A 230,686-nucleotide genomic window follows, 5' to 3' on the forward strand; every position below is an offset into this window, starting at 1 on the left:
CGGCGCCGAGATTGGCGAGCGGCACCAGCCAGCCCTTCTTGGCCCAGATCGGCACCTCGTAAGTGCCGATGGTCAGCACGTCGAACTGGCCGCCTTTGGTGGCGATGTCGGTGGTGACGCGCTGGCGCAGCACGTTTTCCTCGAGCGTCACCCACTTCACCGAAATGTCGGGGTTCGCCTTGGTGAATTCGCTGGTCAGGCCCTGCATGCGGATCATGTCGCCATTGTTGACGGTGGCGATCGTCAGGGTCGTTTCGGCCATCGCGGGGACGGCAAGCAGTACGGACGCGCCGCAGACGGCGCCCAAAAATTGTTTCACGGTGACCTCCCTAGCCCGCGCTTTTGAGCATATGCCCACGCGTTGGGCGTATGTTCGGACGGGGTACGGCGCTTGTCAAGCAGGCGCGCAACCGTTCCCGCAACTTATGAGTGCTGCGGTGCGGCAACCTTTCCGTCATGCCCCGCGAACGCAGGGCATCAAGTAATCCGTGCAGTCAGTTGGTTTGCCCCAAGCTGGGCCACGGCGTACTGGATCATCCGCTTTCGCGGATGATGACAACGGCTGAAGCGGCGAGACAGCCCGCCCTATCGCTCGAGGATCGCCCTTGCGGTGGCCTCGTCGGTGATCAGGCCGTTGATCAGACCCCCGTTCAGCGCAGCCGCGATCGCCGGCACCTTGGCCGCGCCAACTGCGGCGCCGATGGTCGTGGTCTTCGCCGGGACCTCCGGCGGAATGCTGGTGAGGCGCTTGTTGGTGCCGGCTTTGAGCAGGCGCCCCTTGGAATCATAGGCCCAGCCCGTGATCTCGCCGATGGCGCCCTGCCGCATCATCTCGAACAATTCATCTCGCGTGACGAAGCCGTCGACATGGACCTGCGCCTTCTGGTCCATCTGACCAATTCCGACGAGGCGTAAATCCGCCTTGGCGGCGACCGCCTTGACCTTCGCGATCGGCTCGATGCGGACCATCTTGTTGCGTTCGTCCTCCGACGACATCAAGAACGGCAGCGGCATCGGGTAGTGCCGCGCGCCGGTGCGGTCGGCGAGCCGGCCGACGGTGTCGTAGAAGCTCGCTGAGCCGTCGGCGGAGATGTTGCCGACCAGCGAGACGATCTGGTGGTTGGGCCGGCCGATCGGCGTGACGCGCTCGACGGCGGCGCGCACCGCCCGGCCCGTGCCGAGCGCGACGATGACAGGTGTCTCCGAACGCAGCGTCGCGTCGAGCAGATTGGCGCAGCGCTCGGCGATGCCGGCGGTGGCCTGCGGCGCCGCAGGATCGGCCGGCACTACGTCGCAATGGCCGAGGTCAAACCGCTGCTTCAGCTGCGCGGCCAATTCCATGCAGGCAGCGATCGGATGTTCGAGCCGGAACGTGATCAGCCGCTCGGCGAGGCACAGCGAGACCAGCCGCTGCGCCGAGGCGCGCGACACCTGGAGCATCTTTGCGATCTCGTCCTGGGTGTGGCCGGCAATGAAATAGAGCCAGCCGGCACGCGCGGCGTCGTCGAGCCTGGATTTTTCGTTCTCGACGGCCATGCGGCCTCACGCCTCCCAGAATTCGCTCATGCGCGCGAAGACCCGATCGGGTCCGGCGGCGGACAATATAGCGCGGCCGTCGCGGGCGCGATAATGGCCACCGCCGACAAATCCCCAGACCATCATGCCTGCCGCCTTGGCAGCCTGCACGCCGCTGACGCTGTCCTCGATCACCAACGTGCGCGCGGGATCGGCTTGCATCTTCCCGGCAGCGTGAAGAAACAGATCCGGCGCCGGCTTGCCGTGCCTGACCATCTGCGCGGTGTAGAGCCGGTCGCCGAAATGCGGCGCGAGGCCGGTGACATCAAGCGACAACGAGACGCGGTCGAGGTCGCTCGACGACGCCACACAGCGCGGCGTCTCCAATTCGGACAGAACCGCGCCGATGCCGGGGATCGGCTGGAGCGCCCCCGCAAAGGTCTCAAGCACGCGCGCCTTCAGGCCCGGAAAAAAATCGTCAGGCAAGGTGTGTCCGAGGTCGCGATAGTGCTGCTCGATGGCCTTGGTGCTGCGCCCGAGGAAGAGTTCGAGCGCCTGCTCCACACTGAGCTTAAGGCCGAACTCCGCCAGAACCTCGGAGAGGCAGCGGCAGCTCAACAACTCGCTGTCGACGAGCACGCCGTCGCAATCAAAGATGATCAGATCGGGTTTCGGTCGGCTCCGGTCCATCCGGGCATTCGATCATATACCCAATTGATGAGCAATAGCTCAGGCGTCGTCGCGTCGCCCCGGAGCAATCCTGGGCAGAACAAGCCGAAGGACGGTGCCCGCGCCCGGCTTGCTTTCGAGCTGGAGCTGTCCGCCCAATCGATCCACGACGATGCTGTGGACGATGTGCAGACCGAGACCGCTCGCACCATCGTGCCGGCGCGTCGTAAAGAAAGGATCAAAGGCCCGCCGCTCCACATCTGGCGGCATGCCGCAGCCGTCGTCGGCAAACGAAAGCGAGACATGCCCTTTGCCAGCCGCGGCGAGCGAAACATTGATAGTCCCGCGAATCGTCCCTCGTCCGTCGCCTGGGAACGCGTGTGTCATCGCGTTGACCGCGAGATTGGTCAGGACCTGCCCAAATGGCCCGGGGTAGCTGTCCATCGCGAGACCCGGCTCGCAGCGGAAGCTGAGCGCGATATCACGCTGCCGCAATTGCCGCTCGAATTGGGAGAGAACCTGGCCCGTCAGTTCGCCCGCATCAAAACTTCGCCGATCGGACTCGGTCTGATCGGCCGCCACCTGCTTGAACGATTGAACACGCTCGGCCGCTCGGTCGAGATTTGTGACCAATTGTGCCGAGGCTTCGCTGACCAGCTTCAGGAACCTGATCAAGGTCGAACGCTTGAGATCACCCCGCGCGACTTCCGCCGCGAACAACTCGGCCCTCCGCTGAAGTGTCGAGGCAACCGTCAGGCTGCTACCAAGCGGCGTGTTGATCTCATGGGCAACGCCGGCGACCATTCGGCCGAGTGCGGCGAGCTTCTCCGCCTCGATCAGCGAGGCCTGGATGTCGCGCAAATGGCGAAGCGCCGTCTCCGCGGCATCCCTGGCGGTGCGGATTTCCCGCTCGGCGCGCTTGCGTTCAGTGATCTCCTCCGCAGCGACATTGACCGCAATGATCTCACCTCCCTGCGTTCGCAGCGGATGCCAATAAGTGACCCAGGAGCGCTCCTCGACCTGATCCGCGCGCTGTCCCGCGACCTCAACACCGATGACGGGTTCCCCGGTTTTGACGATCGACCGCACGATCTGCTCAACGGAATCGGCGAGAGCAGGCACACAGTCCCTGACGGAATGCCCGAGATGGCCTTCAACCGATATGCCGCAGATCTCGGTAAGGCGCTGGTTGATCAGGAGATAGCGGCAGTCGCGCGACAGGCAGGCAAGCCCGATCTGGGCAGTGTCGTAGATCAGTTGCAACGCGGGCGTCGTCGAGACCAGCATCAGCTCCGATGCCGGCAGCGATAGCGGTGTACTCGTCACGCAAGTTCTCCGTGTACGCTACGTCAGGCGCATGAAACTAGCACGGAGTTGGCTATCGGTTGAGCTAAATCAACGATGCACGCGGGCTCGGCCCGGGAGATTCCGAGGACTCAATGAGCCGGTGGGTGGGCAAAGCGAAGCGTGCCCACCCTTCTGCCAGATGTCATGGAAACACCGTGGCAGGCGCGCTGCGCCTTTTTGCCACCCTACGGCCCTGCCGATGTGGCTATCGCCGCTGATTATATACGTCGATGCAGACCGCACCGAGCAGCACCAGACCCTTGATCACCTGCTGGTAATCGATGCCGATGCCGAGGATGGACATGCCGTTGTTCATCACACCCATGATCATGGCGCCGACCACGGCGCCGCCGACGCGCCCGACCCCGCCATAGGCCGAGGCGCCGCCGATGAAGCAGGCGGCGATGACGTCGAGCTCGAACCCGAGGCCCGCTTTCGGGGTCGCGGTGTTGAGGCGCGCGGCAAAAACCAGGCCCGCAAGCGCGGCCAGCGCACCCATGTTGACGAAGGTGAAGAAGGTCAGCCGCTCGGTCTTGATGCCCGACAGGCCCGCCGCCTTGGCGTTGCCGCCGACGGCATAGATCTGCCGGCCGATCACGGTGCGGCGGGTGACGAAGCCATAGAGCGCGATCAGGGCGCTCATGATCACCAGCACGTTGGGCAGGCCGCGATAGGTCGCGATCAAATAGGTGAAGTACAGTACCGCACAGGCGAGCACGACGCTCTTGCCGAGGAAGAATGCGTAGGGCTCGACCTCGATGCCGTGCGACACTTCACGCGTGCGGCTCTTGGCGCTGGCATAGACCAGCCCCAGCGCCAGCACCGCGCCGATCAGCATGGAGGTCGGATGCAGCGTGCCGGTCTCGGGCAGCAGCTCCGGAATGAAACCCGATGACAATTTCTGGAAGGTCGACGGGAACGGCCCCAGCGACTGGCCCTGCAAAACGGCAAGCGCCAAGCCCTTGAACACCAGCATGCCGGCCAGGGTCACGATGAAGGACGGGATCTTGAAATAGGCGACCCAGTAGCCCTGCGCGGCGCCGATGGCTGCGCCGACTGCGAGGCAAATGATAAAGGCGAGCGTGTAGTCGACCTTGTAGGTCACCATGAGGAGAGCGGCGACCGCACCGACGAAACCCGCCACCGAACCGACCGACAGATCGATATGGCCGGTGACGATCACCAGCAGCATACCTAGTGCCATGATGACGATGTAGCTGTTCTGCAGCACCAGATTGGTCAGGTTGAGCGGCTGCAGCAGCGTGCCACCGGTCATGACCTGGAAGAACAGCATGATCGCGAGCAGCGACATCAGCATGCCGTAGTTGCGCAGATTGTTCTTGATGAAGCTGCCGTGCCGGCGCTCCTCAGGCAGCGAAACCGTCTTGTCGGTCATGGCTGCGATCCTCCCATCTCCGCGGCCTCGACCGCGCCGTTTCCATTGCTTCGGTCGTTGCGCATGATGGCGCGCATGATCTTTTCCTGTGTCGCCTCAGCGCCCGGGAACTCGCCGACGAAGGCGCCGTCGTTCATGACGCAGATGCGGTCGCAGATGCCGAGCAGCTCGGGCATCTCCGAGGAGATCACCACGACGCCGCGGCCGGCTTCCGCAAGCTCGTTGATGATACAGTAAATCTCGTATTTGGCACCGACGTCGATGCCCCTGGTCGGCTCGTCCAGGATCAGGACCTTGGGGTCGGTCATCAGCCATTTCGACAGCACGACCTTCTGCTGGTTCCCGCCGGAGAGCTGGCCGGTTTCCTGGTAGACGTCGGAACAGCGGATCCGCATGCGATTGCGGTAGTCGCTGGCCACCTTCAGCTCGGCGATGTCATCGATCACCCGCCCCGGCGCGACCTGCTTGAGGCTTGCCAGCGTGATGTTCTTGCGGACGTCGTCGGCCAGGATCAGGCCAAGCTGCTTGCGGTCCTCGGTGACATAGGCAAGGCCGGCGTCGATCGCGGCGGCAACGCTCGTCAGCGCGATCTCATGGCCTTCGAGGGCGATGCGGCCGCTGATATTGGTACCCCAGGACCGGCCGAACAGGCTCATGGCGAATTCGGTGCGGCCGGCGCCCATCAGCCCGGCGATGCCAACGACCTCGCCGCGCCTGACGCCGAAATTGACGTTCTTGATGACCTGCCGATCGGAATGAATGGGGTGATAGACCGACCAGTTCGAAACCTCGAGCACGGGCTCGCCGATCTTCGCGCTGCGCTCGGGGAAGCGATGGGCGAGATCGCGGTTGACCATGCTGCGGATGATCCGGTCTTCCTGGATCGGTTCGGCGCGACAGTCGATGCCGTCGACGGTGCGGCCATCGCGCAGCACGGTAATGTGGTCGGCGACGCGGGCGACCTCGTTAAGCTTGTGCGAGATCAGGATCGAGCCGATGCCCTGCTCGCGGAATTTCATCAGGCGTTCCAGCAAGGCCGCGCTATCGGCCTCGTTCAGGCTTGCGGTCGGCTCGTCGAGGATCAGCATCCTGACACGCTTGGACAGCGCCTTGGCGATCTCGACGAGCTGCTGCTTGCCGACGCCGAGATCGGTGATCAGCGTATCCGGCGATTCCTTCAGCCCGACCTGCGCAAGCAGCTCGCGCGTGCGCCGGTACACCTCGTCGCGATCGATCACGCCGAGCCTTGAGGGCGGATGCGACAGGAAGATGTTTTCCGCGATCGACATCAGCGGGATCAGCGCCAGTTCCTGGTGGATGATGATGATACCGAGCGCTTCGGAATCGTTGATGTCGCGGAAGCGGCGCTCTTCGCCTTCGAAGACGATCGTGCCTTCGTAGCTGCCAGCCGGGTAGACGCCGCTCAATACCTTCATCAGCGTCGATTTGCCGGCGCCGTTCTCGCCGACCAGGGCGTGGATCTGGCCGGCCTCGACCGAGAAGTTGACGTCGCGCAGCGCCTGCACACCGGCAAAGCTCTTGCTGACGTTGCGCATCTCCAGCATGGCGGTCATGATTTTCGTCCTCGATCGCTGCTAGTTCCCTCTCCCCGCAAGCGGGGAGAGGGAATGGGCCTCTTACTGGAACTGCGACTTCTTGTAGTAGCCGCTGTCGACCAGGGTCTTCTCCCAATTGTCCTTGTACACCACGACCGGCTTCAGGAGATAGGACGGTATGGTCTTGACGCCGTTCTCATAGGTTTTGGTGTCGTTGACCGTCACCTGCTTGCCGGCCAGCGCGGCATCGACCATGTCGGCGGTCACCTTGGCGAGATCGCGGGTGTCCTTGAAGATGGTCGAGTACTGGTCGCCGCGCAGCATGGCCTTGATCGAAGGCACCTCGGCGTCCTGGCCCGAGATGATCGGCATCGGCTGATCGGCGCTGCCGTAGCCGACGCCCTTCAGCGACGAGATGATGCCGATCGAGAGGCCGTCATAAGGTGACAGCACCGCGTTGACCTTCTTGTTGCCGTAGTAGGCACTCAGCAGATTGTCCATGCGGGCTTGGGCGGTAGCGCCGTCCCAGCGCAAGGTCGCGACCTTGTCCATGCCCATCTGACCGGAGGCGACCACGAGCTTGCCGCTATCGATATAGGGCTTCAGCACACTCATCGCGCCGTTATAGAAGAAGTAGGCGTTGTTGTCGTCGGGCGAGCCGCCGAACAGCTCGATGTTGAACGGGCCCTTGCCTTCCTTGAGGCCAAGCCCCTTCTCGATCGATTGCGCCTGGAGCACGCCAACCTGGAAATTGTCGAAGGTCGCATAATAGTCGACATTCGGCGTGCCGCGGATCAGGCGGTCATAGGCAATCACGGTGATGCCCTTGGCCTTGGCCTGCTTGAGCACGTCAGACAGCGTGGTGCCGTCGATCGCGGCGATCACCAGCGCTTTCGCGCCCTTGGTCACCATGTTCTCGATCTGCGAGAGCTGGTTCGGGATGTCGTCCTCGGCATATTGCAGGTCGGTGTTGTAGCCGCGCTCCTTCAGCACCTTGACCATGTTGTTGCCGTCATCGATCCAGCGTGCCGAGGATTTCGTCGGCATCGCGATGCCCACGGTCGCCTTCTCCTGTGCGGAGGCGGTTACGCCTGCGGCCAACGTTGCGGCGCCGGCCAGCGCTAACGCGAGAAATGTCGTCTTCAATTTCAACATGCTTCACTCCCTTTGGGTATCAGACTGATTTTTAGTGTCGTCGAGAACAGAGGTAAGGGTCGGCTTCGGATCTCCTATGCGAGCTTGACATCGGGCTCCGCGCGACCGCGCGCGGAGGCTTGTAGCAGAAAAGTGCAGCCGGCCTGCGGATCGGCGGCGCGCGCCTCGGCATCCATATCCTGCCAGGCCGAGGTGACGAGCAGGCGCGACAGATCGGCGCCGACGAAGGCGGGACAGCTCGCCTGCCTGGCCGGCACGCGCAGCGAGCGCTGGCGCTCGCCTTGCGGCGAGTAGACGTCGACGCGGCTCGCCGCCCCAGCAGGCGTTCCAGATTTGCCCGTCGGCGTCGCACACCGAGCCATCGAGGCCGCCGATGCCGGCGTGGCGCAGCAGCACCTCCGGTTCGCCGCGCGGCAGGCCAGTGGCGGGATTGAGCGGCACCGCGTAGAGCACGGCGCGCGCGGTGTCGCTGAAATAGCCGGTGGTGCCGTCCGGCGAAAAACAGATCGAGTTCGGAATGCTAATGCCGGGAAACAGCGTCGAGATCTTGCCGCGGTGGAGCGCGTAGATCGCGCCCAGCTCCCGCTCGGCCTTGCGCCCCATGGTGCCGATCCAGAATGTGCCTGATTGATGCACGCGGCAATCATTGGAGCGCGTCGCGGGATTGTCCGCTTCGAGGGAGCAGAACAGCGTCATCGCGCCGTCGGCCACGCTGCGGATGTAACAACCATCTTCCGCGACGACCAGCTGGTGTCCGGCATCGATCCGCCCAAGCGCGCTTGCCATCCGGCCAAGCGCATGGATGCGGACCCTGCCGCTGCCAAGATGCGCCTCGAACAGGCGCCCCTCGCGAATATCAAACCACCACGCTGTATCGGTGGTGACATCATAGCTCGGGCCTTCGCCGAGGTGACAGTGTTCGGCAGAGAGAACGGAGGTCGGCACTTCTTCCATCATGGCGCCCTCGCGGCAAAGCGATAGACGGTGTGATGCCGATAGACGCCACCGGGATCGAGGCGCGGGCTCGGGAAATCAGGCCGGTTGGGTGAATTGGGCCACATATGGGGCTCCAGGCACAACGCGTCCGATTGCCGGATCAGCTTGCCGCCCTTGCCCGAGATCGTGCCGTCGAGATAATTGCCGGAATAGACCTGCAGGCCGGGCTGATCGGTCAACAGCTCCATGATGCGACCCGAGCGTGGCGCCTCCAACCGGGCCGCGAGCGCGAGCTTGCCGTCGCGCGCTAGGCAGTAGGTATGGTCGTAGCCCTTGCCGTTGCGCAATTGCTGATCGCCCTCGCGAATGCGCGCACCGACGGCGCGGGCTTCACGGAAATCGAACGGCGTGCCGGCCACGGGGCGCGGCGGCTCCGGCAGCGGAATCGCGGTGGGATCGATCGCCAGGAAGTGCTCGGCATTCACCGTCAGCCTGTGATCGAGGGTCGGCGTGCCTGAGGTCGCGCCTTCCAGATTGAAGAAGCTGTGATTGGTCAGGTTGACGATGGTCGGACGATCGGTCCGTGCCTCCATCACCAACGACAGCTCGGCCGGCCCGGTGACGCGATAGGTCAGGCGCACATCGAGCTTGCCGGGATAATTCTCCTCGCCATGCGGGCTGGTGTAGGTCAGCGTGACCGCAGGACTGGCGCCATCGTCGAGCTCGGCAATCTCCCAGAGCTTGCGGTCGAAGCCGTCGAGGCCGCCATGCAGGGCATTCGGGCCGTTGTTGATTGGAAGCTGGAAGGTCTCGCCATCGAGCGAGAACTGCCCGTTGGCGATGCGATTGGCGTAGCGGCCGACGGTCGCGCCGAAAAACTTCCGTTCGGCGAGATAACCGGCAAAGGCATCGTGGCCGAGCACGACATCGTCGTAACCGCCCTTCGCGTCCGGCGCGATCAGCGCCTGGATCACAGCGCCGTGAGTAATGATGCGAGCCTCAAACCCGCGCTCCCCGCGCAGCACGATCCGCTCGACCTTGCGTCCGTCAGGCAGCGTTCCAAAAACGTCTTTTGTTGTTTTTGAGCCAACCATGTCTAGTCCACGAACGGTTCGACGATGTTGCGCTTGCCGAGCAGGAAAGCGTCGGCAACGAGACGAAGCGGTGCCAGATCGACGTCGCTCGCGCCGGTCGCGGCGAGCTTGACGAAGCGCCGATACAACTCGCGATATTCCTCATCGGGAGCGTCGGCAACAACCTTGTCGTCGATCGCCATGATCCTGCCGCCGCGGGACAAGGTCATCCGGCCCTCGTCGGTGTCGACCAGGATATCCCAGCTCTGCGGCCCGCTCTGGCGGAAGTCGAACTCGGCCGTGATCGGCATGCCGCCGATATCGGTCAGCGTCAAATTGGCGGCAATCGGCGACTGGCAATTGGCCGGAAAGGCGAGCTCGGCCGCGGTAACGAACACCGGCCTCGGCAGGATGCGGGTCAGGATCGACAGCGCGTTGATGCCGGGATCGAACACGCCGAGCCCGCCCGGCTCCCAAATCCAGGCCTGGCCGGGATGCCAGACGCGGACGTCTTCCTTCCAATTGATGTGCACCGATTTGATCCGGCGCGCAGCCAGCCATTCGCGGGCCGGCTCGACCGCGGGTGCATGGCGCGAATGCCAGGTCGCAAACAGGGTGCGCTTTGCGTCCCTCGCCATCGCGATCAACGGATCGAGCTCGGCAACACCGATGCCAGGCGGCTTCTCCAGCATGACATGCTTGCCGGCGGCGAGCGCCGCGACGGCCTGGCCATGACGCACCTGCGGCGGCGTGCAGAGCGACACCGCGTCGATCTGCGGCCCCTTTTCCAGCAGCTCCTCGACGGTCCCGAAATGTGGCAGGCCCGGCAGTGACGCGTTGCGGCTGGCAATTGCGGCGAGCATCGCGCCCGGCACTGCGGCAATCGCGCCGACATGCTGGTCGCGCGCAATCTTGCCGAAGCCGACGATGGCGATGCGAAGTTCAGTCACGCTTATTCTCCACTTTCCGCAGACGGCAGCGGCTGGGCGGGGGCCGCTTCGATCACAGTGCCCTCGTGGCGGCGCATGCCGTTGTGAATGACATAGACCATCGCTTCCGATGCCATTCTGGCGTCGCCGGACACGATCGCGTCGACGATCTTCTGATGCCAGAGCAGCACGGTGTCGCGGTCCTCCGGCTCGACCGGGGCACTGAGCAGGAACGAGGCGCGCAAAGCGGCCTCAATCACATGCCCGATCGAGCGCATGAACAGATTACCCGATGCCCGCGCCACCGCAACGTGCAAGGCGAGATCGGCGTCCGCAAAGCCAACCGAATCGGAAGCCTCGAGCCGCATCCGTTCCATGCTGCGGCGAAGCTCTGCGATATCCGCCTCGGACCGCTGCGCCGCCGCCAGCGCCGCGGCGCGCGGCTCGACCGCGAGGCGTATCTCGGCGAGGTCGTCGAGAAAGCGCTTGTCGATGCCGGCGTCGAGATGCCAGGCCAGCACGTCGGCATCGAACATGTTCCAGGCGGCGCGCTCTCGCACGACCGTGCCGACCCGCGCCTTGGTTGTCAAAAGCCCCTTGGCGACCAGCGTCTTCACGCTCTCGCGCAGCACCGGCCGCGACACGCCGAACATCGCAATCAGCTCGGCATCGCCCGGAAGCCGCGCCCCTTCCGCATAGCGGCCAGCAATGATGTCGACGCCGATCGAGCGAGCTACCTCCGCGTGGTTGGAATGAGCCCGCCGTGTCGGGATGACGACGATGCGCGAGGTCATGAGAGGGCTCCCGCGCGTTTCACCACCGGCCGTCGCGCCAGTGCGACCAGCCCCTGTTGCAGGGCGATGAAGGCGAACAGCAAGACGCCGGTCGCGATCTTGGTCCACCAGCTCGACAACGTCCCGTCGAAATTGATGTAGGTCTGGATCATGCCCTGGATCAGCACGCCGAGAAAAGTGCCGATCACCGAGCCCTGCCCGCCCGTGAGCAGCGTGCCACCGATGACCACGGCCGCGATGCTATCGAGCTCGACGCCGACGGCGGAGAGGGAATAGCCGGCGCTGGTGTAGAAGGAGAACACTATGCCGGCGATGCCCGCGAGCAGGCTCGACAGCATGTAGATCTTCACCGTCATCTTACCGACCGCGACGCCCATCAGGCTTGCGGTGGCCCGGCCCCCGCCGAGTGCATAGACATTGGCACCGAACCGGGTGAGACGCAGCAGCAGAACGCCGCCGATCACGATGGCGAGCATGATGATAGCGATCGCGGTCAATCGCCCGCCCCCGGGCATGCGCAGCGCGAAGTCCGACACGGTCGAATAGACCGGCGCGGTAATCGGCACCGATTCCGTCGAGAGCAGGAAGCTCGCGCCGCGCGCCAGGAACATCCCCGCGAGCGTGACGATGAAGGGCGGCAGGTCGAAGACGTGGATGACCGCGCCCATCGCGGCGCCAAAAGCCGCAGAGAGCGCGAGAATAGCGAGGAAAGCGATCAGCGGCGGCACGCCCCAGCGCTCGATCGCGAGCGCCACGAAAACGGTGGTGAAGCCGATCACCGAGCCGACCGACAGATCGATGCCGCCGGAGATGATGACGAAGGTCATGCCAGTTGCGACGATGCCAAGAAAGGCATTGTCGGTGAGGAGATTGCCGACCACGCGGCTTGAGGCGATGTTGGGAAACTGCAGCGCGCAGAGTGCGAAGCCTGCGACGAGGACGATGGCCGTGATCAGGACGGGCGGCAGGCCTTTCATGGTTTCGTCCTCCGCAGCCGCGCGGTGATGCCGGCAAAGCCGGACAGTTTTGGCGATTGCAGCAGCAGCACCGCGAGCACCACCATGGCCTTGACCAGCAGGTTGAACTCCGGCGGATAGCCTGACAACAAAATGCCGGTGTTCATGGTCTGGATGATCAGCGCGCCCAATACCGCGAGCACGAGGCTGAAGCGGCCGCCGAACAGCGAGGTGCCGCCGATCACCACCGCGAGGATGGCGTCGAGCTCGAGCCAGAGGCCGGCATTGTTGGCATCTGCGCCCATGATGTCGGCTGCGGCGATCACACCGGCGAGCGCGGCGCAGACGCCGCACCAGACATAGACCGCCAAAATCATTGCGCGGGTGCCGACGCCGGCAAGCTCACTCGCCCGCGCATTGCCGCCCGTCGCTTCGATCAGGAGTCCGAGCGCCGAACCCCGCACCACCGCGCCGGTCAGGATCAGCATCCCGAGCGCAATCGCGATCGGCACCGGCACGCCGAGAATGGCGCCGTTGCCGAGCCAGACCAGATCCGGCGAGCTGAAGGTCACGATGCGACCTTCGGTGATGAGCTGGGCGATGCCGCGGCCTGCGACCATCAGGATCAGCGTCGCCACGATCGGCTGCATGCCGAGCACGGCGACGAGAAAGCCGTTCCACAATCCGCAGACGAGCCCCGCGCCGAGCGCCGCCGCCAGCACCACCGGCAGGCCGTGACTGTCGGCGAGGCTCGCTGCGATCGCGCCGCAGATCGCCATGACTGCGCCGACGGAGAGATCGATGCCGCGCGTCGCGATCACCAGCACCATGCCGAGCGAGAGCAGCGCCACCGGCGTGCCGCGGTTGAGCACGTCGATGATGCTGCCGAACAGACGGCCGTCCTGGAGACGCAAGTCGAAGAATTGCGGCGACACCACGCGGTCGACCGCGAGGATAACGATCAGCGCAAGGATCTGGGCAAGGCCGCGGCGCGGCAATAGCGCTGTCATGCCCGGGCCTCTTGCATCGCTGCGCCATCGGCGGCAATGGCCGCGAGAATGTTGGTGACGTCGATGGCCTCGCCCGAGAGCTCCTCGACATGGGCACGATCGCGCAGCACGACCACACGGTCGGAATAGGTCACGATCTCGTCGAGCTCCGAGGAGATCACGAGCAGCGCCAGCCCGTCGTCGCAGAGCTCGCGGATCAGGCGGATGATCTCGGCATGCGCGCCGACATCGATTCCGCGCGTGGGTTCATCCAGCACGAGCAGCCGCGGCGAAGTCGCGAGCCAGCGCGCCAGCAGAACCTTTTGCTGATTGCCGCCGGAGAGCAGCCCGACGGGCCGTTCGGCATCGGGCGGGCGGATGTCGAGCATCTTGACGTAACGGCGCGCGATCTCGTCCTGCTCGCGACGCGACAGCGGCCGATGCAGCCCACGTTTGGCCTGAAGCGCCAGCACGATGTTCTCGCGCACGGTGAGTTCGGCGACGATGCCGTCGGTCTTGCGCTCCTCCGGGCAATAGCCAAAGCCGTGGCGCACGCCATCGCGCGGGGACTGCAGCCGCACGGACGTGCCCTCCACCCTCGCCTGCCCGCCATCCGCGCGCTCGGCGCCAAACACCAGCCGTGCCGTCTCGGTGCGGCCCGAGCCGAGGAGCCCAGCAAGGCCAACGACCTCGCCATGACGCAGCTCCAGATTGAACGGGACGACATAACCGGCCTTGCCGTAATTCTCGAAACTCGCGCAGACCTCACGCGGCGGACGGTCGTTCGCCGCCGCCCGCGCGCTGGTGGTCTCGGCCAATTCGCGGCCGAGCATCATCCGGATCAGTTCGAGCCGCGGCAGCGAAGCAGTCTCGCGCTCGCCGACCAGGCGACCGTTGCGCAAGACGGTGATGCGGTCGGAGATCTCGTAGACCTGATCGAGGAAATGGCTGACGAAGACGATACCGATGCCGCGCTTGGCCAACTGGCGCATGATGCCGAACAGGATCTCGACCTCATGGCGGTCGAGGCTCGCGGTCGGCTCATCCAGGATCAGCACGCGGGCGGAAAGGTCGACGGCGCGCGCGATCGCGGTGACGTGCTGTATGGCCACCGAATAATGCCCGAGTGGCGCTGCGACATCGATGTCGAGGCCGAACTCCGTGAGCAGTGCTTTGGCGCGGCGACGCATCTCGCCTTCGCGCACGATGCCGAAGCGCATCGGCTGGCGGTCGAGAAACAGATTTTGCGCCACCGAAAGGTTCGGCAGCAGGTTGACCTCCTGATAGACCGTGGCAATGCCGGCTTGCACTGCGGCCTTGGCCGAGCGCGGCGCGACCTCTTCGCCGCCCAGACGGACGACACCGGCGTCGCGCGGGAACACGCCGGTGATGACCTTGATCAGCGTGGATTTGCCGGCACCGTTTTCGCCGAGCAGCGCATGGATCTCGCCGGGGCGAAGCGTGAAGTCGACCTCCTGCAACGCGTGCACCGCGCCGAAGCTCTTGCTGATCCCGCGCGCCTCCAACAAGGAAGGAGCCGGATCAAGGCTGTTCTCCATAACGACGTCACTCCCACCGGCGCCCGCTTATGCTGCGGACGCCTAGCCTATTCGTTCGTGCGGCGGATGCGAAGGGGGGTTGCCGGACCGCAAAGCGCGATCCGGCAAGGCGTCCGCCTCAGTAACCGAGGCCCTTCTTGCTGTCGTATTCCTTCTGCGGATCGTCGGCGGCGGTGAGGAGCCTGGATTCGGTCTGGATCCACTTCGGCGGAACGGTGCCCTTCTCCTTGAACGCCGCGACGGCATCGAAGGCCGGGCCCGCCATGTTCGGTGTCAGCTCAACCGTGGCGTTGGCTTCGCCGGCCACCATCGCCTTGAAGATATCGGGCACCGCGTCGATCGAAACGGTGAGGATGTCCTTGCCCGGCTTGAGGCCGGCTTCTTTCATCGCCTGGATCGCGCCGACCATCATGTCGTCGTTGTGGGCATAGACCGCGCAGATCGTCTTGCCGCCGCCTTCGGCTTTGATGAAGCTCTCCATGACTTCCTTGCCCTTGGCGCGGGTGAAGTCACCGGTCTGGCTGCGCACCACCTTCAAATTGGCATGCTTGGCGATGGCGGTGTCAAAGCCCTTCTTGCGGTTGGCGGCCACGCTGGCGCCGACGGTGCCCTGCAATTCGACGACGTTGCAGGCCTTCTCACCGACGGTCTTGGCCAGCCATTCGCCGGCCACCGCGCCTTCATGCACGCTGTCCGAGGTGACGGCGGTAAGATAAAGATCCTTGCCGGACGGATCGATGTCGCGGTCGAGCAGCACAACCGGGATCTTGGCTTCCTTGGCTTCCTTCAGCACCGAATCCCAGCCGGTCGAGACCACGGGAGCAAGGAAGATCGCATCGACATTCTGCGCGATGAAGGAGCGGATCGCCTTGATCTGGTTCTCCTGCTTCTGCTGCGCATCGGCGATCTTGAGATTGACCTTGCGCTTGGTGGCCTCCTGCTTGGAGACCGACGTCTCGGCCGCGCGCCAGCCGGATTCGGATCCGATCTGCGAGAAGCCGATGGTGAGCTCGGCCGCATTGGCCGGCAGCGCGAGCAACAACGCGGCCGTGGCGCTGGCCGCAAAAAGGGCTTTGAAGTTCATCAGGCGTGTCTCCCAAATGTTGTCCGAGGCGCCGATTGGTAGCATGGCACCCTCAAGCCGGCCTTTGAGGGCGGCGGGAGGCACTATTTCATGGAAGTTTACGTCCGTATAGTCATATTATTTTACTATTGGGGCCTTGAGGCGCGAATGCCGATGGGCTGTGCAGACGACACGTTCTGCGGGATATTAGTCAACTAATGCAACGTCGAGGTGACGGAGTTGGGCTGGAGGTAACGGCGCGCCCTCCGGATAGCGACCGAATCGACGCGCGGAGAAGCGAAGAGCTAGATCAGCTTCCGCTGCGCCAAGTTCTTCATCAGTGCGCCGATGCCAAACGTCCAGGGCTCGCATTCGTCGCTGGTGCGCATGCGGTTGACGAGCTTGCCAAGCTGAGGTGCTGATATCGTGACGATGTCGTCGCGCTTGTGGGTGAAGCCCTCCCCCGGCGCATCGCGATCCTTGACCGGCGCGAACATCGTGCCGAGGAACAGCACAAAGCCATCGGGATATTGATGCACCTTGCCGATGGTCTGCGCGACGAGATCGGTCGGATCGCGGCTGATCATGCTGATCGAGGAATGGCCATCGAGAACGAAACCGTCTGCGCCCTTCACGTTCAGGCTGATGTTGAGCTTGCGAGCGTCGTCGAGCGTGAAGGAGGTCGTCGAACAGGCGTAGCAGCGGTCCGATCGAGCACGAGGCGTTGTTGTCCTTGGCCTTCGACAGCAGCAGCGCCGAGCGGCCCTCGAAGTCACGCAAATTCACGTCATTGCCGAGCGCGCCACCGACGATCTTGCCGCGGCTGGAGACGAACAGCACCAGCTCCGGTTCGGGGTTGTTCCAGGTCGACTTCGGATGCAGGCCGGCGTCCATGCCGGTGCCGACCGAGGACAGGGTCGGCGCCTTGGTGAAGACTTCGGCATCGGGCCCGATGCCGACCTCAAGATACTGGCTCCAGGCGTTCTGATCGATCAGCACCTGCTTCAGATGCATCGCCTGGTCCGAGCCGGGCTTGAGTCTTGAGAGATCGTCGCCGATCAGCCGTGTCACTTCTTTCCGGATCGCTTCGGCCGAGGCTGGATTGCCCTTGGCTCGCTCCTCGATCACGCGTTCCAGCATCGAGATGGCGAAGGTGACGCCGGCAGCCTTCAAGGTCTGGAGATCGACTGGCGCGAGCAGCCAGGGCTGTTTCGGATCGCGCCCATCAGGCGCCGTGTTGGCGACAATGGCCGCGAGATCTCCGATACGCTCGCCCTTGGTCGCGGCAAGCGCCTTGGCCGGATTGTCCTCCTCGCAGAGGGCGCTGACGGTAGGGAACTTCGCGCTGACGTCGAAGACGCCGTCGCTGCGCACGGCAACCACCGCCGGACCGTTCGCCTGCGGCAGCCAGACGCGACCGACCAGCGTCCCCTTTGTTCCATCCTCGGGGAGAAGGTCTTCAACGGACAGTATCGTCATGGCCGGCGTCCTCGCTGTTTTTCGGATCGGCCGCGTTCGAACGGCAGCCGATCACATTGGCGAAGACCAATAAACGTCTGGCTCCGGAAGTCCAGACCGGTAGCGATGAGCCGCTATGCCCCTGCCTCCGCCTTTTATGTGCCTGCTCGCGCTTTGCGGGCGGCGATCTGCTGCAGCGCCCAGCGTGCGTTCTTGCGGACATCGGGATCGGCATCGTCGGCGATGACCGCCAGGAACGCTTCACCGTCGGGATGGGCGATCTCACCGAGCGCGGCGGCCGCTTCCTTGCGCAAATTCGCCTGATCATGGTTGATGCAATTGCCGATCGGCCGCACCGCGCGCTCGATCTTCATCTTGCCGAGGCTGCGGATCGCCTTCAGCCTGACCTGCCAGAACCCATCAGTGAGCGCGCCGACGAGCTGGTCGGCGGCGATCAAACCGTTGACATTGAGCCCGAGCGTTTCCGCCGCCATCTCGCGGACCATCCAGTCGGCGTCCTTCAAGGCTCGCGTAATCGTCTCGGCTGCGGGCTTCATCTGCGAAAAGGCCAACGCACTCACGGCGGCGCGGCGGACATGCGCATCGGGATCGTTGATCAATGCGGTCAGCGCGGGGATTGATTCCTCCAGCTTCAGGAAGCCGATCACGCCGATCGCCTGCACGCGCACCGCGGCATCGGAATCCTGCAGCGCTTCCAGCGCCGGCTTCAGCGTGTCCTTGCAGCGCAATTCCTTCAGAGCACGGAGTGCGCCCATGCGAACGAAAGCGTGGGCATGCTTGACCAGCGGCAGAATGATTTCAGCACAAGCCGGATCCTTGAACTCCGCCATGCTGTCGGCCGCGGCCGCTGCGACGATCCGTTCCGGGTCGACCAGCAGCTTCACCAGCGCGCTCGCGGCCTCCGGCCCGTCGAATTCACCGAGTGCCATCGCGATCTGCTGGCGCACGCCGGCATCGGGATCGGTTACGATAGTGGCGAGATGACCGACCGCGGCGGGGTCGCCGGAATGACCGAGCGCAATAATGGCGACGCGGCGCTCGGCGGGATCGGCGGCCTGAAGCCGCTCGTCGGCGTCCTCGAGATCGTCATAGGATTCGAACGGGCTCGACATGACTACCTCAGGAGATAGGGAATGTTGACGGTGACGGCGCCGGTCGGGCAATCCGCCTCGCAAGGCATGCAGTACCAGCACTCGTCATAGGCCATGTAGGCCTTGCCGGTCATGTCGCTGATGCGCAGCACGTCAAGCGGGCAGACGTCGACGCATACGGTGCAGCCCTTGTCGGCAATGCATTTGGCGTCGTCGACGACCACCGGAACCGATGTCTGATAGGAAGCGAGAGGCATTTTATGTCTCCTGTTGCTATGGTGCGGTGGATCAGGCGGTGGCGCGAATGCGCTGCTTGTCGTAGAGATCTTTCTCGTCGTCGGCGATCGGGACGACGTACGGTTCGACCGCGCGCTTCTCGCTGGTCATCTTGCCGTTCTGCTTGGACAGTAACGTGTGGCAGAACCAGTTCTCGTTGTCCTTCTCCGCGAAATCCGTGCGCCAGTGATAGAGGCCCCAGCGGCTCTCTTCGCGATACAGCGAGGCATGCACCGCCATGTCGGCGCAATCCATGATCGACTGCACTTCGAGGGCGCGCAGAAGCTCGTGCGCGTTGCGTGCGATCATATGCTCCTGCATGTCCTGCCGTGTCTCGGCGAGACGGCGCATGCCGAGCTCGTATTTGCGCGTGACCTTCGGCGGCTGGAGATAGTCGTTGACGAGGCGGCGGGTCTTGTACTCGACCTGGTTGGGCGGAATGCCGTCCTCGCGCTTGGTTGGCGCCAGCACACGGTCACGCTCCTTCGCAACGTCCTGCGCATCGAACTCCGCAAAGTCGTGATTGTCTGCGAACTCCATCGCATCGATGCCGGCGACCGAACCGTTGGTGAAGGCGCCGAGCATGTAATTGTGCGGCACGCTCGCCATGTCGCCGGCAGCGTAGAGGCCGGGCACGGTGGTGCGGGCGTTGTCGTCGACGAACACGCCGGAGGCACTATGGCCGGAACAGAAGCCGATCTCCGAAATGTGCATCTCGATCGAGTCGTTGCGGTAGTCGACCCCGCGCCCCTGCTGGAACAGGCCGCGCGTCGGCCGCTCCACCTTGTGCAGCGTGGACTCGATTTCCGAGATGGTGTCGGGGTGTAGATGCTTGAGCTGGAGGAACACCGGGCCCTTGCCTGATAGCAGCTCGTTGTAGAACTCCAGCATCATCTGGCCGGACCAGTAGTCGCATTCAATGAAGCGCGAGCCCTCGTTGTTGGCCGTGAAGGCGCCGAAGGGACCGGCGACATAGGCGCAGGCCGGGCCGTTGTAGTCCTTGATCAGCGGATTGATCTGGTAGCATTCGAGGTTCGCGAGCGCGGCGCCGGCGTGATAGGCCATCGCATAGCCGTCGCCGGAATTGGCGGCGTTCTCATAGGTGCCGAACATGTAGCCCGAGGTCGGCAGACCGAGCCGGCCGGCGGCGCCCATGCAGAGGATCACAGCCTTGGCCTTGATCACCAGTATCTCGGCTGTGCGGGTGTTGACGGAGATCGCACCGGCAATGCGGCCGTCGGACGATTTGAGCAGCCGCGTCGCCATGTAACGGTTGGAGATCAGGATGCGGGCGCGGCGAAGCTGGCGATAGAGCGCCTTCTTCACGGTCTCGCCGTTCGGCATCGGCAGAACATAGGTACCGATGTGGTGCACCTTCTTGACGGCGTAGTCGCCGTTCTCATTCTTCAGGAAGCGGATGCCGAAGCTGTCGAGCTCCTCGATGATCTCAAAGCAGTTCTGGGCATATTTATAGACCGCCTTCTGATCGACGATGCCATCATTCGCGATGGTGATTTCCTTGGTGTACTGCTCTGGCGTCGCGTAGCCGGGGATGACGGCGTTGTTCAGCCCGTCCATCCCCATCGAGATCGCGCCGGAGCGCTTGACGTTGGCTTTTTCGAGCAGGACGACATTGGCCTTCGGGTTCTTCAGCTTCGCCTTCAGCGCCGCCATCGGGCCGGCCGTGCCGCCGCCGATCACGAGCACGTCGCAGGAAACCTCCGAAAGTCCGTCGACGATCTGATCTAGTGCCATCGCTTGCTCCTGGTTCGCCGATCCGGCGCCTTTGCATCAGATTTGTTCAGGCGGCTCTCCGGCGATAGCAATTAGTTGTCGCCGGACAGCGATTTGCGCCTCAGCGCTCGACAAAAGCCTTCTCGATCACGAAATGGCCGGCCCGGTTGTGATTGCCCTCGACAAAGCCGCGCGCGGCAAACATCGCGGGGAGTTCCTCCAGCATCGCCGGGCTCCCGCACAGCATGATGCGGTCGGTCTCGATATCGAGGCCTGATTGCGCGATGTCGTCGAACAGCTGATTCGAGGCGATCAAGTCGGTGATACGGCCGCGGTTTTTGAACGGCTCGCGGGTCACGGTCGGGTAGTAGACCAGCTTGTCGCGGATCAAAGGACCGAAGAATTCGTGATCGCGCAGACCGTCGACGAGGTGCTCGCCATAGGCGAGCTCCGAGATCTGGCGGCAGCCATGGGCGAGCACGATCGTCTCGTAATTCTCGTAGACGTCGGGATCCTTGATCAGGCTTGCGAACGGCGCGAGGCCGGTACCGGTCGAGAGCAGCAACAGGCGCTTGCCCGGAATGAGGTTGCCGGTGATCAGCGTGCCAGTCGCCTTGCGGCCGACCAGGATGACGTCGCCTTCCCTGATCTTCTGCAGGCGCGAGGTCAGCGGGCCGTCCTGCACCTTGATCGAGAAGAATTCGAGCGCTTCCTCGTGATTGGCGCTGGCCATGCTGTAGGCCCGCATCAACGGCTTGCCCTCGACCTCGAGACCGATCATCGCGAACTGGCCGTTCTGGAAACGGAAGCCGGGATCGCGGGTCGCAGTGAAGCTGAACAGAGAGTCGGTCCAGTGCCTGACCGACAGAACCGTTTCCTTCTGAAATGCGCTCATGCTCTCTCCTTGCCAATCGATGGCGCACAAACTTTCGGAGAGACGGGTTTCCGGCAACGCGGAATTCAAGATCCCGGTCGATTAGTTTCACAATTCGCGAGCGGTGATTGAAGAGAGGGCCCGTGGCCACGTCCGCGCCGGCAATTAGTTGCTATTCGCGCTCGCCGGCATCGACGTAAAAATGAACCGGAGATACGTCATGACCATAACCCTGGTGGCACCGACCATGACCAACTATGAAGCGAGCGCCGATCTCGCTGCGCTCCTTGTCCGCACCACGCAGGACGATGCGCTGAGCGTCCCTGCCGAAAAACTCCGCCTCTCCTGCAAATGCGCCCACTGCACCCGCGCCCGCTTCGACGGCCGCTTCCCTGAAGCGTTTCCGGGGATTGCAATCACTGAGATCGGCGATCTCGGCTATGGGCTGAACATCTCTTTTTCGGATGGGCATAACAGGGGGATTTATCCGAAGCGGTATTTATTGAATTTGGCGAGGCGTTAAGGGCTCGATCTCCCCCACACCGGTGTCATTCCCCGCGAAGGCGAGGAATCCAGTACGCCGCGGCCTCTCCGTATCCCTTTGACGTCTCTGGAATGCTGGATCGTCCGCCTTCGCGAGCGATGACGGAGAGAATGGCCCATCTGGCACGGACATTGCTCCTCTTTAGAACGATTTGAACGTTCCGGAGGCAGACGATGTTGCAGGCGGCGAATACGGTTCGCGGGGCTGTTCCCCCGACAGTCCGGCCTACGGGCAGTTCCTCGCTGCTGCTCACCGAGAACCAGCAATGGATCGGCGGGCCGCCGCCGCTGAAGGACAAGCTCAGCCAGCGCGAGCGGGAACTGGTGCTGAAACAGGGTCGCCGCAAGGTGCTCAACCGCGGCCAGACGCTGTTTAGCCAGGGCGGCAAGCATGATGGCATCTGGCTGATCGAGAGCGGTCGCATCCGCGTGTTCTATACCTCTCCGCTCGGGCGCGAGATTACGCTTGCCTACTGGCATGTCGGCAATTTCGTCGGCGGGCCCGAAGTGTTCGAGGGCACCGTGCATCAATGGTCCGGTGTCGCATCCAGCAATTGCAGTGTGGTGCACCTGCCGGGAAGGGAGCTGCGGTCGCTTGCCTTGGAGATCCCGAACCTCGCGATTGGTCTCATCGAAGGCCTCACCTTCAAGGGCAAATGCTATTCGGCGCTGGCCCAGATGCTGGGAACGCGCTCGATCACGCAGCGCCTTGCGCATCTCTTGCTGCATCTGGTCGATCTCTACGGCATCGAGGATGCCGACGGCCGGGTGATCGCCGCGGCCTTCACCCATGCCGACATCGCCCACATGGTGGGCGCCACCAGGCAATGGGTCACGATCAGCCTGAAACGCATGCAGGAAAAGGGAATCGTGGTGACGAAGCGCTCGCAGATCGTGGTGTGCCGGCCCGACGTGCTGGAGGAGATGCGCGGTCAAGGCGCCGACTAACGCCGGTGCACAGGCAAGCGGCTTTATAGTGCAGGACTGCCCAAGGAGTATGCAATCAGCTTTTCCCGGCAACTAATCGACTGCGGCGTTCATTCCGGATTTGCCCTGTCCACGCCCTCACCCAATCATGGCAACCACAGCACATCCAGCCGCATGAGGATGAGAATGGTCCGCCATCTTCCCACGCTCTCGATCGCGATGTCGGTGACGTCACTGGCGTTACTCCTCGCGCAGCCGGCTTCGGCGGAAACCGTCACCCTCGGCATCGGAACGCAGGACACCACGACCAACACGGTGACCGCGGGCGTCGTCATCCGCCAACTGCATCTCCTCGAAAAATACCTGCCGACGTCAGGCAAATACGCCAACATCAAATTCGAGCTGGAATGGCAGAATTTTACGTCCGGCCCACCCGTCACCAATGCGATGATGGCGAACAAGCTCCAGATCGGCATGATGGGCGACTATCCGCTGATAGTGAACGGCTTCACCTTCGACAGCAACCCTGAGAGCAAGAGCCGCCTGATCGGCATCGCCGCTTACAGCCTGTCCGGCTCCGGCAACGGCATCGTCGTTCACAAGGATTCGCCCTACTACGATCTCGCCGATCTCAAGGGCAAGATCGTCAGCGTGCCCTTCGGCTCCGCCGCGCATGGCATGGTCCTGAAGGCAATGCAGGACCGTGGCTACGCAGCCGATTTCTTCCAGCTCGTCAGTCAAAGCCCGGAGGTCGGCTCGACCAACCTGCAAGAAAAGAAGATCGACGCGCATGCCGACTTCGTCCCCTTTGCGGAGCTGCTGCCGTTCCGCGGCTTCGCGCGAAAGATCTTTGACGGCGTCGAGACCAATCTGCCGACGTTTCACGGCATCGTCGTCCGCACCGACTTCGCGGAGAAATACCCCGAGGTCGTCGTCGCCTACTTCAAGGCGCTGATCGCCGCCAACCAGTGGCTGCGCGACGATCCCAAGCTCGCGGCCGAAAAGATCCAGGAATGGACCGGCATCAACAAGGAAGTCGTCTACATCTTCCTCGGTCCCAGCGGCAACATGACCACCGACCCGACGGTCAAGCCGGCGCTGATCGATGCGGCCGGCGCCGACGTCAAGGTGCTGCAGAATCTCGGCCGCATGAAGGAGTTCGACCCGAAGAAGTGGGTCGACGACAGCTACATCCGCAAGGCCTATGCCGAGATGAAGCTCGACTATGACGCCCAGCTTGCGAGCACCAAGAACTACGAAATCACAGGCGAGGACAGCTTCTGCAAGAAGCCGATCTCCGATCCGCGCAAGGCCGGCGAGGTCTGGGTCGACGACGCCGGCATCCTGCCGTTCTCGTCGGCGAGCTGCACACTGGGCGCCTACGCCGACTTCAAGGTCAAAGGCAGGAAGATCAACGTCGCCTACGTCTTCGATACCACCCGCGGCATCAAGCTGTTCGCCGACCAGGCCTTCTTCGCGGTCGGCAACGGCGAAGTCGCGCCGTTCCTGCTCAAGAAGGACGCGGAAGCCTATGCCGCCAGGATCAGCGGCAAGGTGCTCGGCTTCGATGACGCAGTGAAGGCGGCAGTCAACGGAGGCAAGACGTGAGCAGTCCCGCCATCCTCAGACATCCAGAGGACAGCAGCATGTCAGCAGCCATTGCCGAGGCGGGCCCCGCGCCCGCCGTCACGCCCCCCGCAACACCGCCCTTCTTAGGTACACTGGCGCTGCGCTGGTACCGGCTGAACCAGGGCCGTCTGCGTGCCCTTGCGGTCGGCATCATCTCGCTGCTTGCATTCCTGCTGGTCTGGCATCTGCTAACGACCTATCGCGTCGTGTTCTTCGTGCGCTTCACCAACGTGCCCTCGCCGCTCGCGGTCTATGCGAGCTTCACCAAGGCGATCCACGATCCCAAATTCCTGCTGCACATAGCGCTGAGCTGCCGGCGCATCTTCATCGGCTTTTCGCTGGCGGCCATCGTCGGCGTGCCGCTCGGCCTGGTCATGGGCCGCTTCAAGCTGGTGCATGAGATCATCTTTCCGGTTTCGGAGGTGCTGCGGCCAATCCCGGCGATCGCCTGGGTGCCGATGGCGATCATGCTGTGGCCGACCAACGAGCAGAGCATCATCTTCATCACCTTCCTCGGCTCGTTCTTCCCGATCCTGGTCAACATGCTGCACGGGATGTCCTTGGTCGATCCCGTGCTGGTGCGCGCGGCGCAATGTCTCGGCGCGCGCGAGCGCTCGATCTTCCGCGAGGTGTATTTTCCCGCATCACTGCCGCACATCTTCACCGGCCTCACCGTCGGCATGGGCGTCGCCTGGGTATCGCTGATCGCGGCCGAAATGATCTCGGGCCAGTACGGCATCGGCTATTTCACATGGGAGGCCTATTCGCTGGTCCAGTATCCCGATATCGCGCTCGGCATGATCGCGATCGGCGTGCTCGGGCTGGGATCGAGCCTGCTCATCAGAGGCGCGGGACACCTGGTCATGCCGTGGAGGTCAACGAGATGAGCGAGATTCTCGTGAGCGAACCAAAAGGCCATATCGAGGTCAGAAACTTCTCCCTCAGCTATGACAGCATCGAGGCGCCGGTTCAGGCCGTCACGGACACGCAGATCCATGTGAATCCGGGCGAGTTCGTCTCGATCGTCGGCCCCTCCGGCTGCGGAAAGTCGACGCTGCTCAATGCGGTCGCTGGCTTCCTTAAGCCCACCACCGGCATCGTCACCGTCGATGGCGAGCGCGTGAATGGCCCCAGTGCCGAGCGCGGCATGGTGTTTCAACAATATTCGCTGTTTCCCTGGAAGACGGTGCGGGAGAATGTCGAGTTCGGCCTGAAGATGCGCGGCATGCCGCGTTCGCAGCGCGAACGCGCCGCGCGCACCCTGCTCGGGCTGGCGGGCCTCGAAGCCTTCGAGAAGCATTATCCGGAAAAGCTCTCGGGCGGCATGAAGCAGCGCGTCGGCATCGTGCGCGCACTCGCGACCGGCCCAAAGGTGTTGCTGCTGGACGAACCCTTCGGCGCCCTCGACGCGCAGACCCGGGTCATCATGCAGCAGATCCTCACCAACATGTGGCAACGGCTGAAAATCTCGGTGCTGTTCGTCACCCACGATATCGACGAGGCCATCTTTCTCTCCGACCGCGTCTACTGCATGACCGCACGTCCGGGCTCAATCAAAGCCGAGATCCCAATTCCCCTGGAGCGGCCGCGGCAGCAATCGATGATGATGTCGTCGGAGTTTTTGGCGCTGCGCCGCGGGCTGATGTCGCTGATCCGCGAGGAAAGCCTGAAAGCCATGGGCGGCGAGATCAACGACATGGGCATGCAGGGGCTCAGCATCGAGCTGAACGGCCATTCGCTGGCGGATGTGATCTAGCAATCCAAGGCGCGTGATCTCGTAGGGTGGGCAAAGCGAAGCGTGCCCACCATCTGGCACATGCCGACCGGGTGGTGGGCACGGCACTATCGCGCCTTTGCCCACCCGACGGCAGCCTCCGTCCCTCACTTGAACCAATGCACCAGCGCGATGCTGATCGCCAGCAGTAGCATCAGCGACAGTGTCACCGCAGCCGTCACCCTGCCGCCGACGTTGGCGAGCACCTTCACGTCAACGCCGAGACCAAGAGCGGCCATCGACACGACCGTGAGGAAGCCGGTGATGCGCGTGATCGGAGCCACCACCGTACCCGGCACGATCTCCAGGGAACGCAGGGTCGCCAGCACGAGAAAGCCGAGGATGAACCACGGGACCAGACGGAAGAAGCCGACATTGGTCTTCTTGGCACCGGTCTGCCAGCGCGAGGCGACCAGTGAGAGGCCGACAACCACCGGCCCCAGCATCAACACGCGCATCAGCTTGACCAGCGTGCCGATCTGCGTCGAGACGAGGCCGGCCGGCACCGTCGCCGCGAGCACCTGCGGCACCGCATAGACGGTCAGGCCCGCAAGGATGCCGTATTGCGTGGCGGTGAGTTGCAACAGCGGGATCAGCAGCGGCAGGCCCAGCACCATCATCACGCCGAGGATGGCGGTGAAGGAGATCGAGGATGCGATCTCGTCGCTGTTGGCGCCGATGATCGGCGCCACTGCCGCGATCGCAGAATTGCCGCAGATGGAATTGCCGCAGGCAATCAGGATCGAGAGCCGCGTCGAGAGGCCAAGCAAACGGCTGAGACCGAAAGAGACGGAGAGCGCGATCACGACGACAGCGGCGATCGACGCCAGCAACGCGATGCCGGAGGCCGCGATGGCGGCAAAGCTGATGGAAGCACCGAGCAGCATGACGGCGACTTCGAGCAGCTGCTTGGCGCTGAAGGCGATGCCGGCCTGCCAGCGCGGGGCCGGCTTCCAGAAGCTGCGTAGCGCCATGCCGAGCAGGATCGCCATCACAAGCGCCTCGACATAGGGGTGCTCGAAGACGCCGAGTTCGGCCCGCTCAAGAGAGGCCGAAACACCGGCCACAACGATGCACAGGAGAATGCCGGGAATCAGCGCGAGGATGCGGCTTGCGGCAGTGGTCGGCTTGGAATCTGCCGGGCAGGATGCTTGATTCTGCGACACAAATCTCTCCCAGAGGAGAAGGACTTATACGCAGCGCGCCTTGATTGGGAAATAAGTTTTCGACATATCAGGCCCGAGGGAAGTTCTATCCTCAACCCGGAATAACCGGTCTTAGAAGATCAGGCTTTTGGCGATCGAAGCCACGTGCCTGAAGCTGTCATAGACGCCGGGCTCGAAGAAGGCCGCGCGCGCGAGCACGATTGCCGCGACCAGCGACCAGAACAGGCCCGTGCCCGCCCGCAGCAGGAGCTTTGAGGCGCGCGACTTCGGCTGGGTGTCCGTCGCGGACACCAGCTGCTCGCCGAAGGGCTCAAATCCGATCCGTTCCATAATGGGCCAATCCATCAATCTCTGATCGAAATGTCGTCGTTTCGGCCCCAAACAGCAATGGAAGCGATTGGCGTTTTTACCCCCGGCGGGGAAACTCCTTCCGCGGGGCGAGCCTAAGGCAATGGTTTTCATCTTTTGGCGGGTTGGAGCGCCCATGGCGTCCGCCCGGACGTGCTCGACGCCTGCCACGAGCACTTACCACCGCAACTCGAGCGGCCGCGTGTTTTCGGCGATGGCACAGCGTTTTGGTGGACTGCTCGCGCATGACGCACGATCCGGATCTCGGGCCGCACAGGTCGAAAGCATGGGTCTGGCAACTCTACGCCGCCAGCCCGCTTCCCACCGGCGCAAAATCCATCCCGAGACTTTCCGCCACCGCCTTGTTGGTGATCCGGCCGCGATGGACATTGAGCCCGTTGCGCAGATGCTGGTTCTCCAGCACGGCAGCAAAGCCCTTGTTGGCGAGCACCAGACCGAACGGCAGCGTCGCATTGTTCAGCGCCTGGCTCGACGTCACCGGCACCGCGCCCGGCATGTTCGCAACGCAATAATGCACGACGCCGTCGACCTCGTAGGTCGGCTCGGCATGCGTCGTCGCGTGCGAGGTCTCGAAGCAGCCGCCCTGGTCGATCGCGACGTCGACCAGCACGGCACCCGGCCGCATCGATTTGAGCATCGCACGCGTCACGAGCTTTGGCGCGCTCGCGCCCGGCACCAGCACCGCACCGATCACGACGTCGGCGGCAAACACCTCCTCCTCGACGGCCTCGAGGGTCGAAAAGCGGGTGCGTACGCGTCCGGCGAAGATGGCGTCGAGCTCGCGCAAGCGCGGGATCGAGCGGTCAATCACGGTGACTTCAGCACCGAGGCCTGCGGCCATGCGCGCGGCCTGCGTTCCCACCACGCCGCCGCCGAGCACGACGACCCGCGCCGGCTGCACGCCAGGCACGCCGCCGAGCAGCAGCCCGCGACCGCCGGCCGATCGCCTGAGCGCGGCGCCGGCGGCCTCGATGGCGAGGCGGCCGGCGACTTCGCTCATCGGCGCGAGCAGGGGGAGGTGACCGGCCGCGTCGGTGACGGTTTCGTAGGCGATTGCGGTGCAGCCGGAGGCGAGCAATCCCTTGGCCTGTTCGGGATCAGGCGCGAGATGGAGATAAGTAAACAGGATCTGGCCTTCGCGGAGTTGGGCCCATTCGCTTTTCTGCGGCTCCTTCACCTTCACGATCATGTCTGATTTGGCGAAGATGTCGCGCGCACCGGCAGCAATGGAGGCCCCCGCCCGCTGATAGACCTCGTCGGACGCGCCGATGCCGCTGCCGGCTCCGGTCTCGACCGTGACCTGATGCCCAGCCGCGACGTATTCACGGACAGCGCCCGGTGTGAGCCCGACGCGAAATTCCTGCACCTTGATCTCCTTGGGCACACCAACACGCATCCTGGGCTCCTTTTGATTCACCCGATGATCGTAGCGACGCAGGCAGTTTGGTTTCATGCAAATATCCGCTAGCTTTGGCGATCCCGCGCCGGTTTCGATCGCGGAAATGCCCTTTCACGCTGGAAACAAAACCTTGGCCCTCGACCGGAAAGATCTCGCCATTCTCGCGGAACTCACGACCAATGCGCGCGCCAGCCACACCGAGCTCGCCAATAAGGTCGGCCTCTCCAGCACCGCGCTGGCGCGGCGGCAGAAGACGCTCGAGGATGACGGTTACATCCAGGCCTACCAGGCCGCGCTCGATCTTGCGCAGTTCGGCCTCACCACGACGGTGCTGGTGCGCATTGCGCTGGAGAGCCAGAGCGACGAGGCGCTGAAGGCGTTCGAAGCGGAGGTGGTGAAGTGCCCCTCCGTCGTGCGCTGCTTCCTGATGTCGGGGACCGACGACTACATCCTGATCGTGCTCGCCCGCGACATCCAGGATTTCGAGCGCATTCACCGCACCGAGCTGTCGCGCCTGCCGCGCGTGGCGCGGGTACAATCGAGCTTCGCGCTGCGCGAGGTCGTCAATCGTGCGGTGCCGAATGTGGTGTTCAGCGAGGCGAAGCGCTGATTAGCGTCGGCCGCGCATCGGATCTCGCTGCGGCGGTGCCTGTCGGCACAGCCACCGGTCGGATACGCCATGGTGGAGCGTTTGATCGCTGCGGGCGTCACCGCGCCCATCGCGCCGCTAAGCCTTACGAGGGAAAGTCAGCCGGCCTGACCTGGATGCGATCGGCATGCAGCGACCAGTGATGTAACGCCTGGTCCTGGCAAAACCTCGCCTTCGCCCGCTCCCTGGCTTCGTCCTCGTCGGCGGCGTCGATCTCGAGTGCGCCCTGACAGACCTCGATCTGCCGCCCGTACTGGCCGAGCACGTCCTTCATGAACCTGACGACATAAGTTGACATGGGACCTCCCTGCTGCCCCGGCGGCACTCTAAACCCATTTACCGGGTTTCGGGGAGACAGATTTTGACGGAGATCAAGCCGACGTCGGTTCGATCCGTCAGTTATCACGTCTTGATATCAAGCAGCGACTCCGTTTCGGCGTAGGCCTGAATCACCTTCGCATTGGCGATGAAGCTGTATTTTGCCGCCGCTATTTGAACCAACTCGCTGGAGAGATCGACAACGATTGCCGCGCATCAGCCCTTCACCCCGGCATGACGCCAAAAGCCTGCTTGAAGCGCGCGGCATAAACAGGCCAGACCTCGGGATTGATGATGCGCGGCGGCCTTTTGCCGTCGAGCGTCTCCAGCACCTGCTCGGCCGCGATGCGGCCCATGTTCTGGCGCGCCTCGATCGTGACGCCAGCCGTGTGCGGGCTCGCCAGCACATTGTCGAACTGGAGCAGCGGATGCTCCGGCGGCGGCGGCTCCTTGGACCAGACGTCGAGGCCGGCACCAGCGATACGCTTGTCGCGCAACGCCCCAAGCAGCGCGCCCTCATCATGGATAAATCCGCGCGCGGTGGTGATGAAATAAGCATGCGGCTGCATCAGGCCGAACTCGCGCACGCTGATCATGTTGCGGCTGCCTTTGTTGAGCGGACAGGAGATCGAGACGAAATCGGCGCGGCGCAGCAACTCGTCGAGCTCGACCTTTTCGCCGCCCCGCTCGGCCATCACTTCGGCCGAAAGGTACGGGTCGTAGGCCAGCACCTTCATGCCGAGCAGGCCCTTGCACAGCTCGGCGATGCGGCGGCCGACGTTGCCGAGGCCAATGATCCCGACGGTCTTGTGCTCGACCTCGTTGCCGACGAGCTCGTTGCGGTTGACATTGGGCTCACGGCGCAACCGGCGGTCGGACTGGATGATGCGCTTGGACAAGGTCAGCATCATCGCCAGCGCGTGCTCTGCCACCGAATGCGCGTTGCCGCCCGACTGGTTCACGACCAACACGCCTGCATCCGTGCAGGCCTCGACGTCGACGGGATCAAAGCCCGCGCCATTGCTGGAGACCAGCAGCAGGTTCGGCGTGCGCTTCAGGAAGGCGGTGTCGACATGGAAATGCGGCGCCAGCTCGTCGCGGGCCGCGCCGATCTGGTAGACATGCGCCGCGCTCAGGATCGGCGCGTAAAAGTCCTCAGGGCTCTCGTTCTCGATGCGGTCGAGCCGGACGTCGGGCCGCGCCTTCAGGATGTCGATGTAGATCGGGTTGGCCAGATATTTGACGTAGAAGACGCGCTTGCTATTGACCGACATCAGGACCCTTCCGGCTCTCTCGTGGAGACCCGCAAGGCCAGCGCAATATGCACCCCGTCCATGCGTCCTCCCGTTTTCTCATTGTCCCGCTTATGACATGGCGGTGCCGGCCTTGGCAGGCCGTCCGGCGCAGATCACGGTGCCGGCCCGGCATGTTGACAATCCTGCCCGCTCCGTCAAGTTTCGGCACACTGCCGCGATATAGGCCAAGACCAAGAAACATGCGCGGCTCAAGGGAGAACGCAATGGCGATTGCGGAGCAGCATACCTCGACGCAGGCGCCCAGCGACAACAGCTGGCACGGGATAGTTCTGCAAACCCTGAAGCGGAACGTGATCAGCCTCATCCCTTACGTGCCCGACCGGGTGCTGACGCCGCTGATCAAGAACCTCCACGCCGATTCATTCTTCACCACCTTCGCCACCGCCCGCGAGGAAGAGGCCGTCGGCATCGTCTCAGGCGCCTGGATGGGCGGGCGGCGCGGCGCGGTGCTGATGCAGACCTCGGGCTTTGCCACACTGGCCAACACGCTCGCCTCGCTCGCGGTGCCCTACCAGATCCCGCTGATCATGTTCGTCTCCGAGCGCGGCACGCTCGGCGAGTTCAATTACGGCCAATCGCTGGTCTGCCGCACCATGCGCCCGGTGCTGGATTCGCTGGCGCTCGAGCATCACACCATCAGCCGGCTCGACGAGCTCGAATTCATCACCGACCGCTCGATCAAGCAAGCCGTCACCACGCAGGCGCCGGTGGCGCTGATCCTCAACCCGCTGCTCACCGGCGGCAAGACCTTCAAGTGAGATCAGCGATGAACACCCGCAACACCAAAGTGATGAACCGGTTCGATGTGACCTCGCGCCTGATCGCAAAGCTCAAGCAAGAGGAAGCGGTGATCGGCGGCATCGGCAATACCAATTTCGACCTCTGGGCCGCCGGTCACCGCCCACAGAATTTTTACATGCTCGGCAGCATGGGCCTCGCCTTCCCGATTGCGCTTGGCGTGGCGCTGGCGCAGCCAGACCGCCGCGTCTTCGCGCTCGAAGGCGACGGATCGCTGCTGATGCAGCTCGGCGCGCTCTCGACCATCGCGGCGCTGAAACCGAAGAACCTGGTCATGATTGTGATGGACAACGGCATCTACCAGATCACCGGCGCGCAGCCGACGCCGGCAGCCGGTGTCGCCGATCTCGTCGCGATCGCCCTGGGCTCGGGGCTCACCAACAGCACCTGGGCCGCGGACGAGGATGATTTCGAACGCCTTGTCGATGAGGCCATGTCGGCTGATGAGCCGAGCCTGATCGCGCTGCGCATCGACGACAAGCCCGGCGTCGGCACCACCCGCAGGGATCCCGTGCAGATCCGTGAGCGCTTCATGCACGGCCTCGGCGTGCGCGAGCCGCTTTAGGCTTTTCGCCCTGACGATAGAGCCCCGCGCAGCGTCGCTCCGCGGGGCTCAGTATTCCAACTCTTATGCGTCGATCAATCGATGATCTTGACGACGCGGCGCGTGCGCGGCTCGACGATCACGCGGCGATCGTTCACGACCGCATAGCGGTACTCCGTGTAGTTCGGCACGGGGCGCAGCACCACCGTTGGAGGCAGCGGCTCGCCGACGACGACGCGCTCGTGAACCACGACGGAATCATCGCGCGGGATTCCGCCGAGGATCGCATTCGGAATTTCCAGTCCGGCGCCAACGGCCGCACCGACGGTGCCGCCGACCATCGCCCCGACCGGGCCGCCGACCTCGCCGCCCGCACGTGCGCCGTTCCTGGCGCCCTCTTCGGTCGTTGACTGGGCAAAGGCTGCACTCGACGCCAGCAGGGACGCGGCAGCCAACGTAATCGCAAGACGGGTTTTCATATCCACACTCTCCAGTGTTATTGTGCGCCTTCAACCGTGGGGCCGGAGCATTGTTCCGGTTCCCACGTGAGGAAAGACACCTCAAATCCGGAGACCGTTACCGCGTAACAGTTCAGGCCGCGGCGATCTCGTGGCCTGCCATTAGTTCCAGCGCCCGCACCATCGCTGAGTGATCCCAGCCCTTGCCGCCATGTGCAGTGCAGGACGAGAACAATTGCTGTGCCACCGCCGTGCTCGGCAGCGAAAGGCCGAGAGCACGCGCGCCTTCCAGCGCGAGGTTGAGATCCTTCTGGTGCAGCTCGATGCGAAAACCGGGATCGAAATTGCGCTTCACCATGCGTTCGCCATGCACCTCGAGGATCTCGCGAGGACGCAAAGCCGCCCATCAGAGCCTGGCGCACCAGCCCGGGATCGGCGCCGGCCTTGGACGCGAACAGCAGCGCTTCGCTGACCGCCTCGATTGTCAGCGCCACGATGATCTGGTTCGCGACCTTCGTCGTCTGGCCGTCGCCATTGGCGCCGACACGGGTGACGTTCTTGCCCATTTTCTCGAAGATCGGCTTCATGGTGTTGAAGGCGCGCTCGGGACCGCCGACCATGATCGTGAGGCTCGCCGCCTTGGCGCCGACCTCGCCACCCGACACCGGTGCGTCGAGATAGTCCGCGCCGAGCGCCTCGATCTTCTTCGCGAACTCCTTGGTTGCCAGCGGCGAGATCGAGCTCATATCGACTACGATCTTGCCCTTGGAGATGCCGCCCGCCACGCCGTCTTTCCCGAACAGCACGGCTTCCACATGCGGCGTATCCGGCACCATGATGATGACCGCATCCGCCTCTTCCGCCAATTCCTTCGCAGACTTGCAGGCGACGCCGCCCGCCGCGATCAGCTCCGGCGCGACCGGCGCGACGTCATGCAGGAGAACGCGATGGCCCGCAGCCAGAAGGTGGCCGGCCATCGGCCGTCCCATGGTGCCAAGTCCGATGAAGCCGATGTCAATCATGTCTGCGTTTCCTCAGGTCTCGAATGTTTGCGCCGCGTGCCACGACAGGCCTTCCAGCGTCGTGGTGCGCGGCTTGTACTCGCAGCCGATCCAGCCGCGATAGCCGATTGCGTCGAGATGGCGGAACAGGAAGGGATAGTTGATCTCGCCGGTGCCGGGCTCGTGACGGCCCGGATTGTCGGCGAGCTGGACGTGCGCGATCTGCGGGAGATATTCCTGCATGGTGCGGGCGAGATCGCCCTCCATGATCTGCATGTGATAGATGTCGTACTGGATGAACAGATTGTTCGACCTCACCTCGGCGATCAGCTGCACCGCCTGCTCGGTGCCGTTGAGGAAGAAACCGGGGATGTCGAGCGTGTTGATCGGCTCGACCAGCAGCTTGATGTTCTCGCGCGCCAGCGTCGACGCCGCGAAGCGCAAGTTTCCGACCAGCGTCTCCTGCAGCTCGCGCGGATCGGCATCGACGGGCGCGATGCCGACGAGACAGTTGAGCTGCTCACAATCGAGCGCCTTGGCGTAGTCGATGGCGCGGAACAGGCCATCGCGGAATTCGGCGACACGATCGGGCATGATCGCGATGCCGCGCTCGCCGGCCGCCCAGTCGCCGGCGGGCAGATTGTGCAGCACTTGCGTCAGCCCGTGAGCCTCGAGCTGCTCGCGCAGGAGCGCCTTGTCGAGATCATAGGGGAAGAGATACTCGACCCCGGCAAAGCCTGCCGCCTTCGCCGCGGCGAAGCGGTCGATGAACGGCATCTCGTTGAAAAGCATGGTGAGGTTGGCGGCGAATTTCGGCATGGCGCTCTCCCCTATTCCGCCGGCTGAAGCACGCCGGGGCGCGCGGTCCCGACCTCGTCGAGGGCTAAGTCCAGCACCTCCTCGAACTCGACGATATTGTCGATCTCGGTCCCCATCGCGATATTGGTGACGCGCTCGAGAATGAATTCGACCACCACGGGCACGCGGTGCTTCTTCATCAATTCGCGCGCCGTGGCGAACGCCGCTTGCGTGGCCCTGGGATCGGTGACGCGGATCGCCTTGCAGCCAAGACCTTCGGCGACCGCGACATGGTCGACACCGTAGCCGCCCAGCTCAGGCGCGTTGATATTCTCGAAGGAGAGCTGGACGTGATAGTCCATGTCAAATCCGCGCTGGGCCTGGCGGATCAGGCCGAGATAGGAATTGTTCACGACGACGTGGATGTAGGGCAGATTGAACTGCGCGCCGACCGCCAGCTCCTCGATCAGGAACTGGAAGTCGTAATCGCCGGACAACGCCACGATGTCGCGATCCGGACATGCCGCGCGCACGCCGAGCGCGGCCGGCAGTGTCCAGCCCAGTGGGCCCGCCTGCCCCGCATTGATCCAGTTGCGCGGCTTGTAGACGTCCAGGAACTGCGCGCCGGCGATCTGCGACAGGCCGATCACGGTGACATAGGTAGTGTCGCGCCCGAACGCCTTGTTCATTTCCTCGTAGACGCGCTGCGGCTTGATCGGAACGTTGTCGAAATGGCTCTTGCGCAGCATCGAGCGCTTGCGATCACGGCATGCCGCGGGCCACGCCTGGCGCTCGCGAAGCCTGCCTGACCGGCGCCACTCCTGGCGACGGTGACGAAGAGCTCGAGCGCGGCCTTCGCGTCCGAGACGATACCGAGATCGGGATTGAACACGCGCCCGATCTGGGTCGGCTCGATATCGACGTGCACGAAGGTGCGGCCCTTGGTGTAGGTCTCGATCGAACCGGTATGCCGGTTGGCCCAGCGATTGCCGATGCCGAGCACGAAGTCGGATTCGAGCATCGTCGCGTTGCCATAGCGGTGGCTGGTCTGAAGGCCGACCATGCCGGCCATCAGGACGTGATCGTCGGGGATCGCGCCCCACCCCATCAGGGTCGGCACCACAGGCACGTTGGCGATCTCGGCGAATTCGACCAGCAGATCCGACGCATCGGCATTGATGATGCCGCCGCCAGCGACGATCAGCGGCCGCTCGGCGGCATTGAGCATCTCCAGCGCCTTCTCGACCTGCTTTCGCGTGGCGGTGGGCTTGTAGACCGGCAGTGGCTCATAGGTCTCGTCGTCGAACTCGATCTCGGCGAGTTGCACATCGAGCGGCATGTCGATCAACACCGGCCCGGGCCGGCCCGAGCGCATCACATGAAACGCCTGGCTGAACACGCGCGGCACCAGCGCCGGCTCGCGCACGGTCACCGCCCATTTGGTCACCGGCTTTGCGATCGACTCGATGTCGACCGCCTGGAAATCCTCCTTGTAGAGTCTCGCCCGCGGCGCCTGTCCGGTGATGCAGAGGATCGGAATGGAATCGGCAATCGCCGAATAGAGCCCGGTGATCATGTCGGTGCCGGCCGGCCCCGAAGTGCCGATGCAGACGCCGATGTTGCCAGCCTTGGCCCGCGTGTAGCCTTCGGCCATGTGCGAAGCGCCCTCGACATGGCGCGCGAGGATATGGCGGATCGAGCCGCGCTTCTTCAACGCCGAATAAAGCGGATTGATCGCGGCTCCGGGAACGCCGAACGCGGTGGAGATGCCCTCCTTCTCCAGGATTCGCACGGCTGCATCGATAGCTCGCATCTTCGCCATATCAGACCTCGCTTGGTTACGTCAGCGAGCGGGATCATCAGGCACGCAAGATGCGATCTCAACGAGATCGACTTTATTTTCCACGATGTGGCAGCCGTGGAAAAAACGCTTCAGTCTCAATCGGTTACATTGAGAAGCGGATGAAAGCAGCTCACTCGAACAGCGGCGCCAGCTCCATCTGCGGCACCAGCACGAGGCCTTTGTCGGTGATGCGAATTTCCGGAATGACCGACAGCGGAATCAAGTTGAAGCCCATGTAGGGGATGGTGCAGCCGGCTTCCGCCCATTCCTGCTTCAGGACCTTGACCTCTTCGGCGACCTCGGTGACGCGCTTGTCGGACAAAAGCCCGGCGATCGGCAGCGGCACCAGCGCCCTCACCTTGCCGTCGGCGACGACGCAGACGCCGCCCTGCTGCGCTTTGATGGCTGCGATCGCGACCTGCATATCGGCCTCGTTGGTGCCGGCGATGATGATGTTGTGACTGTCGTGGCCGACGCTGGAGGCGACTGCGCCGCGCTTCAGGCCGAAATCCTTCAAGAGCCCAAAAGCAACGTTGCCGGCCGACTTGCCGTGGCGCTCGACGACCGTCACGAAGCACAGACCGTAGCGCGCGAACAGAGACGGCCAGTCCTTGGCCGGATCGATCGCGACCTTTTCGTGGATCAGCGTGATGCCGGGCAGCGCGGTCCTGATCGCGTTGACGGTGCAGGCCTTGGTCGGCAGCTCCGGCGTGAGCTTCAACTCCTCGGGCAGTTTTACGGTGACATAGGCGGCCTTCGGATATCGATAGCGCTGCGACAACGCCTGATCGAGCCGCGGCGTGATCTTGCGGTTCTCGACGACCAGCTCGCCGCCATACCAGGTTGATTGCGGCTTGAGCTGATCGTCCATCAGCACGAGATCGGCACGGCGGCCGCCGCCGAGCCCGCCGATGTCGCCGTCCATGCCGAAGCGGGTGGCGCCATGCAGCGAGCCCATCGACCAGGCCCGCTCCGGCGACATCCCCGCTTTCACGGCCTCGCGCACCACCCAGTCGAGACCGAACAGCAGGAGGTCGTCGGCGTCTCGGTCGTCGGTGCACACGGCGGTGCGCTTGTGCGACGCGCCGAGCTCGGTGATGGTGCGAATCGCCTGCGGCAGCGAGTGCCACGGCGTGGTCGGGGGCCCGCCGCGCAAGAACACCCAGACGCCGGCGTCGAGCAGATCGTCGGCGATGTCGCGGTCGATCGCCTCATGCGTGTCGGTGACACCGCTCGCCGCATAGGCCGCGACGAATTCGCGGCCATAGACGTGGCCGGAGACCGGCCGGCCGCGCTTCAAGGCCGCCGCAAGAATCGCGTGGCTGCGCTCATCGCCCATGGTGACAGGCACGAAATCCATCTTTTCACCGAGCGCCACCGCTTCGGGCCAGCGGTCGAACAGACCGGCGATCTTGTCCGGCGTGAGATCACCGCCGGCCGTCTCCAACTCGGCCGAGGTCGCCGGCACGGTCGAGGGCACCGTCAAGAAGATCGAGAGCGGCGCTTCGCGGGCGTCCTCGAGCATTGCCTCGATGCCGGCGACATCCATGACATTGCCGATCTCATGGCTGTCGCAGAAGATCGAGGTGGTGCCGTTCAGCAGCGCGGCCTCGGCATAGGCGCAGGCCGTCACCATCGAGGATTCGATGTGGATGTGCGGATCGACTAGCCCTGGCGCGATGATACCGCCCGCCGCGTCGTATACCGCGATATCGCTCCAAGCTTTTTCGCCGTGCCGGCGGCCTTCAACGCGGCGATGCGGCCGCCGGTGATCCAGACCTCCCGTCCCGGATGGATCCGCTCGGAATAGGTCGAGCACACGCGCGCCCGTGATGACGAGATCTGGCGCCAGGCGCGCCGAAGCAACGTCGGCAAGGCGCCGGGTCATCGCATGCAGCGGAGCGACGGCGAAGCGGTTAAGTTTGGTCATCTGGACCCTCGCGTGGCGTTACGGCCGCACGATCGTTACGCCCTGCGCCAAACCGGGCAAGCTCAAATATAGCGGCACACCCTGCTTACGCCTTAGGCGCCGACCCACCTGCGGTCCCCGAGCTTGGAGGTCTTCGCGGGTTCCGCCTTTTCGGCGGCGGTGCGGCAGCAGGCTTGATCCGAATCCGCATCGACCGGCCCTTTGGCTCATCAATTTCGAACGAATTCGTCTTTCGCACGAGATCGCTCAGCTTGCGGAAACCGAACGTCCTCGGATCGAAATCGGAGGCCAGGTTTGCGAGCTGCCGTCCGACTTCTCCGAGCGTCACCCAGCCGTCTTCGCTCTCCATCTGAGTGATGATCTTCTTGATGATGGGCGCGGCGGCATCGGGCGGCTGAAGCGACGTGGACCGCGATCCGGCCTCTTGGGTGTTCACCGTTCCGGCAAGCAGGTTCTCCGTGTAGACAAATCTTCGGCAGGCTTGCCTGAAACTTTCCGGAGTCTTGTGTTCACCGAACCCAAAGACATCGACGCCCTGCTCCCGAATGCGGGCGGCGAGCGGGTAAAATCGCTGTCTGACGATACCAGGCAAAAGCCATCGAACCGGCCGCTGTGAAGCAGGTCCATTGCATCGATGACCAGCGTTATGTCGGATGCGTTCTTTCCCGCCGTATAGGCGAACTGCTGCTGCGGGATGATGGCGTGCTTCGACAGAATATCGGCCCAGCCCCTGGATCGTGCATTGGAGAAGTCGCCATAAATGCGGCGGACGCTGGCCTCCCCGATCTTGGCAATCTCCTCGAACAGTCCATCCGCGATCTTTGCGGATGCGTTGTCGGCGTCGATCAGGACGGCGAGACGGGGCGAACGAAGCTCGGAAGGCATGGTATTCCCCAAGAGGACGCGACAACGGTGGGTGGATATACCGAGGTCGAGGCCCTTGCCGCCAGAGTTGATTTCGGCTCAAGCCAGTTTCGCGGCCGGCATCACGCCGCCCAGGGCTGCCGTGAGTTCCGCTGCGACGTCACGCACCATCCGGCCGACCTCCGGCAGCCGCCCGTCGGTGATACGGCTGGTCAGGCCCGAGACGGAGATCGCTGCAAGCGGCTCGGCGAGCGCGTTGTAGACCACGGCGGCGACGCAGCGCAGGCCGATCTCGGCCTCTTCGTCGTCGACCGCAAAACCCTGCTTGCGGATCGTCGCGAGCTCCTTGAACAGATCGCTCGGCCGCACGATGGATTTTTCGGTGAGGCGCGGCATGCCATGGTGGCGGATGACGGCTCCGACGTCCTCGTCGGAATAGGTCGCAAGCACGGCCTTGCCGACGCCTGAGGTGACCATCGGGACGCGGCCGCCGACCTTGGTCAGCGAGCGCATGATCTCGCGGCTCTCCATGCGGGTCAGCACGATGATGAATTCGTCGTCAACCACGGCAAGATTTGCGGTCTCGCGGGTGAGATCGCGCAGCTTGCGCAAATAGGGAATCGCCTGCGCAGTGAAGTTGCGCCGCCGCGCGAAGCTCGCGCCCACCGTAAAGCTGCGCACGCCGACATGCCATTTGGATTCGGCGCGGTCGAACTGCACGAACCGGCGGCTTTCCAGCGTCGCCAGCAGGCGGTGCACGGTCGAGGCCGACAGGCCGGTGCGGACGGAGAGATCGCTGAGGCGATAGCCTTCGTCGTCCTCGGCCAAAGTTTCGAGGATCGACAGCGCGCGGTCGACCGACTGCACGCCGCCGTCACGATCGGCCTCCGATGCCGATCGTGTTTCGAGCGATTTGCGCCTGATCACGTTCTTGCCCATCGCGACCTGCCGCTGTGGCTGGCGTCATTCCGGAGCGCGCTTCAGCGAGCCCGGAATCTCGAGATCCCGGGTTCGATGCTACGCATCGCCCCGGGATGACTGGAGAGGCTACGCTCAGAGCAGGCCCGCGCCGCGCGCCCACTTGTACTTGGCGCCCAAGACTTCGACCGGCAGCTCGGTCGAATAGGCGTAGGCCGGAATGCCGTTCTGGTAGAGATATTCGGCGGCTTCCTCCACTTCGACGTCGCCGGCGAGCGAGGCAACGATCGGCTTCACGAAGCCCTTGGCCTCCATTTCCTTCTTCACCTCGACCATGTTGCGGGCGAACACCATCGGCGGCGTGACGATGGTGTGCCAGTAGCCGAGGATAAGCGAATGGATGCGCTCGTCCGACAGGCCGAGCTTCACCGTGTTGACGTAGGTGATCGGCGGCTCGCCGCCGGTGATATCCACAGGATTTCCGGCCGCACCAAACGGCGGGATGAATTTGCGGAAGGCCGCGTCGAGATCCGGCGGCATCGACATCAGCGACAGGCCGTTGTCGACGCAGGAGTCGGACAGCAGCACGCCCGAGCCGCCGGCGCCCGTAATGATCAGCACGTTTTCGCCCTTCGGTGTCGGTAGCACCGGCACGCCGCGGGCGAATTCGAGCAGCTGCCGGAGCGAGCGCGCCCGGATCACGCCGGACTGTGCCAGGACATCCTCGTAGATCTTGTCGTTGCCGGCGAGCGCGCCCGTGTGCGACGAGGCCGCCTTGGCGCCCGCCGAGGTGCGGCCCGCCTTGAGCACGACGACCGGCTTCTTCTTGGAGACCCGCTTGGCGGCCTCCGCAAAGGCGCGTCCGTCCTTGAGGTCTTCGCAGTGCTGCGCGATCAGATTCGTGTTCGGGTCCTGCTCGAAGAAGGCGAGCAGATCGTCCTCGTCGATGTCGGACTTGTTGCCGAGACCCACGATCGCCGACACGCCCATTTTCGCCGAGCGCGAGAAGCCGATGATAGCCATGCCGATGCCGCCCGACTGCGACGACAGCGCCGCGTGGCCCTTGACGTCATAGGCGGTGCAGAAGGTCGCGCAGAGATTGGCTGGCGTATAATAGAAGCCGTAGATGTTCGGCCCCATCAGGCGGATGTCGTACTTCTTGCCGACCTCAACGATCTCGGCCTGGAGTTCGGGCGCGCCGGCTTCGGCAAAGCCCGACGGGATCAACACCGCACCCGGGATCTTCTTCTCACCGCATTCGGTGAGTGCGGCGGCGACGAACTTCGCGGGGATCGCGAACACCGCAGTGTCGATCACGCCCGGCACATCCTTGACGCTCTTATAGGCCTTGTAGCCGAGGATCTCGGCAGCCTTCGGGTGGATCGGATAGATCTCACCCTTGTAGCCGCCGTTGATGAGGTTCTTCATCACGGAGTTGCCGATCTTGCCGTCTTCAGCGGAAGCGCCGACCACGGCGACCGCCTTCGGCTGCATGATGCGGCTCATGGCCGCGACGATCTCTTCGGTCGGGCGCGGCTTCGGCTTGGGCTTGTAGGCGAAGTCGACGACGATGCGTACGTCGGCCGCAATCGCGTCCTTTGCGGAGGCAAACACCGGGTTAAGATCGAGCTCGACGATCTCAGGGAAGTCAGTGACGAGCTGCGAGACCTTGACGATGACGTCGGCGAGCGCCGTTCGGTTGACCGGCTCGCCGCCACGAACGCCCTTCAAAATCTCATGCGCCTGGATGCCATCGAGCATCGAGAGCGCATCTTCCTTGGTCGCGGGCGCGAGGCGGAAGGTGATATCCTTCAACACTTCCACAAGCACGCCGCCGAGGCCGAAGGCGACCAGTTTGCCGAACGAGCCGTCGGTGATCGAGCCGACGATGACTTCGGTGCCGCCGGCCAGCATCTGCTGCACCTGGATGCCCTCGATCTTGGCATCGGCCTTGAACTTCCTGGCGTTGCCGAGAATGGTCTCGTAGGCCTTCTCGGCATCCTGTGCCGTCTTGACGCCGACGATGACGCCGCCAGCCTCGGTCTTGTGGAGAATGTCCGGCGAGACGATCTTCATCACCACCGGGAAGCCCATCGAAGACGCCATCTTGCCCGCCTCGCCGGCCGACTTCGCCACGCCCTCCTTCGGCACCGGGATGCCGTAGGCGTCGCAGACCACCTTGCCTTCCGGGGCGGTCAGGCTGGTGCGGTTGTCGGCCTTGACCTGGTCAAGGACCTTGCGGACGACATCTTTCGAATTGGACATATGGCTTCTCCCTTGACCTTCAGTTCTTGCTTTGCAAAGCGCGCGTGATGCGGCTGCCCGTGATACTCGCCATCGCCGCGCTCTGTTCCGTGCGGCGGAATGCAGCGGCAGCAATGCCTGGACTACACCGCCCGTTTGGATCAAAAATGGCTAGCGATGGCATTTGGTATGCCAGAAGCCAATTTGTCAAGCTGATGCACCGCCTAGAACCCCGCAAAAAATAGGCAGCTTGACATTCTGGCATGTGGTATGCCAAAAACTTTCCAGTAAATATTCCTGTAAAAGACGACTCCCACTGGAGGAGAATCGTCGTGTCACTGCGGAAACCAACCAAGGCGTTGCCGAACATGGCCGAGGCAGACATCGCAATCGTTCGTATTGCCCCGGAGAGCAGCTTCAAGAACAAGGCATATGACGCCTTGAAGGAAGCCATCCTCAAGATGGACATCTACTCGACACCCGAGCCGGTGATGCTGGACGAGCGCGCATTGTCCGAACGCCTGGGTGTCAGCCGCACGCCGATCCGCGAGGCCATCGCGATGCTCGAGCAGGACGGTTTCGTGAAGACGGTGCCGCGCCGCGGCATCATGGTGGTGCGCCGGACCAAGAGCGAGATCGTCGACATGATCCGCGCCTGGGCGGCGCTGGAGAGCATGGCCGCGCGCCTCATCACCACGACCGCGCGCAAGAAGGACATCACGGCGCTGCGCGACTATTTCAAGGACTTTGGCAAGGACCGCCTGCCACAGGATCATGTCGAGGAATATTCGCGCGCCAACATCGCGTTCCATCAGGCGCTTATCTCGTTGTCGGAATCTCCGGTGCTGGTCGACCTCACCAACGATCTGCTGTTGCACGTGCGCGGCTATCGCCAGCTGACGATCGGGCGCAAGGACCGCACCGCGACGTCGCTACCCGAGCATCTCGGCATGATCGAAGCGCTCGAGGCACGCGACACCGAGCTCGCCGAGAAGCGCGCCCGCGATCACACCCTTGGCCTTGCCGCTTACGTCGAGGCGCACGGCCAGGAGCTATTCACTTAGCTCTTCACCTAACAACATTCACCAGAAGGGCGAAAAATTCGCCCCGTTATCTTGAGACCAGGGAGACAAGGCCCATGCTGAACACCGCGACCAAGTCCGAAGCACCGGGCACCGAGCAGGAACTGACGGATGGCTTCCATCTGGTCATCGACGCGCTCAAGCTGAACGGCATCAACACCATCTATAATGTGCCGGGCATCCCGATCACGGATTTGGGCCGCATGGCGCAGGCCGAAGGCATTCGCGTGATCTCCTTCCGCCACGAGCAGAACGCCGGCTACGCCGCAGGCATCGCGGGCTATCTCACGAGGAAGCCCGGCGTCTGCCTGACAGTGTCCGCGCCCGGCTTCCTCAACGGTCTCACCGCGCTCGCGCACGCCACCACCAATTGCTACCCGATGATCCTGGTCTCGGGCTCCTCCGAGCGCGAGATCGTCGACCTCCAGCAGGGCGACTACGAAGAGATGGACCAGCTCGCGATCGCCAAGCCGCTGTGCAAGGCGGCCTATCGCGTGCTGCATGCCCAGGATATCGGCATCGGTTTCGCCCGCGCCATCCGCGCAGCGGTCTCGGGTCGTCCGGGCGGCGTCTATCTCGATCTGCCGGCAAAGCTGTTCGGCCAGGTGATGAATGCCGAGGCCGGCCAGAAGTCGCTAGTCAAGGTGATCGATGCTGCGCCCGCGCAAATCCCCTCGCCCGCGTCGGTCAAGCGCGCGCTCGACGTGCTGAAGGCGGCAAAGCGTCCGCTCATCATCCTCGGCAAGGGCGCGGCCTACGCGCAGGCCGATGAGGAGATCAAGACCTTCGTCGAGAAAAGCGGCGTGCCGTTCCTGCCGATGAGCATGGCCAAGGGCCTGCTCCCGGACACCCATCCGCAATGCGCCGGTGCTGCGCGCTCCACGGTGCTGAAGGATTCCGACGTCGTCATGCTGATCGGCGCACGGCTGAACTGGCTGCTGTCGCACGGCAAGGGCAAGAGCTGGGGCGAATCCCCGAAGAAGTTCATCCAGGTCGACATCGAACCGAAGGAGATGGACTCCAACGTCGAGATCGTCGCGCCCGTCGTCGGCGACATCGGCTCGGTCGTGTCCGCCTTCAACCAGGCGCTTGCGTCGGGCTGGACCGCGCCGCCGGCCGAATGGACCAAGGCCATCGCGTCCAAGCGCGACGAGAACGTCGCCAAGATGGCGCCGAAGCTGATGAACAACAAATCGCCGATGGACTATCACGGCGCGCTCGGCGTGCTGAAGAACGTCATCAAGGATCACCCCGAGGCGATCCTCGTCAACGAAGGCGCCAACACGCTCGACCTCGCCCGCGGCGTCATCGACATGTACAAGCCGCGCAAGCGTCTCGACGTCGGCACCTGGGGTGTGATGGGCATCGGCATGGGCCAGGCGATCGCGGCCGCGCTGGAGACCGGCCATCCCGTGCTGGCGGTGGAAGGCGACAGCGCGTTCGGCTTCTCCGGCATGGAGGTCGAGACCATCTGCCGCTACAATTTGCCGATCTGCGTCGTCATCTTCAACAATGATGGCATCTATCGCGGCACCGACGTCAACAGCGTCAACGCGGATCCCGCGACGACCGTGTTCGTCAAGGGCGCCCGCTACGACAAGATGATGGAAGCCTTCGGCGGCGTCGGCGTGAATGCGACCTCGCCCGACGAGCTCAAGCGCGCCGTCAACGAGGCGATGGCTTCACGCAAGCCGACGCTCATCAACGCGGTGATCGACCCGGCCGCGGGCTCGGAGAGCGGCCGCATCGGCAATCTCAATCCGCAGAGCGTTCTGCAGAAGAAGAAGTAAGTCCACCCCTCAACCCTTTATTCCCTGTGGTTCGCAGGGGCAGACAGAGTACGGAGCAACATCATGACCAAAGCGCTCGAGGGCGTTCGCATTCTCGACTTCACCCACGTCCAGTCCGGACCGACCTGCACGCAGCTGCTCGCATGGTTCGGCGCCGACGTGATCAAGGTGGAACGTCCGGGCGTGGGTGACATCACCCGCGGCCAGCTGCAGGACATCCCGAACGTGGACAGCCTGTATTTCACCATGCTCAACCACAACAAGCGCTCGATCACGCTCGACACCAAGAACCCCAAGGGCAAGGAAGTCCTGACGGAGCTGATCAAGAAGTGCGACGTGCTGGTCGAGAACTTCGGCCCCGGCGTGCTCGACCGCATGGGCTTCCCCTGGGAGAAGATCCAGGCGATCAACCCGAAGATGATCGTCGCCTCGATCAAGGGCTTTGGTCCCGGACCATACGAAGACTGCAAGGTCTATGAGAACGTCGCGCAGTGCACCGGCGGCGCCGCCTCCACCACCGGCTTCCGCGACGGCCTGCCGCTCGTCACCGGCGCGCAGATCGGCGACAGCGGCACCGGCCTGCATCTCGCGCTCGGCATCGTCACCGCGCTCTATCAGCGCACCCATTCGGGCAAGGGCCAGAAGGTCACCGCCGCGATGCAGGACGGCGTGCTCAACCTCGCGCGCGTCAAGCTGCGCGACCAGCAGCGCCTCGCCCACGGTCCGCTCAAGGAGTACAGCCAGTTCGGCGAAGGCATTCCGTTCGGCGATGCCGTGCCGCGCGCCGGCAATGATTCCGGCGGCGGCCAGCCCGGCCGCATCCTGAAGTGCAAAGGCTGGGAGACCGATCCCAACGCCTACATCTACTTCATCACCCAGGCCCCGGTCTGGGAGAAGATCTGCGACGTGATCGGCGAGCCGACCTGGAAGACCGATCCGAACTACGCCAAGCCGGCTGCCCGCCTGCCGCGCCTGAACGAGATCTTCGCCCGCATCGAGCAGTGGACGATGACCAAGACCAAGTTCGAGGCGATGGAGATCCTCAACAAGGATGACATCCCCTGCGGTCCGATCCTGTCGATGAAGGAGATTGCAGAAGACCAGTCGCTGCGCGCGACCGGCACCGTGGTCGAGGTCGATCATCCGACCCGCGGCAAGTACATCTCGGTCGGCAACCCGATCAAGTTGTCGGACAGCCCAAGCGACGTGCAGCGCTCGCCGCTGCTCGGCGAGCACACCGACGAGATCCTGCGCAGCGTGCTCGGCTTCAGCGACCACCAGGTCGCCGATATCCACAAGTCCGGCGCACTCGACCCGCCGCAGAAGCAGGCCGCCGAGTAAGCGGCACCACATCGAGCGAGACGAAAGGGCCGCCCTTCGAGGCGGCCTTTTTTTGCGTCAGAAGGGCTGCATGGCCCCGCACGCAAACCAAAAGCCAAAAACAACCTCATGCACAGTAGCGAACCCCTCGGCCCGCAAAAGAAATTTCGTATTTTGCGAATTTTCTTTGACGCGTCGGGCAAAACAGGGTAGTATGTCATTATGCGAAAACTGAAGGTCGGCCTAGCGAAGGGCGCCTCGCCGCAGAGGCTCGCCACTGCGGCGCGCCAAGTTTTTCGAGGAACCAACGCGGCCCCCGTCAGTTGCTTATCTAGACCCGACTTCCCCGCTCCAAGGATGACGCGCTACTTCACCAGCCCGCGAACGCGGACCGGATGTCAGCGCATCGCGGAGCAGACACATTCAGACGATCGAGATCGACATGCTGAGAGATCAAACCTCTGATCGCGCCAAGCGTGAAGCCAACAAGGCGTTCAAGCCCGCCACAACGCCGAAGCCGATGAATGACTATGCGAAGGACCAGCGCTCCTTCAACGAGAACCGCGAGCGGCTGAAAGCGGAACGATTGGCGCGCGAGGCGCAGCCGAAAGGGCGTAAAGAATAGGATCGATGCGCGCTAGAGCATCGACAGCACGACGACGCCGTCCTCGAGCTCTCCAGATCCAGCCGCGTCCGCGCGATGCGTTCGAACTCGGTCCGGTATTTCTGAAGATAGCTGAAGGCCTGTTTCTGCGTCGCAAAGGTGGTCGCAAGCCGGCACAGCTGCCGCCCGGCGCCGTGCGCGAGAAAGAAGGTGATGGTGCCACCGCCGTCGGATTTGATTCTAGGCACGATCCGCACTCCCTGGCATGTGACCGGCCCTGTCCCGTCGTTCGGCAGCGATTTTGCCGTCGGCTATTGCGGCGGCTTTCTCTTGCGCTTGGTCGGGGTTGGGGCCGGCAACGACGCCTGCAGGGTAGCATCGGCGGCTTCCTTGGCTTCGCGGAGTTCGCGAAGCCGCGCCATGTTCTTGCGGAGGTCGACAGCCTGCTTTTCGGCGTCCAGCATTGCTTGGGCGCCTTCTTGGGCAGCCAAGCGTTGGCGATTGAGCGCGCGATGCTTTCGGGTGACGGTTCGGCCGATTTCCTGGCGCTCATCTTTCACCCTTTTGGCAACAGACAAAACCCGCTCAATCCAGGGATCGAGCGGGTCGCATGGCCGTTTCAGTACATCCGTGAAACGGCACTGGAGGACTTACGCCAGCGAGAGATTCTCAGCGCTGACTTTGCCCCGCATCTTGTCGGTCTTGGCCTCGAAGTTGACCTTTTGGCCCTCGGCGAGACCACCAAGACCAGCCCGTTCGACCGCGCTGATGTGAACGAACACATCGTTGCCGCCGTCGTCGGGCTGAATGAATCCAAAACCCTTCTGGCCGTTAAACCACTTCACAGTACCTGTTGCCATTTTTCTTCTCCAAAGAGCACACATGTGCATTCCGCGTGACGCTCACGCAGAACCGTTTCAATTCGTCGATGTCGATGGAAAAGGAGCCCGCGGGCGCATTCAACAAGGCACAGCGGCTGAACGAACAACCCTAAGGTATACCTCACCGTCGATATTAGCAAGACTACAGCTGGATTTAATCGCGGCCGCGGCTTTTTGGGGAACCTTTGCAGGTCTGGGGACCTGAACTCAAGTCGTCCAGCGCAAGGCGGACGAGCCTTCGCGAGCCCGGTTTGACATCCCCTGTCAGGTCGCGTCACATCGACCAAGGCACCCCGCGCAACCATGTCGGATCGACGTCATCGCGGAGCCGCCATATCCGCTTCCAATCATCCCTGCGCACGCGGCTGTCGCGCAGTCCTGGTCGACCAAGGCAGCCTCAACCAAGGGAGCCGCCGGTGCAGGTTTTTGTCCGCGACAACAATATCGATCAGGCTCTACGCGTATTGAAGAAAAAGGATGCAGCGCGAAGGCGTCTTCAGGGAGATGCGACGTGCGCGGTTCTACGAGAAGCCGTCGGAACAGGCCGCGCGGCGGAAATCCGAAGCGGTGCGGCGCATGAGGAAGCTGGCGCGGAAGCAGGCCATTCGCGACGGATTGATCGTGGTCAAGCCGAAGAAACGCATCGCAGACGGCGCAAGGCGCCCTGCGCAAGGAGCTGAAGCACCGGCCTCCCGCGGGATTCGCAGCTAAGCGCTCACCGATCTCCGCCAGCGCGCTGCTCGCGAAAGAACTTCACCACTGCTGCGTCGAACTCGCGGTGAAAAGCCGTTCGATCAAAGCCGTCAGGGTCGGAGCAAACCTGCGGCCTCAATGCCGCGAGCTCCGCCGTGCAGGGCGGCAGAAATGCGTAATGACCGGCCGGCACGACGTGAATGTCGAGATTGCCCGGCAGACTGCGGGTCACGCGCGCGACGCCCGCTGCGTCGACGCCCCCGCCGCCCAGTTCGGATCGCCAGACCAGCAGCGGGATTTTGATCCCGGCCAAACTCTCCTGGGTGAATAAAAAGCCCACGGCCGGATCCACGATCACAGCGGCCTTGATCCGTGGATCATGCGGCGGATCGGACGGAAACTCGCCAGCGCGCAGCTCCCCGCGGACCGCCGACTTGCTGTCCGGCTTACAAGCAAGCCGGCGAAAATCGGGCTCACCGCCGACGAGAACCAGTCCTGTAAAGCCGCCCAAGGAGAAACCGAAAAGACCGACCCTGGTGGGGTCGATCACGGCCCGATCCTTCCATTCGTTCAGCATGAAGTCGAGCAATCGGACCACCTGCGCCGGGCGCGACGCCCAGACAGACATCCCTCGCCCGGACATGTCATTTGTGTTGTTGCCGGGATGGTTGATCGCGGCGACGACAAAGCCTGCATTCACCAGCGCTTCGATGATGTCGAGGTGGAGTGCGAAGTAGCCGCTATTGCCATGAGAGAGAATGACCAGCGGCAGCTTGGTCCCCGTGACCGGACAGTCTTGAGCTCCGGCCAGCCAATCCACTGTGGGTACCGCAAGGCTGCCAAGCGCCACATGCGCCGGCTCCGCCGCGCAAGGGTACCAGATTGCGCCCGACAGCGCCGGATCGGATTGGAGAAGCTGAATGCCCGCGGCCTTCGCGAATGAGCCAAGGCAGCAGAGTGCGATGGCGAAAGCCCAAACAGTCCTGCGCAACGGACGCCCTCCTGATCTCGCGCGGAAGTTGAGCGGCCAACGATAGCGGAATTGTGGCTTCGATCCATCCAGAACTGCGATGAGATCAGGCTCGATGCGGCAACGAGTGCGATGCACTTCCTGCCGCTTGCGGGCAGGGCAATCGTATATGGCATTTTGCACGACCTGAGTGCGCGCTCGTCCTTCGAGACGACCGCTCCGCGGTCTCCTCAGGATGAGGCTAAGTGGCATCGTTGCTCGTCAAAACGACGGCCGCACACTCGGTCCTCATCCTGAGGGCCCGCCAACGGCGGGCGTCTCGAAGGATGGCCACAGGGGAATAGCTCCCATATGCGATAACCCTGCGCTTGCGGGGAGGGTTAGCGAGAGTGCCACAGCATGCAATCGCGCGCCCGCGCGGTCTGACCGGCCGCAAGTTCGACCAGCTGGGACCGTGAGAACACGTGCCGCTCGCAGAAACATGGGCAAAGCGGCGCGCGAAAAAATCTGCCGTCATCATGTCGGATCGGCGCCCCCTCGTTCGTCCTCAGGCCATGATTGGGCGATAGACCTCACCGTCGAGCCCGGCAATTCAAAGGGAAAAGCGACCATGTCCAGCACCGTACGCCTGCACCGCGTTCTCACGACCAGCCCGGACAAACTCTATCGCGCCTTCCTCGAGGCGGATGCGCTGGCGAAATGGCTTCCGCCCAACGGCTTCACCTGCACCGTGCATCATCTGGAGCCGAAGGTCGGAGGCACCTTTAGAATGTCGTTCCGGAATTTCACGACGGGCAACGGCCATGCCTTCGGCGGCGAATTTTTAGAGCTCGTCCCCGGCGAACGTCTCCGCTACACCGACAAGTTCGAGGATCCGAACCTGCCCGGCGAGATCCAGGTGACGGTGATGCTGAAGAAAGTCCTTGTCGGCACCGAGCTCGACATCACGCAGGCCGGCATTCCCGACGCGATCCCGCCGGAAGCCTGCTATCTCGGCTGGCAGGAATCGCTGCGCAATCTCGCGCATCTCGTCGAGCCCGAGATCAAGCAATAAGGGGCAGAGAGGATAGCTTTCCGCGGAATTCGCTCGTCATTGCGAGCGCGCCCCTCTCGTCATTGCTGCGCGACCGCGATACTTATGCGCCCTTCGACTTGAGCCCACCACCCGCCGTCCAGCGGTCCGGCTCGGGACTGTGTCCGATCAGCGCGAGCCCGTAGGCGATCGACTCGAACTGATCGCCCGACATCAGCCGCTCGTTGCCGAACCGGTCCGCGAACAATTTTCGAACCGCCGGCACGAACGAGGTGCCGCCGGTCAGGAACACCTTCTCCACCTCGCGCGCGGTGATGGCGGCTTCGCCCAGCACCTTGTCGACCGTGGCGCCCAGCCGGGCGATGTCGTCGGCAATCCAGGCGTCGAAATTCTTCCGCGTGATGGTCGAGCCGATCTCGACACCACCGCCCCTGAAGCGGAAGTCGACCTCGTCCTTGGCAGACAGCGCGATCTTGGCGTCCGACACCGCGCGGTACAGCGAGAATCCGAGATCGAGATCGACGATGGTGATGAAATCCTCGAGCAGCGCCGGCTGCAGTGCGGTGCGCGCAAGCTCCCGCAGTTCGCGCAGATCGCCGTTGCTCTTCATCAGCGCGAGCTGATGCCAGCGCGCGAGGTTGGTGTAGTGGCTGTTCGGGACCGGCAGCACCTTGTCGAACGAGCGGAAGCTCGAGCCTTTGCCGAGCCGCGGCGAGACGACGTGATCGACGATGCGATAATCGAACGTGTCGCCCGCAATGCCGATGCCGGCATGGCCAAGCGGCTCGGCGCGCAAGACGCCGCCGGCGCGCGAGAAACGCATCACCGAGAAGTCGCTGGTGCCGCCGCCGAAATCCGCAACCAGCACGGTGGCATCGCGCTCCAGCCGGCGGGCGAAGGAGAACGCCGCGCCCACGGGCTCATAGACGTAGCGCGCGTGACGGGCGCCGAGGCGCTCGAACGCGGCGCGATAGCGCTGCATGGCCAGATCATCGTCGGGATTGCCGCCGGCAAAGCGCACGGGCCGGCCGACCGTGATGTTGGCCGCCTCGAATCCGAACCTGTCGCCGCCATGGCGCGCCAGCGTGCGCAGGAACGCCGCCAGAATGTCCTCGAACTTGAAGCGCTGCCGGAACACCTGCGTGGTGTTGAAACTGGAGCTCGCCGCAAAGGTCTTGAACGACTGCAGGAAGCGGTAGACGTGGCGGCCTTCGAGAAACTGCTCGATGGCCCACGGACCGCCTTCGGCCTGGGCGCCCGCGCCCGGCCGATCCTCCCAGAAGCACAGCGCCGAGACGTAGGTGCTGTGGCGTTGCCCGCCATGGTCGAAGCGGATGGCCTCGACCCGGCGATCGTCCACCGCAAGCGCTACGACCGTATTGCTGGTTCCGAAATCGATGCCGATCGAGACGGCGGGCGAGGCGCTCGACATGAACCACTCTGCGGGATGATCGGGAAAGGGGGCGAACCACTAACCGTTTTGCACTGCGGTGCCAAGAGTCGACCAAGGGCGGGGTCAAGGCCGATCCGCAGTGACCCGAAGCCGCTTTCCTACCCATTTGAGCCCAAAACCGCGCATTTTGAGCCAGACCGGCACGCTTGACGAAGCATTATGTTGCAATGCGGCAGTTCGAATGCTGCTATGCAACGGCGTGTATAGACAGTGGCATCTGGTATACATAGATTGCCTTTCGAAATGAGACAGTACGACTGACTGTCTCGAGAAAGGAAATTCCGATGTCCAAGACCGCTTCCGTCGCGCTCGCGCCCTCCGCCTCGCTATTCGCCCGCTTCATGGCCGCCGTCGACCGCTTCCTGATGGCGAGCGCCGAGATCTCCAACCACAATGGCGATCTGCCCCGCTTTGGCCTGTAACGGTCGGGGCGAGACACGGCGCGTCGAATTGTCGCGGCGGTTGTAAAACCAGCGAACTCCTACTTTTGAAGAATGGCCCTGCTCTGCGGGGCCATTTCTATTTGGGAATCGGCACATTCGCGCAGCCTCGCAAACGAGGTTGCGTCATAAGCGCACAATGGGCCGGCGCGCGCTTGAAGATTGGCATAATGAATACAAGAATGCCGCCAACGCTCGCTCAAAAAAACAGAAGCGCTATTGGAGGATTCATGACGGACATGGTGCAGACAACAACGGCTCCCACCGCTGCACGCGTCAGCGATAGTTATCGCTGGGCGCAACTGGGAATCGGCGTAGCGGCCATGGTGATGATCGCCAATTACCAATATGGCTGGACGTTCTTCGTGCCCGACATCCAGAAGAAATTCGGTTGGGATCGTGCCTCGATCCAGTGGGCCTTTACTCTGTTTGTTTTGTTCGAGACCTGGCTGGTGCCGGTCGAAGGATGGTTTGTCGATAAATACGGTCCGCGCCTCGTCGTGCTCGTCGGCGGCGTGCTTTGCGCGATCGGCTGGGCGATCAACGCGCAAGCCACCACACTCAACGGCTACTATCTCGGCATGATCATCGCCGGCATCGGCGCCGGCGCCGTCTACGGCACCTGCGTCGGCAATGCACTGAAATGGTTTCCCGACAAGCGCGGTCTCGCCGCGGGCATCACCGCCGCCGGCTTCGGCGCGGGCTCCGCACTCACCGTCGCGCCGATCCAGGCCATGATCAAGGACTCCGGCTTCCAGAACACGTTCCTCTATTTCGGCCTCGGGCAAGGCATCATCATCTGCATTCTCGCCTTTTTCCTGCTGGCGCCGAAGCCGGGCCAGGTGCCTAGCGTGGTGGCGAATGCCGCGCTGGTGCAGTCGCGTCGCAACTACCAGCCGACCGAAGTTTTGCGCCAGCCGATCTTCTGGTTGATGTATTTCATGTTCGTGATCGTCGGCGCCGGCGGCTTGATGGTGACGGCGAATTTGAAGCCGATCGCGGTCGACTGGAAGGTCGACGCCGTGCCGGTCACGCTGATCGGCATGACCATGACCGCCGTGACGTTCGCAGCGACCATCGACCGCGTGCTCAACGGCCTGACGCGTCCGTTCTTCGGCTGGATCTCCGACATGATCGGCCGCGAGAACACGATGTTCATCGCCTTCGGCATGGAAGGCGTCGGCATCTGGATGCTCTATCTCTGGGGCCAGGATCCGGTCTGGTTCGTGATCCTGTCGGGCTTCGTGTTCTTCGCCTGGGGCGAGATCTACTCGCTGTTCCCCTCGACCTGCACCGACACGTTCGGCGCAAAGTTCGCCACCACCAATGCCGGCCTGCTCTACACCGCCAAGGGCACCGCCGCGTTGCTGGTGCCGCTCGCGAACTACGTGCAGCAGACCTCCGGCCACTGGGACAACGTGTTCATCCTCGCGGCCGGCGCCAACATCCTGGCCTCGCTGCTGGCGATCCTGGTGCTGAAACCCTGGCGCAAGGTCGTGGTCGCGCAATCGACCGTCTGAGCTCGTTCGCACACCACCATCTCGCGAACGACGCTCGGCCTCGCGGCCGGGCGTTTTCGTTTTGTGCGAAGCAGCAATTGTTGTCGGAGTTCGAACGGAACTGCGCACTTTCTTGGCGGCGCTTCGAAGATAGGGCTTGCATTCTGGAATATGGTATACCAAGCTTCGTGCCGCGCTTGCGACGATAAGACACAATGTTTGCGACATCAGGTCATCTTGGCAGTTGATGTCGACCAGACAGGCGCTTGGGAGGTTGTTGATGATGTCCAGCATGGACGGCGCCGTGACCGCTGCGCCCCTACGAACCGGTTTCCGTTGGCTCCAGCTCGCCATGGGCATCGTCTGCATGGCGATGATCGCGAACCTGCAATATGGCTGGACGCTGTTCGTCGATCCGATCGACGCCAAGTATCATTGGGGCCGCGCAGCGATCCAGCTCGCCTTCACCATCTTCGTCGTCACCGAGACATGGCTGGTGCCGATCGAGGCGTGGTTCGTCGACAAATACGGCCCGCGCATCGTCATCATGTTCGGCGGCGTGATGATCGCGCTGTCCTGGGTACTCAACTCCTACGCCGATAGCCTTCCCCTGCTCTATACCGCAGCCGTCGTCGGCGGCATGGGCGCGGGCGCGGTGTACGGCACCTGCGTCGGCAACGCGCTGAAATGGTTTCCCGATCGCCGCGGCCTCGCCGCCGGCGCGACGGCGGCCGGCTTCGGCGCGGGCGCGGCGCTCACCGTGGTGCCGATCGCGAGCATGATCGTGATGAGCGGCTATCAGCATGCGTTCCTGACCTTCGGCATCGGCCAGGGCGTGATCGTGTTCGTGCTCGCCTTCTTCATCCAGCCGCCGCGGATCTCGATCCCGCCGAAGAAGAAGCAGCTCAATCTGCCGCAGACCAAGATCGACTTCACCCCGCCGCAGGTGCTGCGCGCCCCTATTTTCTGGGTGATGTATCTCGTCTTCGTCATGGTCGCTTCCGGCGGCCTGATGACCGCGGCGCAGATCGCGCCGATCGCGCACGACTTCAAGATCGCCGACACGCCGGTCTCGCTCGCCGGCTTCCAGATGGCGGCGCTGACGTTCGCGATCTCGCTCGACCGCATCTTCGACGGCTTCGGCCGCCCGTTCTTCGGCTTTGTGTCCGACACGATCGGCCGCGAGCATACCATGTTCATCGCCTTCGGCACGGCGGCGCTGATGTTGTTGACGCTGTCGACCTATGGTCACGTTCCGATCGTGTTCGTGCTCGCCACCGCGGTTTACTTCGGCGTGTTCGGCGAGATCTACTCGCTGTTCCCCGCGACCTCCGGCGACACCTTCGGCTCGAAATATGCGACCACCAATAACGGCATGCTCTACACCGCGAAGGGCACCGCCTCCCTGCTCGTGCCGCTCGCAAGCGTGATCTCGGCCGCCTATGGCTGGAAGGCCGTGTTCGTGGTGGCGGTGGCGTTGAACGCGACGGCCGCGCTGATGGCGCTGTTCGTGATCAAGCCGATGCGCCGCTCCTTCATCCTGGGCAAGGAAGCCGAGAGCGACAGCACCGCAACGGCGAGTGCAAAGACCGAGACGGCGTAGCCGACCACGCGCCTGTCAGATCGGCCGAAGGGGCGCAGCGATGCGCCCCTTTTTCTTTGGCTCCTTATCTATCTTCTCTGGTGGCGACAAACGTCAGTATTGCTGCCGCAAGAATTTTCGGATCAGCCAAATCCAGCGCTTGACGATTGGCATTATGTATACCACACTTCCCTCATCGTTCACCCAGGGAGGTTGCAATGCTGGTCGGAGACATTCTGCGCAAGAAGACACCGCGCGTTGTCACGGTGCGAATGAACGAAACGGTGGGTATTGCCGCCAAGCTGATGCGGGCCAACAACATCAGCGCGCTGGTGGTGAAGGACGTGGTCCGCTCCGAAGGAAACACCGCGGTCGGCATGTTCACCGAGCGCGACGTGGTGCGTGCGGTCGCCGAGCACGGCGCCAATGCCGTCAACGTCAAGGTCTCGCAGCTGGTCTCGGTCCAGCAGCTGGTCTCCTGCACCTCCTCGGACACGATCGAGCACGTCAGGCATCTGATGAACCGGAATCACATCCGGCACCTGCCCGTGATCGACGATTACAGCCTCGTCTCCGTCATCAGCATGCGCGACATCGCGGCTGCCGTTGACGAGGCGACCAACAGCACGTCGCAAGCAGCCTAAGCCGCAACCATTCTTCCCCTGCGACTACCGGCCCCGGCTCGGACAACTCCGAGCCGGACCGGATCTTTCGTCCCAAATTCCGGTACTCCCGCGAGGATTTCATGAAGATCTGCATCTACGGCGCCGGCGCGATCGGCGGATATCTCGGCGTGCAGCTGGCGCGCGCAGGCGCCGATGTCAGCCTGATCGCGCGTGGCGCGCACCTCGCCGCGATGCGCGAGCACGGCCTGACGCTGCTCGCCGGCGAGGAGAAGCACACCGTCCATCCCCGCTGCACCGACAACGCGGCCGAGCTCGGCGAGCAGGACTACGTCATCGTCACGCTGAAGGCGCATTCGATCACCGGCGTGATCGAGAAGATGCAGCCGCTGCTCGGGCCGCACACCCGTATCGTCACCGCGGTCAACGGCATCCCCTATTGGTACTTCCACAAGCACGGCGGCGAGTACGAGAATTCGACGCTGGAGAGCATCGATCCCGGCGGGCGGCAATGGCGCGAGCTGGGGGCCGAGCGCGCGATCGGCTGCATCGTCTATCCCGCCACCGAGATCGAGGCGCCCGGCGTGATCCGTCACGTCTACGGCAACAATTTTCCGCTCGGCGAGCCCTCCGGCGAGATCACGTCGGACGTGCAGCGGCTCGCCGACCTCTTCGTCGCCGCCGGCCTGAGGGCACCGGTGCTCGATCGCATCCGCGACGAGATCTGGCTGAAGCTCTGGGGCAATGTCTGCTTCAACCCGATCAGCGCATTGACCCACGCCACGCTCGACGTGATTTGCACCGATCCGTCCACGCGAGCGCTGTCGCGCGCGATCATGATGGAAACGCAAGCGATCGCCGAAACCTTCGGCGTCAAATTCCGCGTCGATGTCGAGCGCCGCATCGAAGGCGCCCGCAAGGTCGGCGCGCACAAGACCTCGATGCTGCAGGATCTCGAGCGCGGCCGTCCGATGGAGATCGACCCGCTCGTCACCGTGGTGCAGGAGATGGGCCGCCTGACCCGGATCCCGACGCCGGCGCTGGACTCGGTGCTGGCGATGGTGACCCAGCGCGCCCGCGTCGCCGGCCTCTATGACGGCGTCTCCGCGCCATCAGATCCTCGCGCACTGGCGGTGGCGTGATGAAGGGCGAGATGAAACACTGGCTGCGCTTCCGCCACGCCGGCACCACCGGCTTCGGCACGCTGACCGCATCTGATATCAGCGTGCATGACGGTGAGATGTTCGGCCGCAACACAGCCACCGGCAAGACGCTTGCGCTGTCGGAGGTCGAGCTACTCGCGCCCTGCGCGCCCAGCAAGATCGTCGCGCTCTGGAATAATTTTCACGCGCTCGCCGCCAAGCTCAACCAGCCCGAGCCGCCGGAGCCGCTCTATCTCCTCAAGGCCACCACCACGATCACGACGCCAGGGGCCGTGATCCGCCGCCCCTCTTATTACGACGGCAAGACCACCTATGAAGGCGAGCTCGGCATCGTCATCGGCAAGACCTGCGCCCGCGTCTCGCCCGATGAGGCGGATGGTTTCATCTTCGGCTACACCTGCGTCAACGACATCACCGCCAACGACATCCTGACCAGCGATCCCACCTTCCCGCAATGGGCCCGCGCCAAGGGCATCGACGATTACGGCCCGTTTGGCCCGGTGATCGCGACCGGCCTCGATCCGGCAAAGCTCACCGTGCGCACCATCCTCAACGGCGCGGAGCGGCAGAACTATCCGATCGCGGACATGATCTTCAGCGCGCAAGCCCTCGTCAGCAAGATCTCCCACGACATGACCCTGCTCCCGGGCGACCTCATCGCGGTCGGCACCTCGGTCGGCGTCGGCGTGATGAAGGAGCCGGTGAACACCGTGACGGTGGCGATCGACGGGATCGGCGAGCTGACCAACGAGTTTCGGCTGTAGCCCGCCATCCGACTGCACGGCCAACGCAACCAACCGTGGATTGCACCCCCGGAGAGGTCCCGCGCCCTTGATCTCGGTTCCGCTCTCCAATAGCAATCATGGCGAGATTGTGCCGGCGTGAGGGGCGTCGCGATGTGGCTGTTTTTCCTGGTTGCCTGGGTTGTCCTGCTCGCCGCCACAGCGTTTCTCGCCCCGGAGGCGTTTGGTTACGACATCACCCATTTGCCCGCCGCGTTTGCCGCCCTGCCGATGCCGCAGCGCATCGCAGCCGGCGCGCTTCTGGTAGCCGGGCTGGCGCTGATCGGCGCCTCGGCCTGGCGGCTCTCGCGTCAGGACCGGCGCCTCGACACGCTGCGCGACCGCCTCAAGAAGACCCGGGAAGACGTCGTCGTCGCCCACGCCCTGCAAAATCACCTCGATACCACCGTCCAGCACCTGATCGAGAGCGATCCCGGGGAAGCCGTCTCCGCCCTTCACGACAAGCTCGGCGAGACCGAGCAGCGCGCTGCTGCAGCAGACCCGCAACCAGTCCACCGACATGCACGATCAGCTCGCCGAGATCCGCCGCCGCCAGCAGGGCTTGCGCGAGATCGTCGGCAAGGTCGCCGACCAGCGCCGCGCGATCGAGCCTGTCTTCACCGAGATACGCGACCGCCAGAACCAGCTCGAACGCGCGCTCCTCGACCTCGAAACCGACGACCGCAAGAACAAGCTCGCCGACCGTCTGAAGGACATCGCCTGCGACGTATCCACGCTGCTCGGCCGGGTCAACGCGGTGCAGGACACGTTTGCGACGCTCAACCAGTACAAGGAAGACCTGGCGAAATCCCATGCCGAGCTGGCGCCGCTGCGATCGTCCGACGCCGGCATCAACGCCCTGATCGGCGAGCTCAGCCTCAGCCATGACCACCTCGCCAAGAGTGTCGACGAAATCGAGACTGGCGAGGCGCCGCTCAGCGCTCGCGTCGAGACGCTGTCGAGGAACAAGATCGAGATCGAGCAGCGCCTGGCCCGGGTCGACGACAACGCCAACATCCTGAAAGCGATCCGGCTCGATTTCGAGGAGCTCGGCCAGCGCCGGGCCCAGCTCGAACGCTCGCTCGGTGAGATCGAGACCGATCCCGACGGCAAGACGCTCGTCGACCGCCAGAACGCGCTGAACGATTTTGTCCTCCAGTCCCGCCAGCGCCTCGGCGCCTTGCAGGAGACGCTGGCCACGCTCAACGCCTTCAAGGCGGAGCTGGCGAAGTCGCAATCCGATCTCGTTCCCCTGAAGGCGCCGGTGTTCGGCATCGAGGCCATGATCGCCGACGTCGGCACCACCCGCGATCTCCTCGCCAAAACCGTCGGCGAGATCGAGGCCAGCGGCGACATCACCCTCACCTCGCGGGTCGATGCGCTGACGAAGAGCAAGCGCGAGGTCGAAGATCGCCTCGCCCGCATCTTCGAGAATTTCAACGCGCTCGATGCGCTGCGCAAGGACATCGGCGGCATCTTCTCGACCATCCGCAACAGCCTGAACCGGATCGGGTGAAGGCGAACGACGGGCCGGTTCGAACCGCGATCGACCTGCCTGCGACCAATCGCAAATGCGCTTCATTCTGGGTCTCGTGTCTGCCCTGCTCGGCGCGCTCGCCGGCTGGTCCGGTCTTGCCGCGCTGGTCGTCATGCTGGCGGGGCCGGACCGCGATGGCGGCAACGCCATGGGAGCCTTCTTCGACATCGGCCCGATCGGCGGCGTGGCCGGCCTGATCGCCGGCATCTGGCTGTTCGTGCGCTTCGGCCTGGTTCGGGACGCAACGCCACAGCCGCCTGCGGACACCTCCGATGCCCGGCCTGCCCGCACCACGCGGCTCTCGTTCCCTTTGCCGCCACCGTTCTGCTCATCGCGGCCATCCTTGGCTATTGGGGATGGTACGAATTGATCTGCTCACCCAATCTCAGCTCCGGCTTCATGACGCTGCGGATCGAGTTTCGGCTTCCCCCGGCATGACCTTGCCGGACAAGGAGGAGGACGTGCACATCGAGGTCGAGGAAGCGAAGGGCTATGCCGACGCCATATTGCCGGCAAACTGGCGCGCGCATGACGGTGACCGTAAGGCGATCATTTCCACGGCCTTGCTGATGTACAAGACGCGGCACCGCGCCGTCAGCCTGACGCTTCCCGGCGTGCCGACGCAGCACTGGCCGATCGATCTCGGTTCCGACCCGGATCCCACGCCCGGCTTTTCGCCCTGGCGCCTTGCGAGCGAACCGTCGCAAGCCAAGATCGAGATGCATTTCCGCCTCAGCGCGGACCGCTGAAAAGCGCGCGGGACGCCGAAACATTTCGACACATCACATCTCGGCGCGCGCGATCAATGCCGCCAACAAGTCGCGGAGGTGCCGCACTGTGGTCGCATTCGGCCGCCCTTGTGTGGGCGTGTCTGGGGGCACGGCTCTGCCGTGTTTGGACCAAACCTGCTAGGGGTATGACTGTGAAGAAGATTGTATTTGTTCTGGGTGCGACGCTTGCTCTGGTGACGGCTGCAAACGCTGCGGATCTGCCGCGCCGCCAGCCCGTGCCTGTCTATCCGGCCGAGCAGGCTCCGATCGGCAAGATGCCGATCGGCAAGAGCCCGATTGGCAAGGCCCCGATCGGCAAGGCGCCTGGCCCGGTCGCCGCGCGCTACTGAGCCGCAAAACCTGCGCAGGCGGCCGACAGCCGAGGGGCACAGCGTGACGAACAAACCTGATCGATCGGGATCCTGCATCGTTGCAGGTCTCGCGCTTGCGGCCATGACCGCATGCATGATGCCATCGGCCTCGGCCCACGAAGCGAACAAGCGCGTTGCCGATGCCAATGCGCTTGCGACGACCGACTCCTCATCGCGACAGGCGCCGCAATCGACGCGGCGACCCGTCGCGCATGCAGAGAAAGGTCCGTACTACGTCGACTTCCGCGCGCGGACGGCGGCGAGCTGGGGCCATGCCTTCGTCTGGTACGGTAAGACCAGCGAGCGCGCCGTCGAGGTTGCGGGGCTCACGCCCAAGGGCGACACCTGGAGCTACGTGCTCGGTCACCTCACCTGGGTGCCATCCGAGACCGGCGCGAGCTATGGCGACCTCGATCCCGAATATCTGACGGCGAGCTATCGCGTCTATCTGAACGAGGCCGACGCCAAACGCGTCTTCGCCTATATCAAGAAATTGCAAGCGAGCTCGCCGGTCTGGAACGCCGAGACCACCAACTGCACCGGCTTCATCGGCGACATCGCCGAGTATATGGGACTGAAGGTCCCTATCGCTGGCAGCGCCCGGAAAACTTCGTCAACAGCCTGAAAGACATGAACGGCGGCCGCCAGATGGTGCGGCTGTCGGCGGAATAGCTGAAGCGCTCTCACTGTCATTGCGCGCCTTGTGCGCGCTTGCGCACTGGGGCGGGCAATCCACTATTTCAGAGACAGCGAGGCTAGCCCGCATTTCTCACAGTGTTGAGGCGCATCGGGGCGCAATCAGCGAAAGTTCTTTTGCGAGAAGGACTTCGCGGTGATTCAAGGAATGCCCCGATGCCGGCACAGTGTAGCGCAGAACGGTTTGATTTTGGAGAGGTGGAAGGCCGCATCGTGGAAGCGGCTTTTGATGGTGGCCTGGTGACGTCGGATGCGGGCGCGCTGCTGCTGGGCGCGTCTGATCGGGCGATTGATCTGGTGGGGCGCTTTGCCGATTGCTTTCGCGATCATCGCCGGGTGGACTTGATCGAGCACGCAGTCGGAACGTTGGTCGGACAGCGGGTCTTTGGCATCGCACTTGGCTACGAAGACATCAACGATCACGACGAGTTGCGGCACGACCCGCTGATGGCGGTGCTGGCGGGCAAGCTTGTTGCCAGGCGCGAGGACTGCGCACCGGTGGCCGGCAAGTCGACGCTGAACCGGCTGGAACTGGGCCGGGAGGAACCTTCGCGCTATCACAAGATCGCCTACGACGCGGCGGCGATCGAGGCGTTGCCGGTGACGCTGTTCCTGGAGGCGCACAAGCGACCGCCGCCGCAGATCATCCTCGATCTCGACGCCACCGACGATCCTCTGCACGGGCATCAGGAGGGGCGCTTCTTCCACGGCTATTACGACTGCTACTGCTATCTGCCGCTGTACGTGTTCTGCGGCCGGCATCTGCTGGCGGCCAAGCTGCGGCGCGCCGACATCGATGCCAGCGCAGGCAGTGTCGCGGAGATCGCGCGGATTGTCCGGCAAATCCGCGCCCGCTGGCCGTTCGTGCGCATCGTGCTGCGCGCCGACAGTGGCTTTGCGCGCGAGGCGCTGATGGCGTGGTGTGAGCAAAACCGCGTGGATTATCTGTTCGGGCTCGCCCGCAACACGCGCCTGGTCGCCATGATCGAGGAGGAGCTCGCCGCGGCGAGAGCCACAGCCGAGACGACCGGCCAACCGGCACGCCGCTTCAAGGACTTCCAATGGCGTACGCGCGACACCTGGAGCCAGGAGCGCCGCGTCGTCGCCAAGGCGGAGTGGACGCAAGGCGAGGCCAATCCGCGCTTCGTCGTCACCTCGCTCAAGCGCAGCGCGGCGGGCGTGCGGCAGCTCTATGAGGACATCTACTGCGCCCGCGGCGACATGGAGAACCGCATCAAGGAGTGCCAACTCGATCTCTACGCCGACCGCACCTCGGCCGCCACCATGCGCGCCAACCAGCTGCGGCTGTGGTTCGCCTCGATGGCCTATGTGCTGATCTGTGCCCTGCGGCGCATCGGCCTTGCCGAAACCACTTTTGCGGACGCCACCTGCGGCACCATCCGCCTCAAGCTCCTCAAGATCGGCGCACTGGTGCGCATCAGCGTCCGCCGCATCAGGATCGCCATGGCCTCGGCCTGCCCAGCCGCTCAGCCGTGGGGACACGCGGCTCGTCGCCTGGCCGAAGCCGCCAAGGCTCGCGCCTCGCCGGCCTGACACGCGACGCTGCGACGCGCTCAATCGGCGGCATCACCAACAGGCCCAACGGAGACATTCAAAACCAAATCGCCGGCTGCGCCTTCAGCGCCACGGCTCCCCGTTGCCTTGCCAAATCCTCCTATCCTCCGTCGCTGAGCAATCGGTCGTGTGAGAAATGCGGGCTAGAACCGAGAAGCCGCGGGGATCGGGATAGGGGAGTCTCGCGACCTCCTCCTCCCACACCACCGTACGTACGGGTCTCGTATACGGCGGTTCGATGGATTATGCGGGCCGCTGTGCCGCGATGGAAGCCAGACCGAGCGAACCGAAGAGAGCTTTTGGCACGGCAATGTTGAGCGCGGGGCTGTTGCTGAGCCGCCAAGGGCCACGTGGGCTGCCGGCGGTCTTTGCCGCCAGAACCCGGCCGACGCCGCGGCGTCGCAGCTCGGCGAAGCGAGCCGGTCCACGCTTCCACTGCTTCCAGGCGATGGCGCGCAACCGCCGCCTGATCCATTCGTCAAGTGCGCGCATCACCGACGGCGTCTGGCAGAAGCCAAAGTAGCCACGCCATCCGATCAGATAGCGTGACAGCTCCTTGACAGTCTGCGCAAGGCTTTGGCCACACGTGCGTCGCGTCAGCTCCCGAATCTCGCCTTGAAGCGGGCGATCGCCTGCGGCGCAATGCGCCGTCGTGGCAGCGGCTCGCGGGTAAAGCTGAAGCCCAGGAACTTGCGGATGCTCGGCTTGGCCACCGCACTCTTGGCCCTGTTGACCTTCAGCTTGAGGCGCTTTTCGAGGAAACGTTCGATGCCCGCCAGCACCCGCTCACCCGCCTTCTGACTGCGCACATAGATGTTGCAGTCGTCGGCGTAGCGCACGAAGCGATGGCCGCGCTTCTCCAGCTCCTTGTCCAGCACATCCAGCATCAGGTTCGACAACAGCGGCGAGAGCGGTCCACCTTGCGGCGTGCCCTCTTCCGTCGGACTGACCAATCCTCCCTCCAGCACACCCGCATTCAAGAAGCTGCGGATGAGCTTCAGGAGACGCTTGTCAGCAACCCGTTTGGCAATGAGCCCCATCAGGATGTCGTGGTTGACCCGGTCGAAGAACTTCTCCAGGTCGATGTCCACGACGACAGTGTGCCCGGACGCAATATACGCCTGCGCTCGTTCCACCGCCTGATGCGCCGAGCGGCCCGGCCGAAAGCCGAAGCTCGTCTCGGAGAATGTTCCGTCCCAATCCGCCTGCAGCACCTGCATCACCGCCTGCTGAATGAAGCGGTCGAGCACCGTCGGAATGCCGAGCGGCCGCAGGCCACCCGACGCCTTCGGTATCTCCGCCCGCCGCACCGGCTGCGGTTTGTAGGTGCCGTCAAGCAACTGGACGCGGATCGTGAGCCAGTGCTCCTTCAGATAGGCCGGCAGTTCGCCGACGGTCATCCCGTCAACGCCTGCCGCACCCTTATTGCGCTTCACTCGCGCCAACGCTGCCTTCAGGTTCTCACGCCCGACAACGTCTTCCATCGACGGTCCCGCGACCGCCGGGCGTTCGAGACAGGCTTCCGCCGTGCAGGCTTCAGGCTCTCGGGCGGCAGCGCTTCGGGCTTCACCCTCCGCCCCGGTGCCCAAGTTCAGCTCGACCTGATTCTTCTGCCGCATGGCTCGCACGAGATCGCCGCTCTACTGGCCTCTTCCACCGTTCAGGCCTTCGGCGGCGCGCCGCCGCCTACTATGCCCTCTGCTGACTTCTGCACTGCGGTCAGGCCGCCTTGCGGCGACCTCAGTCCCGTTGCCGGGACACCGTGCAGACCTCCCGAGGTAAGATCGACCGCCTTCGCCGCACGCCCGCCGGATCTACCACCCCGGCCCTTGATGACTATGGACTTCGCGATCAGTAGCTCGCTCGTCCGGTCGGGTAGGCCTCGTTATCCGGTGTTTGTTCATCGGGCCGCGGCTTTGCTCCACGCTGTCTTCAGACCCCACCTCGCGATGACGCCCTTGCGCTTTGCTAATCCTTCGCCGTCATCAGGCTGGATAGAGGACTTCCACCTCCAAGCTGTCGTTCATACTCGGCACACTACTGGATACCCCGCCTTCGCGGGGTATGACGACGGAGTGCGAGGAAAGCCCATGGGCAGCGGCGCGCCCCAATTATCCGCCCGACGGAATCACCCTCACTCGCCGCATGACGCCCCGCCCTTACCGCAGGCCGGCGGAATAGACTTTTCCCGACCCGGACGGCATCCTCCCGCCATCAACGGAAAACAGAGCCTGCCAAGCAGGCGGGGGAAACAGAGATGCTGCAGACACGGTTCACCAAACTCGTCGGCGTCGAGCACCCGATCGTCCAGGGCGGCATGCAATGGGTCGGGCGGGCCGAATTGGTTGCGGCCGTCGCCAACGCGGGCGCGCTCGGCTTCATCACGGCGCTGACCCAGCCGACACCGGAGGACCTGACCAGGGAGATCGCGCGCTGCCGCGACCTCACCGACAAGCCGTTTGGCGTCAACCTCACCATCCTGCCGGCGATCAAGCCGCCGCCTTATGCCGAATACCGCGCCGCCATCATCGAAGCCGGCATCACCGTGGTCGAGACCGCCGGCAACAAGCCGCAGGAGCATGTCGACGAGTTCAAAAAGCACGGCGTCAAGGTCGTGCATAAATGCACCAGCGTCCGCCACGCGCTGTCGGCCGAGCGCATGGGAGTCGACGCCATCTCGATCGACGGGTTCGAATGCGCCGGCCATCCCGGCGAGGACGACACCCTGGGCTGATCCTGATCCCGGCCGCCGCCAACAAGGTCAAGATCCCGATGATCGCCTCCGGCGGCTTTGGCGACGGCCGCGGCCTCGTGGCCGCCCTGGCGCTCGGAGCCGAGGGCATCAACATGGGCACCCGCTTCATGGCCACCAAGGAGAGCCCGATCCACCAGCTCATCAAGGAGAAGATCGTCGCCAATGACGAGCGCGAGACCGAGCTGATCTTCCGCACCATGCGCAACACCTCGCGCGTCGCCAGGAATGAGATATCGACCAAGGTCGTCGCCATGGAGAAGGAAGGCGCCAGGTTCGAGGACATCCGCGAGCTCGTCGCCGGCGCCCGCGGCAAGATGGTCTACGCGACAGGCAATTCGGACGAAGGCATTTGGTCGGCGGGCCAGGTACAGGGCCTGATCCAGGACATTCCGAGCTGCGGCGAGCTCATCTCGCGCATCGTGCGCGAGGCCGAGGCGATCATTCGCAGCCGGCTCGAAAGCATGATCGCTCATCCAAACGCGCAAGCCGCGGAATAATCACTGCAACAAGCGAGAGTCATTCATGAAGGCTTATGTCTATGGTCCTGATGGCGCTCGGATTTCCGACGTCGCTCAACCAAAGCCTAAAGGCACTCAGGTGCTGGTGCGCGTGCGTGCCTGTGGTCTCAATCGTGCCGACACCGGCATGCGCAAGGGGCACGCGCATGGCGCGGCTGGCGGCGTCGGGACCGTGCTCGGGATGGAATGGGCAGGTGAAGTCGCCCAGTTCGGACCGGATGCGAAGGGCGTCAAGGTCGGCGATCGCGTCATGGGCTCGGGGGCCGCGGCTTTCGCCGAGTACACCCTCGCCGACCACGGCCGGCTGTTCCGCGCACCCTCGAACATGAACTTCGAGGAGGCCGCCACCCTCCCGGTCGCGCTCGCGACCATGCACAACGCCGTCGTCACCGTCGGCGGCGTGCAGCCCGGGCAGACCGTCCTGATCCAGGGCGCGAGCTCCGGCGTCGGCCTGATGGCGATGCAGATCGCCAGGCTCAAGGGCGCCAGGATGGTGATCGGCTCCTCGACCGACGCCTATCGCCGCGGCCGGTTGAGCGAATTCGGCGCCGACCTCGCAGTCGATTCCTCCGATCCCAAATGGGTCGAGGAGGTCCTGAAGGCGACGAACGGCGAAGGCGTCGACCTCATCGTCGACCAGGTCTCCGGCAAGGTCGCGAACCAGAACCTTGCCGCGACGAAGGTCCTGGGCCGCATCGTCAATGTCGGCCGGCTCGGCGGCACCCATGCCGACTTCAACTTCGACCTGCATGCCGCCCGCCGCATCTCCTATATCGGCGTCACCTTCCGCACTCGCACCATCGAGGAGGTCCGCGCGATCTTCGACGAGGTCCGGAAGGACATCTGGGGCGCAGTGGAATCGCGCAAGCTGCAATTGCCGATCGACAGGGTCTACGCCTTCGACGACATCGACAAGGCGTTCGAGCACATGGAGGCGAACAAGCACCTCGGAAAGATCGTGGTGACGGTGCCGTAGCCGTCATCCGCGGTCTCGGAGGGTGGGCAAAGCGCAAGCGTGCCCACCATGTGTCGGCTATCGCGAACAGTGGTGGGCACAGCGCTACGCGCCTTTGCCCACCCTACGAGACCGGTCGTTGAGCATCCCCCAACGACGCCATCGACACTCCCGCTCCTGCAACTCACTAGCGACTACAGCTGTGGATCGTCGCTTGATGTTCGCGAACGCCCTGCTAAATCCCGGCGATGAGCGGACAACACAGCAAGACATCGGTCGCGGCAATCTCGATCCTGGCCAGCGGCGGCATGGCGGCGGCCAAATTCGCGGTCGGGATCGCGATCGGCTCGCTGGCGCTGGTCTCCGAAGCGCTGCACTCCTCGATCGACCTGGTCGCAACCATCATCACCTGGGCGGTGGTGCGGGTCTCGGACAAGCCGGCCGACGACGAGCACCATTACGGCCACGGCAAGCTCGAGAGCATCTCCGCCCTCGGCGTCACCGCCCTGCTCTACGTGCTCGCCGGCGGCATCCTGGTCCAGGCCTATAGCCACTTTCGCGAGGGAACCCCGCCGCCGACCATCTCTGCCGTCCCGTTCGTCGTGCTGGTGATCGACATCGCCGTCAATCTCTGGCGCGCCCGCGCGCTGCACCGCGCCGCCCGGGAGACCCGGAGCGAAGCGCTCGCCGCCGACGCGCTGCACTTTGCATCGGATGTCATGGGCTCGTGCGCCGTGATCGTGGGCCTGATTCTCGCGGCCCTCGGCTTCTGGTGGGGTGACGCCGCCGCCGCCGCCGCCGTGGCCGTGATGATCGCCCTGCTCGGCCTGCGGATGGCAAGCTCCACGGTGCACACGCTGATCGACCGCGCGCCGGAAGGCGCCCAGGAGAAAGCCACCGCGGCGGTCCGCAGCGTACCCGGCGTGATCGACGTCGAGCGGCTGCGGGTCCGCATGGTGGGTGCAACCACCTTCATCGACACCATCGCAAAGGTGCCGCGGACCTATCCGATCGACCGCGTCGAGGAGATCAAGCGCGACGCGCAAGCCGCCGTCTCCAGGGCGTTCGGCGATGCCGATCTCACCTTCGCCGCAGTGCCGGTCGCCCGCGACAACGAGACCGTGCGCGAGCGCATCATGGTGATCGCGCGCAATTCCGGTCTCGCCGTCCACCATGTCACGGTGCACGACCTCGGCGGCAAGCTGATCGTCGGCATCGATCTCGAGGTCGACGCCGAAATGGCCCTCGAGGCCGCCCACGACGTCGCCAACACGCTGGAGCGCAACATCCAGGAGGAGTTCGGCGCGGACGTCGAGGTCGACGTCCATATCGAGCCGCTGGAGCCGGAACTGCCGTTCGGCGCCGATGCCGCGCCGGACAGGGTGCAGGCCATCGCGGCCGCGCTCACCGAATATGCCGCCGGCGGCGAGATCCACGACATCCATAATGTGCGCGTGCGCGATACCGAGGGTGGCGAGATCGTCAACTTCCATTGCCGCGCCACGCCGTCGATGAGCGTGATCAAGGTGCACGACCAGGTCGATGCGATCGAGCGCCGCCTGCGTCGCGCGTTCCCGAGCGTGAAGCGGGTCATCAGCCACGCCGAACCGCCGCGCGCGTGATGGAGTCGCACGTTCTCGTTTCGGACTCGTCACACACGTGAGTTTGCGGACTCGAAACGCGTAGACTCTTCATTGGATAAGAATTATTTCGCGTTAACGTTTCGTTGACTCTCGACAGCCTGCGCAAACTGGATTCAAATCGCTGTGATCTGAAAGCGATGTGGGGCTGCTTTCGAAATTCGTCGTAAGCAGGTTTTCAGGGGGCCGAAGGCATGGCGCGTGCAGACGCCGCGAACGCATGCGTCCAATCCGATTCGATCAAAGGATTGGCGCAGTCGATCGCGAAACCAGCCTATCATCGGCTGTTGATCGCCGAGCCGGCGCTGCGACGCGCCGTGCCGACGCTCATCATCGCCTTCCTTATCACGATCTGCCTCGGCGCATTCGTCCAGGTCGTCGACCAGACGCGCCAGAAGCGGCTGGTGATTCAGAACGACATTTCATTCCTCGCCGAATTGCTCGCCGAGCGCATCGACCGCGTCACCTCCGTGCGCGCCGAGCGGCTAAAGGCCATCGAGAACCTGCCGACGCTGCTGCCCGACATGATCCCGTCCCGGGCCAGAGTCTCGGGCCGCCACGTCGTCGTCACCTCGGCTGGCATCGACCGCCGCATCCTCGCCCGCATTCCGATCGACAGCGATCCCTCAGGCAACGACCGCCTGCTCGATGCCATCACCACCGCACAGCTGCTCGCAGCACCACCGCGCGACAATGACGTCTCCGATATGACGCTGCCGAACGGCAACGCCGCGATGGCGACCTCGCGGCAGATCAACTCGCTGCCGGGCCTCGTCACCGTAATCCAGGAGCGCAACGAACCGATCTGGGGTTCGGATGCGGCCCTTTCGGTGACCTTGTCGGCCACCACCGGCTTCGTCGTGCTGATCCTCGGCTTCGCCTTCCACTGGCAGTCGACCCGCGCCCGTGAAGGCGACCTCATCAACGACGCCGTGCGCGGCCGAATCGACACCGCGCTCAACCGCGGCCGCTGCGGCCTGTGGGACTGGGACCTGTCGCGCGGCCGGATCTTCTGGTCGCAATCGATGTTTTCGATGCTGGGCCTCGACGGCCGCAACGAGCTCCTCACCTTCGGCGAGGTCAATGCCCTGGTGAAGTCGGATGACATCGACCTGTTCGCGATCGCAGACCAGCTCATCTCCGAGAAGATCGACCACATCGACCAGACCTTCCGCATGCAGCATGTCGACGGCCACTGGATCTGGCTCCGCGTCCGCTGCGAGCGGACCCGCGGTACCGGCGATTCCGGCACGCACCTGATCGGCATCGCGGTCGACATCACCGAGCAGAAGAGCCTCGCCGAGCGCTCAGTCGAAGCCGACCTGCGCCTGCGCGACGCGATCGAGACCATTCCGGAAGCCTTCGTGCTCTGGGACGCCAGCGACCGTCTGGTGCTCTGCAATTCGCACTTCCAGCGCCTGCACAAGCTGCCCGAGACCGCCGTGATCCCGGGCACCTCCTACGAGACCGTGCTGGAAGTCGGTCGCATGCCGGAAGTCCGCACCCGCCACAACGAGACCGTCAGCCAGGGCCCGGGCGCGCGCACTTTCGAAGCCCAGCTCGACGACGGTAGCTGGCTCCATATCAGCGAGCGCCGCACCAAGGACGGCGGCTACGTTTCGGTCGGCACCGACATCACCCGCATCAAGGAGCACGAGCAGAAGCTCGTCGACAACGATCTGCGCCTGCGCGCCACCGTCATCGACCTCAAGCGCTCGCAAGCGGCGCTGGAACGCCAGACCATCGAGCTCGCCGACCTCGCCGAGAAGTACCAGCGCGAGAAGACCCGGGCCGAGGAAGCCAACCAGACCAAGTCGAAATTCCTCGCCAATATGAGCCACGAGCTGCGCACGCCGCTGAACGCGATCATCGGCTTCTCCGAGATCATGGGCTCGGGCATGTTCGGCGAGCTTGGCAGCGAGAAGTACCAGGAATACTGCCACGACATCCTGACCAGCGGCCATTATCTGCTCGAGGTCATCAACGATATCCTCGACATGTCCAAGATCGAAGCCGGCCGGATGAAGCTCGATATGGAAGAGCTCGACCTCGGACAGGCGCTCGCGGAATCCCTGCGGGTCGTCGCCGGCCGGGCACAGGACAAGAATCTGGCGCTTGACGCCGATATCGCGACATCGATCTCCGTCGTGGCCGACCGCCGCGCCACCAAGCAGATCATCGTCAACCTGCTGTCCAACGCCGTGAAGTTCACGCCCGACGGCGGACGCATCGTGGTGCGCAGCCGGCAGCTCGAGGACAGGATCGTGCTGATGATCGCCGACACCGGCATCGGCATCGCGCCGCACTCGCTGGCGCGGCTCGGACGCCCGTTCGAGCAGGTCGAGAGCCAGCTCACCAAGACCTATCACGGCTCCGGCCTCGGCCTTGCGATTGCCCGCTCGCTGGCGCAGCTCCATGGCGGCTCGATGCGGCTGCGCTCCAGGCTCGAAGTCGGCACCGTCGTCCGCGTGACGCTGCCGCGCGACGCCATCAAGGCAGCAGCCGGAATTTCCGCTGCCGCCTGAGGCCTAGATGAGACCAGAACCCCTCACCCGGACCGCATCTTCGATGCGATCCGACCTCTCCCTACGGGAGAGGTGAACTGAGCTCTCGGTTGGCATCGATTCAACCAAACGACATTCCGCCTTACGCTTGCAACGTCGGCGCCACTTCGCGCGCGACATTGACCAGCGCCGCGATCAGCGGCGTCATCGGATCGCGCTGCGGGATCACGAGACCAATGCTGTAATTGACCTCGGGATCGGAGATCGGGATCGAGCGGACCGTGTCGGAGAGGCCGAGCGTCTCGGCGAGCTTGGCCGGCATCACGCTCGCCCACCGCCCGGTCTTGACATGCGTGTACAGCACCAGCAGTGAGTTCGAGGTCAATGTCGGCGTCGCCTCCGCGCCGACCGAGCGCAGCGCGCGATCGATGATGCGGCGGTTCTGCATGTCGGGGGTCAGCAGGCACAGCGGCACCTGGCCGACCTCGGTCCAGGTCACAGACTCCCGGTCGCCGAACATCGCATCCGGCGCGGTGAGCAAGCGATAGCTCTCATTGTAGAGCGGAATGGTGCGCACCTTCCCGATCGGCTCGTTCTCGATATAGGTCAGTCCCGCATCGACCTCGAGATTTTCGAGCAGCCCCAGCACCTCGGACGAGGTCGTTGAGCGGATGCTGAAGCGCACATCGGGGTGCCGGGCGCGAAATGGTGTCGTCAGCGAGGCCACCATGCCGAGCACGGTCGGAATCGCCGCAATCCGAATCTCGCCGGAAAGCTTGTCCTTCAGCGAGTTGATCTCCTGACGCATCGCGCGGGCATCGCCGACGATCCGCCGCGCCCAATCGAGCGCCCGCTCGCCTTCGGGGTGAATCCTTGAAACCGCGATCCGCGCTGGACCAGCATCACGCCGAGGATCTCCTCGAGCTGTTTCAGCCCTGTCGACATGGTCGGCTGGGTGACGCCGCAGGACTCTGCCGCCCGTCCAAAATGCCGCTCCTTGGCCAGCGCCAGCAACAGTTCAAGCTTGTCTATCAACCGTCCGTCCCCTGCGTCGCTGTGGTGGCATACAAGCTATCACGCCGGGCCTGCACCAACACGCAAAAACCGGCAGTCGATACAAGTTTCATCAGCTCTTCGTATCGACCGATTGCTCTTCCAAATCGATCTGAATTCGCAATCGCAGCATGAGACAGCTTTATTGATCTTCGAACGATTCCAAATAGTTTGCGCGCAAGCGACGCTCAATTTGAGAACGAAGAATGACAGCGGTTTACGAGCCTTGTTACGAGCTTTGGGACGAGACGCGCGGCGCCGAGATCATCGCCGAACATGCCGGGCAGGAAGGCGCGACGCTGGTCATTCTGCATGCGCTCCAGAAGGCGTTCGGCTATGTGCCGGAGGCTGCGATTCCCATGGTGGCGCAGGCGCTGAACCTGTCGCGCGCCGAAGTGCATGGCGTCTTCACCTTTTACCACGACTTCCGCCACAAGCCGGCCGGCCGCCACGTGCTGAAGCTGTGCCGCGCCGAGGCCTGCCAGGCCGCCGGTGGCGATGCGCTGGCTGCCCGCGCGGAAGCGAAGCTCGGCGTCTCGCTCGGCAACACGACTGCGGATGATCGGGTCACGCTGGAGCCGATCTATTGCCTCGGACTGTGCGCGACCGCGCCGTCCGCGATGCTCGATGGCCGCCTCGTCGGCCGGCTCGACGAGAGGCGCATCGACGCGCTGGTCGCGGAGGCGCAGCGATGAACATGCGGATCTTCATTCCTCGCGATGCCGCTGCGGTTGCCGTCGGCGCCGATAAAATTGCGGTCGCCTTCGAGCAGGTCGCGGCCAAGCACGGGCTGCCGATCGAGATCATCAGGACCGGCTCCCGCGGCCTCTGCTGGCTGGAGCCGATGGTCGAGGTCGCAACCGCCCAAGGCAGGGTCGCCTATGGCCCGGTCAGCGCGGAGGACGTCGCCTCCGTGTTGGAGTCCATGGCAAGCAACGGACCGCACGCGCTGCGGCTCGGCATCGCAGACGAGATTCCCTGGCTGAAGCGCCAGACCCGCCTCACCTTCGCCCGCTGCGGCGTGATCGATCCGCGCTCGCTCGAGGACTACCGCGCCCAGGGCGGTTACAAGGGCCTGGAGCGCGCGCTCGCGCTCGGGTCGGACGCAATCCTCAACGAAGTGACGGCGTCCGGCCTGCGTGGCCGCGGCGGCGCCGGCTTTCCGACCGGCATCAAGTGGAAGACCGTGGCGCAAGCCAGCGCAGATCGCAAGTTCATCGTCTGCAACGCCGACGAAGGCGACAGCGGCACCTTCGCCGACCGCATGATCATGGAAGGCGATCCCTTCCTCGTCATCGAGGGCATGACGACGGCTGGCATCACCGTCGGAGCGACCAAGGGCTACATCTACATCCGCAGCGAATATCCACATGCGGTCGAGGCGATGAAGGCCGCGATCTCGGCGGCGAGGCGCGGCGGCTATCTCGGCGACAAGATTGGCGGCTCGACGCATAGCTTCGACATGGACGTACGCGTCGGCGCCGGCGCTTACGTTTGCGGCGAGGAGACTTCGCTGCTGGAGAGCCTCGAAGGCCGCCGTGGCCTGGTGCGGGCAAAGCCGCCGCTGCCGGCGCATCACGGCCTGTTCGGCAAGCCGACCGTGATCAACAACGTGCTGTCGTTCGCAGCCATCCCCTTCATCCTCGCCGAAGGCGCCAAGGCTTACGCCGATTTCGGCATGGGGCGCTCGCGCGGCACGATGCCGATCCAGCTTGCCGGCAACATCCGTCAGGGCGGGCTGTTCGAGACGGCGTTCGGCGTGACGCTCGGCGAGCTCGTCGACGACATCGGCGGCGGCACGTTCACCGGCCGCCCGGTCCGCGCCGTGCAGGTCGGCGGCCCGCTCGGCGCCTATTTCCCCCGCGCGCTGTTCGACACCCCGTTCGACTACGAGGCCTTTGCCGCACGGGACGGCCTGATCGGCCATGGCGGCATCGTCGTGTTCGACGACAGCGTCGACATGCGCAAGCAGGCGCGTTTCGCCATGGAGTTCTGCGCCGTCGAATCCTGCGGCAAGTGCACGCCGTGCCGGATCGGTTCGACCCGCGGCGTCGAGACCATCGAGAAGATCATCAAGGGCGAGCGGGTCACCGAAAACCTCGCGCTGGTCGAAGACCTCTGCAACACCATGAAATTCGGCTCGCTTTGCGCACTCGGCGGCTTCACGCCTTACCCGGTGCTCAGCGCATTGAAGCACTTCCGGGAGGATTTCGTCCCGGCGCCGACCACGCTTCAGGCCGCGGAATAGGAGAACGACGATGTCTCTGATCGAAGAAATCGACTACGGCACGCCGCGCTCCAAATCGGAAACGATGGTGACGCTGACCATCGACGGTAACCAGGTCACGGTGCCCGAGGGCACCTCGATCATGCGGGCCGCGATGGATGCCGGCCACCAGATTCCCAAGCTTTGCGCGACCGACATGGTCGACGCCTTCGGCTCCTGCCGGCTCTGCGTCGTCGAGATCGAGGGCCGCGCGGGCACGCCGGCCTCCTGCACCACGCCGGTGATGCCCGGACTCGTCGTTCACACCCAGAGCGAGCGGCTGAAAAAGCTGCGCAAGGGCGTGATGGAGCTCTACATCTCCGACCATCCGCTCGACTGCCTCACCTGCGGCGCCAACGGCGATTGCGAATTGCAGGACATGGCCGGCGCCGTGGGCCTGCGCGACGTGCGCTACGGCTATGAGGGCGAGAACCACGTCTTCGCCAAGTCCCATGGCGAGGTGAATGCCGCCTGGATGCCGAAGGACGAGTCCAACCCCTATTTCACCTACGATCCCTCGAAGTGCATCGTGTGCTCGCGCTGCGTCCGCGCCTGCGAGGAAGTGCAAGGCACCTTCGCGCTGACGATCTCCGGCCGCGGTTTCGACAGCCGCGTCTCGCCCGGCATGAGCGAGAGCTTTCTCGGCTCCGAATGCGTCTCCTGCGGCGCCTGCGTGCAGGCCTGCCCGACCGCGACGCTCACGGAGAAGTCCGTGATCGAGATCGGCCAGCCCGAGCGCTCCGTCGTCACCACCTGCGCCTATTGCGGCGTCGGCTGCACCTTCAAGGCCGAGATGCGTGGCGAGGAGGTCGTGCGCATGGTGCCGTACAAGGACGGCAAGGCCAATCGCGGCCATTCCTGCGTCAAGGGCCGCTTCGCCTGGGGCTATACCAACCACAAGGAGCGCATCCTCAATCCGATGATCCGCGAGCGGATCGAGAATCCCTGGCGCGAAGTGTCCTGGGATGAAGCCTTCACGTTCGCCGCGGCCAGGATGCGCGGCATCCAGAAGAAATACGGCCCTGACGCGATCGGCGGCATCACGTCGTCCCGCTGCACCAACGAAGAGACCTATCTGGTGCAGAAGCTGATCCGCGCCGGCTTCGGCAACAACAATGTCGACACCTGCGCGCGCGTCTGCCACTCCCCGACCGGCTATGGTCTTTCGGTCACGTTCGGCACCTCGGCCGGCACGCAGGATTTCGACTCGGTCGAGGATACCGACGTCGCCATGATCATCGGCGCCAACCCGGCCTCGGCTCACCCCGTCTTCGCCTCCCGCCTGAAGAAGCGGCTGCGCCAGGGTGCCAAGCTGATCGTGATCGATCCGCGCCGCACCGAGATGGTGGAATCGCCGCATGTGAAGGCGCTGCATCTGCCGCTGATGCCCGGCACCAACGTGGCCGTCGTGACGGCGCTGGCGCATGTCATCGTCACCGAAGGCCTCGTCAACGAAGCCTTCGTGCGCGAGCGCTGCGACTGGGCCGAGTTCGAGGAATGGGCCGCCTTCGTCGCCCAGCCCAAGCACAGCCCGGAAGCGACCGCCATCCTCACCGGAGTCGATCCGAAAGATCTGCGCGAAGCCGCCCGCATCTACGCCACCGGCGGCAACGGTGCGATCTATTACGGCCTCGGCGTCACCGAGCACAGCCAGGGTTCGACCACCGTGATCGCGATCGCCAATCTGGCGATGGTTACAGGCAATATCGGCCGTCCCGGTGTTGGGGTGAACCCGCTGCGCGGCCAGAACAACGTGCAGGGCTCCTGCGACATGGGCTCGTTCCCGCACGAGCTGCCCGGCTATCGCCATATCTCGGGCGATGCCGTGCGCGACCAGTTCGAGGCGCTCTGGAACGTCAAGCTCAACCCGGAGCCGGGCCTGCGCATTCCCAACATGTTCGATGCCGCCATCGAAGGCACGTTCATGGGGCTCTATGTGCAGGGCGAAGACATCCTGCAATCCGATCCCAACACCAAGCATGTGGTAGCGGCGCTGTCCGCGATGGAATGCGTCATCGTCCACGACCTCTTCCTCAACGAGACCGCGAACTACGCCCACGTCTTCCTCCCCGGCTCGAGCTTCCTCGAGAAGGACGGCACCTTCACCAATGCCGAACGCCGCATCCAGCGCGTTCGCAAGGTGATGTCGCCGAAGAACGGCATGGCCGACTGGGAGGTCACGATCGCGCTCTCCAAGGCGATGGGATTCGAGATGAACTACAGCCATCCCTCGGAGATCATGGACGAGATCGCGGCGCTGACGCCGACCTTTGCCGGGGTCTCCTACGCCAAGCTGGACGAGCTCGGCTCGGTGCAGTGGCCCTGCAACGAGAAGGCGCCGGAGGGCACGCCGGTGATGCATATCGGAGGCTTCGTCCGTGGCAAGGGCAAGTTCGTCGTGACCGAGTATGTCGCGACCGACGAGCGCACCGGTCCCCGCTTCCCGCTGCTGCTCACGACGGGGCGCATCCTCAGCCAGTACAATGTCGGCGCGCAGACAAGGCGCACCGAGAACGTGGTCTGGCACGCCGAAGACCGGCTGGAGATCCATCCGCACGACGCCGAGCAGCGCGGCGTCCGCGACGGCGACTGGGTGCGGTTGCAGAGCCGCGCCGGCGAGACCACGCTGCGCGCGGAGCTCACCGACCGCGTCGCGCCCGGCGTCGTCTACACCACGTTCCACCACCCGGACACGCAGGCCAACGTGATCACGACCGACTATTCGGACTGGGCGACCAACTGCCCCGAATACAAGGTGACGGCGGTGCAGATCTCGCCGTCGAACGGCCCATCCGACTGGCAGAAGAGCTACGACGAACAGGCGCGGCACTCCCGCCGCATAGCGCCGGCCGAGGCCGCGGAGTAACCGCATGCACGTGCCGGTCCAGGCCATCGACCGCGAGATCTGGCGCGATGGCACCGCGTCCGGAGGGGCGCGGCTGATCCCCGAGGAGACGCCGCTGGCGCTGAGCTATAATGGCGGTACCTATGCCGTCATGATGGGGACGCCGCAAAACCTCGAGGATTTCGCCGTCGGCTTCAGCCTGGACGAAGGCATCATCACATCGGTCGACGACATCAAGTCGCTCGATGTGGTCCGCCTCGACGACGGCATAGAGCTGCGCATGTGGCTCGGCTCGGAGAACGCCGCGCGCATCAGCGAGCGCCGCCGCCACATCGCAGGACCGACCGGCTGCGGCATCTGCGGCATCGATTCGATCGCCGAAGCCGTGCGGCCGGCCGCCGTGGTGCCGCAGGGCCAGACCTTCACGCCGCAGCAGATCATGACGGCGATGCAGGCGATCGCCCCTCTGCAATCGATCAACGTGCAAACCCGGGCGGTCCACGCCGCGGCCTTCTGGTCGCCATCGAATGGCATCGTGGCCCTGCGCGAAGACGTCGGTCGACACAACGCCCTCGACAAGCTCGCAGGCGCGCTCGCGCGCAGCCGGACGGACGCGAGCTGCGGCATGGTGCTGCTGACGAGCCGCGTTTCGGTCGAGATGGTGCAGAAGACGGCCGCCATCGGCGCGCCTGTGATGGTCGCGGTCTCCGCACCGACCGCGCTTGCGGTCCGCACCGCGGAAGCCGCAGGCATCACGCTGATTGCAATTGCCCGCACCGACGGGTTTGAAGTGTTCACGCACCAGAGCCGCGTCACGGCTCATCGGGCTCCGGAGATCATCGATGTCGTCGCCTGATCGTCTTGTCTACATGGCCAACCAGATCGGCACGTTCTTCCGCAGCCAGGGCCGCGACAAGGCCGTGCCGGGGATCGCCGATCACATCAAGAAGTTCTGGGATCCCCGGATGAAGCGCGCAATTTTCGCGCATCTCGACGCCGGCGGCGCAGGCCTCGAGCCCTACGTGCTCGAAGCCCTCAGTTCGCTCAAGCGGACGGCTTCCCTTCCAGGAGCGCACTGAACACGCGCCGCACTTCGCCCTGCGTCTCCTTCACGCGCGCCTCCAGCGACGAGAAATCCGGCGCATCGCCGGCGCGCGCCATCACGCGCTGCAGATCCGTGCCCGCCGTTTCCGGCTTGAAGCGATCGCTGACGCAGAGCCGCAGGATTTGCGTCAGATCGTGATAGAGCCGCGCCGCGGCGCGCAGGATCTCCGCCTCCGACTGCGGCAGCACGCCGAGCCTGGCGGCATTCTCGAGCACCTGCACCGTGCTGACGTCGAGAATGTCCGGTTTGTCGTGGGCATGCACGAGCTGGAGATATTGCGCGATGAAGTCGATATCGACCATGCCGCCGGAGGCATATTTCAGATCCCAATGGTCGCTCTCGCCCTTCTCCTGCGCGATCGCGCGGCGCATGTCGGCGACGTCGTTGGCGATGATCGCGGGATCACGACGGCGGGTCAGGACCTCGCGGATGATGCGCTCGACCCGCGCGGCGAATTCGGGCGATGCCGAGACCACGCGCGCGCGCGTCAACGCCATGTGCTCCCAGGTCCAGGCCTCGTTGGCCTGATAGTCCGCGAAGGAGACGAGGCTCGACGCCACGGGACCCGCGCGCCCCGAAGGGCGCAGCCGCATGTCGATCTCGTAGAGCACGCCGTAATTGGTGCGGGTCGTGAAGGCGCTGATCAGGCGCTGCGTCAACCGGGCGAAGTAATGCGCGCCCTGCAGTGACTTCTGGCCGTCTGAATCCGGATTGTCGCTGTCGAAATCGTAGAGCAGAATCAGGTCGAGATCCGAGGACGCCGTGATCTCGCGGCTGCCGAGCCGGCCCATCGCGATGATGGCCGTCTCCTGCCCTTCGATGCGCCCGTGCTGATCGGCGAAGCGCTCGGCGACAAGGCCGTGCACGGTGTCGACGATACCCTCGGCCACATCGGCGAAGGCCGTGCTCGCCTGCTGCGCCGAGACGGTGCCGGAGAGAATGCGCGTGCCGATCAGGAACAGGCTCTCCTGCCCGAACAGGCGCAGGCGATCCAGAAACTCCTCGTAGGAGCCCGCGTCCTGCACCGTGGCCGCAAGCCGCGCCGACAATTCCTGCTTGTCCGGCATCGCGCCGAAGAAGCGCGGATCGATCAGCCCATCCATCAGCTGCGGCTGCCGCGCCAGCATCTCGCCAAGCCGGGGCGCCGCGCCAAGCACCAGCGCCACGAGCGCAACGAGATCGCGGTTCTGGCCAAGCAGCGTGATCAGCCGGCCGCCGCGCTGGAGCGCCTGGAGGAATTCGTCGAACGCGACGACGGCGCGATCCGGCCCTCGGCATGCGCGAGGCCGTCGATCAGAGCGGGCACGAACTCGACGAAGGCGTTTCGCGTCTGCTCGTTGCGGAAGACGCGGTAGTCGCCGGTGAGCCAATCGCAGACGGTCTGCGCAACGGCAGCGGGCTTCTTGAATCAAGCGTCGTCAGGTGCTGAAGCAGGCGCGGATCGTCGGGACCGGCACGATAGTCGATGGCCGGCAGGCTTGCCGTGCCGGTCGGGTCATCGCCCTCGAACAGCTTTTCGTAGTGTCCCTGAACGATCTCGAGCTGGCGCAGCAGGTCGCGCGCGAAGGTCTCGCGGCTGTCATAGCCGAAGAACCAGGCGAAGCGTTGGATCGCCGCCTTGTCGTCGGGAAGCGCGTGGGTCTGCTCATCGGCTATCATCTGGAGACGGTGCTCGACCCGGCGCAGGAATTCATACGCGGTGGTCAGCTCGTCGCGTGCGTCGAAGGTGATCCAGTTTCTGTCCGCGAGCACATTGAGCGCGGCAAGCGTCGGCCGCACCCGCAATTCCGGATGGCGGCCGCCTGCGATCAGCTGCTGGGTCTGGGCGAAGAACTCGATCTCGCGGATGCCCCCGCGGCCCACCTTGACGTTGTGCCCCTCGACCGCGATCTCGCTTTGGCCGCGATAGGTCTGCATCTGCCGCTTCATGTCGTGCACGTCGGCAAGCGCCGCGAAATCGAGATGCTTGCGCCACACAAACGGGGAGATCTCGGCCAGCAGCGCTTCGCCCGCCCTCGCATCGCCGGCGCAGGCACGCGCCTTGATCATTGCGGCACGCTCCCAGGTGCGCCCTTCCCGCTCATAGTAATGCAGCGCGGCGTCGCGTGAGATCGCGACCTGGGTCGAGGACGGATCGGGCCGCAGCCGCAGATCGACACGGAAGACATAGCCATCATAGGTGCGCTGCTGGAGAATGCGCGCCATGCCCTGCGTCACCCGGACGAAGAACGGCTGTGGCTCGATATCCGGCGCAAGTGTCGTCGCATCCGGATCGAAGAACACGATGAGATCGATGTCGCTGGAATAGTTCAGCTCGCCCGCGCCCATCTTGCCCATCGCGAGCACGATCAGACCGCAGCCGATTTCCGGCGCCTCGGGATCGGGTGGCACGAGCTTGCCGCGTGCGGCTTCCTGTCGCAGCAAGTATTGCAGCGCCGCCTGCACCGAGGACACCGCGAGATCGGTCAGCGCGGCTGTCACCCGCATCACCGGCCAGACTCCGCCGATGTCGCACAACGCGATCAGGAGCGCCGCCTCCGCCTTCATGCGACGAAGCAGCCGCATCACCTCGGCTTCGTCGGGCGCGCCGAGCACGGCGCCCCTCGTCTCCGCGATCAGTGCGGCGAGATGCGCATCCGGTTCGCATTCGAGCAGCCGGATCAGGCGTAGCGGATCGGCGCGGACCAGATCGAACAGATAAGGCGAGAATTCCGCGATCCCGGCGAGAATAGTCCGGGCAAAGGGATGAACCAGCAGCGCTTCCACACGAGCCGACCGTGCCGGCTCGAGTTCGGCCAGCCAATTTTCAAAACGTCGTTCGTCGGTTGTGGAAGCGGCAATATGGGGAGCCTCCGCGAAGCGCGTGGCCAGGCTCTCACCATGCTTGTCCGCGTTTCCCGGCGCGGAGTGGTTCATGCCACCTTCTGTGGCACATCCGGTATTGGAGGAGCAACCCTGTCGCTGGCGCCGGTACGCGCCGGAAGCACCAGCGTGGCGATGAGGCCAGGCTGGGCATCGCCCAGCCGCAGTTCACCGCCATGCAAGGTGGCGACGGCCGAAGCGAGGCTGAGGCCGAGGCCGGAGCCCGGCATGGTTCGGCTCGCCTCCAGCCGGACGAATCGCTCGACGACGTGCTTGCGGTCGGCCTCGGGAATTCCGGGGCCGCGGTCGGTGACGCTGAGCAGCACCTGGTCGCCCTCGCGCTTCGCCTCGATCGTGATCTGACGGGCGTCCATGCTGACCACGGTTCCCGCCGCCTGCGCCGCCGGCTTGCCGTATTTGATCGCGTTCTCGACGAGATTGGCGAGTGCCTGGCTGATCAATTCGCGATTGCCGTGAATGGTCGCGGCCTGCGCCTTGACCTTCAAAGTCATGCCGTCGTCCTCGGCCAGCGGCTCGTACAGCTCATGGATGCCGTTGACGACGTCGGCGGCGTCGAAATCATCCATATTGCCGCGCGCCTGACCAGACTCGGCGCGCGCGATCATCAGCAGCGCGTTGAAAGTGCGGATCAAGCCGTCGGACTCCTCAATGGTCCGCTCCAGCGCGGCCCGATAGTCGGCCTCGCTCCCCGATTTCGCCAGCGCCTCCTCGGCGCGGTTACGCAGGCGCGTCAGCGGCGTCTTGAGGTCGTGGGCGATGTTGTCGGAGACTTCCTTCAGTCCCGCCATCAGCGCCTCGATCCGCTCCAGCATGGCGTTGAGGTTTTCGGCGAGGCGGTCGAGCTCATCGCCACTGCGCCCGACGGGCAGCCGCTCGCTGAGATCGCCGATCATGATGCGATGGGCCGTGCCCGACATCGCGTCGATGCGCGTCAGCACCCTGCGCGCAACGAAAACGCCGCCGCCGAGCCCAAGCACCACGACGATCAGCACCGACCATTGCGCCGCCTTGGCGACGATGCCGAACAGCCGCCGTCGCTCGTCGAGATCGCGGCCGATCAGGAGACGGAAGCCGTTCTCCAACTCGGTCACACGCACCAGCGCGCGATGATCGTGCTCGTTCGTGTCCTCGATCCGCCTATAGGCCGTCTCCGACCAGCCGGGCGTTGCCATCACGCCCGGTGCGAGCGAGCCGACGTTGCCGGCAACCGCCTGCCCGGTCGGCGTGGTCACGAGGTAGAGGTTGGCGCCCGGCCGCAGCGCGCGATATTCGATCGCGCGCACGAGGCCGAACAGGCCGCGGCGCCCGTAGATCTCGTTGATCTCCGAGGTCTCGGCATTCACCGTCTGCGTGATCTCTTCGGTGATCAGACGCCGCGTGTTCCAGGCAAAATAGCCGAGCAGCGAGGCCGCGAAAATCGCAAACAGAAACAGGTAGACCAGCGTCAGCCGGAATGCCGTGGTGCGGATAAGCTTACCGAATGCCGTCACGGATCATGTACCCGGCGCCGCGGATCGTGTGCAGCAGCGGCCGCTCAAAACCCTTGTCGATCTTGGAGCGCAGCCGCGAAATGTGCACGTCGATCACGTTGGTCTGCGGATCGAAATGATAGTCCCAGACGTTCTCCAGCAGCATGGTGCGCGTCACCACCTGGCCGGCATGCTTCATCAGATATTCGAGCAACCGGAATTCGCGCGGCTGCAGCGTCAGCTCGTCCTTGCCGCGGGCAACACGGTGAGAGAGCCGGTCGAGCTCGAGGTCGCCGACACGGTAAAGCGTGTCCTCGGCCGGGCCGCCGCGGCGGCGCGACAGCACCTCGACGCGGGCCAGCAGCTCGGCGAAGGAATAGGGTTTCGGCAGATAGTCGTCGCCGCCGGCGCGGAGGCCCTTGATGCGGTCGTCGACCTGCCCGAGCGCGGAGAGAATCAGCACCGGCGTCGTATCGCCCTTGTCTCGCAGCGACCCGATCAGCGACAGCCCGTCGCGCTTGGGCAGCATGCGATCGATCACCAGCACGTCGTAATCACCGTTCTCGGCCATGGCGAAGCCCTCCTCGCCGTCACCGGCGTGGTCGGCAATGTGTCCGACCTCGCGAAACGCCTTCACGAGATAGTCGGCGGATTCGCGGTCGTCTTCGATGATGAGGAGGCGCATTGTGCGTTCGGCGGCGGTCAAGGAGGTCAACCTTCTCTGAACATGGCGCGAGCGGCAATCGCATGCAAGCCAAGCGAACGGGACTTGGGTAGGCAAAAAGGCGGGCGGTGAAGCTGGGGGGACCTCACCGCCCTAGGCCTTCCGACGGAGGGGGGCGTAATTCCACCGGAAGGTAGGTGTGGGGAGCAAACTTGCGCTGCTCCCCGGAAGAGTGCCGGCGGCGGGGGCGACTGATGCCGGCGACACCCCTCATCTCGTAAGCCTCCTGAGGCTCAGCTCTTGTCAGCCCTTGTTAACCCTTGGCGATGGGCACCGCGACGAAGCGCGACTGGCCGCCGCTCTTCACGCGCATCAGGACGCTGTTCTTGTTGTCGGTCCGCGCCGTGTTGATGGCGTCGCGGACGTCGCCGGCGGTGCTCACGCTCTTGCCGCCGACTTCGAGAATCACATCGCCTTCCTTGAAGCCGCGCTCGGCGGCTGCGCTCTTCGGATCGACTTCGGTGACCACGACGCCGTCCTTCCCGGCGCCAGCCACGGAGTTGGCGGGCGCAACCGTCATGCCGAGCTTCGGCACGTCGGTGCCCTTGCTGGCGCCCTTGCCGCTGTCATTGTCGATGTCGGCCTTGGCCTCGACCGTGTTCGGCAACTGGCCGAGGGTGAGGTTCACGACCTTGTCCTGACCCTTGTGCAGCACATTGAGCTTCACGGACGCGCCGGGCGCCATGCCGCCGATGGTGCGCGCGAGTTCGCGGGCGTCCTTGACGGATTCGCCGTTGACCGACGTGATCACGTCGCCGGACTCGATGCCGGCCTTGGCCGCCGGACCATCCTTCTGCGGCTCCGCCACCAGCGCGCCTTCGGCCTTCTTCATGCCGAGGCTGTCGGCGATGTCCGAGGTGACGGGCTGGATCTGCACGCCGATCCAGCCGCGGCTGACCGAGCCCTTGTCCTTGAGCTGGGCAACCACGCTCTTCACGGTGTTGGCGGGGATCGAGAACGCGATACCGACGCTGCCGCCGGAGGGCGAATAGATCGCGGTGTTGACGCCCATCACCTCGCCCTCGGTGTTGAAGGCCGGACCGCCGGAATTGCCTTTGTTCACGGGCGCATCGATCTGGATGAAATCGTCATACGGGCCGTTGCCGATGTCGCGGCCGCTGGCCGAGACGATGCCCGCGGTCACGGTACCGCCGAGACCGAAGGGGTTGCCGACCGCAAGCACCCAATCGCCGATCCGCGGCTTGCCGTCGGCAAGCTTGGCGAACGGGAAGTTAGAGCCGCCCTCGACCTTGATCAGAGCAAGGTCGGTGCGCTGGTCGGTGCCGATCACCTTCGCGCTGTAGGTCTTGCCGTCGTCGGTGGTGACCTCGACCTTGTCGGCGCCGTCGACCACGTGGTTGTTGGTCACGGCATAGCCGTCAGCCGAGATGAAGAAGCCGGAGCCCTGGCCCTGCACGACACGGCCACGGCCTCCTTCAGGCCCGGAAAACCGTCCGGACCGCCGAAGCGGCGGAAGAAGCGCTCCATCGGTGAGCCCGGCTGGAACGGCGAGGCAGAATCATCGCCGTCGTCGTTGCTCGCGGTCTTCTCCTTGATGTTGACTTTGACCGAGATCACCGAGGGCTTCACGCGCTCGACGATGTCGGCGAAGCCGATCGGACGCTCGACCTTCTTGACCTCGTTGTTGACCTGCGCGTGCGCCGGACTCGAGAACAGGTCGGCGGGCGACGTCGACGGACTGAAGCCATGGACGGCGATGCCGAGACCGGCGACGACCGAGGCCATCAGCGCGATTCTGCGGGCGGAAAACACCGAACGGCGGGGCTGCCGGTAGGACGGAAGATTCGTGAGGTCGGGACGGTCGGTCATGCAGGTCTCAAGGCCTTGAAATCCATTTGGTGCCCGGTAAAGGCACCTTACGAGCCTGAACATGGGGACTTGCGCCTTACCGCGCGCTGGCTGCGGGGTTAAACTTTTGTAATGAAGGCCATGCCGGCGTGCGGCAGTTTAGCGCAGACCGAAAATCGCGGTTTGACAGGAACTTAATGGAGTTCCCGAAAGGGTTGTCGACCGCCTTGTATGACCACGCTAACGCGATGTGTCGGACATCAATGCGGCGAGCCGTGCTTTTTCATCGGGGGTCAGCGGCGAAGCCGGTGCGTCTGCGCCACTTCGAAAGCGGCGGCGGTTTTGCCACCACAGCGCAAAGCCACCGCCGGCCAGCAGCAGCGGCGCGAGCAGCCACAATAGCAGGGTCTGCCGTTCGAAGCGCGGCTTCAGCAGCACGAACTCGCCGTAACGGGCGACCAGGAAATCGAGCACCTGAGAATTGCTGTCGCCCGCCGCAATCCGCTCGCGCACGAGAAGACGCAGATCGCGCGCGAGCGGCGCATCGGAATCATCGATCGACTGGTTCTGGCAGACCATGCAGCGCAGCTCGCGCGACAAGTCGCGCGCGCGCGCTTCCTTCGCGGGATCCGACATGATCTCGTCGGGCTGCACGGCATGCACCGCGGGCATAGCTAGCAGCATGAGCGCCACGAGCGCGGGCATCATCCGGCGCATCAAATCACTCCGCCGGTTGCAGGCGTTGCTTGGCCCGCGCCGGCTTCGGCGCGCCAACCCGCAGGCGCCGGTCCGATAGCGACAGCACGCCGCCGAACGCCATCAGCACGGGCCCCCACCAGATCATGAGCACCAACGGCTTGTGATAGATGCGCACGGCGATTGCGCCCTCGGCGGTGACGTCGCCGAGCGAAATGTAGAGCTGGCTGGCGCCACGGGTCAAAAGCGCTGCCTCAGTGGTCGAGGAGCCGCGCGTGGTAAAACTGCGCTTCGACGGCGTCATCACGCTGAGCGCTTCGCCGTCCCGACTGACGTTGAACTGGGCAATCATCTCGCGGTAGTTCGGCCCCTGGCGCTCAAGCAGGCCGTCGAGCTTCAGGTCATATCCGGCGACCTGCGCAATATCGTTCGGCTTCATGGTCGCGATATATTCGCTGTTCCAGGTGGTCTCGCAGACGATCCCGATCAGCGCGACACCGAGACCGGCATGCGCGAACACGGTCCCCCATGCCGACCGCGGCAGACCGCGGGCGCGAAGCAGCGACGTTGCGAACGGCAGGCGAAACAAGCCGGTTCGTTCGGCCAAGTCAGTCAAGGCACCGCCGATGACGAAGACTCCGAGGCCGATGGCCAATGGCGCCAGTGCGCTACCGCCACGCGTCCAGGCCCAGATGATGGCGATCACCACAAGACCCGCTACGCCGGCCGCGAGCAGCCGCTGGGTGACGCCGAGCAGATCGCCCCGCTTCCATGCCAGCATCGGCCCGAACGGCACCGCGAGCAGCAGCAACACGAACAGCGGCACGAAGCTTAGATTGTAGAACGGTGCGCCGACCGACATCTTGAAGTCGGCCAGCACTTCCATCCCCAGCGGATAGAGCGTGCCGAACAGCACGACCGCGCAGGCCACCGTCAGCAGCAGATTATTCAGCACCAGCGCGCCTTCGCGCGAGATCGGCGCGAACAAGCCGCCCTGCTTCAACGAGGTCGCGCGCCCCGCGAACAGCGACAGGCTGCCGCCGATGAACAGGCAGAGGATCAGCAGGATGAAGACGCCGCGGGTCGGATCATTGGCGAAAGCGTGGACGGAGGTGATGACGCCCGAGCGCACCAGGAAGGTGCCGAGCAGCGACAGCGAGAAGGTCAGGATCGAAAGCAGGATGGTCCAGACCTTCAGCGCGTTGCGCTTCTCCATCACCAGCGCCGAGTGCAGCAGCGCGGTGCCGGCGAGCCACGGCATCAGCGAGGCGTTCTCGACCGGGTCCCAGAACCACCAGCCGCCCCAGCCGAGTTCGTAATAGGCCCAGTAGGAGCCCATCGCGATGCCGAGCGTCAGGAAGATCCAGGCGACCAGCGTCCACGGCCGCACCCAGCGCGCCCATGCCGCATCGATCCGCCCCTCGATCAGCGCCGCGATCGCGAACGAGAACGAGATCGAGAAGCCGACATAGCCGAGATAGAGCATCGGCGGATGCACGGCGAGACCGATGTCCTGGAGCACCGGATTGAGGTCGCGCCCCTCGATCGGCGGATTGACGATGCGCAGGAACGGATTCGAGGTGATCAGGATGAACAGATAGAAGGCGCTCGCGATCCAGGCCTGAACCGCCAGCACATGCGCACGCAGCGACAGCGGCAGATTGTTGCCGAAGGCCGCAACGAGCCCGCCGAACAGCGCCAGGATCGACACCCACAACAGCATCGAGCCTTCATGGTTTCCCCACACGCCGGTGATCTTGTAGATCAGCGGCTTCATGGAGTGGGAATTCTCGTAGACGTTGGCGACGGAGAAATCCGAGTTCACGTGCAACGTCACAAGCGCGATGAACGACGCGCCGACGAACAGGAGCTGCGCCAGGGCGGTGGAACGCGCCACGTTCATCAGCGCCGGATCACGCAAGCGCGCGCCGATCATCGGCACCAAGGACTGGATCAGCGCCAGCGCGAGCGCCAGCACCAGGGCATAATGTCCGGCCTCCGCGATCACCGCACCGCTCCCTGCGAATTGCCCTGCGCCGTCGTCGTCGAAGGCTTTGCATCACCAGAAGGCCCGGCATCACCAGAAGGCTTGGGACTACCAGAAGCCTGGGCGCCGTAATCGTCCTTCCAGTGCCCCTGCTTCTTCAGGGCATCGGCCACGTCCTTGGGCATATAGGTCTCGTCGTGCTTGGCCAGCACGGTGTCGGCCTTGAACACGCCGTTGGCATCGAGCGCGCCTTCGGCGACGACGCCCTGCCCTTCACGGAACAGATCAGGCAGGATGCCCTTGTAGGCGACGGGCAGCCTGGCACCGCCATCGCCCACCTCAAACGTCACCGCGAGATTGTCGCCGCGCTGCAGCGAGCCTGGCTCCACCAGGCCGCCGAGGCGAAAACGCTTGCCGGGCTGGACATGCTTTTCGGCCACCATGGTCGGGGTCGAGAAGAACACGATGGAGTCGCGAAGTGCGTTGAGCACCAGCGCGGCGGCAAGCGCGAGCACGGCGAGCGAGCCGCCGATGATGGTCATACGTCGCTGCTTGCGCGTCATGGCGTATCCGTTCTCCGCTCGTCTCGTGCTGCGACTGTCATCCGTCGAGCCCGAGAGTCTTGAGGCCTTCGTTGAGCTGGCGCAGCCGCTCGGAATCGTTGGCGATTGCCTGGCGCGCCTCGGTCGAGGCGCCCAGGGCCTTGTCGCGCTCGCCCATCACCAGATAGGCGCGTACCAGACGCAGCCAGCCGTCGACATCGTCGCCGTTCTGCTTGAGGCGCGTGGCGAGACGTTCGACCATGCTGCGGACCATCGCGTTGCGATCGCCGTCGTTCATCTCCCTCGACGCGGCGATCGTCTCGTCCGACAGCGCCGGCATCGTCACGCCGCCGCCGCCGACCCGCGCGAGCGAGGTCTGCACCAGCGGCCGCCACGGCGCATCGGCGGGTGCTTTCGCCAGCAGCGCGCGCCAGATATTGGCTGCGTCATCCTTGCGGCCGTCCTGCTCGGCAGCGAGCCCGAGGAAGTAGTTCGCCTTGGGATCGTCGGCGTTGAGCGCGTGCGCGCGCTCGAACTCGGTCTTGGCTTCCGCCGTCACCACGCCGCTGGCAGCGGCCGCAATCGCCTCGCCGAGATCGGAGCGGCGCTCCGCGCTCTCGCCGTTATAGGTGATCGAGTTGCGATAGGCGCGCACGGCCTCGTCGAAGCGGCCGAGCCGCTCCAGCACCGGCGCGAGCACGTTCCAGCCGCGACCGTCGCTCGGATTTTTTTCCAGGTGTTGCTGGACCTGCGCGACGAGGTTCTCGAGCGACTGCGCCATGCCGGGGGCCGCCCCACGCTCCCGCTGCGCCAGCGGAAAATCGCGAAGCGCGGGCGAGCCGAGCGGACCATAGATCGCGAACGCCACCAGAGGCACGCCGACCAGTGCCAGCACGGCGGCCGCGCGGCGCCATTTCAGACTGGACGTCGGCACGAGCGCGGACTCGCTGCCGGCCGCCGCGAGCAGCCTGCGGCTGATCTCGACGCGCGCCGCCTCGGCTTCGGGTAGCGCGATCAGTCCTGCCGCGAGATCACGCTCGATCTCGGCCAGCTGGTCCTTGTAGACCGCGACCTCGCTGCCTCCATTCCCAGAACGCGCGTCACGACCGAGCGGCCAGAGCACGGCGAATATCGCCGCGACCGTCATCAGCGCGAACACGAACCATAGCGTCATCTGGCAAGCTTCCGGCAGCGCGCGAGCCGCGCCTGCAGGTGGCTTTACACCACGGCCGGACGATGCGGCAATTGACAATTGTCAATTTGGCGCGAGCGCACATGGTCCCGAAACGGTGAAAATCCAACAGGTTAGCTGATCTCGAAGTCCACGCTCTGAGCGGCGTCCTCGCCGTGCCCGTTCAAGGCCCTCAGGAAGTATGTTCCCGGCTCGATTGCGTCGGGCAATCTGATGCGCAACGCCCCGACCGGAACCGGCGATGCAACCCTGGTGACGGTCTCAGGCAGTTGCCGACCGCTTGTCTTCTCAACCAGCACGACCTTCGCGCCGACCATCAGCCTCTGATATTTGGCAACAATGACGCGGTTTTCGATTTCGATGGAGCTGATAACGGGTTTCATGCGCCCACAGATAGAAATTCCAGAAGCTTGCACGGAGACCGTAGGGCCGACAACCGGCAGCGTCAACTACAAATTGTGATTACAGAAGAATGCGCTTGGATCAGCTTGCGCGGGTGGATTTGCGCTCGCCCGTCGCCGCGTTCTCTGCGGCGCGGCTCATCAGCGAGGCGTAATCCTCGCCGAACAGCACCTGGCAGAAGCGGATCGCGGCCTGCACCTGTTGCTGCCGGTAGGTTCGGACCTTGTGATCGGCGGCGCGCAGCGACTGCACCAGCTGCTCGGTCGAGCGTTCCACATATTGCTGCAGGTCGGAATAGGTGCGCAGCGTCACCTCGTTGATCGCGAGCTCACTGGCATAATTCCGGCAGGTTGCGACGAAATCGATCAGCGCCACGGTTTCATCGAGCTCGGTGCTGTCGATCCGCGCGCCCGGCGGAATGTCCTTCTCCGGGCGCTGGCGCAGGATGCGGCGGACGCGGCCGGGAACGCTGTCGATCTCGGACTGCAGCGCGTTGGAGATATCGGCCCGGATCGAGGTCAGCTGCTTGCCCCAGGCGGAATCATTGCGCAGGTCGAGCTCGGTGCGCAGGCCGCGGACGCCGTCATGCAGCGCTTTCAGATTGTCGGCGACGGTCTCGAAATGGCCACGCTTGATGTCCATGCGCAAATTGGCGGCAACGCGGGCCAGATCGTGCAGGGCCATCGTGACGGCCACGCCATAGGGCGTTGCCGCGACGCGGATCTCGTCGTCGGACGCGGCGATCTTGATGGCGAGGCGGATGATCTGCCACGGCGCGGTCATGCGCTGGACCACCACCGACAGCGCAAATGGCAGCATTTGCGGGGTCTGGAGCACGGGAATGTTGAGCGCAGCGGTCACCGAGGCGATCTGGGGATCGCCGAATGTGCGCAGGAAGCGCGGCAGCTTTTCATTGAGCGTGCCGATGGCCTCGCGAACGGCGAGCACTGCGCCGATCGAATAGAGGTCCTCGATCACGCTGGGCGGACCGACACGGGCGAGCGCGCGCGACTTGTCGCCGCCGCCGGGCCCCGTCAGTTCGAAGATGGCGTCCGCGGCCACGGCCTGGAGCTTCAGTGCCAGCGCCTCGACCTGCCCCGCACTGTCTGACGCCGGCATACGGGCCAGCGCCGCCTCCAATTCGTTGATTTTGGCCGGGGCGCCGTCGCGGCCGAGCCATTGCCAGATCGGATGTAGCGAGGAGCGGCGGATCTGGCCGACCCGAGCCGGGGCGCCAGTCTCGACCAGGAACGGTTCCAGGATCTGGAACAGCAGCCGCGACAGGTCGTCGGTGCGCGGCGGCGGAGCTTCGTCGGCCTCGGTCCTGCGCACGATCTTGCGCAGCTGCTCAAGCACGAGGGTCGCAACCGCGGTGTCCTGGCCGCGCTCAAGCGCGCGCTCGAACTCCCGCATCAGCAGCGCCTGCGCCTGCGGCGGGAGCTGCGCGAGATATTCCCTCAGCCGCTCGATTGATGTCTGGCTCATGCGCCCGGCTAATGCACGGTAAAATGGCGGACGTCGGATGCGTCCTGCACGATCATAGGTGGGCGCGCCTTAAGAAGCCGTTGAGGACGTCGCTCCGAATACCGCCGGTTTCGCTCGGAAGCCCAAATAGTCGTTTGGGATCAGAGGATTATATTCCCGGAAGCACCAGTTCGGCCCGCAAGCCCCCGATCGGGGCGCTGCCGAGCGACAGGCTACCGCCATAGAGCGCGGCCAGGTCGGTCACGATCGACAGCCCGAGCCCGGAGCCCGGCTTTGACTCGTCGAGCCGCTGGCCGCGCCGGGAGACCTGCGCGCGCTCGGCCTCCGAAAGGCCGCGCCCGTCGTCATCGACAACGAGCCGCAGCCTGGGGCCCGTGCCGGCCTGCTGCGAGGCCTCCACCAAGACCTCGATGAAGACGCGCGAGGCCGCCCATTTGCAGGCATTGTCGACGAGATTGCCGACCATCTCCTCAAGATCCTGCCGCTCGCCGCGGAATTTCGCCGACGGATCGGCCTTGACCTCGATAGCAAAGCCGCGGCCGCGGTGGATCTTCTCCATGGTGCGCCGCAACGCCTCGATGGCGGGGGCAACCTCGGTCACCGTGCCGACGATCGAGACCCGGGCCGCGATGCGGGCGCGCTCCAGATGATGGGCGAGCTGGTTGCGCATCACGTCCGCCTGCTCCATCACCTTGGCCGCGAAGGGATCGGCCACGTGCGTTCCGGCCTCGTTGACGATCACCGACAGCGGCGTCTTGATCGCATGGGCGAGATTACCGACATGGGTTCGCGCCCGCTCCACGATCTCGCGATTGGCATCGATCAGCGCGTTGGTTTCCCGCGCGAGCGGCGCGATCTCGACCGGGAATTCGCCCTCGAGCCGCTCGGCCCGCCCGGAGCGGATGTCGGCGATGGATTCCGAGATGCGCTTGAGCGGCGCGAGGCCGAAGCGGACCTGGAACACCGTGGTCAGCAGCAACACGATGCCGAGCGCTGTGAAGGTGCCGCCGAGGTAGTAGTCGAAGCTACGCGTCTCGTCGAAGATCTCGGTGTCGTCGCCGGCGACGCTGACCAGGTATTTGCCGTCGGCGCCGAGATCGACGGGACGCTCGACCATGCGCAGATTCTGCCCTTCCGGCCCGTCGACATAAGCGAGGCGAATGCCGGCCGCAGTGAGCTCGGTGCCCTGGTCTTCCAGCTTCGGCAACTTCTTGTCCCAGAGCGAGCGCGACGACCGGATCTCCGGCTTCTCGGTGTCGGTGCGCGTGATCTGCCAGTACCAGCCGGACAGCGGTAGCTCGAACAGAGGCTCGCCGAGCGACTGGAACTGGCGGTCCGGCGGCTCGTCGGGGGTGGCGACCTCGGCGATCAGAGTGCGGAGATAGAGGTTGAGCCGGCGGTCGAAGGCGCGCTCGGTGGCGTTCTTGTAGACCGAGGACAGCACCACGCCGGTGATGGCCAGGATCACCACCAGCCAGGCGGTCGCCGACAGAAACAGGCGGTTTGCAAGCGAGCTGGCGGGCATCGGAATGATCCCGGAGGCGCGAGGTGGCGGCATGGCGTCGGCGGTCATGACCGGACCAAGGCCCGTGTCGGCGCGCCCGTCAAGCCAAGATCCTTCGAAAGCCCCCTTAAGCGCCCGGTGCCGGCGGCGGGGTCAGGAGATAGCCGAGGCCGCGGACGGTCTGGATGATGTCGACGTCGAGCTTCTTGCGGATGCGGCCGACGAAGACTTCAATCGTGTTGGAGTCGCGGTCGAAGTCCTGGTCATAGAGATGCTCGACCAGTTCCGTGCGCGACACGACGCGCCCCGAATGGTGCATCAGGTAGGCCAGAAGCCGATATTCGTGCGAGGTCATCTTGACGGGATTGCCGGAGACGCTGACACGGCCGGTGCGGGTGTCGAGCGTGACCGGGCCGCAGCTGAGCTCGCTCTGGGCATGGCCGGTGGAGCGGCGCAGCAGCGCACGGATCCGCGCCAGCACCTCCTCCAGATGGAACGGCTTGGCGACGTAGTCGTCGGCGCCGGCATCAAAACCCTGGACCTTGTCGCTCCAGCGGTCGCGTGCGGTGAGGATCAGGACCGGCATGGTGCGGCCGTTGCGGCGCCAGGCTTCCAGCACCGAGATGCCGTCCTTCTTCGGCAAGCCGATATCGAGCACCACGGCGTCATACGGCTCGTTGTCGCCGAGATAGTGCTCCTCCTCCCCGTCGAAGGCGCGGTCGACGACATAGCCGGCGTCCGTGAGCGCCTTGGTGAGCTGACGATTGAGATCGGGGTCGTCCTCAACAACGAGCAGGCGCACGCTTCTCTCCAGAAATAGGCTGCACGATCGATCCCTAGAGATGAGCAATTCCGGCGTGAACTGAGTATGAACACGGGGAACCGGGCGCGTTACTTTTTGGTCATATACGATGTGTTCGCACCAGACGCGACTGCGCCCGCCAGGCCACCGGACGAGCCCTGTGGCGTGGCGGGCGCAATGTGGCGCGTTAGCAGCTGAATCGGAAGGTCCGCCCTTCCCGTTGGGTTCGGCCGTCAGGTCCGGAAGAAAACGAACCACACGACGGCGAGAATCAGGATCGCGAGCCCGGTCGAGATGGCGAGCAGCGCGGCGACCGACGGCCCCGGTTCGCCCTGGCGTGCCTCGGTTGCAGTTTCGACGGTCCGACGGTCCTCGCGCGTGGTTGCCATGGTGGCCTCGATCTCTGGATGTCGCCTCCGATGACCGCGACGTCATCACGGCCCTGTGTCCGGAGCCAACGCCCGATCCGATTTGATGTTCCAGCCTTATGCCGCTCGATCGGGCCGAACCGCACGGTCAGCAACTGGTTAACGCAGTTGCAAGATTCCCGCACTTAGCCATGTATGATTCGGTGTTCCACGATGGTATCTTCATAGGTCTGTCCTTGTTGCGTTTGGAGTAACCCATGGCCCCCCGTGCCAATTGGAAGGGTTTTTTGCGCCTCTCGCTCGTGACCTGCCCGGTCGCGCTGTATCCGGCGACGTCGGATACCGAGAAGGTCTCGTTCAACCAGATCAACCGCAAGACCGGCCACCGGATCAAATACCTCAAGGTCGACGCCGAGACCGGTGACGAGGTGACCTCCGAGGACATCGTCAAGGGCTACAAGGTCGACACCGACACCTACATCGAGGTCACCAAGGACGAGCTCGACGACATCGCACTGGACTCGACCCACACGATCGACATCGACGAGTTCGTGCCGAAGACCGACATCGACAACCGTTATCTGATCCGCCCCTATTACCTGGTTCCGGACGGCAAGGTCGGCCACGACGCGTATGCGGTGATCCGCGAGACCATCCGCAGCATGGACAAGGTCGCGATCGGCCGCGTGGTGCTGACCAATCGCGAGCACATCATCGCACTCGAGCCGCTCGAGGCCGGCCTGATGGGCACGCTGCTGCGCTATCCCTACGAGGTGCGCAGCGAGAGCGAATATTTCGACGACATCCAGGACGTGAAGCTGACGAAGGACATGCTCGACCTCGCCAGGCACATCGTCGAGAAGAAGTCCGGCGCGTTCGAACCCGAGCTGTTCGAGGACCATTACGAGAGTGCGCTGATCGATCTCATCAACAAGAAGCGCGCGGGCGCGCCGATCGCAGCCAAGACCGCACCAAAGAGCGGCGGCAACGTCATCAACCTGATGGACGCGCTGAAGAAGAGTCTCGCGAGCGAGAAGGATGCAGCGCCCGCAGCGAAGGTCGCCAAGGAGACTGCCAAGGAAACCGTCAAGGCCAAGAAGCCGAAGAAGCGCGTCGATGGCCAGCGCGAGATGCTGCTGCCGATCTCCGGCAAGGGCGGCAAGGAGGCCGCGGCCAAGGAAGCGATCAGGAAGCTGCATCGAAGAAGGCCGACAAGCCGGTGCGCGCGACCACGCGGACGAAGAAGGCCGGCTGACGACCTCGCATCCCCGATCGCGCCGTGACGTCTCCCCACACCGGTCGGGCAACCTGACATGCCCTGGTCGACGCCGTTCGACGATCCGATCGCCTTGCGCGGCGGACGCCGGCTCCGCACTCTGCAGGAGGCCGCCGATTTCATCATGCAGCTGCCCGACGCCGAGCAGCAGGAGCCGCGTTGGCAGACCGCGATCGAGATGCTGATCAACGCGGCGGAAGCCGGAGGCGGCTGGCTGATGTTCGCGCGCGTTGGCATGCTGCGGGCACTGAACGCTGACGGCCGCCGTGGATGAGCCGCGATCGGCATGCTTGACGATCGGTTGACGGGCAGCCTCAACAATCGGTTAAGCGGCGCACTTCCCTTTCGCACGATCAAGTCATCGTGTCGCACCGGGTATTCCTACGGGAGCCAAAATTAACCTCCGATTCCCGTTGCGCGCACCATGGTCCAGCCATCGATTGAGCCAGGGACCGCATCTTCGTGCCGCAGCAGGACGCCAGAAAGAACTACATCGGCATCGTGAGTGACACGACCGAGGAAGAGCGCGTCGCCGACACCGCGGCGCGCGTGCAGCCGCATGTGGTGGGCTATCTGGTCGGTCGTCTCGCGCTAGTGCTGGGACGCGCTCGCAAAGGTGCGCCGGAACGCACCACCAGCAGTTGAGGCCCGCTGCTTCCATTCATTTGATCTGGATAATGAAACCTTCGTTTAACGGCTGTTACGTTAAGACACAGCAGGCAAGGTTCGGCCGAGTCTTGCATATTTGACGTGCGCAAATGTCCGTCGATCACTTTACCAGTTTGATAACGCCGCGCGCCTACATTGGATCGGATGAAGAGGAGTTGGCGATGGTTTTGCTTAGGTCTTTTCTTGCCGATGAAAATGGCGCCACCGCGATCGAGTATGGCCTGATCGCCGCGGGCATCGCGCTCGCCATCGTGACCGTCGTGACCAACACGGGCAGCGTCCTCCTCAGCAACAAGTTCAACTCGATCAGCGCGGCCACGAAGTAATTTCGTCAGTGCGCCTGGCGTAGCGTGGAGCAGGCGGCGTGAACGCCGCTGACGGCCAGTCCGCGCCACCTGCGTGGAGCGACAGCCCTCACCACCGTCATTGCGAGGAGCTCTCGCGACGAAGCAATCCAGACTCTTTCCGCGGAAAGATTCTGGATTGCTTCGCTTCGCTCGCAATGACGGAGTATATCGCGAAGATGGAGTTTGATGGGTTTCGCTCTACCCATCCTATGGCCAGGTATATTTTCGACACAGAATGGCTCCAAATCATGCTAATCAATCGCTGAACCAAAGCCATTTGAAGGATACGGATGAAAAGCGCGACGCTGCTGGTTCTTGGCTTCGTGTTTGTTGGCGTCTGGCCGCAGGACAGCGCGACGGGGCAGACTTCAGTCGCGCCGCCGGTTTCGCTTGCTCCGCCCAAAGCGTCGCCGCCACGAGCGGGCACCAAAAATTCCCCTGACAGCGCGTCGTCGAAACCGGCGACCACAGGACGTTCATTGTCGCCAAATCCAGCCGTCGACTACGATGGCTTCAGCGTCGGCACAGTTGAAGACAATGACACCCCGGATCAGGCGACGCGCCCCACGAAGCCACGCTCCAAGACCAATCCGGATACAAAAGGCGTCCCGGGACAGGACCCGATCGACCAGGAAGATGCGGGATTGAAGCGCAAGCTGATGATCTGCCAAAGCTGCAAATAGGTGGCTCCCGTTGTTCATGCCGACCCGCGGCTGGCAGGCTCGTGGGATGGGTTGAACTCTTCCGAAACCGCATTGATGTTGCATTTTCCGCTCGCGAAGCCGTGAAGAGACTTCATCGGCCCCGCCAAACGAAATAATCCACCTCCGGGTTGAAGTCACTTTCGGACGACCACGAAGTCACGGCAAAACGTCACCGAGCTACTCTCTCAGCTGTTCTGGTCGGGAGAGACAACAATGCGGTCGCATCAGGCTTTCGTCGCTCCGGTAATCATCCTTTGTTGCTCGCTGCTGAGCATCGCCACTCTGGTGATGGTCGGGGCGTGGTGAAGTCAGGTTAAAAGTCATGCGCGAAGAATTTACATCCCTCGCTTTTCTGGCCGTAACCGTGGCCGGCGTCGCGCTACTAGGATCAGGTCTGCTCGCACTCGTCTTGGTGGGATAGGCCACTCGGCCCCTGTCCGGCGGCACGTTCGCGCTGCATGGCTGCCTTCTGCGTGCGAAGCGCCGCTTTACCCTGCTCCAAATTCCTGATCTCTCTCCCGAATGGGGCGGACCAACCGGCCTGCCACAGGGAGAGAGACGCCATGAAGCTCGGCACCGCCATTGCGGAAATCATGCGACGCGAGGGCATCGAGATCCTCTGCGGTTATCCCGTCAATCATCTGATCGAGCACGCGGCGAAGGCCGAGATCCGCCCCGTGATGGTGCGCCAGGAGCGCGTCGGCGTGCACATGGCGGATGCGATCTCACGGGTGACGTCGGGGCGCACGATCGGCGCGTTCTGCATGCAGCACGGGCCCGGCGCGGAGAACGCGATGGGCGGCGTCGCGCAATGCTTTGGCGAATCCGTTCCCGTGCTGGTGCTGCCGATGGGCTATCAGCGCAGGCTTGCGCATATCGAGCCGAACTTCAATTCCAGCGAGGCGATGAAGCCGTTTTCGAAATCCTCCGAGCCGATCATCCTCGCGGCCGAGGTCGCCAACATTTTCCGGCGCGCCTTCACCAAGCTGAAGAACGGCCGCGGCGGGCCTGTCATCGTCGAGATTCCGCCGACATGTGGAACGAGGAGGTGCCGGAGCCCTTGAACTACACGCCGGTGCTGCGCACCCGCTATGGCGCCGATCCCGTGCATATCAGGAAGCGGCCGCCCTGCTCGTCAATGCGAAGCGGCCGGTGATCTATGCCGGCCAGGGCGTGCATTACGCGCAGGCGTGGCCGCAATTGAAGCGGCTTGCGGAACGGCTCGCCATCCCCGTCACCACCAGTCTCGGCGGCAAATCCTCGTTCCCGGAAACGCATCCGCTCTCGCTCGGCTCAGGCGGCCTCGCAGTGCCGCGCGCGGTGCCAAAATTCCTTGCTGAGGCCGACGTCATTTTCGGCATCGGCTGCTCCTTCACCGAGACCAGCTTTGGCATCGCGATTCCGAAGGGCAAAACCATCATCCATTCGACGCTCGATCCGAACCATCTCAACAAGGATGTGGAGGCGAAGATCGGCCTTGTCGGCGACGCCGGCCTTGTGCTCGACGCGCTGCTGGAAGAGGCCGGTAAGACCGTCACCGCCGATCGCGACGCCTCGGCGGTCACGGCCGAGATCGCGGCCTCGCACAAGGAGTGGCTCGCAAAATGGATGCCGAAGCTCACCAGCAATGACGCGCCGCTCAACCCTATCGCGTGCTGTGGGACCTGCAACACACCGTCGACATCGACAACACCATCATCACCCATGATGCCGGCAGCCCGCGCGACCAGCTTTCGCCGTTCTGGAGGGCGACCACGCCCCTGTCCTATCTCGGCTGGGGCAAGACGACACAGCTCGGCTACGGCCTTGGCCTTGCCATGGGCGCCAAGCTCGCGAAACCCGACAAGCTCTGCATCAATGTCTGGGGCGATGCGGCGATTGGTTTCACGGGCATGGATTTCGAGACCGCGGTGCGCGAGCGGATCCCGATCATGTCGATCCTGCTCAACAATTTCTCGATGGCGATCGAACTGAAGGTGATGCCGATCTCGACCGAGAAGTATCGCTCGACCGACATTTCCGGCGATTATGCCGCGATGGCGCGCGCCTTCGGCGGCTATGGGGAGCGGGTGACCAGGCCGGAGGATATCGTCCCCGCGATCAAGCGCGGCATTCAGAAGACGCAGGAAGGCATCCCTGTGCTGCTGGAGTTCATCACCAGCAAGGAGACCGAAGTGTCGCGGCCGGGCACGTGAGGCAACCACGGCGCCGCGAGCGCTGGCTCCGGCGGGAGGAGATGTGATAATCCGGCCTGGTGCCGCGCCTCGCGGCATTCAGCCGGAATGCGAATGACCACCCCTTCCAACGATGCTGCCGGGACCGACGAGCTCAAGCGGCAATTGCAGTCCGCCGCGGCCGAGACCGCGCGGCTGCGCGATCGGCAAAGCGCCAGCGCCGAGATCTTGCGCATTATCGCCGCCTCTCCCTCCGATGCCCGCCCCGTGTTTGCGGCGATCGCGTCCAGCTCGAAACGTCTGCTCGGCGGCTTCTCCGCCACCGTGCTCCAGTTCATCGGCGATGAGCTGCACCTCGTGGCGTTCACGCCAACCAGCCCGGAAGGGGACGACGGGCTGAAGGCGTCGTTCCCGCGGCGGATCGAGGATTTTCCGACCTTTGCGCTGGTTCGCGGCGGCGAGACCATCCAGTTTCCCGACTGCGAAGCCGACGACGTCCCGGAGCTCAACCGCGATCTCGCGCGGCTCCGTGGCTTCCGCAGCGTGCTGTTCATGCCGCTGATGAACCGCGGCACGGCGGTCGGCATGATCAGCGTCACGCGCACCGAAACCGGCGCATTCGCGCCTGACCTCGTGGAGTTGCTGCAGACTTTTGCCGATCAGGCGGTGATCGCGATCGAGAACGCGCGGCTGTTCAACGAAACGCGCGAGGCGCTGGAACGCCAGCCCGCCACCGCCGACATCTTGAGGGTGATGGCGGCTTCGCCGTCCGACGTGCAGCCGGTATTCGACGCAATCGCCGCCAATGCCAACCGGCTGATCGGCGGCTTCTCCACCGCCGTGCTGCGCTACATCGACGGCGCCGCGCACCTTGCCGCCTTCACGCCGGGCGACCCGGCCGGCGATCGCGTGCTGCAGGAATCGTTCCCGGTGCCGCTCGCGCAGTTCCCGGCCCACCAGCTCACGGCCCATGGTGAATCGGCGCAGCTGCCCGACACCGAACTCGAGCCCGCGGCGCGTGACATCGCCCGCGCCCGCGGCTTTCGGAGCATGCTGTTCACCCCTTTGATGAGCGAGGGCGAAGCCAGAGGCGTTATTATCGCGACGCGGCGGACGACCGGCACGTTCGCCGAGCATCATGTGCGGCTGTTACAAACCTTCGCCGACCAGGCGGTGATCGCGGTCAAAAATGTCAGCCTGTTTAACACCACCAGGGAGGCGCTGGAACGGCAGACCGCGACCGCCGAGGTGCTCAAGGTCATCAGCCGTTCGGCATTCGATCTTCAGACCGTGCTCGATACGCTGGTGGAATCGGCAGCACGGTTGTGTGAAGCCGACATGGCTGCCATTACCCGGCGAAGTGGTGAGGTCTATTACCGCGCCGGTTCATACGGCTTTCCGCGTGAGTTCGCCGATTACGTTAAGGATATTCCGGTCAAGCCCGAACGGCGCACTATCACGGGGAGAACCCTGCTCGAGGGACGTATCGTCCACGTGCACGACGTGCTTGCCGATCCGGAGTATCATTTCGAGGGTCAGCAGCTCAGTGGCAATCCTCGCACCTTTCTCGGCGTGCCCTTGCTACGCGAGGGCATGCCGATCGGCGCCCTGACTTTGACCCGATCCATCATACGGCCGTTCACCGACAGTCAGATCGGGCTCCTCTCGACCTTCGCCGACCAGGCCGTGATCGCCATCGAGAATGCGCGGCTGTTCGACGAGGTCCAGGCGCGCACGCGCGAACTATCGAAGTCGCTCGACGATTTGCGCGCGGCGCAGGACCGGCTGATCCAGACCGAGAAGCTCGCCTCGCTTGGCCAGCTCACCGCCGGCATCGCGCACGAGATCAAGAATCCGCTCAACTTCGTCAACAATTTCGCCGCGCTCTCGGCCGAACTGACGGACGAACTGAGCGAGGTGCTGGCGCCCGCCCCGCTCGGCGACGATGTCCGCAACGAGGTCGGCGAGCTGACCGGGATGCTGAAGGACAATCTGCAAAAAGTCGTGCAGCACGGCAAGCGCGCCGATTCCATCGTCAAGAACATGCTGCTGCACTCGCGCGAAGGCGGCGGCGAATACGGCTTGAGCGACATCAATACGCTGGTCGAGGAGAGCCTCAATCTTGCCTATCATGGCGCGCGCGCCGAGAAGCCGCAGTTCGACGTGACGCTGAAGCGCGAGCTCGATCCGGCCGCAGGCTCTGCAAATTTGTTTCCGCAGGAGATCTCGCGGGTACTGCTGAACCTGATCTCGAACGGGTTTTATGCGGTGGCAAAGCGCCAGGCGGAAAGCGGCGCCGGCACTTTCGAGCCGGTCGTGACCGCCACCACCCGCGACCGTGGCGACAGCATCGAAATCCGTATCCGCGACAACGGCACCGGCATTCCCGACGACGTGAAGGAAAAAATGTTCAATCCGTTCTTCACGACCAAGCCGGCCGGCGAAGGCACCGGCCTCGGATTGTCGATGAGCCACGACATCGTAGTGAAGCAGCATGGCGGCACGATCGATGTTGCGACCGAGCCGGGGAAGTTCACGGAGTTCACGATCCTGCTACCGCGCAAGAGCGGCTTTGCGGATAACAAACGATAGTCACCGGGGGATAGCTTGACGAGTCTCGCGCGGTTCATTCGGCGACAACTGCTCTCGCTGTCCGGCATCGGCCTCATGCTGGGCGCGCTGTTCTTCGCAGCCGCGCTGACGCCGACGCTGATCCCGCGCAGCTATCTCACGCAAGGTGCGCTTGCCGGCGGCTGCTTTGCGATCGGCTACCTCTGTGGGGTCCTGTGGCGCCGGCTGTGGCACTATCTCGAACTGCCCGAGCCGTCGGTGCGCGCGAGATCCGTTGCGAATGCGCTGGTCGCAATCGGCTGCCTGCTCGTGGTGATCGCCGCTCTCTGGCGCACCACCGCATGGCAGAACGCGATCCGCAGTGTCATGAAAATGGCGCCGGTAGAAACCGCGCATCCGCTCAAGGTCTGCATCATCGCGTTGATCACGTTCGTGGTGCTGCTGGTGCTGGGGCGGCTGTTCGCGCTTGTCGCCCGCTTCCTTGCTGCACGTACTCGGCGCCTCATTCCGCGAAAAGTTGCAAACGTCGTTGGCGTGCTTGTGACAGCACTGCTGTTCTGGTCGATCGCCAGCAATGTCCTGATCCGCACGGTCTTCAACGCGCTCGATTCCTCGTTTCGCGAGCTCGATGTCCTGCTCGAGCCCGAGCGTCCGCAGCCGACCGCCTCGAATCGGACCGGAAGCCCGGCGTCCCTGGTGAAGTGGAAGGAGCTCGGGCGCATGGGGCGCCGCTTCATTGCCTCAGGCCCGACCGCGGCCGAGATCAGTACCGTCACGGAGCGGCCCGCGCAGGAGCCCGTGCGCGTCTATGTAGGGCTCGTTGCCCGCGATACCGCGCAGGCACGCGCCAGGCTTGCGCTCGACGAGCTCAAGCGCCAGCACGGCTTTGAACGGAAAATCCTGATCGTCATCACGCCGACCGGGACGGGCTGGATCGATCCGTCCGCGATGGATACGGTGGAATATCTCCATCACGGCGACGTCGCCAGCGTCGCGATGCAGTATTCCTATCTCAACAGCCCGTTGTCGCTGCTGTTTCAGCCCGAATACGGCGCGGAAGCCGCGCGTGCGCTGTTCGCGGAAATCTACGGCTATTGGACGACGCTGCCGAAAGACAAGCGGCCGCAGCTGTATTTGCACGGGCTGAGCCTCGGCGCCATGAACTCGGAGAAATCCGCAGAACTGTTCGAGACGATCGGCGATCCCGTTGCGGGAGCGCTGTGGAGCGGTGCGCCGTTCGAGAGCCGGATCTGGCGCTCGATCACCGACAACCGCAATCCCGGCACGCCGGCGTGGCTGCCCGAATTCCGCGACAGCCGGTTCGTGCGCTTCATGAACCAGAACGGACCGACGGTGCCGCCGGATACGCCGTGGGGACCGATGCGCGTGGTCTATCTGCAATATGCCAGCGATGCGATCACGTTCTTCGCCTACCGCGATGCCTTCCGGGCACCGGCGTGGATGAATGCGCCGCGCGGGCCCGACGTGTCACCGGAGCTCAGGTGGTATCCGATCGTCACCATGCTACAACTCGCCCTCGACATGGCGGTCGCAACCAATACGCCGATGGGCTTTGGCCATGTCTATGCGCCAGAGCATTATGTCGATGCCTGGGTCGCGGTCACCGATATCAGTGATTGGTCGGCTGCCGCGCTGGCGAAGCTTAAGGAGCAGCTTGCGGCAAAAGCGCGGAAGACGAGCGTCGGCAATCTCGACGACGATCCTGATCGCGGCGGATAGAGACCGCTACTCCGCCATCTCGACGGGTTGCGCGGTGGAAGGACCAGCCAACGGCCGCTCCTCCATCATGATCAGGCAGAGCGCGGCGGTCGTCATCAGCGCGGTCGCGGCCGCAAAGACGTAGCGGAACGCGTGCCGCATGTCCTCGGTCGGGATCGCAGGGATGCTGCCTGCGGCGTGATGCTCGCCGGCCAGCGGAATATCGGTGCCGAGCGCGATCAGCAGGATCGCCGCGAATGCTGCGACCGTGAACGAGGACATCAGCGAACGGAAGAAGTTCATCGCGCCGGTGATGGTGCCGACCTGCGGGCGAGCCACCGAATTCTGCAGCGAGACCACGCAGACCGGGAAGGTCGTGCCGAGGCCGAGCGCGAATGCGGCCATCAGGGTCAGCAGTCCCCACAGCGGCAGCGTGGTGACCGTGAGGCCTAGCGCGCAGATCGCAGCCCAGGACGTGCCGATGATAGCGACGCGCTTGTAATGCTTGGCACGCGCCATGGTGCGGCCGGCGATCGCCGCACCACAGGTCGAGACCGCCGCGAGCGGAATCAATGCAAGCCCCGCCTCGCTGGCGCTGAGGTGATAGACCGACTCATAATAGAGCGGCAGCTGCACGGTGAGGCCGGTGATAGCCCCTAACCCGCAGCCGCCGGCGGTCAGCGCGAATGGCGCGACCGATCCCGAGAGCAGCGGCAGCGGCAGGAACGGCTCGTCGGCGCGACGGGCGTGCCACACGAATGTTACAGCGAGCAGGACAGCGCCGCCCACCATCGACAGCACGGTCGGCGAGAGCCAGGGATAGCGCGTGCCGCCCCAGGTCAGCACCAGCATGAAGACGACGGCAGAGGCCATCAGCAGCACGCCGCCAAGCCAATCGACCTTGCGCTTGCGGTGGAACACCGGGATCTTCTTCATCTTCGGCAGCAGCAGTGCAAGGGCTGCGGCTGCGAGCGGCAGATTGATCCAGAAGATCATCGACCAGTGCAGATGCTCGGCGAACACGCCGCCGATGACGGGGCCTAAAATGCCGCCGACCATCCAGACGCTGGAGAAATAAGCCTGGTACTGGCCACGCTCGCGCGGCGAGACGACGTCGGAGATTACCGTCTGCACGACGGGCATGATGCCGCCGCCGCCGAGCCCCTGCAGGCCGCGCGCCAAAATCAGCATCGGCATGCTCGGCGCGATCGCGCACAGCACCGATCCCGCAATGAACAGGCTCAGCGACACGATGATCATGACCTTGCGGCCGTAGATGTCGCTCAGCGTCCCGAACACCGGCGCAACCGCGGTCGACGCGAGCAGATAGGCGGTGATGACCCAGGACAGGTTCGAGACATCCTGGAACTGGCGGCCGATGGTCGGCAGCGCAGTGGCGACGATGGTCTGGTCGAGCGCGGCCAGGAACATCGTCAGCATCAGGCTAAGTACGATGGTCCGGACCTCGTCCTGCGACAGCGGGACCGGCGGTGCGAGGGAAGGTGCGTCGCTGACGCTGATGACCTCGCCCGGAAGGCGGGTCAGTTCCTCGGCGATCTCGTCGGGCAATGTCTGGATGTCGGCAGATTGGCTGCTCTGCCGTGCGAACTTGTTCATTTCGGGCGTGTCAGAGCGTCTTGCTGCGGCGCAAAGCCGCGAAGGATCTGTTCTATCAAGCCAATCTAGACAGCAAAGTTCTTCTCAGGCAGGCACCGCGGCGCATGGGTGCATCCCGTACCGCGGTCATCCCGAACAATTGATCTGAAACGACGGACGGATCAGTCCTTGGGACGTCGCTTCAGGCGCGCCCGCTTCGGGATCTGCCCCGGCCATTGCACGATATAGTTTTCGAGCTTGTCGTCCGGGACCTCGTCCTCTGTGCCCGAGACCCGGCCGCGCACGGAGACGCCGGCCTCGTGCACCGTATTGGGATCGCCTGAGATCAGAGGGTGCCACCAATAGAGATCGCGGCCCTGGGCGACGAGCCGGTAGCCGCAGCTCGGCGGCAGCCAAGGCAGGGTGCGGACCTTCTCGGGCGTCATGACAACACAGTCCGGGACGGAGTCGAACCGATCTGCGTAGTTCTTGCAGCCGCCGGTGCAGGAATCCAGCATCTTGCAGCTGACGTCGGTGAAGTAGATCTCGCCGGTATCCTCATCTTCGAGCTTGCTCAGGCAGCAGCGGCCGCAGCCGTCGCACAGGCTCTCCCATTCGGCCGCCGACATGTCCTCCATCTTCTTGGTTTTCCAGAAGAATCCATCCTGGTCTGAAGGTCGTTTGCGAGCTGCGGTCATGCGCCTGATACGATTCCAAAGAGCTGCGGCCAGAGCCATCTAGGGCGCGCGGCCCCAGAGCCGCAAGCAACGCCCCCGTAAGGCCCGTAATGAACCGGGGTTCAATTAGGCCTGTTGTTCAAAATTGCGAGCCTGACCATTGGTTTATAGGCCCCGCTCGGCTAGAAGAACAGCAAGTCCCCTCGGACGCGATACGGGCGCCTTGGGTTTGCCGCAACAATCCCGCAAGACGTCTCGATGCCGCCCCGGCCGGGTGCTTGAACGCTGTCGAAGCGAGCCTCAAGGGTTCTAGGTGGTCCAGAACACACCATCCAACTGGAAGAGCCGTATCAGGAACTTCTTCCTGGACCTCGATGCGCGCATCGACTCCTCGCTGTTCTCCTCGGCCAGGGGCATCCGCGAGCTCTACGAGCGCTACTCGACCTTCATGGACCGCTTCTATGTCGGGCGGTGGAAGCGCTGGGTATTCGTCGAGCCGCTGTCGGAGGCCGCAACCCTCGGCCTCGGCGGCATGGTGCTGATGCTGATCCTCGCCATCCCGGCCTTTCGCGAGACCGCGGACGAGGACTGGCTGAAGAAGTCCGATCTGGCAGTGACGTTCCTCGATCGCTACGGCAACCCGATCGGCAGTCGCGGCATCAAGCACAACGACTCGATCCCGCTGGAAGATTTTCCTGACGTCCTGATCAAGGCGACGCTCGCGACCGAAGACCGCCGCTTCTACGAGCATTTCGGCATCGACATCGCCGGCACCGCGCGCGCGCTGGTCACCAACGCCCAGGCCGGCGGCGTCCGCCAGGGCGGCTCCTCGATCACGCAGCAGCTCGCCAAGAACCTGTTTCTGAGTAACGAGCGCACTATCGAGCGCAAGATCAACGAGGCCTTCCTCGCGGTCTGGCTGGAATGGCGCCTGAGCAAGAACGAGATCCTCAAGCTCTATCTCGATCGCGCCTATATGGGCGGCGGCACGTTCGGCGTCGACGGTGCGGCGCATTTCTACTTCAACAAGTCGGCGCGCGACGTGACGCTGGCCGAAGCCGCGATGCTCGCAGGCCTGTTCAAGGCGCCGACGAAATACGCACCCCACATCAACCTGCCCGCCGCGCGTGCCCGCGCCAACGTCGTGCTCGACAATCTCGTCGATGCCGGCTTCATGACCGAGGGCCAGGTATTCGGCGCCCGCCGCAACCCCGCCTTCGCGGTCGATCGCCGCGACGAGGCGTCGCCGAATTACTATCTCGACTACGCCTTCGACGAGATGCGCAAGCTGGTCGATACCTTCCCGAAGTCCTACACCGAGCGCGTGTTCGTGGTCCGGCTCGCAATCGACACCAACGTGCAGAAGGCCGCCGAGGACGCGATCGAAAACCAGTTGCGCCAGTTCGGCCGCGACTATCACGCGACGCAAGCCGCGACCGTGGTGTCCGATCTCGACGGCGGCATCCGCGCCATGGTCGGCGGCCGCGACTACGGCGCCAGCCAGTTCAACCGCGCCGTCGACGCCTATCGCCAGCCCGGCTCCTCGTTCAAGCCTTACGTCTACACCACGGCCCTCTTGAACGGATTCACGCCGAACTCGATCGTGGTCGACGGCCCGGTCTGCATCGGCAATTGGTGTCCGCAGAACTATGGCCATTCCTATTCCGGCGCGGTGACGCTGACGCAGGCGATCACGCGCTCGATCAACGTCGTGCCCGTCAAGCTGTCGATCGCGATCGGCCAGAAGGAGCAGCCGAAGGCGCCGAACCCGGCCAAGATCGGCCGCGCCAAGATCGTCGAGGTCGCGCGCCGCTTCGGCCTCAAGGCGCCCCTGCCCGACACGCCGTCGCTGCCGATCGGCTCGGACGAGGTCACCGTGCTCGAGCACGCCGTGGCCTATGCCACCTTCCCCAACCGCGGCAAGGCGGTGACGCCGCATGCAGTGCTCGAAGTGCGCACCGGCGCCGGCGATCTGGTGTGGCGCTGGGACCGCGACGGTCCGAAGCCGAAGCAGGCCATTCCGCCGAACATCGCGGCCGACATGGCCGGCATGATGAGCCACGTCGTCAGCGAAGGCACCGCGCGCCGCGCAGCGCTCGACGGCATTCCGACCGCCGGCAAGACCGGCACGACCAATGCTTATCGCGACGCCTGGTTCGTCGGCTACACCGGCAATTTCACCTGCGCGGTCTGGTACGGCAATGACGACTATTCGCCGACCAACCGCATGACCGGCGGCTCGCTGCCGGCGCAGACCTGGCACGACATCATGGTCGCCGCCCATCAGGGCGTCGAGGTCCGCGAAATTCCCGGCGTCGGCATGGGCCAGAAGCTGCCGCGCGAGTCGGTCGCCAACGCGCAGGCCAATGCGGCGCCGAAGGTGCTGGAGACCAAGCCCGGTCCGCCGCCGGTGTTGACCAAGCGCGGCGCCGACATCCTGGTGCGCGTCGAGAAGATGCTCGACGACGCCGCCAGGACCGCGACCAAATCGACGGCCAATGACAGCCAGCCGGCCAAGCCGGCATCGTCGAACAGCGCGCTCGCCTTCCCGCAGAACTATGCGGCGGAGGAGAACGCGAACGCATCCACCCCGCGCAAGAACTGATCTGATCCCGTGCGGCTGATCCTGATCACATTGACGGCCCTTCTGCTCGCGACCGTGGTCGGCCTGGGTGCGACCTGGATGACGACGACGCGCGGCACCGAGATCGGCACGCTGACCATCGGGCCCTGGACCGCCCGCCCCCGTACCGGCACCGCCGACGTCGATCCCTATTCGCGCGCTACCATCGTGCGCAACGGCGAACTGCCGATCGGCACCGGCGACGGCATCGCCTTCACCGCGACCGCCGACGACAACAAGAAGGCGCTCGACGGCCGCTGCGACGTCGTCGTCTCCGGCGTGACGCCGCCGGCGCGGTTCTGGACGCTGACGCTGTACGACCGCAAGGGTCATCTCGTCGCCAACACGCTGCAGCGCTACGGCTTCACCAGCCAGGAGATCATCCGCCAGTCCGACGGCTCGTTCGAGATCCACATCGCCGCGCGCTCGCGTGCCGGCAATTGGCTGCCGACCGGCGGCATCGAGCGCTATGCGCTGATGTTCCGCCTCTACGACACGCCGGTCGGCGTGGCCACGCGCACGCAGCGCGATGCGCCGATGCCGACGATTTCGACAGTGGGCTGCTCATGATCCGGCTGCTGTTCACGATTGTGGCCGGCGTGGTGCTGGGCCTCGTGGTCCATCTCGTCAGCGTGCTGGCCCTGCCGCGGATCGCGAGCCAGGACGCCTATTCGCGGCTGACGCCGATGACCAGGCTCAACGGCGTCACGCAGCTTCCGCTTGCCGATCCACAGACCTCGCCGATGCCGTTCATGGACCCGGCCTTTGCTCAGGCGATCTGCCGCTATGATCTCTCGGGCGGGCCGCTCAAGCTCACCGTGCCGGTGAGCCAGTCCTATACCTCGGTGTCGTTCTACACCCGCAACGAGATCGCCTATTACGCCATCAACGACCGCTCGGCCGGCAAGAAGGTGATCGAACTCGACCTGATGACCCAGGCGCAGCACGACGCCCTGCCCGAGGACGAAGAGATCACCGCGGCCGACCGTTTGATCATCGATTCCCCAAGCACGACCGGACTGATCGTGATGAAGGCGCTCGCCGCGGAGCCCGGCCTGATGCCGCAAGCGCAGGCGACGCTGCAAGCTGCGACCTGCGCCCCGCAGACCGAAGCGCCCGCCAAGGCCGAGGCGCCGCGCGGCCGGCGCTGAAGGGCATGAGCCCGCTCGAAGCCAAAGCTGAAAACAACCCCATGCACAGTAGCGGAGGCATTGAAATCATGGGACCCTCGTTGTCTGGAGCGTGATCTTTCCGGAAAGCCGCTTCGCACTTTCCCGGATCATGCTTGAGCGCTCATCGGCGGATGGGCCGCACGCGTCCGGCGTAAAACTTCGCTTTGACACGTCGGGCAAAACACTGGCAGAATGGCATCATCGTAAAATCGTGACCACCCGCGCGGAGAAATCCGCCGCGGGTTTTTTCATGCCGGAACGGAGATTGCCATGATCGGCGGATGACTATCGTTGCCCAGCAGGGCTCTCGCATATGGATTTCACGGAATAGTCCGCGAGCTTGCTCCGCCTCTCCCGCTTGCTTGCGGGAGAGGCCGACGCGCTCGCAGAGCGCGGCGGGTGAGGGTTCTCACCACGCTGGGACGTTCACCGCAATCCTCACCAATCCCGGCGCGGAAACACCCCCACCCCGCCCTCCCCGCAAGCGGGAGAGGGAGCCCACTGCCGATGCCGCCGCATCGTGCACACCATATGCGATTGCCCTTGCGGAAATCGTGCCTGCTGGTGAACAGTCGATGTCTGCGTCGCAAAATGACTCAGTGCCGCGAGAGATCCTTTGCCATAAGAACCAAGTCGTAGTAGCGGCCAGCTTGCTTCAGAGCGTTCTTCTCCACGCCGTACTCGAGGAAGCCCAGTCTCGCGTAAAGACTCCGCGCATGTTGATTGTCCACCACAACGCTGAGCTGGATCAGCTCAACCTGCTGACGGGCGTGATTGCATACCGCTTCGACTAACCGTCGACCGACTTTGGCATTCCTTGCGGAGGGACGAACGTACATTCCCCAAAGCGCGCCTTTGTGAGCTTCTTTCCGGCTCTGTTGGACAGCAAAGCCGACAATGCCGACGAGCTCTGCATCGCGGAACGCGCCGAGCACTATAGAGCTGCCGAGCCGATCCGAGAACAAACTCAGCGGCTGAGCATCTTCAACCTCGAAGGTGCTACCGAACGCTTCCGGGTTGGCTTGGAGAGCCTCCAGTCGAATATCTCGATAGAGGACAGCATCCTCCCGTGCGAGGCGACGTATCTCAGTGTCGTCGTCGGTCATCCTTCACCGTCAGGCGGCGAATATTCCCAGTGAGTTGCACAACATAACTTCTGCGACACCGCAAATCCAGAGAAGCTCTTGTGATTTTGCCGCATCACTTCCGTTGACGCGGTGCAACTGCACGTCAGCCGATGGGGCACCGCGAAGCCGCCCCCCGCTGTCGCATCGGTTGATAGTCTCAGAGTGAAATGGCGGATTGCGCTGGCGCTAATCCGCCCTACCCGCTCCCTCTTAATCGGGACGATCTACGGACATATACTCTCCGAGCGATGGCAGCATGTAGTAATCTCGCTCCTGCGGATTAAGGCGTTTAAGCCAATGTGAGGACGCTCAAATATGCTCACTGTCTATGGCGAAGGTCGTGGGTTCCGCGTCGTTTGGCTACTCGAGGAATTGGGAGTGGCTTATCGGCTGCGCCCGGTCGATCTGCTCGCTGTCGAGAATGATCCCGATTTTCTTGCGATCAACCCTGCCGGCTTTATCCCGGCGCTACAGGACGGCGAGACGATCATGGTCGAATCGATCGCGATCCTCGAATACCTGCTCGCCCGCCACGGCCCGAGCCCACTCGCCCTCGCCCCGGATGATCCGGCTTTCGCCGCCTATCTGCAATTCCTCCATTTGGGAGAGGCCGGGCTCGCCGGGCCAATGAACGCCGTCTTTGTCGGTCGCGCACTCGCGCCGGAAGCAGAGCGAAACGCCCGGGTGACAAGCTGGGCACTAGAGACCTTTCGCAGCCGGCTGGGATTGGTCATCCAGCGTCTCTCAAATCGTCCATTTCTCGCCGGAGACCAATTCACTGCTGCTGACATTTCGGTGAGCTACGCTCTCCTGCTTGGTCTGCGAACCAGCAACTATACCCCGGGTCCGGTCGAGCGTGCCTATCTCGCCCGCACGACGACACGCCCGGCCTACGCCCGAGCGATGGAAATCTGCCAAGCCACCAAAGCTTGGGCGGAGAGATCACCGACGTTGTAGAACCAAACCGTGAATCCAAACGGCAAACGGACAGGTCTGCGGCGTCGGTGCGACTGTAGGTGCCGGGATTGATGCATCCGTCAAGACTTCGTCCCGCCTTCTACATCCGGTGATCCCAAGCACGTCAGGCGCAAACTTTTGCGTGAAGTTGAGTGCACTGTCACCGTCATCTGACCGTCTTCAAGTAAATGGGTCGCAGCTTACTGCTCGCGCGCGGGCTGGCTTGCTTTCGGGGGCATGACAACGGCACCAACGTTGGGATGATGATCGTCGGCTAGCGTTCGCTGACGCTCGCCGTCACCTTTCATTCGCCCATCAAACAGGAACGGTCGTATTTCATTTGCGCTGGCGGGAGTCGGTGTTTGTAATTGTTCAGGCTTAGTATTTTGCGCGTTGGCTGTGGTCACGGCCAACGCCGACATAAATGCGATTGCTAGTCTCGACATGACGGGCTCCTCCGGGTGCGGGCCACCGTGCGGCGATACGACTTAGCTTTAATAACCGTGGAGCAGAAACAGGGCTTTAGGATGGCGACATGCTACGACCGGTGCGTTGAGGCAATTACGCGTCGAACCGGCCGTGGCAGTCGCAGCCGAACAAGCCGCCGCAGCGACTTCCACGTATAACAGCACACACCATCGCTTCGCCGTACAGATGCTTCCGCCTACATCGCCTTTCCTACAATCGCGCCGGACACATCCCAACGCTCGGGGCCGATGCAGACGCGCTACGCAGACCTGGAGAAGCCGATGTCGTCGTCGATCACTGCGCCCGGCCCGACCGGAACCCTCCCGGGTCTTGGCTGATTGAGATTGTGGAAGACGATCTTGTCGCGCCACACCTTGCGGAGAAAATCTCCGAACACGTCGATTGTCAGTTGCTCGCCGGGACAGCGTCGATAGCCGAACCCGAATGGCGCGAATCCGGCATAGTCGCAGACCGGTGCCGGCTTCCCGTCCGCCACGGCAAACACCGTGCCGAAACCACTGTTGGTGATAGCGGTTTTCCGCCCGTCACTGACCGGAAGGGTCGTGATGTCAAACGGGCAACGCGGCAGACCGATCTGCTTGCATTTTGCCTCATCGATCTGCGCGCTGGTCGGCACGCTCAGGTAACGCTGGGGGTCGAATCGCTCAGGTTCCTTCCATAGCCGCGAGTCGAAGCTCGTTTCGGTATGAGGCGTATTCATGTAGGAGTGCCGCTCGTAAGGCACGCCGAACTGGGCGAATGGAGAGCCGCCGTAGAAGGACGAGGCGCGCGTGTCCGTAATCGCTGAGATGCTGCCCCGTTCGGCGAGATGGTGCGGAAGAGCTCCATTACCAGAAGCTCAAGAGGCGTGTAGGGAGCTCCGCTCGCATTGTCGAAGTCCCCGCTCATCGTCTTTTGGAAGGCCGCCCGCACGGCTTGATCCCCTCCATTCTGGTTCAGGCGCGTCATGATGCCGAAGATGGAATTGCCCCATTGGCTCAGCGCTACGAAATTGTGGAAGCATTCGAAGACAACATCTTTCTTGGCGAAGTGCTTTCCGTCACCCGCATTCTTGAGCCAGTAATAGGCGATGGTCTTGTCGGGATCAGAAACCTTTCCGTTCGCGATGTCGTCCAACCTCTCATCGATCCATTTCGCAAGGAACGGCCGAAGCGCCCTCACGGTCATGTAGTTTTCGTATACGATCTCCTGCAATGGATTGCGAAAGGCGAGCACCGTGTTGAAGGCTTCCCCGATCGCGCGGACTTGAGGCGGCACGGCATCGCCCTTCACGCCGAGGTGCAGATCCCAGTAGATGTCCCAGAAATTGTCGAGGTAGTGGCGCATGAAAGGCTTGTCGGCGTACTTCGAGTCGAGAAGCCTGTCGAAAAATGCGACGACCTTGGCCTGATATTTCGGGGCATAGAGGTCGGGAGTGACGCCGCTGAAATAGATGCGCTTTCGCAGGTTATTGGCGCCGCGATTCTCCAGCCCTTCGAGGAAGACTGTCACGCCATCCGAAGGGGTCGGCTTCCACTCTTCGTAAAGCATTCCCCAAAAGTCCCAAGGAATTGCGTCCTGCTTGGTGAGAGGCAAGTCGATCATGGGGAGAGTCGGCCGCTCACCGGCGAAGATGCTGCCGAGAAAGAACGGGACCACTGCGTTCTCGATGTAGTCGCGATTGAAGTGGCTTGGGATGGTGGCGCGGAATTTCGCCAACGCCCCGGAGAGGTCAGGAGCCTGAGGCGCAGCAGCCGCCGGAGTGGAGAGCCCACCTGCAGCAAGCGCGGCGGCAGTGCCCAAGAGGAGTATTCGCCTTTCTCCGGAGAGCGGAGTTTCCAGGGACATCGGATCTGCAGAGCTGCTGTCTTCGAAGGGTTGATGCCGGGGCATGGGAGTTTACTCCTTGGAATGGGCAACTCCTCGCGCGGGGATAACGGTTCTTTGCAAGCTGGAACGCCCGAGACGAGGTAGTAAAAGGATGCCGACTCAATCAAACCTTGGAGCGCTCGACCATCAGCAAATACCCTGGGCTTTTTGCAATGCACCTTGGTATCCCCAAGCCCTCCTCTGCATAACTCCGGAACGATGAAGTGGCCTCGTTCATCGCGAGTGTCGGCTGTTGTGAAGGTTTACTGTCGGTTCTACATCCGGATCAGGATGACCCCGCCCACGAGCAGGACAACTCCGGCGATCCGGACCGCGCTGATCGGATGAACGGGAACGCCCAGCAGGCCGAAATGATCGAATGCGATCGAGCCGAGCATCTGACCGGCGATCAGGAGTGCGAAGAAGGTGGCGGCGCCGAGTTGGGGGACCAGGAATATTCCGAGGCCAATGAAGATCGCGCCGAACAGGCCGCCGCTCCAGGCAAACCAAGGTATGCGGGCGGCGATGGCTGCCGATGGGACGGGATCCCTGAACAGCAGCGCGAGCGCCGCCATGCAGATGACGCCGATGAAGTAGCTCATGAAGCCCGACCACGCCGCCGAGCCCAGCGCCGTGCGCAGGTTGGCATTGAGGGCCTGTTGCACGACCAGACTGATTCCGGCCGCAGCGGCCAGGATCATCGGAAACGCCAGCTTCAACATCTCATCCCCCGAGTTTCTCTGCCCGAGAGATACCTTATGGCGGGACCTGGATCAAAGGCGCGACTTCAACATTTACGCGCGATATACTCCGGTCGGGCCGATCCAGTTCGGCCTTCATGGGATCCAATCTCATCGTGCTCCAAATCGCTTTCTGGCGGCTTCGGTCACCGGCGTGTAGAGGCTCACGAGCGTGCCTTCGGGATCGCGGAACTGGGCCGCGCAATTTCCCCACGGCATCATCTTCGGCGCGTGCACCACCTCTACTTGATCTTTCAATCTCGCATATTCCGTCTCGACGTCGTCGACCTGAAACTCGATGATCGCGGTGCGATTGGCAGCGGGCTCGGCACTTCCTCCTGAACAGCGCGACCGTATCGACGCTGCCGAACGCAAGCGTAGCGGATGGAGTGACGATCTCGGCAAATACCGGCGCTGGCCATTCCGCGGCTTGGCCCAGGACATTCTCGTAAAAGCTGACGAGGGACTTGATGTCAGCGGCGATCAATCGAACCGAAGCAAATTTCATAGCTCATCTCATGAAAGTTCCGTCGCTCCCGTTGGCGACGATCGGCCTCTAACGCGGCGCTGCTGACAACATGCTGTCAGCAGCAGGCCGCAGCGATGCGGCGCTTTTTCGTCCCCACGTGCGACGGCAACAATTTTAGCGTTCCTCGGTCGGATGCACCCATTTATAGGGCGTGATGCTCCGCGTTGCGCTGAGCTTGATCATGTGAACCGGCGGTGCGGACCGTCCCTTCCGGCATGACCGGCACTTCAGCGACGCCTCCAGCTTCCAGATCGGCGTATCGCGCGGCCGGCGGATCGCATCGAGCGGCAGACTCGCGCGCGCCTTGCATCTGTTGCACGCGACCTCGAGCCACCCCATGCCCCCGTTGAGGCATTGCGCGATCGTCGGCGACGGCTGCGACGGACCGCCGTAGCCTTCCATGCGCACCGACCAGGCTTCGGCCTCGGCACGATCGGCTTCGCGCACGGCCTTGCGGGCTTCCTCGCGGGCATGCTTGGCGGAAATTTCCGCGCCCATGATCCGCCCGCTCCAGATGACCTCGCGTGATTTCGTGCCCATGCCGCCATCAAAGCGACGCGCGCGATCGTTGGCAAATTATCGATTGCTGGTAGGTCGGATCCACAAATCGATACTGCTTGTCGTGGGTGTGGAAAACCGGATTGCGATTGTGAATGCCGGAGCACAGAGCGCCATGATCGAGGGATCGCGCTCGTCGCCGCGCTCACGATGTCCGGATCTTCGAATGCGCCACCCGCGCCCACAGCAGCGCGAGCGGCCCCAGCGCGATGCCGGCGGCGAGCACGATGAAGACCAGCAGCCAGCCGGTCGCGCTCTGCGGGCCGCCTGCCGCGTTGAGCGCCGCGCCGGTTCCCCAGGCGCCGAGCGCCGAGAGACCGAAGCCGACCGTCGAATGCGGGGCCAGGGTGGCGCCGCGATCTTCGGACCCGGCCGCAGCCGACATGCCGGCGGTCAACGCCCCTGAATCCGCGGGCACGGTCACAGGCCATAGATGATCAGCAGCAGCGCGAGCACCCCTGCCGGCGCCGTCGCATTGAGACCGATGATCAGCGCAACGCAGGCTGACGCAATCATCACGATCGTGATCGCGCGGTGACGGCCGAACCTGAGCGCCGCCTCGTTGCCGAGGATGCTTGCGGGCATCGAGATCACCGCGAAGCAGAAGCTCATCACGACAGGGCTGAGCCATGACGGCGCGCCTTGATGAGCGATGACGAAGGTCCAGAAACCGACCAGCCAGGTGCGGATGCCGTAGAGCTCGAAGCAATGGGCGCCGTAGCCAAAGATGTAGCCGAGCGCCTCACGGTTGGCGAAGACGGGCGCGAAGTTCAGGAGACGCCCCGCCTTCGGCGCCGGCTTCTGTTCGCGCATCAGAAGGCACGCGACCACCATTGCTATCGGTCCGAAGCCAGTGGCGAGGAAAGCGGTCCGCCAACCCCATTTGTCCGCAACCACTTGCGCCACCAGAAACGAGAGGCCGACACCGACCGAAAAGCTCGACGTGTACAGCGTGACGGCGCGCGAGGTGTCGCCGGCGGGAAGCCGGTCGGTCAGCGCCTTCAATCCCGGCCTGTAGGCGCCGGCAAATCCAAGGCCTGCAACGGACCAGATCGCGGTCGCCGACCAGAACCCTTGCGCGAAGATGCCGAAGGCTACGGTCGCAAGCCCGCTGACGATCGAGCCCCAGAGCAGCACGAGCCGCGCATCGATGCGGTCGGTCAGCGTGGTCAGCAAGGGCACCGCGAGCATGTAGCCGAACGCGTAGCCGCTCGCCATCAAGCCGCCTTCCGCGGCGGAGAGCCCCCATGCCGGCATCAGGTGCTGCGCGAGATTTGCCGACAGCGCCACATGCGGCAGCAAATTGCCGACCTGCCCGATGCACATCACCGCAATCAGGGAGCGTCCGTTCAGGCTACGAATGTTGTCCTCCCACCTGGACGGATCTTGATGGTGACGGATCTACGCGAAGCGCGGCCCGACGACAGGCTCCGCGAAGCAATCCAAAGTCCCGCCGCAGAAAGATTCTGGATTGCTTCGCTTCGCTCGCAATGACGAGGAGGATATTCCCTCGATCGATGCAATGCTCCCTCCCCTCAGCGTATTCATGCGAATGGGAGGCGCTGATCGCAGGCCGATGACGACAGCAAGAGAGTCAGCGGCCTGGCCGAAACAGCCTGCCTCATGAACAACCGCAGCCCGCAGCGCCGGCCTTCTTCGCTGCTTCGTCTGCAGCACAGCATGCCGATGCCTGTTCCTTGGCCGGCCCGCCGCAACATCCTGCGGCGTCGGCGAACTCGACGCCACCGCGCGTACACGCCGGTCTCCGGCAGGACAAGCTCGACCCTCTCCGCTGCCGCCCTGTCGCCGGCGATATCGGCTGCGATCGAGCGGACCTGCTCATAACCCGTCATCATCAGGAAGGTCGGCGCGCGGCCGTACGACTTCATGCCGGCGAGGTAGAAGCCCGGCTCGTCGTGCGAGAGCTCGCGCGCGCCGTGCGGGCGCACGGTCCCGCAGCTGTGCTCGTTGGGATCGATCAGCGGCGCCAGCGCGACCGGCGCCTCGATGGCCGGATCGAGCCGCAGACGCAATTCGGACAGGAACGAAAAGTCGGGACGGAAACCCGTCGAGACGATCAATTCGTCCACGACCACACTTCGCGCCCCACAGCAGCCACCAGCCGAAATCTTCAGGCGACCATCGGCGTCCGAGAGATGCGTGACGCCGAATTCGGTCTCGACCCTGATTTTTCCGGAGGTCACGAGCGCAGCAAAGACGGCGCCAAGCTCTCCGCGTGCCGCCAGCTTGTCGTTGCGGCCGCCGCCGAAAGCCCTTGCAGGGTCAGCGCCGCGCACAAGCCAGACGGGCTGCGTCCCCGGCACCTCGTCGGCAAGACGTGCGAGCTCGATCAGCGTGCCGACCGCGGAATGGCCGGCGCCCAGGACCGCAACGGTCTTTCCGGCATATCTGGCACGGCCGGCTCCCCGCACGTCCGGCATGCCGTAGGCGATGCGGCCGGCGCGCTCGGGCTCGCCGATCGCCGGGAGGCCGTTGCCGCCGGCCGGATTGGGGAGAACCATGTTCCCGACGTATCGATCACGGCATCGGTGCGCAGGACCTCGGGCCCTTTACCGTTCCGGTAGCGGATCTCGAAAGGCGCCCGCTCACGTCCCCTCGTCTTCGCCTTGTCGAAGCCGACCCGGCTGATGGCCGAGACGCGGCTGGAGGTGCGGATCACATCGCGCAACGGCGTCCGTGTCGCGAGCGGCTCGAGATATCCCTCGAGCAGTTCGCCGCCGATCGGATAGGCCTGAGGGTCCGGCGAATTCCAGCCGGTCGGCGCGAAGTCGCGCCGCGGCCTTGTCGATATTGTAGTCCCAGGGCGAGAACAGCTGGAGGTGCTGCCACTGGCGGACCGCGTGTCCCGCCTCTGGTCCGGCCTCCAGCACGATCGGCGACATGCCGCGTTCGAGCACATGCGCCGCAGCTGCGAGGCCGACAGGCCCTGCCCCGATGATGGCTACCGTCTTTGCGTCGCTCATTCCGCGGCTCCCATCATTCTAGAATCATCGAATAAATCGGCCAAAAATCAGGCCGCCGATTGAGCACCCCTGCACTCGGCTTCGTCCGCGCAACACTCGGCCACGAGAAAATCGACCAGACCTTGCATCGCATCGTAGTTCGCATGGCAGACAAGCGTCGTGGATTCGCGGACCTGACTCACGAGCCCGACCGCGACCAGAGACTTGATGTGGTGAGACAGCGTCGATGCGGGGATTTTCAGCTTCTCCTGCAAGCGACCGACCGGCATGCCGGAGTGCCCTGCCCGAACGAGGGCCCGATAGATCTGTAGCCGGGTCCGGTTACCGAGTGCTTCCAGGCGTGCTGCTGCGTCGTCGATCTTCATGGCGCCAACACTGCATCCGTTTCCACGCCCATGTCAACGATATTTCTAGAATGTTCGAAATAATGGCTCCGTTGACGACGCGACGATTCCGGATTGACGTCTCGCCCACAATTCCATAAGTCTGGATATATGGAAACGGAAGAAGCTGTCCTCGCGCTCGCCGCCCTGTCGCAATCGACCCGCCTGGAGGCGTTCAGGGCGCTGGTCCGGCACGAACCCGGGGGCCTTGCGGCCGGCGACCTCGCGCGCCTGCTGGAAGTGCCGCCGAACACGTTGTCGGCCCATCTCTCGATCCTGATGCGCGCGCGCCTCGTGACATCCGAGCGGCACAGCCGCTCGATCGTCTACCGCGCCAACCTCGCCGAATTCCGGAATGTCGCGGTTTTCCTGCTGCGTGACTGCTGCGGTGGACGACCGGAAGTCTGCGAGCCAGTCGTCGAAAGCCTGCAAGCCTGCTGCTCTCCAAAGCGAAAGGCGAAAGTCCGTGCCTGACCAGATCTGCAACGTGCTGTTCCCTGCAACCCTTTCCAACGACGATGTGGCATAGCCGATGGGACTCTTCGAACGATACCTCACGCTCTGGGTCGCGCTTTGCATCGTGGCCGGCGTCGCACTGGGACATGTCATGCCGGGCTTCTTTGCCGCGGTCGCGACCGCCGAAATTGCCAAGGTCAACCTGCCGGTTGCGGCGCTCATCTGGCTCATGATCGTGCCGATGTTGCTGAAGATCGACTTCGGCTCGCTCGGCCAAGTCCGCGAGCACTGGCGCGGCGTGGGCGTTACCCTCTTCATCAACTGGGCCGTAAAGCCATTCTCGATGGCGCTGCTGGGTTCGTTCTTCATCGGCCATGTGTTCGCGCCCATGCTGCCGGCCGGCCAGATCCCGTCCTACATCGCGGGCCTGATCCTGCTGGCCGCCGCGCCCTGCACCGCGATGGTGTTCGTATGGTCCAACCTGTGCGAGGGAGAGCCGCACTATACCCTGAGCCAGGTCGCGCTCAACGACGTGATCATGGTCTTCCTGTTTGCACCGCTCGTCGGGCTGCTGCTCGGGGTGGCCTCCATCAGCGTTCCCTGGGGCACGTTGCTGCTTTCGGTTTTGCTCTACATCGTGGTCCCCGTGATCGTCGCGCAAGCGTGGCGAAGGGTGCTGCTGCAGAAGGGCGGCGATGCCTTCGCCCGCAGCCTGCGGACGCTGCAGCCTCTTTCGCTCGCCGCACTTCTGGCGACACTGGTTCTGCTGTTCGGCTTTCAGGGAGAGCAGATCGTGAGGCAGCCGGGCGTTATCGCGATTCTCGCCGTCCCGATCCTCGTCCAAGTCTACTTCAATGCGGGCCTGGCGTATTGGCTGAGCCGGCGGTTTGGCGTGGCCTGGTGCGTCGCTGCTCCAGCTGCCCTCATCGGCGCGAGCAACTTCTTCGAGCTCGCGGTCGCAGCCGCGATCAGCCTGTTCGGCCTCGACTCCGGCGCGGCACTTGCGACTGTCGTCGGCGTTCTCGTCGAGGTCCCGGTGATGCTATCCGTCGTCCGCATCGTGAAGGCGACCAGGGGCTGGTATGAAGCCGGTTCCGGCAAAGCCGCATCGGCCGCCGAGGTCCACCCGTGAGATCACCGCCGCCGCGAGACAGCGGCACAACGATAGACGACAGATTACGGCCCGGCTGCAATTGCGAGACATTCCAATGAGCGTCACGATCTATCACAACCTCGATTGCGGCACCTCGCGCAACACGCTGGCGATGATCCGGCAGAGCGGCGTGAAGCCCGTCATCATCGAATATCTGAAGACGCCACCGGCGCGTGAAACGTTGAAGCAACTGATCGCGGCGATGGGAATATCCGTCCGCGCATTGCTGCGCGAAAAAGGAACGCCTTACAAGGAGCTCGGCCTCGCCGATCCCAAATGGTCCGATGACGAGCTGATCGATCAGATGCTCGCGCATCCGATCCTGATCAACCGTCCGATCGTGGTGACGCCAAAGGGCACGCGCTTGTGCCGGCCTTCGGAAGCCGTCATCGATCTTCTGGACAACCCCGTCGGCCGCTTCGTGAAGGAGGATGGCGAGATCGTCGAACCGCGATAGCTGCGGCCCGGCGGTCCGAAGCCCAATCGGCGCCTCAAAATCTTGGCGCCGCTGCACTGCAAGGTTCGCCTCTGGAAGAGTGCGCTGCTCAATGCGCGCCGCACCGGCAGGTTTCGTAGTCCACGGGATCATGGCTGTTGAAAATCCTCACGCGGTCGCCATGGCTGAGCTTCAACTCGCGCAGCCGGGCTTGATTGGCGATGCGGGCATTGTGGTCCATGTCGACGCGGCGCTGGAAATAGCGGAGCACCAGCGGCGCGCGCGGCGATGCGTCGAGCTGGGCGTGATGGAAATAACTGTCGCCTGCGTGCAGCAGCCATTTGTCGCCGGAGCGGACCGCGATGCCGCAATGACCGAGCGTGTGGCCGGCGAGCGGAATCATCAGGATGTCCCCTTCACGGTCGCCTAGCGCGCGCACACCCTTGAAGCCGAACCAATCCTCGCCGGCCTCGCCATAGAATGACCAGCTCGGCCCGTGGCTCCACTGCCCCGTGACATAGCGCCCCTCGGGCGGCGCGGGCTTTCGCAGCACCGCCATGTCGTATTCGGCGCGATGCACATGGATCGCGGCGTGGGGAAAGTCGGGCACGCCGCCGGCGTGGTCGCGGTCGAGATGCGTCAGCAGCACATGGCGCACCTCCGCGGGCGAATAGCCGAGCGCTTTCACCTGCTGCACGGCCGTTTCCGCCGGATCGAGCTTTGGCGCGGTCTGCCGCAGCCAGTGTTTCCCGAGCCGGTCGGGCGTGGCGATATCGCCAAGGCCGATGCCGGTGTCGACCAGAGCGAGGCCGTCGTTGGTCTCGATCAGCAGGCAATGGCAGACCATGCGCGCACGCTGGAACACGCCGCCGGTGCCATTCACCAGCCGCCGGCCCATGGGACACATCGTGCCGGTGTTGAGATGGTGGATCTTCATGGATGACGCCCGCCTGTTGTGAACGGGGTATTCTTGTCATCCGGCCAATCATAGATAAAATATCGAATGTTGATAATTTCTATAGGTTCAGGCTATGGATATCCGCGAGCTCCGCTACTTCGCCGCCGTCTACCGTGAGCGCAACCTCACGGCAGCCGCGCGCACTTGCTTCGTATCGCAGCCGTCGATCTCGACCGCGATCACCAATCTGGAGGCCGAGCTCGGCACCACGCTTTTCATCCGGCACAAGAAGGGCGTCGCGCCGACCGCCTCGGCCGAGCAGTTTCACGCGCTGGCCCGCCGCATCATCGACGAGACCGATGCCGCGCGTAGCCTGTTCCGCAAACCCAGCGCCAGAACCAATCTGACGCTCGGCCTGATGCGCACGCTCGACGTACCCCGGACCATCGCGCTGCTAAAGCCGCTGACGGCGCGCAGCGACATCGCGCTCCGGCTCGTGGGCCACGACAAGCGCGCGGATGCAAGGATCATCTCGAAGAGCATGCTGGGGGATGACGAGCATTTCGTCCCGCTCTGGAGCGAGCGCTATGTCGCTGCGCTGCCACCATCGCATCCGCTGACGCTGAAGGAGCGGCTCCGCGCCGCCGACCTCGCCGATGTACCCATGATCGACCGCTGCCATTGCGAGCAGAGCGCGTTCTTCGGCCGTGCCGCGCAACGGCGCCCATCCGCGGCGATCGCGCAATCGGAGGATTGGGCGATGGCGCTGGTCGCGGCCGGTGTAGGCATCGCTATCGTCCCGGAGGGCGTGGCAAAGGGCCATCCTGACGTCGTCATCCGGGAGATCGACGTGAAGGTCAGGCGGGAGGTCGGACTCGCCTATCGCGCGTCAGTGCCGTTGGCGGATGCGCTGAAGGATTTTGTCGGGAAGCTCCGGAAGCAGCGATCCGAACGCGGACGCTGATCGCGCTTTGGGCGACTGGCAACAAACTACCCGAGCAAGCCCTTCAGACCTGCATAGATCAAGCCGACGGCCGTCGCGGCGACACCTGCCAGCGGCCCGATGGTCTGCATCAGGTCCTGAATCAGGCGGGCGCGGCGGACGCCGGTGACCGCCCTCGTTGCGGGCCCGGATGGCGGCTCGTGCCGATGGGAACGCAAGCGGATGCGTCCGCACGCGCGGCGATCCGCCGTCAGCCCTTCGAGACCACCGCGCGGCCGTAGGCCGGCTGCGCGGCAACCGGTGGATTGGTGGTCTGGGCGGCGAGCTCGCCGATCAGGCGATCGGCATCCGCAGCCATGCCGTCTGGCGCCTGAATCACCAGCCGCTCGAGCGCCCAGCGATAGGACGAGACGCGCTGCTCGAGCGACAGCTGCACCCACTGGATGATCAGCGAGTTCTCCTGCATGCGTCCGACGGCATCGGCCGCTTCCTGCGGCGAAAGCGCCGAGACACGCGCCATGCTGGCCTCACGCTTCTTGTCGAGATCGATGACGCGGATGGCGCTGGCGAAAAACGGCTCGAAGCGGGTGATGTCGTTGCGCACGTCCTCGATCAGCTGCGCATAGCGCGAGGAATGCGAGCGATGCGGCTCGTCGATCAGCGTGCGGCCATACATGGTGCGGTCGAACACGATCTTCTGCCGCCACGGCGACGGCAAAGCCTTGTAGTCGCCGAACACGCTCTTCCAGGCCGGTCGGGACAGCGGCGGCTCGATCATGGGATAGGCGAGATCGCGAAGCTGGCGCTCCTCGTCGGTGAGCTGGAATTGCGAGGGTTTCAGGCCGAGGCTGCCGGTGACCTCGGCGCCGAGCCAGCGATGCATGTCGTCGCTGCGCATGTCGGCACGGGTGCGGCCGAAATCGCCGCCGCTGCAGGCGGCCAGCGTCGCGCCTACAGCTAAAAGCAGGATGGCCGTTACGATGGTGCGGATCTGGCGGATGGATGCCGGCATTGCAAAGGCCGGAACTTAGCGGCGACGGCGACGGCGCCCCGGCGCTGTGCCCGCTTCCGGCCCGCGATCGCCGTTGGTTGCGTCCGCATCGCGCTCGATCCGGACGACGGGAAGGATCAGAATCGTCCCCATGTCCGCGCACGGTGTGACGTCCCCCGACGAGTCCACCCGGCGACCGGCCGGAAATTCGATGATGGTCCCCATGTCAGCTCTCTCAATTGCCGCGCGACAGAATGCGCCTCTGCAACATGGGGGCATTAGGATCAGTTTATGGTTAACGGGATGTAAACATGGCCTTTGGACCGTAACCGCACGGGCCGGCCCAGGTCGTCCCGCGGCGAGACGAGAACGGTTGAAACGGGCGGGTTTGCTTCACACCTCGTTTTCCTTAACGAGGCTTTAAAGGACCTCCTGATAGGCTGAGGCAACAGTTTTTTCCAAATTGCGTACCCTCCATGACCAAGTCGCTGTTTCCCGGATTCGACGGGCTGATGACACTCTCCCGCCGCGAGGGCGTCGATGTTCGCCCGACGTTGCTGCGGGTGCTGACCGACCTCTATGTCCAGGCACCCGCCCACAGCGAGGACGAGCAGCGGCAATTCATCGAGCTCGCCACGCGGCTGATCGACCAGGTCGACGACGCGACGCGCGCCGCCGTCAAGGCGCGGCTCGCGATCTATCCGCAGACGCCCATCCCGGTGCTGCAGAAGCTCGGGCTGGTTGCAGCGCAAGAAGGCCGCCGGGTGCCGCTCGCGCGCGAAATCCCGCGTGCTGCGCCCGCCCCCTCGCCCGCCCGCACGCCGACCGACGCCGAGCAGCGCATGGCCGCGAACATGGCGATGCAGCCGAAGGAAGCCGCCGAGATCCACGACATGTTCTTCGGCGCCGATGCGAGCCAGCGCGCGCTGATCCTGCACAATCTGGCGCAGACCCCGCTGAAGGCCGCGCCGCGGATTCCGACCGTGCGCGCCAGGCGCGCGATCCAGATCCTGGAGATGGCGGCGATCGCGGGCGATGTCGAGAACTTCACCCTCGAGCTCGGCGACAGCCTGATCCTGCCCTCGCGCGTCGCAGCAGAGATCGTCGACGATGCCGGCGGCGAGCCGCTCGCAATCGCCGCGCGCACGCTCGACATGCCGAGCCCGAATTTCCAGCGCATCCTCTTGTTCTTCAAGCCGGAGATCGGCAACTCGGTGGATGCGGTCTACCGACTGTCCCGGCTCTACGACCGCCTCAGCGATCGCGCCGCACTGGTGATGCTCGCCGCCTGGCGCGGCTCGACGCTCGCGGTCACACGCGCCAAATATCAGCCGTCGCTGCACGACAGCGAACGGCAGCGCGCACGTGGCGCCTCCAGCCTGTCGCGGCCGGGCGTGCAGCCCGGATCGAACCCGGCGGTGCGCACGGGCAATGGCGGGTCGTCGGAGCGCTGATCTGCTCGCGCCCACACCCGAAGGCGGTGACGCTGAGCACGCAACGCATCCCAAGCTCGTCATTGCGAGGAGCCCGCGACAAAATTGCGAAGCAATTTTGCGCTGGTGCGACGAGGCAATCCAGAGTGTCTCTGCGGACAGACTCTGGAGTGCTTCGCTACGCTAGGAAGAAACGGTTGGTCGTTTGGCGTCAGGCGGCCTCCGCTATGGGCTGGAGTTGAACGGCGAAGCCGAGCTTTTTGAGACGTGCGACCAGTCGGCTTGCTTTGACCTCGGTGGGCCGGCGGTCGAAGTAGTCGGCGCCGAGGTCATGGTGCTCCGTGCCGTTCTTGAGGATGTGATAGATGGCGGTGAGGATCGAGGCGGCGACGGCACAGATGGCTTTTTGCGGCCCGCGTTTGGCCTGCAAGCGGAAGAATTGGGCTCGGTAGTAGCTGTTCTTTGCGCGCTTGGCGGCCCAGGCACATTGAACGAGCATGGTCTTGAGCCACGGTGCCCCCTTGCGCAGGCGCGAGGACTTGCGCTTGCCGGCGCTCTCGTTCTGCCCGGGACACAGTCCGGCCCAGGCGACGAGATGGCCGGCGGTCTGGAAACGGCTCATGTCGGCGCCGATCTCGGACAGAATGGCTGGCGCCGCCACTGCGCTGACCCCGGGAATCGTGGTCAGCAATTCGATCAGGTGGCGAAAGGGGTTTTGCCGCCATCGATTTCCGCTTCCATGCCCTCGATCCGCTGAGCGATTTCGGCATCGAGCTTGCGAATCGTTTCATCCAGACCATCCCATTGGCGCAGATGAAGCGCGAGCAGGAAGCGGTGGTGATCCGTCAGGCGCCCGTGCAACGCATCGTAAAGCTCCTTTGGCGACGCCTTGATCTGCTTGCCGGCAAGCTCGGCCAGCTTGTTCGGCTGCCGCACGCCCTCGATCATCGCCTGGATGATCCGCCGCCCGCTCGCGCCCATGATGTCGGAGATTACCGAGCCGAGCTTGATGTTGGCTTCCGCCAGCGTCTTGTCGATCCGCTGCACGTGCCGCGTCTGCTCGCGCACCAGTTGCTTGCGCGTCCGCGTCAGCGCGCGCAGCTCCTGCACCTCCTCCTCCGGAATGAAGCTGCCCTTGATCAGCCCGCAGGCCAACAGATCGGCAATCCACATCGCATCGTTCATGTCGGTCTTGCGTCCCGGCACGTTCTTGATGTGCGCTGCATTGGCGATGATCAGGTCAAAGGCGCCTTCGCCCAGGATCCGGAACACCGGCATCCAGTAGACTCCCGTCGCCTCCATCGCCACATGCGTGCACCGGCATTCTTCCAGCCACCTTCGCAGTTCCACAAGCTGCTCCGTCGTGGCCAAAAAGGTCCGGCACTCCCGCTGCGCCTTGCCATCGACCATGATCCGCACACAGGCCACGACCGTGTCCCTGTGCACGTCCAGGCCTGCCACCCGCTCGTACAAAATATCCATGCTTCTCTCCTCAACATTTGGCGCCGGCGGCATAGGCGCCTGTCAGAAAAGAATGCTAGGAAGCGTGCTCCAGAGCCTTGCGGCTCCTCCGCGCCAGTGTGGGTCATCCAGGCAACCCGGGTCCAACTCGCAACCGGGCTCTCACGCACCAGAGAGTAATCGACCTCTTTGCCGACGGCGCTCCAGTCTACCGCCTTCGCCCACCCGTGAAAAGTTTCATTCAGCGCGCGTCGGCTCCTCAAGCCGGTCCCAACTCGCAATGAGGGGGCGCTAGTCAGGTCTTCGCCAATTCCAGGAAATGTCGCCCCGCGCGGTCTTCGGTCTCGACGATCCATGCATCCGGATCGAAGCGAAGCTCCTTGGTCAGGCGCTCTTCGACCGCGGACTCCGGCACCGGCTGCGGCACGGCCGGCACGAAGAAGCGATCGACCGGTCGGCCGTCATCATAAGAGGTCTGCGGCGCGGGCACATAGAGCATCGCGTTGCCGTCGAGCAGCGACACCTTGACGAACACCGCTCCCGCCTCCTCGGCACCGCGATGGCGTACGGCGCCGAACACGCCCTCGGTCTGGCAACGGCGCAGATACGCCGCGACCCATATGTTTGATTTCAATCGCATGAAGGCACGATAGGCCAGTGCTGCCATCAGCACCAGCCTTGAGGTTTCGCCACAACGACGACGATTATTCGACGGGATGGCCGATCGCGGCGGCAAGTTCGCGCAGCAGGCGGTCCGACACCTGGCCGGTGACGGCCATCTTGTGCTGGCGCTCGAACGTCTGGATTGCCGACTGGGTCTCGCCGCTCATCGTGCCCGTGATCTTCAAATTCCCATAGCCGTATTCGGACAGCGCGCGCTGCACGCCGGCGAGGCGACGCGCCGCCGGGCTTTGCTGCATCGGAACCGGTGCCGGCGGCCGCGCGATGGCCACAGCAGACGGCGCCGTGGTGGGTGTCGTGGCCTTGATGACCAGATTGGTCATGGGATCGCTCGCACGCGGCGTCGAGGCCGTCGTTTCGGCGGGCTTCTCGGGCGCCTTCTCGGCCGGTTTCGGCTCGAGGCGAAACTCGGTCGCTTTCGGCTCGAGCGGCGACGTATCCGCGCCGACGGGACGCGGACGCGGCATGGGATTGGACAGCGACATGGACGACGGCGCGGGGAGATTGATCACGGTGCCGAACATCGGCGCCGGATGCCGGCCGGTCTGCAGGAACAGCGCATTCGCGACGATGGCGCAGACGGCCGCGGCGGCGACGAGGCCGGCCAGCGTGTCCTTGGGGCTGTGCAAGAGCACGCGCATCACGAGATTGCGCTCGGTCTCGACATCCACGACGGCCGCCTTGGCGCCACGGCGGCGCGGAGCGGCTTCGTCCTTTGCAGCAGACTTTCTAGGCACTTTTCTTCACCCGAGCAGGTTGGTCCTGAGGTCGGTCTTGAGTCTCCTGGCGCAGCACCGGCGTCAGCGTCGCGATCTTGCTCTCCGCGGGCTTTGCCTGCGGCGGCGTGTAGACCAGCGGCAGCTTGACCGTGACGGCGGTGCCCTCGCCGAGCTTGCTTTGTACCGTCAATTCGCCGAGATGCAACGCCACGAGGCTCTTCACGATCGAAAGGCCGAGGCCGGTACCCTCGTGACGGCGCTCATAGGTCTTGCCGCATTGGAAGAACGGCGCGCCGATGCGCTTGAGATCGTCGGGCGCGATGCCGACCCCGGTGTCGCCGATGCACAGCGTGAGCTGCGAGGCGGATGCCGCCGCAGACACGGTGACCTGGCCGCCGCGCTCGGTGAACTTGATCGCATTGGCGACGAGATTGAGCACGATCTGCTTGAAGGCGCGCGGATCGCCGGTCATGACGGGCAGATCCTGCGGCGCATCGGTGATCAGATCGACGCCGTTCTCGCGCGCCTTCAGCGCCAGCAGATTGCAGCAATGCATCAGCGCGGCGCGCGGCGCGAACGGCTCCGACGCAATCTCGAAATTGCCCGATTCCATCTTCGACATGTCGAGGATGCCGTTGACGACCGACAGCAGGTGCTGGCCGGAGGCGTTGATCAGCTCTGCGTATTCCTTGCGCTGGCTGGCCGCCAGCATCAGGGTCTGCTCCTGCGCGATCATCTCGGAGAAGCCGATGATGGCGTTGAGCGGCGTGCGCAACTCGTGACTCATGGTGGCGAGGAAGCGCGTCTTGGCGGCGTCGGCGGCTTCCGCCGCGTCGCGGGCCTGATCGAGCGCTTGCTCGGACAGCTTGCGATCGGTGACGTCGCGCATCACGCCGACGACTTCGGCCTCGCGGGTGAGATCACGCCCCGGATCCGGATCGAGCGGCCGGCAGCGCATCTCCACCCAGATGAAATCGACCTGATAGTTGCCTTGGCCGCGCTCCGAACCGGTGGACTCCCGCCGCAGCCGGAATTCGACGCTGCGCACTTCGCCGCGCGCGGCGTCCGAGAGTGCCGTGAGATAGGCCGGGCGATCGGCGACATGGACGCGATCGAACAGGCCATGACCATGCAGTTGCGCGATCGGCATGCCGAGCATGGTTTCCGCGGCCTGCGAGATGAACTGCACTGCGCCGTTGCGCTGATGCCGCGAGATCACGTCGCTCATGTTGCGCGCGAGCAGGCGATAGCGCTCCTCCTCGCGCGACAGCAAGGCGACGCTGGTGCGCGCAAGCGATTCGGCGCCGAAAGCGAGGCCCGCGGCATAGAGCGTTGCGGTGGCGACGCCAAACGCCATCATGATGCCGCGCTCGGTAGCGCCGGCAGGTTCGAGCGGCAGCCAGCCGAGCTGGCTGAGCAGGATCAACAGGCCCGCGCAGGACAGCGCGAGCAGCGAGGCAAAGGCCGCGACGCGGCGCGAGGCCGACAGCGCGGCTTCGAGCGGAACCACGACCAGCCAGATCGCGGCGAACGATTCGATGCCGCCGGTCGTGGCGGCGATCGCCATGATCAGGCCGGCGAGCGCCAGCGACGACAGCACATGGGCGCCTTCATAGCGGCCGGTGCGCGACAGGAACCAGGATAGCAGGATCGGCGCGATCAACCACGCGAAAGCCGCGACCTCGATCGCACCCGGCGCGCCACGCAGGACGAGATAGACCGGAAATGCGGCGAAGGCGGCCAGGCTTCCGAGAAGCCGCGGCGCCATGAAAGCCCGATGGCGCGCACGCGTCAGCGCATCGTAACGCGCGGAGGGATGCAGCAGCGCATCGAGACAATCGCGTATGATACTCAAAACTGTCACGGGTCTCGCGCTTCGGCTCAATCGTCTTTGAAGACGTGCCGGAACGCCTCCTTGTCGTTGCGCCAACGTGTCAGAGCGACCTTAAACGAGTGCTAAGGCGATCCGGCCTGCGGCCTGACACCGCGGCATCGCGGAGATTTTTAGGCAATTTGGCGATGTCATCATCGGGGATGGTGAACACAGGGTTTCGCCGTCCGTTTCATGGTTTCGAATTGGTGGATGCGCGGGCCCGGAACGCCACCGGCGCACGTATCAATCGAAAATTTACGAGACCTCCAATCGCCAAGATTTCTGCGTAAATTTTCTGCGAATTAAGCGGAAGGCAATCAGTTGCGATTTATCGAGAGTTGCTAGGTCCGGTGCGTTCTGCGGGAATCGCCGCGGCGGGGATCTAACGTACAGGTTCGCAAGATGCGCTTTCTGCTCCGCATCACATTCTGGCTCGGGCTGGTGCTGGTGCTCCTGCCGCGGGACAAGACGCCCGAATCGGAGAAGCTGCCGCAGATCGGCGCTGCCGACGCGGTGCAGGCTGCGACCGCGGCCGTCTCCGACATGACCCAGTTCTGCAAACGCCAGCCGGCGGCCTGCGAGGTCGGCGGACAGGCCGCCACCATCATCGGCCAGCGGGCGCAGGACGGCGCGAAGAAGATCTACCAGATCATCAACGACAAGAAGGAGCAGATCACCAACGAGAAGAACGAGAAGACCGACAAGAAGGCGCCCGACCACACCGGCTCGATCACGGTCGCCGGTGAGGGCGATGCCGCCGCGGCCGACGCGCCCCGCGACACGCTGACCCAGGACGACCTCGCGCTGGAATGGCGCGGCCCGGAGACGGCGAATTAGGGCCTAAATCCTATCGATTTCGGCAGCCCCCGTCCCTATATTGGCAGGAAGCGGGAACCACGGGCCATCAATGACTGCAATTGACGAGATCAGGGACAATTTCGAGCTCCTCGAAGACTGGGACGACCGCTACCGCTACGTCATCGAGCTCGGCCGCACCCTGGAACCGATGCCCGAGGCGGAACACTCGGCCGAGAACAAGGTGAATGGCTGCGTCAGCCAGGTCTGGCTCCAGAAGCTGGTCGATCGCGGCAACGGCGCGCCGATCCTGAAGTATCGCGGCGACAGCGACGCGCACATCGTGCGCGGGCTGGTCGCGATCGTGCTCGCGCTCTACTCCGGTCGCACGCCGCAGGAGATTCTTGCGACCGATGCGATCTCAGTGTTCGACGAGTTCGGCTTCCGCGATCACCTGACGCCGCAGCGCTCCAACGGCTTGCGTTCGATGGTCGAGCGGATCAAGACCGACGCGAAAGAGGCGCTCGCGGACGCTTCGTGAGAGAAAGACCCTCATGGTGAGGAGCGCGGAACGCGCGTCTCGAACCATGAAGGCCCCGCTCTCGCCGCGGCCATCCTTCGAGACGCCCGCGTTGCGGGCTCCTCAGGATGAGGGCGGAGTAAGCGGCTCTACTTTCCCTTTTTCCGCTGCTGCTGGCCCAGGCCCATCTTCTTCGCCAGTTGCGAACGCGCCACCGCGTAGTTCGGCGCGACCATGGGATAATCGGCCGGCAGGCTCCATTTTTCGCGATATTGCTCCGGCGTCATGCTGTACTGGGTGCGCAGATGGCGCTTCAGCGACTTGAAGCGTTTGCCGTCTTCCAGACACACCAGATAGTCCGGGGCGATCGACTTCTTCAGCGAGACGGCGGGCTTTGCCGGCTCGAGCGGCGCTTCGACACGGCCCGACGATACCCGCGTCAACGCCCCGTGCACCTGGCTGATCAGGTTCGGAATCTCGGCGGCCGGTGTCGGATTGTTGCTGACATAGGCCGACACGATGTTCGCCGTCAGCTCGATGAAATTTTTAGCCCCAACATCCGACATGGGCTCGACCTCTCCAAATCCGACTCCGTCGCGGCTTCATTGGCGACGGCGAAGTATTCTCTGTCAACAATACCTTTGGCCGAAATACGACGACTGGAAAATATGAACGGATTACTGATCTCGCGGCAACAGTTGCGAGACTTTACTTGGACCAGGCGAAGCTTCAGCCGCGCTGGTCGAGATGGGCGCGCAGTTCGTCGATCGAGGCAAAGCGCATCATGCCCTCCGGCATCTGCGCCTCGATCGAGCCGTCCGAATAAAGCGAATAGGCCATGCCGTCGACGATGCCGGATTTGAGCACCGTGACGGGCGCCTGTTCGGCCGGCGGCGGTTCGGGTGCCGGCGGAGGTGCGGCGGGCTGAGGAGCAGCAGGCTCGAAGGTCGACGACGGGCGGGCGGCGGCGGGCGACGAGGCGCCGGCGGTTCAGGCGGCCGGGCACGGTCGGCCTTCGGCCAGGCATCGTCAAAGCTCGCGGGAGGGGCCTCGGGCACGGCCGGCTCCGCGGGCTCGGCCTTTGGTTGCGGCGGCAACTCCTCAGCCTTTGCCTCGGCGCGCTCGCGCTCCTTGCGGGAGCTCGAGGCGAACAACAGGTTGCGCCGACGCGGTGCCTCCGGGGCTACGGGCGGGAACGGAGGCGGCGCTTCCGGCTCTGCCGGGGCCTCGGTCCGCGGTCGCTCGCGCGCCGGTGCTTCGGCCTGCCAAGGCGGTGCAGCGGGCGATGGCTGCGGCTCGCCTCGCATCGCCGGAGCGAGTTCAGGGGCAGCCGCGCCTGGTGCAACAAGGCCGGGCGGCAGCACCGGCCGCACGCGAACCTCCGACGGCGCGGCCGTCGCGGCCAGCCGGCGGGCGATGCCTTGCAATTCCCGCAGCACGATGTAGAGGCCGACCAGTAACATTCCGGAGCAGACGCCTATCGTTCCACTCGTTATGAGCGTGCTGCCGAGGCTGAAATCCCGGATCGAATAGCCAAAAGCGACCGCAAGGAGGCCCGCCACCACGGCGAAAATCCCTGCGATCAACAAAGCCAAGCTCATCGAACACACCCCCGGCCGCGCATCCACGCACGGCACCCGTTACGCCACGATACCGTCATATAGCGTTCCCCGCCAACGGCCAATTGCCGGCGCCGTTCCTAACGGGAAGGATATCAGGGACTTATTCACATTCCCTTCAGCAACGGTCCGCTAGCTCTTATGTACTCCCGCGTTTCTGGAAATTGCTGCGTCGCATCAGGAATTTAGCCATAATGCCCAATTACTTGGTAATGGAACTGCGCTATAGGGATTCCGGGGAGCAGGCCCGCGCGCACCAGCAGGGCCGAGAGGGGATTCCGGGTCACCAATAGCCATGACATCCATCACGACTTCGGCGATCGACACGCCTCTCGGGCGCTCGGTTGAACGGACTTGCGACGACCTCGCCATGCTGGTGCTGGCTGCCGTCGCCGTCATCGCGGGCCTGACGTTCCGCGATTACGGGCTCGGCTGGGACGACTACACCCATGCCGAATATGCCGACCTGCTGCTGCGCATGTACGGCTCCGGTTTCAGGGACACATCTGCGCTCTCCTTCGCCAACCTCTATATGTATGGCGGCGGCTTCGACATGATCGCAGCCCTCCTGCACAAAATTCTTCCGCTCGAGCTGTTCGAGACGCGACGCCTGGTCGGCGCGATCGTCGGCGTGATCGGGCTTGCGGTCACGTGGCGGCTCGGTCGCCGCGTCGCCGGACCGCTTGCCGGTCTTGCCGCACTCTTGCTGCTGGCGCTCTGCCCGATCTTCTACGGCCACATGTTCATGAACCCGAAGGATGCGCCCTTCGCGGTGGCGATGATCATCCTGATGCTCGGTCTGGTCCGGCTTGCCGAGGAATATCCAAAACCCTCGCCGCGCACGATCCTGATCGTCGGGTTCGGTGCCGGCCTGTCGATCGGCTGCCGTATCCTTGGCGGGCTCGCGCTGGTCTATGCGATGGCCGGCTTCATGCCGCTGTTCCTGGAAGAGCTGCGCACCGAGGGCGCCCGCGAGGCTATCCGCCGCTTCGCCCATGTCGTCTACGTGCTGCTGCCCGGCCTCGCGTTCGGCTACCTCGTGATGGGCCTGATCTGGCCGTGGTCGATCATGGAGCCCGGCAATCCCTTCGAGGCCCTGACCTATTTCTCGCATTTCTTCGAGAAGCCCTGGAAGGAGATGTTCGACGGCGCGATCGTGTCCGTGCCCGACATGCCCTGGTCCTATCTGCCGACGCTGTTCGCGCTGCAGCTCCCCGAAGTGATGCTGGTGCTGATGACAGGCGCCGTGTTCAGCACCTTCGCGATGCTGCCGCGTCGCGAGGTTCCGGGGCGCCGCAAGGCCATCCTGCTGATGCTGACGCTGGCGGCCACCCTGCCGCTTGCGATCGCGATGGTGAAGCGTCCTGCGCTCTACAACGGCATCCGCCATTTCGTCTTCGTGATCCCGCCGATGGCGGTGCTCGGCGGCGTTGCCTTCGCCAGGACCATGGAACGCCTGCGCGCCAGCCACCGCGCCTGGCAGCCGGCCGTGCTCGCCGTGTTCTGCTTCGGCCTGGCGCTGCCGCTCGCCGAGATGATCCGGCTGCATCCCTATCAATACACCCACTTCAACCACATCGCCGGCACGGTACGCGCCGCCGACGACCGCTTCATGCTGGACTATTGGGGGCTCGCGCTGAAGCAGGCCTCCGACGAACTGCACGAGCAGCTGGTCGAGCGCCAGGAGGTGCCGCCGCGCAATCGCAAATGGAAGGTCGCGGTGTGCGGTCCGCAGCGTCCGGCGCAGGTTGCGCTGGGCCCCGACTTCACCATCGGCTGGGACTCCAACGCGGCCGATTTCGCCATGACGCTCGGCGAATTCTACTGCAAGGGCCTGACTGCCCCCGTGCTGGTGGAGATCAAGCGCGACGACGTGGTGTTCGCCCGCGTCTACGACATCCGCGGCCGCAGCATTTCCAGCCTGCTGTCGATCCCGGCGCCGTAATATTTTTCTCCGGAATCCGTAGCCCGCTCCATGCGGGTTACGCTGAACTGCCGCGCTTGGCGCGCACCTTGCTGCCAGCCGTTTGCGAGACTAGGCTCCCTCCCCGCAACAACGAGGTTCGGAGAGATTTGCCATGTCACCAGCGGAAGCGCGCCTGAAGGAAGTACCGTCGAACATGACGGAGGCCGAGTGGCAGCAACGGGTCAATCTCGCCGCCTGCTATCGTCTCGTCTCGCTGTATGGCTGGGACGATCTGGTCGACACTCACATCTCCGCGCGCGTGCCCGGCCCCGATCATCACTTCCTGATCAATCCCTACGGCTTGATGTTCGACGAGATCACGGCGTCGAGCCTGGTCAAGGTCGATCTGCACGGCAATCAGCTCAGCGAGAGCGAGTACAGCATCAACCCGGCCGGCTTCACCATCCATTCGGCGATCCACGAGGTGCGTGAGGACGCGATCTGCGTGCTGCATCTCCACACGCTGGACGGCACCGCGGTGTCGAGCAGCGCCGAGGGCCTGCTGCCGCTGAACCAGACCGCGCAGCTCGTCACCCACGATCTCGCCTATCACGACTATGAAGGCATCGCGCTCGATCACGAGGAGCGGCCGCGGCTGCAGCAGGATCTCGGCGACCACAACCACATGCTCCTGCGCAACCACGGCACGCTGACCGTCGGCCGCTCGGTCGCTTCCGCCTTCGAGCGCATGTACCACCTCGAGCGCGCCTGCTCGATGCAGGTGCGTACCCGCGCGCTGGGCACGCCGGCCTATCCGGTCGAGGAGATCGCGATCGAGAAGAACACCGAGCTGCTCGCCAACCGCGACCGCGCCGAGCTGCGCGCGACGAACCTGGTATGGCCGCCGCTGCTGCGCAAGCTCGACCGCGAACTCCCGGGCTATCGGTCTTGAAATTTACCGGATTTCGTGTAGACTGATCGTCAACACCCTCTACACAATTCGGAATGAAACGCCGTCCAATTCCGGGCGGCGTTTTTATTTGGGCCCGCCGTCATTGCGAGGAGCTCTTGCGACGAAGATTCCATGGGGAGTGGATAGCAGCCAAGTCTGAGGCCAGACTGAGGTTGCTGAAACACTCAACCTGGAGACAATGATGTTGCTCGATCATCCTTCCGACGGACTGGCCGCTATCCGCACGCAGTTTGGCGCAATTTTCGTGTCATTGGAACTGAGCCGCTCGACATGGCTGGTGACCTCGCTGTCGGCCGGCAAGGGCGAGAAGATGTCGAAGCGCAGCGTGGAGGCCGGCGATCTTGCGGAACTCTTGAAGCTGTTTGCGGAGCTGAAGCGCAAGGCACAGGCGCGAACGGGTGAGAGCTATCCGATCATCACGATCCAGGAGGCGGGGCTGGACGGGTTCTGGCTGCACCGCGCTTTGCAGCAGGAAGGCATCGAGAGCCACGTGGTCGATCCGGCCTCGATTGCGACGCCGCGCCGGCGCAGGCGGGCCAAGACGGATCGGCTCGATGGCGAGACGCTGTTGCGGGCGCTTCTGGCCTATAAGCGCGGCGAGCCGCGGGTCTGCGCGATGGTGGTGGCGCCCTCTCCGGAAGCGGAGGACCGCCGCAGGCTTTGCCGCGAGCGGCGGACATTGATCGCCGAGCGGATCGAGCATGTGAACCGGATCAAGGGCGTTCTGTTCGCGCAAGGGATATTCGGCTACGTGCCGCTGCGGCGCGATCGACGGGCACGGCTCGAAGCCTTGCGGACCGGAGATGGGCGCATGCTGCCGGCGCATCTGAAGGCCCAGATCAGCCGCGAGCTCGATCGTCTCGAACTGCTGCTCGACCAGATCGCGGCGGTGGAGCGCGAGCAGGAGGCGTTGCTGGTCGTGAGCAAGCCAGCCGGGGAGAAGGCGGATCCCGTCACGATGCTGCTCGCCCTGAAGAGCATGGGCCCGAACTTCGCGGCCGTTCTCTGGACGGAGGCGTTCTGGCGGCAATTCGCCAACCGCCGTCAGGTTGCGTCCTATGCCGGTCTTGCGGCCACGCCATGGCGGAGCGGCGGCATCGAGCGCGAACAAGGGGTGTCGAAGGCCGGCAATCCGCGGCTGAGGACCACGATGATCCAGCTCGCCTGGTTGTGGATACGCCACCAGCCTCAATCGGCGCTGACCCAGTGGTTCAAGGTCAACAGCCAGCGCGGCCGCAAGCGCACGATCGTGGCGCTGGCCCGCAAGCTGCTCGTGGCCTTGTGGAAGTACGTGACCGCCGGCGTCGTGATCGAGGGAGCCGTGATGAAGACCGTCGCCTGATGCAACGCTTCCCGCAGCCTTAAAACCAATCAGCCGAGGAACGATCAGCCTCGGCCGATCCGGGGTGGACGAACCGATGGATTGCATGGCTTCAAACGCCGCAACGAAGAATGGTCCCGTCCTCTCGAGCCTGCCCGCCGCAAGCGGAATGTTGGTGCAGTCGCTACCGCGCGACGACCGGATGTGAGTTTGATCTGGCACGCAAAACCAGATTGTCAAAACCGGCTCGACCCTGAGATCGCTGAACCATAAGGAGTAGTTCGCCCGCGGCCTCCCGACCACACAAGCCTGATGGCGTGCTCGATCACGTCAAAGTCAAGCCGCTGCGCGGCGGCTCTAACGAGCCGACCTTGACGCGATCTCCGCGCGCCATCCGAAACATCCCGCGGTCGGGACGAAGAGCTGGCCTGCAATCGAACAAAGAGCTGAACAACCGCCTTGACACACCTAATCCCCATGTGAGCAATCCAGACTGTTTCTGCGGAAGGATTCTGGATTGCTTCGCTTCGCTCGCAATGACGAGGAGAGCCTTCGTGCCCTACTTCACTTCCGCCAAGGCCGCGAGGATCCGTGCCCAGGAGCGGATGCCCTTCTGGAAGCTGCGCAGATCGTACTTCTCGTTCGGCGAGTGGATGTTGTCGTCGTCCAGGCCAAAGCCGACGAGCAGCGAATCCAGCCCGAGCGCGCGCTTGAAATCGGCGACGATCGGGATCGAGGCGCCGGAGCCCATCAGCACGGTCTCCTTGCCCCATTCCTCGGTCAGCGCTTGCCTCGCGGCGGCAAGCGGCTTCATGTTCCAGTCGAGCGCCACGGCGGGTGCGGCGGAATGGTCGCCGAACGCGACCTTGCAGTCGCCCGGAATCCGAGCGGTCACATAGTCGCGGAAGGCCTTGCGGATCTTCTGGGGATCCTGTCCCTGGACCAGCCGGAACGAGACCTTGGCCGAGGCGTGCGACGGGATCACCGTCTTGGAGCCCTCGCCGATATAGCCGCCCCAGATGCCGTTGACGTCGCAGGTCGGACGCGTGGAGGCCTGCTCGACCAGCAGCCGCCCTTTCTCGCCAGCGGGGATCGACAGCCCGATCGGCTTGAGGAACGACTCCGGCGTGAAGTTGAGCTTCTTCCACTGCTCCAGGATCTCCGGCGGCGTGTCCTTCACGCCCTCATAGAATCCGGGAATTGTGATGCGGTTGTCATCGTCGAACAAACCGCCGAGAATTTTGGTCAGCACCCGGATCGGGTTCATCGCCGTGCCGCCGAACACGCCGGAATGCAAATCGCGGCTGGCGGCGGTGATCTTCACCTCTTCATACAGAAGGCCGCGCAATGCCGTCGTAATCGCCGGCGTTTCCGGGTCCCACATGCCGGTGTCGCAGACCAGCACGTAATCGGCTTTGAACTCGTCCTTGTTGGCCTCGACGAACGGCACGAAGTTCTTGGAGCCGACCTCCTCCTCGCCTTCGATCAGGAAGGTGATGTCGATCGGCAGCGAGCCCGTGACTTTCTTCCAGGCGCGGCAGGCTTCGACGAAGGTCATCACCTGGCCCTTGTCGTCCTCGGCGCCGCGCGCGACGATGATCTTGCGGCCGTCGGCATGATCGGCGACGGCGGGCTCGAACGGCGGGCGGTGCCAGAGCTCGAGCGGATCGACCGGCTGCACGTCGTAATGGCCATAGAAGATCACATGCGGCCGTCCGCCCGCCTTGTCGTCTGCCTTGTCGTCTGCCTTGGCCTTGCCGACGACGGCAGGATGGCCGGCGGTCGGCCTCACCTCGGTCGCGACGCCGAGGCTCGCGATGTCCTTGGCCAGATGCTCGGCCGCCGCCTTGCAATCGCCGGCATAGGCCGGATCTGCGGAAATCGACTTGATCCGCAGCAGCGAGAACAGGCGCTCGAGGCTGTTATCAAAGTCCTTGTCGATGTGGTCGAGCACGGATTGAAGCTGCGCATTGGCCATGGCCGGATGTCCCACTTTTCGAGTCTCAAGATGGCTTGAGTTCCAGGATGTTTTCGGGTTTTAGCCCTGCCGCGGCGTCGGAGCTAGCCGCAACCGGCGGATGCCGGATGTGCCAGGCGAGCGCAACGGCGAGCACCGCCGTAGCGATGATGTTGTTGCCCCAGGCCTGAATGGTATTGGGGAACAGCGGCAGCGACAGCAGCATGAGGATGCCGGCGGCGGCGAGCGCGAGCAAGGTCCCCAGTCGCACATTCGGCCGCGCATCGAAAGCGGCCCGATGTATCAGCACCGCCAGCGGCAGGAACAGCCACATGAAGTAATATTGTCGCGCCAGCGGCGAGGCGACCGTCATCAGGCAGAACAGGATGCCGAGCTCCTCGGCGTCCGATCGCGCCGTTCGCAGCGCTTGCCGCGGCATGACCGCGACAAAGCCGAGCCCGAGCAACGCCGATACCGCAAGCACGATCCAGTTCGCCGTCTTGTAATCGACGTCGATGACATTCATCGTGCGCGCCGGCTTGCCGGGATCGTCCAGATTGTAGTTGATCGGCCGGACCAGCCGGTGCGTCATCGCGATGATGGACTGGTTGACCCACGACCAGTTCTGCTCGTCGCGCTGCCCAAAACCCTTTTCCGAGCTCGAGCCGACCATGCCCTGGTACCAGGTATTGAGCTCGCCCGCGTTACGCGCGAAGCCGCGGATCGGCGCCGGCACGACATAGAGCAGGATGCCGATGAAGGCGATCATGCTGACGACCGCCGCCCATTGGCGGCGCCAGACCAGATAAGGCAGCACCGCAATCGGAAACACCTTGATCGCGGTGGCGAGCGCGAACATGAAGCCCGCGAGCCAGGACCGCCGATGCTGAAGGCTCCAGAAGCCGTAGAGCATCATCGCCAGCAGAACGAGGTTCGGCTGACCGAGATCGAACATGTCGAACACGAAGGAGACGGTGACGATCGCCGGCACCGCTTCGAGCCAAGGGCTCGGCTCGCGACCCGAGCCGGTCATGGCGTTGGAGAGAATGCTCGTGTACCACCATGCCACACCGTTCAGGATCGACAGCACGACGTAGAGCGGGATCTTGCCGAACCAACTCGGGATCGCCAGCAGGATCGCCGGCAGCGGCGGATAGATGAACTCGAACGGGTGATCCATTTCGCTGGGATAGAGCGCGCCGCCATGCAGCACCTGCTGCCCGGCCCAGTACCACAGCGCATAATCCTTGGTTTTGCCATGACCGAAGATCTCCGGACCGAGGACATCCGCGGTCAGGAGCAAGCAGCAAAACAAGAAGAGCAGGTCGAGCGGCCTGCGCGGCGAGAGTTCGGAGCGCGCCGGGTTTGTCGGTTGGATTGAGCGGTGTCACATTATGTCCCGTCGGAAACATATAGCACGTAGCAGACCGACGGACGCTTGGAGAGTCCCCCTCACCCGAATTTGTACCCGGCAAAGATGCTCTTTCCCCCGCCACCTGCGTGGCGCTACGGACCACCGGCCTGCAACCGGGGCATTCTGCCTACCTTCGCAGCAATCCGCCGAGCGCGCCGCGGACCAGGGCGCGGCCGACCGAGCCGCCGAGCTGGCCGCCGACCGATTTGCCGAGATCGGCCACGACTCCGCCGACGACCTTGTTGGTGACCGTGCGCGTGACGTCGCGCGCGACGCGTTGTCCCGTCGTCAGCCGGTGACGTCCGGTGCTGGTGCCGAAGATGGTGCCGACGATCGAGCCGATCTGGCCGAGGATGCCGCCCCCGCCTGCGCCCGCCTGGCCATCAGCCGGCGCCGCTGTGGCGGCGATGCGCTTCTGAAGGATCTCGTAGGCGGACTCAGAATCGATCGCGGTGTCGTATTTGCCCTTTACCGGGCTCGCATCCATGATCGCCTTGCGCTCCTCCGGGCTGATCGGCCCGATGCGGGCCGATGGCGGGCGGATCAGCACCCGCTCGACCATCGCAGGCGTGCCGTTGCCTTCGAGGAACGACACCAGCGCCTCGCCCTTGCCGAGCTCCATGATCACCTTGGCGGTGTCGAGCTTCGGGTTGGGCCGGAAGGTCTGGGCTGCCGCGGCGACCGCCTTCTGGTCACGCGGGGTGAAGGCGCGCAACGCATGCTGCACCCGGTTGCCCATTTGCCCGAGCACGCGATCGGGCACGTCGATCGGATTTTGCGTAACGAAGTAGACGCCGACCCCCTTGGAGCGGATCAGGCGGACCACCTGCTCGATCTTGTCCATCAGCGCCTTCGGCGCATCGTTGAACAACAGATGCGCCTCGTCGAAGAAGAACACCAGCTTGGGCTTGGGAAGGTCGCCGGCCTCGGGCAATTCCTCGAACAGCTCCGACAGCATCCACAGCAGAAATGTCGCGTAAAGCCGCGGGCTCTGCATCAGCTTGTCGGCGACGAGGATGTTGACCATGCCGCGGCCGTCGCGGTCGGTCTTCATGAAGTCCTTCAAGGTCAGCGCCGGCTCGCCAAAGAATTTTGTGGCGCCCTGGTTCTCCAACACCAGAAGCTGGCGCTGGATGGTGCCCACAGTGGCCTTGGTGACGTTGCCAAAACCCAGAGCCGCCTTCCGGATCGGCGCGAGCGGATCATCGTCAGCGTCCGGGCCTTTCTTGCCGCTGTCGGGCACGATGGCGTCGAGCAACGCCCGCAGATCCTTCATGTCGATCAGAGCGAGACCGTTATCGTCGGCGACGCGGAAGGCGACGTTGAGCACGCCCTCCTGCACGTCGTTGAGATCGAGCATGCGCGCCAGCAGCAGCGGCCCCATCTCGGTGATGGTGGCCCGTACCGGATGGCCCTGCTCGCCGAACACATCCCAGAACACCGTCGAGAACTGGTCGGGCTGGAACGTCAGCCCCATCTCGGCGGCGCGCTTGACGATGAAGTCCTTTGCCTCCCCGACTTCGGAGATACCGGAGAGGTCGCCCTTGATGTCGGCGGCGAACACCGGAACACCGGCCCGCGCAAATCCTTCCGCCATCACCTGCAGCGTGACCGTCTTGCCCGTTCCGGTCGCACCGGTGACTAGTCCGTGGCGATTGGCGAGCGCCAGCGTCAGCCAGGCCTGCTCGTCTCCCTTGCCGACGAAGATCCTGTCGTCGGTATCGCCGACCTTGTTGTCTTGCGCCGCCATCAGTTTCTCTTAGTTTCGCGTATTGAAATTTGAACTCACCTGTTCCGCAGTTTAACGCATGTTGTAAGCCGATTGAAACCGTTCAAGACGGCGCGGACATGCGACATTGTCGGAGATACCGCGCCCGGCATGCGCCAAAAGTCGGAGTGATACATTCGCACCGCGGCAATTTTTTCGCTGATTCCTTCCCGGCCTTGCAACGCTGCAACACTTTTCGGGCGTTCGAAGATGAATCGCATTTTCGCCGCCGTTCATCGCTTGTATTTCACATCACACCGGCTCAAGATCACGTTTCGAAATAAATCTCCGGCATGTGAACCGGCTGAGGGGCAGGCCCATATGGACGAGCTGATCGGACAACTGGCGACAAGCGCCAGGATAGATAGTGCTGTCGCTGAAAAGACCGTCGGCATTATCCTGGGATTCCTCCGCAGCGAAGGTCCTTCCGACAGCGTGCAGGCCCTGATCGACCAGATCCCCGGTGCAGAAGGCGCGATCGAAACATCCACGAGCAGCGGCGGACTGTCGCGGCTGGTGGGCGGCGGCCTGATGGCCGTCGGCACGCGCCTGATGGGCCTTGGGCTTGGCATGTCCGACATCCAGACCATTGCCCGTGAACTTTTCCGCTACGGCCGAGACAAAATCGGAGCGGATCGGATGGGCAAGATCATTGCGGGGACGCCGGGCCTCAGTCAGTTCGCCTGAGAGGCCACGCTTTTACATCGAGTATCATGACATATCCGATCTCCGAGATTGAGGGCCTGCCGGCCTTTGCCGCCAACAAGTTGAAGGCGCAGGAATCCGCACTACCGACGCGCTACTGGAAGCCGCAAGCACCGCCAAGGGACGCAGGGCGCTCTCGGCCAGGACCGGCATCAGCGAGCAGCTGCTGCTGGAGTGGGCCAACGTCTCCGACTACATGCGGATTCCCGGCATGGGCCGCGCCAAGGTCGGCCTGGTCCGCGCCGCCGGCGTCACCACCGTGCGCGAGCTCGCCTATCGAAATCCAGCAAGATTGGCGCAGAGCATGCGCGAGGCCAACGATCGAAGGAAGCTCGTCCGGATTCTTCCTTCCGAGAAGTCGGTCGGCGACATCATCGCCAAGGCCAGGAAACTGTCGCCGAAGATTACGTATTAAGACCATCGCCGGGGCGGCGGCGGGAGACAGCGCACCCCCGCTCCCACATCGTCGTTGCGAGCGCAGCGAAGCAATCCAGAATCTTTCCACGACGACAGCCTGGATTGCTTCGCTTCGCTTGCAATAACGCGGCGGGGTCTGGCGATGCCCCAATCCCGTCTTGACTCCCCCTCCCCGACCGCGCAAAGCCACGCGCATGAATGCCTCGCCCTCCCCATCCGTCCCGCCGGCCGGCTCGGCCGGGCCTGACGTGCTGCGGACCCTGCTGGAACGGCCTCTGCCGGCGGTGATGGGCGTGCTCAACGTGACGCCGGATTCCTTTTCCGACGGCGGCGACTTCATCGCACCGGACCAAGCGCTGGCACGGGCGCGGGCGATGATCGAGGCCGGCGCCGACATCATCGACATCGGCGCCGAATCCACACGGCCTTACAAGGGCGCCCGGCCGGTGACAGTGGCGGACGAGCTTGCGCGGCTGAGGCCGGTGCTATCTGATGTCGTCGCGCTCGGCGTCCCCGTATCGATCGATAGCATGAAGGCGGAGGTCACAGCCTTTGCGCTCGACCAGGGCGCGGCCATCGCCAACGACGTCTGGGGATTGCAGCGCGACGCCGATATGGCAGCGCTGATCGCCGCGACAGGCGTCCCCGTCATCGTCATGCACAACCGCGACAGCGTCGATTCCGATATCGACATCGTCGCGGACATGAAGGCGTTCTTCCTGCGCTCGCTCGACATCGCCGCCAAGGCCGGCATCGCACGCGACAAGATCGTGCTCGATCCCGGCATCGGCTTCGGCAAGACCGCCGAGCAGAGCATGATCGCGCTGGCGCAGCTGCGCGAGCTCGACACGTTCGGCCTGCCGGTGCTGGTCGGCGCCTCGCGCAAGCGTTTCATCGCATCGGTATCGCCGTCGGAGCCGAAAGGGCGGCTCGCCGGATCGATCGCCGCGCATCTGATCGCCGCGCAGAACGGCGCAAGAATCATCCGGACCCATGACGTCGCCGAGACCTTGCAGGCCCTGCGGGTCGCCAACGCAATCGGGAGCAAGCAATGACCGATACGATCTTCGTGACCGGCCTGTCGATCCATGCACGCCATGGCGTGATGGATCACGAAACCGAAGTCGGCCAACGCTTTGTCATCGACCTCGAACTCTACACCGACCTGTCGGAACCCTCGCGCAGCGATCGCCTCGCCGATACCGTCTCCTATGCCGACGTGGTGGCGACCACGACGGCAGCGTTCAAGAACACCAGCTACAAGCTTCTCGAGCGTGCCGCCGGCGCTGTCGCCGACGCCATCCTGTCGCACTTCCCGCGGATTCGTGCCGTGAAGATCACGGTGCACAAGCCGCATGCGCCGATCGCCGCGATCTTCGACGATGTCGGCATCATGCTGACCCGCTCGCGGCATCCCTGACATGGCGAGAGTGCTGATCGCACTGGGCGGCAATGTCGGCGATGTCCGCGCGACATTCCGCAAGGCGATCGCCCATATCTGCGGCATGGCGCAGGCCGCGCTGATCGCGCGTTCGTCGGACTACACCACGCCGCCCTGGGGCGACGAGGACCAGGATCCTTTCATCAACGCCTGCGTCGAGATCGAGACCGACCTCGATCCGCACGCGCTCTTGTTCGTCATGCAGAAAGTCGAGCAGAAGTTCGGTCGCACGCGGGAGAAGGCGAGGCGCTGGGGTCCGCGCACGCTCGATCTCGACATGGTCGCCTATGACGATGTGTCGTTTCAAAAACCCGACCTGACCCTGCCGCATCCGCGGCTGTTCGAGCGCGCCTTCGTGCTGGTGCCGCTGGCCGAAATCGCGCCCGACCGCGTGATCTCGGGCATCCGTGTGCGTGACGGGCTCGCCAGCGTCTCGACGCAAGGCATTGAGCGGCTTTCGGATACCGGGTAACCAAAAACAACCGTTTGCAGGGAGGGCCGGCCGTGGCAATTTCGCCTGCGAATAACGAGATGTTTGGGAGCCTTGGGCCGTATGACCTCCGTGACTGACGATCTGCCGCTGGCGGCCGATTTTCCCAAGGCGACGGACGCGGACTGGCGCAAGCTGGTCGACGGCGTGCTCAAGGGCGCGCCGTTCGAGAAGCTGGTCGGCAAGACCTATGACGGCGTGAGCATCGAGCCGCTCTATCCGCACGCCAAGGGCGCTGCGCTGATAATGGGGCGAGCGGCCGCTGCACCATGGCTAATCATGCAGCGGGTTGATCATCCCGACGCGGCGGCAGCGAATGCGCAGGCGCTGCAGGATCTGGAGAATGGCGCGACGGGCCTCGAGATCGAGTTCGCCGGGGGCCCGGTGCACGCGGCTTCGGTGTCATCGACGCCAACCCGACAACGCTGGCGCGTCTGTTCGACGGCGTGTTCCTCGATGCCCGCGTCGCGGTCTCGCTCAACCCGGTGGCCGGCCGGCAGGACGCCGGCACGCTGTTCGCCGATACGATCGAGGCCAGGAAGCTCGATCCTGCCAAGATCGACGTGCGCTTCAACTACCAGGCTCTGAGCACGTTCGCCGTGCGCGGCGCCGCGCTCGCGCCATGGTCGGAGTACGAAGCGCCCTTCGTGCGCATCGTATCGGGCTTGATCGGGCGTGGCTTCAAAGGTCCGTTCGTGCTCGCCGACGGCCGCCCCGTCCACGACGCCGGCGGTTCCGAGGCCCAGGAGCTGGCGTTCGCGCTGTCGCTCGGTGCGACCTATCTGCGCATGCTCGAGCGCAGCGGCATCGATCTCGATGTCGCGCGACAGGCGGTTTCATTCCGGCTCTGCGCCGACGCCGACCAGTTCCTGACGATGGCCAAGTTCCGTGCATTGCGGCAGCTATGGGCGCGCGTCGAGCAGGCCTGCGGCCTCGCGCCTCGGCCGGCTTTCATCGCCGCGGAAACCGCCTGGCGCATGCTGACGCAGCGCGACCTATGTGAACATGCTGCGCGCCACCGTCGCGACATTCGCCGCCGGGCTTGCCGGCGCCAACGCGGTCACCGTGCTGCCGCACGCTGGCGCGCGGGCTGCCTGATCCTTTTGCACGGCGCGTCGCGCGCAACACGCAGCTTCTGCTGCTCGAAGAAAGCAACCTCGCAAAGGTCAGCGATCCCGCGGCGGGATCCGGCGGCATCGAGACGCTGACGTCGGAACTGTGCGCGACGGCATGGGCGCTGTTCCAGGAGGCGGAGAAAGCCGGCGGCGCCTTCGCTGCGCTTGAACAGGGTCTGTTCCAGAGCAAGGTCGCGGCGACGCGCAAAGCGCGCGAGACCAATGTCGCAAAGCGCCGCGACGTGCTGACAGGCGCCAGCGAGTTTCCCAATCTGCACGAGGTCGACGCCACTGTGCTCGACGTGTCTCCGATTGCGCTGCCAGCCGCGGGCGAGCCGAAATGCAAGTTCGACGCGCTGGCGCCGATGCGCCTCGCCGCACCGTTCGAAGCGTTGCGCGACAAATCTGACGCAATGCTGAAGGCGCGCGGCACGCGGCCCAGCGTGTTCCTGGCCAATCTCGGCACGCCCGCCGATTTCACCGCGCGCGCGACCTTTGCCAAGAGCTTGTTCGAGACCGGCGGCATCCAGGCCGTCGACAGCGAGGGTTTTAGCGATCCCGCCAAACTCGCGACCGCCTTCAAGGCTTCGGGCGCGGCGCTCGCCTGCTTGTGTTCCAGCGACAAGGTCTATGCGGAACACGCCGAGGTCGCGGCAAAAGCCCTGCAATCCGCGGGCGCGAGACATATCTATCTGGCAGGCCGTCCGGCTGAGGCCGAGGCGGACCTGCGGGCGGCCGGTGTCGCGGGCTTTGTGTTTGCCGGCAGCGACGCGCTTACCACGCTGCAAGAGGCTTATTTGCGGATGGAACAGGCATGACCGACGCCAGCAAACCCGTTCTCACCGGCGGCTGCCAATGCGGCGCGGTGCGCTTTGCGATTTCGACGGCTCCGAACCGGGTTTCGATCTGCCACTGCCGGATGTGTCAGAAGGCGAGCGGCGCGCCATTCGCCTCGTTCGCCGATATCAACCGGTCGGATTTCGCCTGGACCAAGGGTGAGCCATCGTTCTTCCGCTCGTCCTCGATCGCCGACCGCGGCTATTGCGCCGCCTGCGGCACGCCGCTGAGTTTTGGCCGCATCGACGGCGACCGGATCGAAATCATGACCGGCGCCTTCGACCGGCCCGACCGCCTGGTACCGACGCGTCAGTACGGAACCAGAATCCGCCTCGGCTGGGTGGTCGGCATCTCCAATCTGCCGAGCCAGACCACGCAACAGAATTACGGGCCGGAGAAGATGGCGACCATCGTCAGCCATCAGCATCCGGATCATGATTGAGCGTCTATGATATGGTTGAAGCCATGAGCCGCATTCCAAACTTTGCAGACATTGCCTTCGAGCACACGGCAAGCGGCGCTCCGTCAGGCAGCGCAGAACCGTGGCTGACGCCGGAGGGCATTCTGGTGAAGCCGGCCTATGGCGAGGGCGATCTGGCCGGGCTCGATTTCCTCGAGACCTATCCGGGCATTGCGCCGTTCCTGCGCGGCCCCTACCCGACCATGTATGTCAACCAGCCCTGGACCATCAGGCAATATGCCGGTTTCTCCACTGCGGAGGATTCCAACGCGTTCTACCGCCGCAACCTGGCGGCGGGACAGAAGGGCCTCTCGGTCGCCTTCGATCTCGCCACCCATCGCGGCTACGACAGCGATCATCCGCGCGTCGGCGGCGACGTCGGCATGGCCGGCGTGGCGATCGATTCCATCTACGACATGCGCACGCTGTTTGCGGGGATTCCGCTCGACCAGATGAGCGTGTCCATGACCATGAACGGTGCGGTGCTGCCGATACTCGCGCTGTTCGTCGCGGCCGCAGGCGAACAGGGCGTACCGCCGGAGAAGCTCTCGGGGACCATTCAGAATGACATTCTGAAAGAGTTCATGGTGCGCAACACCTACATCTATCCGCCCGCGCCCTCGATGCGGATCATCTCGGACATCTTCGCCTACACCTCGCAGAAGATGCCGAAATACAACTCCATCTCCATTTCCGGCTATCACATGCAGGAGGCCGGCGCGACGCAGGATCTCGAGCTCGCCTATACGCTCGCAGATGGCGTCGAATATCTGCGCGCCGGTCTTGCCGCGGGCCTGGATGTCGACCGCTTCGCGCCGCGCCTGTCGTTCTTCTGGGCGGTCGGCATGAACTTCTTCATGGAAGTCGCCAAGCTGCGCGCCGCGCGCCTGCTCTGGGCGAAGCTGCTCAAGCCGTTCAATCCCAGGGATCCGCGTTCGTTGTCGCTGCGCACGCATTGCCAGACCTCGGGCTGGTCGCTGACGGCGCAGGACGTGTTCAACAATGTGATGCGCACGACGGTGGAGGCGATGGCGGCGACGCAAGGTCACACCCAGTCGCTGCATACCAATGCGCTCGACGAGGCGCTTGCTCTGCCGACCGATTTCTCGGCGCGCATCGCCCGAAACACGCAGCTGTTCCTGCAACAGGAGAGCGGCACCACACGTATCATCGATCCCTGGGGCGGCTCGTATTATGTCGAGCGGCTCACGCGCGATCTCGCGGCCAAGGCCTGGAGCCATATCCAGGAGGTCGAGGAGCTCGGCGGCATGGCGAAGGCGATCGAGGCCGGCGTGCCGAAGCTGCGCATCGAGGAGGCCTCGGCCAAGACCCAGGCGCGCATCGATGCCGGGAAGCAGGCGGTGATCGGCGTCAACAAGTACAAGCCGACCGACGAGGCGCCGATCGACATCCTCAAGGTCGACAATACCAACGTTCGCCGGCTCCAGATCGACAAGCTGGCGCGGCTGAAATCCGAGCGCAGCCAGAAGGACGTCGATGCCGCGCTCGCCGCGTTGACGCGCTCGGCCGGCGACGGCAACGGCAATCTGCTCGCACTCGCGATCGACGCGGCACGGGCCAAGGCAACTGTCGGCGAGATCTCGGACGCGATGGAGAAAGTGTTCGGCCGGCACCGCGCCGAGATCAGATCCATCACCGGCGTCTACAAGCGGGAGGCGTCCAGCATGGGCAATCAGGTCGAGAAGGTTCAAGCGCTGATCGACGCGTTCGAGGAGGCCGAAGGCCGCCGCCCGCGCATCCTGGTCGCCAAGATCGGCCAGGACGGACACGACCGCGGCCAGAAGGTGATTGCCTCGGCTTTCGCCGACATTGGCTTCGATGTCGATATTGGGCCGCTGTTTGCCACCGCGGACGAAGCCGCACGACAGGCGGTCGAGAACGACGTCCACATCCTCGGCGTCTCCTCGCTCGCCGCCGCCCACCTCACGGCCGTGCCGGAGCTCAAGGCCGCACTGAAGAAGCAAGGCCGCGAGGACATCATGATCATCGTCGGCGGCGTGGTGCCGCCGCAGGATTACGACGCGCTCTATGCGGCCGGTGCCGAAGCGATCTTCCCGCCCGGGACGGTGATCGCCGACGCCGCCGAGGAGCTGATCCGCAAACTGAATGCCCGGCTCGGGCATAGCGAGGCGGCGGAGTAATTCTGCGGTCTGTCGATCTTCACATATAAAACGGGCAGACGGGCTGCCGCGACCAATCTTCACGTCCTGGTGTTCGCGCCGCGCGTTCCGCGCCGGTTCATGTCGCGATCATTACGCTCACCTCGACTCCGAGCGCGTCGATGGCGGTCGGATGCAAAATTGATGGATATTGAAGTGACATGTCATCGCGGAAGTGTGCGGGCAGGATTGCTCGCGATCTTTTCTGCCGTCGCGACGATTGCCCTTGCCTCTGCCTCTCTCGCAGCCGACCCAAAGCCCGACGCCGTCGTCAAGAACAGGAACATCGAGGCCCGCATCTTCCTCGACGATAAGATCAAGGCCGACGCGGCGCTGACGGCGGATTGCCTCGCCGAGGGCAAGAAGTGGCTTGAGAAGAACGCAGCCGACGCGGCCGCTTCGCGCAAGCAGGACCCGCAACTCTTCCGGGACGGGGGCTGGGATTTCGAGCGCAAATATTCGATCCGCTCGGTGGTTGCCGATCGCTATGTAAGCGTCCTGCGTGACGACTACATGGACACCCATGGGGCCCATCCCAATTCGGACGTGAACACGGTCCTCTGGGACAAATCCGAGAGCAAACGCATCTCGATCCGCCCGTTCTTCACCGAGACGGCCGATGGCGGCCCCACCATGAAGATGATGGCGAAGGCCGTGATCGCCTCGCTCAGAATCGAGAAGAAGAAGCGCGACACCAGCGAGACCGCGACCAATGAATGGTTCAAGGGTGTCGAGCCGAGTCTGCTCAAGATCGGCGCCGCGACGCTCGCGCCATCGACCGAAACAGGCAAGAGCTCCGGCCTCACCTTCCACTACCCGCCCTATGCGGTCGGCCCCTACGCCGAGGGCCAATATGTCGCATTCGTTCCCTGGGAGACATTGAAGCCTTATCTCACGCCGGAGGGCGCGCGCATCTTCGGCGGTACGCGGCCAAAAGGCGACGCTGACGAGCAGCAATAGTTCCAACGAAACACTTGCTCACGGCGCCCTTGGGTGGCCGCTTGCGACATCCATCCAAAGCCGCGTAGCATATCGTATTGACGCGAGCCCGATTCCCGAGGGCGCTGCCGGGATCATTGATGCCAGCAATCACGCGCCGCATTTTCGCGGCTTCTTCTATGGCTGCCGCCACGTCCGCCCTCCTCGCACCTGCGCGCGCGCAAGCCTATCCGGCTCGGCCGGTGACCTTGATCGTGCCGTGGGGTGCGGGCGGCGGCACGGATGCGACCGCGCGCATCGTCGCGACGCTTCTGGAGAAGGAGCTCGGCCAGCCATTTAACGTCGTCAACCGCACCGGCGGATCCGGCGCCGTCGGCCACGCCGAAATCGCAGCCGCAGCGCCGGACGGCTACACGATCGGCACGCTGACCGTGGAAATCGCGATGCTGCATTGGCAAGCCCTGACGCCGCTGACGCCACAAAATTTCGCGCCGCTGGCGCTGGTGAACGAGGACCCGCCTGGCATCCAGGTATCGGCGTCCTCGCCGTACAAGACGGTGAAGGAGCTCATGGACGCCATCAAGCTGGCGCCTCCGGGACTGTTCAAGGCTTCGGGCACCGGACAAGGCGGCATCTGGCATCTCGCCCTCGTCGGCTGGATGCAGGCGATGGGATTGCCGGCCAATCAGGTCGCCTGGTCAGCGTCGAATGGCGCAGCACCGGCCATGCAGGATCTCGTCGCGGGCAGCCTCGATCTCACCACCTGCTCGGTGCCCGAAGCGCGCGCCACCATCGAGGCCGGCCAGGCCCGGAGCCTCGCGATCATGGCGCACGCGCGCAATCCGATCTTCCCGGACGTCCCGACGCTGAAGGAGACGCTCGGCGTCGATTATACCACCAGCTCATGGCGCGGCATCGGCGGCCCAAGGGGCTTGCCTCCCGGCATCGCCGCCACGCTGACCGCGGCCTTGAAGAAGGTGTATGACTCCCCGCGTTCAAGGACTTCATGACCGGACGCGGTTTCGGCACCGTCTGGCGCGATGCCGGCTCGTTCGCGACCTTCATGGACCAGGCGGATAGCCAGATGGGCCAGGCGATGAAGGCGGCTGGATTTGCGAAAGCCTGATCTGACAGCGCATCCCAAGCGCGCGACCCGAGGCAAGGTGCTTCAAGCATCGGGGCTCTCGCCTGCTTGCGCCCGCCGTTGTAAAGCAGGGCATGGTTGAGAAGACTTCGCTTGACATTACCGCCCTCGCCCGTGACCTCCGGGCCGGCCATCGCGCGGCGCTGGCGCGGGCCATCACGCTGGTGGAGAGCCGGCGCGGCGATCATCAGGCGCAGGCGCGCGAGCTCGTGCAGATGCTCCTGCCCGACACCGGCAAGGCGGTTCGCGTCGGCATTACCGGCTCGCCCGGCGTCGGCAAATCCACCACCATCGACGCGCTCGGGACCTATCTGATCGAGCAGGGCAACAACGTCGCGGTGCTCGCGGTCGATCCGTCCTCCGCGCGCAGTGGCGGCTCGATCCTCGGCGACAAGACGCGGATGGCGCGGCTCGCGGCCTCCGACGATGCCTTCATCCGCCCCTCGCCGTCTTCAGGCACGCTCGGCGGCGTCGCGGCCAAGACGCGCGAGGCGATGCTGCTGTGCGAGGCGGCCGGATTCGACGTCGTGCTGGTCGAGACCGTCGGCATCGGCCAGTCCGAGACCGCCGTCTGCGACATGACCGATTTCTTCCTCGCGCTGATGCTGCCGGGCGGCGGTGACGAGCTGCAAGGCATCAAGAAAGGCCTCGTCGAGCTCGCCGACATGATCGCGATCAACAAGGCCGATGGCGACAATCTCAAGCGCGCCAACATCACCGCGGCCGACTATCGCGGCGCGCTGCATATCCTGGCGCCGAGGTCCGCGCATTGGCACCCACCGGTCGTCACCTATTCGGCGCTGGCCGGCACCGGTATTGCCGAGCTCTGGCAGAAAGTCCTCGAACACCGCAAGGCAATGAACGCGTCCGGCGAGTTCGCCGCGCGCCGGCGCGACCAACAAGTGAAATGGATGTGGTCGATGCTCGAGCAGCGCATGCTGGCGCGGCTGCGCAGCGAGGCGTCGGTGAGGGCCAAGGTAAGGAAGATCGAGGCGGAGGTCGCCGACGGCCGTCTCACGCCGGCGCTTGCCGCCGAGCAAATGTTGGAGTTGCTGCGATGAGCGAAAAACTCCGCATTCTCCTCACCGGCTTCGGCCCGTTTCCCGGGGCGCCGCATAATCCGACCCAGCCGCTGGTGGCGCGGCTGGCGCAATTGCGCCGGCCGGCGCTCGATGACGTCGCGCTGTCGCACCACATTTTTCCGGTGACCTATGCTGCGGTCGACCGGCAATTGCCGGAGGTGCTGGCGAAAGTGAAGCCGCATGCACTGCTGATGTTCGGCCTCGCCGCCCGCACGCCGTATCTGCGCATCGAGAGCCGCGCGCGCAACGCCGTCACCATGCTGTGGCCCGATGCCGCCAACACCGGCTCGAGCAAGCGCGGCATCGCCGCTCATGCGGACGCCATGACGTTCGGCCCGCACACGGCAAGGCTGTTGCGCGCCGCGCGCCTCACCGGCATCGATGCGCGGCCCTCGCGCGATGCCGGCGCCTATCTCTGCAACTATCTGAGCTGGCGCGCGATCGAGAATGTCAGGGCGGGCGGGCCGGGGCTCGCGGCGTTCATCCACATTCCCTGCTTGCGCGCAGCGGCGCGATGCGGCGCAAGGGCGCGCCGCGGATTACGCTGGACGAATTGGTGGATGCGGGGGAAGCGATGCTGATGGAGATGGTGGGTTTGGCACGGAAGCGGCGGAGCATACCGGCCTCGTAGGTAGGCAAAGGCGCGCTTGCGCCGTGCCCACCATGCATCGGCATTGGCGGCAACAACGGTGGGCACGCTTGCGCTTTGCCCACGTTGTGGCACCGTCTCTGCGTAAACATTTAACCCTACCGCGAACAATCCCCACGGCGCTCCCTGCCCTGCGCTACCTAATCTCCGCGGACACCTCCCGCGTCCGCCGAAGGACGCGTCATGGACCTTAATCGCCGTCATCTCATTGGAGCATCCACCGCCGGCATCGCCGGCGCGCTCGCCGTGCCTGTTGACGCGGCGCGCGCGGCGCCGCTGACGTCGATGCTCGGCCGCGATGCGACCCAATACGGCGTGCGGCCCGGCAGCAGCGAGGATCAGACCCGCGCGCTGCAGCGCGCGATCGACGAGGCCGCGCGCGCGCAAATGCCGCTGGCGCTACCGCCCGGACTCTACCGAACCGGACTGATGCGGCTGCCCAATGGCGCGCAACTGATCGGCGTGCGCGGCGCGACGAAACTCATCTTCACCGGCGGGGCCTCGGCGATCCAGAGTGACGGATCGGACTCGATCGGACTGACCGGCCTCACGTTCGAGGGCAATGGCATTCCGCTGCCGACGCGGCGCGGCCTCATCCACGTCCTCGGCGGCCGCGACGTTCGCATCACTGATTGCGAGATCACCGGCTCTGGCGGCAGCGGCATCTGGCTCGAGCAGGTGTCCGGCGACGTCTCCGGCAATATCTTCACCAACATCGCCGTTACGGCAGTGGTTTCGTTCGACGCCAAGGGTCTCAGCGTGTCCCGCAACACCATTGCCGGCACCAACGACAACGGCATCGAGATCCTGCGCACCGCAATAGGTGACGACGGCACGCTGGTCGCGGACAACCGCATCGAGAACATCAAGGCCGGCCCCGGCGGCTCCGGCCAGTACGGCAACGCCATCAACGCCTTCCGCGCCGGCAACGTGATCGTGCGCGGCAATCGCATCAGGAACTGCGACTACTCCGCCGTACGCGGCAACTCGGCCTCCAACATCCACATATCAGGCAACAGCGTCAGCGACGTGCGCGAGGTCGCGCTTTATTCCGAGTTCGCGTTCGAGGCCGCGGTGATCGCCAACAACATTGTGGATGGCGCCGCCATCGGCGTCTCCGTCTGCAATTTCAATGAAGGCGGCCGCATCGCGGTGGTTCAGGGCAACATCATCCGCAACCTGATCCCGAAGCGGCCGATCGGGACCGCGCCCGACGACGATGCCGGGATCGGCATCTATATCGAGGCCGACACCTCGGTAACCGGCAATGTCATCGAGAACGCACCGTCCTACGGCATCGTCGCCGGGTGGGGCAAATATCTGCGCGACGTCGTGATCTCGGGCAACGTGATCCGCAAGGCGCTGGCCGGCGTCGGCGTCTCCGTGGTGCCGGGCGCAGGCACCGCGCTCGTCAACAACAACATGATCTCGGAAAGCCCGCGCGGCGCCGTGGTCGGCCTCGATCACGCGCGGGCCGTGACCGCGGACCTGTCAGCGGACGGCGCGCAACGCTTTGCGCAGGTCGTGGTCGGCGGCAATGCAGTGCGGCAGTAAGTGGCAGTGGGGCCGTTCATCCATCGAGGCTCCCCACGCGGCGCGGTGCGCCACGTGTCTCGCACATCAGGATGACGGGATTGGACAGGGGGACGCGACGGAAACGTCACCCCTAAAACGCGTTCCGCAGCAGCGGGTACTTCGCCTCGATGCCGTCGAGGCTGAAGGTGAATTCGACCACGCGCTCGGGGGCCGCGACGATTTCGGCGGCGGGCGGCGAGAAGGTCTGCAGAAACGAGGCGATCGATGCCATCGGCGCAGGCGGAGCGGCCGGCGCCATCCGAGCGACCGGTGCAGTTGGGGCGACCGGTGCAATCGGGGCTTCGACGATTTCGGCGAGCACGTCCAGCTTGGACTCGAGGCTGACCGGAACGGCGGTCTCGGGCGCGATGTGCACGGCCTTGGGCTGCAGGGTCTGGGGCTGCATGGTCTGGGCCTGCTCGCGCGGAAACACGCGCGGCATGGTCGCGGGTGACCAGCCGAATGTGGAGGTTACGCTCGCGGCAGCCGCGGCGACGTCCCCGCCATTCGCAAGGGCGCGCCAGGTCTGGACCGCACGCTTGGCTTCCTGGATGTTTTCGAGGAATGCGAGCTCGGAGTGATAGCGGCGCCAGCGTCCGGTCTCGAACATTTCAGAGAGATGTTCCAGCCGCTGTTCAGCGAGAGCGCACCAGCGTGCTGCAAGCTCGCGGCTTCCAGCCGCGCTTTGGCGATGAGTCATAAGTCAGCCCGTCAGGAGAAAATACGGACGCGACGCAACGCACACGAATCAATTTAGAAACGACATGAATATTTTGTGGAAAAGTTTTGACTTGTCCAGCAACGACACCGCTGTCGACACGAAAAACCGTAGTCGTGCGGAGTTTTCAGGGCTTTTCGAGTCAAGCTCCCCACAAGCATAGCGGACTTGCCACGTGCCGCTGCGGAGTCGTCACGGCGATCGCGCCCGCGGTCCCAATGGCAAACTGATCCAGCAGCACGCTTCAAAGAATGGGATGCCAAAAAGAAAAGACCCGTCCGGGGGACAACCGGACGGGTCGAGCCATATGGGCGCTTGGGGTGGATGGGCGCTCGCGCCTAATATGACTGATGGGGAGGGATGACCGCTCCCACATAAATTGGTCGTGGCAGCCGGCCGAACGTTCAAAGCAGCGTTCGAAATTTTGACCTTTGGCCGGCGAGCAACGTTGTCGCAGGCGCTATCGCGCCGCCGGTCTATCCACCTGAGAAATCGTGGATTTATCGCTCGCGCCCGACAGCGACGGCTGCTCGATCGCGCGGATGCCGAGGTCGTCGCGGCGCTTCTCGGCATCTTCACGTTTAGTTGTACCGGAGGCAGCTGCGACCGGCGTCGTGCTGTCGGGCGGAACGGCCATGACCGCAGCGAACGCATCGGGCTCACCGTCGCCGAAGAGATCATCCCGCCCGGGTGAACCGAGGTCACGCGCGGTCTTCGACAGCGTCATGCGCAGCGCTTCCGGCTTCAGGGAATAGTTGCGCTCGAGCAGCAAGGCCGCGACGCCGGAGACATAGGCCGCCGAGAACGAGGTGCCCGACGTCATCTGGTATTTGCCATCCGGCGCCGGCAGGAAGATGTCCACGCCCGGCGCCGCCAGCGCGATGTAATTTCCCCGGTTGGACGCAGTGAACAGCTTGTCCTGCTGGTCGGCCGCACTGACCGCGATCACGTTGGGATTGGCGGCAGGATAAAGCGGCGGCGATTTGGCGCCGGCATTGCCGGCGGCCGCGATCAGCACCAGGCCGCGTGCGGCAGTTGCCGCGATCGCACGCTCGATCACGGCATCCTTCGGACCGGCAAAGCTCATATTGACGATCTGGGCACCATGCTCGGCTGCGTAGTTGAGCGAGCGCAGGACGATGTAGGACGAGCTCTCGGCGCTGCCGTTGGTGCCGCCGAAGGCGCGAATGGCGATGATGCGCGCTTCCGGCGCGCCGCCCATCAGCTTCGCATGCGCCACGATGGCCCCCGCAACGCCGGTGCCGTGGATATGGGGGCCCTCGCTGCTGCCGAGCGCGTCGAAATTGTCGGCAATGGAGTTGGCGAGTTCGGGGTGTTTGCCATCGATGCCGGAATCGATCACGGCGACCGTGACATTGGCGCCGTGCGCCAGCGTATGGGCCTGCGGCAGGCGCAGCTTTGACAGCGCATATTGCGCCGGATCGCCCTCGGTCGGCACCGCCGACTTCTGGTCCTGGAGCACGTAGCGGAAGTTCGGCTGGAGCGAGCGCACGCTGCTGTCGGCGGCAAATTCGCGCCGCACCGTCTCATATGGCCGGCCATCGGCGATGCGGAACAGGCCGACCGTGGCCCCGATCAGCGGAAAGCTTTCCGAAGAGACGCGCGTCAAGCCGTGGCGCCGCGCGAGCTCGTCGGCCGCGGACAGCGACAGCGCATCGTCGATCTCGGCCACGAACTCGTTGGCGAAGCTGCGCAGATTGACGGCGACCGGCGTATTATTGCCCCGCCCTTTGCCGGCGCTCTTCCTGGCCGATTTGCCGGAGCCGCCGCCGCTTCCGTTTGCCTGTGCCAGGCACTCGCCGTCGGCGTCGCGATAGGCTGCCGTGCAGGCCGGGTAGAGGTTCGGCGAGTAGCGCGCATAGGGCAGCACAGGCGTCGAACCGATCCGTGCCGTGGAGATATGCGGGATGGCGGGGGCAACGCGTGGACCGTGATCGACGCTCATCACCCTGGCTGCGACACCTGGAGAGATCGTCGGCGTCCGTGAGGGAACGCTGATGGCCGGCGTGCGCATGATCGCCTGGGCGTGCGCCCCCTCAATAGCGAGGCAGGCGGCGAGCAGGAGTGCGACTCCGGCCGACGAAGCGTAGGCCCCGGCTCGCAACTGACCCTCGGACTTGCGCGTCATTGGTGCAGCGGCGCGGCTAAGGCGCCGCCACGGCGAGATTGACGAACTTCTCACGCTGCATCCTGCCGAGCAGCGCAGTGAGCTCGTCCCGGCTCATCGCCTTGTCGAATTGCAGGCGGAACATGCCACCCTTGGCATCGCCGATGATCGAGGCCTGGTAGCTGTCGAGCAGCGTGGTGATGTCGGCGACGCGCGCCTCGGGCGTGAAGCGCACCAGCGCCCGCGAAGGTGCTGCCGCGCCGAGATCGCGCGTGATCGGCGCGCCGGTCGAGAGCGATGCGGTCTGGAAGGTCGAGGTCTGGGTCTTCATCAACACGGCGCCGATGATGCCGGCCTGGAGCAGCAGCGCGATGGCGCCAAGGCTCGCCGACCAGGCGAGCGTGCGCGGTGACAGACTGGCGAAGAAGGTGGCAACGCGCGCCGACAACGGCAGCGAACGGGTCGCCCGCGCCGGCTCGGCGTCAATCGCGGCGAACAGCTTCTGCATCGCACGCGCCGACGGAGCGCCCAGGCTCTCGTTCAAGTGAATAGTCTCTTCGTATTCGCCGCGGATCGCCGCATATTGCCTGGCGAGCGCCGGATCGCTGGCGAGCGCTTCTTCGACGCGGCGAGCATCGCGGGCATTCAGCGTGCCGGCAGCGTGCCACGGCAGCAGCAATTCAATTTCACCGGGCTCTTGCTGCAGCATCTTCTTGCTCAACGCCATCATGGCCAGCCTCGCTCAATGCCGGCTGCCTTCAGCAGTTCGGCCAGTTTCTTGCGCGCATAGAACAAGCGCGTCTTCACGGTGTTCTCCGGGATCCCGACGATCTCGGCCACCTCTTCCACGGACTTCTCGTGGTAGTAGACGAGATCGACGATTTCCCGATGGTCCGGCGAGAGGCCCGTCAGACACTCGCGCAACGCTTCACTGGTATTCTTCTTCTGAACCGCCGTCTCCGGATTGTCGGACGAATCCTCGATCGCATTGGCGGCCTCGTCGTCCAGCTCAAAATCCTTTCGGCGCCGGAGCGCAGACAGGGCCTTGAATCGGGTGATTGCCAGTAGCCAGGTGGGAACGGCAGATCGGCCCTCGAACTTGCCGGCTTGACGCCAGACGTCGAGAAATACCTCGCTGATGAGGTCTTCCGCCGCCTGCTCGTCCCGCACGAGCCTGAGCCCGAACCTGTAAACCCTGACATGGTGCCGCCCGTACAGCACCTGCATGGCGAGCCGGTCACCTCGGGCGATCCTGGCGATGAGGACCTCGTCCGTAGCCGCCTGTGTCACGCTCAAAGGCCGTCTCGCAAAGTTTGTCGGGTCGATGCGGGGGACGGTTCGACGGGAGGGACGAAATTCTTCAGTTTACTGCAGTCATACGGGGATCTGTGTGATCTACCCCACACAAGTGCAATTTCCTTGTCCCACCCGCGTCCGTCGGCAGCTTCTCTCCTGAACGGTAACATAATAAGGAAACTCTCTTGCGGACTTGCCGTGAGCCGGTCCATTCGGCCCCGGTCGGGTCTGGTCCATAACACGGCCCGTGCACCTTATGTCGCACGAGGCCGGTTTTGGTCCGCGATATCGAGCCTAACTGGCTGCGAAATTCCGCGCTGCACGAACCACTCATCCGTGCTGCGTTCCCCGGACTCGTGCAAAAGGATACCAAACCTAAAGGCTTGCCATGTAGATTTTTTCGGCTGACATCCACCATTGGCGGGACCATGAGCACGGCCGCGACGTCCTTTCCGGAGAGGAATGCCGCAGAGGTCGCGGATCTCGTCCTCGCACCCGAAGCGGCCGCATCGCAGACGCTGGCGCGGCGGATTCGGCAGCGCCGGCAGATGTATATCGGCCAGGTCGCGAGCTATTCGCTCGGCGCCTTTGTCCTGTTGCTCTACGCCTGTGACGGCGCCGTCCACATCAACGTTCCGTCGCTGTTCTGGGTCGGCGGCCTCCTGATCATCGGCAGCTTCGTCGTGATGTCGGAGGCCGGCATCGGCGACAAGCACACCGACCATTATCTCACGGTATTCCAGATTTCGGCGCATATGGCGCTGCAGTTCATATTCCTGGTCTCGGTGCCGACGCTTGGGATCGCTTTCATCAGCGTGCTGTTCCTGATCTTCGCGTTCGGCACGCTGCGCATGACCTCGGCCCAGGCGATGCTGACATGGGCGCTCGCCTCCGCCGCGCTTGCGGCCGTGTTCCTCGGCTCGGACCTGCCGATCGGCATGCCCGTGGCAACACGGCTGCAGCGGACCGCCTCGATGCTGTGCTTCATGCTGGTGATTGGCCAATGCGCCTTCCTCGGCCTGTTCGGCGCCACGCTGCGCAAGATCCTGTACCGGCGCAGCATCGAGCTGAAAGACGCTTATCGGCGCATCGAGGAGCTCGCCGAGCTCGACGAGCTGACCGGCTCCTACAACCGCCGCTGCATCATGCGACTTCTCGACGTAGAGATGGAAAAGGCGCGGCAGGCGGCCGCACCTTGCGCCATCGCACTGATCGATCTTGACTGGTTCAAGCGCATCAACGACGCCTACGGCCATCCCGTCGGCGACGAGGTGCTGCGCACTTTCGCCATTACCATCTTCGCCAACATCCGGCCCGAGGACCGTTTCGGCCGCTATGGCGGCGAAGAGTTCCTGCTGCTGCTGCCCGGCGCCGCAAGCGAGGCAGCTTCGCGGATGCTCGATCGGCTGCGCAGCATCGTCGCCGAGCTCGACTGGAGCGCATTCTCGCCCGGCATGAGCGTGACCATTTCCGCCGGCGTCGTGACGCTACGCAACAATGATACTGCCGACACATTTCTCGCGCGCGCCGACAGCGCGCTCTATTCCGCCAAGGCACAAGGCCGCAACCGCATTGCAACGAGCTGACCAATCCATTTGCCGGCGCGTGAGAATACGCCGCCGGTCCAATCGCTCCAGGACAGGGCTATGAGAACCAAAACCGCCACATCATCCGAAAACCTGCTCGACGAATTGCAGTCCGCGCTCTCGCACGGCACCGTCGCGCGCCGGGTCGAGGCGCTGCGCCGGGTCACCGACCTCTTCATCAACAACGCGGTGGATTATTCCGACGACCATGTCCGCGTCTTCGACGACGTCTTCCAGTGCCTGATCGATCGGATCGAGACCTCGGCGAAAGCGTTGCTCGCCGAGCGCCTCGCGCCGATCCCGGCCGCACCGCCCAAAATCATGCGCACGCTCGCGCTCGATGAGGTGATCGAGGTCGCCGGTCCGGTGCTGACGAAGTCGGAGCGGCTGGACGAGACGACCCTGATCGAGATCGCGCACAGCAAGGGCCAGGCCCACCTCAAGGCGATCTCGCTGCGGCGGGTGCTGTCGGAGGCGCTGACCGACGTGCTGGTGGCGCGCGGCAACGAAGACGTGGTGCAGTCGACCGTCAGCAATCCGGGCGCGCAGCTCTCCGAGGGCAGCCTCACCGATCTCGTCGCCCGCGCCGAGCGCGACGATGACCTCGCCGCCTGCATCGGCCTGCGGCCCGACCTGCCGCGCCATCATTTTCTGAAGCTGATCGCCAAGGCCTCCCTGAGCGTGCGCAGGAAGCTGGAGGCCGCCCATCCGGAGCTTACCGACGAAGTGTCGAGCGTGGTCCAGGAAGCCGCGCAGCGGGTCCGCGCCGCCGCCATGAGCCGGCAGACCGAGATGGCCCGCGCGCTGGTGAAGTCACTCCATGACGACGGTCGTCTCAACGAATTCCAGGTCACGACCTTCGCCGAACAGGGCAAGTTCGATGAGACCAATGCGGGGCTCGCAGCGCTCGCCGGCGTTGCCGTGGAGACCGCCGAGAACATGATGATCGAGAACCGGACCGAGGGCGTGATGATCCTCGCCAAGGTCGCCGGCATGCAATGGTCGAGCGTGCGCGCGATCATCGCCATGCGCGAAAAGCTCTCCGGCGGCTCGCAGACCGAGATACTGACGCTGCGCGATACCTACGAGGCTCTGCGCAGTTCGACGGCGCAGCAGGTGCTGCGCTTTCACCGCATGCAGCGGGGTGCGACGTCCGCGGATTAATACCGCAGCACCCTCGAGCCAACGGCGGCGCCGGTCGCGGTCACGACCGCGGTCGCGATCGTGTACCAGGTCGCGACGAACAGCGGCGAGTCGTCCGTGCAGTGCGAGGCATAGAGCGTGGCGGCGAGCCCGGCCGACAACAGGCCGGCGAGCGCGCCGGCCAATGCCGGCCGCGACGGCGCGCCGTGGCGCAGACCGAACAGGGCGCCGGCGAGCAGCGGCAGCGACATCGCGGGAATCGCCAGCATGCACCACCGCGAGTTCTTGCCGACGAGCCGCATCGTCATCGGCATCGCCGGCGCCATCATCGCCTCGCTGCCGATCGCGACCGCAAGCAGCCCGACGGGGAGCAGCAGGAGCCAGCCCCAGCCGCGCATCAAGGCTTCGGGCCGCGACAGATGCAGGCTGATGATGATCGCAGGGATCGCGAGCGACAGCGTAACCGCGAACTTCATGTCGAAGAACGGATTGTGCATGGCGCTCATCACATCCGGCCGCACGCCCAGGAATGTCGCGAAGATCAGGATGGACAACGGCGACGCCACCAGAAGTGCCATGGTCAGCATCGCGCCGACACGGGGGCGCGATGGGTGTTATCGGCCGCAAGACTACAAATGAGTTGATCGGTATCCATGACTAGCGGTCCCGTAGTTTAGCAGTCAGGGCCGAAAGCCCCCGATGCAGTGCGACCCGCACGGCACCTTCGCTCATCGAGAATTTTGCCGCCGTATCCTTGATCGAGGCGCTGTCGACCGCGATCGACTGCAGCACGTCACGCTGGCGCTGCGGCAGGGTATTGATCTGCGCGGTGACCTCACCCGCGGAGGCCGTCTCCTGCGGCGTCTCACCGGGCAGCGTCTCGGCGAAATCGTCGATGTTGATGAAGACGCGCCGGCCGCGGCGCCGGAGCGCATCGATCAGCTTGTTGCGGCCGATCGCGAACAGCCAGGGAGCGAAAGGCGCTTCGCTGTCCCAGGTGTGCCGCTTGAGATGCACCGCCAACAAAATCTCCTGCACGATATCCTCGGCCTGATCGGGAGGCTGCCCGGCCCTCGCCAGGCCGCGCCTCGCGGCAGCGCGCAGCACCGGCGTGATCGCCCGCAACAGGCGATGATACGCCGCATCATCGCCTGCCATGGCCGACCGCATCAGGCCGGTCCATTCGTCCTCACGTCCGCGCACGCGCGCCCCTCACCATTGCAATTCGGCCGCTCTTTCAATTTGTTACGTCGGGAACCGGGAGATCACGAAGTCGTGATAAACGCTGGACTTGCCCGAAGCAGCCGCAGAACTCTGTCAGCGCTCATAGCACCGATCGGTCCCTGCCGCATCCGGCCACCGCTGTACCCAACCGATTTGCCCCGGTTTTGCCCGGTGTGGCCCGAAGATTCCCCTTTTTGCCCCGCTGTGGTCATGGGCCGGGGTCTCTGTTCGCCGCGGGACGGGCGAATTGGGGAGATCGTCAACATGATGAAAGCCAGCGGACGCGCGGCATTGGCCGTTCTGACCGGACTATTGCTGCTGTTTGGAGCTTCAGTGCAGGCCGCGCCGAGCTCTGCGGGCACGAAGCCGGATGGCGCAGGCAAACAGGCCGAAGCAGTCAACCCGGGCAAGCAGCGACACCATTCGTCGCGCAGCCACACCGACGGCAAGGCGGCGCAGAAATCCGACGACAAGGCCGACAAGACTGACAAGGCGGATGCCACGCCGCAGGCCGACAAGGCCAAGGCTGGCAAAGAGGCCAGCACCGACGTCCCGGCCTCGAGCCAGATGCCTCCGGAAGTCACCAATGCGAACGCGCAGTTCGCCGCGACCGACACGCCGCCTGCGGCCGCAGCCTCGGCGATGACCGGCCGCGCCAACGACAATGTGCAGGCCGCGGCCGACAGTCCCGCCGCGCCCGGCGCCGACAACCAGGTGGTCCCGCCGGACCAGCTCAACGACCTCGATCGCGCCTTGCAACAGGACAATCCGCCGGTGCAGAAGGCGGTGGTTGCTGCAACCGACGCGCAGCCGCGTCCGGCGCCGGTGATGGCAAGCAGCCAGCCGAACTCGGCTTGGGACCAGAGCTCCCTGATCGGCAAGATCTTCATTGGCGTCGGCACGCTGCTGACACTGGCCTCCGCCGCGCGCATGTTCATGGCCTAGGTCTTTCTTGACCTAAATGTCGTCCCAACGGCACATATCGGGGGCGCGCGCTGTGCGCGCGTCCCGGGGGCTCTTGGCCCCCTTGAAGGCATCCGCGCGAGCAGGCACATTGCCTGCTCAATCAAAAGCGTGGGTGGAGCATGAGCACGTTCGAACACATCATCGTCGAAAGCAAAGGCGCGGTCGGCATCATCAAGCTGAACCGGCCGAAGATGCTCAACGCGCTCTCCTTCGGCGTCTTTCGCGAGATTGCCGCCGCCGTCGACGATCTCGAAGCGGATGACGCCATCGGCTGTATCGTCGTAACCGGCAGCGAGAAGGCCTTTGCCGCCGGCGCCGACATCAAGGAGATGCAGCCGAAGGGTTTCATCGACATGTTCTCCGAGGATTTCGCCGCGATCGGCGGCGATCGCATCGCACGTTGCCGCAAGCCGACCATTGCGGCGGTCGCCGGCTATGCGCTCGGCGGCGGCTGCGAGCTCGCGATGATGTGCGACTTCATCATCGCCGCCGACACCGCCAAGTTCGGTCAGCCCGAGATCACGCTCGGCACCATCCCCGGCATCGGCGGCACCCAGCGCCTGACCCGCGCGATCGGCAAGTCCAAGGCGATGGATCTCTGCCTCACCGGCCGCATGATGGATGCGGCGGAAGCCGAACGCAGCGGCCTCGTCAGCCGTATCGTGCCGGCCGACAAGCTGCTGGACGAAACCATGGCGGCCGCCGAGAAGATTGCCGCGATGTCACGCCCCGCCGTCGCAATGGCTAAGGAAGCGGTCAATCGCGCGTTCGAGACCACCCTCGCCGAAGGCATGAGCGTCGAGCGCAATCTGTTCCACTCGACGTTCGCGCTCGAAGACCGCTCCGAGGGCATGGCCGCGTTCATCGAGAAGCGCAAGCCGGTGAACAAGAATCGCTAGGATCTACGTAGTGCGGCTCTGCGCGAGGGCCGCGCTGACGAGCGCGCGATAGAAGCGCTCCGGCCAAGTCTTCAAACCAAGGGTTTTGGGGCGGTCAAGGCCGAGGCGTGCAAGACACGCCTCGTCGGCCGCATCGGGCTTTCGCATCAATCCCTGCCACAGCAAGCCTGCCAGTGCGCGGGATGAATGTTGCGCGCTCCGGAGAATCTCCAGCGCCGGAATCAGGCGCTGCTCCACCTCGGTGAAATCGCAGCCGAACGGGAACGACGGCAAGAGCCCGGCGTCGCGTGCGGGCTTGAGCGCTGCAGCGATCCGCTCGGGATGATTTTCGCGGTGGATTGCCGGAATGTCGTAGCCCCGCGGCAGTTTGCCGGCGTCCTTCGCAACCCGCGCCAGTTCGTCCTGGAAGCGCGAGTCAGCGATCTCGAGCATGGCCGCGATCACATCGGCGTCCGACTTTCCCTTGAGATCGGCAACGCCGTATTCGGTGACGAAGACATCGCGCAGATGGCGCGGAATCGTCTCGTGTCCGTAGCGCCAGAGAATGTTGGATTTCAGTGCACGGCCGGCTTGCCGCGTCGCTTCGAGCGTCAGCACCGATCGCGCACCGCGAAGCGCGAAGGCCTGCGCCACGAAATTGTATTGGCCGCCGACACCGCTCACCACCTGGCCGTTCTCGAGCCCGTCTGAGACGGCGGCGCCGAGCAGCGTCGCCATCATCGTGTTGTTGATGAAGCGTGCATCGACGCGATCGCTGCGCTTCCGATCCTCCTCGCCATAGAGCTCGTTCGTGAACGACACCGGCATCATCCGGATACGCGCGATCTGGTCCGGCGGCATTTCGCGCAACGCGCGATAGAAGGATTTCGGACCGAGAAAGAAAGCGCCGTGCAGCACCACGCCATCGACGGCGCGCATGAGAATACCGGCGTCGATCAGGCCGATGAACGCCTCGGTCACCATCTCGCTGACACCGTAGAGGCCGGCATCGAAGGCGCCGGCATCCTGCGCAACGGCTGGTCGCGCCGGAGACAGCCGCGTGACGACATCCTGAAACGCTGCGCTATTGCGATGGCGCAGGATCAGGCCCTGCGCGAGCGCATCGCCGATCTGTCCGATGCCGATCTGAAGCGTCCCGCCGTCGCGCACGAGGGATGCCGCGTTCAGGCCGATCGCGTATTTGGTGTTGGAGATCGGCTCCGACGGCGGGGCAACAAGGGAAAATCGGTCGCAGTGCTCTCCAGCACGGCGCTGAACTCGTCGGCTGAAAGATCGCCAGGGCCCGGCATGAACGGCAGCTCGGAATTCACCTGCGCGATCAGCTTGAACGACCCACGTCCGGCGCGGCGCTCACGCAGCACATCCAATGTCGTATCGGTGTTGCAGGACAGGCTGTAGCGCGGCACGCCATCGACGACCCGCTTGGCGACCAGTTGTGTCACGACGTTCATCCCGCGCGCCAGCAGGTAGCTTGCGGCGTGGGTGTAGTTGGCCGAGATGTAATTCTGCTGCGCCGCCGGCACATGCAGCCAGCGTCCGGCAAGAAAGAAGAATTCGACGACTTTGATGTTGGGCGGCAACCGATTTTCGCGCAGCGCATCGGCATAGGCCAGATCGGGATACAATCCGAACAGGCGGTCGATCACGGGCGTGATGAACCGATGCTCGATCAGACCCTTCGGTCGCGGCTTTTCCAGTGTCAGCGCGGACAGCAATGTCAGCTTGATGTAAGGATCGGCGCAGGCCCGCGCGTAGAGGGCGTTGACGACGTGATTGGCCTTGCCGAGGCCGAGTGGCAGACCGACCATCAGATCGGTTCCGACGTCGCGAATGATCTCCTCCGCAAGCGCATCGGGATCGGAGAAGAATTTCGGCATCATCCGTGGGTCCGGACCGCATTGCAAAGGCGCCCGACGGAATTGGAAGGCGCCACAGGTCCCTATAGCGCATTCGAGGCGGAATCGCTGTGTGACGCACCTGCAACAAGCACGGATTTCATGGGGGTTTCCTCCGCGGCAGTTTGCCTGCGGGACCGGCGCTGGGTAAACAGTTAAGAGAGCCGCCGTCGGCGGGGGCGGACAGCGGGATTTGCGGGATTACATGATTGGGCGTACCGCCAGAGCTGGTCGCGTGTTGACGCGGCGTCGATCGGGCGTGGGTCCTGTCCTGGCGGCATGGACCACACTGGCGCTCTGTTGCGTGCTACCCGCTGCGGCCTCCGCGGAGGCCCTGCCGGAGGCGCTGGTCAAGGCCTACCAGACCAATCCGCAACTCAACGCCGAACGTGCAAGGCAGCGCGCCACCGACGAAAACGTGCCGCAGGCGCTCGCGGGCTACCGGCCGCAGATCGTGGCAAGCCTCAGCGCCGGCCTGCAATCTGTGCGCAATCTTCTGCCCGACAACACCATCCAGACCGCCAATCTGAAGCCGTGGATCATTGGCGTCACTGTGACGCAGACCCTCTTCAATGGCTTCCGCACCGCCAACAACGTGCGCGCCGCCGAGCTCCAGGTGCAGTCCGGCCGCGAGGCGCTGCGCAATGTCGGCCAGGGCGTGCTGCTCGACGCCGTCACCGCCTACACCAACGTGCTGGCGAACCAGTCGCTGGTCGAGGCGCAACGCTCCAACGTCGCCTTCCTGCGCGAGACGCTCTCCATCACCCAGCGCCGCCTCAATGCCGGCGACGTCACCCCGACCGACAGCGCCCAGGCCGAGGCGCGCCTCAACCGCGGCCTTGCCGATCTCAATGCCGCCGAGGTCGCACTCGCGGTGAGCCAGGCAACCTATTCCCAGGTGATCGGCAATGCGCCTTCGGCGCTTCGCCCCGCCGAGGTGGTCGATCGCTATCTGCCGAAGAGCCGCGAAGATCTGATCGCGATGTCGATCCGCGAGCATCCGGCGGTGATGGCCGCAAGCTTCGACGTCGATGTCGCCTCGACCAATATCCGCGTCGCCGAAGGCGCGCTGCTGCCAAGCGCCAGCGTCCAGGGCAGCGCCAGCAAAAGCCGCAACAACGACCCGACGCTCGGAACTTTGGCCGAGGACCAAGCCTCGATCGTCGCCAATGTCACCGTGCCGATCTATGACGGCGGCCAAGCCGCCGCGCAGACTAGGCAGGCCAAGGAAGTCACCGCGCAGAGCCGGCTGGTACTCGACCAGGTGCGTAACCAGGCGCGCACGGCTGCGGTCAGCGCCTGGGTCGCCAATGAAGGCGCCAAGATCGCGGTCTCGGCCTCGGAATCCGAGGTGAAAGCCGCAACCGTTGCACTCCAGGGCGTGCAGCGCGAGGCCGCCGGCGGACAGCGCACCACGGTCGATGTGCTGAACTCGCAGGCCGATCTGATCCAGGCCAAGGCCCGCCTGATCGGCGCGCAGCGCGACCGCGTCATCGCCTCCTACACCCTGCTCAGCGCCGTCGGCCATCTCGACGTCAAGACGTTGAGCCTGAACACACCCGACTATCTGCCCGAGGTGCACTATCATCAGGTCCGCGACGCCTGGCACGGGCTGCGCACGCCGTCGGGGCAGTAACTTCGAATCGTTCGGCCGACACCGATGAAGAGCCGCCGCATCCATCTGATGGGAGCTTCGGGCTCCGGCGTGACGACGCTCGGCCGCGCGCTTGCGGGCCGGTTGGCGCTGCCGCATCACGACAGCGACGATTATTTCTGGCTGCCGACGGCGCCGCCCTACCAGACGACGCGCCCTGCCGCCGAGCGGCTGCGCCTGATGCGCGAGATGTTCCTGCCGCGTCTCGATTGGGTGCTGAGCGGAACCATCACCGGCTGGGGCGATGAGCTCGTCCCGCTGTTCGATCTCGTTGTCTTCGTGACCACGTCGCGCGAGCTTCGTATGCAGCGCCTGCGTGCCCGCGAGGCTGCGCATTTTCGGTGCTGATGCCGTCGCGCAGGGCGGCTGGCGTTACGAGGAAACGGAGTCGTTCGTCGATTGGGCCTCGCACTACGAAGCCGGCGATCGCGACGGCCGCAGTCTCGCAAAGGATGAGGCCTGGCTCGCTTGTCTGCCCTGCCCGCTCGCCCGCGTCGACGGTGCGCGGCCAGTTGCGGAGCTCGTCGAGCAGCTATGCGCCGAAGTGGCTCGACTGCCCGGCTGATATGATATCGTTCGGCGCCTTCCCGTCGCCGGAGCAGTCATGACCGAGAAAATCTACGCGCGCGCAGCGCAACCCGCGACACCGATCAACTTCGACGCGCCGGCGCATGGCTGCGACTGTCACACCCATATCCATGGCGATGTCGAAACATTTCCGTTCTTCACGGGGCGTGTCTATACGCCTGGACCGGCGAGCCCGGAGGAAATGGCGGCGCTGCACAAGGCGCTGCATATCGAGCGCGTCGTGATCGTCACGCCGAGCGTCTACGGCACCGACAATTCCTCCAGCCTGTTCGGAATCAAGGCGCGCGGCGCGACCGCACGCGGAGTGGCGGTGATCGACGACAAGACCACGGAAGCTCAGCTCGACACGATGCAAGCCGACGGCTTTCGCGGCATCCGCATCAATCTTGCAACCGACGGGGTCAACAATCCCGATGTCGGCCGCGCCCGCTTCACCGCCGCCGTCGAGCGCATGAAAGCGCGCGGCTGGCATGTGCAGCTCTACACCACGCTGGCCATGATCTCGGCGATCAGGGATCTCGTGCTGGCCTCACCGGTGCCAGCGGTGTTCGACCACTTTGGCGGCCTTGAGGCTTCGCTCGGACTGGAGCAGCCCGGATTTGCGGACCTCGTCGCACTCGTCAAATCGGGCAAGGCCTATGTGAAGATTTCAGGCGCCTATCGCTCGTCGAAGCTCGCGCCCGACTATCAGGACATGGTGCCCTATGCGCGCGCACTGATCGCCGCAAACCCGGACCGCATCGTCTGGGGCACCGACTGGCCACACCCGGATTCGGCCCAAGTCGAGGGCCGCAAGACCACCGACCCCGCACCGTTCCACCAGATCGACGACGGCCGCCTGCTCAACCAGCTTCCGCTGTGGGCGCCGGATGCCGACGTGCGCAAGAAGATCCTGGTCGACAATCCGGCGCGACTTTACGGCTTCTGAGTCGCGAGCGCACGACACATCGCAGCGCTGCATGCGTGGTCCGAATACTGCCCTGAGCAGCCGCTTTGCCAGCCTGATGCTGCTCGGGCTCGGGACCTCGATACTGCTCCGGATCGCGCAGCGCGCTTTGGGTTAGCTCGCGCCTCAGCGCGCGCGGCGCGAGAAGAAGGAGATCAGCACCGGCAGCGTCACCAGGATCACGATCGGCGCCAGCATCATGCCGGTGACGACGACGACCGCGAGCGGCTTCTGCACCTGCGAGCCGATGCCCGCCGACAGCGCGGCTGGCAGCAGGCCGACGCCGGCGACCACGCAGGTCATCAACACGGGCCGGAGCTGCAATTCGCCGGTGCGGATCACCGCGCTGACACGGTCCATGCCTTCGTCGATCAGCTGGTTGAACTGCGACAGGATGATGATGCCGTCCATCACCGCGATGCCGAACAGGGCGATGAAGCCGATCGCCGCCGAGACGCTGAAGGCGGTGCCGGTGATCAGCAGGCCGAGCACGCCGCCGAAGATCGCCATCGGGATCACGCTCATGGCGAGCAGGGTGTCGGTCATCGAGCCGAAATTGAACCAGAGCAGGATGGCGATCAGCGCCAGCGAGATCGGAACCACGATCGAGAGCCGCCGGATCGCGTCCTGGAGATTGCCGAACTCGCCGACCCATTCCATGTGCGAGCCGGGCGGCAGCTGCACCTGGTCGGCGATCTTCTGCTGCGCCTCGCGGATGGCACTGCCGAGATCGCGCTCGCGGACCGAGAACTTGATCGGCAGATAACGTTCCTGCTGCTCGCGATAGATGTAGGCGGCGCCGGAGACGAGGCTGATGTTGGCGACCTCGCTCAGGGGAATCTGCGTGACCGAGCCGTTCGGCCCGGGCGCGCCGATCCGTATGTTCTGGATCGCTTCGGCGCTGCGGCGGTACTCCGGCGCAAGGCGAACGATGATCGGGAAGTGGCGGTCGGAACCCGGCTCGTAGATATCGCCCGCGGTGTCGCCGCCGATTGCGACCTTGATGGTGGCGTTGATGTCGCCGGGAGCGAGCCCGTAGCGCGCGGCCTTGGCACGGTCGATGTCGATCTGCACGGTCGGCTGCCCGAGCGAGGTGAATACCGCGAGGTCGGTGATGCCCTGCACGGTGGCCAGCACCGACTTGATCTTGTTGGCGGTGTCGGTCAGCGCCTGGAGATCGCTGCCGAACAGCTTGATCGAGTTCTCGCCCTTCACGCCGGAAACGGCTTCCGAGACGTTGTCCTGGAGATATTGCGAGAAGTTGAACTCGACGCCGGGGAAGCGATCGTCGAGCTGCTTGAGCAATTCCGCGGTCAGCTCCTCCTTGTCATGCGTGCCGGGCCACTGATCTACAGGCTTCAGCGGCGCGAAGAACTCGGCATTGAAGAAACCGGCGGCGTCAGTGCCGTCGTCGGGACGGCCGTGCTGCGAGACCACGGATTCGACCTCGGGCCGGGCGCGGATCAGCTTGCGCATCTCATTGACGTAGGAGTTGCCTTCCTGCAGCGAGATGGTCGGCGGCAGCGTGGCGCGGATCCAGAGATTGCCCTCTTCGAGCTTGGGCAGGAATTCGAGGCCCAACAGCCGGCCGAGCGCCACGGTCATCAGCACGAGCCCAACCGCAGCGCCGAGCATGATGTTGCGATTGGCGACGGCCCAGTTCAGCACAGGCATGTAAATCCGGTGCAGGATCTGCATCACCCTGGTCTCGGTCTCCTCGACATGCGCGGGCAGGATGATCGCGGACAGCGCAGGCGTGACGGTGAAGGTCGCCAGCAGGCCGCCGGCGAGCGCGTAGGCATAGGTGCGCGCCATCGGCCCGAAAATGTTACCCTCGACACCGGAGAGCGTGAACAGCGGCAGGAAGGCCGCGATGATGATCGCCGCGGCAAAGAAGATCGAGCGCGAGACGTCGGCCGCGGCGCTGAGGATGGCGTGGCTCTTCATGCCGAACAGCGTGTCGGGCGACATCTGATCGGATTCCGTCGGCGGAGTGGTCTGTGTCAGGCGGCGGAAGATCGCCTCCACCATGATGACGGTGGCATCCACGATCAGGCCGAAATCGATGGCGCCGACCGACAGCAGGTTGGCCGATTCCCCGCGCAGCACCAGGATGATCACTGCGAAGAACAACGCGAACGGAATCGTGGCGCCGACGATCAGCGCACTTCGCAGATCGCCGAGAAACATCCACTGCAACAGCACGATCAGGAGGATGCCGACCACCATGTTGTGCAGCACAGTATGAGTGGTGAGCTCGATCAGGTCGCCGCGGTCATAGATGCGCTCGATACGGACGCCGGGCGGCAAGATGCTGGACTCGTTGATGGTTTGAACGAGCTGGTGGACCCGCTTGATGGTTGGCGAGCTCTGCTCGCCGCGGCGCATCAGGACGATGCCCTGCACGATGTCGTCGGAATCGTCGATACCGGCGATGCCGAGTCGCGGCTTCTGGCCGACGGTGACGGTGGCGACGTCCTTCACCAGCACCGGATTGCCGTTGGTCTGGGCGATCATGGTGTTGGCGAGGTCGTCGATGGAGCGGATCAGGCCGACGCCGCGGACCACGGCCGATTGCTGTCCAATATTGACGGTGTTGCCGCCGACATTGACGTTGGAATTGCTGACCGCCTGGAGCAGCTGCGGCAGCGTCAGGCCGTTGGCGACGAGCTTGTTGTTGTCGACCTGGAGCTCATAGGTCTTGCTCTTGCCACCCCACCCGGTGACGTCGATCACACCGGGCACGGCGCGGAAGCGGCGCTGGAGGATCCAGTCCTGGATGGTCTTGAGGTCGAGCACGCTGTAGTTCGGCGGTCCGACCAGCCGATAGCGGAAGATTTCGCCGATCGGGCTCAGCGGCGAGATCTGCGGCTGTACGTTGCCCGGCAACGGTGCGAGCTGCGCCAGACGGTTCAGGACCTGCTGCAATGCCTCGTCATAGGTGTAGGCGAAGGAGAACTGCAGCTTGATGTCGGAGAGGCCGTAGAGCGAGATGGTGCGGATGGTCGTGAGGTTCTTCAGGCCGGCGACCTGGGTCTCGATCGGGATCGTGATGTAGCGCTCGATCTCTTCCGCCGAGAGGCCCGGGCTCTGCGTGACGATGTCGACCATCGGCGGGGTCGGATCGGGATAGGCCTCGATGTTGAGCTGATTGAACGCAATCAGGCCGCCGATGAGCACGGCGACGAACATGCCGACCATCAGGAAGCGCCGATTGACGGCTAGGGCGACGAGACGGTCCATTCAGGTTTTTCGCAGTTTCTTGGGGCTCGTCGATCAGCTACCGGACGCCGCGCGGTCGATGAACAGGCTGCCTTTGACGACGATCTTTTCGCCGGGCTTCAGGTTGCTGGTGACCTCGACGAGGTTGCCGTTGATGAGGCCGGTCTTGATCTGACGGAGTTCGACCGACTTGTCCTCGCGCGCGACCCAGATGCGGACCTGGTCGCCTTCGTAGATCAGCGCCTGCTTCGGCACCGCAGGCGCCGCGCGGTCGCCGGCCGAATAGATCGTGACGTTGGCGAACATTTCCGGCTTGAGCAGGCCATCCTTGTTGTCGATGGTGGCGCGAACCAGCAGGCGGCGGGTGTTGGGATCGATCGCGGCGGCGACGTAGTTGATCTTGGCGGTCAGCGGACGCCCCGGCAGCGCCATCACGTTGACGCTGATGTCCTGCCCGACGCAGACTTGGGCAGCGTCGCTCTCGCGCACGAAGGCGGTGAGCCAGACCGTCGAGAGATCCCCGATCACGAACACCGGATCGCTGGCGCCGGAATTGACATATTGCCCGGGACCGATCTTGCGCTGCACGACCGTGCCGGAAATCGGCGCATAGATCGTGATTTCCGGATTGATGGTGCTCTTGCTCTGGAACGCCTTGATCGTCTCGTCGGTGAAACCGAGTATCCGCAGCTTGTTGTTCGCGGCCTCCAGCGCCGTCACCGCCGAACGCATATCGTTCTGCGCCTGGACCTGGGTCGCTTCCGCCTGTTGATAGTCCTTGAGCGGAATGGCGCGGCCTTCGTAGAGATCCTTGGCGCGTCGGTACTGGATCTCGGCAAGCTCGAGTGCCGACTTCGCCTTGTTCTGCGACGTCATCGCCGCGATGAAGTCGTTCTGGGCCTGCACGGTGTCGGCGGCCTCGATTGTGAACAGCGGTTGGCCTTGGGTCACGCTCTCACCGGGCTTGGCGAGCAGTTTGGTCACGCGGCCCGCATAGGGCGAGAACACCGGCGTCGAACGGTCTTCGTCGACCGCGACTTTGCCTTCGGTGATATACTCGGCGCGGAAGCTTTTGGCATTGACCGGCTCGATCGTCAGCGTCGCCCACTCCGACGGTGTCGGCGTGAAATTCTGCGCATTCCGGCGCGATTGGCTGGAGACTTCGGAATGGCTCTTGTCCTTGCCGCCCGTATGGAAAAAGCCGTAGGCCGCGGCCCCGGCAAGCGCCAGTAAAACTACGGATGAGATCACCCGTCGTTTTGTAAGCACCTGCAATCGCTTGGTATTTTCAACTACCATGGGGCCCGGTCAAGTCTGCGACGATCTCGGCAAACGACTGCCTCATCGGTCGCGCTAATAGTGCCGAATTGAGATTTCAAACAACCTAAAAAACGCTGTGCGTCCTTCGGTTTGCGTTAAAATTTTGCGACACGTCAGCTTCACGTCAGTTTCGCGCCGGCCATTGCGGCGGATGGCTGCCGAGCGGCATGGCCGGACGGCTCCATTGCGCCGGCGTCCGCGACAGCACCGCCGAATGGCGCACCGCCGTCAACGTGCCGAAGCCAGATGACACTGTCTCCATGAACGCTGCATGTACAGCCTCACCCGTAAGATCCGGGGTGTTGAGACCACCTTCGAGACGGCCGAGATTCCAAAGCCAGCGTCCGGTCTGCGCCAGCGACACGCGCACGTGCCAGCTGCCGCCTTCACGGGCCTGGCGCGCCCTCGCCATCATCGCGCCGAACGCCATCAGATAGCCGGTGGCGTGGTCGAGCATCTGTGCCGGCAATTCCTTGGGACCGTCGATGCCGGCGGCCTTGCCTTCCGCGTCGTTGAAGCCGGTCGTGGTCTGCACCAGCGAATCGAAGCCGCGCCGCTCGGCCCATGGGCCGGCATGGCCGTAAGCCGATAGCGTGACGTAGACGATGCCGGGATTGATCTCCGCAGCCTGCTCCGGCGAGAAGCCGAGCGCAGAGAGCGCGTGCGGACGATAGCCTTGCGAGACAATGTCGGCGTCCTTCAGCAGCGCGCGTATCTGCGCCCTGCCCTCCTCGCTCTTCAGCTCAATGAAGGTGGTGAGCTTGCCGCGGCCGGTGTCGATGGTGAGCCAGGGAATAGCGGGCAGCTCCGGTCCCGAGACCAGCAAGACATCGGCGCCGTGCGCGGCGAGCGTGCGGCCGGCGACGGGACCGGCGATGACGCGGGAGAGATCGAGCACGCGAAGACCGGAGAGCGGGCGATCGCCTTCAGGCCACGATTTGGGAGGAGCGTCGCCGATTTTCTCGATCGAGATCAGCGGCAATTGCGCGAGTGCGCGCGCCTGCGGCAGCGCCGACCATTCGTCGTAGGAGCGCATCAACGCAACGACGCCGCCTGCAGCGTAAGCCGCAGTTTCAAAGTCCTCGGCCTTCCACTGCATCAGCGCGGCCTGCACCTTCTCGCGCTCGGGCACACAGCCAAGCACCTTGCAGACGGCGTCGCGGTGATGCCTAAAATTGGTATGGCAGCGGACGAAGCGATTGTCGCCGGTCTTGTAGACGCCGGCGATGGCGTCCAAGCCGGTGGCGGCAGCTTGTCGTCGAGGCGCAGATAACGCTCGGAACGGCATTCGACGACGGCGTGACGCATATTGACGGCGAGATCCTGCGCCTCGCCGCTGCGCAGCCGCCAGATTTCAGCAGCGGCGAGGCCGGCAGCGGCAATCGTCGTTTGTCCGGCAACTGCGACGCGAAACGAGGATGGGATCTGCGGCTCTTCGCCGGTCAGCCGTACACGCGCGAGCGCAGCCTTATCGCCGCCGGCGGACGCCCAGATCTCGCTGAGAATGTCGGCAGGGCTTTGCATGACCGTTTCTCTCCTTAGCTTTGCGAGCTTCCATTAGCACAAAGGAACGCAATGGCCGCCATCGATCCCCTCACCGCCGGTGCCGTGTTCATCGCAACGGCGGCCACGGACGCAGTCTATGTGATGTTCACCTCGGCCGTGATCGCGCGCAAGCGCGTCCCGGCGGCGAACTGGAGCGCGGTCTGGTACCTGCTCTCGTCCTACGCCGTGATCAGCTATACCGAGAACGCTTTCTATGTCGCTTTCGCGGCGATCGGCTCCTGGGCCGGCGCCTATGTCTCGCTGACCTACCTGCACCGCCCGCCCGGCGGACCGCCGGTGGGGGCGGCGCCGGAGTGAGGGCAGCCCGTCTCTCTCCACGTCGTCATTGCGAGTGCAGCGAAACAATCCAGAATCATTCCGCGGCGACAGACTGGATTGCTTCGTCCGCAAGAGCTCCTCGCAATGACGACGTGGAGACTTCTGCGGATCTCCTGAAACAGCTACACTCCCTGCGATCAACAAGAAGGAAAACCAAACAATGGATCTCGGTCTCAAAGGAAAAAACGCCATCGTGCTCGGCGGCACGCGCGGTATCGGGCGGGCGATTGCGGCGACGCTGGCCGGTGAAGGCAGCAATGTCGCGGTCTGCGCGCGCAATGCGGAGCAGGTCGCGGCCACCGTTGCTGAGCTGAAGGCGAGCGGCATCCGCGCCGCCGGCGGCACGGTCGACGTCACCGACGGCGCGGCGCTGAAGGCGTGGGTCGAGGGCGCGGCAAAGGAGCTCGGCGGCATCGACCTCCTGTTCGCCAATGCCGGCGCCATGGCGCAAGGTCACGATCCCGCATCGTGGGAACAGAATTTCCGGCTCGACGTGCTCGGCGCCGTGCATGCGTTCGACGCCGCGCGGCCATTCCTCGAGACGAGCGGCGCTTCGAGCGGCGATGCCGCCTTCGTCATCATCTCCTCGATCTCGGCAGCGCAGGCCGATCTCGCCAGCTCCTACGGCCCGATCAAGGCGGCGCTGATCCACATGGCCAAGGGATTGGCGCGGCAATACGCAAAGAAGAAGATCCGCGTCAACGTGGTCTCGCCCGGCACCGTCTATTTCAAGGGCGGCGTCTGGAACATGATCGAGCAGAACATGCCCGAGCGTTACAATGAGGCCATGAAGCGCAATCCGACGGGACGCATGGCCGCACCGCAGGAGATCGCAAACGCCGCAGTCTTTCTGGCAAGCCCGGCATCGTCGTTCACCACAGGCTCGAATCTCGTTGTAGACGGCGCGATCTCGAACCGGGTGAACTTTTAGGAGATTCTCTATCCTCGTCATTGCGAGGGTAGCGAAGCAATCCAGGAATCTTGCCGCGAGGACAGCCTGGATTGCTTCGCTACGCTCGCAATGACGGGTGTGGCGGCACCGCGCCACTCCTCAATGGAAATCCCGCGACGGCGGCAGGATGCGGACGTTGCGGGGGTGGCGGATTTTTTGCGCCGGCATGTCCGCGTGGTCGCGGCGGTCGTCATTGAGCGGCTCGATCACGGTCGCGCCTGGGGGCGCCGGAGGCTTGCGGCTCAGGGCATCGTTGGCGAGGCCGACCAGATCGTGCGAGCGGTCGATCATGCGCTGCGCGATCAGGTGCGTCACCTTCTCGGGGCTGCTCTGGATATAGCCCTCGACCAGGACGAGGCGCGCGCCCATCACCTCTTTCCGGTACTGCTCCATGATCTTGGGCCATACCACGACATTGGCGATGCCGGTTTCGTCCTCCAGCGTCATGAACACGACGCCACTGGCGCTGCCGGGCCGCTGCCGCACCAGCACCACGCCGGCGCAGCGGACGCGACGCCGGTCGTTCTCATGGCTGATCTCCTTGCAGGCGACGATCCGCTCGCGCGAAAACGTCTCGCGCAAGAATTCCATCGGATGGCCCTTGAGTGACAGCCGGATGGTCTGGTAGTCGGCGACGACCTGTTCGGGACGCGGCATCACCGGCAACGGCTTGGCCTGCTCGTCCGGCTGCTCGCGCGCGGTGGCCGCTTCGAACAGCGGCAGCGCCACGTCGTCGGGCAACCGCCGCACCTGCCATAGCGCCTCGCGGCGGTCGAGCCCGAGCGAGCGGAATGCATCAGCATCCGCCAGCAGGATCAGCGCGCGCTTGGGCAGGCCGGTGTCGCGGGCAAAGTCTTCGAGCGAGGTGAACCGCTGGCGGTCGCGAGCCTTGATGATGCGGTCGGCCCAGTCTTCCTGAGCGACATAGACCTTGCCTTGCCGCTTCGCCTGCTCCGATTTTAGGAACTCCTCATCGGGATCGAGCCAGCGAAAGCCGTCGATCTGGCGGAAGCCCAGACGAACGGCACAATGATCCCCATCCCGCTCTTCTAACGTGCTCTGAGCGAAGCTATGGGAAACATCGACCGGACGAACCTCGACTCCATTCTTGATCGCGTCGCCGACGATCTGCGCCGGCGCATAAAAGCCCATCGGCTGCGAGTTCAGAAGTCCGCAGCAGAACGCATCAGGGTGATGGTATTTCAGCCATGACGAGATATAGACGAGTTGCGCGAAGCTCGCGGCATGGCTCTCCGGAAAACCGTAGGAGCCGAAGCCCTTGATCTGATCAAAGCAATTTCTGGCGAATTGAGGATCGTAGCCCCGGCGGATCATGTTGCCGATCATTTTTTCTTCGAAGTTACCGATGGTCCCAACGTTGCGGAACGTTGCCATGGCACGTCGCAATCCGTTGGCCTCTTCCGAAGTAAACTCTGCAGCTACAATCGCGATCCGCATCGCTTGCTCCTGGAACAGGGGCACGCCGAGTGTCTTGTGCAGGACCTCACGAAGTTCATTTTTGTTGCCCCCTTTGGATAAGGATACTCAATATCCTCCGGGTTCATTTTTCGTCGGCGCAGATACGGATGCACCATGTCGCCCTGGATCGGACCCGGACGCACGATCGCGACCTCGATGACGAGATCGTAGAACGTTCGAGGCTTCAGCCGTGGCAGCATGTTCATCTGCGCGCGGCTCTCAACCTGGAACACGCCGAGCGACTCTCCCCGCTGCAGCATTTGATAGACTTCGTCGTCATCCTCTCCTTTGATATCCGCAAGCTTGTAACGCTGCCCCTTGTGATCGGCTATAAGATCAAAACACTTGCGGATACACGTCAGCATGCCCAGCGCGAGCACGTCGACCTTCATCATGTTGAGCGCGTCGACGTCGTCCTTGTCCCATTCGATGAAAGTGCGGTCGTCCATCGCGGCGTTGCCGATCGGCACATAGGTGTCGAGCCGGTCTTGCGTGAGTACATAGCCGCCGACATGCTGGGAGAGATGACGCGGGAATTCGATCAGCTCGGTCGCAAGTTCGACCGCGAGGTTGACCATGGAATTTTGCGGATCGAGCCCGGCCTGCCTGACCTGCATATCGTTGAGGCCCTTGCCCCAGCTGCCCCAGACGGTGTCGGCGAGCGCGGCCGTGACGTCCTCGGTCAGCCCCAGCGCCTTGCCGACGTCGCGGATGGCGCTGCGTGGACGATAATGGATGACGGTGGCGATAATCGCGGCGCGGTGGCGGCCGTAGCGGCGATAGACATATTGCATCACCTCCTCGCGCCGCGAATGCTCGAAATCGACGTCAATATCCGGCGGCTCCAGCCGCTCCTTGGAGATGAAGCGCTCGAACAGCAGATCGATCTTGGTCGGATCGACCGAGGTGATGCCGAGCACGTAGCACACCGCCGAATTCGCCGCCGAGCCCCGCCCCTGGCACAGGATGTTCTGGCTGCGCGCGTAGTGCACGATGTCATGCACGGTGAGGAAGTAATGCGCGTATTTCAGCTCGGCGATCAACGCGAGCTCCTTCTTCAGGGTCGCGCGCAGCTTTGCGTCGATGTTGTCGATCCCGCCAAAGTATTTATCGACGCCCGCCCAGGTCAGATCCTCCAGATGTCCCTGCGCGGTCTTGCCCGGCGGCACCGGCTCGTCCGGATATTGATATTTGAGCTGGTCGAGCGAGAAGTCGATCTTGTCGGCAAAGCGCATGGTCTCCGCGATCGCCTCGGGGAAATCGCGAAACAGCCGCGCCATCTCGCGCGGCGTCTTCAAAAAGCGCTCGGCGTTGGCTTCCAGCTTGCGTCCGACCGCCTCGATCGTGGTCTTTTCCCGGATGCAGGTCAGCACGTCCTGAAGCGGCCGGCGGCCGGGATCGTGATAGAGCACCTCGTTGGTCGCGAGCAGCGGCACCCTTGCTTTGGCTGCGAGATCGTCGAGCCGCGCCAGACGACGACGGTCATCGCCGCGATAGACCAGGCTCGCGGCCAGCCACACGCCTTCGGCGCGGCTGGCTTGGAGCTTTGAAATCACATCCAGCGCTTTCGCATCATCAAACCGATGCGGCAGCGTCAAGATCAGGAGCTGACCTTCAGAAAATTCCAGAAGATCGACGAAGCTGAGACGGCATTCGCCCTTCTCGATCCGCGTGATGTCGTCGCCGCGCTTGCCTCGGGTGAGGAGCTGGCACAGCCGGCCATAGGCGGCGCGGTCGCGCGGATAGACAAGGATGTCGGGCGTGCCGTCGATGAAGACGATGCGCGCGCCGATCAGGAGCTTTGGCTTGTGCAGCACCGTGTCATTGTCGAGCTCCTTGTAAGCACGTACCACGCCGGCCAGCGTGTTGTGATCGGCAATGCCGATCACGGGAATGCCGAGCTTGCTGGCCTGATGCACATAGGCGCGCGGATCCGAGCCGCCGCGCAGGAAGGAGAAGTTTGTGGTGATGCCGATCTCGGCATAAGCTGATGTCTTCATGCGAAGAGACCGTGCACATACCAGCCGGGAGAAGCGGGCTTGCCGTCGGCATCGAACACCTCCCCCTCGTAAAGACCATCGCGAAAGATCCAGAAGCGCAGACCCTCGGCATCCTCGATGCGGAAATAATCCCGCGTCAGCTGCTTGCCGTCCTGCCGCCACCATTCCATGGCGATGCGCTCGGGTCCTTCCACCCGCACGACCGCATGTTTTGCGCGCCGCCAGGTGAATTGATGCGGCGGGCCATCAGGCACGGTCGCGAACGGCACTGTGACCGGCTCCGGCTTGTCGAACAGCCGCAGGGGACGCAGCGGCGGCTCGCTCTCGACGCGCGCCGGCCATTCGGCCTGCATGGCGGCGGCGAGATGATGCTGCGCGGGCGCGGCCAGCACCGCCTGCTCGGGGATATGGGTATCCTCAGGCAGATGCACGACGACGCGTTTTCCGCCGATACGCGCGGCGATGCGGTCGATCAGCGCGGCGAGCTCGTCATTGTCATGGACATGAGCGTCGAGATCGCGCTGCGCCTGCACTACGATCTCGGTGCGGCTCGCCGACAGCCGCACCATGTCGAAGCCGAAGCCGGGATCGAGGGGATCGGCAAGCGCATCGAGCCGCTCGCGGAACAGCCGGTCGATGACAGCACTTCGCGTCACGGGACGTCCGGTCTCGACCGTGATCGCGCGCACCACACCGTCGGTGCGGAAGAATACAGCCTCCAGGCGTCGCGCGCCCTTGCCCTGCTTCTCCATGGAGGCGATCAATGTGTCGGCCAGCCGCGACAGTGTCATCGCGATCATGGCGTCGGTCGCGATCGGCTCGGCAAAGCGTTTTTCCACGATGTAGTCGGGCAGCGGTTTTCGCGGGCTGATCGGCGCATCGCCCTGCCCCAACGCATGCGCGAGCAGCGTGGAGAACCGCGCGCCGAACCGCGCCGTGATTTCGCTCGGGGTGCGCGAGGCGACATCGCCGATCGTCTTCAGCCCGGCCCGGCGCAAGCCGGTGGTGATGGTCTCGTCCGCACCGAGCGCGGACACCGGAAACCGGTCGATCGCCGCCGCCTCCGCGCCATCGGCAACAATAACGCCAGGCGTCTGCCGCGTCAGCGTGCGCGCGCAGACCGAGGTGCTGGCGATCGCGGCGCCGACGGCAAAGCCCTGGCGCGCCAGCGCACGAACCAGCGTCTGCAACAATGCAGCCTCGCCACCGAACAGATGCGCGCAGCCGGTGATGTCGAGGAACAGCCCGTGCGGCGGATCGAGCGCCACCAGCGGCGTGAAGCGGTCGCACCAGTCGGCGATGTCGCTCAGCGTCTTCGCATCGGCCACGACATCGGCGTCGAACACTTTCAGGTCCGGACACATCGCGCGGGCATTCGCCAGCGGCTGGCCGATGTGCAGACCGAGCCGCTCGGCGGCCTCGTCCAGCGCATGGATCACCAGCGCATTGTTGTCCTTGATGACGACGATGCTGGGCTCAGGATTATTACCCAGCCCGCTGCTGAAGAAACGCTGAATCCGGTCGATGGGCAGGCGCGGCAGCCACAGGCTGAGAATACGCCGACGGTTCACTGAACTGGCACTCATCACACTTCCATTCCATGATCCACCGGCCACACGGGCCATGACGATTGCGCAACAGCTCGACATCGAAGCGCGGCGCGCCCCAGACACTCCATACTGATCCCGGCGGCGAATGCGCCGCGCGCAGCATCCATCGCGTTTCCGCAGTCGAGGGCAGCGGCTGTGCCGCCATTCGCAGCAAGAGGCCGGTGACGCCGGAGGATTGCGCGGCCAGCGTCAGCTTGCGGCTTGCGACGAGATCGAACTGCCTGGTCTCGCCCCAGAGTTCGAGCACGACGGCGCCGAGCGCATCGCAGGCGAGCGCATCGGCAGAGGTGCGCAGCGCGCTCTCCACGTCAGCCGCGCGCACCATCACCACGCGGCGCGGATCGAGGCCGAGCTCGGCGAGCCCGCTCATCGACAGCGCGCCGGTTTCAAGTTCCGAGAAATCCTGCCGCACCCATAGCAGCGGCCGGCGCACCGTGACGCGGCCCGCAAGCCCGATGACAAAGCCCGTCGCGGCCGCGCCCTGACGCCCCTCGCAAAACACCTCGTGGATCGCCGCGCGTGCGAGCCCGCCCTTCAGCGCGCGGTCGACCTCGCCGTGGCCGAGCGCGACGCGATCGTGATGATGCACGACCTCCGCCGTCTCGATCCGTTCGATCTGGCTGCGCAAGGTCGCAAGCGCGCTCATGCGTGCGGTGGCGCATGATCCGCCAAAGTGTGAGCGGTTTGGCGACGAGATCATGCGCCCTCTTAAAAAGTGGAGCGCGATCGGACGCAAAACCGGCGACCACTTTTGCTGATCGCGCTCCGCATGCTCGCCGCTCCTCAAAGATTGATGCCGTGGCGTTCAAAAGAAGAACCAGCGGCTGGCTCATTTGTTCATGTTATGTTCTAATATAAAGCTAACGGCACACGAAGAGTCAATCGAATTGCAATCGATCAGATTCATGAGCTGAATCAAAGGGATTCCGGAATGGACGTACAACGCAAGCTGGAGATCCTGGCGGATGCAGCCAAGTACGACGCCTCCTGTGCTTCCAGCGGCACCGAGAAGCGGGATTCCAGCGACGGCAAGGGCATGGGCTCGACCGCGCCGGGCATGGGCATCTGTCATTCCTACGCGCCGGATGGCCGCTGCATCTCGCTGCTCAAGGTGCTGCTCACCAACGCCTGCAATTACGACTGTCTCTATTGCGTCAACCGCGCCTCCTCCAACGTGCCGCGCGCCCGCTTCACCATCGACGAGGTGGTCAAGCTGACGCTGGATTTCTACCGGCGCAATTACATCGAAGGACTGTTTCTCTCCTCCGGCATCATCCGCAGCCCCGACTACACGATGGAGCAGGTGGTCCGCGTCGCCCGAAAGCTGCGCGAAGAGCATCACTTCCGCGGCTACATCCATCTCAAGACCATTCCGGAGGCCGATGACGCGCTGATCGCGGAGGCCGGCAAATATGCCGATCGTCTCTCCATCAATATCGAGATGCCTGAGGAGACCAGCCTGCAGCAATTCGCGCCCGAGAAGGACGTGCGTGCGATCCGCCGCACCATGGGCCAGCTGCGGCTGAAACTGGACGAAGCCGAGGACAACCGCAGCACCAAGTCGAAGGCCAAGCCGCAGCGCTTTGCACCGGCAGGACAAAGCACGCAGATGATCGTCGGCGCAGATGGCGCGAACGATCACACCATCCTCCACACCAGCGCCAATCTCTACGGCTCCTACCGGCTGCGGCGCGTCTATTACTCCGCCTTCAGCCCGATCCCCGATGCCAGTCGCGCGTTGCCTCTGGTACAGCCGCCCTTGCTGCGCGAGCACCGGCTCTACCAGGCCGACTGGCTGATTCGCTTCTACGGTTTTGACGTCGGCGAGATCGTCGATGATAGCGCGATGCTGTCGCTCGACATCGATCCCAAGCTCGCCTGGGCGCTGCGCCATCGCGACCGTTTTCCACTCGACATCAACCGCGCCAGCCGCGAGGAGCTGTTGCGCGTGCCGGGCTTCGGCACCAAAGCGGTCGAGCGCATCATCGCCACGCGGCGCACCACCACGATCCGTCTCTCCGATCTCGCGCGGCTGCACGTGGCCCGCAACAAGGTGCTGCCGTTCATCGTGCTCAGCGATTACCGCCCCACGCCGGACCGCCTCGACGAGGCGCGGCTGATCGAACGGTTCAAGCCGAAAGCAACGCAATTGGGGTTTGGTTTCTGATGCAATACATCACCCTCGACACCGAAACCGATTTCGAAAACTGGCGCAAAGCCGCCCGCACGCTCGTGCTTCATCGTGTGAAGCCCACCGATGTCACCTGGGCCGTGCAAGGCGGCGAAGCCGAGTTGTTCGCACCGTCCGCGCCGTCTCCGATCCTCGAGGTGAACGACGGCACATTCAATGTGTCGGCAAAATTCGTCGACCTCGCCCAGGCCGCCATCCTGCATCGCGATCCCCAGCGCTTTGCGATCCTCTATCGCCTGCTCTGGCGGTTGCGGGACAATCACGATCTCATCGAGGTCGCGACCGATCCCGACATCGCGTTAGCTACGGCGATGGCAAGAGCGGTCCATCGCGACGAGCACAAGATGCACGCTTTCGTGCGCTTCCGCGAGATCGGCCGTGAGCGTGCCGCGCATTACGTCGCCTGGTTCGAGCCGGAGCATCACATCGTCGAGCTCGCCGCGCCGTTTTTCGCCAAACGCTTTGCCGATATGCCGTGGTCGATCCTGACGCCCGATCTCTGCTCCCATTGGGACGGCCACGCGCTGTCGTTCACGCCGGGCGTGAGCAAGAGCGAGGCGCCAAGCGAAGACCGGCTGGAAGAAACCTGGCGGCGCTACTACGCCAGCATTTTCAATCCGGCACGGTTGAAGGTGAAGGCGATGCAGACCGAGATGCCGAAGAAATACTGGAGGAACCTGCCCGAGGCCTCGATCATTAAGCCTCTGATCGAGGACGCCGAACGCATGACCCGCGCCATGATCGCAAATGCCGCAACCGATCCGCACAAGCCCCAGAAGCGGCCGGAGGCTCCGATGACACGTAAACCCGCCGCCAACAATCTCGACGCGCTGCGAGAAGAGGCCGCGCATTGCCGCGCCTGCCCGCTCTACAAGGACGCGACGCAGACCGTGTTCGGAGAAGGACCGAAGAACGCCACCATCATGCTGGTCGGCGAGCAGCCCGGCGACAAGGAAGACCTCGCCGGCCATCCCTTCGTCGGGCCGGCCGGACAGATGCTCGACCGTGCGCTGGCGGAAGCCGGCGTCGATCGCAAGAAAGTCTATGTCACCAATGCCGTGAAGCACTTCAAATTCGTGCCGCGTGGAAAGATCCGCCTGCACCAGAAGCCGGCGACGCCGGAGATCAAGGCGTGCCGGCAATGGTATGAGCGGGAAGTTTCGGCAATCCAGCCCGATCTCATCGTGGCAATGGGCGCCACCGCCGCGCAAAGCGTGTTCGGCAAGATCACGCCGATCGGCAAGAACCGCGGCCGGCTCATAGACCTCGCCGACGGACGCAAGGCTCTGGTCACGGTGCATCCGTCCTATCTGCTGCGGCTACCCGATCCGAAAGCGAAGGTGCTGGAATATCAGCGCTTTGTCGAAGACCTCACGATCGCTGCCCGCCTGCAGAAGAAGTCCGCGCACGCCGCCTGAGACGGCGGCCACACACAGCCACCGAGCGTGGATAAGTTCCGCCATTTCAACTGCCTGTCACATGCCGCGCGCAAAATCGGGGCCTTGGGACAGGAGAATTTCCAATGAGTGACGTTGCTTTACCCGGCTCCATCGAGCCGGCCTTGCGTAAGGGGCCAGACCTTGAAGGCGGATTCCATCCGCTGACCGGCATCATTTATATGGGGGTCATCGCTGCGGCGCTGCTGTTCGTTGCCTACAGCATCTGGATCGACGTCGATGCGACCGGCACGCAGGTCAAGAGCATCGCTCCCTTCCTCATGCTCTTCGTCGCGCTTTTGATCGCGCTCGGTTTCGAGTTCGTGAACGGCTTCCACGACACCGCCAATGCGGTCGCGACCGTCATCTACACGCGCTCCCTGCCCGCCAACATCGCTGTGGTGTGGTCCGGCATGTTCAACCTGTTCGGTGTGCTACTGTCCTCGGGCGCAGTCGCGTTCGGCATCGTCTCGCTGCTGCCGGTCGAGCTGATCCTTCAGGTCGGCTCCAGCGCCGGCTTCGCGATGGTGTTCGCGCTGTTGATCTCCGCCATCATCTGGAACGTCGGCACCTGGTATTTCGGCCTGCCGGCCTCGAGCTCGCACACGCTGATCGGCTCGATCATGGGCGTCGGCATCATGAACGCAGTTCTGCATGGCCGCAGCGGCACCTCGGGTGTCGACTGGTCGCAGGCCACCAATATCGGCAAGGCGTTGCTGCTGTCGCCGCTGTTCGGCTTCGCGCTCGCCGCGATACTGCTGTACATCCTCCGCAGCGTGCTGCTGCGCGTCACGCCCGCTCTGTTCGGCGAGCCGAAGGGCGACCAGCCGCCGCCGTGGAGGATCCGTGGCATCCTGATCCTGACCTGTACGCTGGTGAGCTTCTTCCACGGCTCGAACGACGGCCAGAAAGGCATGGGCCTCATCATGCTGATCCTGATCGGCACCGTGCCCACGGCCTATGCGCTCAATCGCGCGCTGCCGGCGACCGAGATCGAACATTTCGTCACGAACTCGGAGGCGGCGAGCAAGATCATCGAGGGCAAGGCTGCAGGTTACAACGTGCTCGGCAATCCGCGGCCTGCGGTGACCAGCTACGTCGCCACGCGCGAAGTCAACGGCGGCACGTTCCCGTCGCTTGCCGTGCTCGTGCGCGATATCGCCAGGCAGGTGACGACCTACGGCTCGCTGGCGAAAGTGCCGGCGGACCTCGTCGGCAACACCCGCAACGACATGTACCTCGTCTCTGAAGCGCTGCGCTTCCTGATGAAGGACAAGGAAGCCGAGCTCAGCTCCGGCGACGTCGCCGTGCTCAACGCCTATAAGGGCTCGCTCGACAGCGCCACGAAGTTCATCCCCGGCTGGGTGAAGATCGCGGTCGCCATCGCGCTTGGGCTGGGCACCATGGTCGGCTGGAAGCGCATCGTCGTGACGGTCGGCGAGAAGATCGGCAAGACGCATCTGACCTACGCGCAAGGCGCGTGCGCCGAGATTACGGCGGCCGCCACCATCGCCGCCGCCGACATCTACGGCCTGCCGGTCTCGACCACGCACGTTCTGTCGTCAGGCATCGCCGGCACCATGGCCGCCAACGGCTCCGGCCTGCAATGGGCCACGATCCGCAACATCGCCATGGCCTGGGTGCTGACCCTGCCGGCCGCGATGATCATCTCCGGCTCGTTGTACTACTTCTTCTCTCACGTCTTCTGAGAGATCGCCGCTTACCAACGTCAAAGGGCCCGTGCAATGCACGGGCCCTTTTTCATTTCTTCCTGCGTCTTAGCTTACGACGCTGCCAACTGCTCCTCGACCAGCTTGACCCAGTACGACGTACCGAACACGATCGCCTCGTCGTTGAAATTGTAGGCGGGGTGATGCAGGCCGGCGCTGTCACCATTGCCGCAGAAGATGAACGCGCCGGGACGCGCTTCCAGCATATACGCAAAGTCCTCACCGCCCATCATCGGCGACATATCGAGCACGTTGGCATCGCCCGCGACCTGCTTGGCGATCCGCGACGCCACTTCGGTCTCCGCGGCATGGTTGTTCACCACGGGATAGTTGCGCTTGTAGTTCAGATTGATCTTCGCGCCGGTGATCTGCGCCACGCCCGCCACGACTTCACGCACGCGCTTCTCGACCAGCTTGCGCACCTCCGGCGTCAGCGTGCGGATGGTGCCCCGCAGAGTCGCGGTTTGCGGGATGACGTTGCGGGCGTTGCCGGCGTGGAATTCGCAGATCGAGATCACGGCCGATTCCAGCGGATCGACGCTGCGCGCGACGATCGACTGCAACGCGGCGATCAGCTGTGCACCGACCAGAACGGAATCGACGCATTTGTGCGGACGCGCGGCGTGGCCGCCGAGGCCCTCGATCATGAGGTCGACCTCGTCGGTTGCCGCCATGATCGGGCCGGGCCGGATCGCGAACGAGCCGACCGGAATGCCGGGGCCGTTGTGCATGCCGTAGACCTGCTCGATGCCGAAGCGCTCCATCATGCCGTCCCTGACCATGGCCGCGCCGCCGGCGCCGCCTTCCTCGGCCGGCTGGAAGATCACGACGGCATTGCCGGCGAAATTGCGGGTCTCGGCAAGGTAGCGCGCGGCGCCGAGCAGCATCGCGGTGTGGCCGTCATGGCCGCAGGCGTGCATCTTGCCCGGAATCTTGGAGGCGTAAGGCAGGTTGGTCTGCTCATCGACGGGCAGCGCGTCCATGTCGGCCCGCATACCGATCGCCTTGAGCCCCTCGCCGGCCGATTTGTTGCCCTTGATGACGCCCACCACGCCGGTCTGGCCGATGCCGGTCACGACCTCGTCGCAACCGAACTCGCGCAGGCGATCCGCAACGAATGCTGCGGTGCGGTGGACATCATACAGCAGCTCGGGGTGCTGGTGGATGTCCCGTCGCCAAGCCTGGATATCGGGTTGAAGGTCAGCGACGCGGTTCACGATGGGCATGGAGGGTCTCGAGCTCTGTTGAAAATGCAGGCCTGTCTACCATGCAAGCGCCAGTCCGCCCAACCGTTAGGGATCGGGGTCTAGCCCTGCCCGCCCGGCATCGCCGGACTTGTCCCCATCGTCTTCGTCTGCCTATTAGGACGGAACGTAGGGACCATACGGGTGGAAGCAGAATGCCAAGGCGGCTCGAAGGTGAGTTTGACTACATTGTCGTGGGCGCCGGCACGGCCGGCTGCATTGTTGCCAACAGGCTATCGGCCCAACCTAAGAACCGCGTTCTCATTCTCGAGGCCGGCGGCGACGACAACTGGATCTGGTTCCACATTCCGGTCGGCTATCTCTTCGCGATCGGCAATCCGCGCTCGGACTGGATGTTCAAGACCGAGGCAGAACCAGGCCTGAACGGCCGCGCACTCGCCTATCCCCGGGGCAAGGTGATCGGCGGCTCCTCGGCAATCAACGCCATGATCTCAATGCGCGGACAGGCCGCCGATTACGATCACTGGCGCCAGCTCGGCATGACCGGCTGGGGCTATGACGACGTGCTGCCGCTGTTCAGGCGGCTGGAGGATCATTTCCTGGGCGAAAGCGAGCATCACGGCACCGGCGGCGGCTGGCGGATCGAGGCGCCGCGGCTGTCCTGGGACGTTCTCGACGCCGTCGGTGATGCCGCCGAGGAAATGGGCATCAAGCGCATCCCGGATTTCAACACCGGCGACAACGAAGGCACGAGCTATTTCCACGTCAACCAGAAGCGCGGCCGGCGCTGGTCGTCGGCGCGCGGCTTCCTCAAGCCGGCGCTGAACCGGCCGAACCTGCGGCTCGAGAAACATGTGCTGGTCGACCATTTGATCATCGAGCAGGGCCGCGCCGTCGGCGTGCGCTTCATCCAGAACGGCGAGATCATCGAGGCGCGCGCAAAGCGCGAGGTGATTCTCTCGGCAGGCTCGATCGGCTCGGTGCAGGTGCTGCATCGCTCCGGTATCGGGCCCGCAGACTGGTTGTCGCCGCTCGGCATCGACATCGTGATGGACAAGCCCGGCGTGGGGCGCAATCTGCAGGATCATCTCCAGCAGCGTGCGATCTACAAGGTCGAGGGCGTGCGGACACTGAACGAGACCTACTACAATCTGCTCCGCCGCGGTCTGATGGGCCTCGACTATGCCTTCCGCCGCCGCGGTCCGCTGACCATGGCGCCGTCGCAACTCGGCATCTTCACGCGTTCCGATGCGACACGCGCGCGCGCCAACATCCAGTTCCACGTGCAGCCGCTGTCGCTCGACAAGTTCGGCGATCCCCTGCATCGCTTCCCGGCGATCACGGTGAGCGCCTGCAATCTCCAGCCGACCTCGCGCGGCACCGTGCGCCTGCGCTCGGCGACGCCGGACGAGAAGCCGATCATTGCGCCGAATTATCTGTCGACCGACGACGACCGCCAGGTCGCCGCCGACGCCATCCGCACCACACGCCGCCTGATGCAGCAGAAGGCGCTGGCAAAATATCGCCCGAGCGAATACCTGCCCGGTCCCAGCGTCGGCGACGACGATGCTTCGCTCGCAAAGGCCGCCGGCGATATCGGCACCACCATCTTCCATCCCGTCGGCACGGCGAAAATGGGCGCGGTGAGCGATCCCATGGCCGTGGTCGACGAGCGCCTGCGGTTCTATGGCCTCAGCGGTCTTCGCGTCGTCGACGCCTCGATCATGCCGACGATCACCTCGGGCAACACCAACACGCCGACTGCGATGATCGCCGAGAAGGGCGCTGCGATGATTCTGGAGGATGCGAAGTAGCATCCAATCACCATGATCAGTCAGCGCTTTTCCATCGGTCCCACCGGCTCGGAGATCGCCATGTTGCAATGGGGCGAGAGCGGCAATCCGCCTGCCCTGCTCGTGCACGGCACCGGCTTCGTCGCCGACGTCTGGGACGAGGTCGCGCGCGATCTTGCATCGACCCACACCGTCTACGGGCTCGATCGCCGCGGCCATGGCGCAAGCCATAAGCCCCGCACCTATCATTTTGCGGACTATGCCGACGATATCTGCCGGGTGATCGACGTGCTGGGCTTGCGCGACGTCTACGGCATCGGTCACAGCGCGGGCGCAACCGACCTGTTACTGGCAGCAAGGATGAGGCCGGGATGTTTCACACGCCTGTTCGTGATGGAGCCGACCGTGATGAACCCGCATGCGGCACGCGATCCATCCGTGGGGCTGAGCGAACAATCGCTGTCCCGTGTGCAGGGCGCGCTGCGCCGGCAGGCGGAGTTCGACAGTCACGATGCCGTCTTCAGGCGCTACCGTGCCGCGCCTGCCTTTGCGGATTGGACCGAAGCGTCGCTCTGGGCCTATGTGCGGCACGGTTTTGCGCCGCTCGACAACGGCAGGGTGCGGCTTTGCTGCACGCCCGAGATCGAGTCGGCGATGCTGCGTCCGATCTACGAGGCGATGGAGCAGGTTTACGTCGGCGACGCGCGCGGCAATCCGTTCGCCTGGTTTGGCGAAATCGCGTGCCCCGTGACGGTGACGACTGCCGAAACGTCGGGGCCGATCTATAAAGAGATGGCCTCACGCGCCATGGCGCTCATCCCGCACGCCCGTGCCCTCGCCTTCAGAGGCGCCGGCCATTGCGTGGCGCAGGAAGCGCCCGCCCTCGTGCTGCGGGCCGTCCGGGAATTTTCGGCGTAGATCCCCGTTCATGTCTGTTGTCCCGGACGCAGCGCCACAAGTTGCGCGCTGCCGGGCTGCGGGCTCAAACGGCGAGCGTGACCCCACCTCACGAAAACGTCATCAGCCCCCGCGAATAAACCCAATCCTCCCCCGATCACCTCCCAGACGGCCCAATCCCGGGCCAAAGGAGACGAGCGATGAGCGGACACGATCACGGCGAAGACGGCGTCAGCCGCCGCAAGGTGCTGGAATGCATGACATGGGCCGGCACCGGTGTGCTCTGGACCATTACGGGCGGCGTGCCGCGCTCGCTCGGCATCATCGATTCAGCTGAAGCCGCAACCGCCGCCGCGCCCGGCATGACTTTCCTCCAGATCAGCGACAGCCATGTCGGCTTCGACAAGCCGGCCAACCCCAATGCGCTGGGCACGCTGGAGGAAGCCGTCAACAAGATCAATGCGATGCCGGTCAAGCCGTCATTCATGATCCACACCGGCGACATCACCCATCTGTCGAAAGCCTCCGAGTTCGACAACGCCGATCGCATCATCTCGCAGTCCAAGCTGGACGTGCACTACGTGCCCGGCGAGCACGACTTCCTCGACGAAGAGGTGAAGTTCTATCGCGAGCGCTACGGCCGCGGCACCAAAGGTGCGGGCTGGTACTCGTTCGACGCCGGCGGCGTGCACTTCGTCGGCCTCGTCAACGTCGTCGACCTCAAGGGCGGCGGCCTCGGCAATCTCGGCGCCGAGCAACTCGCCTGGCTCGAGGATGATCTTCGCGGCAAGTCGAAATCCACGCCCGTCGTTTTGTTCGCGCATATTCCGCTCTGGACCGTCTATCCGGAATGGGGCTGGGGCACCGAGGACGGCGGCCGCGCACTCGAATACGTCAAGGGGTTCGGTTCGGTCACCGTGCTGAACGGGCACATCCACCAGGTGATGCAGAAGGTCGAGGGCAACGTCACCTTCCACACGGCGCGTTCGACCGCCTTCCCGCAACCGGCGCCAGGTACTGCCGCATCGCCCGGACCGATGAAGGTCGAGGACGCCAAGCTCCGTTCGATGCTCGGCGTCGCCAGCATCAACTTCAAGCAGAACGAGCAGCGGCTCGCGATCATCGACACGCCGCTGCAGGGTTGATTCAGGGCTGAACGGAAGCTGACAATGAAGACACTCAATCGCCGCGACTTCGGGATCGCTCTGGCCGCGGCCATCCTGCTACCCGCCGCAACCGCACGTGCCGACGACACCAACATGGAGGTGCATATCGACAATTTCGTCTTCCAGCCGCCGGAGCTCAAGATCAAGGTCGGCACGACCGTGACCTGGACCAACCGGGACGACATCCCCCACACCGTGGTGTCGGCCGGCAAGTTCAGGTCCAAGACCCTGGACACCGACGACAAGTTCACGTTCACCTTCACCGATGCGGGCGACTACAAGTATTTTTGTTCGTTGCACCCGCACATGACCGGGATGATCAAGGTTGAGTAACGTCTCCAATCAAGGCATCTCTGTCTTGCCCGGCCGGTGGTCCCACGCCGGCCGGGCTCGCTTGGCGTCGGTCAGGCCCAAGGGCGACGCCAAGAACGAAACGACGCACCAAACGCAGCAAGAGGCAAAGCGAGAGGCGATGCCCGTCAGCGACGATTTCCAGAAGGCGCAGCGCTTCCGCGAGGCGGCGCTCCCCTATCTCGACGACGTTTACACGCTTGCACGCTATCTCCTGCGCGACGCCTCCGACGCGGAGGACGCGGTGCAGGAATGCTATTTGCGCGCGCTGAAGCACTTTGACAGCTATCGCGGTCCGGCGATGAAGCCGTGGCTGTTCGCGATCCTGCGCAACGTCTGCAACGCCGAATATGCGAGACGCGCGCACTCGCACGCCGCAATCGAGGACACGCCCGGCGCCGCCGACCAGACCCCGATGTGGCAGGAGAGCGAGGCCAGCCCGGAGACCGAGGTGCTGCGCAGCCGCGACGCCGGCGCCATCCGCAAGATGATCGACGCGCTCGCCGAGCCATTCAAGGAAACCTTCGTGCTGCGGGAGATCAGCAACCTGTCCTATCGTGAAATTGCCGAAGCCGTCGGTGCCCCCGTCGGCACCGTGATGTCCCGCCTCGCCCGCGCCCGCGCCATGCTGCGCGCGGCCTGGACGGCGGAAGAGGAGCAATCGAAATGACCTGCGACGAAGCACAAATCCTGCTTCACGCGCTGCTCGACAACGAGCTCGATGCCGGCCATGCGCGCGAGGTCGAAGCCCACGTCGCAAGCTGCCCGGCCTGCACGGCTGAGTTCGCGGCACAGCGCGAGATGAAGCGCGTGCTGGCCGATACCAAGCTGCGCTACAGTGCGCCCGCTGGCCTGCGTGCCCGCATCGAGGCGTCGATGCCGCAAGCGCGGCCGCAGCCGAGCCGGCGTTCCGTGCTTCGCGGTTTTGCGATGGGTTCGGCAGTCTCGGCGCTCGCCGCTTCCGGCGTCGTCGCCATGGTGCTGCGCCAGGACGACCAGCAGCGCATCCTCTCGGAGGTCGTTTCCGCGCATCTGCGCTCGCTCCAGGCCGGCCACCTTATCGACGTCGTCTCGACCGATCAGCACACGGTCAAGCCCTGGTTCAACGGCAAGCTCGATGTCGCCCCGCCCGTGATCGACCTCACGGCGCAAGGTTTTACGCTGGTTGGGGGCAGGCTCGACTATGTCGATGCGCGCGCCATCGGTGCGGTGGTCTACCGGCGCCGGCAGCACATCATCAATTTGTTCGTGTCGCAGACCGCGAGCACCGAGCATCGGCCGCCAAAGACGCAGACCATGCAAGGTTTCAACTGCCGCCGCTGGGGCGAGCGCGGCCTGAACTTCTGGGCCGTCAGCGATATCGGCGGCGACGAGCTCACCGAATTCGTCGACAAGTTCGAGGCTGCGATGAAGGCGAATGTGGAGGGGTAGCTTTACATCACACCGTCATTGCAAGCGCAGCGAAGCAATGAGGACGGCCGATACGCCTCGGCAGAAAATCAGGCCGACCGCCGCACCGCGTTGTCCACCAGCGTCTTGCCGAGCGACCAGATCGCACCGGGGACCTTGTGGCTGCCGGCGATGACGTCGTCGAAGGCGCGCTCGATCCAGTTGCAGTCTTCTTCGGTGATGGTGAGCGACGGCAGCAGCTTGATGGTGTGGCTGCCGTGACCGGCCACCTGCGTCAGGATCTTGTGATCCTTGAACAGCGGCACGGTGATGAGCTGGCAGAACAAGCCCTTGTTGGCGGCCTCCAGCACATTCCAGGACGCCCGCAGCCGCAGCGATTTCGGCGGCCCGAACTCGATGCCGATCATCAGGCCCTTGCCGCGCACTTCCTTCAAGAGCTCGTAGCCGGGCACCATACGCGTGAGCGCGAGGCGCAGCTCGGCGCCGCGCTTGGCGGCGGACTCGATCAGCTTCTCCGATTCCATCACGTCGAGCGTGGCAATGCCGGCGGCCATCGCGAGATCGTTCTTGGAAAAGGTCGAACCATGCACCACCGCGCGGTCCATCTGGTTGAAGATCTTGTCGAAGATGTTCTTGCGCGTCAGCACGGCGCCGACCGGCACGTGGCCGCCCGAGAGCGACTTCGACAGCAGCACCATGTCGGGCTCGACGTTCCAGTGCTCGACGGCCAGGAAGCGGCCGGTGCGGCCCATCCCGGTCTGGATCTCGTCGGCGACGAACAGCGTGCCGTACTTCTTGCAGAGCGCGGCCGCGCCCGGCAGGAACTCGTCGGAGGGCATGTTAACGCCCTTGCCCTGGATCGGCTCGACCACGAAGGCCGCCACCTCGCGTGAGGCCAGCGCCTTTTCGAGCGCGGCAAGATCGTTGAACGGAACCGAGGTGCAGCCCGGCAGCAGCGGCTCGAAGCCGGTGCGGAAGTTCGAATCACCGGTCAGTGACAGTGCGCCATAGGTCAGGCCGTGATAGCCGTGCGCGCAGTAGACGATGCCGGGACGGCCGGTGGCACCACGCGCGAACTTGATTGCCGCCTCGACGCATTCGGCGCCGGAATTGGCGAAGAACACCTTGTCGAGGTAGGGAATATACTTCAAAAGCCGCTCGGCGAGCACGCCGGCGAGCACCGAAACGTCGAACTGGACGAGATTGGGCAGATCGGCGTCGAGCACGCTTTTCAGCGCATCGCGCATCACCGGATGATTGCGCCCGATTGCGAACACGCCAAAGCCGGACAGGAGGTCGAGATAACGCGCCCCCTCGCGATCGTAGAGGTACTGCCCCTGCCCCTTCTGGAAGCCGACGTCGTAGCCGATGGTCTTGAGAACCCGGACGAACTGCTCGTTCAGGTGCCGATTATGCAGGGTGCTGCGCTGGGCCTGACGGTCCGCGAACAACTGGGACATGTCTGGATTTGGACTGTTCATCCGCTACATACTTCGGTTGAGGGCCGCTTCGTCAACTGAAAACGGTCAGCAAACGGAAAAGGGTCTGTGCGGCCTTTTGCCCTTTTTCGGACCATCTTCGCAAGCACAGCTTTAGACCATGTTGCACTGCCAAGGAACACTCATGCGTTTGGCCCTTTACACCGGAATAATACTGGCAAGCGGTTACGCCGGCCTGACACCGGCGCTCGCTGCCGATCCCACCGGCGACTGGCGGGTTGCCGACGGCGTCGCCCATATCCGCGTCGCCCAATGCAATGGCGCCATGTGGGGCGCGGTTTCGTGGGAAAAGCAGCCCGGAGGCCGCGACGAGAACAATCCGGATGTCTCAAAAAAGAACAGGCCGACACTGGGCATGGCGACCCTGATCGACATGAAGAAGGTGGCCGGCGCCGAGCAGTGGGAAGGTCAGGTCTACAACGCCAAAGATGGGCAGATGTATAGTGCGACCATCACGCCTGTCGGCAGCGACCAGCTCGAGATCAAGGGCTGCGTGCTGGGCTTCCTGTGCGGCGGCGAGACCTGGACCCGCGTCGGTCCACCCATCCCGCCGAGCACCGCCAACGCCATGGCCAAGGGTGCGCCAAAAACCACCGGGGCAGCGCCCAAGGCTGCACCGGCACCAGGCGCAGCAGCAACTGCGCCGACGGCAGCTCCGAAGAGCGCTGCCGCGGCCAAGCCCGGTCAGAAGAGCGCAACCGCCGATCCCGTCGGCGACATCTGCCTACTCCCTGAGATTGCGGGGTTTGCCCATTAGGGCCGGCTGAAACAGCAGCACTGCGGCAAGCGTCGTCACCAGAGAAAGTGCGAGCAGCTTGCCCATGCTGGACGTGCCCGGATGGCTCGACAGCCACAGGCTGCCGAACGCGGTCGCCGTCGTCATTGCGCTGAAAAAGATCGCGCGCGTCAGGCTGGTCTGAAGCAGGTTTGTCCTGCCGGAGCGCCACGCTACGACATAGTAGATCTTGAACGCGACGCCCACGCCGAGCAGCAGCGGGAACGCGACGATATTGGCGAAGTTGAGCGGCAGGCCGATCAACACGCAGATCTCGAGCGTCACCGCGCCCGCAACCAGAAGCGGCACGAGCGTCATCAGCACGTCGACGATGCGGCGCAACGTGATCCACAGCAACAGGCCGATCACGAGCAACGCATAGATGCCGGCATGGATGAATGCGTTCACCACGGTGTCGCCGGATTTCAGGATCGAGACCGGTCCGCCGATCGCGGTCGGCTCGGCCGCGAGCACGGCTGCCGCAAACTTGCGCAGCGTATCGTTGTCGTTGGGGTCGCCCTTCGGCTGAGCTTCGACCCGGATAATTCCGTCCTTGCTCTTCCAGGCGTTCACGAGATCGGGCGGCAGTGATTTCAGGGTGACCGGCTCGGCCTGCATCGCGTTTCTGAGCTGGTCGAACACGATCTTCATCGGCGTGACGAACACGTCCTGTGCCCTGTTGCGGGTCGCCTCGTCCGAATTGGCAAGCTTCTCGAGTGCGTCCGCGAGCCGACGCGAGGCAACTGGGCCCGGGCCCTTGGCGTCACCGGCGGTGCGGCGCAGATTGTCGACCGAGGATTTCAACGACTCGACATTCTCCTGATCCGACGGCGCGGGGTCGATCTGGTCGGGGTTGAGCGCGGGGTTCAGCAGCTTGGCGCCCTGCGCGATCAGCTTCAGCTTCGGCTGCTGGTCCTCCGGCACGAAGCTGTCGAGCGACATCACACGCAACACCTCCGGCACCTTCTCCAGCTTCGCTTCAACCTGCTTGGCCTGCTCCTCCGACCTGGTCATCACGTTGATGGCATTGGCGCCGGTGTTGGGATCCTTGCGCAGGTCGAGGAAGGTTGCGATCGACTCGGCCTTCGGGTTGCGCAGGTTCATCGGATTGAAGTCGAACTTCAGGAAGTAGAGCAACGGCAGGCCGGCGATCGCCAGCAGCAGCGTGCCACCCACGACCAGTACCCGGTGCTTCTCCAGGAAGTAATCGAGCGGCGCCAGGAAGGCATAGCCGACCGGCTCCCTCTCGCCCGGCGGGTTCAGCAGTTTCAGCATCGCGGGCAGTATTGTGATGCTCGAGAGGAACGCCACCAGCATGCCGACGCCGGCAATCTGGCCGAGCTCGGAAATGCCTTTGTAGTCGGTCGGCAGGAAGCAGAGGAAGCCGGCGGCCGTCGCCATCGCCGCCAGCGACAGCGGCACTGCGGAGCGCTTGGCGGCAAGCACCAGGGCATTGGAGAGATCGTCGTGCTTGTAGCGCTCCGAGCGGTAGCGCACGCTGTACTGGATGCCGAAGTCGACGCCCAGTCCCACGAACAGCACGGCAAACGCGATCGACAGCAGGTTGAACGAGCCGACCATCATCAGGCCGCCGGCGGTCGTCAGCGAAAGGCCGACGAACAGATTGACGAACACAGCAAAGATGATCTTCGAGGAATGCAGCGCGAGCCAGAGGATCACAAGCACGACGACGACCGTGCCGATGCCGTTGACGACAGCGCCTTCCTGGACGGTGGCGTATTCCTCGTTGGCAATCGGGACAGGACCGGTCAACCGCACTCGCGCCTGATATTTTGTCGCAAAATCGAGATCGACCGCGGCCTTGCGGATCGCGTCGGTCGCGCCCTTGCCCGGCTCCAGTGCATTGTAGTCGAGGATCGGCTTGAACTCGATGAAGGCGCGCTTGTCCGAATCGGACAACGGCTGATCGCTGACGAGCTCGCGCCAGGAGAAGCTCGCATCGCCCTTGTTGAGCACGGTCTCGACCGTCTGTGCGATCTGGTTGAACGGCCGTTCGGTGCTGTCGAGCTTGACCTGGCCGCGCTTGACGCCGGCAAGCCCGGTCTCCAGCGCGCCGGTCAGTCCGCGAATCGAGGGATCGCCGGCCATGATCTCGATCAGGGGTGCTGCGGATTCGAACTGGCCGGTGATCTTGGCGACTTCCTCGGTCGGCAGGAACAACAGGCCGTTCTTCTCGAAGAACTCACCGGTGCCGAGCTGCTGGATCGACTGAAATTCAGTCTTGTTGTCCTTCAGCTTGGCAAACAGCGCGTCCGCGGCCGCCGTCGCCATCTCCGGCGTGCTGGCCTCGACGACCGCGAGAATCGTCGCGTCGCGGTCGAAGGCGCGGTCGAACTGCTGGTCCCGCTGGCGCCAGTCCAGATTCTGGGCAATCAGCGAATTGATGTCGGTGTTGATGGCGAAGTGCCGGGACGTGTAATAGCCCGCCCCCACCGCCAGCAGGAGCCCGAGAACGACGACGACGGAGGCAAACCGGGTACAGGCCCTGACGATGGCAACAACTACGCTCTGCAGCACTTCTTTTCTTTCTAGTGTTAACAGCCTGCCGGAAACGCTCGCTCTTTATCGGAGTTCCCGGGCGAAACCTATTGCTGTTTGAGTGGCTCTCGCGGGAACCAGGTTCGAAGCAAACTGCGAGAGACCATGGCAAAATCACGCTGAGCGGCCGGTATAGCCGTCGAGTTGAGGCGGTAAAGTGACGAACGGGTGAGCAAAATGTCGCCGGCTCGTTCACGTGAATTGAAGTATTTTAATACCGTGGATCGACCCTGCCGGGAACCCCAGGCTCCGAGCCACCTTCCCTTGGCGCCGATTTTTGACACAAAGTGCTGTGCCTGCATGCGCCTGGACCCAGCTGGGGTGGGCGGTTACCGCGGTCGCGACACCAATGGTGCGGATATTGCAGCGTTGGCCTGTATCGGGGTGCCGCCTGGGACAATTGAGCGGATTGGTGCAACTTGCGTGATGGGCGTCCAATGGAAGTTTGTCTAGCGCAGCCGCGCGGCTTTTGCGCGGGCGTGGTGCGCGCGATCGAGATAGTCGAGCGGGCGCTGGAGAAATACGGCCCGCCTGTCTACGTGCGCCATGAGATCGTGCACAACAAATACGTGGTCGAAAGCCTGAAGAACAAAGGCGCAATCTTCGTCGAGGAATTGTCCGAAGTCCCTCCGCAGGCCGTCACCGTTTTCAGTGCCCATGGCGTCGCCCGCAGCGTGGAGGAAGAAGCCGCCGCGCGCGACCTTCCGGTGCTGAACGCCACCTGCCCCCTGGTCACGAAAGTTCACAATCAGGGGAAGCGCTACATCACCAGGGGCCGCACCCTGATCCTGATCGGCCATGCCGGTCACCCCGAGGTCCAGGGCACAATGGGTCAGGTTCCCGGGCCCGTCCTGCTGGTCCCGAGCGTTGAAGAGGCCGAGGCCCTGGCGCTGCCGGCGGATACGCCAGTGGCCTACATCACCCAGACCACGCTGTCGGTGGACGACACCAAGGACATTATCGGGGCTCTTCAAGCCAAATTTACAGATATTCAAGGCCCCGACATCCGGGATATCTGCTATGCGACACAGAGCCGCCAATCTGCGGTAAGGAACTTGAGCAAGCTGGTCGACGTGATCTTGGTGGTGGGTGCTGCCAATAGCTCGAACTCGAATCGGCTCCGCGAAATCGGCACTGAGGCCGGCGTCGCGAGTTATCTGATCGCCGACGGCCGCGAGCTCAATCCGGAGTGGTTGAAAGATGCCAGAACCGTCGGCCTCACAGCCGGCGCCTCGGCGCCTGAGGTGTTGGTGGATGACGTGATCGAAGCGCTGCGGCGGATCGGACCGGTGACGGTCTCGGTGCTCCCGGGCCGCGAGGAAAACATCGAATTCAGGCTTCCGGCCCAACTGGCTGCAAGCTGACCTACCCGAATTTCAAGCCCAGAAAGAAACTTGTAATGGCAATCCCCTTCTTCAAGGAAATGCGTATCGGCGGCTATTTGCTCAAGCAGAAACTGCTTGGCCGCAAACGCTATCCGCTCGTGCTGATGCTGGAGCCGCTGTTCCGCTGCAATCTCGCCTGCGTCGGCTGCGGCAAGATCGACTATCCCGATGCGATCCTCAACCGCCGCATGACCGCGCAGGAGTGCTGGGACGCGGCCGACGAGTGCGGCGCGCCGATGGTGGCGATCCCCGGCGGCGAGCCGCTGATCCACAAGGAGATCGGCGAGATCGTGCGCGGCCTCGTCGCACGCAAGAAGTTCGTCTCGCTCTGCACCAACGCGCTGCTGCTCGAGAAGAAGCTCGACCTGTTCGAGCCCTCGCCCTACCTGTTCTTCTCCGTGCATCTCGACGGCCTGCGTGAGCATCACGACAAGGCCGTGTCGCAGAAGGGCGTGTTCGACCGCGCCGTCTCCGCGATCAAGGCGGCGAAGGCGCGCGGCTTCACCGTCAACGTCAACGCGACCATCTTCGACGGCCACCCGGCCGAGGAGATCGCGAAGTTCCTCGACCTCACCGTCGAACTCGGCGTCGGCGTCTCGATGTCGCCCGGCTACGCCTATGAACGCGCGCCGGACCAGGAGCACTTCCTCAACCGCACCAAGACCAAGAAGCTGTTCCGCGACGTCTTCGCGATGGGCAAGGGCAAGAAGTGGAACTTTATGCATTCCGGCCTGTTCCTGGACTTCCTCGCCGGTAACCAGGAATACGAATGCACGCCGTGGGGCATGCCCGCGCGCAACATTTTTGGCTGGCAGAAGCCCTGCTACCTGCTCGGCGAAGGTTACGCAAAAACCTTCAAGGAGCTGATGGACACCACCGACTGGGAGACCTACGGCACCGGCAAGTACGAGAAGTGCGCCGACTGTATGGCCCATTGCGGCTACGAGCCGACGGCTGCGACTGCCGCTCTCAACAACCCGATCAAGGCGATGTGGGTGTCGCTGCGCGGCATCAGGACCACGGGCCCGATGGCGCCGGAGATCGACATGTCGAAACAGCGCCCGGCGCAGTACATCTTCTCGGCGGAAGTGCAGAAGCGCCTGTCGGAAATCCGCAAGGACGAAGCCGCCGCCGCACAGGAGAAGGCTGCGCGGAAGGCTTCGACCGCGGCTTAGGCGCGAACACCCCAAAATCAAAAGGCCCGGTCGCCACCGCGACCGGGCCTTTTCTTTGTCAGTTCGAAGAACCCGCTCAGACGGTCTCTGCGACCAGCGCCTCGCTGTCGACAAGTTCGGTACCGATCAGGAAGTCGCGGCAGCCGCGCAACGAGCGCAGCGCGCGGTTGAAGTCGATGCCGGTCGAGACCAGCGCATGCAGCGCCGCCGGGTTACGCACGATGCCGCGCAGGACGGCGGCGAGATCGATCTGGCCGTTCGGCTTGATTGCGGCGCGGGCAAGTGCCGGCAGCGCGCGGTGAGCGGGATCGCTGATGACGCGGACCGCGGCGAACGGCAATCCGGCCTCGGCGGCGTAGGCGGCCGCGATGTGGCTTTCCATATCGACGGCGGAGGCGCCGGTCTCCGAATGCAGCGCCGCCTTGCAGGTGCTGCCCGTGACCACTTCCTCGGCGCCGGCAAGGGAGCCGCGCACGACCCGGCGGCGGCCGGAGGTCAGCTTGTCGATGAGGTCGTCGCTCAGCGAGAGGCCGGCGGCCCAGCGGGCATCGCCCGAGAGCACCTCGGTCGCCACCACGACGTCGCCGGAGCGCAGCGTCGGGTCGAGCCCGCCGGCCACGCCGAACGAAATGACGCCACGAATCGTTTCGGGATCCACCACCGTCAGAAGCGCGCGCAATTGCGTCGGGCTGCTCGACGAGCAAATGACCGCCATTCCGGGCCCGGCCGCAATGCGGGCCTCCTGAACCAGACCGGTCACGATCAGTATCGGCCGCGGGTCTACGGCCTGACCCGCGGTAACATAGTCCCCCATCCCCCAAGTCACATTCCGACCCCTACCACCCTGCTGTTGGTGTTCCGCAAGTTCCGATACCGCGCGAGCGCCCACAACGGGAAGAACTTTGGGTAACCATGGTACCGCAGATAGAACACGCGGGGGAAGCCTGTGGCGGTATAGCGGCTCTCGTCCCACAGTCCTTTTTCGTTCTGTGTTGCAATCAGGTACTCCACCCCGCGGGCGACGGTCGGGTGATCAACATCGCCAGCAGCCATCAGGGCAAGCAAGGCCCATGCCGTTTGTGAGGCGGTCGACGGAGCGGGCTCCCAGCCCTTGTAGTCCAGCCGATAGCTGACGGCGTCCTCGCCCCAGCCGCCATCCTCGTTCTGGATCGAGGCCAGCCAGCCGGCCGCCTTGCGCATCATGGGATCGCTGTGGGGAACTCCGGCCATGTTGAGGGCGCACAGCACCGACCAGGTTCCATAGATGAAGTTCATGCCCCAGCGGCCGTACCACGAGCCTTCGGGGTGCTGGGTCTTGCGCAGATAGGCCACGCCGTCGGCGATGTGCTTGCTGGTCTTCGCGGTCTCGCCAAGCTGGGCCAGCATCGAGATGCAGCGCGCCGTGACGTCCTCGGTCGGCGGATCGAGCAGCGCGCCGTGGTCCGAGAACGGGATGTTGTTCAGGTAGTATTCGAGGTTGTTGACGTCGAAGGCCGCCCAGCCGCCGTCGTCGCTCTGCATGCCCTCGATCCACTCCCGGCCGCGATCGATCGCAGCGCCATAGCCGGTCGCCCCGTGCTCCCGGCGCATGCGATCCATCGACATCACCACCACGGCGGTGTCGTCGAGATCGGGGTAATGGGCATTGTTGTACTGGAAGGCCCAGCCGCCCGGACGCACATCGGGCCGCTTCACCGCCCAGTCCCCCTTCACCTCGAGTTCCTGCTTCGGGATCAGCCAGTCGAGGCCCTGCTTGGCCGCAGGCACCGCCTTGTCACCGCCGGCCTCAAGCAGCGCATGCGCGGTCAGAGTTGTGTCCCACACCGGCGAGACGCAGGGCTGGCAGTAGGCCTCGTCGCCCCTGATCACGAGCAGCTTGTCGATGCCCCGACGCGTGACCGCGCGCGGCGGAAAATTCTCGTCCTTGCCGAGCGCCTCATACATCATGACGATGTTGGCCATGGGCGGATAGATCGCGCCCATGCCGTCCTCGCCGTTGAGCCGTTCTTCGGTGAAAGCGAGCGCGGCATCGATCGCGCGCTGGCGCAGGCGCTTCGGAAACATCGGCTCGACGACACGCAGGATCGCATCGAGCGAGCGAAACAGCAGGAACCAGGCCATGCTCTGATGCGGCGCCTTGGCAGTCATGCCGATCGAGCGCGGATCCTGCAGGAACAGTTCGTCGATGCCGACACCCTTCGGGTTCTTGGCGCGCGGCTTCAGCGCGGCGATCACCATCAGCGGCACCATGGTGGTGCGCGCCCAGTAGGAGATCTTGTTGAGGTGGAACGGCGACCAGAACGGCAACAGCACGATCTCGATCGGCAGCACCGGCACCGCACGCCAGGTCAGCACGCCGAACGTCGCGAGCAGGAAGCGGGTGAAGACGTTGCTGTTGATCGCACCACCGCGTGCGTGAATCGCCTCGCGCGCGCGCACCATGTGCGGCGCGTCCACGGAATCGCCGATCATCTTCAGCGCGAAATAGGCCTTCACGCTCGCGCTCATGTCGAACTCGCCGTCATGCACCAGCGGCCAGCCGCCATGGGCACCCTGGACGCGGCGCAGATAGTTGCCGATCTTGGCCTCGAGCACGGTATCGACGGGCTCTGCGAGGTAGTGGCGCAGCAGGATGTATTCGGCCGGAATCGTGCAGTCGGCCTCGAGTTCGAAAACCCAATGGCCGTCGGGTTGCTGAAATGCGAGCACGCCTTGCGTAGCCGACGCAATGCTCGATTCCAGAGTGCTCGATTCCAAAGCTTCGCGGCGGGTCGCGTTCACGGAATCCATGTCGCTCGATTGCTCCGATAGTCGATTGAAAGTGACGGGGACATTGCCCGTCAGGGCCGCTTTTCAGGATCCTTTGACGGCCAGAACCAGATCGGCGGCGCGATCACCGGACCGGACCGATCCCTCGATCGTTGCAGGCAATCCCGTAGCAGTCCAGTCGCCGGCAAGGAACAGATTTTTCAGCGCGGTGACCGGCCCCGGACGCAGGGCATTCTGCGCCGGCGTCGCCGCGAACGTGGCACGTCGCTCGCGTACGATCTGCCATGGGGGCAGCTCGCCGGAGACGCCGCCGGCCTCGCAGACGTCGTTCCAGATCGCCTGCGCGAGTTCCTCGCGCGGCATGTCGACGAGGCGGTCGCCATTGCTGATGGTGACGGAAAGCCGGTTCGGGAACGCAAACAACCATTCCACGACGCCGCCGATGACGCCCAGGATCGGCGCCGCGCCCGGCGGCGGTGTGATGCGGAAATGCGCGTTCACAATGGCGCGGAATTCGGTCGGCGCCTTCACCCCCGGCAGCAGGCTCGTCGCCGCGCGCGGCGGCACCGCCATCACGATCACGTCGCCCGCAGCAAGCTGGATCACGTCCTCGCCGCCGAAATTCAGCGCGCTGACTTTGCCGTCATTGGAGACCAAGGAGCGCAGCTCATGCCCGAGCTGAACGGAGTGACCGCGCTCAGCCAGGAATTTCACGGCGGGCTCGATCAGCACGGCGCTGAGGCCGTCGCGCGCGATCAACGGACGGCAGGCCTGCCCGCCCGCCAGCAGCGTCTCGCGCACGATCGCGCCGGCGAGCCCGGCCGACCCCTCGGGCGGATCGACGTTGAGCGCGGCAAGCAGCAACGGCTGCACCAGGCGCTGATAGAGAATGCCCTCGCAGGGAATGGATTTGCCGACCGGGGTCGCTTCCGAGGCCCAGATCAGCGGCGCCAGCTTGAGATAATCCGTCAGCCCGGTGTCGGGCACACGGCGGCTCTCGTCGAGCACCCAGGTCGGCAGCCGGCCCGCGCCCAGATCGATCTGCCAGCGTTGCCCGGTCTTGATATCGACGAAGGGAAACTGCGCGGTTTCAGGCCCGACCAGGCCCGCCTCGGTGCCGATCGAGCGCGCATAGGCCCGTGCGTGGCTGTTGCCCGACAGCAGCAGATGGTTGCCGTTGTCGATGGTGAGATTGGTGGCGCCGTCGAAATAGGAGCGGCAGCGGCCGCCGGCCTGCTGCGTCGCCTCGTGCACGGCGACCTTGAAGCCGGCATTGGCGAGCCGCATGGCGGCGGAGAGGCCGGAAATTCCGGCGCCGATGATGTGAGCTGTGTTTTGCATCAGATGAAAGCGTAGCGGAACAGGATCGCGAAGCGTGTGACCTTCGACACTCGCACCGGCTCGCGCGGCGCCTCGAAGCCGCGCGCGATCAGGAGGTCCAGAATGGCTTGATAGTACTTCGACATGATCCGCGGCGCGCGCACGGCGCGGCGCTTGTTGCGGCTCATGATCTCGTCCGACGTCTCGAAATGCGCTTTCGCACGCTGCGTCAGCGGAAGGCAGACTTTCGGCAACGCGCGCTCGGCGATCACGCGGTCCGGATCGTTCGAGGTGATGCCGGCATGCAGCAGCGCCTCGCGCGGCAGATAGAGCCGGCCGAGGCCTGCGTCCTCGTCGATGTCGCGCAGGATGTTGGTGAGCTGCAGCGCGCGGCCGAGGTGGTACGCAAGCAGGATACCATCTTCTTCCGGCAGGCCGAACACCCGCACCGATAGCCGTCCGACGGCGCTGGCGACCCGATCGCAGTAGAGATCGAGCGTTGCCATGTCGGGGGCGCGGATGTCCTGCGGCACGTCCATTTCCATGCCGTCGACAATGGCGAGAAAATCCTCGCGCTTCAGCCCGAAGGTCTTCACCGAGGCGACGTAGTCCTTCAGCCGCGGCGGCGGATGGCCTTGGTAGAGCGCATCGATGTCGTTGCGCCATTCCTGCAGCGCCGCGAGCCGCTCGTCGCGCGGGCCGTCGGAATCGGCGATGTCATCGACCTGGCGACAGAAGCTGTAGATCTGGAACATCGCCTCGCGCTGGTCGCGCGGCAGAATACGCATCGCGGCATAGAAGGAGCTGCCGGATGCGGTCGAGCCATAATTGGCGCCGGGCGCGGTCGCCTCAAGCGTCATGGGCAGTCCCCGGATTCGAGATGGGCTTGCGGCCGATCGCACGGCGGCCGACTTCGCCGGTCATGCCGGCGAGGCTGAAGGTGAGCAGTTCAAACTTGTTCAGATGCACGCGCTCGCGCAGCGGATCGCGCACCTTCAGGAGGCGCACGATACGATCCGCATAGGCCTGGATCACCGCGACATCGACGCCGAGGCGCAAATCCCTGATCTCCGCGCTCAGCGGCCTGCCCTCGTTGAGCAGCGCTTCGTTGCGCAGGGCGAGCCCCTGCAGGCAGGCCAGCATCGCCGGCGGCGACTGCGCAAGTCCGAGTTGCTCGACCGAGGCGCCGCTTGCAGCCAGCGCATCGCGCGGCAGATAGACGCGATTGAGCTCGCGGAAATCCTTGCCGCAATCCTGCAGGTGGTTGTTGATCTGAAGGCCCGCGCAGAGCGCATCCGACGCGGCCCAGGTCGAGGTGCTCTCGCCATGGACGTCGAGCATGAAGCGGCCGACCGGCATCGCCGAATAGCGGCAATAGTGGATGACCTCGTCCCAGTTCTCGTAGCGTAGTTTTGTCACGTCCATGCGGAACGCGATGAGCACGTCCAGCGCGTGCCGCGGCGCCATGCCTCGCTCGGCCAGCGCGCGCCGAAGCGCGACGGCTTCAGCCTGGGTCTCGCCCTTGCCGAGCAGTTCCGCCTCGAGCAGGTCGAGATAGCGAAGCTTTTCGTCCGCCGGCAGGGTGGCGTGGTCGGCGATGTCATCGGCCGTGCGGACGAAATTGTAATACGCCAGGATCAGCGCGCGATGGCGCGGATGAATGATCCAGGACGCGACGGGAAAATTCTCGTCGCGGTCACCCTTGCCGGATCGCAATTCGCTCGCAGAGGTCATCGAGGGCTGATCAACAATGGTTTGGACAGGAGGGGCTTTCGCGCTCGCGCGGGCTCATGCCGGCGACGCCGCCGCGGCCCCCATATAGGGGAATACGGCCGCAAAACCAATCCTGTCCCTCGATGGCAGCCCTGTGGATCCCGCGCGAAAAAGGCGGCCCTACGGCCGCCTTTGTGGGCCAGTGGCCGAGCTTACTGGTTGTGGTTCTTCAGGACCTGGTCGCAGGCCTGCGAGATCTTGGCCCGGTTCTCCTTGAGGCAGGCCAGCACGGTGAAATCGCCCTGGTCGATGACCGGACGGCAGAACTTCTGCACGTCGCGCGTGCAGGCCTTCTGCTCGGCGTCCGTGCCACGCCCCTGCTGGGCAAATGCAGCCGTGGACAGGGTTGCCGACAGCACGGTGAGGGCGACGAGAAGCTTACGCATTGTATTCCTTCATTCTGACGGCAGAATCGCACCAATCCCGGACAGCACAGGGCGGACGACGGGAACGGATTGTTCTGATGGCAAGTTGCCGCGGAAAGAGCGGCACTGGAGAAGCCACAAGCGCTGGTAAATGCGGCCAAATTGGCGCCGCGCCTACCAAATCAGGTCTTCCCTCGGTCTTCATTCGCAGATGTAAGAGGTTGATACTACGTCATAATTCGGGAACACGGCGCTTTACTGCATACCTGTTGCAGAGCTGCATCTGTCCGGTCCGCCTTTTCGGCCGGAAACACATGGAAACAGAGGAATCCAGGGTCAGACCATGGCAAGAGCGCTTTGCGCGCCTGACATCACGGACGACCAGGCTTGAACCTGACCGGGGCTCGGAACACTAAACTTTCGATGTGGGCGAGACGTCCTGCCATGAGCGGACGTCGTTCCAAAACGGGATATTTGTGATGAAGTTCTTTGGACGATCTGAACTGGCGATCAAAGCGGCCGGCATTGGCGCGGCGCTGCTGTTCTCGGTTGCAGCGAGCCACGCTCAGTCGTCCGGACCGTTCGCCGGTTTCGACGGGGCGTGGACCGGCACCGGCACGGTGTCGCTGTCCGATGGTTCCACAGAACACATCCGCTGCAAGGCGGATTACAAGGTTGGCGGCACCGGCCTCAACCTGAAGCAGGCCCTGCATTGCGCGTCCGACAGCTACAAGTTCGACCTCACCAGCGACGTGACGAGCCAGGGCGACCGCATCTCCGGCAACTGGAGCGAGTCCAGCCGCAACATCTTCGGCAATCTCAGCGGCACCGCCGGCGGCGGCCAGATCGAGGTGTTTGTCGAAGCCAACGGCTTTGCCGCCAATTTGACGCTGCGCACCAACGGCACCAAGCAGACGGTGCAGATCTCGTCCAAGGGCGAGATCCGCGGCGTCAACATCACCATGACGAAGAGCTGACCGCCGTTCCCGCCGCGAAGAAAGAACACGCCCCCGGTTCTCGCGAGCCGGGGGCTTTTTACGACATGGACCTATTTCGCAGACAGCTGCTTTGGAGCGTTGGCCGCGGATCACACCCGGCTCAGATTGCCGGCTTGTCGGGGCCCTGAAGCTTGGCGTGCAGGTTGATCAGCCACATCGCCGTCGGCCGCAGGATGAAGAGGTCGGCCAGCAGCGCCGCCACCATCGAGAAGGCGCTGAGCCAGCCGAACAGCCGCAGCGACGGCAGGTCGGAGAACACGGTGACGACGAGGCCGCAGGCCAAGACCACCGTGGTCAGGATCAACGCGGGGCCGACCAGCACGGTTGCGCGCTCAACCGCGAGCGCCGAACCGACGCCCGGTTTGCTCTCAAGCCGCAGGCGGTTGAGGAAGTGAATGGTGGCGCTTAAGCCCAGGCCGAACGAGACGGTGAGCGCGACCACGCTGGCGAATTGCAGCCCCTCGCCCATCGCCCACAGCACCGTTCCCGACATCACCACCGGGAAGATGCCCGGCAGGATGCAGGCGAACATCACCACCCATGAACGGAAGGCGAGACCGATGAAGATCGCGACAAGCGCGAATTCGACGGTCAGGCCACGGTTCAGCTTCTCGATCATGCCGGCCGAATTGCGCGCGGCGATGGCGGCAAGACCGGTGACGGCAATCTCGTAGCCCGGGTGCTTCTTGCGGACGGCGTCGAGCTCGGAATCGAGCTTGTCGACGATCGGCAGGAGCTGGCTGGAGTCCTTGTCCGGCACGCGGCCGGCCACGACTACCGCATCCTGTTCCGCATCGATGAAGCGTCGCACCAGATGCTCAGGGATGACGTTGACATATTCCTTGAGAGTCGCGACATCGTCGCTGCCGGCCTTTTCGGCCAGCCAGCGGCGCAGCGTCTCCAGCGACCAAACGTTGCCGACGCCGGCCGCCTTCTCCACGGTCGCGTGCACGTCCGCGATGGTTTGCAGCGTCTCCGGCGAGTAGAGCGTTTCACCCTTGGGAAACTGGATCAGCACGTTGACCGGATTGGCGCCGGTCAGCTTGGCGTCGAGCCGGTTGCTGGCGGCCACCGCCTGGCGCTTGTCCGGTACCTGGTCGGCGAGCCGGTAGCGCGGCTGAAGATTGGCGTAGACGACACCGAGGCTGGCGACGAACAGCAGTGCGATCAGGCTGAACAGGCCGGGCCGGCCGACCATGCGCACCGCAATCCAGTAGCAGAAATTGCGCAGCGCCTGCACGCCGGCATCCGCGGTCTGGAACTTGACCGCAAAGAGCTTCTCGTTGCGCACGAACAGCACGCCGAACACCGGCACCAGCGACAGCACCGTGATCAGCGCAATGATGGTCGCGGCCAGGCCCGCTTCGCCGAATTTGCGGATCAGGTCGGAGTCGGAGAACTGGAGCGCGATGAAGGAAATTCCGGCGGTGCCGTGCGTCAGCACGCAGGCCGGACCCACCACCAGCACGGCGTTCTTGAACGCCGTGAACTTGTCCTGGCCGGCGATCAGCCGGTCGCGCGCGGCGAAGGTGAGCTGCATCGAGTCCGAGAACGAGATCACCATGATGAGTGGGGTCATCACGTTCAGGAACATGTTGAGGTTGAAATTGGCCCAGCCGAGTGCGCCGAGTGCGATCAAAATCGCGATCATCGGCGGGAACGCCGCCACTACCATGAACGAGATCTTGCGGAAGAAAACGATGGCAATGACGCAGCCGGCGAGAATGCCGAGGATGTTGTAGGTGAGACCGTCGCGCTCGACCGCATTGCGGATCTCGAGCTGCATCACCGGCACGCCTGAGAGCTGCACGCTGAGCCCGGTATCTCCGAGATCCTCCTTCATCAGCGCGCGGATGTCGCCGACGGTCTTGGTGAGCTTGCTGGAGGCAACCACTTCCGGATCGAGCGACAGCACGATCAGCGCGAGCGTGCCGTCCTCGGACAAGAGCTTGCCGCGGATGATCTCGTTGTTTTTGACGGTCTCGATGAACTGGTCATAGGCCGCGCCCTCGGGCAGTTCGGCCGGGAACAATGCGGCCGGCAGCTTGCCCGGCGCCGGCGCCTGGCGTGCGGAGAACAGCGAGACCAGGCCGCGGGTGCCTTCGACCAGTTGCAGGTCGGTGACGAAGTCGCGCAGCTTCTCGAGATTGTTTCGCGCCAGCAGGTTCTTGCCCTCGACCACGACGAGGACGTCGAATTCCTCGGCCGGGAACTTCTTTGTCACCGCTTCATACTGGCGGAATTCCGGCGTGTTGGAGCGGAATAGCTGGGATAGAGAATCGTCGATCTTGATCCGATAGATGCCGAACACCGCGCCGACGATCAGCGCGAGCAGGATGATGCAGGAGACGATCGGCGCCCGGACTGCAATCAGTCCGATGCGCTCCAGCCCGAAGGCGATGGAGGACGTAGGCCCCTGCTCGACCTTGTCGACATGAACCTCATTCTCGCGGTGCTTTTCGAGCATGCCTTGTCCAGTTCCTAAATCGGTTCGGTCAGTGAGCTTATTGGGCCCCGCGAACGGCTTGAAAACGCCATACCAATGGGAGGCTTGCCCTTTGAAAATGCGCGGAAAATCGCCGGCAGCGGTTTAGCAGGTCATGAGCCCGACTCGCAAGCACGCCAAGGGTCTCCAAATCGATCAAGATACAGAGATTTTGCCGGAATGCCCGTCATTCGGGCAAAGCCGTGCCAATTCGACGCGGCGCGTGGTCGGCGCTCTCGTCCTTGAGCGCCACGCCCGTGACCTCCCGCGCCAATCCTTCGCGGACCAGCCAGGCGAGCTTGAGGGCGGCCTCATGATAGCTCAGCCCACCCTTGTGGATGTTCGACACGCAGTTGCGCGCGGCATCGGTCAGCCCGGGCTTCGGCGCGAAGGTCAGATAGGCGCCGAGGCTGTCGGGCGCGGACAGGCCCGGCCGTTCGCCGATCAACATCAAAACCATCCGGGCGCCGAGAATGGCCCCGATCTCGTCGCCCAGCGCAACCCGCGCGCCTGAGGCGACGGCGACATGGCCGATCGCGACGGCGTCGCCTTCGCGCAGCAGCGTCAGCAGGCTTTGCAGCAGCGCAACTGCATGGGCATGGACCGCCGCTGCCGACAATCCGTCGCCGATGACGACCGCAAGCTGGCACGGCATGGTGGCACCATCCGCCAGTGCCGCGGCGGAACCGGCATCGAGCCGCCGTCCCAGATCCGGCCGGCGCAGATAATCCCTGCGGTCGGCGGCCCGGCTCGTGACCTCGGTCGCATCAAGGCCGAGCGCCCTCACCCCGGCAATCAGACCCGACGCGTCGAAGGCGGCGTGCACGGCATCGCGGGCGCGGGCATGCGCCAGCGTAAAGTCAAGCAGCGGCTTTGTGGGAAGGCTCGCGCCGGTGCGCCCGAGCGCGACGCGCGCGGGCGTGAACGATCTCAGGTCGACGGTCGGGCGCGCCGGAACGGGCTTGTCGCTCATTCGGCGGGAACGGCCGCTTCGCGCAGCCGGATCGAATAGTTCGACGCGTTCTGCTTGCCGCTCGATGCCGCGCGCGCAAAGGTGATGAGATGATGCGCGATCATGGTGCAGCCGATCAGGCCTTCGATGTCACCGCGACGGAGCCGCCCCAGCGCGAATTTCCAGAACACGCCCCTGTAGTCCCCGAGCACGCCGACCTTCCAGAAGATGTTGCGCAGCATGACGAGGCCGCGCCGGATATTGGTCCAGGTCTTCATCTCGTCCGGCACCGGCATCTTGAGGCGATGGGGATAAACCTCGTCGCATTGATACTGGAAGCGCGCGTAGACCTTCTCGGGCTCGTAGGCGACGCTCATGGCGTGCTTCCAGGAGGCGACGACGTCGTCATAGGGCAACAGGAAATTGACGTTGGAGTCGCGCCCTTCGTCATCGACCAGGCGGCCTTCCTTCTCCAGGCGGTCCCACAGCGGCGTCTTCGGCAGCGCCTGAAGCAGGTTGATGGTCAGCAGCGGAATGCGCGACTCCTCGACGAAGGCGAGCAGCGCCTCCGAGGTGTTTGGCTTGTCGGTGTCGAGCCCCATGATGATGCCGGACACCACCTCCATTCCGTAGGAGTTGATGGTGCGCACGCCCTCAAGGATCGGGACCATCATGTTGTGGTCCTTGTGCATCGCCTTCAGCGCGTCGGGATCCGGCGTCTCGATGCCGCAGAAGATGGTGATGAAATAGGCCTCGCGCATCTTCTCGAGGATTTCGGGGCGCTTTGCGATGTTGAGCGTCGCCTCGCAGGCGAGCCGCACCACATAGCCGGTCTTCTTCTGCCATGCGATCAGATGCGGCAGCAGATCCATCGCTGCCTTGCGGTTGCCGATGAAATTGTCGTCGACGAAATAGACCGTGTCGGTCATGCCGCATTCGCGCAGGCGATCGAGCTCGGCGATGATCTGCTCGGGCGACTTGATGCGCGGGTTGCGGCCGTAGAGGCCGGGGATGTCGCAGAACTCGCACTGATACGGACAGCCGCTGGAATACTGGATGCTGCCGAGGAAATACCGCTTCACATCGGCGAGCTCATAGGCCGGGATCGGAAACTCCGTCATCGGCACGCGGTCTTTGGTCGTCAGCACGACCTGTTGCTCGGGGCGCGACGTATCGCGCGACAGGATTTCGAGCAGCTGATTGGTAGCGTCGCCGAGCTCGCCGACATGGAGATAATCGAACGACGGATAATAGTCCGGGCACGCGCTCACCGACGGACCGCCGAGCGCAACCGGCAGGTCGAACTCATGGGCGCGGCGGCAGATGTCGTTCATTTGCTGCCGCTGAATGTGCATGCCGCTGACGAAGACCGCCTCCGCCCATTCGAACTCTTCCTTCGTCGCGCGGCGAAGATTCTCGTCGACGAATTTGACCTGCCACTCCTGCGGCAGATAGGCCGCGAGCAACAGCAGGCCCTGGGGCGGCATGAAGGCGCGGACGCCGTCGGTCAGGGGATAGGCGTACTCGAACGTGCCGAAGGACGACGTGTAACGCGGGAAGACACAGAGAATTCGCCGGCTCGTTCCGTTGCTTTCAGCGCGCATCGATCTTCCCCCAACCACGTTCTACGAACGGTACTGACGAGGTCTCCAGAAACATAGCGTAACGCTGCGACCGGAATTCCTCAATATTGTGGCACCGAACTAATTCGTGAGACGCGCCAATGGTTTCCCCGGTTCATGCCGGCGGATGATGTTTTTCGCGGGATTTTCGCGTCACGCGATCAGCCGCGAGGCGAAATCGGGCAACAGGCCTGGATCACCGGCAAGCCGGAAGCCGGCACCCGCAATTCCGGTCTGGACCAGCCAGCGTCGAACTCCGGCGCGCGGGCCGCGCCGAAGACGTCGCGGACATAGAGCGCATCGTGGAAGGAGGTGGACTGGTAGTTCAGCATGACATCGTCGGCGCCGGGCACCCCCATGATGAAGGTGACGCCGGCGGCGGCAAGCAGCGTCAGCAGATTGTCCATGTCGTCCTGGTCCGCCTCGGCATGGTTGGTGTAGCAGATATCGGTGCCGAGCGGCAGGCCGAGCAGCTTGCCGCAGAAATGATCCTCCAGCCCGGCCCGGATGATCTCCTTGCCGTCATAGAGATATTCCGGGCCGATAAAGCCGACCACGCTGTTGACCAGCAACGGCGCATAGGCACGGGCGACCGCATAGGCACGGGCCTCGCAGGTCTGCTGGTCGACGCCGTGATGGGCGTTGGCGGACAGCGCCGAGCCCTGCCCGGTCTCGAAGTACATCACGTTCTCGCCGACCGTACCGCGCTTCTGCGACAGCCCGGCCTCCTGCGCCTCCTTCAGCAGCGCGAGGTCGATACCAAAGCTGCGATTGGCGGCCTCGGTGCCGGCGACCGACTGGAAGACGAGGTCGACCGGTACGCCCTGCCCGATCAGCGCCAGCGTCGTGGTGACATGGGTGAGCACGCAGCCTTGGGTCGGAATCTTCAGCCGCGCGATGATCTCGTCCAAGAGCCGCAGCAATTGCCCGATCACGGCCGGATCGTCGCTGGCGGGATTGATGCCGATGCAGGCATCGCCGGCCCCGAGCAGCAGGCCGTCGAGGATCGAGGCGGTGATGCCCCTGGCATCGTCGAGGGGATGGTTGGGTTGCAGCCGCGTGCTCATCCGGCCCCTCAGGCCGATGGTGTTGCGGAAGGCGGTGACGACCTCGCATTTCCGCGCCGCCAGGATCAGGTCCTGGTTGCGCATCAGCTTTGACACCGCGGCCGCCATCTCCGGCGTGATGCCGGGCGCGAGCTTGCGCAAGACCTTGGGGGTCGCCGCGTCCGATAACAGCCAGTCGCGGAAGGCTCCGACCGTCAGCGACGCCACGGGGGCAAACGCCTTGGCGTCGTGGCTGTCGATGACGAGCCGGGTGACCTCGTCGGCCTCATAGGGGATGACGGCCTCGTTAAGGAATTGACCGAGTGGGACGTCCGCCAGCGCCATCCGCGCGGCGATCATCTGCTCGGCGCTCCCTGCGGCAATGCCGGCCAGCCGGTCGCCAGAGCGCGGCGGCGTCGCCTTGGCGAGGAGGTCGCGCAGGTCGGGAAAGGTGTAGGTCGTGGCGTCGATGACGTGGCGGTAGACCAAAGGCCTCTCCGGGGTTCGTCGGCCAGTGACCGACTCCAAAGCGATCTTGAAACTATACCTTCGGATCAAGACGCTGAAATATCTTACCTTTCATTCGAGCCGGGGCGAAGGGGGGCCAACGGCCGCGTTAACGCTGCGTCCATCTTCATTCTGCATAGTTTTGCATCAGATTGAGAAGACCGCGCAGTCCGGCCACTCCTGGCCATTCGGGCCCCCGCACCATGACATCAGACCGATCTGGGAATGCCGCCGGCCTGGCAGGCCGCTTCACGCTGGCCCGCAAGCTCTATGCGATTTTCGCGCTGTTCGCCCTGCTGACGGCGGCGATCGCGATGCTGTCGGACTACAACAGCCGCCGCGGCGCCGAGTTGACCAGCGCGATCGAGACGGCGAATGCGGCGGCGCTGAACGTCGAGCGCGTCAACTCGCTGGTCTATGCGGTCGTGATGGAATCGCGCGGCGTCTACATGTCCACCGAACCGGCCGTCGTGAAGAAATACGGCGATGGCCTGCTCAAGTTCAACGAGCAGATCCTGAATGTCGTGAAAGGCTGGGAGACGATCGTCAAGTCTGACGATGCGGAGCAGTTCGCCACCTTCAAGAAGCGCATCGAGCAGTTCGTCGACTTCCGCAAGGAGCTGGTGCGCCGCGGCGTCGAGATCAATGCGGCCGCAGGCCGCGAATGGGGCGACAACGACGCCAACCGCGCCGTGCGCTCGGCGCTAAACAAGGATCTCGAGGCGCTCTCCAAGGTCTATGCCGAGCGTGCCAGGCAGATCGCGCGCGAGACCGAGACCAACCGCACGCTGTCCTTCGTGCTGACCTGCCTCGCCGGCATCGCGCTGGCGCTGGTCGTGCTCGGCATCATCATCATCGCCCGCTCGATCGCGCGGCCACTCGCCGCGATCACCGCGACCATCAAGCAGGTCGCCGACGGCGCCGAGAACATCGTGGTGCCGCACTCCGGCCGCGCCGACGAGATCGGCGCGCTCGCCCGCGCCATCGAAGTGTTCCAGGACGCAATGGGGCGTAACCGCAACCTCGCCTCGCAGGTCTCGCAGGATTCCGCTGCGCGCGAGCAGCGCGCACGCCAGATCGAGCAGTCCGTCGAAGCGTTCCGCGAGGCGATCGGCGCGATCATGCGCGGCCTCAGCGACAACGCCGCCGTCATGCGCGAGACCGCGCAGACCATCACCCGCGTCACGGCCGATGCGAGCAGCCGCGCCGGCACGGCGGCGAACGCCACCGAGCAGGCCTCGCACAACGTCAGTGCGGTGGCAGGTGCCGCGGAGGAGCTGTCGGCATCCGTCGAGGAGATCGGCCGCCAGGTGCGGCAGTCCGCGGGCGCGGTCGAGCAGACCGGCCAGCGCACCGAAAAATCGATCGCGGAGATCGAGAGCCTCGCCGCCGCCACGCAGCGCATCGACGGCGTGCTGACCCTGATTCAGACCATCGCCGAGCAGACCAACCTGCTCGCGCTCAACGCCACTATCGAGGCCGCACGCGCCGGTGACGCCGGCCGCGGCTTTGCCGTCGTCGCCCACGAAGTGAAGGCGCTGGCGGGACAGACCGCGAAGGCGACCGCCGACATCGGCGAGAACGTCGCGATGATCCAGTCCTCCACCCGCAACGCGGTCGATGCCGTCCGCGAGATCGGCGGGGCGGTGCGCGAGATCAGCGAGGTCACCTCCGCGATCGCCGGCGCCGTCGGCCAGCAGGACCAGGCGACACGCGAGATCTCCTCCAACGCGCAATCGGCCGCCCAGGGCAACGAGACGCTGGTCGCCAGCATCACCTCGCTCCGCGACGCCATCGGCGAGACCGACACGGCGGCGTCCTCGGTGCTGACGGCCGCGAGCAGCCTGACCGCGACGGCGGACACGCTGTCGCGCGAGGTGGAAAAGTTCTTCCAGAGCCTGCGCTCGGACAGCCGCGTTGCCAAGGCAGGGTGATCGCGCGTCTGCCGCATGAACCAGAAACGCCAAAACAACCCCATGCACAGTAGGCGGGGCGAGCCTTTTTCAACGGTTCGACCGCAAGCGTGAGGCGTCTTGCGGATTTTGCGAAATCCATTTGACGCGTCGGGCAAAACACTGGCATGATGTCATCATGGCGACACTCCCCGAAGCCGAACCCAGATCCAAAGACGCGCAGCGGCAGCCGGGACACACCTTCCAAGGACGCCAAGAGACAGCTCGACGAAGCCCGACCATTATTGCGCTTCGGGATCAATCATTTCCGTGTCCAACGACTAGGGCGCGTACTCGTAAACTCGTACTCATAAACTCGTCAGGTCCGCTTATGAACAGTCCGCTCGGACCGATCAGCTCACTCCAACCAGCGCCTTACAGACCTCCCGGCTGGCCTCTTGGAATAATTTGACGGCACCTCCGGCCCGTCGTCCCTTCAAGGTGATTGAGGCTATCGGGGCGGAAGTATCGCCAAGATCGACGTTCAGCGCGCGCAGCCATGCGCTACTCGATCGCATTCTGAGTATCTGCATGGGCAGTAGGGTTATAAACCGGCTGCTCGCCAACAGATTCAACCGCATGTAGATTGAAATCGTGGTGACAGTCGTTGGCGGAAGCGGCAGGTTATGTCGCCGAAATAGCTCGACGCCGGTACGCCCCAAAAAAGAATCGGGCGGCGAGAGCGTCCATTGCTCTTGCATAAGGTCTGCGAGCTTCAACTTCTTCCTCGATCGCAGGAGCGGATGCCGTCGCTCCGCCATCACCGCAAGGGAGGATCTAAACAGCACCTCCGCGGACAAATCATCGGCGACCGGCAACGGCGCCCAGCGCGTCATGGCCAGGTCAAGCATTCTCTGGCGCAGAGCATGCTCCAGCGCATCCCGATCACCTATCGTGATATGATACCTGATGCCTGGATATCTGCGGACGAGATGTCCGATAATTTCTGTAACGATGGCGGTGACCGGCTCGGTTGTACCGATCGCAACGAACCCTTGCGCCGGATCTGACCTTTGCACAATGTCGGTAACACCTAGCTTTATTTCGTCGAAAACGACGCGCGTGCGATCGACAAGAAGGCGACCGCACTCAGTGAGCTCAACTCCGCGCGAAGTGCGATCCAGCAGCGCAGCTCCGACGGCATGCTCCATATCGGTGATAGCTTTGGAGATCGCCGGCTGCGACAAGCCGAGACGGCGAGACGCCTTGGCCATGCTGCCGACCTCTGCGACGGTCTGCAGCGTATGCAGATCCTTGAGGCGTAGGCGTCGGCCGACGCGGTCGTGCCACTGCATGGGTATTCACCTCACGTTATAGCCCGATAGGAAAATGCAATTTCGGGTTATAGCGTTGTTGCTTCAGAATAGCGAGATTGAAAGCCGGCCGGATCATCGCATTGCTGTCCCAAGCACATGGAGAACGCCATGCAGCTTTACTCGCGTCGCGCCATACTGGCCGGGTTTTCGGCTCTGGCTCTTCCGCTACCCGTTATTGCTGCCGACCAGCCGCTGAAGATCGTGTTTCCATTCGCGCCTGGTGGGTCGGGAGATTCGATCGCCCGGCTGTTTGCCGAGCAGCTTCATACCAGGCTCGGCAAGGTGGCGATTGTGGAGAACCTTGCTGGCGCTGGCGGGCGCATCGGCGCTCAGGCGGTCAAGAATGCCGCACCGGGAGAGGAGGCAGTGCTGTTTGCTTCCGCTTCGCAATTCACACTTCAGCCGCATCTCTTCAGGAGCCTGGGATATGATGCAGAGCGCGACTTTGTGCCACTTTCGCAGGTGATGACGGTCGATCTGGCTCTGGCGGTCAGCGGGAAGCTCCCCATCCATTCGGTGCACGAACTCATCGACTGGATCAAGGCCAATCCCGAACAGGCCGTGTACGGCTCGCCGGGAGCAGGTACAGCACCTCATTTCATCTGCGGCGAGCTTGGCCGGATCACAGGCCTGAACCTGCGCCACACGCCCTATAGGGGTACGCCTGCTGCCCTCCCGGATGTGCTCGCCGGCCGGGTCCCGATGTATATGGCGTTTCTTTCCGAACTCCTGGAGCAACATGGGGGCGGTGGCATACGCATCATCGCCACCGCAGCCGCTGCGCGATCTTCCTTCCTGCCCCAGACCGCAACTCTGAAGCAGAGCGGGATCGATATCGACGCGGCCGGATGGTTCGCATTCTATGCGCCTGCCCATTCCTCGCGTCAGTTCGTTGAGCGCCTGGGAAAGGAGATCATTGCAATCGGGAGCGATCCCGAAATGCGCGCAAAGATTCATGCCATGGGATGCGAGCCAACAGGAACGACATCGGACGAACTTAAACGTATCCAGCGCGCCGAGTTCGAACGCTGGGGACCGATCGTCAAGGCGTCAGGATTCCCGATCGAAGGCTAGAGCGGCACATGACCACCGATCCCCGCGAAAAGTTGCTGGATCTTGTTCAATCGCACCGCGTGACGGCAGTAATCTATGTCGCTGCCCGGCTGGGGCTCGCCGAGTTGCTGCGCGACGGACCGCGAACGGTCGACGAACTTGCGAGCCGAACCCACACGGATCGGGACGCACTTGCCCGCTTGCTCGTTGCTCTCTCGACCGTCGGCATCTGCTCTCGCGTCGGTGAAGGCCGCTACTTGCTCACCGAACTGGGGGCGGGACTCGACGGTGCTGCGGGACGATCATTCAAGAACTGGGTCATTTTTGAAGGCACCCTGCTGACCAGGAGGTGGGATGGTCTTCTGGATTCGATCATGTCGGGCAAGACGGCTTCCCAACTTCAGGGCGTCGACGACAATTTCGACCTGATGGCGCGCTCGCCAGAGCATGTGCGGATATTCAATGAAGCCATGACAGACCTGACGCGGCTGGTCACGCACGATCTGCTGCAGGCCTACGACCTTGGCACGATCTCCCACTTGATGGATGTCGGAGGCGGCTCCGGGAAACTCATGGGCGCGGTGGCGAGGGCATATTCAACCATCAGAGGAACGGTTTTCGATCTGCCGAGGTGCGCCGACGCCGCCAACCAGCACTTCGGGCACCTCGGAATCTCTGACCGCGTCGACTTTGTTGCAGGCGATTTCTTTCACGCGGTGCCTGCAGTGGCCGATGCGATCATCTTGAAAAGCATTATTCACGACTGGGATGATGAGCGCAGCCGAATCATTTTGGAAAACTGCCGCAAAGCGCTTCCCCAAAAAGGCAGACTGCTATTAGTCGAACGTGCGATGCCGGAATTGCCCGGTACCGATGACGCGGGCAGGTCGTGCGCGATGAGCGATTTAAACATGCTGCGCGGTCCAGGTGGACGGGAACGGACCGAAAGGGAATATTATCGGCTCCTGACCGAGAGTGGCTTCCGTCCCATCGCGGTTCTCCGCGCCGGCCGCTTTAACCTGACCGAGTCGCGGCTTTGTTGAGACCTGGAAGCCGGCCGCGGCTATGCGCCAGAGGCGGACAAACATGCCGCAACGAGTGGGACGTGCTATTCGATGACATCATCGGCCTTAGCAGGCTCTCGCACTGTCGATTAATCTGCCGATGCGAGGCCGTCTTAGAATGCTGCAATGAGCTTGGCAAAGTCCTCGGCCGAGCGGCTACTCGGAACCCCGTTCCTTCGGGACTCCTGCTGCCGATCACGTGCTCCGAGCGGCCATGTTACCGCCAATCCGGCAACAACTTCGATAAGCTCGCGCCGCCTCAACCGGTGCTGCCGAACAAGCCGCGTGGCGTTCCTCGGGTGAACGACCGACGCGTCCTCAATGGCATCTTCTGGGTCCTCCGATCAGGAGCACCCCGGCGTGATCTGCCGGCGGCGTTTGGCCCATACACCACTTGCTACAACCGATACGTCCGGTGGCCACGAGCTGGTATCTGGGGCCGCGTCATAGACGCACTTGTCGCTGCCCATACTGCTCTCTCGCCTGAAGCCCGGGTCAATGCTGCTTGCCCGACCGGGGCTATGACGCCGACAGGATCAGGGAGCTTGCCATGAGGAAGGGAGCGTGAGCCAACATCCCGCCGAAAAGCAACCGCAGCGATCCGATCTGCTTTAGCCCGTACCTCTACCGCGCTCGCAATCACGTCGAACGGTCCTTCAACAGGATCAAGCAATGCCGTCGGGTGGCGACGCTCTACGACAGGCTTGCAGGAAACTACCTTGCCTTCGTCCAACTCGCATCTATCCGCCTATGGCTGGCCGCGCGTTATGAGTCCGCGCCCCAATTTCGTGATTCCGGCCCGGCCGCGCCGCACAGAATCGTGAACTGAAACGCTCCAGCCGCGCGTAACGAGCCGCGGCGTGCGGCCGTACCGCCAGCAATGCATCATCAAGGGCCGGTCAAATGAAAGAGCTAGCGAGAGCAACCTTCCATATTGCGGAGGACGGGGCGGGGTCCTATCGACCTCTGGCGATCCTGCGCTGGGTCATGGTCGTGATCTTCGTGTCGTTCGGCATGCAGAAGTTCACGCTGCAGTCGGCCCAGGGTATCGCGCAATTCATCAGCAACAGCCCGTTTGTCTCGTGGCTATCGATCTTCGGATTGAGGGGCGAAGCCTACGTCCTCGGTGTCACCGAATTCGTGATTGCGGCCTTGCTGGCTGCCGGTGCATTCAGCCCGATCCTTTCGGCGCTGGGATCGCTGATGGGAGTGGTCACCTTCGCCGTCACGTGGTCGTTCTTCTTCACCACGCCTGGCGTCGTAAAATGGAGCATCTCGACCGACCCGATGGCCTGGAATCTGGCAGGCGAATTCCTGTTCAAGGACATTGTGCTGCTTTGCGTCTGCGTCGTGCTGCTGCTGGCGTCACTGCCACAGGTCGTGACGAGGCTGCGCTGTTAGGGGGCTCAAAGAGCCACGTGTCCATCGGCACGAAGCCGTGTTAGCTTATTCGGATTGCGGGACCACATGACTGCCTCGGGCATGTGGCAGATCGTTGGTGGAAGCGCCGCTCGATGAACAAGACCAATCGCGTGCTGTTTCTCTGCACGGGCAACTATTATCGAAGCCGCTACGCCGAGGAGGTCTTCAACCATCAGGCCGGGGTCGAGGGGCTGGGTTGGCACGCCTTCTCGCGCGCCGTCGCCGAAAAGCTGTTTCCTGAAAACGTCGGGCCGATGTCGCCCTACGCGGTGAATGCCTTGCGAGCGAAAGGCATTGCGCCTGGAGGTGCTGCGCGCGGTCCGGTGCTCTGCACCGTCGACGACTTTGCGCAAGCAGCCCTTGTGGTCGCGCTGAAGGACGCCGAGCATCGCCCCATGATCGAGCGCCGCTTTGCCGGTGTCGCCCGTCGCGTCGAATATTGGAACGTGGATGATATCGAATTCCTCGATCCGCCGACGGCGCTGGGCAAGATCGACGAGCTGGTTGGGCGGCTGATCGGGAGCCTGCAAAGCCGCTCCCGATAGATAGCGCCCTGCCCCGCCGTCACACCGTCAGCATCGTCTTGATCGCGGCGCTGGTCCATCGCCTTATAGGCTGCGACCTGCTCGTAACGAACATCGCCGGGTCCGTGGAGGACGGTTGCTTTCAACGTCATGCTCCTTTCGAGGCGGGTTCGCCGTACTGCTCGTCCGTCACCCGTTCCATCCACGTGACCGGGCTGCCGTCGAGCGCTTCCTGAATCGCGATATGGCTCATGGCCGTTGTCGCAGACGCGCCGTGCCAGTGCTTCTCGCCGGGTTCGAACGAGACCACGTCGCCCGGACGGATGTCCTCGATCGCGCCGCCCCAGCGCTGCACGCGGCCGCGGCCGGACGTGACGATCAGCGTCTGGCCGAAAGGATGCGTGTGCCATGCGGTGCGCGCGCCGGGCTCAAAGGTGACGTGATTGCCGGCGACACGAGACGGATCGACCGCCGGAAACAAGGGATCGATACGGACCGTGCCGGTGAAATACTCCGCCGGAGCCCGGACCGATGCTTGCGAGCCTGCTTGCCGGATTTGCATGTCGTGTCTCCTTGGTTGATCGCTTTCACTACGTGAATGCCTGGGACGCACACTCGTTTCAAAACAGCGCGATTGATTTCGTCACGAAGCACATTGCGAAATCGCGTTCTCCTTGCGCCGACGAGCTCCGATCGACATGACCGCCGATGACAGAACGAGCATGGTGGCGCCAAAGAGAAAGGTGCCTTGATAGCCGCTGGTGTCGAACAGCACGCCGCCGCCTGCCGCCCCCGCGGTGATGGCAAGTTGAACCACCGCCACCATCAGACCGCCGCCGGCTTCCGCTTCGTCGGGCAAGGCCCTGCTGACCCACGTCCACCACCCCACCGGCGCCGCCGTTCCGATCAGGCCCCACAGGAACATCAGCGCCGCCGTTCCGAACAGCGAGGCGCCGAACGCCGTCAGCGCAACGGCAATCACGGCCATCGCGAGCGGCATGACCAACAGAGAAGCATAGAGGTGGTCGCGAATGACGAAACCGATCAGCGAGGTGCCGAGCAGGCCGGCAAAGCCCATGACGAGCAGGAGCGCCGAGATGGTTGTGACATCGACACGCGTCACCGTTTCGAGAAATGGCCGCAGATAAGTGAACAGCGCGAACTGTCCGAGAAAGAAGAGCGCAGCCGCGATCATGCCGCAGGGCACGTCCGCGCGGCGCAGAACCTTGATGGCCGCAGCAGCGCTCGCCCGCTCACGGCTCGGCATCCTCGGCAGCGTGAGAAATTGCCACACGAGCGTCAGCGCAGCTACCGGCACGACGCAGAAGAACGCGCCGCGCCAGCCGATATATTGACCCAGAAAGCTGCCGAGCGGCGCGGCAATCGTGGTGGCCAGCGCGTTGCCGCCGTTGAGAACTGCCAGAGCGCGCGGCACATGGATGGCCGGAACGAGACGGATCATGGTCGCGGCCGACATCGACCAGAAGCCGCCGATCGTGACGCCGACGAGCGCCCGTCCGGCGATGAGCACGGGATAGTCGGGTGCAAAGGCCACGATCACGCCGGATACCAGCATCAGACCGGTCAGCCACAGCAACAGCACCCGGCGATCGACACCCGCCGTCGCGGCGGCAATGAACAGGCTGGTCAGAACGGCGAACAAACCCGACACGGAAATGGCCTGTCCTGCCTGCCCTTCCGTCAGATGAAGACCGCTGGCGATCGGCGTCAGCAGGCTGACCGGCATGAACTCGGATGCGACAAGCGTTGCCGCGCAAAGAGACAGCGCGAAAACCGCGCTCCATGTGGCGGTCGGCTGCCTCGTCTTCTGATCTGTCGTGGCGTCCATCTGGAGATCCCGTGAGTCGCGAAGCGCCCGGACCGGCGCTGGTCACGACAACATCTAGCGCCCCCGCCGGCATTCGATTAGCCGATATAATTTGCTTGCATTGATCGACGCGGGCCATGAATAGTGGCGCCATGGCAGCTCAGGATTTCAACGAACTGCTGGCTTTCGTGGCCGTCGCCCGCGAGCGCAGTTTCACGAAGGCCGCAGCGAAACTGGGCGTCGTGCAATCGACGCTCAGCCACACGATCAAGCGCCTGGAATCGCAGATGGGCCTGCGGCTCCTCACGCGCACGACCCGAAGCGTCGGCCTGACCGAGGCCGGCGAGCGGCTTCAGCAATCGGTCGCGCCGCGCATCGAGGAGATCGAGCGCGATATCGCCGCGCTGATGTCCCTGCGCGACAAGCCGTCGGGCACCATCCGGATCACGCTTTCGGACCACGCGCTCGAAAAAGCCGTCTGGCCGAAGCTGGCGCCGGTCCTGACGCAATATCCCGACATCAAGGTCGAGTTCAGCCTCGACACTGCTTTCCGCAACATCGTCGAAGACGGTTTCGATGCAGGTATCCGCCTCGGCGAGAGCGTCGAGAAAGACATGATCGCGGTGCGCATCGGTCCGGACTGGCGGCTCGTCGCCGTCGCCTCACCCGCCTATCTGAAAGAGCACCCGAAGCCGAAGCATCCGCAGGACCTCCTGAAGCATGTCTGCATCAAGCGCCGCGCGGCGGCCGGCGGTCATTATGTATGGGAGTTCGCCAAGAACGGTTCCGACCTCCGGGTGCGGGTCGACGGCCAACTGACCTTCAACGACTCCCGCGCCATGATCGAAGCCGCCGTCAAAGGCTTCGGCATCGCCTATCTTCCCGAAGACATGGTGACGCGGCAGGTCGGGTCCGGCGAGCTCGTCATCGTGCTCGACGACTGGTCGCCGAAGTTCGACGGCTATTACATCTATTATCCGACATCGCGGCAGAACTCGGCTGCCTTCAAGGTGATCGTCGACGCGCTCCGCCACCACCAAGCGCGAGGAAAGCGCGGCTAACCGCGCTGATACGTGCTTCCGAACGAAAAGCCCCGGCACGAGGGCCGAGGCTTGCGATGCAGTCCGCGTACATCCGGCGAACCAATCGTCGCGTTGAAGGCTAGCAACGGATTTTGAACGGATGATGACGGGCTTGGGTGCTGACAAAATGTCGCGATGCGTTCAGCCGACCGGCCCAGGAGTCCAATCATCGCCGGACAGCGGCCTGACTGTGACGTGGGGAAGGACTCAAGCTCCATGCTCGGGTCGAAATGGCGCATCGTCCGCTCGTTAAGATCAATGATGCGGCCGGGCTTGAGCGGCCCCACGTCGTTGATCTTGACGATGACCTTCTTGCCGACGGCCTCGACAAGCGCAAATTTCGGTCTCGCGCCGAACTGAACCCCGCCGAATTTCCGACGCAAGCCCGTCTTGATGGCGGCTGTCCAGACTGAGGGATCATAACGCTCGCCGGAAGCTGTTCTCGGGCCACCCTCCTCCTTGCCGGGCTTGAACGGATTATATGTCGATGCTGCGCCGACGATTGCATCTCCACCGGCGGCATCAACGACGGCACTTGAATGAACCCCACTTGTTTCACTGCGGGCAACGGTCACAGAAAAGGCAAGCGCGATCAGGGCGCCGCAAATTGCGGCGCTCGAGCGGAACACCATTATATCTCCTTTGATTTTTCGTGCGGTTCCCGATGCCGCGGAACATGGCCAAGCGAACGCGTCAGCGTTTTTCGACTTGCGCCTGTCTCTTGCGGATTCGCGCCAACCCCTGGCTGCGGAACCGTTGCGAGAACCTGAGCGGTCCCCGCATCGTGTTTTCGTTATCGCTGTCTAAGACAGGGATTAAGTCAGCAACATGACCCTTGCGGGCATGGGTCTTGATCCCCCGGAGTCTTACGTACTCAGCGGGGGCCCTTGCGCAACATGCGTGAAAACCGCAATGGCGCGGAACTTCGGAACCTCTGCATATCGTTGTTTTGCAACGGAAGGCTCTAACCCCCAACACCCATCACCCCGCCGCGCTTGATCAGCTCCTTGCCGACAGCGGCGAGGTGGACCTGATCCGGCCCGTCGCCGATGCGGATGAAGCGGGCGTAGACATAGGCGCGTGCGAGGAACGTGTCCTGCGAGACGCCGGCGGCGCCGTGAATCTGGATGGCGCGGTCGATGACGCGCGCAGCCATGCTGGGCACCACGATCTTGGCGGCGGCGATCAAATCGCGCGCGGCCTTGTTGCCCTCGCGGTCCATCCTGTCGGCGGCCTGCAGCGTCAGGAGCCGGGCCTGCGCGATCTCACAGAAGGAGTGGGCGATGTCTTCCTCACCGAGCCCTGCTCGGCGAGCGGCTTGCCAAAGGCGACGCGCGAGACCGCACGCCGGCACGTCAATTCCAACGCGCGCTGGGCGCAGCCGATCAGCCGCATGCAATGATGGATGCGGCCGGGGCCGAGCCTGCCTTGCGCGATCTCGAAGCCGCGGCCTTCGCCGAGCAGCATGTTCTCGGCGGGCACACGGACATTCTCGTAGATGATTTCAGGATGGCCGACCGGCGCGTCGTCATAGCCGTAGGTCAGCATGTCGCGGACGATGCGCACGCCGGGCGTGTTCTTCGGCACCAGGATCATGGATTGCTGGCGATGGCGGTCGGGATCGTCCGGCGCGGTCTTGCCCATCACGATCAGGATCTCGCAATCCTCGTTCATCGCGCCTGACGTGAACCATTTGCGGCCATTGATGACGTAGTCGCCGCCGTCGCGCCTGATCTCGCACTGGATGTTGGTGGCATCGCTGGAGGCCACCTGCGGCTCCGTCATCGAGAAGCCGGAACGGACGCGGCCTTGCAGCAGCGGCTTCAGCCAGCGCTCCTGCTGCGCGGGCGTGCCGTACCTGGCGAGCACCTCCATGTTGCCGACATCGGGCGCCGAGCAGTTGAACACCTCGGGCGCCCAGAGAGAGAACGCGGCCGATGATTTCCTTGACCGGCGCATATTCGAGGTTGGTCAGGCCAGGGTTGGCAAGATCTGGCCCGTGCTCGCCCGACAGGAACAGGTTCCAGAGCCCCTGCTCCCGCGCCAGCCGCTTCAAATCCTGCAGCACAGGCGGCGTCCTGTAGCGCGCGGCTTCCGGTTTCACCTGCTCGTAATAGAGCTCCTCGACCGGCTCGACATGCACCCGCATGAACTGGCGAACGCGTTCCTGCAGCTCCAGCGAACGGGCGGAGTGTTGAAAGTCCATGGTGGTCTCCTGGTCATGCGGAGCGAGCCGCGCTCGACCAAACAAGCGCTAGGTGTCGTAGGCTGGGCACAGCGAAGCGTGCCCACCGCTTCTGTTCCGATGCTGGATCGGTGGTGGGCACGGCGCAAGAGCGCCTTTGCCCACCCTACAATTCCGAACCGGCGGAGAGAGCCCCTCACCAAGCTAGCCGCCTCGCCGCTCACGTCCCGCGCAGCAGCTCGCTCGCCACGATCCAGTCGTTGCCGTCGAACTGGAGCATATAGCCGTCCTTGATCGGCCGGAAATCCTGCGGCGTGGTGTTGAGCGTGATGCCGGGCAAGAGCAGCGACAGCGGCACGTTCTTGAGGTTGGAGGCCTGCGCCATGATGTTCTCGCGCGTCAGATTGTCCTTGCACTGCTTCAGCACCACCACAAGCGCCTCGGCCACCGTATAGCCGTAGAGCGCGGCGACGTTGTTGATGTCGGCATTGGGCAGGCGCCGCTTCATGAAGTCGATATAGGCCGACATCGCCGGATCGTCCTTCGGCGCGGCCGTGAACGGTTTCAGCGAGCCGAGCGACAGCACGCCCTTGCCGGCAT

General features: G+C 64.2%; 177 protein-coding genes and 35 pseudogenes (2 of these 212 cut by a window edge). 100 read left to right on the top strand and 112 right to left on the bottom strand.

The genetic code is table 11. The features are described 5' to 3' along the window. From ACTGJ9_RS30930 to ACTGJ9_RS31025, 20 genes and pseudogenes are all read right to left on the bottom strand, one after another. Nucleotides 1-319 (bottom strand): annotated as a pseudogene (locus tag ACTGJ9_RS30930) (ABC transporter substrate-binding protein) (it extends 991 nt beyond the left edge of the window). Nucleotides 320-585: 266 nt separating this feature from the next. After that, a complete protein-coding gene (locus tag ACTGJ9_RS30935) occupies nucleotides 586-1,536 on the bottom strand; it encodes a sugar-binding transcriptional regulator (RefSeq protein WP_456674136.1) in 951 nt (316 codons plus the stop codon). A 6-nt stretch (nucleotides 1,537-1,542) separates the two neighbouring features. After that, on the bottom strand, nucleotides 1,543-2,205 hold the full coding sequence (locus tag ACTGJ9_RS30940) for an HAD family hydrolase (protein ID WP_456674137.1): 663 nt from the start codon (nucleotides 2,203-2,205) through the stop codon (nucleotides 1,543-1,545). A 39-nt stretch (nucleotides 2,206-2,244) separates the two neighbouring features. Then, nucleotides 2,245-3,510, bottom strand: coding sequence for a sensor histidine kinase (locus tag ACTGJ9_RS30945; RefSeq protein ID WP_456674138.1), 1,266 nt, complete (start codon nucleotides 3,508-3,510; stop codon nucleotides 2,245-2,247). A 226-nt stretch (nucleotides 3,511-3,736) separates the two neighbouring features. Continuing rightward, on the bottom strand, nucleotides 3,737-4,927 hold the full coding sequence (mmsB, locus tag ACTGJ9_RS30950; protein ID WP_456674139.1) for a multiple monosaccharide ABC transporter permease: 1,191 nt from the start codon (nucleotides 4,925-4,927) through the stop codon (nucleotides 3,737-3,739). After that, nucleotides 4,924-6,501 carry a multiple monosaccharide ABC transporter ATP-binding protein gene (gene mmsA / locus ACTGJ9_RS30955; protein WP_456674140.1) on the bottom strand — a complete coding sequence of 526 codons (1,578 nt, stop codon included), beginning with the start codon at nucleotides 6,499-6,501 and terminating at the stop codon, nucleotides 4,924-4,926. The genes mmsB and mmsA overlap by 4 nt, the downstream gene beginning before the upstream one ends. Nucleotides 6,502-6,564: 63 nt before the next feature. Further along, nucleotides 6,565-7,638 (bottom strand): multiple monosaccharide ABC transporter substrate-binding protein, encoded by a 1,074-nt coding sequence (gene chvE / locus ACTGJ9_RS30960; protein WP_456674141.1) that lies wholly within the window; start codon nucleotides 7,636-7,638, stop codon nucleotides 6,565-6,567. 74 nt (nucleotides 7,639-7,712) lie between these two features. After that, nucleotides 7,713-8,592 (bottom strand): annotated as a pseudogene (locus ACTGJ9_RS30965) (SMP-30/gluconolactonase/LRE family protein). Then, nucleotides 8,592-9,668 (bottom strand): aldose epimerase family protein, encoded by a 1,077-nt coding sequence (locus ACTGJ9_RS30970; RefSeq protein ID WP_456674142.1) that lies wholly within the window; start codon nucleotides 9,666-9,668, stop codon nucleotides 8,592-8,594. The pseudogene ACTGJ9_RS30965 and the gene ACTGJ9_RS30970 overlap by 1 nt, the downstream one beginning before the upstream one ends. 2 nt (nucleotides 9,669-9,670) lie before the next feature. Further along, the gene (locus ACTGJ9_RS30975; RefSeq protein WP_456674143.1) at nucleotides 9,671-10,597 is read right to left on the bottom strand and encodes a Gfo/Idh/MocA family protein; all 927 of its coding nucleotides are present in this window, start codon (nucleotides 10,595-10,597) and stop codon (nucleotides 9,671-9,673) included. Nucleotides 10,598-10,599: 2 nt separating this feature from the next. Next, nucleotides 10,600-11,370 carry a FadR/GntR family transcriptional regulator gene (locus ACTGJ9_RS30980; protein ID WP_456674144.1) on the bottom strand — a complete coding sequence of 257 codons (771 nt, stop codon included), beginning with the start codon at nucleotides 11,368-11,370 and terminating at the stop codon, nucleotides 10,600-10,602. Further along, entirely contained in the window at nucleotides 11,367-12,347 is a 981-nt protein-coding gene (yjfF, locus tag ACTGJ9_RS30985; RefSeq protein WP_456674145.1) for a galactofuranose ABC transporter, permease protein YjfF, read from the bottom strand. Before yjfF ends, ACTGJ9_RS30980 begins: the two co-directional genes overlap by 4 nt. Then, nucleotides 12,344-13,336 carry an ABC transporter permease gene (locus tag ACTGJ9_RS30990; RefSeq protein WP_456674146.1) on the bottom strand — a complete coding sequence of 331 codons (993 nt, stop codon included), beginning with the start codon at nucleotides 13,334-13,336 and terminating at the stop codon, nucleotides 12,344-12,346. The genes yjfF and ACTGJ9_RS30990 overlap by 4 nt, the downstream gene beginning before the upstream one ends. Further along, nucleotides 13,333-14,874: a sugar ABC transporter ATP-binding protein gene (locus ACTGJ9_RS30995; protein ID WP_456674147.1), complete on the bottom strand. Its 1,542-nt coding sequence runs from the start codon at nucleotides 14,872-14,874 to the stop codon at nucleotides 13,333-13,335. Before ACTGJ9_RS30995 ends, ACTGJ9_RS30990 begins: the two co-directional genes overlap by 4 nt. A 118-nt stretch (nucleotides 14,875-14,992) precedes the next feature. Then, nucleotides 14,993-15,958 (bottom strand): galactofuranose ABC transporter, galactofuranose-binding protein YtfQ, encoded by a 966-nt coding sequence (gene ytfQ, locus ACTGJ9_RS31000; RefSeq protein ID WP_456674148.1) that lies wholly within the window; start codon nucleotides 15,956-15,958, stop codon nucleotides 14,993-14,995. 284 nt (nucleotides 15,959-16,242) lie between these two features. Continuing rightward, nucleotides 16,243-17,416: pseudogene (locus tag ACTGJ9_RS31005) on the bottom strand (fumarylacetoacetate hydrolase family protein). 134 nt (nucleotides 17,417-17,550) lie between these two features. Beyond that, complete coding sequence (locus tag ACTGJ9_RS31010) at nucleotides 17,551-18,528, bottom strand: HEAT repeat domain-containing protein (RefSeq protein WP_456674149.1); 978 nt, start codon at nucleotides 18,526-18,528, stop codon at nucleotides 17,551-17,553. 2 nt (nucleotides 18,529-18,530) lie between these two features. Beyond that, nucleotides 18,531-18,764: a 4Fe-4S dicluster domain-containing protein gene (locus ACTGJ9_RS31015; protein WP_008141081.1), complete on the bottom strand. Its 234-nt coding sequence runs from the start codon at nucleotides 18,762-18,764 to the stop codon at nucleotides 18,531-18,533. Between the two features lie 31 nt (nucleotides 18,765-18,795). Then, nucleotides 18,796-20,538, bottom strand: coding sequence for a fumarate reductase/succinate dehydrogenase flavoprotein subunit (locus ACTGJ9_RS31020; RefSeq protein ID WP_456674150.1), 1,743 nt, complete (start codon nucleotides 20,536-20,538; stop codon nucleotides 18,796-18,798). A 100-nt stretch (nucleotides 20,539-20,638) separates the two neighbouring features. Continuing rightward, on the bottom strand, nucleotides 20,639-21,412 hold the full coding sequence (locus ACTGJ9_RS31025; protein WP_456674151.1) for a ferredoxin--NADP reductase: 774 nt from the start codon (nucleotides 21,410-21,412) through the stop codon (nucleotides 20,639-20,641). Between the two features lie 199 nt (nucleotides 21,413-21,611). Here ACTGJ9_RS31025 and ACTGJ9_RS31030 point away from each other — a divergent pair, with 199 nt between their 5' ends. The 5 genes from ACTGJ9_RS31030 (at nucleotide 21,612) to ACTGJ9_RS31050 (ending at nucleotide 26,246) form a co-directional block, all read left to right on the top strand. After that, nucleotides 21,612-21,914, top strand: coding sequence for a gamma-butyrobetaine hydroxylase-like domain-containing protein (locus ACTGJ9_RS31030; RefSeq protein WP_456674152.1), 303 nt, complete (start codon nucleotides 21,612-21,614; stop codon nucleotides 21,912-21,914). Nucleotides 21,915-22,108: 194 nt separating this feature from the next. Next, the gene (locus tag ACTGJ9_RS31035; RefSeq protein ID WP_456674153.1) at nucleotides 22,109-22,882 is read left to right on the top strand and encodes a Crp/Fnr family transcriptional regulator; all 774 of its coding nucleotides are present in this window, start codon (nucleotides 22,109-22,111) and stop codon (nucleotides 22,880-22,882) included. Nucleotides 22,883-23,047: 165 nt separating this feature from the next. Beyond that, complete coding sequence (locus ACTGJ9_RS31040) at nucleotides 23,048-24,469, top strand: ABC transporter substrate-binding protein (protein WP_456674154.1); 1,422 nt, start codon at nucleotides 23,048-23,050, stop codon at nucleotides 24,467-24,469. Next, the gene (locus ACTGJ9_RS31045) at nucleotides 24,466-25,377 is read left to right on the top strand and encodes an ABC transporter permease (protein ID WP_456674155.1); all 912 of its coding nucleotides are present in this window, start codon (nucleotides 24,466-24,468) and stop codon (nucleotides 25,375-25,377) included. The genes ACTGJ9_RS31040 and ACTGJ9_RS31045 overlap by 4 nt, the downstream gene beginning before the upstream one ends. Continuing rightward, nucleotides 25,374-26,246: an ABC transporter ATP-binding protein gene (locus ACTGJ9_RS31050; RefSeq protein ID WP_456674156.1), complete on the top strand. Its 873-nt coding sequence runs from the start codon at nucleotides 25,374-25,376 to the stop codon at nucleotides 26,244-26,246. The genes ACTGJ9_RS31045 and ACTGJ9_RS31050 overlap by 4 nt, the downstream gene beginning before the upstream one ends. Before the next feature lie 125 nt (nucleotides 26,247-26,371). Here ACTGJ9_RS31050 and ACTGJ9_RS31055 read toward each other — a convergent pair whose 3' ends face one another. From ACTGJ9_RS31055 to ald, 3 genes are all read right to left on the bottom strand, one after another. Next, nucleotides 26,372-27,430, bottom strand: coding sequence for a YeiH family protein (locus tag ACTGJ9_RS31055; RefSeq protein WP_456674157.1), 1,059 nt, complete (start codon nucleotides 27,428-27,430; stop codon nucleotides 26,372-26,374). Nucleotides 27,431-27,541: 111 nt separating this feature from the next. Next, complete coding sequence (locus ACTGJ9_RS31060) at nucleotides 27,542-27,760, bottom strand: hypothetical protein (protein WP_456674158.1); 219 nt, start codon at nucleotides 27,758-27,760, stop codon at nucleotides 27,542-27,544. A 319-nt stretch (nucleotides 27,761-28,079) separates the two neighbouring features. Further along, a complete protein-coding gene (gene ald, locus ACTGJ9_RS31065) occupies nucleotides 28,080-29,195 on the bottom strand; it encodes an alanine dehydrogenase (protein ID WP_456674159.1) in 1,116 nt (371 codons plus the stop codon). 133 nt (nucleotides 29,196-29,328) lie between these two features. Here ald and ACTGJ9_RS31070 point away from each other — a divergent pair, with 133 nt between their 5' ends. Next, nucleotides 29,329-29,808, top strand: coding sequence for an Lrp/AsnC family transcriptional regulator (locus tag ACTGJ9_RS31070; protein WP_456674160.1), 480 nt, complete (start codon nucleotides 29,329-29,331; stop codon nucleotides 29,806-29,808). A gap of 124 nt (nucleotides 29,809-29,932) precedes the next feature. Here the strand turns inward: ACTGJ9_RS31070 and ACTGJ9_RS31075 are convergent, their stop codons facing one another. Beyond that, nucleotides 29,933-30,145: a hypothetical protein gene (locus ACTGJ9_RS31075; RefSeq protein ID WP_456674161.1), complete on the bottom strand. Its 213-nt coding sequence runs from the start codon at nucleotides 30,143-30,145 to the stop codon at nucleotides 29,933-29,935. A 244-nt stretch (nucleotides 30,146-30,389) separates the two neighbouring features. Beyond that, complete coding sequence (locus ACTGJ9_RS31080; protein ID WP_456674162.1) at nucleotides 30,390-31,439, bottom strand: hydroxyacid dehydrogenase; 1,050 nt, start codon at nucleotides 31,437-31,439, stop codon at nucleotides 30,390-30,392. Nucleotides 31,440-31,684: 245 nt separating this feature from the next. Between ACTGJ9_RS31080 and ACTGJ9_RS31085 the strand changes: the two genes are divergently transcribed. Both ACTGJ9_RS31085 and ACTGJ9_RS31090 read left to right on the top strand, forming a co-directional pair. Then, on the top strand, nucleotides 31,685-32,239 hold the full coding sequence (locus tag ACTGJ9_RS31085; protein WP_456674163.1) for a thiamine pyrophosphate-binding protein: 555 nt from the start codon (nucleotides 31,685-31,687) through the stop codon (nucleotides 32,237-32,239). Nucleotides 32,240-32,247: 8 nt separating this feature from the next. Continuing rightward, nucleotides 32,248-32,844: a thiamine pyrophosphate-dependent enzyme gene (locus ACTGJ9_RS31090; protein ID WP_456674164.1), complete on the top strand. Its 597-nt coding sequence runs from the start codon at nucleotides 32,248-32,250 to the stop codon at nucleotides 32,842-32,844. 74 nt (nucleotides 32,845-32,918) lie between these two features. Here ACTGJ9_RS31090 and ACTGJ9_RS31095 read toward each other — a convergent pair whose 3' ends face one another. The 8 genes and pseudogenes from ACTGJ9_RS31095 to ACTGJ9_RS31130 form a co-directional block, all read right to left on the bottom strand. Continuing rightward, complete coding sequence (locus ACTGJ9_RS31095) at nucleotides 32,919-33,302, bottom strand: DUF1236 domain-containing protein (protein WP_456674165.1); 384 nt, start codon at nucleotides 33,300-33,302, stop codon at nucleotides 32,919-32,921. Nucleotides 33,303-33,414: 112 nt separating this feature from the next. Then, nucleotides 33,415-34,303, bottom strand: a pseudogene (locus ACTGJ9_RS31100) (2-hydroxy-3-oxopropionate reductase). A 12-nt stretch (nucleotides 34,304-34,315) separates the two neighbouring features. After that, the gene (gene hyi / locus ACTGJ9_RS31105; protein ID WP_456674166.1) at nucleotides 34,316-35,101 is read right to left on the bottom strand and encodes a hydroxypyruvate isomerase; all 786 of its coding nucleotides are present in this window, start codon (nucleotides 35,099-35,101) and stop codon (nucleotides 34,316-34,318) included. Nucleotides 35,102-35,112: 11 nt separating this feature from the next. After that, nucleotides 35,113-36,902 (bottom strand): annotated as a pseudogene (gene gcl, locus ACTGJ9_RS31110) (glyoxylate carboligase). 151 nt (nucleotides 36,903-37,053) lie between these two features. Continuing rightward, nucleotides 37,054-38,853: pseudogene (locus tag ACTGJ9_RS31115) on the bottom strand (adenine deaminase C-terminal domain-containing protein). A gap of 85 nt (nucleotides 38,854-38,938) precedes the next feature. After that, nucleotides 38,939-39,738 (bottom strand): annotated as a pseudogene (locus tag ACTGJ9_RS31120) (NYN domain-containing protein). Nucleotides 39,739-39,816: 78 nt separating this feature from the next. After that, nucleotides 39,817-40,656, bottom strand: a complete 840-nt coding sequence (locus ACTGJ9_RS31125) for an IclR family transcriptional regulator (protein WP_456674167.1) — start codon at nucleotides 40,654-40,656, stop codon at nucleotides 39,817-39,819. 114 nt (nucleotides 40,657-40,770) lie between these two features. After that, entirely contained in the window at nucleotides 40,771-42,900 is a 2,130-nt protein-coding gene (locus tag ACTGJ9_RS31130; protein ID WP_456674168.1) for an acetate--CoA ligase family protein, read from the bottom strand. A gap of 347 nt (nucleotides 42,901-43,247) precedes the next feature. Here ACTGJ9_RS31130 and ACTGJ9_RS31135 point away from each other — a divergent pair, with 347 nt between their 5' ends. From ACTGJ9_RS31135 to ACTGJ9_RS31150, 4 genes are all read left to right on the top strand, one after another. Continuing rightward, a complete protein-coding gene (locus ACTGJ9_RS31135) occupies nucleotides 43,248-43,943 on the top strand; it encodes a GntR family transcriptional regulator (protein WP_354032183.1) in 696 nt (231 codons plus the stop codon). A 74-nt stretch (nucleotides 43,944-44,017) separates the two neighbouring features. After that, nucleotides 44,018-45,751 carry an oxalyl-CoA decarboxylase gene (gene oxc, locus ACTGJ9_RS31140; protein WP_456674169.1) on the top strand — a complete coding sequence of 578 codons (1,734 nt, stop codon included), beginning with the start codon at nucleotides 44,018-44,020 and terminating at the stop codon, nucleotides 45,749-45,751. Nucleotides 45,752-45,814: 63 nt separating this feature from the next. After that, complete coding sequence (gene frc / locus ACTGJ9_RS31145; RefSeq protein ID WP_456674170.1) at nucleotides 45,815-47,092, top strand: formyl-CoA transferase; 1,278 nt, start codon at nucleotides 45,815-45,817, stop codon at nucleotides 47,090-47,092. 421 nt (nucleotides 47,093-47,513) lie between these two features. Continuing rightward, complete coding sequence (locus ACTGJ9_RS31150) at nucleotides 47,514-47,696, top strand: hypothetical protein (RefSeq protein ID WP_456674171.1); 183 nt, start codon at nucleotides 47,514-47,516, stop codon at nucleotides 47,694-47,696. A 12-nt stretch (nucleotides 47,697-47,708) separates the two neighbouring features. Here the strand turns inward: ACTGJ9_RS31150 and ACTGJ9_RS31155 are convergent. The 3 genes and pseudogenes from ACTGJ9_RS31155 to ACTGJ9_RS31165 all read right to left on the bottom strand — a co-directional run bounded on the left by ACTGJ9_RS31155 (nucleotide 47,709) and on the right by ACTGJ9_RS31165 (nucleotide 48,535). Next, nucleotides 47,709-47,932: pseudogene (locus tag ACTGJ9_RS31155) on the bottom strand (hypothetical protein). Between the two features lie 54 nt (nucleotides 47,933-47,986). Continuing rightward, nucleotides 47,987-48,228 (bottom strand): annotated as a pseudogene (locus ACTGJ9_RS31160) (transcriptional regulator). A gap of 97 nt (nucleotides 48,229-48,325) precedes the next feature. Next, a complete protein-coding gene (locus ACTGJ9_RS31165; RefSeq protein ID WP_148754659.1) occupies nucleotides 48,326-48,535 on the bottom strand; it encodes a cold-shock protein in 210 nt (69 codons plus the stop codon). A gap of 437 nt (nucleotides 48,536-48,972) precedes the next feature. On the opposite strand from ACTGJ9_RS31165, the pseudogene rpsU reads away from it, so the two are divergent. Beyond that, nucleotides 48,973-49,267 (top strand): annotated as a pseudogene (gene rpsU / locus ACTGJ9_RS31170) (30S ribosomal protein S21). A gap of 4 nt (nucleotides 49,268-49,271) precedes the next feature. On the opposite strand, the gene ACTGJ9_RS31175 reads toward rpsU, so the two are convergent. After that, entirely contained in the window at nucleotides 49,272-50,240 is a 969-nt protein-coding gene (locus ACTGJ9_RS31175) for an alpha/beta hydrolase family protein (RefSeq protein ID WP_456674172.1), read from the bottom strand. Between the two features lie 589 nt (nucleotides 50,241-50,829). On the opposite strand from ACTGJ9_RS31175, the gene ACTGJ9_RS31180 reads away from it, so the two are divergent. After that, nucleotides 50,830-51,273 carry an SRPBCC family protein gene (locus ACTGJ9_RS31180; protein ID WP_456674173.1) on the top strand — a complete coding sequence of 148 codons (444 nt, stop codon included), beginning with the start codon at nucleotides 50,830-50,832 and terminating at the stop codon, nucleotides 51,271-51,273. A gap of 82 nt (nucleotides 51,274-51,355) precedes the next feature. On the opposite strand, the gene ACTGJ9_RS31185 is transcribed toward ACTGJ9_RS31180, so the two are convergent. Continuing rightward, the gene (locus tag ACTGJ9_RS31185; protein WP_456674174.1) at nucleotides 51,356-52,684 is read right to left on the bottom strand and encodes an Hsp70 family protein; all 1,329 of its coding nucleotides are present in this window, start codon (nucleotides 52,682-52,684) and stop codon (nucleotides 51,356-51,358) included. A 305-nt stretch (nucleotides 52,685-52,989) separates the two neighbouring features. Here ACTGJ9_RS31185 and ACTGJ9_RS31190 point away from each other — a divergent pair, with 305 nt between their 5' ends. From ACTGJ9_RS31190 to ACTGJ9_RS31215, 6 genes are all read left to right on the top strand, one after another. After that, nucleotides 52,990-53,127: a hypothetical protein gene (locus ACTGJ9_RS31190; RefSeq protein WP_164938782.1), complete on the top strand. Its 138-nt coding sequence runs from the start codon at nucleotides 52,990-52,992 to the stop codon at nucleotides 53,125-53,127. Between the two features lie 248 nt (nucleotides 53,128-53,375). Next, nucleotides 53,376-54,665: an oxalate/formate MFS antiporter gene (gene oxlT, locus ACTGJ9_RS31195; protein ID WP_456674175.1), complete on the top strand. Its 1,290-nt coding sequence runs from the start codon at nucleotides 53,376-53,378 to the stop codon at nucleotides 54,663-54,665. A gap of 259 nt (nucleotides 54,666-54,924) precedes the next feature. Next, nucleotides 54,925-56,247, top strand: coding sequence for an oxalate/formate MFS antiporter (gene oxlT / locus ACTGJ9_RS31200; RefSeq protein WP_456674176.1), 1,323 nt, complete (start codon nucleotides 54,925-54,927; stop codon nucleotides 56,245-56,247). A 197-nt stretch (nucleotides 56,248-56,444) separates the two neighbouring features. Further along, complete coding sequence (locus tag ACTGJ9_RS31205) at nucleotides 56,445-56,870, top strand: CBS domain-containing protein (protein WP_354084529.1); 426 nt, start codon at nucleotides 56,445-56,447, stop codon at nucleotides 56,868-56,870. Between the two features lie 101 nt (nucleotides 56,871-56,971). Then, nucleotides 56,972-57,991 (top strand): 2-dehydropantoate 2-reductase, encoded by a 1,020-nt coding sequence (locus ACTGJ9_RS31210; RefSeq protein WP_456674177.1) that lies wholly within the window; start codon nucleotides 56,972-56,974, stop codon nucleotides 57,989-57,991. Between the two features lie 11 nt (nucleotides 57,992-58,002). After that, entirely contained in the window at nucleotides 58,003-58,776 is a 774-nt protein-coding gene (locus tag ACTGJ9_RS31215; RefSeq protein ID WP_456674178.1) for a fumarylacetoacetate hydrolase family protein, read from the top strand. 96 nt (nucleotides 58,777-58,872) lie between these two features. Here ACTGJ9_RS31215 and ACTGJ9_RS31220 read toward each other — a convergent pair whose 3' ends face one another. Then, complete coding sequence (locus ACTGJ9_RS31220; RefSeq protein WP_456674179.1) at nucleotides 58,873-59,316, bottom strand: hypothetical protein; 444 nt, start codon at nucleotides 59,314-59,316, stop codon at nucleotides 58,873-58,875. Between ACTGJ9_RS31220 and ACTGJ9_RS31225 the strand changes: the two genes are divergently transcribed. The 6 genes and pseudogenes from ACTGJ9_RS31225 to ACTGJ9_RS31250 all read left to right on the top strand — a co-directional run bounded on the left by ACTGJ9_RS31225 (nucleotide 59,315) and on the right by ACTGJ9_RS31250 (nucleotide 63,722). Continuing rightward, nucleotides 59,315-60,310, top strand: a complete 996-nt coding sequence (locus ACTGJ9_RS31225; RefSeq protein WP_456674180.1) for a hypothetical protein — start codon at nucleotides 59,315-59,317, stop codon at nucleotides 60,308-60,310. The two genes, ACTGJ9_RS31220 and ACTGJ9_RS31225, sit on opposite strands and share 2 nt — an antisense overlap. 55 nt (nucleotides 60,311-60,365) lie before the next feature. After that, nucleotides 60,366-60,701: a hypothetical protein gene (locus ACTGJ9_RS31230; protein WP_456674181.1), complete on the top strand. Its 336-nt coding sequence runs from the start codon at nucleotides 60,366-60,368 to the stop codon at nucleotides 60,699-60,701. 64 nt (nucleotides 60,702-60,765) lie between these two features. Then, nucleotides 60,766-61,080, top strand: coding sequence for a hypothetical protein (locus tag ACTGJ9_RS31235; protein ID WP_456674182.1), 315 nt, complete (start codon nucleotides 60,766-60,768; stop codon nucleotides 61,078-61,080). Between the two features lie 167 nt (nucleotides 61,081-61,247). Continuing rightward, complete coding sequence (locus ACTGJ9_RS31240) at nucleotides 61,248-61,451, top strand: hypothetical protein (protein WP_148754708.1); 204 nt, start codon at nucleotides 61,248-61,250, stop codon at nucleotides 61,449-61,451. 43 nt (nucleotides 61,452-61,494) lie between these two features. Continuing rightward, nucleotides 61,495-62,144, top strand: a pseudogene (locus tag ACTGJ9_RS31245) (hypothetical protein). Between the two features lie 180 nt (nucleotides 62,145-62,324). Then, nucleotides 62,325-63,722, top strand: coding sequence for an IS1380 family transposase (locus tag ACTGJ9_RS31250; RefSeq protein WP_456673068.1), 1,398 nt, complete (start codon nucleotides 62,325-62,327; stop codon nucleotides 63,720-63,722). A 264-nt stretch (nucleotides 63,723-63,986) separates the two neighbouring features. Here the strand turns inward: ACTGJ9_RS31250 and ACTGJ9_RS31255 are convergent, their stop codons facing one another. Beyond that, nucleotides 63,987-64,352 (bottom strand): group II intron maturase-specific domain-containing protein, encoded by a 366-nt coding sequence (locus ACTGJ9_RS31255; RefSeq protein ID WP_456678687.1) that lies wholly within the window; start codon nucleotides 64,350-64,352, stop codon nucleotides 63,987-63,989. After that, nucleotides 64,340-65,362 (bottom strand): group II intron reverse transcriptase/maturase, encoded by a 1,023-nt coding sequence (gene ltrA / locus ACTGJ9_RS31260; protein ID WP_456674183.1) that lies wholly within the window; start codon nucleotides 65,360-65,362, stop codon nucleotides 64,340-64,342. Before ltrA ends, ACTGJ9_RS31255 begins: the two co-directional genes overlap by 13 nt. A gap of 638 nt (nucleotides 65,363-66,000) precedes the next feature. On the opposite strand from ltrA, the pseudogene ACTGJ9_RS31265 reads away from it, so the two are divergent. The 4 genes and pseudogenes from ACTGJ9_RS31265 to ACTGJ9_RS31280 all read left to right on the top strand — a co-directional run bounded on the left by ACTGJ9_RS31265 (nucleotide 66,001) and on the right by ACTGJ9_RS31280 (nucleotide 72,136). Beyond that, nucleotides 66,001-66,995, top strand: a pseudogene (locus ACTGJ9_RS31265) (NAD(P)H-dependent flavin oxidoreductase). 25 nt (nucleotides 66,996-67,020) lie between these two features. Continuing rightward, on the top strand, nucleotides 67,021-67,992 hold the full coding sequence (locus ACTGJ9_RS31270) for a zinc-binding dehydrogenase (protein WP_456674184.1): 972 nt from the start codon (nucleotides 67,021-67,023) through the stop codon (nucleotides 67,990-67,992). A 227-nt stretch (nucleotides 67,993-68,219) separates the two neighbouring features. Further along, nucleotides 68,220-69,593: a cation diffusion facilitator family transporter gene (locus ACTGJ9_RS31275; protein WP_456674185.1), complete on the top strand. Its 1,374-nt coding sequence runs from the start codon at nucleotides 68,220-68,222 to the stop codon at nucleotides 69,591-69,593. 212 nt (nucleotides 69,594-69,805) lie between these two features. Beyond that, complete coding sequence (locus ACTGJ9_RS31280) at nucleotides 69,806-72,136, top strand: PAS domain-containing sensor histidine kinase (protein WP_456674186.1); 2,331 nt, start codon at nucleotides 69,806-69,808, stop codon at nucleotides 72,134-72,136. Between the two features lie 121 nt (nucleotides 72,137-72,257). Here ACTGJ9_RS31280 and ACTGJ9_RS31285 read toward each other — a convergent pair. After that, nucleotides 72,258-73,150, bottom strand: a pseudogene (locus ACTGJ9_RS31285) (LysR family transcriptional regulator). A gap of 224 nt (nucleotides 73,151-73,374) precedes the next feature. On the opposite strand from ACTGJ9_RS31285, the gene ACTGJ9_RS31290 reads away from it, so the two are divergent. Genes ACTGJ9_RS31290 through ACTGJ9_RS31310 form a run of 5 tightly spaced genes read left to right on the top strand, consistent with a single transcriptional unit; the run spans nucleotide 73,375 to nucleotide 79,358 of the window. After that, nucleotides 73,375-73,863, top strand: a complete 489-nt coding sequence (locus ACTGJ9_RS31290) for a formate dehydrogenase subunit gamma (RefSeq protein ID WP_456674187.1) — start codon at nucleotides 73,375-73,377, stop codon at nucleotides 73,861-73,863. Further along, complete coding sequence (locus ACTGJ9_RS31295) at nucleotides 73,860-75,416, top strand: formate dehydrogenase beta subunit (RefSeq protein ID WP_456674188.1); 1,557 nt, start codon at nucleotides 73,860-73,862, stop codon at nucleotides 75,414-75,416. Before ACTGJ9_RS31290 ends, ACTGJ9_RS31295 begins: the two co-directional genes overlap by 4 nt. 10 nt (nucleotides 75,417-75,426) lie before the next feature. Beyond that, the gene (gene fdhF / locus ACTGJ9_RS31300; RefSeq protein WP_456674189.1) at nucleotides 75,427-78,300 is read left to right on the top strand and encodes a formate dehydrogenase subunit alpha; all 2,874 of its coding nucleotides are present in this window, start codon (nucleotides 75,427-75,429) and stop codon (nucleotides 78,298-78,300) included. A 4-nt stretch (nucleotides 78,301-78,304) separates the two neighbouring features. Beyond that, a complete protein-coding gene (gene fdhD, locus ACTGJ9_RS31305; RefSeq protein WP_456674190.1) occupies nucleotides 78,305-79,135 on the top strand; it encodes a formate dehydrogenase accessory sulfurtransferase FdhD in 831 nt (276 codons plus the stop codon). Further along, on the top strand, nucleotides 79,122-79,358 hold the full coding sequence (locus ACTGJ9_RS31310; RefSeq protein WP_456674191.1) for a formate dehydrogenase subunit delta: 237 nt from the start codon (nucleotides 79,122-79,124) through the stop codon (nucleotides 79,356-79,358). Before fdhD ends, ACTGJ9_RS31310 begins: the two co-directional genes overlap by 14 nt. On the opposite strand, the pseudogene ACTGJ9_RS31315 reads toward ACTGJ9_RS31310, so the two are convergent. From ACTGJ9_RS31315 to ACTGJ9_RS31375, 13 genes and pseudogenes are all read right to left on the bottom strand, one after another. Further along, nucleotides 79,324-82,300 (bottom strand): annotated as a pseudogene (locus ACTGJ9_RS31315) (bifunctional [glutamine synthetase] adenylyltransferase/[glutamine synthetase]-adenylyl-L-tyrosine phosphorylase). The gene ACTGJ9_RS31310 and the pseudogene ACTGJ9_RS31315 overlap by 35 nt on opposite strands. Continuing rightward, on the bottom strand, nucleotides 82,297-83,757 hold the full coding sequence (locus ACTGJ9_RS31320; RefSeq protein WP_456674192.1) for an ATP-binding protein: 1,461 nt from the start codon (nucleotides 83,755-83,757) through the stop codon (nucleotides 82,297-82,299). The pseudogene ACTGJ9_RS31315 and the gene ACTGJ9_RS31320 overlap by 4 nt, the downstream one beginning before the upstream one ends. Beyond that, nucleotides 83,741-84,421, bottom strand: coding sequence for a winged helix-turn-helix domain-containing protein (locus tag ACTGJ9_RS31325; protein WP_456674193.1), 681 nt, complete (start codon nucleotides 84,419-84,421; stop codon nucleotides 83,741-83,743). Before ACTGJ9_RS31325 ends, ACTGJ9_RS31320 begins: the two co-directional genes overlap by 17 nt. 292 nt (nucleotides 84,422-84,713) lie before the next feature. After that, nucleotides 84,714-86,290, bottom strand: a pseudogene (locus ACTGJ9_RS31330) (Do family serine endopeptidase). Between the two features lie 219 nt (nucleotides 86,291-86,509). Continuing rightward, entirely contained in the window at nucleotides 86,510-86,986 is a 477-nt protein-coding gene (locus ACTGJ9_RS31335) for a cytochrome c-type biogenesis protein (protein ID WP_456674194.1), read from the bottom strand. Between the two features lie 4 nt (nucleotides 86,987-86,990). Continuing rightward, complete coding sequence (locus ACTGJ9_RS31340; RefSeq protein WP_456674195.1) at nucleotides 86,991-88,973, bottom strand: heme lyase CcmF/NrfE family subunit; 1,983 nt, start codon at nucleotides 88,971-88,973, stop codon at nucleotides 86,991-86,993. Further along, nucleotides 88,970-89,515 carry a cytochrome c maturation protein CcmE gene (gene ccmE / locus ACTGJ9_RS31345; RefSeq protein WP_456674196.1) on the bottom strand — a complete coding sequence of 182 codons (546 nt, stop codon included), beginning with the start codon at nucleotides 89,513-89,515 and terminating at the stop codon, nucleotides 88,970-88,972. The genes ACTGJ9_RS31340 and ccmE overlap by 4 nt, the downstream gene beginning before the upstream one ends. Nucleotides 89,516-89,552: 37 nt before the next feature. Then, complete coding sequence (ccmI, locus tag ACTGJ9_RS31350) at nucleotides 89,553-90,668, bottom strand: c-type cytochrome biogenesis protein CcmI (RefSeq protein ID WP_456674197.1); 1,116 nt, start codon at nucleotides 90,666-90,668, stop codon at nucleotides 89,553-89,555. 131 nt (nucleotides 90,669-90,799) lie between these two features. Continuing rightward, the gene (locus ACTGJ9_RS31355; RefSeq protein ID WP_456678688.1) at nucleotides 90,800-91,069 is read right to left on the bottom strand and encodes a hypothetical protein; all 270 of its coding nucleotides are present in this window, start codon (nucleotides 91,067-91,069) and stop codon (nucleotides 90,800-90,802) included. A 100-nt stretch (nucleotides 91,070-91,169) separates the two neighbouring features. Beyond that, a complete protein-coding gene (locus ACTGJ9_RS31360; protein ID WP_456674198.1) occupies nucleotides 91,170-92,573 on the bottom strand; it encodes a hypothetical protein in 1,404 nt (467 codons plus the stop codon). A gap of 148 nt (nucleotides 92,574-92,721) precedes the next feature. Next, entirely contained in the window at nucleotides 92,722-94,098 is a 1,377-nt protein-coding gene (locus ACTGJ9_RS31365) for an ATP-binding protein (RefSeq protein WP_456674199.1), read from the bottom strand. A gap of 106 nt (nucleotides 94,099-94,204) precedes the next feature. Beyond that, nucleotides 94,205-94,879: a response regulator transcription factor gene (locus ACTGJ9_RS31370; protein ID WP_456674200.1), complete on the bottom strand. Its 675-nt coding sequence runs from the start codon at nucleotides 94,877-94,879 to the stop codon at nucleotides 94,205-94,207. A 233-nt stretch (nucleotides 94,880-95,112) separates the two neighbouring features. Next, entirely contained in the window at nucleotides 95,113-95,268 is a 156-nt protein-coding gene (locus ACTGJ9_RS31375; RefSeq protein WP_456674201.1) for a hypothetical protein, read from the bottom strand. A gap of 236 nt (nucleotides 95,269-95,504) precedes the next feature. Between ACTGJ9_RS31375 and ku the strand changes: the two are divergent. From ku to ACTGJ9_RS31415, 8 genes and pseudogenes are all read left to right on the top strand, one after another. After that, nucleotides 95,505-96,502: pseudogene (gene ku / locus ACTGJ9_RS31380) on the top strand (non-homologous end joining protein Ku). Between the two features lie 58 nt (nucleotides 96,503-96,560). Beyond that, nucleotides 96,561-96,797, top strand: a complete 237-nt coding sequence (locus tag ACTGJ9_RS31385) for a hypothetical protein (RefSeq protein WP_456674202.1) — start codon at nucleotides 96,561-96,563, stop codon at nucleotides 96,795-96,797. Nucleotides 96,798-96,985: 188 nt separating this feature from the next. Continuing rightward, nucleotides 96,986-97,168, top strand: a complete 183-nt coding sequence (locus ACTGJ9_RS31390; RefSeq protein ID WP_456674203.1) for a hypothetical protein — start codon at nucleotides 96,986-96,988, stop codon at nucleotides 97,166-97,168. A 185-nt stretch (nucleotides 97,169-97,353) separates the two neighbouring features. Continuing rightward, nucleotides 97,354-97,518 (top strand): Flp family type IVb pilin, encoded by a 165-nt coding sequence (locus ACTGJ9_RS31395; RefSeq protein WP_456678689.1) that lies wholly within the window; start codon nucleotides 97,354-97,356, stop codon nucleotides 97,516-97,518. A gap of 311 nt (nucleotides 97,519-97,829) precedes the next feature. Continuing rightward, on the top strand, nucleotides 97,830-98,222 hold the full coding sequence (locus tag ACTGJ9_RS31400) for a hypothetical protein (protein WP_456674204.1): 393 nt from the start codon (nucleotides 97,830-97,832) through the stop codon (nucleotides 98,220-98,222). A 584-nt stretch (nucleotides 98,223-98,806) separates the two neighbouring features. Then, nucleotides 98,807-100,438: pseudogene (locus ACTGJ9_RS31405) on the top strand (thiamine pyrophosphate-requiring protein). Between the two features lie 93 nt (nucleotides 100,439-100,531). Beyond that, the gene (locus ACTGJ9_RS31410) at nucleotides 100,532-103,009 is read left to right on the top strand and encodes a GAF domain-containing protein (protein ID WP_456674205.1); all 2,478 of its coding nucleotides are present in this window, start codon (nucleotides 100,532-100,534) and stop codon (nucleotides 103,007-103,009) included. A 75-nt stretch (nucleotides 103,010-103,084) separates the two neighbouring features. Next, nucleotides 103,085-104,728 carry an alpha/beta hydrolase gene (locus ACTGJ9_RS31415; protein ID WP_456678690.1) on the top strand — a complete coding sequence of 548 codons (1,644 nt, stop codon included), beginning with the start codon at nucleotides 103,085-103,087 and terminating at the stop codon, nucleotides 104,726-104,728. 6 nt (nucleotides 104,729-104,734) lie between these two features. Here ACTGJ9_RS31415 and ACTGJ9_RS31420 read toward each other — a convergent pair whose 3' ends face one another. Both ACTGJ9_RS31420 and ACTGJ9_RS31425 read right to left on the bottom strand, forming a co-directional pair. Beyond that, nucleotides 104,735-106,324, bottom strand: coding sequence for an MDR family MFS transporter (locus ACTGJ9_RS31420; RefSeq protein WP_456674206.1), 1,590 nt, complete (start codon nucleotides 106,322-106,324; stop codon nucleotides 104,735-104,737). Nucleotides 106,325-106,485: 161 nt separating this feature from the next. Further along, nucleotides 106,486-107,001 (bottom strand): YcgN family cysteine cluster protein, encoded by a 516-nt coding sequence (locus ACTGJ9_RS31425; RefSeq protein ID WP_456674207.1) that lies wholly within the window; start codon nucleotides 106,999-107,001, stop codon nucleotides 106,486-106,488. 292 nt (nucleotides 107,002-107,293) lie between these two features. Between ACTGJ9_RS31425 and ACTGJ9_RS31430 the strand changes: the two genes are divergently transcribed. The 4 genes from ACTGJ9_RS31430 to ACTGJ9_RS31445 all read left to right on the top strand — a co-directional run bounded on the left by ACTGJ9_RS31430 (nucleotide 107,294) and on the right by ACTGJ9_RS31445 (nucleotide 111,049). Continuing rightward, nucleotides 107,294-109,585, top strand: a complete 2,292-nt coding sequence (locus tag ACTGJ9_RS31430) for a transglycosylase domain-containing protein (protein WP_456674208.1) — start codon at nucleotides 107,294-107,296, stop codon at nucleotides 109,583-109,585. Between the two features lie 9 nt (nucleotides 109,586-109,594). After that, nucleotides 109,595-110,173, top strand: a complete 579-nt coding sequence (locus ACTGJ9_RS31435; RefSeq protein WP_456674209.1) for a DUF1214 domain-containing protein — start codon at nucleotides 109,595-109,597, stop codon at nucleotides 110,171-110,173. After that, nucleotides 110,170-110,754, top strand: coding sequence for a DUF1254 domain-containing protein (locus ACTGJ9_RS31440; protein ID WP_456674210.1), 585 nt, complete (start codon nucleotides 110,170-110,172; stop codon nucleotides 110,752-110,754). The genes ACTGJ9_RS31435 and ACTGJ9_RS31440 overlap by 4 nt, the downstream gene beginning before the upstream one ends. Before the next feature lie 91 nt (nucleotides 110,755-110,845). Beyond that, the gene (locus ACTGJ9_RS31445; protein WP_456674211.1) at nucleotides 110,846-111,049 is read left to right on the top strand and encodes a hypothetical protein; all 204 of its coding nucleotides are present in this window, start codon (nucleotides 110,846-110,848) and stop codon (nucleotides 111,047-111,049) included. A gap of 322 nt (nucleotides 111,050-111,371) precedes the next feature. On the opposite strand, the gene ACTGJ9_RS31450 is transcribed toward ACTGJ9_RS31445, so the two are convergent. Continuing rightward, a complete protein-coding gene (locus tag ACTGJ9_RS31450) occupies nucleotides 111,372-111,881 on the bottom strand; it encodes an N-acetyltransferase family protein (RefSeq protein ID WP_456674212.1) in 510 nt (169 codons plus the stop codon). Between the two features lie 336 nt (nucleotides 111,882-112,217). On the opposite strand from ACTGJ9_RS31450, the gene ACTGJ9_RS31455 reads away from it, so the two are divergent. Next, nucleotides 112,218-112,859 carry a glutathione S-transferase family protein gene (locus ACTGJ9_RS31455; RefSeq protein ID WP_456674213.1) on the top strand — a complete coding sequence of 214 codons (642 nt, stop codon included), beginning with the start codon at nucleotides 112,218-112,220 and terminating at the stop codon, nucleotides 112,857-112,859. Nucleotides 112,860-113,059: 200 nt separating this feature from the next. On the opposite strand, the gene ACTGJ9_RS31460 is transcribed toward ACTGJ9_RS31455, so the two are convergent. From ACTGJ9_RS31460 to ACTGJ9_RS31500, 9 genes and pseudogenes are all read right to left on the bottom strand, one after another. Next, nucleotides 113,060-113,305 carry a hypothetical protein gene (locus tag ACTGJ9_RS31460; protein WP_456674214.1) on the bottom strand — a complete coding sequence of 82 codons (246 nt, stop codon included), beginning with the start codon at nucleotides 113,303-113,305 and terminating at the stop codon, nucleotides 113,060-113,062. A 281-nt stretch (nucleotides 113,306-113,586) separates the two neighbouring features. Continuing rightward, nucleotides 113,587-114,048 carry a hypothetical protein gene (locus ACTGJ9_RS31465; protein WP_456674215.1) on the bottom strand — a complete coding sequence of 154 codons (462 nt, stop codon included), beginning with the start codon at nucleotides 114,046-114,048 and terminating at the stop codon, nucleotides 113,587-113,589. Next, nucleotides 114,045-115,220 (bottom strand): hypothetical protein, encoded by a 1,176-nt coding sequence (locus ACTGJ9_RS31470; protein WP_456674216.1) that lies wholly within the window; start codon nucleotides 115,218-115,220, stop codon nucleotides 114,045-114,047. The genes ACTGJ9_RS31465 and ACTGJ9_RS31470 overlap by 4 nt, the downstream gene beginning before the upstream one ends. 251 nt (nucleotides 115,221-115,471) lie before the next feature. Beyond that, the gene (locus ACTGJ9_RS31475; RefSeq protein WP_456674217.1) at nucleotides 115,472-115,918 is read right to left on the bottom strand and encodes a DMT family transporter; all 447 of its coding nucleotides are present in this window, start codon (nucleotides 115,916-115,918) and stop codon (nucleotides 115,472-115,474) included. Between the two features lie 129 nt (nucleotides 115,919-116,047). Then, a pseudogene (locus ACTGJ9_RS31480) lies at nucleotides 116,048-116,444 on the bottom strand (VOC family protein). A 135-nt stretch (nucleotides 116,445-116,579) separates the two neighbouring features. Beyond that, entirely contained in the window at nucleotides 116,580-117,005 is a 426-nt protein-coding gene (locus tag ACTGJ9_RS31485) for a hypothetical protein (RefSeq protein ID WP_456674218.1), read from the bottom strand. Between the two features lie 163 nt (nucleotides 117,006-117,168). After that, nucleotides 117,169-118,349 (bottom strand): annotated as a pseudogene (locus ACTGJ9_RS31490) (MFS transporter). A 295-nt stretch (nucleotides 118,350-118,644) separates the two neighbouring features. Further along, a pseudogene (locus tag ACTGJ9_RS31495) lies at nucleotides 118,645-120,007 on the bottom strand (NAD(P)-binding protein). Between the two features lie 47 nt (nucleotides 120,008-120,054). After that, complete coding sequence (locus ACTGJ9_RS31500; RefSeq protein ID WP_456674219.1) at nucleotides 120,055-120,372, bottom strand: ArsR/SmtB family transcription factor; 318 nt, start codon at nucleotides 120,370-120,372, stop codon at nucleotides 120,055-120,057. A 129-nt stretch (nucleotides 120,373-120,501) separates the two neighbouring features. On the opposite strand from ACTGJ9_RS31500, the gene ACTGJ9_RS31505 reads away from it, so the two are divergent. The 3 genes from ACTGJ9_RS31505 (at nucleotide 120,502) to arsC (ending at nucleotide 122,456) form a co-directional block, all read left to right on the top strand. Then, a complete protein-coding gene (locus tag ACTGJ9_RS31505; RefSeq protein ID WP_456674220.1) occupies nucleotides 120,502-120,864 on the top strand; it encodes an ArsR/SmtB family transcription factor in 363 nt (120 codons plus the stop codon). 58 nt (nucleotides 120,865-120,922) lie between these two features. After that, complete coding sequence (gene arsB / locus ACTGJ9_RS31510; RefSeq protein WP_456674221.1) at nucleotides 120,923-121,978, top strand: ACR3 family arsenite efflux transporter; 1,056 nt, start codon at nucleotides 120,923-120,925, stop codon at nucleotides 121,976-121,978. Nucleotides 121,979-122,054: 76 nt separating this feature from the next. Next, a complete protein-coding gene (gene arsC / locus ACTGJ9_RS31515) occupies nucleotides 122,055-122,456 on the top strand; it encodes an arsenate reductase (glutaredoxin) (protein WP_456674222.1) in 402 nt (133 codons plus the stop codon). An 88-nt stretch (nucleotides 122,457-122,544) separates the two neighbouring features. On the opposite strand, the gene ACTGJ9_RS31520 is transcribed toward arsC, so the two are convergent. Then, nucleotides 122,545-123,372: an MBL fold metallo-hydrolase gene (locus ACTGJ9_RS31520; protein WP_456674223.1), complete on the bottom strand. Its 828-nt coding sequence runs from the start codon at nucleotides 123,370-123,372 to the stop codon at nucleotides 122,545-122,547. A gap of 94 nt (nucleotides 123,373-123,466) precedes the next feature. Between ACTGJ9_RS31520 and ACTGJ9_RS31525 the strand changes: the two genes are divergently transcribed. Next, nucleotides 123,467-124,297: a LysR family transcriptional regulator gene (locus ACTGJ9_RS31525; RefSeq protein ID WP_456674224.1), complete on the top strand. Its 831-nt coding sequence runs from the start codon at nucleotides 123,467-123,469 to the stop codon at nucleotides 124,295-124,297. Between the two features lie 26 nt (nucleotides 124,298-124,323). Here ACTGJ9_RS31525 and ACTGJ9_RS31530 read toward each other — a convergent pair whose 3' ends face one another. Genes ACTGJ9_RS31530 through ACTGJ9_RS31540 form a run of 3 tightly spaced genes read right to left on the bottom strand, consistent with a single transcriptional unit; the run spans nucleotide 124,324 to nucleotide 125,492 of the window. Further along, nucleotides 124,324-124,494, bottom strand: a complete 171-nt coding sequence (locus tag ACTGJ9_RS31530; RefSeq protein ID WP_456674225.1) for a hypothetical protein — start codon at nucleotides 124,492-124,494, stop codon at nucleotides 124,324-124,326. A 32-nt stretch (nucleotides 124,495-124,526) separates the two neighbouring features. After that, nucleotides 124,527-125,288 (bottom strand): hypothetical protein, encoded by a 762-nt coding sequence (locus tag ACTGJ9_RS31535; RefSeq protein ID WP_456674226.1) that lies wholly within the window; start codon nucleotides 125,286-125,288, stop codon nucleotides 124,527-124,529. A gap of 15 nt (nucleotides 125,289-125,303) precedes the next feature. Then, nucleotides 125,304-125,492 (bottom strand): hypothetical protein, encoded by a 189-nt coding sequence (locus tag ACTGJ9_RS31540; RefSeq protein WP_456674227.1) that lies wholly within the window; start codon nucleotides 125,490-125,492, stop codon nucleotides 125,304-125,306. Between the two features lie 251 nt (nucleotides 125,493-125,743). Between ACTGJ9_RS31540 and ACTGJ9_RS31545 the strand changes: the two genes are divergently transcribed. After that, nucleotides 125,744-126,721: a DUF2336 domain-containing protein gene (locus ACTGJ9_RS31545; RefSeq protein ID WP_456674228.1), complete on the top strand. Its 978-nt coding sequence runs from the start codon at nucleotides 125,744-125,746 to the stop codon at nucleotides 126,719-126,721. A 190-nt stretch (nucleotides 126,722-126,911) separates the two neighbouring features. Here the strand turns inward: ACTGJ9_RS31545 and ACTGJ9_RS31550 are convergent. The 4 genes and pseudogenes from ACTGJ9_RS31550 to ACTGJ9_RS31565 all read right to left on the bottom strand — a co-directional run bounded on the left by ACTGJ9_RS31550 (nucleotide 126,912) and on the right by ACTGJ9_RS31565 (nucleotide 131,425). Next, nucleotides 126,912-128,182: pseudogene (locus ACTGJ9_RS31550) on the bottom strand (IS110 family RNA-guided transposase). A 274-nt stretch (nucleotides 128,183-128,456) separates the two neighbouring features. Continuing rightward, the gene (locus ACTGJ9_RS31555; RefSeq protein WP_456678691.1) at nucleotides 128,457-128,801 is read right to left on the bottom strand and encodes a DUF1491 family protein; all 345 of its coding nucleotides are present in this window, start codon (nucleotides 128,799-128,801) and stop codon (nucleotides 128,457-128,459) included. Nucleotides 128,802-128,865: 64 nt separating this feature from the next. Beyond that, the gene (locus tag ACTGJ9_RS31560; protein WP_456674229.1) at nucleotides 128,866-129,579 is read right to left on the bottom strand and encodes a peptidoglycan-binding protein; all 714 of its coding nucleotides are present in this window, start codon (nucleotides 129,577-129,579) and stop codon (nucleotides 128,866-128,868) included. After that, complete coding sequence (locus ACTGJ9_RS31565; RefSeq protein WP_456674230.1) at nucleotides 129,572-131,425, bottom strand: PAS domain-containing sensor histidine kinase; 1,854 nt, start codon at nucleotides 131,423-131,425, stop codon at nucleotides 129,572-129,574. The genes ACTGJ9_RS31560 and ACTGJ9_RS31565 overlap by 8 nt, the downstream gene beginning before the upstream one ends. A 411-nt stretch (nucleotides 131,426-131,836) precedes the next feature. Here ACTGJ9_RS31565 and ACTGJ9_RS31570 point away from each other — a divergent pair, with 411 nt between their 5' ends. Then, nucleotides 131,837-132,271: a DUF5330 domain-containing protein gene (locus ACTGJ9_RS31570; RefSeq protein ID WP_456674231.1), complete on the top strand. Its 435-nt coding sequence runs from the start codon at nucleotides 131,837-131,839 to the stop codon at nucleotides 132,269-132,271. Between the two features lie 70 nt (nucleotides 132,272-132,341). Further along, nucleotides 132,342-132,770 (top strand): SufE family protein, encoded by a 429-nt coding sequence (locus tag ACTGJ9_RS31575; protein WP_456674232.1) that lies wholly within the window; start codon nucleotides 132,342-132,344, stop codon nucleotides 132,768-132,770. Nucleotides 132,771-132,898: 128 nt separating this feature from the next. Here the strand turns inward: ACTGJ9_RS31575 and ACTGJ9_RS31580 are convergent, their stop codons facing one another. Together ACTGJ9_RS31580 and ACTGJ9_RS31585 are read right to left on the bottom strand one after the other, a co-directional pair. Continuing rightward, nucleotides 132,899-133,315, bottom strand: a complete 417-nt coding sequence (locus ACTGJ9_RS31580) for a MucR family transcriptional regulator (protein WP_456674233.1) — start codon at nucleotides 133,313-133,315, stop codon at nucleotides 132,899-132,901. Nucleotides 133,316-133,478: 163 nt separating this feature from the next. Then, the gene (locus ACTGJ9_RS31585) at nucleotides 133,479-133,616 is read right to left on the bottom strand and encodes a hypothetical protein (protein ID WP_456674234.1); all 138 of its coding nucleotides are present in this window, start codon (nucleotides 133,614-133,616) and stop codon (nucleotides 133,479-133,481) included. A 1,047-nt stretch (nucleotides 133,617-134,663) separates the two neighbouring features. Here ACTGJ9_RS31585 and ACTGJ9_RS31590 point away from each other — a divergent pair. From ACTGJ9_RS31590 to ACTGJ9_RS31600, 3 genes are all read left to right on the top strand, one after another. Continuing rightward, nucleotides 134,664-136,313 carry a glycosyltransferase family 39 protein gene (locus tag ACTGJ9_RS31590; RefSeq protein ID WP_456674235.1) on the top strand — a complete coding sequence of 550 codons (1,650 nt, stop codon included), beginning with the start codon at nucleotides 134,664-134,666 and terminating at the stop codon, nucleotides 136,311-136,313. Between the two features lie 133 nt (nucleotides 136,314-136,446). Beyond that, nucleotides 136,447-137,226, top strand: a complete 780-nt coding sequence (locus ACTGJ9_RS31595) for a class II aldolase/adducin family protein (protein WP_456674236.1) — start codon at nucleotides 136,447-136,449, stop codon at nucleotides 137,224-137,226. Between the two features lie 199 nt (nucleotides 137,227-137,425). After that, nucleotides 137,426-138,589, top strand: coding sequence for an IS110 family RNA-guided transposase (locus tag ACTGJ9_RS31600; protein ID WP_456674237.1), 1,164 nt, complete (start codon nucleotides 137,426-137,428; stop codon nucleotides 138,587-138,589). A 538-nt stretch (nucleotides 138,590-139,127) separates the two neighbouring features. Here ACTGJ9_RS31600 and ACTGJ9_RS31605 read toward each other — a convergent pair. From ACTGJ9_RS31605 to ACTGJ9_RS31615, 3 genes and pseudogenes are all read right to left on the bottom strand, one after another. Then, on the bottom strand, nucleotides 139,128-140,546 hold the full coding sequence (locus ACTGJ9_RS31605; RefSeq protein WP_456674238.1) for a M20/M25/M40 family metallo-hydrolase: 1,419 nt from the start codon (nucleotides 140,544-140,546) through the stop codon (nucleotides 139,128-139,130). A 25-nt stretch (nucleotides 140,547-140,571) separates the two neighbouring features. Beyond that, nucleotides 140,572-141,937, bottom strand: a pseudogene (locus ACTGJ9_RS31610) (glycosyltransferase family 87 protein). Nucleotides 141,938-142,066: 129 nt separating this feature from the next. Next, entirely contained in the window at nucleotides 142,067-143,689 is a 1,623-nt protein-coding gene (locus ACTGJ9_RS31615) for a helicase HerA-like domain-containing protein (protein WP_456674239.1), read from the bottom strand. Nucleotides 143,690-144,028: 339 nt separating this feature from the next. Here ACTGJ9_RS31615 and ACTGJ9_RS31620 point away from each other — a divergent pair, with 339 nt between their 5' ends. The 13 genes and pseudogenes from ACTGJ9_RS31620 to ACTGJ9_RS31680 all read left to right on the top strand — a co-directional run bounded on the left by ACTGJ9_RS31620 (nucleotide 144,029) and on the right by ACTGJ9_RS31680 (nucleotide 156,720). Further along, nucleotides 144,029-144,394 (top strand): DUF2267 domain-containing protein, encoded by a 366-nt coding sequence (locus ACTGJ9_RS31620; RefSeq protein WP_456678692.1) that lies wholly within the window; start codon nucleotides 144,029-144,031, stop codon nucleotides 144,392-144,394. A gap of 26 nt (nucleotides 144,395-144,420) precedes the next feature. Beyond that, nucleotides 144,421-144,827 (top strand): annotated as a pseudogene (locus tag ACTGJ9_RS31625) (DUF4332 domain-containing protein). A 196-nt stretch (nucleotides 144,828-145,023) separates the two neighbouring features. Next, nucleotides 145,024-145,884: a dihydropteroate synthase gene (gene folP, locus ACTGJ9_RS31630; protein ID WP_456674240.1), complete on the top strand. Its 861-nt coding sequence runs from the start codon at nucleotides 145,024-145,026 to the stop codon at nucleotides 145,882-145,884. After that, nucleotides 145,881-146,249 (top strand): dihydroneopterin aldolase, encoded by a 369-nt coding sequence (gene folB / locus ACTGJ9_RS31635; RefSeq protein WP_456674241.1) that lies wholly within the window; start codon nucleotides 145,881-145,883, stop codon nucleotides 146,247-146,249. Before folP ends, folB begins: the two co-directional genes overlap by 4 nt. Before the next feature lies 1 nt (nucleotide 146,250). Continuing rightward, nucleotides 146,251-146,742 (top strand): 2-amino-4-hydroxy-6-hydroxymethyldihydropteridine diphosphokinase, encoded by a 492-nt coding sequence (gene folK / locus ACTGJ9_RS31640; protein WP_456674242.1) that lies wholly within the window; start codon nucleotides 146,251-146,253, stop codon nucleotides 146,740-146,742. Between the two features lie 81 nt (nucleotides 146,743-146,823). Next, a pseudogene (locus ACTGJ9_RS31645) lies at nucleotides 146,824-148,693 on the top strand (methylmalonyl-CoA mutase subunit beta). Beyond that, nucleotides 148,690-149,154 carry a GFA family protein gene (locus ACTGJ9_RS31650; RefSeq protein WP_456674243.1) on the top strand — a complete coding sequence of 155 codons (465 nt, stop codon included), beginning with the start codon at nucleotides 148,690-148,692 and terminating at the stop codon, nucleotides 149,152-149,154. The pseudogene ACTGJ9_RS31645 and the gene ACTGJ9_RS31650 overlap by 4 nt, the downstream one beginning before the upstream one ends. A gap of 23 nt (nucleotides 149,155-149,177) precedes the next feature. Beyond that, entirely contained in the window at nucleotides 149,178-151,334 is a 2,157-nt protein-coding gene (gene scpA, locus ACTGJ9_RS31655; protein ID WP_456678693.1) for a methylmalonyl-CoA mutase, read from the top strand. A gap of 162 nt (nucleotides 151,335-151,496) precedes the next feature. Continuing rightward, nucleotides 151,497-152,312, top strand: a complete 816-nt coding sequence (locus ACTGJ9_RS31660) for a DUF3298 domain-containing protein (RefSeq protein ID WP_456674244.1) — start codon at nucleotides 151,497-151,499, stop codon at nucleotides 152,310-152,312. A gap of 119 nt (nucleotides 152,313-152,431) precedes the next feature. Continuing rightward, nucleotides 152,432-153,417, top strand: a pseudogene (locus ACTGJ9_RS31665) (tripartite tricarboxylate transporter substrate binding protein). 92 nt (nucleotides 153,418-153,509) lie between these two features. Further along, the gene (meaB, locus tag ACTGJ9_RS31670; protein WP_456674245.1) at nucleotides 153,510-154,496 is read left to right on the top strand and encodes a methylmalonyl Co-A mutase-associated GTPase MeaB; all 987 of its coding nucleotides are present in this window, start codon (nucleotides 153,510-153,512) and stop codon (nucleotides 154,494-154,496) included. Next, nucleotides 154,493-155,148, top strand: a pseudogene (locus ACTGJ9_RS31675) (pyroglutamyl-peptidase I). Before meaB ends, ACTGJ9_RS31675 begins: the two are co-directional and overlap by 4 nt. A gap of 201 nt (nucleotides 155,149-155,349) precedes the next feature. After that, entirely contained in the window at nucleotides 155,350-156,720 is a 1,371-nt protein-coding gene (locus ACTGJ9_RS31680) for a TIGR03808 family TAT-translocated repetitive protein (protein ID WP_456674246.1), read from the top strand. A 112-nt stretch (nucleotides 156,721-156,832) separates the two neighbouring features. Here ACTGJ9_RS31680 and ACTGJ9_RS31685 read toward each other — a convergent pair whose 3' ends face one another. The 4 genes from ACTGJ9_RS31685 to ACTGJ9_RS31700 form a co-directional block, all read right to left on the bottom strand. After that, the gene (locus tag ACTGJ9_RS31685) at nucleotides 156,833-157,441 is read right to left on the bottom strand and encodes a TIGR03809 family protein (RefSeq protein ID WP_456674247.1); all 609 of its coding nucleotides are present in this window, start codon (nucleotides 157,439-157,441) and stop codon (nucleotides 156,833-156,835) included. A 478-nt stretch (nucleotides 157,442-157,919) separates the two neighbouring features. Next, on the bottom strand, nucleotides 157,920-159,608 hold the full coding sequence (locus tag ACTGJ9_RS31690; protein ID WP_456674248.1) for a S8 family serine peptidase: 1,689 nt from the start codon (nucleotides 159,606-159,608) through the stop codon (nucleotides 157,920-157,922). Nucleotides 159,609-159,624: 16 nt separating this feature from the next. Beyond that, nucleotides 159,625-160,317: a hypothetical protein gene (locus tag ACTGJ9_RS31695; RefSeq protein WP_456674249.1), complete on the bottom strand. Its 693-nt coding sequence runs from the start codon at nucleotides 160,315-160,317 to the stop codon at nucleotides 159,625-159,627. Continuing rightward, nucleotides 160,314-160,883, bottom strand: coding sequence for a sigma-70 family RNA polymerase sigma factor (locus tag ACTGJ9_RS31700; protein WP_456674250.1), 570 nt, complete (start codon nucleotides 160,881-160,883; stop codon nucleotides 160,314-160,316). Before ACTGJ9_RS31700 ends, ACTGJ9_RS31695 begins: the two co-directional genes overlap by 4 nt. Before the next feature lie 428 nt (nucleotides 160,884-161,311). Between ACTGJ9_RS31700 and ACTGJ9_RS31705 the strand changes: the two genes are divergently transcribed. Both ACTGJ9_RS31705 and ACTGJ9_RS31710 read left to right on the top strand, forming a co-directional pair. Next, a complete protein-coding gene (locus ACTGJ9_RS31705; protein ID WP_456674251.1) occupies nucleotides 161,312-162,469 on the top strand; it encodes a GGDEF domain-containing protein in 1,158 nt (385 codons plus the stop codon). 60 nt (nucleotides 162,470-162,529) lie between these two features. Beyond that, a complete protein-coding gene (locus ACTGJ9_RS31710) occupies nucleotides 162,530-163,633 on the top strand; it encodes a DUF2336 domain-containing protein (RefSeq protein ID WP_456674252.1) in 1,104 nt (367 codons plus the stop codon). Here ACTGJ9_RS31710 and ACTGJ9_RS31715 read toward each other — a convergent pair. Both ACTGJ9_RS31715 and ACTGJ9_RS31720 read right to left on the bottom strand, forming a co-directional pair. After that, nucleotides 163,630-164,267 (bottom strand): annotated as a pseudogene (locus ACTGJ9_RS31715) (NrsF family protein). The gene ACTGJ9_RS31710 and the pseudogene ACTGJ9_RS31715 overlap by 4 nt on opposite strands. Before the next feature lie 2 nt (nucleotides 164,268-164,269). Next, nucleotides 164,270-164,815, bottom strand: coding sequence for a sigma-70 family RNA polymerase sigma factor (locus ACTGJ9_RS31720; protein WP_456674253.1), 546 nt, complete (start codon nucleotides 164,813-164,815; stop codon nucleotides 164,270-164,272). A 285-nt stretch (nucleotides 164,816-165,100) separates the two neighbouring features. Between ACTGJ9_RS31720 and ACTGJ9_RS31725 the strand changes: the two genes are divergently transcribed. Together ACTGJ9_RS31725 and ACTGJ9_RS31730 are read left to right on the top strand one after the other, a co-directional pair. Beyond that, entirely contained in the window at nucleotides 165,101-165,781 is a 681-nt protein-coding gene (locus ACTGJ9_RS31725) for a hypothetical protein (protein ID WP_456674254.1), read from the top strand. Nucleotides 165,782-165,921: 140 nt separating this feature from the next. Further along, nucleotides 165,922-166,701: an enoyl-CoA hydratase gene (locus ACTGJ9_RS31730; RefSeq protein ID WP_456674255.1), complete on the top strand. Its 780-nt coding sequence runs from the start codon at nucleotides 165,922-165,924 to the stop codon at nucleotides 166,699-166,701. Nucleotides 166,702-166,704: 3 nt separating this feature from the next. Here ACTGJ9_RS31730 and ACTGJ9_RS31735 read toward each other — a convergent pair. Then, a pseudogene (locus tag ACTGJ9_RS31735) lies at nucleotides 166,705-168,578 on the bottom strand (acetyl-CoA hydrolase/transferase C-terminal domain-containing protein). A gap of 223 nt (nucleotides 168,579-168,801) precedes the next feature. Here ACTGJ9_RS31735 and ACTGJ9_RS31740 point away from each other — a divergent pair. The 3 genes and pseudogenes from ACTGJ9_RS31740 to ACTGJ9_RS31750 all read left to right on the top strand — a co-directional run bounded on the left by ACTGJ9_RS31740 (nucleotide 168,802) and on the right by ACTGJ9_RS31750 (nucleotide 171,766). Beyond that, nucleotides 168,802-170,232 (top strand): TolC family outer membrane protein, encoded by a 1,431-nt coding sequence (locus tag ACTGJ9_RS31740; protein WP_456674256.1) that lies wholly within the window; start codon nucleotides 168,802-168,804, stop codon nucleotides 170,230-170,232. A gap of 24 nt (nucleotides 170,233-170,256) precedes the next feature. Further along, nucleotides 170,257-170,815, top strand: a pseudogene (locus ACTGJ9_RS31745) (P-loop NTPase family protein). A gap of 39 nt (nucleotides 170,816-170,854) precedes the next feature. Next, entirely contained in the window at nucleotides 170,855-171,766 is a 912-nt protein-coding gene (locus ACTGJ9_RS31750; RefSeq protein ID WP_456674257.1) for an amidohydrolase family protein, read from the top strand. A gap of 144 nt (nucleotides 171,767-171,910) precedes the next feature. Here ACTGJ9_RS31750 and ACTGJ9_RS31755 read toward each other — a convergent pair whose 3' ends face one another. The 3 genes and pseudogenes from ACTGJ9_RS31755 to ACTGJ9_RS31765 all read right to left on the bottom strand — a co-directional run bounded on the left by ACTGJ9_RS31755 (nucleotide 171,911) and on the right by ACTGJ9_RS31765 (nucleotide 177,850). Then, a complete protein-coding gene (locus ACTGJ9_RS31755; RefSeq protein WP_456674258.1) occupies nucleotides 171,911-175,027 on the bottom strand; it encodes an efflux RND transporter permease subunit in 3,117 nt (1,038 codons plus the stop codon). Nucleotides 175,028-175,060: 33 nt separating this feature from the next. Continuing rightward, complete coding sequence (locus ACTGJ9_RS31760) at nucleotides 175,061-176,305, bottom strand: efflux RND transporter periplasmic adaptor subunit (RefSeq protein ID WP_456674259.1); 1,245 nt, start codon at nucleotides 176,303-176,305, stop codon at nucleotides 175,061-175,063. A 145-nt stretch (nucleotides 176,306-176,450) separates the two neighbouring features. Then, nucleotides 176,451-177,850 (bottom strand): annotated as a pseudogene (locus ACTGJ9_RS31765) (CoA transferase). A 51-nt stretch (nucleotides 177,851-177,901) separates the two neighbouring features. Here ACTGJ9_RS31765 and ACTGJ9_RS31770 point away from each other — a divergent pair. Both ACTGJ9_RS31770 and ACTGJ9_RS31775 read left to right on the top strand, forming a co-directional pair. Next, nucleotides 177,902-178,189, top strand: a complete 288-nt coding sequence (locus tag ACTGJ9_RS31770) for a hypothetical protein (protein ID WP_045006505.1) — start codon at nucleotides 177,902-177,904, stop codon at nucleotides 178,187-178,189. Between the two features lie 181 nt (nucleotides 178,190-178,370). Continuing rightward, on the top strand, nucleotides 178,371-179,141 hold the full coding sequence (locus ACTGJ9_RS31775; RefSeq protein WP_456674260.1) for an SDR family NAD(P)-dependent oxidoreductase: 771 nt from the start codon (nucleotides 178,371-178,373) through the stop codon (nucleotides 179,139-179,141). 120 nt (nucleotides 179,142-179,261) lie between these two features. On the opposite strand, the pseudogene ACTGJ9_RS31780 reads toward ACTGJ9_RS31775, so the two are convergent. The 3 genes and pseudogenes from ACTGJ9_RS31780 to ACTGJ9_RS31790 form a co-directional block, all read right to left on the bottom strand. After that, a pseudogene (locus ACTGJ9_RS31780) lies at nucleotides 179,262-182,641 on the bottom strand (error-prone DNA polymerase). Then, nucleotides 182,638-184,227: a Y-family DNA polymerase gene (locus ACTGJ9_RS31785; RefSeq protein WP_456674261.1), complete on the bottom strand. Its 1,590-nt coding sequence runs from the start codon at nucleotides 184,225-184,227 to the stop codon at nucleotides 182,638-182,640. The pseudogene ACTGJ9_RS31780 and the gene ACTGJ9_RS31785 overlap by 4 nt, the downstream one beginning before the upstream one ends. Beyond that, nucleotides 184,127-184,897: an ImuA family protein gene (locus ACTGJ9_RS31790; protein WP_456674262.1), complete on the bottom strand. Its 771-nt coding sequence runs from the start codon at nucleotides 184,895-184,897 to the stop codon at nucleotides 184,127-184,129. Before ACTGJ9_RS31790 ends, ACTGJ9_RS31785 begins: the two co-directional genes overlap by 101 nt. A 285-nt stretch (nucleotides 184,898-185,182) precedes the next feature. On the opposite strand from ACTGJ9_RS31790, the gene ACTGJ9_RS31795 reads away from it, so the two are divergent. From ACTGJ9_RS31795 to ACTGJ9_RS31805, 3 genes are all read left to right on the top strand, one after another. Next, a complete protein-coding gene (locus ACTGJ9_RS31795) occupies nucleotides 185,183-186,418 on the top strand; it encodes a putative DNA modification/repair radical SAM protein (protein WP_456674263.1) in 1,236 nt (411 codons plus the stop codon). Continuing rightward, nucleotides 186,418-187,860, top strand: a complete 1,443-nt coding sequence (locus ACTGJ9_RS31800; protein WP_456674264.1) for a UdgX family uracil-DNA binding protein — start codon at nucleotides 186,418-186,420, stop codon at nucleotides 187,858-187,860. The genes ACTGJ9_RS31795 and ACTGJ9_RS31800 overlap by 1 nt, the downstream gene beginning before the upstream one ends. A 104-nt stretch (nucleotides 187,861-187,964) precedes the next feature. Next, nucleotides 187,965-189,587: an inorganic phosphate transporter gene (locus tag ACTGJ9_RS31805; RefSeq protein ID WP_456674265.1), complete on the top strand. Its 1,623-nt coding sequence runs from the start codon at nucleotides 187,965-187,967 to the stop codon at nucleotides 189,585-189,587. Nucleotides 189,588-189,661: 74 nt separating this feature from the next. Here the strand turns inward: ACTGJ9_RS31805 and ACTGJ9_RS31810 are convergent, their stop codons facing one another. Then, nucleotides 189,662-190,834 (bottom strand): M20 aminoacylase family protein, encoded by a 1,173-nt coding sequence (locus tag ACTGJ9_RS31810; protein WP_456674266.1) that lies wholly within the window; start codon nucleotides 190,832-190,834, stop codon nucleotides 189,662-189,664. A 173-nt stretch (nucleotides 190,835-191,007) separates the two neighbouring features. On the opposite strand from ACTGJ9_RS31810, the gene ACTGJ9_RS31815 reads away from it, so the two are divergent. From ACTGJ9_RS31815 to ACTGJ9_RS31840, 6 genes are all read left to right on the top strand, one after another. Continuing rightward, on the top strand, nucleotides 191,008-192,627 hold the full coding sequence (locus tag ACTGJ9_RS31815; RefSeq protein ID WP_456674267.1) for a GMC family oxidoreductase: 1,620 nt from the start codon (nucleotides 191,008-191,010) through the stop codon (nucleotides 192,625-192,627). Nucleotides 192,628-192,639: 12 nt separating this feature from the next. Beyond that, entirely contained in the window at nucleotides 192,640-193,524 is an 885-nt protein-coding gene (locus ACTGJ9_RS31820; protein WP_456674268.1) for an alpha/beta fold hydrolase, read from the top strand. 179 nt (nucleotides 193,525-193,703) lie between these two features. Beyond that, nucleotides 193,704-194,648: a metallophosphoesterase family protein gene (locus tag ACTGJ9_RS31825; protein WP_456674269.1), complete on the top strand. Its 945-nt coding sequence runs from the start codon at nucleotides 193,704-193,706 to the stop codon at nucleotides 194,646-194,648. A 24-nt stretch (nucleotides 194,649-194,672) separates the two neighbouring features. Continuing rightward, on the top strand, nucleotides 194,673-195,002 hold the full coding sequence (locus ACTGJ9_RS31830; RefSeq protein ID WP_456674270.1) for a cupredoxin domain-containing protein: 330 nt from the start codon (nucleotides 194,673-194,675) through the stop codon (nucleotides 195,000-195,002). Nucleotides 195,003-195,141: 139 nt separating this feature from the next. Further along, the gene (locus ACTGJ9_RS31835; protein WP_456674271.1) at nucleotides 195,142-195,690 is read left to right on the top strand and encodes a sigma-70 family RNA polymerase sigma factor; all 549 of its coding nucleotides are present in this window, start codon (nucleotides 195,142-195,144) and stop codon (nucleotides 195,688-195,690) included. Then, the gene (locus ACTGJ9_RS31840) at nucleotides 195,687-196,451 is read left to right on the top strand and encodes an anti-sigma factor family protein (RefSeq protein WP_456674272.1); all 765 of its coding nucleotides are present in this window, start codon (nucleotides 195,687-195,689) and stop codon (nucleotides 196,449-196,451) included. The genes ACTGJ9_RS31835 and ACTGJ9_RS31840 overlap by 4 nt, the downstream gene beginning before the upstream one ends. 68 nt (nucleotides 196,452-196,519) lie before the next feature. On the opposite strand, the gene hpnO is transcribed toward ACTGJ9_RS31840, so the two are convergent. Next, nucleotides 196,520-197,911, bottom strand: coding sequence for an aminobacteriohopanetriol synthase HpnO (hpnO, locus tag ACTGJ9_RS31845; RefSeq protein ID WP_456674273.1), 1,392 nt, complete (start codon nucleotides 197,909-197,911; stop codon nucleotides 196,520-196,522). 142 nt (nucleotides 197,912-198,053) lie between these two features. On the opposite strand from hpnO, the gene ACTGJ9_RS31850 reads away from it, so the two are divergent. After that, nucleotides 198,054-198,686, top strand: coding sequence for a DUF2147 domain-containing protein (locus ACTGJ9_RS31850; protein ID WP_456674274.1), 633 nt, complete (start codon nucleotides 198,054-198,056; stop codon nucleotides 198,684-198,686). On the opposite strand, the gene hpnN is transcribed toward ACTGJ9_RS31850, so the two are convergent. Next, entirely contained in the window at nucleotides 198,654-201,242 is a 2,589-nt protein-coding gene (gene hpnN / locus ACTGJ9_RS31855; RefSeq protein WP_456674275.1) for a hopanoid transporter HpnN, read from the bottom strand. The two genes, ACTGJ9_RS31850 and hpnN, sit on opposite strands and share 33 nt — an antisense overlap. Nucleotides 201,243-201,700: 458 nt before the next feature. On the opposite strand from hpnN, the gene ispH reads away from it, so the two are divergent. After that, nucleotides 201,701-202,627 (top strand): 4-hydroxy-3-methylbut-2-enyl diphosphate reductase, encoded by a 927-nt coding sequence (ispH, locus tag ACTGJ9_RS31860; RefSeq protein ID WP_456674276.1) that lies wholly within the window; start codon nucleotides 201,701-201,703, stop codon nucleotides 202,625-202,627. A 35-nt stretch (nucleotides 202,628-202,662) separates the two neighbouring features. Next, on the top strand, nucleotides 202,663-203,823 hold the full coding sequence (hpnH, locus tag ACTGJ9_RS31865; protein ID WP_456674277.1) for an adenosyl-hopene transferase HpnH: 1,161 nt from the start codon (nucleotides 202,663-202,665) through the stop codon (nucleotides 203,821-203,823). 76 nt (nucleotides 203,824-203,899) lie between these two features. Here the strand turns inward: hpnH and ACTGJ9_RS31870 are convergent, their stop codons facing one another. The 6 genes from ACTGJ9_RS31870 to ACTGJ9_RS31895 form a co-directional block, all read right to left on the bottom strand. Then, nucleotides 203,900-204,649, bottom strand: a complete 750-nt coding sequence (locus ACTGJ9_RS31870; RefSeq protein WP_456674278.1) for a phosphorylase — start codon at nucleotides 204,647-204,649, stop codon at nucleotides 203,900-203,902. Further along, nucleotides 204,646-206,613 (bottom strand): squalene--hopene cyclase, encoded by a 1,968-nt coding sequence (gene shc, locus ACTGJ9_RS31875; protein ID WP_456674279.1) that lies wholly within the window; start codon nucleotides 206,611-206,613, stop codon nucleotides 204,646-204,648. Before shc ends, ACTGJ9_RS31870 begins: the two co-directional genes overlap by 4 nt. 63 nt (nucleotides 206,614-206,676) lie before the next feature. Next, on the bottom strand, nucleotides 206,677-207,933 hold the full coding sequence (hpnE, locus tag ACTGJ9_RS31880; RefSeq protein ID WP_456674280.1) for a hydroxysqualene dehydroxylase HpnE: 1,257 nt from the start codon (nucleotides 207,931-207,933) through the stop codon (nucleotides 206,677-206,679). Then, complete coding sequence (hpnD, locus tag ACTGJ9_RS31885) at nucleotides 207,933-208,772, bottom strand: presqualene diphosphate synthase HpnD (protein WP_456674281.1); 840 nt, start codon at nucleotides 208,770-208,772, stop codon at nucleotides 207,933-207,935. Before hpnD ends, hpnE begins: the two co-directional genes overlap by 1 nt. Next, nucleotides 208,762-209,646 (bottom strand): squalene synthase HpnC, encoded by an 885-nt coding sequence (hpnC, locus tag ACTGJ9_RS31890; protein WP_456674282.1) that lies wholly within the window; start codon nucleotides 209,644-209,646, stop codon nucleotides 208,762-208,764. The genes hpnD and hpnC overlap by 11 nt, the downstream gene beginning before the upstream one ends. Nucleotides 209,647-209,837: 191 nt before the next feature. Then, the gene (locus ACTGJ9_RS31895) at nucleotides 209,838-210,071 is read right to left on the bottom strand and encodes a hypothetical protein (protein ID WP_027533949.1); all 234 of its coding nucleotides are present in this window, start codon (nucleotides 210,069-210,071) and stop codon (nucleotides 209,838-209,840) included. A 458-nt stretch (nucleotides 210,072-210,529) separates the two neighbouring features. Here ACTGJ9_RS31895 and ACTGJ9_RS31900 point away from each other — a divergent pair, with 458 nt between their 5' ends. Further along, the gene (locus ACTGJ9_RS31900; protein WP_456674283.1) at nucleotides 210,530-211,027 is read left to right on the top strand and encodes a hypothetical protein; all 498 of its coding nucleotides are present in this window, start codon (nucleotides 210,530-210,532) and stop codon (nucleotides 211,025-211,027) included. A gap of 121 nt (nucleotides 211,028-211,148) precedes the next feature. Here ACTGJ9_RS31900 and ACTGJ9_RS31905 read toward each other — a convergent pair whose 3' ends face one another. The 4 genes and pseudogenes from ACTGJ9_RS31905 to ACTGJ9_RS31920 all read right to left on the bottom strand — a co-directional run bounded on the left by ACTGJ9_RS31905 (nucleotide 211,149) and on the right by ACTGJ9_RS31920 (nucleotide 217,642). Next, on the bottom strand, nucleotides 211,149-213,515 hold the full coding sequence (locus tag ACTGJ9_RS31905) for an efflux RND transporter permease subunit (RefSeq protein WP_456674284.1): 2,367 nt from the start codon (nucleotides 213,513-213,515) through the stop codon (nucleotides 211,149-211,151). Between the two features lie 205 nt (nucleotides 213,516-213,720). Further along, entirely contained in the window at nucleotides 213,721-214,506 is a 786-nt protein-coding gene (gene eutC, locus ACTGJ9_RS31910) for an ethanolamine ammonia-lyase subunit EutC (protein ID WP_456674285.1), read from the bottom strand. Then, complete coding sequence (locus tag ACTGJ9_RS31915) at nucleotides 214,503-216,089, bottom strand: B12-binding domain-containing radical SAM protein (RefSeq protein ID WP_456674286.1); 1,587 nt, start codon at nucleotides 216,087-216,089, stop codon at nucleotides 214,503-214,505. Before ACTGJ9_RS31915 ends, eutC begins: the two co-directional genes overlap by 4 nt. A gap of 171 nt (nucleotides 216,090-216,260) precedes the next feature. Then, nucleotides 216,261-217,642, bottom strand: a pseudogene (locus ACTGJ9_RS31920) (ethanolamine ammonia-lyase subunit EutB). A 221-nt stretch (nucleotides 217,643-217,863) separates the two neighbouring features. On the opposite strand from ACTGJ9_RS31920, the gene ACTGJ9_RS31925 reads away from it, so the two are divergent. Beyond that, nucleotides 217,864-219,594, top strand: coding sequence for a methyl-accepting chemotaxis protein (locus ACTGJ9_RS31925; protein ID WP_456674287.1), 1,731 nt, complete (start codon nucleotides 217,864-217,866; stop codon nucleotides 219,592-219,594). A 371-nt stretch (nucleotides 219,595-219,965) separates the two neighbouring features. On the opposite strand, the gene ACTGJ9_RS31930 is transcribed toward ACTGJ9_RS31925, so the two are convergent. Beyond that, nucleotides 219,966-220,907, bottom strand: coding sequence for a LysR family transcriptional regulator (locus ACTGJ9_RS31930; protein ID WP_456674288.1), 942 nt, complete (start codon nucleotides 220,905-220,907; stop codon nucleotides 219,966-219,968). A 129-nt stretch (nucleotides 220,908-221,036) separates the two neighbouring features. On the opposite strand from ACTGJ9_RS31930, the gene ACTGJ9_RS31935 reads away from it, so the two are divergent. The 5 genes and pseudogenes from ACTGJ9_RS31935 (at nucleotide 221,037) to ACTGJ9_RS31955 (ending at nucleotide 225,012) form a co-directional block, all read left to right on the top strand. Next, nucleotides 221,037-222,002: a tripartite tricarboxylate transporter substrate-binding protein gene (locus ACTGJ9_RS31935; protein ID WP_456674289.1), complete on the top strand. Its 966-nt coding sequence runs from the start codon at nucleotides 221,037-221,039 to the stop codon at nucleotides 222,000-222,002. 8 nt (nucleotides 222,003-222,010) lie between these two features. After that, nucleotides 222,011-223,024 carry a methyltransferase gene (locus tag ACTGJ9_RS31940; protein WP_456674290.1) on the top strand — a complete coding sequence of 338 codons (1,014 nt, stop codon included), beginning with the start codon at nucleotides 222,011-222,013 and terminating at the stop codon, nucleotides 223,022-223,024. Between the two features lie 287 nt (nucleotides 223,025-223,311). Beyond that, nucleotides 223,312-223,874, top strand: a pseudogene (locus ACTGJ9_RS31945) (transposase). 74 nt (nucleotides 223,875-223,948) lie between these two features. Then, entirely contained in the window at nucleotides 223,949-224,446 is a 498-nt protein-coding gene (locus tag ACTGJ9_RS31950; protein ID WP_456674291.1) for a DUF417 family protein, read from the top strand. Nucleotides 224,447-224,559: 113 nt separating this feature from the next. Next, nucleotides 224,560-225,012: an arsenate-mycothiol transferase ArsC gene (locus tag ACTGJ9_RS31955; RefSeq protein WP_456674292.1), complete on the top strand. Its 453-nt coding sequence runs from the start codon at nucleotides 224,560-224,562 to the stop codon at nucleotides 225,010-225,012. Nucleotides 225,013-225,139: 127 nt separating this feature from the next. Here the strand turns inward: ACTGJ9_RS31955 and ACTGJ9_RS31960 are convergent, their stop codons facing one another. Beyond that, nucleotides 225,140-225,553: a (R)-mandelonitrile lyase gene (locus ACTGJ9_RS31960; protein WP_456674293.1), complete on the bottom strand. Its 414-nt coding sequence runs from the start codon at nucleotides 225,551-225,553 to the stop codon at nucleotides 225,140-225,142. An 81-nt stretch (nucleotides 225,554-225,634) separates the two neighbouring features. Continuing rightward, on the bottom strand, nucleotides 225,635-226,840 hold the full coding sequence (locus ACTGJ9_RS31965; protein ID WP_456674294.1) for an MFS transporter: 1,206 nt from the start codon (nucleotides 226,838-226,840) through the stop codon (nucleotides 225,635-225,637). Between the two features lie 131 nt (nucleotides 226,841-226,971). Between ACTGJ9_RS31965 and ACTGJ9_RS31970 the strand changes: the two genes are divergently transcribed. Next, complete coding sequence (locus ACTGJ9_RS31970) at nucleotides 226,972-227,880, top strand: LysR family transcriptional regulator (RefSeq protein WP_456674295.1); 909 nt, start codon at nucleotides 226,972-226,974, stop codon at nucleotides 227,878-227,880. Here ACTGJ9_RS31970 and ACTGJ9_RS31975 read toward each other — a convergent pair. The 3 genes and pseudogenes from ACTGJ9_RS31975 to ACTGJ9_RS31985 form a co-directional block, all read right to left on the bottom strand. After that, entirely contained in the window at nucleotides 227,877-228,533 is a 657-nt protein-coding gene (locus ACTGJ9_RS31975; RefSeq protein ID WP_456674296.1) for a septal ring lytic transglycosylase RlpA family protein, read from the bottom strand. The two genes, ACTGJ9_RS31970 and ACTGJ9_RS31975, sit on opposite strands and share 4 nt — an antisense overlap. Before the next feature lie 332 nt (nucleotides 228,534-228,865). Beyond that, nucleotides 228,866-230,107, bottom strand: a pseudogene (locus tag ACTGJ9_RS31980) (acyl-CoA dehydrogenase family protein). A gap of 199 nt (nucleotides 230,108-230,306) precedes the next feature. Further along, nucleotides 230,307-230,686 (bottom strand): annotated as a pseudogene (locus ACTGJ9_RS31985) (ABC transporter substrate-binding protein); it runs 831 nt beyond the window's last position.

The sequence above is a fragment of the Bradyrhizobium sp. RDM12 genome, assembly GCF_051917485.1.
GTDB lineage: Bacteria > Pseudomonadota > Alphaproteobacteria > Rhizobiales > Xanthobacteraceae > Bradyrhizobium.

Bases quoted from the DNA above. Each gene is read 5' to 3' on its own strand.
- ACTGJ9_RS30935 (WP_456674136.1), bottom strand. From the start codon at position 1,536: ATGGCCGTCGAGAACGAAAAATCCAGGCTCGACGACGCCGCGCGTGCC.
- ACTGJ9_RS30940 (WP_456674137.1), bottom strand. From the start codon at position 2,205: ATGGACCGGAGCCGACCGAAACCCGATCTGATCATCTTTGATTGCGAC.
- mmsB (WP_456674139.1), bottom strand. From the start codon at position 4,927: ATGACCGACAAGACGGTTTCGCTGCCTGAGGAGCGCCGGCACGGCAGC.
- mmsA (WP_456674140.1), bottom strand. From the start codon at position 6,501: ATGACCGCCATGCTGGAGATGCGCAACGTCAGCAAGAGCTTTGCCGGT.
- chvE (WP_456674141.1), bottom strand. From the start codon at position 7,638: ATGTTGAAATTGAAGACGACATTTCTCGCGTTAGCGCTGGCCGGCGCC.
- ACTGJ9_RS30970 (WP_456674142.1), bottom strand. From the start codon at position 9,668: ATGGTTGGCTCAAAAACAACAAAAGACGTTTTTGGAACGCTGCCTGAC.
- ACTGJ9_RS30980 (WP_456674144.1), bottom strand. From the start codon at position 11,370: ATGACCTCGCGCATCGTCGTCATCCCGACACGGCGGGCTCATTCCAAC.
- yjfF (WP_456674145.1), bottom strand. From the start codon at position 12,347: ATGAAAGGCCTGCCGCCCGTCCTGATCACGGCCATCGTCCTCGTCGCA.
- ACTGJ9_RS30990 (WP_456674146.1), bottom strand. From the start codon at position 13,336: ATGACAGCGCTATTGCCGCGCCGCGGCCTTGCCCAGATCCTTGCGCTG.
- ACTGJ9_RS30995 (WP_456674147.1), bottom strand. From the start codon at position 14,874: ATGGAGAACAGCCTTGATCCGGCTCCTTCCTTGTTGGAGGCGCGCGGG.
- ytfQ (WP_456674148.1), bottom strand. From the start codon at position 15,958: ATGAACTTCAAAGCCCTTTTTGCGGCCAGCGCCACGGCCGCGTTGTTG.
- ACTGJ9_RS31010 (WP_456674149.1), bottom strand. From the start codon at position 18,528: ATGTCGAGCCCGTTCGAATCCTATGACGATCTCGAGGACGCCGACGAG.
- ACTGJ9_RS31015 (WP_008141081.1), bottom strand. From the start codon at position 18,764: ATGCCTCTCGCTTCCTATCAGACATCGGTTCCGGTGGTCGTCGACGAC.
- ACTGJ9_RS31020 (WP_456674150.1), bottom strand. From the start codon at position 20,538: ATGGCACTAGATCAGATCGTCGACGGACTTTCGGAGGTTTCCTGCGAC.
- ACTGJ9_RS31025 (WP_456674151.1), bottom strand. From the start codon at position 21,412: ATGAGCGCATTTCAGAAGGAAACGGTTCTGTCGGTCAGGCACTGGACC.
- ACTGJ9_RS31030 (WP_456674152.1), top strand. From the start codon at position 21,612: ATGACCATAACCCTGGTGGCACCGACCATGACCAACTATGAAGCGAGC.
- ACTGJ9_RS31035 (WP_456674153.1), top strand. From the start codon at position 22,109: ATGTTGCAGGCGGCGAATACGGTTCGCGGGGCTGTTCCCCCGACAGTC.
- ACTGJ9_RS31040 (WP_456674154.1), top strand. From the start codon at position 23,048: ATGGTCCGCCATCTTCCCACGCTCTCGATCGCGATGTCGGTGACGTCA.
- ACTGJ9_RS31050 (WP_456674156.1), top strand. From the start codon at position 25,374: ATGAGCGAGATTCTCGTGAGCGAACCAAAAGGCCATATCGAGGTCAGA.
- ACTGJ9_RS31060 (WP_456674158.1), bottom strand. From the start codon at position 27,760: ATGGAACGGATCGGATTTGAGCCCTTCGGCGAGCAGCTGGTGTCCGCG.
- ald (WP_456674159.1), bottom strand. From the start codon at position 29,195: ATGCGTGTTGGTGTGCCCAAGGAGATCAAGGTGCAGGAATTTCGCGTC.
- ACTGJ9_RS31075 (WP_456674161.1), bottom strand. From the start codon at position 30,145: ATGTCAACTTATGTCGTCAGGTTCATGAAGGACGTGCTCGGCCAGTAC.
- ACTGJ9_RS31080 (WP_456674162.1), bottom strand. From the start codon at position 31,439: ATGTCGGTCAATAGCAAGCGCGTCTTCTACGTCAAATATCTGGCCAAC.
- ACTGJ9_RS31085 (WP_456674163.1), top strand. From the start codon at position 31,685: ATGGCGATTGCGGAGCAGCATACCTCGACGCAGGCGCCCAGCGACAAC.
- ACTGJ9_RS31090 (WP_456674164.1), top strand. From the start codon at position 32,248: ATGAACACCCGCAACACCAAAGTGATGAACCGGTTCGATGTGACCTCG.
- ACTGJ9_RS31095 (WP_456674165.1), bottom strand. From the start codon at position 33,302: ATGAAAACCCGTCTTGCGATTACGTTGGCTGCCGCGTCCCTGCTGGCG.
- hyi (WP_456674166.1), bottom strand. From the start codon at position 35,101: ATGCCGAAATTCGCCGCCAACCTCACCATGCTTTTCAACGAGATGCCG.
- ACTGJ9_RS31125 (WP_456674167.1), bottom strand. From the start codon at position 40,656: ATGGGCAAGAACGTGATCAGGCGCAAATCGCTCGAAACACGATCGGCA.
- ACTGJ9_RS31130 (WP_456674168.1), bottom strand. From the start codon at position 42,900: ATGTCCAATTCGAAAGATGTCGTCCGCAAGGTCCTTGACCAGGTCAAG.
- ACTGJ9_RS31135 (WP_354032183.1), top strand. From the start codon at position 43,248: ATGGCCGAGGCAGACATCGCAATCGTTCGTATTGCCCCGGAGAGCAGC.
- oxc (WP_456674169.1), top strand. From the start codon at position 44,018: ATGCTGAACACCGCGACCAAGTCCGAAGCACCGGGCACCGAGCAGGAA.
- frc (WP_456674170.1), top strand. From the start codon at position 45,815: ATGACCAAAGCGCTCGAGGGCGTTCGCATTCTCGACTTCACCCACGTC.
- ACTGJ9_RS31150 (WP_456674171.1), top strand. From the start codon at position 47,514: ATGCTGAGAGATCAAACCTCTGATCGCGCCAAGCGTGAAGCCAACAAG.
- ACTGJ9_RS31165 (WP_148754659.1), bottom strand. From the start codon at position 48,535: ATGGCAACAGGTACTGTGAAGTGGTTTAACGGCCAGAAGGGTTTTGGA.
- ACTGJ9_RS31180 (WP_456674173.1), top strand. From the start codon at position 50,830: ATGTCCAGCACCGTACGCCTGCACCGCGTTCTCACGACCAGCCCGGAC.
- ACTGJ9_RS31185 (WP_456674174.1), bottom strand. From the start codon at position 52,684: ATGTCGAGCGCCTCGCCCGCCGTCTCGATCGGCATCGATTTCGGAACC.
- ACTGJ9_RS31190 (WP_164938782.1), top strand. From the start codon at position 52,990: ATGTCCAAGACCGCTTCCGTCGCGCTCGCGCCCTCCGCCTCGCTATTC.
- oxlT (WP_456674175.1), top strand. From the start codon at position 53,376: ATGACGGACATGGTGCAGACAACAACGGCTCCCACCGCTGCACGCGTC.
- oxlT (WP_456674176.1), top strand. From the start codon at position 54,925: ATGATGTCCAGCATGGACGGCGCCGTGACCGCTGCGCCCCTACGAACC.
- ACTGJ9_RS31205 (WP_354084529.1), top strand. From the start codon at position 56,445: ATGCTGGTCGGAGACATTCTGCGCAAGAAGACACCGCGCGTTGTCACG.
- ACTGJ9_RS31210 (WP_456674177.1), top strand. From the start codon at position 56,972: ATGAAGATCTGCATCTACGGCGCCGGCGCGATCGGCGGATATCTCGGC.
- ACTGJ9_RS31215 (WP_456674178.1), top strand. From the start codon at position 58,003: ATGAAACACTGGCTGCGCTTCCGCCACGCCGGCACCACCGGCTTCGGC.
- ACTGJ9_RS31225 (WP_456674180.1), top strand. From the start codon at position 59,315: ATGCACGATCAGCTCGCCGAGATCCGCCGCCGCCAGCAGGGCTTGCGC.
- ACTGJ9_RS31220 (WP_456674179.1), bottom strand. From the start codon at position 59,316: ATGTCGGTGGACTGGTTGCGGGTCTGCTGCAGCAGCGCGCTGCTCGGT.
- ACTGJ9_RS31230 (WP_456674181.1), top strand. From the start codon at position 60,366: ATGCGCTTCATTCTGGGTCTCGTGTCTGCCCTGCTCGGCGCGCTCGCC.
- ACTGJ9_RS31235 (WP_456674182.1), top strand. From the start codon at position 60,766: ATGACCTTGCCGGACAAGGAGGAGGACGTGCACATCGAGGTCGAGGAA.
- ACTGJ9_RS31240 (WP_148754708.1), top strand. From the start codon at position 61,248: ATGACTGTGAAGAAGATTGTATTTGTTCTGGGTGCGACGCTTGCTCTG.
- ACTGJ9_RS31250 (WP_456673068.1), top strand. From the start codon at position 62,325: ATGCCGGCACAGTGTAGCGCAGAACGGTTTGATTTTGGAGAGGTGGAA.
- ltrA (WP_456674183.1), bottom strand. From the start codon at position 65,362: ATGCGGCAGAAGAATCAGGTCGAGCTGAACTTGGGCACCGGGGCGGAG.
- ACTGJ9_RS31270 (WP_456674184.1), top strand. From the start codon at position 67,021: ATGAAGGCTTATGTCTATGGTCCTGATGGCGCTCGGATTTCCGACGTC.
- ACTGJ9_RS31275 (WP_456674185.1), top strand. From the start codon at position 68,220: ATGAGCGGACAACACAGCAAGACATCGGTCGCGGCAATCTCGATCCTG.
- ACTGJ9_RS31280 (WP_456674186.1), top strand. From the start codon at position 69,806: ATGGCGCGTGCAGACGCCGCGAACGCATGCGTCCAATCCGATTCGATC.
- ACTGJ9_RS31290 (WP_456674187.1), top strand. From the start codon at position 73,375: ATGACAGCGGTTTACGAGCCTTGTTACGAGCTTTGGGACGAGACGCGC.
- ACTGJ9_RS31295 (WP_456674188.1), top strand. From the start codon at position 73,860: ATGAACATGCGGATCTTCATTCCTCGCGATGCCGCTGCGGTTGCCGTC.
- fdhF (WP_456674189.1), top strand. From the start codon at position 75,427: ATGTCTCTGATCGAAGAAATCGACTACGGCACGCCGCGCTCCAAATCG.
- fdhD (WP_456674190.1), top strand. From the start codon at position 78,305: ATGCACGTGCCGGTCCAGGCCATCGACCGCGAGATCTGGCGCGATGGC.
- ACTGJ9_RS31310 (WP_456674191.1), top strand. From the start codon at position 79,122: ATGTCGTCGCCTGATCGTCTTGTCTACATGGCCAACCAGATCGGCACG.
- ACTGJ9_RS31325 (WP_456674193.1), bottom strand. From the start codon at position 84,421: ATGCGCCTCCTCATCATCGAAGACGACCGCGAATCCGCCGACTATCTC.
- ACTGJ9_RS31335 (WP_456674194.1), bottom strand. From the start codon at position 86,986: ATGCGCCGGATGATGCCCGCGCTCGTGGCGCTCATGCTGCTAGCTATG.
- ccmE (WP_456674196.1), bottom strand. From the start codon at position 89,515: ATGACGCGCAAGCAGCGACGTATGACCATCATCGGCGGCTCGCTCGCC.
- ccmI (WP_456674197.1), bottom strand. From the start codon at position 90,668: ATGACGCTATGGTTCGTGTTCGCGCTGATGACGGTCGCGGCGATATTC.
- ACTGJ9_RS31355 (WP_456678688.1), bottom strand. From the start codon at position 91,069: ATGAAACCCGTTATCAGCTCCATCGAAATCGAAAACCGCGTCATTGTT.
- ACTGJ9_RS31360 (WP_456674198.1), bottom strand. From the start codon at position 92,573: ATGAGCCAGACATCAATCGAGCGGCTGAGGGAATATCTCGCGCAGCTC.
- ACTGJ9_RS31365 (WP_456674199.1), bottom strand. From the start codon at position 94,098: ATGCCCGCCAGCTCGCTTGCAAACCGCCTGTTTCTGTCGGCGACCGCC.
- ACTGJ9_RS31375 (WP_456674201.1), bottom strand. From the start codon at position 95,268: ATGGCAACCACGCGCGAGGACCGTCGGACCGTCGAAACTGCAACCGAG.
- ACTGJ9_RS31385 (WP_456674202.1), top strand. From the start codon at position 96,561: ATGCCCTGGTCGACGCCGTTCGACGATCCGATCGCCTTGCGCGGCGGA.
- ACTGJ9_RS31395 (WP_456678689.1), top strand. From the start codon at position 97,354: ATGGTTTTGCTTAGGTCTTTTCTTGCCGATGAAAATGGCGCCACCGCG.
- ACTGJ9_RS31400 (WP_456674204.1), top strand. From the start codon at position 97,830: ATGAAAAGCGCGACGCTGCTGGTTCTTGGCTTCGTGTTTGTTGGCGTC.
- ACTGJ9_RS31410 (WP_456674205.1), top strand. From the start codon at position 100,532: ATGACCACCCCTTCCAACGATGCTGCCGGGACCGACGAGCTCAAGCGG.
- ACTGJ9_RS31415 (WP_456678690.1), top strand. From the start codon at position 103,085: ATGCTGGGCGCGCTGTTCTTCGCAGCCGCGCTGACGCCGACGCTGATC.
- ACTGJ9_RS31420 (WP_456674206.1), bottom strand. From the start codon at position 106,324: ATGAACAAGTTCGCACGGCAGAGCAGCCAATCTGCCGACATCCAGACA.
- ACTGJ9_RS31425 (WP_456674207.1), bottom strand. From the start codon at position 107,001: ATGACCGCAGCTCGCAAACGACCTTCAGACCAGGATGGATTCTTCTGG.
- ACTGJ9_RS31440 (WP_456674210.1), top strand. From the start codon at position 110,170: ATGATCCGGCTGCTGTTCACGATTGTGGCCGGCGTGGTGCTGGGCCTC.
- ACTGJ9_RS31450 (WP_456674212.1), bottom strand. From the start codon at position 111,881: ATGACCGACGACGACACTGAGATACGTCGCCTCGCACGGGAGGATGCT.
- ACTGJ9_RS31455 (WP_456674213.1), top strand. From the start codon at position 112,218: ATGCTCACTGTCTATGGCGAAGGTCGTGGGTTCCGCGTCGTTTGGCTA.
- ACTGJ9_RS31460 (WP_456674214.1), bottom strand. From the start codon at position 113,305: ATGTCGAGACTAGCAATCGCATTTATGTCGGCGTTGGCCGTGACCACA.
- ACTGJ9_RS31465 (WP_456674215.1), bottom strand. From the start codon at position 114,048: ATGAATACGCCTCATACCGAAACGAGCTTCGACTCGCGGCTATGGAAG.
- ACTGJ9_RS31470 (WP_456674216.1), bottom strand. From the start codon at position 115,220: ATGCCCCGGCATCAACCCTTCGAAGACAGCAGCTCTGCAGATCCGATG.
- ACTGJ9_RS31475 (WP_456674217.1), bottom strand. From the start codon at position 115,918: ATGTTGAAGCTGGCGTTTCCGATGATCCTGGCCGCTGCGGCCGGAATC.
- ACTGJ9_RS31485 (WP_456674218.1), bottom strand. From the start codon at position 117,005: ATGGGCACGAAATCACGCGAGGTCATCTGGAGCGGGCGGATCATGGGC.
- ACTGJ9_RS31500 (WP_456674219.1), bottom strand. From the start codon at position 120,372: ATGAAGATCGACGACGCAGCAGCACGCCTGGAAGCACTCGGTAACCGG.
- ACTGJ9_RS31505 (WP_456674220.1), top strand. From the start codon at position 120,502: ATGGAAACGGAAGAAGCTGTCCTCGCGCTCGCCGCCCTGTCGCAATCG.
- arsB (WP_456674221.1), top strand. From the start codon at position 120,923: ATGGGACTCTTCGAACGATACCTCACGCTCTGGGTCGCGCTTTGCATC.
- arsC (WP_456674222.1), top strand. From the start codon at position 122,055: ATGAGCGTCACGATCTATCACAACCTCGATTGCGGCACCTCGCGCAAC.
- ACTGJ9_RS31520 (WP_456674223.1), bottom strand. From the start codon at position 123,372: ATGAAGATCCACCATCTCAACACCGGCACGATGTGTCCCATGGGCCGG.
- ACTGJ9_RS31525 (WP_456674224.1), top strand. From the start codon at position 123,467: ATGGATATCCGCGAGCTCCGCTACTTCGCCGCCGTCTACCGTGAGCGC.
- ACTGJ9_RS31535 (WP_456674226.1), bottom strand. From the start codon at position 125,288: ATGCCGGCATCCATCCGCCAGATCCGCACCATCGTAACGGCCATCCTG.
- ACTGJ9_RS31540 (WP_456674227.1), bottom strand. From the start codon at position 125,492: ATGGGGACCATCATCGAATTTCCGGCCGGTCGCCGGGTGGACTCGTCG.
- ACTGJ9_RS31545 (WP_456674228.1), top strand. From the start codon at position 125,744: ATGACCAAGTCGCTGTTTCCCGGATTCGACGGGCTGATGACACTCTCC.
- ACTGJ9_RS31555 (WP_456678691.1), bottom strand. From the start codon at position 128,801: ATGCGATTGAAATCAAACATATGGGTCGCGGCGTATCTGCGCCGTTGC.
- ACTGJ9_RS31570 (WP_456674231.1), top strand. From the start codon at position 131,837: ATGCGCTTTCTGCTCCGCATCACATTCTGGCTCGGGCTGGTGCTGGTG.
- ACTGJ9_RS31575 (WP_456674232.1), top strand. From the start codon at position 132,342: ATGACTGCAATTGACGAGATCAGGGACAATTTCGAGCTCCTCGAAGAC.
- ACTGJ9_RS31580 (WP_456674233.1), bottom strand. From the start codon at position 133,315: ATGTCGGATGTTGGGGCTAAAAATTTCATCGAGCTGACGGCGAACATC.
- ACTGJ9_RS31590 (WP_456674235.1), top strand. From the start codon at position 134,664: ATGACATCCATCACGACTTCGGCGATCGACACGCCTCTCGGGCGCTCG.
- ACTGJ9_RS31595 (WP_456674236.1), top strand. From the start codon at position 136,447: ATGTCACCAGCGGAAGCGCGCCTGAAGGAAGTACCGTCGAACATGACG.
- ACTGJ9_RS31600 (WP_456674237.1), top strand. From the start codon at position 137,426: ATGATGTTGCTCGATCATCCTTCCGACGGACTGGCCGCTATCCGCACG.
- ACTGJ9_RS31605 (WP_456674238.1), bottom strand. From the start codon at position 140,546: ATGGCCAATGCGCAGCTTCAATCCGTGCTCGACCACATCGACAAGGAC.
- ACTGJ9_RS31615 (WP_456674239.1), bottom strand. From the start codon at position 143,689: ATGGCGGCGCAAGACAACAAGGTCGGCGATACCGACGACAGGATCTTC.
- ACTGJ9_RS31620 (WP_456678692.1), top strand. From the start codon at position 144,029: ATGGACGAGCTGATCGGACAACTGGCGACAAGCGCCAGGATAGATAGT.
- folP (WP_456674240.1), top strand. From the start codon at position 145,024: ATGAATGCCTCGCCCTCCCCATCCGTCCCGCCGGCCGGCTCGGCCGGG.
- folB (WP_456674241.1), top strand. From the start codon at position 145,881: ATGACCGATACGATCTTCGTGACCGGCCTGTCGATCCATGCACGCCAT.
- folK (WP_456674242.1), top strand. From the start codon at position 146,251: ATGGCGAGAGTGCTGATCGCACTGGGCGGCAATGTCGGCGATGTCCGC.
- ACTGJ9_RS31650 (WP_456674243.1), top strand. From the start codon at position 148,690: ATGACCGACGCCAGCAAACCCGTTCTCACCGGCGGCTGCCAATGCGGC.
- scpA (WP_456678693.1), top strand. From the start codon at position 149,178: ATGAGCCGCATTCCAAACTTTGCAGACATTGCCTTCGAGCACACGGCA.
- ACTGJ9_RS31660 (WP_456674244.1), top strand. From the start codon at position 151,497: ATGGATATTGAAGTGACATGTCATCGCGGAAGTGTGCGGGCAGGATTG.
- meaB (WP_456674245.1), top strand. From the start codon at position 153,510: ATGGTTGAGAAGACTTCGCTTGACATTACCGCCCTCGCCCGTGACCTC.
- ACTGJ9_RS31680 (WP_456674246.1), top strand. From the start codon at position 155,350: ATGGACCTTAATCGCCGTCATCTCATTGGAGCATCCACCGCCGGCATC.
- ACTGJ9_RS31685 (WP_456674247.1), bottom strand. From the start codon at position 157,441: ATGACTCATCGCCAAAGCGCGGCTGGAAGCCGCGAGCTTGCAGCACGC.
- ACTGJ9_RS31690 (WP_456674248.1), bottom strand. From the start codon at position 159,608: ATGACGCGCAAGTCCGAGGGTCAGTTGCGAGCCGGGGCCTACGCTTCG.
- ACTGJ9_RS31695 (WP_456674249.1), bottom strand. From the start codon at position 160,317: ATGATGGCGTTGAGCAAGAAGATGCTGCAGCAAGAGCCCGGTGAAATT.
- ACTGJ9_RS31705 (WP_456674251.1), top strand. From the start codon at position 161,312: ATGAGCACGGCCGCGACGTCCTTTCCGGAGAGGAATGCCGCAGAGGTC.
- ACTGJ9_RS31710 (WP_456674252.1), top strand. From the start codon at position 162,530: ATGAGAACCAAAACCGCCACATCATCCGAAAACCTGCTCGACGAATTG.
- ACTGJ9_RS31725 (WP_456674254.1), top strand. From the start codon at position 165,101: ATGATGAAAGCCAGCGGACGCGCGGCATTGGCCGTTCTGACCGGACTA.
- ACTGJ9_RS31730 (WP_456674255.1), top strand. From the start codon at position 165,922: ATGAGCACGTTCGAACACATCATCGTCGAAAGCAAAGGCGCGGTCGGC.
- ACTGJ9_RS31740 (WP_456674256.1), top strand. From the start codon at position 168,802: ATGATTGGGCGTACCGCCAGAGCTGGTCGCGTGTTGACGCGGCGTCGA.
- ACTGJ9_RS31750 (WP_456674257.1), top strand. From the start codon at position 170,855: ATGACCGAGAAAATCTACGCGCGCGCAGCGCAACCCGCGACACCGATC.
- ACTGJ9_RS31755 (WP_456674258.1), bottom strand. From the start codon at position 175,027: ATGGACCGTCTCGTCGCCCTAGCCGTCAATCGGCGCTTCCTGATGGTC.
- ACTGJ9_RS31760 (WP_456674259.1), bottom strand. From the start codon at position 176,305: ATGGTAGTTGAAAATACCAAGCGATTGCAGGTGCTTACAAAACGACGG.
- ACTGJ9_RS31770 (WP_045006505.1), top strand. From the start codon at position 177,902: ATGGCCGCCATCGATCCCCTCACCGCCGGTGCCGTGTTCATCGCAACG.
- ACTGJ9_RS31775 (WP_456674260.1), top strand. From the start codon at position 178,371: ATGGATCTCGGTCTCAAAGGAAAAAACGCCATCGTGCTCGGCGGCACG.
- ACTGJ9_RS31785 (WP_456674261.1), bottom strand. From the start codon at position 184,227: ATGAGTGCCAGTTCAGTGAACCGTCGGCGTATTCTCAGCCTGTGGCTG.
- ACTGJ9_RS31790 (WP_456674262.1), bottom strand. From the start codon at position 184,897: ATGAGCGCGCTTGCGACCTTGCGCAGCCAGATCGAACGGATCGAGACG.
- ACTGJ9_RS31795 (WP_456674263.1), top strand. From the start codon at position 185,183: ATGGACGTACAACGCAAGCTGGAGATCCTGGCGGATGCAGCCAAGTAC.
- ACTGJ9_RS31800 (WP_456674264.1), top strand. From the start codon at position 186,418: ATGCAATACATCACCCTCGACACCGAAACCGATTTCGAAAACTGGCGC.
- ACTGJ9_RS31805 (WP_456674265.1), top strand. From the start codon at position 187,965: ATGAGTGACGTTGCTTTACCCGGCTCCATCGAGCCGGCCTTGCGTAAG.
- ACTGJ9_RS31810 (WP_456674266.1), bottom strand. From the start codon at position 190,834: ATGCCCATCGTGAACCGCGTCGCTGACCTTCAACCCGATATCCAGGCT.
- ACTGJ9_RS31815 (WP_456674267.1), top strand. From the start codon at position 191,008: ATGCCAAGGCGGCTCGAAGGTGAGTTTGACTACATTGTCGTGGGCGCC.
- ACTGJ9_RS31820 (WP_456674268.1), top strand. From the start codon at position 192,640: ATGATCAGTCAGCGCTTTTCCATCGGTCCCACCGGCTCGGAGATCGCC.
- ACTGJ9_RS31825 (WP_456674269.1), top strand. From the start codon at position 193,704: ATGAGCGGACACGATCACGGCGAAGACGGCGTCAGCCGCCGCAAGGTG.
- ACTGJ9_RS31830 (WP_456674270.1), top strand. From the start codon at position 194,673: ATGAAGACACTCAATCGCCGCGACTTCGGGATCGCTCTGGCCGCGGCC.
- ACTGJ9_RS31835 (WP_456674271.1), top strand. From the start codon at position 195,142: ATGCCCGTCAGCGACGATTTCCAGAAGGCGCAGCGCTTCCGCGAGGCG.
- ACTGJ9_RS31840 (WP_456674272.1), top strand. From the start codon at position 195,687: ATGACCTGCGACGAAGCACAAATCCTGCTTCACGCGCTGCTCGACAAC.
- hpnO (WP_456674273.1), bottom strand. From the start codon at position 197,911: ATGAACAGTCCAAATCCAGACATGTCCCAGTTGTTCGCGGACCGTCAG.
- ACTGJ9_RS31850 (WP_456674274.1), top strand. From the start codon at position 198,054: ATGCGTTTGGCCCTTTACACCGGAATAATACTGGCAAGCGGTTACGCC.
- ispH (WP_456674276.1), top strand. From the start codon at position 201,701: ATGGAAGTTTGTCTAGCGCAGCCGCGCGGCTTTTGCGCGGGCGTGGTG.
- hpnH (WP_456674277.1), top strand. From the start codon at position 202,663: ATGGCAATCCCCTTCTTCAAGGAAATGCGTATCGGCGGCTATTTGCTC.
- shc (WP_456674279.1), bottom strand. From the start codon at position 206,613: ATGGATTCCGTGAACGCGACCCGCCGCGAAGCTTTGGAATCGAGCACT.
- hpnE (WP_456674280.1), bottom strand. From the start codon at position 207,933: ATGCAAAACACAGCTCACATCATCGGCGCCGGAATTTCCGGCCTCTCC.
- hpnD (WP_456674281.1), bottom strand. From the start codon at position 208,772: ATGACGCTTGAGGCGACCGCGCCCGGCGCCAATTATGGCTCGACCGCA.
- hpnC (WP_456674282.1), bottom strand. From the start codon at position 209,646: ATGACCTCTGCGAGCGAATTGCGATCCGGCAAGGGTGACCGCGACGAG.
- ACTGJ9_RS31895 (WP_027533949.1), bottom strand. From the start codon at position 210,071: ATGCGTAAGCTTCTCGTCGCCCTCACCGTGCTGTCGGCAACCCTGTCC.
- ACTGJ9_RS31900 (WP_456674283.1), top strand. From the start codon at position 210,530: ATGAAGTTCTTTGGACGATCTGAACTGGCGATCAAAGCGGCCGGCATT.
- ACTGJ9_RS31905 (WP_456674284.1), bottom strand. From the start codon at position 213,515: ATGCTCGAAAAGCACCGCGAGAATGAGGTTCATGTCGACAAGGTCGAG.
- eutC (WP_456674285.1), bottom strand. From the start codon at position 214,506: ATGAGCGACAAGCCCGTTCCGGCGCGCCCGACCGTCGACCTGAGATCG.
- ACTGJ9_RS31915 (WP_456674286.1), bottom strand. From the start codon at position 216,089: ATGCGCGCTGAAAGCAACGGAACGAGCCGGCGAATTCTCTGTGTCTTC.
- ACTGJ9_RS31925 (WP_456674287.1), top strand. From the start codon at position 217,864: ATGACATCAGACCGATCTGGGAATGCCGCCGGCCTGGCAGGCCGCTTC.
- ACTGJ9_RS31930 (WP_456674288.1), bottom strand. From the start codon at position 220,907: ATGCAGTGGCACGACCGCGTCGGCCGACGCCTACGCCTCAAGGATCTG.
- ACTGJ9_RS31935 (WP_456674289.1), top strand. From the start codon at position 221,037: ATGCAGCTTTACTCGCGTCGCGCCATACTGGCCGGGTTTTCGGCTCTG.
- ACTGJ9_RS31940 (WP_456674290.1), top strand. From the start codon at position 222,011: ATGACCACCGATCCCCGCGAAAAGTTGCTGGATCTTGTTCAATCGCAC.
- ACTGJ9_RS31950 (WP_456674291.1), top strand. From the start codon at position 223,949: ATGAAAGAGCTAGCGAGAGCAACCTTCCATATTGCGGAGGACGGGGCG.
- ACTGJ9_RS31955 (WP_456674292.1), top strand. From the start codon at position 224,560: ATGAACAAGACCAATCGCGTGCTGTTTCTCTGCACGGGCAACTATTAT.
- ACTGJ9_RS31960 (WP_456674293.1), bottom strand. From the start codon at position 225,553: ATGCAAATCCGGCAAGCAGGCTCGCAAGCATCGGTCCGGGCTCCGGCG.
- ACTGJ9_RS31965 (WP_456674294.1), bottom strand. From the start codon at position 226,840: ATGGACGCCACGACAGATCAGAAGACGAGGCAGCCGACCGCCACATGG.
- ACTGJ9_RS31970 (WP_456674295.1), top strand. From the start codon at position 226,972: ATGGCAGCTCAGGATTTCAACGAACTGCTGGCTTTCGTGGCCGTCGCC.
- ACTGJ9_RS31975 (WP_456674296.1), bottom strand. From the start codon at position 228,533: ATGGTGTTCCGCTCGAGCGCCGCAATTTGCGGCGCCCTGATCGCGCTT.